Annotated in this window: 218 protein-coding genes (2 of these 218 running past the window's edge); 135 read left to right on the top strand and 83 right to left on the bottom strand. The window is 65.9% G+C overall.

Going from position 1 to position 230686, the window contains the following annotated elements; genetic code table 11:
* The 4 genes from ACOQPH_RS10925 to ACOQPH_RS10910 all read left to right on the top strand — a co-directional run.
* A protein-coding gene (locus ACOQPH_RS10925) for an ATP-binding cassette domain-containing protein (RefSeq protein ID WP_420621424.1) crosses the window boundary here: on the top strand, positions 1-19 show its 3' portion. It extends 752 nt beyond the left edge of the window; the window shows 19 of its 771 coding nt (coding positions 753-771); the start codon falls outside the window, past its left edge; its stop codon occupies positions 17-19.
* Positions 16-924 carry an ROK family protein gene (locus ACOQPH_RS10920; RefSeq protein ID WP_420621423.1) on the top strand — a complete coding sequence of 303 codons (909 nt, stop codon included), beginning with the start codon at positions 16-18 and terminating at the stop codon, positions 922-924. The genes ACOQPH_RS10925 and ACOQPH_RS10920 overlap by 4 nt, the downstream gene beginning before the upstream one ends.
* A complete protein-coding gene (locus ACOQPH_RS10915; RefSeq protein ID WP_420621422.1) occupies positions 921-1643 on the top strand; it encodes a glucosamine-6-phosphate deaminase in 723 nt (240 codons plus the stop codon). The genes ACOQPH_RS10920 and ACOQPH_RS10915 overlap by 4 nt, the downstream gene beginning before the upstream one ends.
* Before the next feature lie 230 nt (positions 1644-1873).
* Entirely contained in the window at positions 1874-2188 is a 315-nt protein-coding gene (locus ACOQPH_RS10910) for a hypothetical protein (RefSeq protein WP_420621421.1), read from the top strand.
* Positions 2189-2212: 24 nt separating this feature from the next.
* On the opposite strand, the gene ACOQPH_RS10905 is transcribed toward ACOQPH_RS10910, so the two are convergent.
* Both ACOQPH_RS10905 and ACOQPH_RS10900 read right to left on the bottom strand, forming a co-directional pair.
* Positions 2213-2647, bottom strand: a complete 435-nt coding sequence (locus tag ACOQPH_RS10905; protein ID WP_420621420.1) for a type II toxin-antitoxin system VapC family toxin — start codon at positions 2645-2647, stop codon at positions 2213-2215.
* A gap of 324 nt (positions 2648-2971) precedes the next feature.
* Complete coding sequence (locus tag ACOQPH_RS10900; protein WP_420621419.1) at positions 2972-3292, bottom strand: hypothetical protein; 321 nt, start codon at positions 3290-3292, stop codon at positions 2972-2974.
* A gap of 75 nt (positions 3293-3367) precedes the next feature.
* On the opposite strand from ACOQPH_RS10900, the gene ACOQPH_RS10895 reads away from it, so the two are divergent.
* Complete coding sequence (locus tag ACOQPH_RS10895; protein ID WP_420621418.1) at positions 3368-3745, top strand: hypothetical protein; 378 nt, start codon at positions 3368-3370, stop codon at positions 3743-3745.
* 2 nt (positions 3746-3747) lie between these two features.
* On the opposite strand, the gene ACOQPH_RS10890 is transcribed toward ACOQPH_RS10895, so the two are convergent.
* A complete protein-coding gene (locus ACOQPH_RS10890) occupies positions 3748-4113 on the bottom strand; it encodes a DUF3800 domain-containing protein (protein ID WP_420621417.1) in 366 nt (121 codons plus the stop codon).
* 346 nt (positions 4114-4459) lie between these two features.
* On the opposite strand from ACOQPH_RS10890, the gene ACOQPH_RS10885 reads away from it, so the two are divergent.
* The 8 genes from ACOQPH_RS10885 (at position 4460) to ACOQPH_RS10850 (ending at position 11458) form a co-directional block, all read left to right on the top strand.
* A complete protein-coding gene (locus ACOQPH_RS10885) occupies positions 4460-4663 on the top strand; it encodes a hypothetical protein (protein WP_420621416.1) in 204 nt (67 codons plus the stop codon).
* The gene (locus ACOQPH_RS10880; protein ID WP_420621415.1) at positions 4660-5043 is read left to right on the top strand and encodes a type II toxin-antitoxin system death-on-curing family toxin; all 384 of its coding nucleotides are present in this window, start codon (positions 4660-4662) and stop codon (positions 5041-5043) included. The genes ACOQPH_RS10885 and ACOQPH_RS10880 overlap by 4 nt, the downstream gene beginning before the upstream one ends.
* Before the next feature lie 535 nt (positions 5044-5578).
* A complete protein-coding gene (locus ACOQPH_RS10875; protein ID WP_420621414.1) occupies positions 5579-8401 on the top strand; it encodes a DEAD/DEAH box helicase family protein in 2823 nt (940 codons plus the stop codon).
* 112 nt (positions 8402-8513) lie between these two features.
* Positions 8514-8801, top strand: coding sequence for a hypothetical protein (locus tag ACOQPH_RS10870; protein WP_420621413.1), 288 nt, complete (start codon positions 8514-8516; stop codon positions 8799-8801).
* Positions 8798-9172, top strand: coding sequence for a clan AA aspartic protease (locus ACOQPH_RS10865; RefSeq protein ID WP_420621412.1), 375 nt, complete (start codon positions 8798-8800; stop codon positions 9170-9172). The genes ACOQPH_RS10870 and ACOQPH_RS10865 overlap by 4 nt, the downstream gene beginning before the upstream one ends.
* A complete protein-coding gene (locus ACOQPH_RS10860; protein ID WP_420621411.1) occupies positions 9169-9447 on the top strand; it encodes a hypothetical protein in 279 nt (92 codons plus the stop codon). The genes ACOQPH_RS10865 and ACOQPH_RS10860 overlap by 4 nt, the downstream gene beginning before the upstream one ends.
* A 22-nt stretch (positions 9448-9469) precedes the next feature.
* A complete protein-coding gene (locus tag ACOQPH_RS10855) occupies positions 9470-10744 on the top strand; it encodes a hypothetical protein (protein ID WP_420621410.1) in 1275 nt (424 codons plus the stop codon).
* A 54-nt stretch (positions 10745-10798) separates the two neighbouring features.
* Positions 10799-11458, top strand: a complete 660-nt coding sequence (locus tag ACOQPH_RS10850) for a hypothetical protein (protein ID WP_420621409.1) — start codon at positions 10799-10801, stop codon at positions 11456-11458.
* An 89-nt stretch (positions 11459-11547) separates the two neighbouring features.
* Here the strand turns inward: ACOQPH_RS10850 and ACOQPH_RS10845 are convergent, their stop codons facing one another.
* The 5 genes from ACOQPH_RS10845 to ACOQPH_RS10825 form a co-directional block, all read right to left on the bottom strand.
* On the bottom strand, positions 11548-13491 hold the full coding sequence (locus ACOQPH_RS10845; RefSeq protein ID WP_420621408.1) for an ATP-binding protein: 1944 nt from the start codon (positions 13489-13491) through the stop codon (positions 11548-11550).
* The gene (locus ACOQPH_RS10840; protein ID WP_420621407.1) at positions 13478-14578 is read right to left on the bottom strand and encodes a DNA cytosine methyltransferase; all 1101 of its coding nucleotides are present in this window, start codon (positions 14576-14578) and stop codon (positions 13478-13480) included. The genes ACOQPH_RS10845 and ACOQPH_RS10840 overlap by 14 nt, the downstream gene beginning before the upstream one ends.
* A 248-nt stretch (positions 14579-14826) precedes the next feature.
* A complete protein-coding gene (locus ACOQPH_RS10835; RefSeq protein ID WP_420621406.1) occupies positions 14827-15270 on the bottom strand; it encodes a hypothetical protein in 444 nt (147 codons plus the stop codon).
* Positions 15263-17314: a GNAT family N-acetyltransferase gene (locus ACOQPH_RS10830; RefSeq protein ID WP_420621405.1), complete on the bottom strand. Its 2052-nt coding sequence runs from the start codon at positions 17312-17314 to the stop codon at positions 15263-15265. Before ACOQPH_RS10830 ends, ACOQPH_RS10835 begins: the two co-directional genes overlap by 8 nt.
* 430 nt (positions 17315-17744) lie before the next feature.
* Positions 17745-18380, bottom strand: coding sequence for an NYN domain-containing protein (locus tag ACOQPH_RS10825; RefSeq protein WP_420621404.1), 636 nt, complete (start codon positions 18378-18380; stop codon positions 17745-17747).
* A 309-nt stretch (positions 18381-18689) separates the two neighbouring features.
* Between ACOQPH_RS10825 and ACOQPH_RS10820 the strand changes: the two genes are divergently transcribed.
* Positions 18690-20129 carry a type I restriction-modification system subunit M gene (locus ACOQPH_RS10820; protein WP_420621403.1) on the top strand — a complete coding sequence of 480 codons (1440 nt, stop codon included), beginning with the start codon at positions 18690-18692 and terminating at the stop codon, positions 20127-20129.
* A gap of 125 nt (positions 20130-20254) precedes the next feature.
* On the opposite strand, the gene ACOQPH_RS10815 is transcribed toward ACOQPH_RS10820, so the two are convergent.
* The 6 genes from ACOQPH_RS10815 to ACOQPH_RS10790 all read right to left on the bottom strand — a co-directional run bounded on the left by ACOQPH_RS10815 (position 20255) and on the right by ACOQPH_RS10790 (position 24698).
* Positions 20255-21247 (bottom strand): DNA-processing protein DprA, encoded by a 993-nt coding sequence (locus ACOQPH_RS10815; protein WP_420621402.1) that lies wholly within the window; start codon positions 21245-21247, stop codon positions 20255-20257.
* On the bottom strand, positions 21244-23313 hold the full coding sequence (locus tag ACOQPH_RS10810) for a RecQ family ATP-dependent DNA helicase (protein WP_420621401.1): 2070 nt from the start codon (positions 23311-23313) through the stop codon (positions 21244-21246). The genes ACOQPH_RS10815 and ACOQPH_RS10810 overlap by 4 nt, the downstream gene beginning before the upstream one ends.
* 69 nt (positions 23314-23382) lie before the next feature.
* Positions 23383-23829: a type II toxin-antitoxin system VapC family toxin gene (locus ACOQPH_RS10805; RefSeq protein WP_420621400.1), complete on the bottom strand. Its 447-nt coding sequence runs from the start codon at positions 23827-23829 to the stop codon at positions 23383-23385.
* A gap of 3 nt (positions 23830-23832) precedes the next feature.
* Entirely contained in the window at positions 23833-24096 is a 264-nt protein-coding gene (locus tag ACOQPH_RS10800) for a type II toxin-antitoxin system Phd/YefM family antitoxin (protein ID WP_420444583.1), read from the bottom strand.
* Positions 24097-24238: 142 nt separating this feature from the next.
* Positions 24239-24499, bottom strand: a complete 261-nt coding sequence (locus ACOQPH_RS10795; protein WP_420621399.1) for a type II toxin-antitoxin system RelE family toxin — start codon at positions 24497-24499, stop codon at positions 24239-24241.
* A complete protein-coding gene (locus ACOQPH_RS10790; RefSeq protein WP_420444581.1) occupies positions 24477-24698 on the bottom strand; it encodes a YlcI/YnfO family protein in 222 nt (73 codons plus the stop codon). Before ACOQPH_RS10790 ends, ACOQPH_RS10795 begins: the two co-directional genes overlap by 23 nt.
* A gap of 92 nt (positions 24699-24790) precedes the next feature.
* Between ACOQPH_RS10790 and ACOQPH_RS10785 the strand changes: the two genes are divergently transcribed.
* Positions 24791-26155 carry a sulfotransferase family protein gene (locus ACOQPH_RS10785; RefSeq protein ID WP_420621398.1) on the top strand — a complete coding sequence of 455 codons (1365 nt, stop codon included), beginning with the start codon at positions 24791-24793 and terminating at the stop codon, positions 26153-26155.
* 13 nt (positions 26156-26168) lie between these two features.
* Entirely contained in the window at positions 26169-27281 is a 1113-nt protein-coding gene (locus tag ACOQPH_RS10780; protein WP_420621397.1) for a DUF1214 domain-containing protein, read from the top strand.
* Positions 27282-27510: 229 nt separating this feature from the next.
* Here the strand turns inward: ACOQPH_RS10780 and ACOQPH_RS10775 are convergent, their stop codons facing one another.
* Together ACOQPH_RS10775 and ACOQPH_RS10770 are read right to left on the bottom strand one after the other, a co-directional pair.
* A complete protein-coding gene (locus ACOQPH_RS10775; RefSeq protein WP_420621396.1) occupies positions 27511-29265 on the bottom strand; it encodes a hypothetical protein in 1755 nt (584 codons plus the stop codon).
* Positions 29266-29510: 245 nt separating this feature from the next.
* Positions 29511-30803: an acyl-CoA dehydrogenase family protein gene (locus tag ACOQPH_RS10770; protein ID WP_420621395.1), complete on the bottom strand. Its 1293-nt coding sequence runs from the start codon at positions 30801-30803 to the stop codon at positions 29511-29513.
* A 74-nt stretch (positions 30804-30877) separates the two neighbouring features.
* Here ACOQPH_RS10770 and ACOQPH_RS10765 point away from each other — a divergent pair, with 74 nt between their 5' ends.
* From ACOQPH_RS10765 to ACOQPH_RS10740, 6 genes are all read left to right on the top strand, one after another.
* On the top strand, positions 30878-31168 hold the full coding sequence (locus ACOQPH_RS10765; protein WP_420621394.1) for a hypothetical protein: 291 nt from the start codon (positions 30878-30880) through the stop codon (positions 31166-31168).
* Positions 31169-31220: 52 nt separating this feature from the next.
* Positions 31221-31487 (top strand): cupin domain-containing protein, encoded by a 267-nt coding sequence (locus ACOQPH_RS10760; protein ID WP_420621393.1) that lies wholly within the window; start codon positions 31221-31223, stop codon positions 31485-31487.
* Between the two features lie 94 nt (positions 31488-31581).
* Positions 31582-32463 carry a hypothetical protein gene (locus ACOQPH_RS10755; RefSeq protein ID WP_420621392.1) on the top strand — a complete coding sequence of 294 codons (882 nt, stop codon included), beginning with the start codon at positions 31582-31584 and terminating at the stop codon, positions 32461-32463.
* A complete protein-coding gene (locus ACOQPH_RS10750) occupies positions 32429-34129 on the top strand; it encodes a DNA polymerase Y family protein (protein WP_420621391.1) in 1701 nt (566 codons plus the stop codon). The genes ACOQPH_RS10755 and ACOQPH_RS10750 overlap by 35 nt, the downstream gene beginning before the upstream one ends.
* Before the next feature lie 263 nt (positions 34130-34392).
* Entirely contained in the window at positions 34393-34638 is a 246-nt protein-coding gene (locus tag ACOQPH_RS10745) for a hypothetical protein (RefSeq protein ID WP_419553968.1), read from the top strand.
* On the top strand, positions 34619-35272 hold the full coding sequence (locus tag ACOQPH_RS10740) for a hypothetical protein (protein WP_420621390.1): 654 nt from the start codon (positions 34619-34621) through the stop codon (positions 35270-35272). Before ACOQPH_RS10745 ends, ACOQPH_RS10740 begins: the two co-directional genes overlap by 20 nt.
* Positions 35273-35366: 94 nt before the next feature.
* On the opposite strand, the gene ACOQPH_RS10735 is transcribed toward ACOQPH_RS10740, so the two are convergent.
* From ACOQPH_RS10735 to ACOQPH_RS10715, 5 genes are all read right to left on the bottom strand, one after another.
* Positions 35367-36692, bottom strand: a complete 1326-nt coding sequence (locus ACOQPH_RS10735; RefSeq protein WP_420621389.1) for a D-alanyl-D-alanine carboxypeptidase family protein — start codon at positions 36690-36692, stop codon at positions 35367-35369.
* Between the two features lie 303 nt (positions 36693-36995).
* A complete protein-coding gene (locus tag ACOQPH_RS10730) occupies positions 36996-37847 on the bottom strand; it encodes a fumarylacetoacetate hydrolase family protein (protein ID WP_420621388.1) in 852 nt (283 codons plus the stop codon).
* A 71-nt stretch (positions 37848-37918) separates the two neighbouring features.
* Positions 37919-38428 (bottom strand): hypothetical protein, encoded by a 510-nt coding sequence (locus tag ACOQPH_RS10725; RefSeq protein WP_420621387.1) that lies wholly within the window; start codon positions 38426-38428, stop codon positions 37919-37921.
* A complete protein-coding gene (locus ACOQPH_RS10720) occupies positions 38425-39936 on the bottom strand; it encodes an amidase (RefSeq protein ID WP_420621386.1) in 1512 nt (503 codons plus the stop codon). Before ACOQPH_RS10720 ends, ACOQPH_RS10725 begins: the two co-directional genes overlap by 4 nt.
* A gap of 10 nt (positions 39937-39946) precedes the next feature.
* Positions 39947-41443, bottom strand: a complete 1497-nt coding sequence (locus ACOQPH_RS10715) for an amidase (protein ID WP_420621385.1) — start codon at positions 41441-41443, stop codon at positions 39947-39949.
* A gap of 142 nt (positions 41444-41585) precedes the next feature.
* Between ACOQPH_RS10715 and ACOQPH_RS10710 the strand changes: the two genes are divergently transcribed.
* The 3 genes from ACOQPH_RS10710 to ACOQPH_RS10700 all read left to right on the top strand — a co-directional run bounded on the left by ACOQPH_RS10710 (position 41586) and on the right by ACOQPH_RS10700 (position 45774).
* Positions 41586-45101: an error-prone DNA polymerase gene (locus ACOQPH_RS10710; protein ID WP_420621384.1), complete on the top strand. Its 3516-nt coding sequence runs from the start codon at positions 41586-41588 to the stop codon at positions 45099-45101.
* Positions 45102-45177: 76 nt separating this feature from the next.
* Positions 45178-45516 (top strand): type II toxin-antitoxin system RelE/ParE family toxin, encoded by a 339-nt coding sequence (locus ACOQPH_RS10705; protein WP_420621383.1) that lies wholly within the window; start codon positions 45178-45180, stop codon positions 45514-45516.
* A 51-nt stretch (positions 45517-45567) separates the two neighbouring features.
* A complete protein-coding gene (locus tag ACOQPH_RS10700; RefSeq protein WP_420621382.1) occupies positions 45568-45774 on the top strand; it encodes a hypothetical protein in 207 nt (68 codons plus the stop codon).
* Positions 45775-45789: 15 nt separating this feature from the next.
* On the opposite strand, the gene ACOQPH_RS10695 is transcribed toward ACOQPH_RS10700, so the two are convergent.
* Positions 45790-46827: a hypothetical protein gene (locus tag ACOQPH_RS10695; protein WP_420621381.1), complete on the bottom strand. Its 1038-nt coding sequence runs from the start codon at positions 46825-46827 to the stop codon at positions 45790-45792.
* 94 nt (positions 46828-46921) lie between these two features.
* Between ACOQPH_RS10695 and ACOQPH_RS10690 the strand changes: the two genes are divergently transcribed.
* The 5 genes from ACOQPH_RS10690 to ACOQPH_RS10670 all read left to right on the top strand — a co-directional run bounded on the left by ACOQPH_RS10690 (position 46922) and on the right by ACOQPH_RS10670 (position 51912).
* Positions 46922-47593, top strand: coding sequence for a TlpA family protein disulfide reductase (locus ACOQPH_RS10690; RefSeq protein ID WP_420621380.1), 672 nt, complete (start codon positions 46922-46924; stop codon positions 47591-47593).
* A 320-nt stretch (positions 47594-47913) separates the two neighbouring features.
* Positions 47914-49155: a magnesium transporter gene (locus tag ACOQPH_RS10685; RefSeq protein WP_420621379.1), complete on the top strand. Its 1242-nt coding sequence runs from the start codon at positions 47914-47916 to the stop codon at positions 49153-49155.
* A gap of 204 nt (positions 49156-49359) precedes the next feature.
* Entirely contained in the window at positions 49360-50583 is a 1224-nt protein-coding gene (locus tag ACOQPH_RS10680) for a potassium channel family protein (protein ID WP_420621378.1), read from the top strand.
* A 121-nt stretch (positions 50584-50704) separates the two neighbouring features.
* Positions 50705-51562, top strand: coding sequence for a PIG-L family deacetylase (locus ACOQPH_RS10675; RefSeq protein ID WP_420621377.1), 858 nt, complete (start codon positions 50705-50707; stop codon positions 51560-51562).
* A complete protein-coding gene (locus ACOQPH_RS10670; RefSeq protein WP_420621376.1) occupies positions 51559-51912 on the top strand; it encodes an SCP2 sterol-binding domain-containing protein in 354 nt (117 codons plus the stop codon). Before ACOQPH_RS10675 ends, ACOQPH_RS10670 begins: the two co-directional genes overlap by 4 nt.
* Positions 51913-51928: 16 nt before the next feature.
* On the opposite strand, the gene ACOQPH_RS10665 is transcribed toward ACOQPH_RS10670, so the two are convergent.
* The 4 genes from ACOQPH_RS10665 to ACOQPH_RS10650 all read right to left on the bottom strand — a co-directional run bounded on the left by ACOQPH_RS10665 (position 51929) and on the right by ACOQPH_RS10650 (position 55003).
* Positions 51929-52774: a ChbG/HpnK family deacetylase gene (locus tag ACOQPH_RS10665; protein ID WP_420621375.1), complete on the bottom strand. Its 846-nt coding sequence runs from the start codon at positions 52772-52774 to the stop codon at positions 51929-51931.
* Positions 52775-52783: 9 nt separating this feature from the next.
* Positions 52784-53614, bottom strand: coding sequence for a thermonuclease family protein (locus ACOQPH_RS10660; protein ID WP_420621374.1), 831 nt, complete (start codon positions 53612-53614; stop codon positions 52784-52786).
* Entirely contained in the window at positions 53566-54759 is a 1194-nt protein-coding gene (locus tag ACOQPH_RS10655; protein ID WP_420621373.1) for a steroid 3-ketoacyl-CoA thiolase, read from the bottom strand. The genes ACOQPH_RS10660 and ACOQPH_RS10655 overlap by 49 nt, the downstream gene beginning before the upstream one ends.
* 73 nt (positions 54760-54832) lie before the next feature.
* The gene (locus ACOQPH_RS10650; protein WP_420621372.1) at positions 54833-55003 is read right to left on the bottom strand and encodes a hypothetical protein; all 171 of its coding nucleotides are present in this window, start codon (positions 55001-55003) and stop codon (positions 54833-54835) included.
* A gap of 144 nt (positions 55004-55147) precedes the next feature.
* On the opposite strand from ACOQPH_RS10650, the gene ACOQPH_RS10645 reads away from it, so the two are divergent.
* The 6 genes from ACOQPH_RS10645 to ACOQPH_RS10620 all read left to right on the top strand — a co-directional run bounded on the left by ACOQPH_RS10645 (position 55148) and on the right by ACOQPH_RS10620 (position 61883).
* Complete coding sequence (locus ACOQPH_RS10645) at positions 55148-56134, top strand: LLM class F420-dependent oxidoreductase (RefSeq protein WP_420621371.1); 987 nt, start codon at positions 55148-55150, stop codon at positions 56132-56134.
* Between the two features lie 66 nt (positions 56135-56200).
* Complete coding sequence (locus tag ACOQPH_RS10640; protein WP_420621370.1) at positions 56201-56989, top strand: enoyl-CoA hydratase/isomerase family protein; 789 nt, start codon at positions 56201-56203, stop codon at positions 56987-56989.
* Positions 56990-57153: 164 nt separating this feature from the next.
* Positions 57154-58278: a RidA family protein gene (locus ACOQPH_RS10635; RefSeq protein ID WP_420621369.1), complete on the top strand. Its 1125-nt coding sequence runs from the start codon at positions 57154-57156 to the stop codon at positions 58276-58278.
* Between the two features lie 20 nt (positions 58279-58298).
* The gene (locus tag ACOQPH_RS10630; RefSeq protein ID WP_420621368.1) at positions 58299-59252 is read left to right on the top strand and encodes a hypothetical protein; all 954 of its coding nucleotides are present in this window, start codon (positions 58299-58301) and stop codon (positions 59250-59252) included.
* A 283-nt stretch (positions 59253-59535) separates the two neighbouring features.
* The gene (locus ACOQPH_RS10625; RefSeq protein ID WP_420621367.1) at positions 59536-60690 is read left to right on the top strand and encodes an acyl-CoA dehydrogenase family protein; all 1155 of its coding nucleotides are present in this window, start codon (positions 59536-59538) and stop codon (positions 60688-60690) included.
* Complete coding sequence (locus tag ACOQPH_RS10620; protein ID WP_420621366.1) at positions 60687-61883, top strand: CaiB/BaiF CoA transferase family protein; 1197 nt, start codon at positions 60687-60689, stop codon at positions 61881-61883. The genes ACOQPH_RS10625 and ACOQPH_RS10620 overlap by 4 nt, the downstream gene beginning before the upstream one ends.
* Before the next feature lie 219 nt (positions 61884-62102).
* Here ACOQPH_RS10620 and ACOQPH_RS10615 read toward each other — a convergent pair whose 3' ends face one another.
* From ACOQPH_RS10615 to ACOQPH_RS10605, 3 genes are all read right to left on the bottom strand, one after another.
* Positions 62103-62438, bottom strand: coding sequence for a DUF7508 domain-containing protein (locus ACOQPH_RS10615; protein WP_420621365.1), 336 nt, complete (start codon positions 62436-62438; stop codon positions 62103-62105).
* An 85-nt stretch (positions 62439-62523) separates the two neighbouring features.
* On the bottom strand, positions 62524-63702 hold the full coding sequence (locus tag ACOQPH_RS10610; protein WP_420621364.1) for an amidohydrolase family protein: 1179 nt from the start codon (positions 63700-63702) through the stop codon (positions 62524-62526).
* A 135-nt stretch (positions 63703-63837) separates the two neighbouring features.
* The gene (locus ACOQPH_RS10605; RefSeq protein WP_420621363.1) at positions 63838-64755 is read right to left on the bottom strand and encodes a DapH/DapD/GlmU-related protein; all 918 of its coding nucleotides are present in this window, start codon (positions 64753-64755) and stop codon (positions 63838-63840) included.
* Between the two features lie 236 nt (positions 64756-64991).
* Between ACOQPH_RS10605 and ACOQPH_RS10600 the strand changes: the two genes are divergently transcribed.
* The 5 genes from ACOQPH_RS10600 to ACOQPH_RS10580 all read left to right on the top strand — a co-directional run bounded on the left by ACOQPH_RS10600 (position 64992) and on the right by ACOQPH_RS10580 (position 69721).
* Positions 64992-65153, top strand: coding sequence for an antitoxin MazE family protein (locus ACOQPH_RS10600; RefSeq protein WP_420624346.1), 162 nt, complete (start codon positions 64992-64994; stop codon positions 65151-65153).
* Positions 65150-65476, top strand: a complete 327-nt coding sequence (locus ACOQPH_RS10595) for a type II toxin-antitoxin system PemK/MazF family toxin (RefSeq protein ID WP_420621362.1) — start codon at positions 65150-65152, stop codon at positions 65474-65476. The genes ACOQPH_RS10600 and ACOQPH_RS10595 overlap by 4 nt, the downstream gene beginning before the upstream one ends.
* Before the next feature lie 204 nt (positions 65477-65680).
* Entirely contained in the window at positions 65681-67546 is a 1866-nt protein-coding gene (locus tag ACOQPH_RS10590) for a hypothetical protein (protein WP_420621361.1), read from the top strand.
* 72 nt (positions 67547-67618) lie between these two features.
* The gene (locus tag ACOQPH_RS10585; protein WP_420621360.1) at positions 67619-68755 is read left to right on the top strand and encodes a nitronate monooxygenase; all 1137 of its coding nucleotides are present in this window, start codon (positions 67619-67621) and stop codon (positions 68753-68755) included.
* Between the two features lie 81 nt (positions 68756-68836).
* Positions 68837-69721 (top strand): SDR family NAD(P)-dependent oxidoreductase, encoded by an 885-nt coding sequence (locus ACOQPH_RS10580; protein ID WP_420621359.1) that lies wholly within the window; start codon positions 68837-68839, stop codon positions 69719-69721.
* 168 nt (positions 69722-69889) lie between these two features.
* Here ACOQPH_RS10580 and ACOQPH_RS10575 read toward each other — a convergent pair whose 3' ends face one another.
* Both ACOQPH_RS10575 and ACOQPH_RS10570 read right to left on the bottom strand, forming a co-directional pair.
* The gene (locus ACOQPH_RS10575) at positions 69890-70798 is read right to left on the bottom strand and encodes a metal ABC transporter permease (protein ID WP_420621357.1); all 909 of its coding nucleotides are present in this window, start codon (positions 70796-70798) and stop codon (positions 69890-69892) included.
* Positions 70799-70808: 10 nt separating this feature from the next.
* Positions 70809-72056: a metal ABC transporter substrate-binding protein gene (locus tag ACOQPH_RS10570; protein WP_420621356.1), complete on the bottom strand. Its 1248-nt coding sequence runs from the start codon at positions 72054-72056 to the stop codon at positions 70809-70811.
* Here ACOQPH_RS10570 and ACOQPH_RS10565 point away from each other — a divergent pair.
* From ACOQPH_RS10565 to ACOQPH_RS10555, 3 genes are all read left to right on the top strand, one after another.
* Complete coding sequence (locus ACOQPH_RS10565) at positions 72037-72867, top strand: metal ABC transporter ATP-binding protein (protein ID WP_420621355.1); 831 nt, start codon at positions 72037-72039, stop codon at positions 72865-72867. The genes ACOQPH_RS10570 and ACOQPH_RS10565 overlap by 20 nt on opposite strands.
* Positions 72864-73373 carry a Fur family transcriptional regulator gene (locus ACOQPH_RS10560; protein WP_420621354.1) on the top strand — a complete coding sequence of 170 codons (510 nt, stop codon included), beginning with the start codon at positions 72864-72866 and terminating at the stop codon, positions 73371-73373. The genes ACOQPH_RS10565 and ACOQPH_RS10560 overlap by 4 nt, the downstream gene beginning before the upstream one ends.
* Positions 73374-73530: 157 nt before the next feature.
* Positions 73531-74418 carry a cation diffusion facilitator family transporter gene (locus ACOQPH_RS10555; RefSeq protein WP_420621353.1) on the top strand — a complete coding sequence of 296 codons (888 nt, stop codon included), beginning with the start codon at positions 73531-73533 and terminating at the stop codon, positions 74416-74418.
* Positions 74419-74592: 174 nt separating this feature from the next.
* On the opposite strand, the gene ACOQPH_RS10550 is transcribed toward ACOQPH_RS10555, so the two are convergent.
* Together ACOQPH_RS10550 and ACOQPH_RS10545 are read right to left on the bottom strand one after the other, a co-directional pair.
* A complete protein-coding gene (locus ACOQPH_RS10550) occupies positions 74593-75759 on the bottom strand; it encodes an MFS transporter (protein ID WP_419553931.1) in 1167 nt (388 codons plus the stop codon).
* An 83-nt stretch (positions 75760-75842) separates the two neighbouring features.
* Positions 75843-76313, bottom strand: a complete 471-nt coding sequence (locus tag ACOQPH_RS10545; protein WP_420624345.1) for a phosphoribosyltransferase — start codon at positions 76311-76313, stop codon at positions 75843-75845.
* A 200-nt stretch (positions 76314-76513) separates the two neighbouring features.
* Between ACOQPH_RS10545 and ACOQPH_RS10540 the strand changes: the two genes are divergently transcribed.
* The 9 genes from ACOQPH_RS10540 (at position 76514) to ACOQPH_RS10500 (ending at position 82877) form a co-directional block, all read left to right on the top strand.
* On the top strand, positions 76514-77854 hold the full coding sequence (locus ACOQPH_RS10540; RefSeq protein ID WP_420621352.1) for a hypothetical protein: 1341 nt from the start codon (positions 76514-76516) through the stop codon (positions 77852-77854).
* 270 nt (positions 77855-78124) lie between these two features.
* A complete protein-coding gene (locus ACOQPH_RS10535; protein ID WP_420621351.1) occupies positions 78125-78511 on the top strand; it encodes a hypothetical protein in 387 nt (128 codons plus the stop codon).
* Positions 78512-78668: 157 nt separating this feature from the next.
* Positions 78669-79733, top strand: a complete 1065-nt coding sequence (locus ACOQPH_RS10530) for an HNH endonuclease (RefSeq protein ID WP_420621350.1) — start codon at positions 78669-78671, stop codon at positions 79731-79733.
* Between the two features lie 130 nt (positions 79734-79863).
* Entirely contained in the window at positions 79864-80505 is a 642-nt protein-coding gene (locus tag ACOQPH_RS10525; RefSeq protein ID WP_420621349.1) for a nitroreductase family protein, read from the top strand.
* A 44-nt stretch (positions 80506-80549) separates the two neighbouring features.
* Positions 80550-80771: a CopG family transcriptional regulator gene (locus ACOQPH_RS10520; protein WP_420621348.1), complete on the top strand. Its 222-nt coding sequence runs from the start codon at positions 80550-80552 to the stop codon at positions 80769-80771.
* Positions 80768-81199, top strand: a complete 432-nt coding sequence (locus tag ACOQPH_RS10515) for a TA system VapC family ribonuclease toxin (protein WP_420621347.1) — start codon at positions 80768-80770, stop codon at positions 81197-81199. Before ACOQPH_RS10520 ends, ACOQPH_RS10515 begins: the two co-directional genes overlap by 4 nt.
* A gap of 93 nt (positions 81200-81292) precedes the next feature.
* The gene (locus ACOQPH_RS10510) at positions 81293-81556 is read left to right on the top strand and encodes an AbrB/MazE/SpoVT family DNA-binding domain-containing protein (protein ID WP_420621346.1); all 264 of its coding nucleotides are present in this window, start codon (positions 81293-81295) and stop codon (positions 81554-81556) included.
* Positions 81553-81945, top strand: coding sequence for a PIN domain-containing protein (locus ACOQPH_RS10505; RefSeq protein ID WP_420621345.1), 393 nt, complete (start codon positions 81553-81555; stop codon positions 81943-81945). Before ACOQPH_RS10510 ends, ACOQPH_RS10505 begins: the two co-directional genes overlap by 4 nt.
* Positions 81946-82070: 125 nt before the next feature.
* On the top strand, positions 82071-82877 hold the full coding sequence (locus tag ACOQPH_RS10500; RefSeq protein WP_420621344.1) for a 2-keto-4-pentenoate hydratase: 807 nt from the start codon (positions 82071-82073) through the stop codon (positions 82875-82877).
* Between the two features lie 123 nt (positions 82878-83000).
* Here the strand turns inward: ACOQPH_RS10500 and ACOQPH_RS10495 are convergent, their stop codons facing one another.
* The 3 genes from ACOQPH_RS10495 to ACOQPH_RS10485 all read right to left on the bottom strand — a co-directional run bounded on the left by ACOQPH_RS10495 (position 83001) and on the right by ACOQPH_RS10485 (position 84766).
* Positions 83001-83387: a RidA family protein gene (locus ACOQPH_RS10495; protein ID WP_420621343.1), complete on the bottom strand. Its 387-nt coding sequence runs from the start codon at positions 83385-83387 to the stop codon at positions 83001-83003.
* A 106-nt stretch (positions 83388-83493) separates the two neighbouring features.
* A complete protein-coding gene (locus tag ACOQPH_RS10490) occupies positions 83494-83781 on the bottom strand; it encodes a DUF1330 domain-containing protein (RefSeq protein ID WP_420621342.1) in 288 nt (95 codons plus the stop codon).
* Positions 83782-83842: 61 nt separating this feature from the next.
* Positions 83843-84766, bottom strand: a complete 924-nt coding sequence (locus ACOQPH_RS10485; protein WP_420621341.1) for a TauD/TfdA dioxygenase family protein — start codon at positions 84764-84766, stop codon at positions 83843-83845.
* A gap of 170 nt (positions 84767-84936) precedes the next feature.
* Between ACOQPH_RS10485 and ACOQPH_RS10480 the strand changes: the two genes are divergently transcribed.
* Entirely contained in the window at positions 84937-86187 is a 1251-nt protein-coding gene (locus tag ACOQPH_RS10480; RefSeq protein ID WP_420621340.1) for a mandelate racemase/muconate lactonizing enzyme family protein, read from the top strand.
* Positions 86180-87757, top strand: coding sequence for an MFS transporter (locus ACOQPH_RS10475; RefSeq protein ID WP_420621339.1), 1578 nt, complete (start codon positions 86180-86182; stop codon positions 87755-87757). The genes ACOQPH_RS10480 and ACOQPH_RS10475 overlap by 8 nt, the downstream gene beginning before the upstream one ends.
* Positions 87758-87969: 212 nt before the next feature.
* On the opposite strand, the gene ACOQPH_RS10470 is transcribed toward ACOQPH_RS10475, so the two are convergent.
* The 5 genes from ACOQPH_RS10470 to ACOQPH_RS10450 form a co-directional block, all read right to left on the bottom strand.
* On the bottom strand, positions 87970-88392 hold the full coding sequence (locus ACOQPH_RS10470; protein ID WP_420621338.1) for a DUF3237 domain-containing protein: 423 nt from the start codon (positions 88390-88392) through the stop codon (positions 87970-87972).
* A gap of 87 nt (positions 88393-88479) precedes the next feature.
* Positions 88480-89268, bottom strand: a complete 789-nt coding sequence (locus tag ACOQPH_RS10465; protein WP_420621337.1) for a maleylpyruvate isomerase family mycothiol-dependent enzyme — start codon at positions 89266-89268, stop codon at positions 88480-88482.
* 81 nt (positions 89269-89349) lie between these two features.
* A complete protein-coding gene (locus ACOQPH_RS10460; protein ID WP_420621336.1) occupies positions 89350-90261 on the bottom strand; it encodes an LLM class F420-dependent oxidoreductase in 912 nt (303 codons plus the stop codon).
* Between the two features lie 47 nt (positions 90262-90308).
* Positions 90309-90758, bottom strand: coding sequence for an acyl dehydratase (locus ACOQPH_RS10455; protein ID WP_420621335.1), 450 nt, complete (start codon positions 90756-90758; stop codon positions 90309-90311).
* Positions 90759-90780: 22 nt separating this feature from the next.
* Complete coding sequence (locus ACOQPH_RS10450) at positions 90781-91272, bottom strand: FAS1-like dehydratase domain-containing protein (RefSeq protein ID WP_420621334.1); 492 nt, start codon at positions 91270-91272, stop codon at positions 90781-90783.
* Between the two features lie 119 nt (positions 91273-91391).
* On the opposite strand from ACOQPH_RS10450, the gene msrA reads away from it, so the two are divergent.
* Positions 91392-91976 carry a peptide-methionine (S)-S-oxide reductase MsrA gene (gene msrA / locus ACOQPH_RS10445; protein ID WP_420624344.1) on the top strand — a complete coding sequence of 195 codons (585 nt, stop codon included), beginning with the start codon at positions 91392-91394 and terminating at the stop codon, positions 91974-91976.
* 55 nt (positions 91977-92031) lie between these two features.
* Here msrA and ACOQPH_RS10440 read toward each other — a convergent pair whose 3' ends face one another.
* On the bottom strand, positions 92032-93036 hold the full coding sequence (locus tag ACOQPH_RS10440; RefSeq protein WP_420621333.1) for an LLM class F420-dependent oxidoreductase: 1005 nt from the start codon (positions 93034-93036) through the stop codon (positions 92032-92034).
* Between the two features lie 175 nt (positions 93037-93211).
* Here ACOQPH_RS10440 and ACOQPH_RS10435 point away from each other — a divergent pair, with 175 nt between their 5' ends.
* A complete protein-coding gene (locus ACOQPH_RS10435) occupies positions 93212-93436 on the top strand; it encodes a hypothetical protein (RefSeq protein ID WP_420621332.1) in 225 nt (74 codons plus the stop codon).
* A gap of 71 nt (positions 93437-93507) precedes the next feature.
* Here ACOQPH_RS10435 and ACOQPH_RS10430 read toward each other — a convergent pair whose 3' ends face one another.
* From ACOQPH_RS10430 to ACOQPH_RS10385, 10 genes are all read right to left on the bottom strand, one after another.
* Positions 93508-94095 (bottom strand): phosphatase PAP2 family protein, encoded by a 588-nt coding sequence (locus tag ACOQPH_RS10430; protein WP_420621331.1) that lies wholly within the window; start codon positions 94093-94095, stop codon positions 93508-93510.
* A complete protein-coding gene (locus ACOQPH_RS10425) occupies positions 94095-94490 on the bottom strand; it encodes a LysM peptidoglycan-binding domain-containing protein (protein WP_420621330.1) in 396 nt (131 codons plus the stop codon). Before ACOQPH_RS10425 ends, ACOQPH_RS10430 begins: the two co-directional genes overlap by 1 nt.
* Positions 94491-94543: 53 nt before the next feature.
* Entirely contained in the window at positions 94544-94855 is a 312-nt protein-coding gene (locus ACOQPH_RS10420; RefSeq protein ID WP_420621329.1) for a LysM peptidoglycan-binding domain-containing protein, read from the bottom strand.
* 21 nt (positions 94856-94876) lie between these two features.
* On the bottom strand, positions 94877-95878 hold the full coding sequence (map, locus tag ACOQPH_RS10415; RefSeq protein ID WP_420621328.1) for a type I methionyl aminopeptidase: 1002 nt from the start codon (positions 95876-95878) through the stop codon (positions 94877-94879).
* A 78-nt stretch (positions 95879-95956) separates the two neighbouring features.
* On the bottom strand, positions 95957-97195 hold the full coding sequence (locus tag ACOQPH_RS10410; protein ID WP_420621327.1) for a CaiB/BaiF CoA transferase family protein: 1239 nt from the start codon (positions 97193-97195) through the stop codon (positions 95957-95959).
* A gap of 29 nt (positions 97196-97224) precedes the next feature.
* Positions 97225-98022, bottom strand: a complete 798-nt coding sequence (locus ACOQPH_RS10405; RefSeq protein ID WP_420621326.1) for an enoyl-CoA hydratase/isomerase family protein — start codon at positions 98020-98022, stop codon at positions 97225-97227.
* Positions 98023-98033: 11 nt separating this feature from the next.
* A complete protein-coding gene (locus ACOQPH_RS10400; protein WP_420621325.1) occupies positions 98034-98492 on the bottom strand; it encodes an HIT family protein in 459 nt (152 codons plus the stop codon).
* Between the two features lie 46 nt (positions 98493-98538).
* Positions 98539-99486 (bottom strand): type I pantothenate kinase, encoded by a 948-nt coding sequence (gene coaA / locus ACOQPH_RS10395; RefSeq protein WP_420621324.1) that lies wholly within the window; start codon positions 99484-99486, stop codon positions 98539-98541.
* A gap of 4 nt (positions 99487-99490) precedes the next feature.
* Positions 99491-100771, bottom strand: coding sequence for a geranylgeranyl reductase family protein (locus ACOQPH_RS10390; RefSeq protein ID WP_420621323.1), 1281 nt, complete (start codon positions 100769-100771; stop codon positions 99491-99493).
* A 4-nt stretch (positions 100772-100775) separates the two neighbouring features.
* Positions 100776-102947: a VanW family protein gene (locus ACOQPH_RS10385; RefSeq protein ID WP_420621322.1), complete on the bottom strand. Its 2172-nt coding sequence runs from the start codon at positions 102945-102947 to the stop codon at positions 100776-100778.
* Between the two features lie 209 nt (positions 102948-103156).
* Between ACOQPH_RS10385 and ACOQPH_RS10380 the strand changes: the two genes are divergently transcribed.
* Complete coding sequence (locus tag ACOQPH_RS10380; RefSeq protein ID WP_420621321.1) at positions 103157-104074, top strand: SDR family oxidoreductase; 918 nt, start codon at positions 103157-103159, stop codon at positions 104072-104074.
* A gap of 96 nt (positions 104075-104170) precedes the next feature.
* On the top strand, positions 104171-105052 hold the full coding sequence (locus tag ACOQPH_RS10375) for a MaoC/PaaZ C-terminal domain-containing protein (RefSeq protein ID WP_420621320.1): 882 nt from the start codon (positions 104171-104173) through the stop codon (positions 105050-105052).
* A 31-nt stretch (positions 105053-105083) separates the two neighbouring features.
* Here the strand turns inward: ACOQPH_RS10375 and nucS are convergent, their stop codons facing one another.
* Both nucS and ACOQPH_RS10365 read right to left on the bottom strand, forming a co-directional pair.
* A complete protein-coding gene (gene nucS, locus ACOQPH_RS10370) occupies positions 105084-105743 on the bottom strand; it encodes an endonuclease NucS (protein WP_420621319.1) in 660 nt (219 codons plus the stop codon).
* A 4-nt stretch (positions 105744-105747) separates the two neighbouring features.
* A complete protein-coding gene (locus tag ACOQPH_RS10365; RefSeq protein WP_420621318.1) occupies positions 105748-106755 on the bottom strand; it encodes an MBL fold metallo-hydrolase in 1008 nt (335 codons plus the stop codon).
* A 349-nt stretch (positions 106756-107104) separates the two neighbouring features.
* Between ACOQPH_RS10365 and ACOQPH_RS10360 the strand changes: the two genes are divergently transcribed.
* The gene (locus ACOQPH_RS10360) at positions 107105-108904 is read left to right on the top strand and encodes a PEP-utilizing enzyme (protein WP_420621317.1); all 1800 of its coding nucleotides are present in this window, start codon (positions 107105-107107) and stop codon (positions 108902-108904) included.
* 45 nt (positions 108905-108949) lie between these two features.
* Here the strand turns inward: ACOQPH_RS10360 and ACOQPH_RS10355 are convergent, their stop codons facing one another.
* Together ACOQPH_RS10355 and ACOQPH_RS10350 are read right to left on the bottom strand one after the other, a co-directional pair.
* The gene (locus ACOQPH_RS10355; RefSeq protein WP_420621316.1) at positions 108950-109771 is read right to left on the bottom strand and encodes an enoyl-CoA hydratase-related protein; all 822 of its coding nucleotides are present in this window, start codon (positions 109769-109771) and stop codon (positions 108950-108952) included.
* A gap of 34 nt (positions 109772-109805) precedes the next feature.
* Positions 109806-110573: a 3'(2'),5'-bisphosphate nucleotidase CysQ gene (locus ACOQPH_RS10350; protein WP_420621315.1), complete on the bottom strand. Its 768-nt coding sequence runs from the start codon at positions 110571-110573 to the stop codon at positions 109806-109808.
* 274 nt (positions 110574-110847) lie between these two features.
* Between ACOQPH_RS10350 and ACOQPH_RS10345 the strand changes: the two genes are divergently transcribed.
* The 4 genes from ACOQPH_RS10345 to ACOQPH_RS10330 all read left to right on the top strand — a co-directional run bounded on the left by ACOQPH_RS10345 (position 110848) and on the right by ACOQPH_RS10330 (position 116566).
* Entirely contained in the window at positions 110848-112005 is a 1158-nt protein-coding gene (locus ACOQPH_RS10345) for an amino acid ABC transporter substrate-binding protein (RefSeq protein WP_420621314.1), read from the top strand.
* Positions 112006-112170: 165 nt separating this feature from the next.
* Positions 112171-113715 (top strand): amino acid ABC transporter permease, encoded by a 1545-nt coding sequence (locus ACOQPH_RS10340; RefSeq protein ID WP_420621313.1) that lies wholly within the window; start codon positions 112171-112173, stop codon positions 113713-113715.
* 1 nt (position 113716) lies between these two features.
* Positions 113717-115723: an amino acid ABC transporter permease gene (locus ACOQPH_RS10335; RefSeq protein ID WP_420621312.1), complete on the top strand. Its 2007-nt coding sequence runs from the start codon at positions 113717-113719 to the stop codon at positions 115721-115723.
* Positions 115724-115843: 120 nt separating this feature from the next.
* Positions 115844-116566: an amino acid ABC transporter ATP-binding protein gene (locus ACOQPH_RS10330; protein WP_419554895.1), complete on the top strand. Its 723-nt coding sequence runs from the start codon at positions 115844-115846 to the stop codon at positions 116564-116566.
* A gap of 38 nt (positions 116567-116604) precedes the next feature.
* Here ACOQPH_RS10330 and ACOQPH_RS10325 read toward each other — a convergent pair whose 3' ends face one another.
* Complete coding sequence (locus tag ACOQPH_RS10325) at positions 116605-116799, bottom strand: hypothetical protein (protein WP_420621311.1); 195 nt, start codon at positions 116797-116799, stop codon at positions 116605-116607.
* Positions 116800-117052: 253 nt separating this feature from the next.
* On the opposite strand from ACOQPH_RS10325, the gene ACOQPH_RS10320 reads away from it, so the two are divergent.
* The 3 genes from ACOQPH_RS10320 to ACOQPH_RS10310 are packed head-to-tail and all read left to right on the top strand — an operon-like array spanning position 117053 to position 120299.
* Positions 117053-117775, top strand: a complete 723-nt coding sequence (locus ACOQPH_RS10320; RefSeq protein WP_420621310.1) for an HAD-IA family hydrolase — start codon at positions 117053-117055, stop codon at positions 117773-117775.
* Between the two features lie 35 nt (positions 117776-117810).
* On the top strand, positions 117811-119502 hold the full coding sequence (gene ettA / locus ACOQPH_RS10315; protein ID WP_420621309.1) for an energy-dependent translational throttle protein EttA: 1692 nt from the start codon (positions 117811-117813) through the stop codon (positions 119500-119502).
* Positions 119503-119525: 23 nt separating this feature from the next.
* Entirely contained in the window at positions 119526-120299 is a 774-nt protein-coding gene (locus tag ACOQPH_RS10310) for an exodeoxyribonuclease III (RefSeq protein ID WP_420621308.1), read from the top strand.
* Positions 120300-120485: 186 nt separating this feature from the next.
* On the opposite strand, the gene ACOQPH_RS10305 is transcribed toward ACOQPH_RS10310, so the two are convergent.
* The 3 genes from ACOQPH_RS10305 to ACOQPH_RS10295 form a co-directional block, all read right to left on the bottom strand.
* Positions 120486-120662, bottom strand: a complete 177-nt coding sequence (locus ACOQPH_RS10305) for a hypothetical protein (protein WP_420621307.1) — start codon at positions 120660-120662, stop codon at positions 120486-120488.
* Between the two features lie 153 nt (positions 120663-120815).
* Positions 120816-123518: a hypothetical protein gene (locus ACOQPH_RS10300; protein WP_420621306.1), complete on the bottom strand. Its 2703-nt coding sequence runs from the start codon at positions 123516-123518 to the stop codon at positions 120816-120818.
* A 291-nt stretch (positions 123519-123809) separates the two neighbouring features.
* Entirely contained in the window at positions 123810-125705 is a 1896-nt protein-coding gene (locus tag ACOQPH_RS10295; protein WP_420621305.1) for an ATP-dependent helicase, read from the bottom strand.
* Positions 125706-125759: 54 nt separating this feature from the next.
* Here ACOQPH_RS10295 and ACOQPH_RS10290 point away from each other — a divergent pair, with 54 nt between their 5' ends.
* Genes ACOQPH_RS10290 through ACOQPH_RS10275 form a run of 4 tightly spaced genes read left to right on the top strand, consistent with a single transcriptional unit; the run spans position 125760 to position 128302 of the window.
* Entirely contained in the window at positions 125760-126341 is a 582-nt protein-coding gene (locus tag ACOQPH_RS10290; protein WP_420621304.1) for a helical backbone metal receptor, read from the top strand.
* Positions 126342-126343: 2 nt separating this feature from the next.
* Positions 126344-127495, top strand: a complete 1152-nt coding sequence (locus ACOQPH_RS10285; RefSeq protein ID WP_420624343.1) for a CaiB/BaiF CoA transferase family protein — start codon at positions 126344-126346, stop codon at positions 127493-127495.
* Complete coding sequence (locus tag ACOQPH_RS10280) at positions 127482-127934, top strand: hypothetical protein (RefSeq protein ID WP_420621303.1); 453 nt, start codon at positions 127482-127484, stop codon at positions 127932-127934. Before ACOQPH_RS10285 ends, ACOQPH_RS10280 begins: the two co-directional genes overlap by 14 nt.
* A complete protein-coding gene (locus tag ACOQPH_RS10275; protein ID WP_420621302.1) occupies positions 127931-128302 on the top strand; it encodes a hypothetical protein in 372 nt (123 codons plus the stop codon). Before ACOQPH_RS10280 ends, ACOQPH_RS10275 begins: the two co-directional genes overlap by 4 nt.
* Positions 128303-128350: 48 nt before the next feature.
* Here the strand turns inward: ACOQPH_RS10275 and ACOQPH_RS10270 are convergent, their stop codons facing one another.
* Positions 128351-130138 carry a phosphoenolpyruvate carboxykinase (GTP) gene (locus ACOQPH_RS10270; protein WP_420621301.1) on the bottom strand — a complete coding sequence of 596 codons (1788 nt, stop codon included), beginning with the start codon at positions 130136-130138 and terminating at the stop codon, positions 128351-128353.
* Between the two features lie 188 nt (positions 130139-130326).
* Positions 130327-130572, bottom strand: coding sequence for a hypothetical protein (locus ACOQPH_RS10265; RefSeq protein WP_420621300.1), 246 nt, complete (start codon positions 130570-130572; stop codon positions 130327-130329).
* A gap of 104 nt (positions 130573-130676) precedes the next feature.
* Here ACOQPH_RS10265 and ACOQPH_RS10260 point away from each other — a divergent pair, with 104 nt between their 5' ends.
* Both ACOQPH_RS10260 and recG read left to right on the top strand, forming a co-directional pair.
* Positions 130677-132557 (top strand): DAK2 domain-containing protein, encoded by a 1881-nt coding sequence (locus ACOQPH_RS10260; RefSeq protein WP_420621299.1) that lies wholly within the window; start codon positions 130677-130679, stop codon positions 132555-132557.
* On the top strand, positions 132554-134776 hold the full coding sequence (gene recG / locus ACOQPH_RS10255; protein WP_420621298.1) for an ATP-dependent DNA helicase RecG: 2223 nt from the start codon (positions 132554-132556) through the stop codon (positions 134774-134776). Before ACOQPH_RS10260 ends, recG begins: the two co-directional genes overlap by 4 nt.
* Before the next feature lie 11 nt (positions 134777-134787).
* Here the strand turns inward: recG and rsmD are convergent, their stop codons facing one another.
* Positions 134788-135333, bottom strand: a complete 546-nt coding sequence (gene rsmD / locus ACOQPH_RS10250) for a 16S rRNA (guanine(966)-N(2))-methyltransferase RsmD (protein ID WP_420621297.1) — start codon at positions 135331-135333, stop codon at positions 134788-134790.
* A 97-nt stretch (positions 135334-135430) separates the two neighbouring features.
* Here rsmD and ACOQPH_RS10245 point away from each other — a divergent pair, with 97 nt between their 5' ends.
* The 18 genes from ACOQPH_RS10245 (at position 135431) to ACOQPH_RS10160 (ending at position 149906) form a co-directional block, all read left to right on the top strand.
* Entirely contained in the window at positions 135431-135640 is a 210-nt protein-coding gene (locus ACOQPH_RS10245) for a hypothetical protein (protein WP_420621296.1), read from the top strand.
* A 152-nt stretch (positions 135641-135792) separates the two neighbouring features.
* Positions 135793-136278 carry a pantetheine-phosphate adenylyltransferase gene (gene coaD / locus ACOQPH_RS10240; RefSeq protein ID WP_420621295.1) on the top strand — a complete coding sequence of 162 codons (486 nt, stop codon included), beginning with the start codon at positions 135793-135795 and terminating at the stop codon, positions 136276-136278.
* Positions 136275-137021 (top strand): hypothetical protein, encoded by a 747-nt coding sequence (locus ACOQPH_RS10235; RefSeq protein ID WP_420621294.1) that lies wholly within the window; start codon positions 136275-136277, stop codon positions 137019-137021. Before coaD ends, ACOQPH_RS10235 begins: the two co-directional genes overlap by 4 nt.
* Positions 137018-137593: a YceD family protein gene (locus ACOQPH_RS10230; protein WP_420621293.1), complete on the top strand. Its 576-nt coding sequence runs from the start codon at positions 137018-137020 to the stop codon at positions 137591-137593. The genes ACOQPH_RS10235 and ACOQPH_RS10230 overlap by 4 nt, the downstream gene beginning before the upstream one ends.
* A 63-nt stretch (positions 137594-137656) precedes the next feature.
* Positions 137657-137947, top strand: coding sequence for a 50S ribosomal protein L32 (gene rpmF, locus ACOQPH_RS10225; RefSeq protein WP_420621292.1), 291 nt, complete (start codon positions 137657-137659; stop codon positions 137945-137947).
* A gap of 22 nt (positions 137948-137969) precedes the next feature.
* The gene (gene plsX, locus ACOQPH_RS10220; protein WP_420621291.1) at positions 137970-138962 is read left to right on the top strand and encodes a phosphate acyltransferase PlsX; all 993 of its coding nucleotides are present in this window, start codon (positions 137970-137972) and stop codon (positions 138960-138962) included.
* Positions 138963-139069: 107 nt separating this feature from the next.
* On the top strand, positions 139070-139360 hold the full coding sequence (locus tag ACOQPH_RS10215; protein WP_420621290.1) for a phosphopantetheine-binding protein: 291 nt from the start codon (positions 139070-139072) through the stop codon (positions 139358-139360).
* 1 nt (position 139361) lies between these two features.
* The gene (rnc, locus tag ACOQPH_RS10210) at positions 139362-140129 is read left to right on the top strand and encodes a ribonuclease III (RefSeq protein ID WP_420621289.1); all 768 of its coding nucleotides are present in this window, start codon (positions 139362-139364) and stop codon (positions 140127-140129) included.
* A complete protein-coding gene (locus tag ACOQPH_RS10205) occupies positions 140122-140952 on the top strand; it encodes an Fpg/Nei family DNA glycosylase (protein ID WP_420621288.1) in 831 nt (276 codons plus the stop codon). The genes rnc and ACOQPH_RS10205 overlap by 8 nt, the downstream gene beginning before the upstream one ends.
* A 27-nt stretch (positions 140953-140979) precedes the next feature.
* On the top strand, positions 140980-144129 hold the full coding sequence (locus ACOQPH_RS10200; protein ID WP_420621287.1) for a chromosome segregation SMC family protein: 3150 nt from the start codon (positions 140980-140982) through the stop codon (positions 144127-144129).
* A 20-nt stretch (positions 144130-144149) separates the two neighbouring features.
* Complete coding sequence (ftsY, locus tag ACOQPH_RS10195) at positions 144150-145316, top strand: signal recognition particle-docking protein FtsY (protein ID WP_420624342.1); 1167 nt, start codon at positions 144150-144152, stop codon at positions 145314-145316.
* Between the two features lie 3 nt (positions 145317-145319).
* Complete coding sequence (gene ffh / locus ACOQPH_RS10190; protein ID WP_420621286.1) at positions 145320-146801, top strand: signal recognition particle protein; 1482 nt, start codon at positions 145320-145322, stop codon at positions 146799-146801.
* A gap of 184 nt (positions 146802-146985) precedes the next feature.
* Positions 146986-147438 (top strand): 30S ribosomal protein S16, encoded by a 453-nt coding sequence (gene rpsP, locus ACOQPH_RS10185; RefSeq protein WP_420621285.1) that lies wholly within the window; start codon positions 146986-146988, stop codon positions 147436-147438.
* Positions 147435-147707, top strand: a complete 273-nt coding sequence (locus ACOQPH_RS10180; RefSeq protein WP_419553840.1) for a KH domain-containing protein — start codon at positions 147435-147437, stop codon at positions 147705-147707. Before rpsP ends, ACOQPH_RS10180 begins: the two co-directional genes overlap by 4 nt.
* A 37-nt stretch (positions 147708-147744) precedes the next feature.
* Entirely contained in the window at positions 147745-148305 is a 561-nt protein-coding gene (gene rimM / locus ACOQPH_RS10175; protein WP_420621284.1) for a ribosome maturation factor RimM, read from the top strand.
* A 31-nt stretch (positions 148306-148336) separates the two neighbouring features.
* Positions 148337-149071, top strand: coding sequence for a tRNA (guanosine(37)-N1)-methyltransferase TrmD (gene trmD / locus ACOQPH_RS10170; RefSeq protein WP_420624341.1), 735 nt, complete (start codon positions 148337-148339; stop codon positions 149069-149071).
* A 99-nt stretch (positions 149072-149170) separates the two neighbouring features.
* The gene (gene rplS, locus ACOQPH_RS10165; RefSeq protein ID WP_419553838.1) at positions 149171-149515 is read left to right on the top strand and encodes a 50S ribosomal protein L19; all 345 of its coding nucleotides are present in this window, start codon (positions 149171-149173) and stop codon (positions 149513-149515) included.
* Positions 149516-149561: 46 nt separating this feature from the next.
* Entirely contained in the window at positions 149562-149906 is a 345-nt protein-coding gene (locus ACOQPH_RS10160; RefSeq protein WP_419553837.1) for a YraN family protein, read from the top strand.
* Between the two features lie 12 nt (positions 149907-149918).
* On the opposite strand, the gene ACOQPH_RS10155 is transcribed toward ACOQPH_RS10160, so the two are convergent.
* The gene (locus ACOQPH_RS10155) at positions 149919-150128 is read right to left on the bottom strand and encodes a hypothetical protein (RefSeq protein WP_420621283.1); all 210 of its coding nucleotides are present in this window, start codon (positions 150126-150128) and stop codon (positions 149919-149921) included.
* Positions 150129-150482: 354 nt separating this feature from the next.
* Between ACOQPH_RS10155 and ACOQPH_RS10150 the strand changes: the two genes are divergently transcribed.
* The 18 genes from ACOQPH_RS10150 (at position 150483) to ACOQPH_RS10065 (ending at position 170923) form a co-directional block, all read left to right on the top strand.
* Entirely contained in the window at positions 150483-152000 is a 1518-nt protein-coding gene (locus ACOQPH_RS10150) for a YifB family Mg chelatase-like AAA ATPase (protein WP_420621282.1), read from the top strand.
* Positions 151997-153157 carry a DNA-processing protein DprA gene (locus tag ACOQPH_RS10145; RefSeq protein ID WP_420621281.1) on the top strand — a complete coding sequence of 387 codons (1161 nt, stop codon included), beginning with the start codon at positions 151997-151999 and terminating at the stop codon, positions 153155-153157. Before ACOQPH_RS10150 ends, ACOQPH_RS10145 begins: the two co-directional genes overlap by 4 nt.
* Before the next feature lie 63 nt (positions 153158-153220).
* Positions 153221-154123: a tyrosine-type recombinase/integrase gene (locus ACOQPH_RS10140; RefSeq protein WP_420621280.1), complete on the top strand. Its 903-nt coding sequence runs from the start codon at positions 153221-153223 to the stop codon at positions 154121-154123.
* Between the two features lie 206 nt (positions 154124-154329).
* Positions 154330-154845, top strand: a complete 516-nt coding sequence (locus tag ACOQPH_RS10135) for a murein hydrolase activator EnvC family protein (protein ID WP_420621279.1) — start codon at positions 154330-154332, stop codon at positions 154843-154845.
* Positions 154846-155005: 160 nt separating this feature from the next.
* The gene (rpsB, locus tag ACOQPH_RS10130; protein ID WP_420621278.1) at positions 155006-156037 is read left to right on the top strand and encodes a 30S ribosomal protein S2; all 1032 of its coding nucleotides are present in this window, start codon (positions 155006-155008) and stop codon (positions 156035-156037) included.
* Between the two features lies 1 nt (position 156038).
* Complete coding sequence (tsf, locus tag ACOQPH_RS10125) at positions 156039-156845, top strand: translation elongation factor Ts (RefSeq protein WP_420621277.1); 807 nt, start codon at positions 156039-156041, stop codon at positions 156843-156845.
* Between the two features lie 65 nt (positions 156846-156910).
* Positions 156911-157621: a UMP kinase gene (gene pyrH / locus ACOQPH_RS10120; protein WP_420624340.1), complete on the top strand. Its 711-nt coding sequence runs from the start codon at positions 156911-156913 to the stop codon at positions 157619-157621.
* 70 nt (positions 157622-157691) lie between these two features.
* Entirely contained in the window at positions 157692-158258 is a 567-nt protein-coding gene (frr, locus tag ACOQPH_RS10115; RefSeq protein WP_420621276.1) for a ribosome recycling factor, read from the top strand.
* A 20-nt stretch (positions 158259-158278) separates the two neighbouring features.
* On the top strand, positions 158279-159706 hold the full coding sequence (locus tag ACOQPH_RS10110) for a phosphatidate cytidylyltransferase (RefSeq protein ID WP_420621275.1): 1428 nt from the start codon (positions 158279-158281) through the stop codon (positions 159704-159706).
* Positions 159707-159710: 4 nt separating this feature from the next.
* Positions 159711-160865, top strand: coding sequence for a 1-deoxy-D-xylulose-5-phosphate reductoisomerase (gene dxr, locus ACOQPH_RS10105; RefSeq protein WP_420621274.1), 1155 nt, complete (start codon positions 159711-159713; stop codon positions 160863-160865).
* A complete protein-coding gene (locus tag ACOQPH_RS10100; protein ID WP_420621273.1) occupies positions 160862-162103 on the top strand; it encodes a M50 family metallopeptidase in 1242 nt (413 codons plus the stop codon). The genes dxr and ACOQPH_RS10100 overlap by 4 nt, the downstream gene beginning before the upstream one ends.
* A gap of 24 nt (positions 162104-162127) precedes the next feature.
* Entirely contained in the window at positions 162128-163345 is a 1218-nt protein-coding gene (gene ispG / locus ACOQPH_RS10095) for a flavodoxin-dependent (E)-4-hydroxy-3-methylbut-2-enyl-diphosphate synthase (RefSeq protein ID WP_420621272.1), read from the top strand.
* Positions 163346-163543: 198 nt separating this feature from the next.
* Positions 163544-164233 (top strand): ribosome maturation factor RimP, encoded by a 690-nt coding sequence (rimP, locus tag ACOQPH_RS10090; RefSeq protein WP_420621271.1) that lies wholly within the window; start codon positions 163544-163546, stop codon positions 164231-164233.
* Positions 164230-165480: a transcription termination factor NusA gene (nusA, locus tag ACOQPH_RS10085; protein WP_420621270.1), complete on the top strand. Its 1251-nt coding sequence runs from the start codon at positions 164230-164232 to the stop codon at positions 165478-165480. The genes rimP and nusA overlap by 4 nt, the downstream gene beginning before the upstream one ends.
* Positions 165481-166239: 759 nt before the next feature.
* A complete protein-coding gene (gene infB, locus ACOQPH_RS10080; RefSeq protein ID WP_420624339.1) occupies positions 166240-168411 on the top strand; it encodes a translation initiation factor IF-2 in 2172 nt (723 codons plus the stop codon).
* 48 nt (positions 168412-168459) lie between these two features.
* The gene (locus ACOQPH_RS10075) at positions 168460-168858 is read left to right on the top strand and encodes a ribosome-binding factor A (protein WP_420621269.1); all 399 of its coding nucleotides are present in this window, start codon (positions 168460-168462) and stop codon (positions 168856-168858) included.
* Between the two features lie 5 nt (positions 168859-168863).
* Positions 168864-169727: a tRNA pseudouridine(55) synthase TruB gene (gene truB / locus ACOQPH_RS10070; RefSeq protein WP_420621268.1), complete on the top strand. Its 864-nt coding sequence runs from the start codon at positions 168864-168866 to the stop codon at positions 169725-169727.
* A 251-nt stretch (positions 169728-169978) separates the two neighbouring features.
* Positions 169979-170923, top strand: a complete 945-nt coding sequence (locus ACOQPH_RS10065) for a bifunctional riboflavin kinase/FAD synthetase (RefSeq protein WP_420621267.1) — start codon at positions 169979-169981, stop codon at positions 170921-170923.
* Positions 170924-171649: 726 nt separating this feature from the next.
* On the opposite strand, the gene ACOQPH_RS10060 is transcribed toward ACOQPH_RS10065, so the two are convergent.
* Positions 171650-178474 (bottom strand): integrase core domain-containing protein, encoded by a 6825-nt coding sequence (locus ACOQPH_RS10060; RefSeq protein ID WP_420621266.1) that lies wholly within the window; start codon positions 178472-178474, stop codon positions 171650-171652.
* Between the two features lie 355 nt (positions 178475-178829).
* On the opposite strand from ACOQPH_RS10060, the gene rpsO reads away from it, so the two are divergent.
* The 4 genes from rpsO to ACOQPH_RS10040 all read left to right on the top strand — a co-directional run bounded on the left by rpsO (position 178830) and on the right by ACOQPH_RS10040 (position 182896).
* Positions 178830-179102: a 30S ribosomal protein S15 gene (rpsO, locus tag ACOQPH_RS10055; protein WP_420621265.1), complete on the top strand. Its 273-nt coding sequence runs from the start codon at positions 178830-178832 to the stop codon at positions 179100-179102.
* 159 nt (positions 179103-179261) lie between these two features.
* On the top strand, positions 179262-181778 hold the full coding sequence (locus ACOQPH_RS10050; protein WP_420621264.1) for a polyribonucleotide nucleotidyltransferase: 2517 nt from the start codon (positions 179262-179264) through the stop codon (positions 181776-181778).
* A gap of 127 nt (positions 181779-181905) precedes the next feature.
* Positions 181906-182640 (top strand): 4-hydroxy-tetrahydrodipicolinate reductase, encoded by a 735-nt coding sequence (dapB, locus tag ACOQPH_RS10045; protein ID WP_420624338.1) that lies wholly within the window; start codon positions 181906-181908, stop codon positions 182638-182640.
* A 121-nt stretch (positions 182641-182761) separates the two neighbouring features.
* On the top strand, positions 182762-182896 hold the full coding sequence (locus ACOQPH_RS10040; RefSeq protein ID WP_420621263.1) for a hypothetical protein: 135 nt from the start codon (positions 182762-182764) through the stop codon (positions 182894-182896).
* Positions 182897-183220: 324 nt separating this feature from the next.
* On the opposite strand, the gene ACOQPH_RS10035 is transcribed toward ACOQPH_RS10040, so the two are convergent.
* Positions 183221-183586, bottom strand: coding sequence for a hypothetical protein (locus ACOQPH_RS10035; protein ID WP_420621262.1), 366 nt, complete (start codon positions 183584-183586; stop codon positions 183221-183223).
* Here ACOQPH_RS10035 and ACOQPH_RS10030 point away from each other — a divergent pair.
* The 11 genes from ACOQPH_RS10030 to ACOQPH_RS09980 all read left to right on the top strand — a co-directional run bounded on the left by ACOQPH_RS10030 (position 183585) and on the right by ACOQPH_RS09980 (position 201102).
* The gene (locus tag ACOQPH_RS10030) at positions 183585-184100 is read left to right on the top strand and encodes a hypothetical protein (protein WP_420621261.1); all 516 of its coding nucleotides are present in this window, start codon (positions 183585-183587) and stop codon (positions 184098-184100) included. The genes ACOQPH_RS10035 and ACOQPH_RS10030 overlap by 2 nt on opposite strands.
* Before the next feature lie 344 nt (positions 184101-184444).
* Complete coding sequence (locus tag ACOQPH_RS10025; RefSeq protein ID WP_420621260.1) at positions 184445-187681, top strand: DEAD/DEAH box helicase; 3237 nt, start codon at positions 184445-184447, stop codon at positions 187679-187681.
* Positions 187678-189708: an AAA family ATPase gene (locus ACOQPH_RS10020; RefSeq protein ID WP_420621259.1), complete on the top strand. Its 2031-nt coding sequence runs from the start codon at positions 187678-187680 to the stop codon at positions 189706-189708. The genes ACOQPH_RS10025 and ACOQPH_RS10020 overlap by 4 nt, the downstream gene beginning before the upstream one ends.
* 78 nt (positions 189709-189786) lie before the next feature.
* A complete protein-coding gene (locus ACOQPH_RS10015) occupies positions 189787-190188 on the top strand; it encodes a hypothetical protein (RefSeq protein WP_420621258.1) in 402 nt (133 codons plus the stop codon).
* On the top strand, positions 190185-191165 hold the full coding sequence (locus ACOQPH_RS10010) for a hypothetical protein (protein WP_420621257.1): 981 nt from the start codon (positions 190185-190187) through the stop codon (positions 191163-191165). Before ACOQPH_RS10015 ends, ACOQPH_RS10010 begins: the two co-directional genes overlap by 4 nt.
* Complete coding sequence (locus tag ACOQPH_RS10005) at positions 191162-192088, top strand: hypothetical protein (protein ID WP_420621256.1); 927 nt, start codon at positions 191162-191164, stop codon at positions 192086-192088. Before ACOQPH_RS10010 ends, ACOQPH_RS10005 begins: the two co-directional genes overlap by 4 nt.
* Positions 192085-193992 (top strand): AAA family ATPase, encoded by a 1908-nt coding sequence (locus tag ACOQPH_RS10000; RefSeq protein ID WP_420621255.1) that lies wholly within the window; start codon positions 192085-192087, stop codon positions 193990-193992. Before ACOQPH_RS10005 ends, ACOQPH_RS10000 begins: the two co-directional genes overlap by 4 nt.
* A gap of 100 nt (positions 193993-194092) precedes the next feature.
* Entirely contained in the window at positions 194093-195550 is a 1458-nt protein-coding gene (locus ACOQPH_RS09995) for a type I restriction-modification system subunit M (protein ID WP_420621254.1), read from the top strand.
* Positions 195547-197028 carry a type I restriction-modification system subunit M gene (locus ACOQPH_RS09990; protein ID WP_420621253.1) on the top strand — a complete coding sequence of 494 codons (1482 nt, stop codon included), beginning with the start codon at positions 195547-195549 and terminating at the stop codon, positions 197026-197028. Before ACOQPH_RS09995 ends, ACOQPH_RS09990 begins: the two co-directional genes overlap by 4 nt.
* A complete protein-coding gene (locus ACOQPH_RS09985) occupies positions 197025-198203 on the top strand; it encodes a restriction endonuclease subunit S (RefSeq protein ID WP_420621252.1) in 1179 nt (392 codons plus the stop codon). The genes ACOQPH_RS09990 and ACOQPH_RS09985 overlap by 4 nt, the downstream gene beginning before the upstream one ends.
* On the top strand, positions 198193-201102 hold the full coding sequence (locus ACOQPH_RS09980; RefSeq protein WP_420621251.1) for a type I restriction endonuclease subunit R: 2910 nt from the start codon (positions 198193-198195) through the stop codon (positions 201100-201102). The genes ACOQPH_RS09985 and ACOQPH_RS09980 overlap by 11 nt, the downstream gene beginning before the upstream one ends.
* A gap of 425 nt (positions 201103-201527) precedes the next feature.
* Here the strand turns inward: ACOQPH_RS09980 and ACOQPH_RS09975 are convergent, their stop codons facing one another.
* From ACOQPH_RS09975 to ACOQPH_RS09950, 6 genes are all read right to left on the bottom strand, one after another.
* The gene (locus ACOQPH_RS09975) at positions 201528-201866 is read right to left on the bottom strand and encodes a DUF5615 family PIN-like protein (RefSeq protein ID WP_420621250.1); all 339 of its coding nucleotides are present in this window, start codon (positions 201864-201866) and stop codon (positions 201528-201530) included.
* Positions 201863-202084 carry a DUF433 domain-containing protein gene (locus ACOQPH_RS09970; protein WP_420621249.1) on the bottom strand — a complete coding sequence of 74 codons (222 nt, stop codon included), beginning with the start codon at positions 202082-202084 and terminating at the stop codon, positions 201863-201865. The genes ACOQPH_RS09975 and ACOQPH_RS09970 overlap by 4 nt, the downstream gene beginning before the upstream one ends.
* Positions 202085-202203: 119 nt before the next feature.
* The gene (locus tag ACOQPH_RS09965; RefSeq protein ID WP_420621248.1) at positions 202204-203886 is read right to left on the bottom strand and encodes a ribonuclease J; all 1683 of its coding nucleotides are present in this window, start codon (positions 203884-203886) and stop codon (positions 202204-202206) included.
* Positions 203883-204767 (bottom strand): 4-hydroxy-tetrahydrodipicolinate synthase, encoded by an 885-nt coding sequence (dapA, locus tag ACOQPH_RS09960; protein ID WP_420621247.1) that lies wholly within the window; start codon positions 204765-204767, stop codon positions 203883-203885. Before dapA ends, ACOQPH_RS09965 begins: the two co-directional genes overlap by 4 nt.
* Positions 204768-204850: 83 nt before the next feature.
* Positions 204851-205546 carry a transcriptional regulator gene (locus ACOQPH_RS09955; protein ID WP_420621246.1) on the bottom strand — a complete coding sequence of 232 codons (696 nt, stop codon included), beginning with the start codon at positions 205544-205546 and terminating at the stop codon, positions 204851-204853.
* A gap of 7 nt (positions 205547-205553) precedes the next feature.
* Positions 205554-207182, bottom strand: a complete 1629-nt coding sequence (locus ACOQPH_RS09950) for a long-chain fatty acid--CoA ligase (protein WP_420621245.1) — start codon at positions 207180-207182, stop codon at positions 205554-205556.
* 83 nt (positions 207183-207265) lie between these two features.
* Between ACOQPH_RS09950 and ACOQPH_RS09945 the strand changes: the two genes are divergently transcribed.
* Positions 207266-208033 (top strand): hypothetical protein, encoded by a 768-nt coding sequence (locus ACOQPH_RS09945; protein WP_420621244.1) that lies wholly within the window; start codon positions 207266-207268, stop codon positions 208031-208033.
* A 56-nt stretch (positions 208034-208089) separates the two neighbouring features.
* The gene (locus ACOQPH_RS09940; RefSeq protein WP_420621243.1) at positions 208090-210483 is read left to right on the top strand and encodes a DNA translocase FtsK 4TM domain-containing protein; all 2394 of its coding nucleotides are present in this window, start codon (positions 208090-208092) and stop codon (positions 210481-210483) included.
* Between the two features lie 25 nt (positions 210484-210508).
* Here the strand turns inward: ACOQPH_RS09940 and ACOQPH_RS09935 are convergent, their stop codons facing one another.
* Positions 210509-211747, bottom strand: coding sequence for a cytochrome P450 (locus ACOQPH_RS09935; RefSeq protein ID WP_420621242.1), 1239 nt, complete (start codon positions 211745-211747; stop codon positions 210509-210511).
* Between the two features lie 114 nt (positions 211748-211861).
* Here ACOQPH_RS09935 and ACOQPH_RS09930 point away from each other — a divergent pair, with 114 nt between their 5' ends.
* The gene (locus ACOQPH_RS09930) at positions 211862-212797 is read left to right on the top strand and encodes an MBL fold metallo-hydrolase (protein WP_420621241.1); all 936 of its coding nucleotides are present in this window, start codon (positions 211862-211864) and stop codon (positions 212795-212797) included.
* An 88-nt stretch (positions 212798-212885) separates the two neighbouring features.
* Here the strand turns inward: ACOQPH_RS09930 and ACOQPH_RS09925 are convergent, their stop codons facing one another.
* From ACOQPH_RS09925 to ACOQPH_RS09905, 5 genes are all read right to left on the bottom strand, one after another.
* Entirely contained in the window at positions 212886-213809 is a 924-nt protein-coding gene (locus ACOQPH_RS09925; RefSeq protein ID WP_420621240.1) for an SMP-30/gluconolactonase/LRE family protein, read from the bottom strand.
* Positions 213810-213960: 151 nt separating this feature from the next.
* A complete protein-coding gene (locus tag ACOQPH_RS09920; RefSeq protein WP_420621239.1) occupies positions 213961-214224 on the bottom strand; it encodes a hypothetical protein in 264 nt (87 codons plus the stop codon).
* A 427-nt stretch (positions 214225-214651) separates the two neighbouring features.
* Complete coding sequence (locus ACOQPH_RS09915) at positions 214652-215449, bottom strand: type IV toxin-antitoxin system AbiEi family antitoxin domain-containing protein (protein WP_420621238.1); 798 nt, start codon at positions 215447-215449, stop codon at positions 214652-214654.
* Positions 215450-215528: 79 nt separating this feature from the next.
* Entirely contained in the window at positions 215529-216479 is a 951-nt protein-coding gene (locus ACOQPH_RS09910; RefSeq protein WP_420621237.1) for a hypothetical protein, read from the bottom strand.
* A 4-nt stretch (positions 216480-216483) separates the two neighbouring features.
* Positions 216484-217290 (bottom strand): SDR family NAD(P)-dependent oxidoreductase, encoded by an 807-nt coding sequence (locus ACOQPH_RS09905; protein ID WP_420621236.1) that lies wholly within the window; start codon positions 217288-217290, stop codon positions 216484-216486.
* Positions 217291-217412: 122 nt separating this feature from the next.
* Here ACOQPH_RS09905 and ACOQPH_RS09900 point away from each other — a divergent pair, with 122 nt between their 5' ends.
* Together ACOQPH_RS09900 and ACOQPH_RS09895 are read left to right on the top strand one after the other, a co-directional pair.
* Positions 217413-218498, top strand: a complete 1086-nt coding sequence (locus ACOQPH_RS09900; protein WP_420621235.1) for a DMT family transporter — start codon at positions 217413-217415, stop codon at positions 218496-218498.
* 152 nt (positions 218499-218650) lie between these two features.
* A complete protein-coding gene (locus ACOQPH_RS09895) occupies positions 218651-219487 on the top strand; it encodes a DUF6159 family protein (protein WP_420621234.1) in 837 nt (278 codons plus the stop codon).
* 4 nt (positions 219488-219491) lie between these two features.
* On the opposite strand, the gene ACOQPH_RS09890 is transcribed toward ACOQPH_RS09895, so the two are convergent.
* The 3 genes from ACOQPH_RS09890 to ACOQPH_RS09880 form a co-directional block, all read right to left on the bottom strand.
* The gene (locus ACOQPH_RS09890) at positions 219492-220328 is read right to left on the bottom strand and encodes an LLM class F420-dependent oxidoreductase (RefSeq protein WP_420621233.1); all 837 of its coding nucleotides are present in this window, start codon (positions 220326-220328) and stop codon (positions 219492-219494) included.
* A 61-nt stretch (positions 220329-220389) separates the two neighbouring features.
* Complete coding sequence (locus ACOQPH_RS09885; RefSeq protein WP_420621232.1) at positions 220390-221613, bottom strand: aminotransferase class III-fold pyridoxal phosphate-dependent enzyme; 1224 nt, start codon at positions 221611-221613, stop codon at positions 220390-220392.
* A 159-nt stretch (positions 221614-221772) separates the two neighbouring features.
* Entirely contained in the window at positions 221773-222456 is a 684-nt protein-coding gene (locus ACOQPH_RS09880) for a nitroreductase family protein (RefSeq protein ID WP_420621231.1), read from the bottom strand.
* 179 nt (positions 222457-222635) lie between these two features.
* On the opposite strand from ACOQPH_RS09880, the gene ACOQPH_RS09875 reads away from it, so the two are divergent.
* Positions 222636-223823: a CaiB/BaiF CoA transferase family protein gene (locus ACOQPH_RS09875; protein WP_420621230.1), complete on the top strand. Its 1188-nt coding sequence runs from the start codon at positions 222636-222638 to the stop codon at positions 223821-223823.
* A gap of 36 nt (positions 223824-223859) precedes the next feature.
* Here the strand turns inward: ACOQPH_RS09875 and ACOQPH_RS09870 are convergent, their stop codons facing one another.
* Entirely contained in the window at positions 223860-225104 is a 1245-nt protein-coding gene (locus ACOQPH_RS09870) for an acyl-CoA dehydrogenase family protein (RefSeq protein WP_420621229.1), read from the bottom strand.
* 94 nt (positions 225105-225198) lie between these two features.
* On the opposite strand from ACOQPH_RS09870, the gene ACOQPH_RS09865 reads away from it, so the two are divergent.
* From ACOQPH_RS09865 to ACOQPH_RS09850, 4 genes are all read left to right on the top strand, one after another.
* A complete protein-coding gene (locus tag ACOQPH_RS09865) occupies positions 225199-225834 on the top strand; it encodes an NUDIX hydrolase (RefSeq protein ID WP_420621228.1) in 636 nt (211 codons plus the stop codon).
* Positions 225835-226109: 275 nt separating this feature from the next.
* Entirely contained in the window at positions 226110-227624 is a 1515-nt protein-coding gene (locus ACOQPH_RS09860; RefSeq protein ID WP_420621227.1) for an HNH endonuclease, read from the top strand.
* A 199-nt stretch (positions 227625-227823) separates the two neighbouring features.
* Positions 227824-228663 (top strand): SMP-30/gluconolactonase/LRE family protein, encoded by an 840-nt coding sequence (locus ACOQPH_RS09855; RefSeq protein WP_420621226.1) that lies wholly within the window; start codon positions 227824-227826, stop codon positions 228661-228663.
* Between the two features lie 130 nt (positions 228664-228793).
* The gene (locus ACOQPH_RS09850) at positions 228794-229573 is read left to right on the top strand and encodes an alpha/beta fold hydrolase (RefSeq protein ID WP_420621225.1); all 780 of its coding nucleotides are present in this window, start codon (positions 228794-228796) and stop codon (positions 229571-229573) included.
* 100 nt (positions 229574-229673) lie between these two features.
* Here ACOQPH_RS09850 and ACOQPH_RS09845 read toward each other — a convergent pair whose 3' ends face one another.
* Positions 229674-230453 (bottom strand): SDR family NAD(P)-dependent oxidoreductase, encoded by a 780-nt coding sequence (locus ACOQPH_RS09845; protein ID WP_420621224.1) that lies wholly within the window; start codon positions 230451-230453, stop codon positions 229674-229676.
* Positions 230454-230643: 190 nt separating this feature from the next.
* On the opposite strand from ACOQPH_RS09845, the gene ACOQPH_RS09840 reads away from it, so the two are divergent.
* On the top strand, positions 230644-230686 hold the beginning of the coding sequence (locus ACOQPH_RS09840; protein ID WP_420621223.1) for an MFS transporter. It continues 1319 nt past the right edge of the window; the window shows 43 of its 1362 coding nt (coding positions 1-43); it begins with the start codon at positions 230644-230646; its stop codon lies beyond the right edge, outside the window.

Below are 230686 nucleotides of genomic sequence, written 5' to 3'. Positions count from 1 at the left end.
CGACGGTCCGGGGCCATGACCGACGACCTAAGCGTCCGACCCGAATCGGGGGTTGGAGATGCGAGCGACTTCGGGTCTTCGCGAACCTTCGCCGGCAACAGCTCGCTGCAGATCGGCATCGATGTTGGCGGAACGAGCATCAAGGGAGCTGTCGTGGATGTCGCCGTGGGCGAGCTGTCGGGGCCCGTCCTGACCGAAGCCACACCTCCCACGGCGACACCGCATGACGTGATGGCGGCAATCGGTCGAATCACGTCGGCGGTCGGATGGTCGGGGCCAGTCGGTGTTGCGCTGCCAGGTGTGATCGACGGTCTGTCGTTGCGACATGCGCCGAACCTTGGTGATTCCTGGGAGGACGCAGATGCACTGTCTTGCTTGCGTGCGGCGTCTGGGGCCAACGCGGTGCTGATCAATGACGCTGATGCAGCCGGCCTCGCAGAACTGAGATACGGCGAGGCCACACTGAGGGCGACCGGGCTCGCCATCGTGCTGACGTTCGGGACCGGTGTCGGCAGCGCGCTGCTGCACAACGGCAGTCTCATCCCGAACTCCGAGTTAGGCGGCCTGATCGTCGGCGGGGCTTGTTTCGAAGAGGTGGCCTCTGGGCGTGCGATTTCCACTGACGGGCTCACACCGAGTCAGTGGGCGGAACGGGCACAGCCGTTCTTCGAGATGATCGAAGCGATGCTGCACCCGTCGTGTTGGGTCGTCGGCGGAGGGCTCAGCAATGACTTCGACCGGTTCGCCTCGGAGCTTGACCTCTCCAAGCCGATCACGGTCGCACACCGAGGTATGCATGCCGGCATCGTCGGTGCCGCAGTCGCAGCCATGGTCGGCATGGAAGCCGAGCGTGCACCCGGGATCGTCGTGGGGCTCCGCAGCGATGGCGATGGCGCCGGCGCCAACATGCCGATCACGCAATGAAAATCATCGTCGCTGAGGATCGAGCGGCTGCCTCCAAGTGCGCGGCGGACATTGTCGATCACTTCGTGCGCGGCCAGCGACGAGCACTCCTTGGGGTTGCAACCGGGCGCACGACCGAGGTGCTGTATGCCGAGCTAGTCCGACGCCACCAACAAGACGGTCTCAGTTTCGCGGGCGTCGACGTGTACCTGCTTGATGAGTACGCGGGCATCGATCCTGACGATCCGTGCCGTTTCCGCAACGTCGTACAGCGGGAGCTAGCGCAGCGGGTCGACCTGCGCCGCGATGCAGTTCACTGCCCCGATCCTGACGCGCCCGATCTCGCAGGCGAGTGCTGTCGCTACGAGTACTTGGTCCGAAGTGCCCATATCGGCCTGCAGATCCTGGGCATCGGGTCCAACGGGCACATTGCCTTCAACGAACCAGGTTCTGCGTTTGACAGCGTCACTCGCATCGTCACCCTCAGTGAGCAGACCCGCTCCGACAATGCGCGCTTCTTCGGTGACGACCGTCCCGTTCCTGAGCGGGCCATCACGCAGGGGATCTCCACCATCCTTGCGGCGGCTGAGCTGTTGCTGCTGGCGTGCGGTGAACGCAAAGCCGCGGCTGTGGCCAGAGCAGTGCACGGCCCGCTGTGCGAGATGGTTCCCGCCTCGGCTCTGCAGCTCCATGCGAGCGCGACGGTGGTCCTTGATCCGGACGCCGCTTCACTCCTCTAGCGATCGCTCGCCGATCCGATCCTCAACAGCGGGGAACCGATTGGGTCCGAAGTGAGTCTGATTTCACAAAGAACGCCTGCTCGGGTTGAAGTTCATTGGCTGATTCATCGAATTGTTCGAACCAACTGCCGAAGACATTCCGGCAGAGCCAACAGGACCAGCGCGACGCAGGCGCAAATCGCAGCAATCACGGTGGACAACCAGACGGTGGGCCACAAGGAGGGCAGACCATGGCGACGGCCGTGCTCATCGAGCGTGAACTCACCGTGCCCAACAACGAGGCGGTTTCTCAGGCAGCCGACGCCGTCCGGGCACTCGAGGACTTCTTGAAGCGACATCCCGACTTAGCGACCGGCCCGGTGACATTCGCGCCGGGCGACGAAGCTGTCCTGGAGATACCCGGCGCTGCGCTCGAGATGCTCATCGACGTCCTGGCGCACATGGCAGTCGGCAATGCGGTCGGGATCGTGTCGGTTCACCCCGAGCTGACCGTCCCGCAGGCGGCGGACCTGGTGGACGCTCCTACAGGGCGCCCGTCTTCGTGACCCTGCGTGGCGCCCGTGAGGTGTCTATGGGTCGGTCGTTGCGGTGTGCCGCCCCGGGTGGGGCACCTCGACGAGCTGGAGCTCGGTGATGGCCGTGAAGTCGTCCGGGTTGGCGGTGTACAGCGGCAGCCCGTGAGCGATCGCTGTTGCAGCAATGAGAGCGTCATACGCGCGTGAGGTGGCCCTACTGCCGGCGGCACGCAAGTCGGCGGCGACACGGCCAAATGCTCGCGCAGCGGCCTCGTCGAAGGGAAGCGGTTCGAAATCTGATTCGGCCTGTTGGACGTGCGCCTGGCGACGGCTTCGTTCGGATTCGTCGGAAATTGCCAACGGGCCGGCGGAGAACTCGGCAAGAGTGATCGCCGTGATCGCCGGCTCAGCAGGCAGCACGCCAGGATCTGTGATTTGAGGCAGCAGGATCACAGTGCTTGTGTCAAGCACGCCGCGGTCATCGCTCACAGCGACGGGTCCGCGAGTTGATCGATGTCGTCGCGGAGCGCGTCAGGATCGACGTGCGGCAGCGTGGGTTGGGTGAGGACCGTCGCGAGGTGACCAACCTAGATCTGTCCTCGATCAATGTGAATTGATTTTGGCTGCTCGAAGGTGACCGCAGTGAACGGCGGCCCCACGCGTTCGCGCTTGGCAGACTGCGCCCCGGTGCCTGCGGACAGTGGGAAGTGCACCGTCACCGCTTCAATGAGCCTTGGTTCGAGCTACCTCTCCGGACCGCTGCGTGTTGCGAGACGTGCCGCCGTTCGCAGTGCGTGCTGCCACGAGTGACGGTCAGCGACGAGGGCCGTAGGTCTCGTCGTAGAGCTGCTTGAGCAGGCGACCGTCTTCCACAAGCCAGCGACGAGTCGGGTTGGAGACGTTGCCATGAATCGGCCCCAAGAACTTGAGGATGTTCGTGAGCGATCTCGGCTGGCCATCGCAGATGAGGCCGCTGTACCGACTGTCGGGGACACTGACGAGCTTGACGCGGCGGTCGTCCACAATCTCCACTCGCACCTCGGTGTCGCGGTAGAAGGTCAGTGGAGTTCCGTGGTCGAGGCCCATTTCTGCGAAGTTGAAGTGTGATGGATTCGGCGCTGCGGGAGGGCTCACGAGGGAGAAGGCATCGTACAGGCCGACCTACTCCTGATCTTCTTCTGACCATCGGTTGTCAACAACCATCCGCTCGTGGACGGCAACAAGCGGTTGGGCTGGCTTGCCACGGCCATCTTCCTGGAACTCAATGACACGAGCGTGCGGGCCGCAGCCAATGACGACGTCTACGACCTCGTCATGAGCGTCGCATCGAGCGACATCGGCGTGGAGGAGATCGCAGCAGCGCAGTGGCTGCGGCTCAGGGTGTCGCTGTTCGCGAGGTGCCGACGACGGCCGGGGGACCAAACCATGCTCCACGGGCAGCCCACACCGCGGCCCAAAGAAAAGGACCCCGTGAGGTCCGGGGTCCAGAAGCCTGGGGCACACGATTGCATTCGGCCGAGGCCTACTAATCGGATCCGTCAGACGCCTGCGACGCTACAGCGCCAGAGCGGTCACAGCAAGCTGTGACGTCAGAAGACGACTATGTGATTGGTCCACCTGCGGCCCCTGTGAGTGCGTCTGCGCCCGAGCGCTTGCAAGCGCGTGGCGCCAACACCGGTGTCCAAGAGTTGCATCGCGTCGTCGCCCTCGACGGCGCGCCGCCGGATGCCGGTGATGAGGTCGGCCACTTGAATTGCTGCTGAAGTCGTCGAGTCGGCGTAGTACACGGTGGGATGTAGCGGCAGACGATGCGAAGACGCATAGCTGGCGACACAGCGGCTGGCGTGTGCGTCCAAGCCGTGGTCGGAGCGGTCCATGACCAGGACACCGATTTCTCCGCGATGAGCGCACTCCACGGCAAAGTGCTCAACGAGAGCCTGAAGTTGCAGGGGCATCGTGGTCCTTTGTGTCATGGGGTGGCGCGTGGGGGTTTCATCGGTTGCTTCCCCCAATGGCAGAGCAGGCGGATCGAGTGGCATCGTTGCCGTCATTTCGACGGTAGTGCCGTTCAAAATCGGCAGGCATATGGATTCCTAGCCCGCCGGTTCGGCCTTGGTACGGCTTTGCGTTCGAACCGCGAGGCTGCAACACCAGCCGACGCGATTCGGACCACCGCACATCGTGGAAGCAGTGACTGACAGCGATACAGAGAAGAATGAGCAGTGGTTGACGCCCGATTGCTTGGCTCCACGCTCAAGATCGTCGAACGTCTCTTGGTATCGACTTGATACCATTCGTCTCATGGCGATGACACTGAGGCTCACCGAGGAAGAGCAAGACGCCTTGCGACGGCGAGCGGTTCTTGATGGCACCTCCATGCAAGAAGCAGCCCGGCGAGCGGTGCGGGAGTACGTCACCAAGGCCGAACACCGGGACCGCGTCACCTCGGCAGCCGATCTCATCATGGAGCGTCATGGCGACGCGCTCAGGCGCCTGGGCGGGTGAACCAGGGCTTTGAGTACCTCGACACCGAGGATTTCGTCGAGCTGGCGCGTCAGTTGCTCGGCGATCCGCCGCCGATTCGCGATATCGGCCTCCTTGGGGCGGCAGCGGCGCGACCGCAGGCCTCCGCGTTCGGTGAAGACGCCTACCCCGACATCTGGTCCAAGGCGGCGGCATTGCTGCACTCGGTGGTCAACAACCATCCGCTGGTCGATGGCAACAAGCGTGTCGGCTGGCTTGCCACGGCCATCTTCTTGGAACTCAACGACGCCAGCGTGAGCGCCGCCGCCAACGACGACGTCTACGACCTCGTCATGACCGTCGCATCGACCGACATCGGCGTGGAGGATGTCGCGGCAGCCCTCCGGGACATGGACGAATAGGCCGCGGTTTCGCGGGGCACTCAGTGGCGACTGCGCTCAGTGGCGCGGCCCGTACGTCTCGTCGTAGACCTCGCGCAGGAGCCGACCGTCCGGCAACCGCCAGCGCCGTGTGGGGTTCGACACGTTTCCGTACGCCGAGCGAAGATGTTCAAGGATGTCTGTTAACGACCTTGATCGACTGTCGCAGATGAGTCCCTGTGAATTGCCGTCGGGGACGCTGACGAGCCTTACGTAGTGGTCATCGATGACTTCGATCTGGAATTCGGCGTTTCGGTAGAAAGACAGACGAGTTCCTGGGCTTAGCCCCATTTCCGCAAAGTTCAGTCGAGAGCGTCTCGCGCCATGACGATTCACTGGTCTAAGTATCCCGCCATAGTGGACGCTTCGGAGAATTCCGTTTCAGTTCGAGTAAGGCACATATGGCCTCTTGCATTATGGAGTTCGGGTTCGCTGGTTCGCCGAAGGCCTCCGCGGCCCATCGCAGGATCGTACGATGGCCGCTGGTGTGGGTTGGTGATCTTGATACGGGGACTTCGTGACTGACTATCTGGCCCCCGAGCAGAAGGCCCGTCGCGACATCGACGAGCAGCTGGAGGCCTGCGGCTGGATTGTGCAGGACTACAAGGGCGCGGCAGTGGCGGCGGCTCAAGGAGTCGCCGTTCGCGAGGTGCCAACCACGGCGGGGCCTGCCGACTACGTGCTCTATGTGGACAGTCAGGCGGTCGGCGTCATAGAGGCCAAGAAAGCCGGCATGACGCTCACGGGTGTTGAGCCACAGACTCGCAAGTATCAGGCCGCGTACCCAGAGGCACTACCTGCCATCGAGGTCGACGGGGCACTGCCTTTCGGCTACGAATCCACTGGCACCGAGACGCGGTTCACGTGCGGGTTGGACCCTGTGCCAACGAGTCGGCGGGTGTTCGCATTCCACCGTCCCGAGACCTTGGCTCGCTGGCACGAGGACTACACGGAGGGCGAGGGTCGCGCGCCTGGACTACGTACTGGCGCGCAGCTTCTGCCCGAGCTCGGCACCGATGCGGCACACCTCTGGCCTGCCCAGGCCGAGGCCATCCGCAATCTTGAGCAGTCGTTCCGCTCCAACCGCCCCCGGGCGCTCATCCAGATGGCCACGGGCTCAGGCAAGACCTTCGCTGCCGCCAACGTCTGTTACCGCCTGCTGCAACACGCGGGCGCTCAGCGGATCCTCTTCCTCGTCGATCGGGCGAATCTCGGCCGTCAAGCGCTCCGGGAGTTTCAAGGCTTCTCCACACCGGACGATGGCCGCAAGTTCACTGAGCTCTACAACGTCCGGCATCTCACGTCGTCACGGCTTGCGATGGCTGATGAGGCCGCCACCAAGGTCCACATCTGCACGATTCAGAGGCTGCATTCGATCCTGCGTGGCGACGACGACTTCGACGAAGCCCTTGATGAGAAGAGTGGCTTCGAGACCGCACCGGCGGCGCCGGTCGATGTCGTCTACAGCGCGGCGGTGCCGATCGAGTCGTACGACTTGATCATCATCGACGAATGCCACCGCTCCATCTACGGCGTGTGGCGCCAGGTGCTCGAGTACTTCGATGCATTCCTCGTGGGTCTGACCGCAACACCTGGCAAGCAGACATTCGGGTTCTTCGATCAGAACCTCGTCATGGAGTACGGGCATGCCCAAGCGGTAGCCGACCGGGTGAACGTGGACTTCGACGTGTTCCGCATCCGCACCGAGATCACGGAGTCCGGCGGCACCGTCCCCGCCGAGTTCGTCACCAAGTTCCGCGACCGCGACACACGCGAGTACCGCTTGGAGAAGATCGACGAGGACATCACCTACGACGCCGCCCAGCTCGACAAGCGCGTGGTGGCGCCCGATCAGATCCGCACGGTCGTACGCACGCTGCGCAATTCGCTGCCAGAGATATTCCCCGACCGAGAGCGCAGGGATGACGGCTTGCTGCAGCACATCCCCAAGACGCTGATCTTTGCCAAGGACGACAGCCACGCCGAAGACATCGTCAAGATCGTCCGGCAGGAGTTCGGGCTCGGCAACGAGGGCGCGGTGAAGATCACTTACCGCTCGGGAGACGCTGGCAACAAGCCCGAGGATCTGCTGCAGCAGTTCCGCACCAGCTACCAGACCCGTATCGCCGTCACCGTGGACATGATCGCCACCGGCACCGACGTGAAGCCAATCGAGTGCGTCGTGTTCATGCGCATGGTGCGCAGCCGCAACTTCTTTGAGCAGATGAAGGGGCGGGGCGTGCGGGTGATCGACAGCGACCAGCTGCGCGCGGTCACGCCCGATGCTGCCGCCAAGGATCGCTTCGTGATCGTGGACGCCGTCGGCGTAACTGAAGCTGAGCTGCACGACACCGTACCGATGGAGCGCCAGCGGTCAGTGAGCTTTGACAAGCTGCTCAACAACATCGGACTTGGCTCGACCGATCCCGACGTGGTGTCGTCGGTGGCATCCCGACTCACCCGGCTGAACCGACGGATGACAGCAGCGGATCGGGCCGAGGTGGAAAAGGCGGCAGGAGTCGGGCTGACGGACTTGGTGCGCGGCATGGTGGACGCGCTCGATGTCGACCGCCAGTACGAGGCAGCAGCGGCTGAAGCCTGCGGTGATCCCACACCCGATCAGGTCGAGGCCGCTGGCACGGCGATGATCCGTGAGGCGGTGAAGCCGCTGGCAGGCAACTCCGCGCTGCGAGAGAAGCTGGTCAATGTCAGGCGCAGCTACGAGCAGGCGATCGACACGGCCTCGAAGGACCAGGTGATCTCCGGTCAGTTCTCCCGGGAGGCGGCCGACCGTGCCCGAGCCCAGGTCGAGTCGTGGCGGCAGTTCATCGACGACAACAGGGACGAGATCACCGCGCTGCAGGTGCTGTACAGCCAGCCGTACGGCGGGGGCCTCGGCTACGACGACATCAAGGAGCTGGCGAGCGCAATCAAGCGACCGCCGCATCGCTGGACCCCGGACGCGTTGTGGGAGGCCTACGAGACACTCGACGCCTCCAAGGTGCGCGGTTCGGGTCACCGAGTCAGCACCGACTTGGTGAGCCTCGTCCGCTACACGCTCGGCGAGGCCGAGGTGTTGGTGTCGTACCCAGATCTGGTCAACGAGCGTTTCGAAGCGTGGCTGCTGCAGCAGTCGAACACCGGCCGCTCGTTCTCGCAAGAGCAGGCGGCGTACTTGGAGCTAGTCAAGGACCGTATCGCCACCAATCTCGGCATCGAGCCCACCGAATTGATGGCACCACCTTTCAGCACCCAAGGTGGCCTCGGCAAAGCCCGCCAGCTCTTCGGCGATGAGCTTGACGCCCTGCTCAACGAACTCACGCTGGCTCTCGCCGCGTGATCGCCCGGCCAGGGCGTTTGGGGCGCGTCGCCGCTCGCGGGCCGAAAACCGCTTGGAGTCGCTCGACTGGCCAGAGTTAGGCTGAAGTGGTCGGAGCGAGTGACGTGAGGTGATGACCGTGGCAGTTCGCAGCGCACCAGATACCGAACCTGTCGAGACGGCCCGCCGCGGCAACGAGATCTACGAGCGTGACGTCAAGCCCACTCTCGGTGAGGATCAGCACGGTCGCTACGTTTCCATCGACGTAGACAGCGGTTGTTGGGTTATCGCCGACACTTTCCTCGGGGCCACCGACGATCTGTACGAGCGGCACCCTGATTCCTGTGATGTCTGGACGCTACGCGTCGGCTATCGAGCCGCGTTCAGCCTCGGAGGCCGCCCGCTGCGGGGTTCTGAGTGATCGAAGGCCGCGTCAACGCCCGCCTCGAAGCCACCGTTGCCTTCGACGTCAAGGGTCCGGGAGGACGGTCTGGCCTCATTGAGGCCGTCATCGACACCGGCTACAGCGAATTTCTGACGCTGCCGCCGGCCCAGGTGAGCGAGTTGGGCCTGCCGCACAAGACTCGCAGCAAAGTCGTCTTGGCGAATGGCACCGAGGAATTCTTCGACTTCTACGATGCCGAGCTGGTCTGGGACGGTCAACTCATCGCTGTTGCGGCAGGCGCCGCTGAGGTCGCGCCGCTTGTGGGCATGTCCTTGCTGGAAGGCCACGAGTTGCGGATCGAAGCACGCAACGGCGGCCGGGTCCTGATCGAGACGCTTCCCGCATGACGCTTCGTCGGCTATCAGCCGATGAGACGGCTCGCCTCGGCGACGAGACCTACGAGCGAGACATCAAGCCGACCCTCGGCAAGGACCAGCATGGCCGTTGCGTGGCAATCGATGTTGACAGCGGGTGTTGGGCGATCGCCGACAAGGTGCTCGAAGCAGCCGACGAGCTGAGGGCGCAGCGACCCGATGCGACGGATGTCTGGCTGCTGCGGGCGGGATACCGCGGGCTGCACAGCTTCGGCGGAGGAGAGCGCTGGCGGCGCTGCTCAGAATGATCGAGAACGCGGTCAATGCCGCATGACAACCGACTTGCCTTCTGGCTGGGAGATGGCAACGATCGGCGATGTCGCCGACGTCCAGCTCGGTCGGCAGCGATCTCCGCAACATCACACCGGTGACCAGATGCGACCGTATCTTCGGGCTGCCAATGTGACGTGGGGAGGCATCAGGCTCGAAGACGTCAAGGAGATGAACTTCGACGACAGTGACTTCGAGACCTACCGATTGGAGCCGGGCGACATCCTGCTGAATGAAGCATCGGGCAGCCCGAACGAGGTCGGCAAACCGGCCATTTGGCGTGGTGAGATCGAAGGCTGCTGCTTCCAGAACACCTTGCTCAAGCTGCAAGCGCGCGTCATAGACGGGACTTACCTGTACTGGTACTGCTTCTTCTCCGCTCTGACCGGACGGTTCGGTGAAGCGGGCCGCGGCGTCAACATTCGCCATCTCGGCAAGCAGGGATTGATGCGCTTCCCAATCGCAGTGGCTCCACGCGGCCAGCAGGAGCGGATCGTCGCTGCGATCGAAGAACATTTTTCCCGCCTCGACGCCGTCGACGCCGGACTGGCATCGGCCGTACTCCGAACAACACGGCTTCTACAACGTGTCGTCGATGATCAGCTCCGACTCGCGGATGCCCGGGGTCGACCGTTGAGTGAATTCTTGACGGAAGGCTTGGCGAACGGTCGCTCCGTGCCGACGGCAGCGAGCCATGGCAATCCGGTGCTGCGGTTGACTGCGATAAAGGATGGGTTCATAGATCCGGCCGAGACAAAGCAAGGCGACTTTGGAGACACGCACCCCAACCGTTTTGCAATCGCCCCAGACGACTTCCTCATCTCGAGAGGTAACGGTTCTCTAAGACTCGTTGGACGCGGAGGCCTTGTGCCTAAGGGTGCGCCTCCCGTGGCGTTTCCTGACACGATGATTCGCGCGCGCGTTGACGCGTCGCGGTTGAGCCCGAGATACCTGAGCTTGGTCTGGCACAGTCGCAAGGTGCGTCGTCAGCTTGAATCGCAGGCTCGCACGACCGCTGGCATCTACAAGGTCAATCAATCGATGATCGGCGCTGTCGAGTTTCCGGTCCCGCCTCTCAACATCCAGCATCGACTCGTGCGAGCAGCAGACGAGGCGCGACAAGCAGTCGCGTCAACTGCTGCTTCTCTGAACCGATGCCAAGCGAGGTCGTCCGCCCTTCGGCGCTCAATCGTGTTGCAGGCCTTCTCAGGTCAGCTCGTTCCGCAGCATCCGGATCGTGAGCCGGCCTCAGAATTGCTCCAGCGCGTGTCGTAGCGTCGTCTGATTCTCGAACAGCGCACCCGCAGCCGTCTTGAACGGAGGGCATCGATGGAAGCGAAGTCGCGAGCGAAACGCATTGTGTGCTGGCTGGTTCTTGCAGTCGGAGCGGCACTCGCGGCCTTGCTCGTGTGGTGGGTCGGACCCGAGTGGAGCGAGGCGACCGTCCAAGGACTAGCTGCGCTGGGGGCGCTGTGGTACTGGGCCTACCGAAGCCGTCCGCGGGTGAGTCTGCGGCTACTGCACAGTGGCGGCCTCTATTTGGAACTGATGAGCAGAGGGAACCGTGTCGCGAAACAGGTATGGATCAAGTGTGACCCGCCGATCCCGCGGAGTGAGATCGGCGTCACGGCCATCAACGGCAACACTCGGCAAGATCTGTTCGGTCCGATTGGGGACTTTGGCGACATGGCCCCAGACCAGCGTTACGTGATCACGTTCGGTAGCACGTCACCACGAACTGTGGAAGTACTGGACAAGACCAGATTTGAAGTCTCCCACGAGAGCACTTGGGGCCTTCGGAGACGAAAGGAACCCATGCAGTTCGGCGGGTCTGGAGCGCAAGTCTCGCTTCAAGACATAACTGCGACGCCCTTCGGCGAGATAGCGAAGACCCTCGAGGCTCAGCAGAAGGAACTCGACAAGATCCGCAGATCGATAGACGCGTTGCCTGGCCGGTTGTCAGCGTCGTCGGACAGCGACGAGTCCTGAACCCGCCGGAGGCACAGGGGGCCGCGGAGAGCGTGCCCAAGTCCCAATGAGGAACGATCCGCCCACGGAAGATGTTGCTGGAGTAGAAGCTATGAGTCGCTGTGATCCACGGCGCGCCGGCTCGTGACGGCGAGCCAGCCCTCGTGTAGCCGCTCGGTCTCCTTGAGGACGCGATTCCACGTGCTAAACACAAGTCGAACGTCGTGCACGGTTTGCAGGCTCTTGCGTCGGAGATCAGCCCTGTCGGTGTATCGCTGAGCGATCATGAGGCCAGTCACACGCAACGGCTCGCTGCTGAGATTCTGGCTCTCGTGCGCCGCAAGCACGTAGTCATGGAATCGAGATACTTCTTCCGGGCTCACCGATCTCGGTCGGCCATCGGGATAGGTGCCGCGCTTGATCTCCACGACCAGCAACTCGTCATGCGTGTAGGGAGCTGAGGGACCGAGCGCGAACAGGTAGTCCATGCGCCCATCACTGTCGCCCTCGTCTGGCGTGATGCCCAAATCGGACAGCCGAACTTCGTCGTCGAGCAGGTACCAACGCGGGTCAAGCAACCACGGATGCCGCTTGATGTGCTCGTGAATGGTCGGTACCTCCAGCGCTCCGCTGTCCACGAACTGCCGGAGTTCGGCGATGGCCTTGAGCCGCGCCTCGATGACCGTTTGGTTCCGGCGCGCGTCGATGAGGCCGAACTGCTGCACTACGTCCCAGATGCGAGTTTGGAAGTCGGGCTCGCTGGCGTCGATGTCCTCAAGCAATCCCCTGACAATCGTGTCCTCATGTGCATCGACGACAGACCTGACGAGCGAGCGGGCCTCGTCGAGATCAATGGCCGGGATACCAGCGACGGCTCGAGCGACCCGCGTCAGCCGATTCCGTTCTTCGGGAGTAAGTCGCTCCAGCAAGTCGTCGAATTCGCAGACGTTGAGGTGATCGCTGACGCGCTGCTGGCGGATGCTGCTCCATGCTCGCAGGGCCTCCCGCAGGAGCTTCTGGCCCCAGGTGACGAAGCTGTTCAGCCGCTCGTCTTCCAACTGCAGTTGATCGCGGTTCGCTTGGATGAGATCCGACTCGATGTCGAGACCTACATCGAGCCAGTCCGCTTGCACTTCACCGACCAAGTACTCCTGTCCCAGTTGGCCCTCGGCACCCGCGGTCCGCTGGAAGAAGAATGGACGTTGCACCAGCTTGCCTCGGGCGAGTACTGAGATGCCTTGGAGTTCCTTCTCCTGAAGCGGCTTCGCCGTGAACCCGATCCACCAGCGCACGGGCTGGCCATCGAGTTCGCATCTCCCCCAACCGTCCGGAAGGACACGCACGCCGTCCAGCAACTGAGCATCGACCGGAAAGCGCACATCCAAGTCGAGATCGAAGCGTCCGATGTCTTCGCCGTTGAGGACGATACGCATCTGGTCCGCGTCGAGCGCGAACCGTCTTGCCAGGGACCGCCGGAATTGGTGCTCGTTGAGTGCTCGACGGGGGCGCAGCGCCGACAACGTGATACGCGTGCCGTGAGCCAGCTCGTTGCCGTCAGGGTCGCGGAGCGTGGTATCGCCCTGTGCTGGTTCCACTCGGTAGTCCGCTGAGGGCTCAAGACTTCGGATTGCGTCGTAGTCGAGGCGGAAGCTCGTGGCCTCACCACTTCGATCGACGGTGAGGCATTCCAGAATCCTCGCCGTGCCGAACGCGGCCAGCTTGCCGATGCCCTTCCGGCCATGCAGCGGTCTGCCGCCGTCGGAGGTGTCCCGGTTCAAGTCGGCCCGCCGTTTGCGGCCAACGAGCAGGTAACGGTTCTCGGCATCCTCGTAGGACATGCCGATGCCGTCGTCGGTGACGGTGATCAGATCGCTCTCGGTCCATGCCGTGCCGAGTGGCAGATCGATCCACACTGTGCGGGCGTCAGCGTCCCAAGCATTCGAGATCAGTTCGGCGATGGTCGCCGTTGCACCCGGATACAGCTGTGCGCCGAGTTGCTCAACCAGCGATCCCAAGAATCGAAGACGGAGAGGCTTCCGTTCAGCGTCGTTCACGGTTCTCGGCCTCCTGTGCCGTTGCCAGCAATTGATGGACCGCGAGGCCGAGGGCGTGGGCGAGGCGGACGGGGACGGCGTTGCCAATCTGGCGTTCCATGGACTCGTGGGTGCCGCAGAACTGATAGCTGGCGGGGAAGGTCTGGAGCAGGGCGGCTTCGCGGAGGCTGATCGCACGGTGCTCGGTCGGGTGCAGGAAGCGGCCGCATGACGGTGTCGTGCAGCGCGTCGTCATGGTGGGAGCGGGGCCGGTCATCGGGATGCGGCTGTAGGGGCCGGTGGCCGCTGACCTGCCGGAGTCGCGCAGCCGCTTGTGGCAGTCGAGTTGCAGATCGTCGGGCAGGTCGAAGTGGTCGCCGCCAGCGGGGATCTGGCGGATGCGTTCGAGGACCTGGGGCGTCGGCGTGCGTGCTCGATGCAACGGGTCTGTGGTAGTCGCGATGTCGCCGGCTTGCGCGATCACGTCGCTCGCGTGCGGCGGTGCGAGCGCGAACGACATCGGCAGCAGGTCCTGCAAGGCAACAGGGAAATCGAGGCTGGGACGCCGCACCGCGATGCCGATGAGCCGCCGACGTCGCTGCGGAACCCCGAAGTCTGTGGCATTGACGGTCCATGAGCCGAAGCTGTAGCCGTGCCCAGTGGCGATGTCGCGCAGTTCGTTCCAGCGAGGGTCGCGGGCCAGGCCGGGCACGTTCTCGATCAAGATGGCTGACGGCAGCATCTCTGCCGCGAAGCGCCACACCTCGCGAATCAACCCGTTTCGCTCGTCATCGCTGTCTCGCGAACCCAGCGATGAGAAGCCTTGACAAGGCGGGCAGGCCGTGAGCAGCGTCAGCTCGGAACGGTCGAGTCCGAGCCGTTCCCGAAACTCCTTGGGACACACTTCGGCAATGTCGTCGGTCGTGACCAACACGTTCGGATGGTTGTCCGACAGCGTGCTTGCCGCGATCTCGTCGTTCTCGATCGCGCCCACGACGCGGAACCTGGCGTCGGTCAATCCCTGTGTCGAGCCGCCCGCCCCGGCGAAGAGGTCGACTGCCGTGAGTTCAGCGGCCTTGACCACAGGTTCCCTCGCCTCGCCACGCACATCGTCAAGCTAGCGCTAGCGCACTTCGGAGCTGATTCGATTGTCGAGTCTCTGGGACCGAGTCGTGGAGCATCACACATCGCACATGTCGAACAGTGTGATGTGTGCGACATGTCACCACAATCGCTCAGCCGGCGGCCCCTGACGGCATCGGCGCGTGATCAAGAGCTCTTCGTCCCAGGCCCGGGACTGGGCCAACTATCGGGTCCCCGTCACCAGGGGCGAATGTCGACGAGCCTCGTTCGGGACTACTGCAAGGCCATGACGAGGCGCTTGCGTTGCTCGTGGCGGACGTAGGCGAGGCTTTGGGGGGGCCGGAAGTTGTCGGCTCGACGAAGCGCTTGCAACGGGATGGGCGCGGGCAGTCTGTCGGGCTGCTCAAGGAACAGCGCCACGCCTTCGTCCCGGCCAGAGAGATAGGCATCGAACTCGGGTCTGGAGAGCGCGGTCTTGGCGCCGTGTCGTCGCCAGAGTTCGTCGGCAGGGAGCCGGGCGACGCTATGCACGATGCAGGTGCCGACCAGCGAGCGTTCTGGGCCTGATGCGTACAGCAGGGCGAGTGTCGGGATCGTGATGCGTGGCATGATTCTGCGCAACTCGACCGTCTTATTCCCGGCGAGGATGGCTTCGGCAAATCTTGGCTTCAGCGAGAGCACCAGCGCACGCGTTGGGTCGAGGCGGGGTTCAGCCATCGTGCGTCTGACGGTGCAGGCCCATGCCCTCGCGGTACAGCGCCTCGGCAGTGCGCTCGCTCACTGCTCTCGCCGTCACGCCGAATCCCTGTTCCCAGATGTCGTCAGGGCACAGCTCGCGAGCACGCTCGGCGCTGACGGCTTCGCTGAAGACGTCTGTCCGGCTGAACAGCAGCACGGTGGCAGCACGTGATCCGTCAGGGCCGCGCGTCGCACGCTCGAGCACCTGCCCGCGGTCGAACACGCCGCGGCGGGCGTGCCTGCTGTGCAGGCGCTCAGGAGTTCCCGTGTCCACCTCGTCGAGCCACGACATCGCCCGCACACCGGCGCTCGGTCCGTCTCCGGTCACCAACCACAGGATGCGCGCCGGTGCCTGAAGCCCCGGTCGCCGCGCCATGTAGTAGGCGTTCTCTCTCGCTGTGGCGGCCTCCGGCGCCGTCTCGATGAGCTTCATCTGGGCGTCCTGATACCCGAGCAAGGTTTCGCCGTAACTGGGCTGAATGGGCACGATGTGGCACGGTACCGTGCCGGTGAACAGCTTGAATGGCCAGCGCTCCAGCTCGATACGACTGATCAGCGGTGCCGGCAACGAGACCCTCGATACGTCGGCTGAGCCGAATTCGGCTGGAAGCGGGTCATCGCATCCGATCACCTGCAGCGATACGTCGGCCCTCCAAATGCCTTCGCTGATGGCGAATCCTTCGTCGAGCAGCGCACGGCCGACCCCTTGGGTGACATCGTCGGTGATCTCGATGTGTGCCACGCCAGCCGCTATGGCGCGTTGCCGCAGCGTATGGATGAGCTGACGCAGCAAGCTGTAGGCCCTGCGCTCCCCGAGCGAGCGCAGGGAGCTGACGTGCAGCGAGTCCTCGGCGGGAAGGTAGGCAGCCAGCACCCAAGGGATGCCGGAGGCCGTGACTTCTTCGATGCGGCCCTCCGGATGGCCGATGGTGCGAGCGAGCTGCTCACGCAGGCCCCAGGCGCGTTCGCTCTGTGTCTGGTTGGTGAAGCGAGCGAGCACGTCAACGGTCGGCAAGCTGGCGGACCGCCGCATGGCGAACTCTGAAGTCTTGATGAACTCCGGTTCGAACGCGGTTGAGGAGTCGGCTTGGAGCGCCAGCAAGAAATCCGCTGGTCGCAGCACCACTATCCCCGTGAGGCGCTGGATGGTCTCTGCCGACCTCAGCAGGGCCTCGTCTCGGCTGATGAGATGCGTCGCCCCGCCGGCTGCGGTCTCAGCGACGATTCGCAGATCGTCGTCTTGGTTAGTCGACAACTCGTCAGCGGTTCGCAGGCTCGCATACGACTCGTTGACTGCATCGTCGTTTGCCCGAAGTTCGCTGAACTCGGGGCGTCCCGTGCTTGGCCGTGCTGTCGCGGCGTTGCCCTTGCCAGAACGAAGCTCACTGCTCACTTGCGCTGTGACGACGAGCTGGGCGTGGTCGTGCATCCAATCCGCAGCCAGTCCGAGCGAGGCGTCCCGATTTCGTCCCTCCAGCAAGTCGAGAATGATGTTGGTGTCGAGTGCCGCCACCAAGCGATCGTCAACAGTCTCCGCTTCGGGGAGTTGCACGACTGAGTCGAAGAGCGACAAGTCGGCGAGAGGTCGCCACCAGGTGGCGAGTTCGTGTCCGGCGTGGCTGCGTCCCGGTCGTCGACTCCAATGTTCGAAACCGAGCCGGGGCCACATGTGATGCGCGGGATAGTCCACCCTGCAGCGAAGCCGAATCCCTCGGCGATCTGCGTGTCTTCGGGCGATGTCGTCAACCAAGCGGCGCGACGTGCCTTGGCCCCTCTCGCTGTTGCGGACGCAGAGGTGCGTGAGCGACACTTCGAAGCGGCGGGACCGCAGCGCGAACAACGCGTAGCCGACGACCTCGCCGTTTCTCGTTGCGGCCAGAAGGCAGCCTGACGTAGCCGCTTCCTCGAACACCGCGTACGGCAGGTGTCCGAGCGTCGCACTGTTGGCGTCGCCAAGCGCAACGACTTGGTCATAAAGCGGGCCGTTCGCCTGCACCGGCTCGATCCGCGATGCCTGGGTCACGCCACTCCTAAAGTGCGCTACTCACGTCGAATGCGCCACGGGGCATTGTTGCATGCATGATCGTGAGCGCTGCGGGGATTGTCTGGCTCGCTTCCGATTCCCGACTTGAGGCCGCACCGGGGAGGCTCGGAAGTGTCGCTCGTTGCCCGCCTCTCGGTCGCCTTGCCTGTGAGTTGGACGCTCACGCTGTTGACGCAGACATCGTCCGGCGAGCAACCTCCCGACGCTATTTCGAGGACCATCCACGCCTTGCATGCGCTCGCGCGCGACCATCGCGCAGCTGCATCTCGTACCGCCACGTCAAATCGAGTCGCAGCCGCTGGCGCCCCGGGCTTCCCCCCAAATTGTGGAAGGTCGGTTAGCTGGTGTCGGCTAGTTCGTAGTCGGTCGGGCTGATCATTTGCGCCCTTACGTGGCCACGCTGGGCCGTTCAGGACAGTGCCAAGTAGTCGGTGTCGTCGCGTAGGTGGGCGAACCGGCGCTCGTCAAGCTTGTGGTTCCACACGTTGTGGCCAGGCACTCGCAGCCGCCGTCGCGGCTCAGCGGGACTCCACCACATCGCTGTCTCAACTCGCTTACCGGCATCCAGCGCTGCCTCGACTGCGGGCACGAGGTCGCTGTCCTCGGACGCCACCACCGCCACGTCGTACAGGTCGTCGCGTGCGCCTATAGCGATGTCGAGTGCCATGAGAACATCGATGCCCTTCTCCTGGGGCCGCCATGCCACTGCCCGTCCGGCGTCGTCGCGCCCTGCGACGTGGTACCGCAGCGGGCGGGTCTTGACGCTCACCAACGGCTGAGCCTCCCAGGCCGCGACCCGCCGTGCGAACTCCGACTGTCGCTTGGGGCCGCTCTTGGGCCCAGGCCGGCCTCGGTACACCGTCACGCCCGTGAGTTCCCGGTCGGGATCCACTGCCTCTCCGAGCTGTGTGACCAACACCCCCAAGCGTTGCGGCAACACATGCCCAAACAACGATGGAGCCCTGCGGGGATCACCGAACACTTCCCGAGCGCCGTGACGAACGTTCTCGTAGTCCACGAACAGCTCCACCCGCGTCGCCATCATCCACCCCGAAACGAATATGCCCCGCCATTCCCGGAGAACCGGGAAGGCGGGGAGCAGTGACCAGACTGTAGCGCAGACCGCCGCAGAGTTGTCCTCGACCTGCTCAATCCGACTCTCGGGATGTGTTCGCTCCAGTCGGTGCCGTCGATGGACACCGCAGCGTAGACCTGTGCGCTCCGCGTACCGAAGCCGATTTCGCCGACCGTTGCGCATTGGTGTCGCGTGACCTGAGCTTGCTGGCTCCTGGGGGCACAAGGCGCTTCGCCGGTGAATGCTTCGCTGACTGGCCTCGCGGCATAGCGTGAGCTAATGCCCGCACACGACCCGAAGGCGTTGGTGCAGAAGCTGTGGGACTTCTGCGATGTGCTGCGTGACGACGGCCTGTCCTACGGCGACTACCTGGAGCAGCTCACGTACCTGCTGTTCCTCAAGATGGCCGATGAGCAGTACGTGATGCTCGGAGGCGACCGCATCGTTCCCGTCGAGTACGACTGGCAGTCGTTGCTGAACCGGTCGGGAGCGGAGCTCGAAGCCCACTACAGCGAGTGCTTGGCGGAGCTGGGCACCAGCGAGGACATGCTGGGCGTGGTGTTCCACAAGGCCCGCAACCGCATCCAGACGCCGGCCAAGCTGGAACAGCTCATCAAGGAGTTCATCGACCGGCACGAGTGGATGAGCTACGACGCTGATCTCAAGGGCGACGCGTACGAGGGTCTGATCGAGAAGACCGCGCAGGAGGGCGCCAGGGGAGCGGGTCAGTACTTCACGCCGCGGGCGCTCATCAACGCCATCGTCGATGTGATGGCGCCCGAGCCCGACCACCGCATCTGCGACCCTGCATGTGGCACCGGCGGGTTCTTCCTGGGCGCGTATCGGTCGATTGTCGAGCGGTTCCCGCATCTGGAACCCGACCAGGTCGCTCACCTGCGCTCGGGTGCGTTCACGGGTTGGGAGATCGCCGATCTGCCTGCGCGTCTGTGCGCTATGAACATGTTGCTGCACGGCATCGAGAGCCCCGAGTCGGACTCGCCGATCGTTGTGGACGACGCCCTGCGGGACCCGCCCGGCAAGCCCTTCGACATGGTGCTGACCAACCCGCCGTTCGGCCGGTCGTCGTCGGACAGCTATGAGCGGGAGGACTTCTGGGCGACGACCCGCAACAAGCAGCTCAACTTCGTCCAGCATGTCGTGAGCCTGCTCAAGATCGGCGGGGATGCGGCAGTGGTGGTGCCCGACAACGTGCTGTTCGAGGCGGGCGCTGGCGAAACGATTCGCCGGCGGCTGCTGCACGACTGCGAGGTCCACACCTTGCTGCGGCTGCCGACCGGGATCTTCTATGCCCAGGGTGTGAAGGCCAACGTGCTGTTCTTCCGCCGCCGCGAGGGCGCCGAGGACCCGTGGACCCGCGAGCTATGGGTGTACGACTTGCGCACCAATAGGCACTTCACCCTCAAGCAGAACCCGCTCACCAGGGTCGACCTGGACGACTTCGTTGCCTGCTACCGGGCCGACGCTCGCCACAAGCGCAAGGAGTCCGAGCGGTTCAAGCGCTACACCTACGACGAGCTAATGGCTCGCGATAAGGTCAGCCTGGATCTGTTTTGGCTCCGAGACGAGAGTCTCGAGGACGCAGACGACCTGCCACCCCCGGACGTCCTCGCCGCCGAGATCGCCGAAGACCTCGAAGCCGCCCTCGCCGAGATCCAAGCGCTTGCCGACAGCCTCGCCACGACGGCCGAAGCGAAGTGATCATGAGCGAGCGCACGAACATCGAGTGGACCGAGGCGACGTGGAATCCCACCACCAGGTCCTCGTCGGCTCCACCGAGTCCCGGGTGCCCGCCGCGCTAGCGACTTCGGCAAGAGCGACGAGTTCTATATCGATGCCGGTCTCGCACCGTCGAAGAGCGTTCCCTGCTCTGGACAGGCGACGGGTGGGGGCGCGTCGATGTTGGAGTCAACGTCACCACCGTTGAGCAAGGTGTCGAGCTGTTCGATTTCGGAGATAGGCACGGCACCGCGTCGTTCGAGGCCCTCGTTGCCCGGGCCTTCGCCGGGTCCTCGCCAGACCGCGACCCGGCCGAATCGGCGGTCGAGTGCCTCGGTTGCGCCCGTCCAGGTGCCGCCTGAGCCCTGGTCGCTCGCGACCACAAGCGTGACGTCGGCCTGGGCATAGATGAGCTTGTTGCGTCCCATTGCGTTGCCGGCGCTGAAGCCGGCGTCGGGGCTGTACGGCGCACACATGACGGCTCGTCCATCATGAATCGCTGCGCGGATGTCGGCGTCGCGGAGCCTGCGTGACAGCGAGTCCGCCAGCACACCCACAACTGCGCCTCCCGAATCCAGTGCCGCATTCATTGCGAGCTGATCGACGCCTCGAGCCCCGCCCGAAACGAGCGGAATGTTGCGGACGACTGCGCACTTCGCAGCCTCGATGGCGACCTCGGCGCCGGTGGGACTTACGTCGCGGCTGCCCACGACTCCGAGACCGGCGGTGTCGAGCAGTTCGGTCGCTCCCGCCGCATAGAGCAAGGGCGGCGCCTTGGGCCCGAGGCGCTCGGGCCAGCGTGTCGGGTAGTGCTGGTCGAACGGGGTGAGCGTTCGGATACCCGACTGCTCGAGTCGCTCCAACTCGAACGCGAGTGCCGTGGCTCGGCCCATCAGAGCACCGATGCGCTGCGCGAAGTCGCCGATGAAGTCGTGCGCCGCTGCGAGGTCGTCGACATTCATTCCCCGCAGGCAACTCGGTCCGCTGCCCAAGCGAGCTGACAGCTTCCAGAACTCCGATGCCTTCAGCGGCTGCACTCCGTCGGCACACAGGCGGCTGACGAGAGAGATCGTCGCCAGAGCATCGTCTCCTCGCCTCACCCGCCCGCCCTCTCGGACGTCTCGGACAAAGCCAAGGGGAACACGGGTCCCGCTCCGGCGGTACGTAGCTGCGCTCCCACGACCGTCAGCGTCCAACGGGAATCGACGGCATCGTCGACTAGGAGCACCGCGCCTTCGGGCACCGGGCCGCTGATACTGAACGCCCCGTCAACGTTGCGGAACTGCTGATGGCTGTTCCGCATCGACTTCTGTGGCTGCGTGTCGCGAACCTGCACGACCGCATCGTGACACGGCAGCCCAAGCGCGTCCGCGAGCCGGATGGCGAAGTCGGAAACGAGTGTGGGGTAACGGCGCGATGGCACGAACGTGACCCAGGTCGGTGCAGGTTCGGGCCGCCACCTGTCGCTGATGAGTTCCGCGACAGCGTCCACCAAGCGTTCGTCGAATCGGCCATCCGACTGCTTGCCCTTGCGTACCAGGTTGCCCCAGCCGCCGTCACCCCATCGCGAAAGCGCTCGACCCTCTGCAAGTCGAAGCTCTGCCGGGATCGACTTACCGCCCGCCCACTGCTTGCGGGGCTGGATCACCATGGCCTCGCTGCGCAAGAACTCCACTGCCCGTTGCACCTCGGACGGATCGAACGTCAGCGCCATGGTGTCGCCGGTGCAGTTGTCGCACGAGCCGCACGGCTCGCTGACCGGATCGTCGAGATGCTGCCTCAGGAGCTGCATTCGGCACTGGTCGGTGTCGATGTACTGGCGCACCTGTTCGAGTTCGGCGCGGCGCAACGCAGTGACCGCTTCGACTTTGTCGTGCTCGAAGCTCCAAGGTCGCAGCGACCGTTGCCACCGGCTGCCGACGCGTTCGATTGCGCCATCCACTTCCAGATTCTTCAGGAGATTCTCGAGACGCTTGTTGCCGACGTTCACCTCCGGAAGCAACTCGTTGAGCCGCATCGGCTCGTGGCGCTCTTCCAGCAGTCCGACGACGTGCTCAGCGAGCCGGGGGTTGGGAAACGACGTCTCGATGAAATAGTTCTGAATGTCGGCGTCTTCGGTGCCCCGCAACACGATGCCCCACGACTCCGGCACTCCCCGGCCCGCCCTTCCGACCTGCTGGTAGTAAGCGACTGGCGATCCCGGCGACTGGTAGTGGATCACGAACGACAGGTCTGGCTTGTCGAAGCCCATGCCCAACGCGGAGGTCGCGACGACCGCCTTGACCGAATTGCCAAGCAGTGCCTGTTCGATCTCGGGTCGCCGGGACGATTCGGTCCCACCGCTGTAGGCCACAGCATCGATGCCCTCGCAGACCAGCCAGCCCGCGACGCGTTCGGTGTCTCGAATGGTGGAGCAGTACACGATGCCGGTGCCCGGCAGCTTCGCCAGCGTCGCCGCCAGCCATGTCAGACGCTCCGGTGGCGACAGGATCGTCAGGGCGTGCAATCGCAGACTGTCCCTGCCGAGTGGCCCGCGCACTGTCTCGAACTCGGACCCGAGTTGCGTGATGACATCGGTAACGACCCGGTCGTTGGCCGTTGCGGTGCAGCACAGCACCGGTATCTGTGGCGGTAGCAGATCGAGCACGCGAACGAGCCGTCGGTAGTCCGGCCGGAAGTCGTGACCCCAGTCGGAGATGCAATGGGCCTCGTCGACGACGAGCAGACCGCATCGCGCAGCTATGACCGGAAGCACCTCGCTGCGAAATTCGTGGTTCGCCAGCCGTTCGGGTGAGATCAGCACGACATCCGCTTCGTCGGCTTCGATCTGTGCGATGACCATTTCCCATTCGTCGCGGTTGGAGCTGTTGATGGTGACGGCGCGTACGCCGAGGCGTTCTGCCGCCTCGATCTGATTGCGCATCAATGCGAGCAGCGGTGAAACGAGCAGAGTCGGACCTAGGCCCCCATCACGCAACATCTTGGTAGCGATGAAGTAGACGGCGCTCTTGCCCCAGCCAGTTCGTTGCACCAACAGGACTCGGCCCCTGTCGTCGACCAATCGGCGGATCACGTCAAGCTGGTCATCTCGAAAGTCGGCAGCCGGATCGCCCGTCAGCTTGCGCAGCAAGCCGAGCGCATCTATGGCAAGGGAGGAATCACTCATCTTTCCCGGTCCAATGTCGTCAGTGCATCTGGAGCTTCGGGAATCGGCACAACGCGGCTCACACGGTTCTCAGTTGTTCGCCGGCCGTTGCAAGGTGGCAGGGACGACGGCTAGATGTTCGGCTACTGCGCCGTCGTGGAGGCGGCGATCCCACACCGCGACTACTAGGTCGGCGGTATCGAGCACCAGCGCACTCGCCAGGTGGACAGCGTCGGCTCCGCGCAGCCTGTGGCGTCGCGCAAGCTGGCCAGCGGACTGTTCGACGCGCTCGCTGAGCTCGACTGGCTGGACGCTGGCCCATATCTGTTGCCAGCGCTGCTCGCAGTCCACGACTTCTGTCTCGTCGAGGTCGCCTCGCCGGCCAGCGGCGGCGAGCGCAGCGCAGACTTCGGCGAAGGCCAGCCTGCTGGACACGGCTGCGTCGCATCCGTCCCAGATCGCCTCTGCAATCTCGCTGCCCGGTTCGTCGACGATCAGCTTCACCAACGCGCTGGCGTCGAAGTAGGCGATGGCCATTGCTCAGCGGCGCTGATCGCTCACCAGATCCGACAAGGGCGAGCGAGGGCGAGGACGCCGTTGTCCAGTCGCCTTAGGTCGGTCACCTCGCACGGGTCGCGAGATCACGCCGTGCGCAGTCAGTCGCTCGATGGTCGGAGCCGAGTCGATACCCGAGAGCCTTGCGACAGGAACGCCACGTTCGGTGATGACCACCTCTTCGCCAGAGCGGGCGCAGTCCAGCCAGTGACGCAACCTGGCTCGGAATTCCGTGGCTGCAACGTTCATATTCAGACCGTACCAGTGGAACCGAAATGTACAAATAAGATTTTCGAAATTGTACATAAGAGGCCGCGCGGATGGACGACCAGGTGGACGGCGAGGTGTCCGACACGACGCTGCGCAGCCGCCGCGACGAGTGGATCGCCGCCTACCTGCGGCGGTACGCCTCTCGTCGGTGGGCGACACGCACGGCGAGCACAACGAGTTCTGTGTCGAGCAACTCATACACCACCCGGTGATCGCCGATTCGGATCCGGCGCAGACCCCGCAGACCACCCTTGAGAAGGCTGCCAGCAAGCGGCTGCGTGGCGAGCTGGTCGATTGCAGCGACGATGCGCTGGCGTTGCGGGCGAGGAATGCGGGCGAGTTCTCGCTCGGCGCTGCGCTTAATCCGAATCGAGTAGTGCACGCTTGGCTTGGTCCCAATCGATCACCGGATCGGACGGGTCGCGCAGGCGCTGCAGTGCGATGTCGAGGTCGTCGAAGTCCTCCAGGTAGCGCTCCAGCGCGTGTCGAACGACTTCGGCACGGCTGCGCTTGAGCTGGGCCGCGGCGGAATCCAACGCTGCTACCAGTTCGTCAGGTACTCGGGCGGTGATCTGGCTCATGTCCTTCTCCCACGCAGTAAGGCTGCTTCACAGACTATACAGTCATCGACTTCATCTGACATTCAACCAATGTCGAGGGCGTAGCGGAGTGCTTGATCGAGTTGTGCCCGTTTGAGGGCACCGAGTCGGCCGACTGGTTCGGGGTCAAGGCGGGCAATCGGCACGGCCACGACGTCACGGCGTGCTGGTACGTTGCCGCCCGTATGACTCATGACGCTGTGGCGCTCGCCCCTATGGCCGAACGGTTCACCCGACCTGACTGGGTGCGGCGCATCAACCTTATGGCTGACTCGGTCGGCGGCCGGCCCGGGGACCTCGTGCCCATCGACGCCGGCGAGCTGCTGAAACAGGCCACTGCTTCGGTCGGCGGCATGCCGGCGGGCGATCTCGGCGATCCCGGCTGGCAGGAACGCTTCGAATCTCTGGTCGCCGACCTGGACGCCTCGCCCATGCACCTGGTCGGCCGGCTGATGACCAAGCAGGAGCTGCTGCGCTCGCTGCGCACCCGCATGCTGCTCACCGCTGCCATCGATGCCAAGCCTGAGATCACCGCCGAGCCCGTGGCCGCGCCGGTGATCATCGCCGGTCCCGCCCGATCAGGCACATCGATCCTGTTCGAGTTGCTCGACCTGCACCCGGACCTGCGCGCCCCGATCGGTGCCGAGGCGCTTCATCCGGTGCCACTGCCAGAATCAGGCCTCGCGGACCCCACCGAACTGGGGGAGTGTGAGCAGGAGTTCTGGGCTGACATCCAGCCCGAGTTCATAGCCATGCACGAATTCCGGGCTGACCTGCCCGTCGAGTGCATCACGCTCACCCAAGGCAGCTTCGCCGGTTTCCACTGGAGCATGATCGCCCCGCTGCAAGGTTGGTTTCCCGACCTGGCGGTGAACTACAGCTACGAGCGCCAGATCCTCCAAGTGCTCCAGCACGGCACCGTCGGCACGCAATGGGTGCTCAAGACGCCCGGACACCTCTTCGTGCTGCCGCAGCTGTTCGAGGCCTTCGGCGACGCGTGGGTGGTGCAGACCCATCGCGACCCGGCTCGCACCATGGCCTCCACAGCCAGCATCACCGCGATGGTCCACTGGATGCGCTTCTCCGAGGTGGACGTCGGCGGGAACGCCCAATTCGTGCACGATGCCTTCGCCTTCGCCCTCAACGACTCGGTGAATCTGCGAACAACCGGCGCCGTGCCCGACGAGCGCTTCGTCGACATCAACTACACACAGCTCGTGAGCGACCCGGTGGCCGCGCTGGGTCCGGCGTTCGAACAAATGGGCGTGCCGTTGACCGACGCTTACGCTGCCGCCGTGCGGGACTACCTGGCCCACAAGCCCAAGGGCAAGTACGGCGCGCATCGCTACCAACCCGAGGACTGGGGCTTGACCACTGACGGCATACGTGCCGCCACCGCTCAATACATCGAGCACTTCGGCCTGGATCCAGAAGGCTGAGCCGGCCCCGATCATGGACACTGATTCCCGCCGGGCCCTGAGTGAGCTCATCGACATGCTGCGCGAAGCCGACGAGCGCTGGATCTCGCCCGAGTGGAACCTGCACACCGACGACGACGCGGTCGACGCCCACCGGGCACTGATGCACTACCTGCAGTGGGGGCTGGTCGGGCTGTTCGAGCGCGACCCCTCCGCCCCTCGCTTCCAGCGCTTCGTAACGCCGAGTCAAAAACTGCTGGGCGACAACCCCGACACCGTCTACTTCGAGGCCCCGGTGTCGGCCGGCCATGCGTACCGCGTGCGGGGCGAGACCAAGGGCGCCACTTACGTGTCGATCACCGTCGAGTCGAGTGCTGGGTGGGGGTCCATGGACAACCAGGTGCTGTGCGTGATCAATGACACGACCCTCGACGTCGACGCCGACGGCCGTTTCGAGCTCCTCCTCGGCGGCGAGCCCCGGCAGCGCAACTGGCTGGCGCTGCCTCCGCAAGAAGGGGCGATCATCTGCCGCCACTACTTCGAGGACGTCACGCACGCGGCCACAGATCCAAACCGCGTGCCTGCAATGCATATCGAGGTCATCGACGGCACGCCCCCGCCCCGATCGTCCGATGCCTCGGTCAGCGCCGGCATCCGTCGGGTCGCCGCGCTGGTGCGCGAGCTCACCGTGGACCGCCCGCCGATGATCGACGGCGAACCCCGCTCGTGGGTCTCCCTGGTGCCGAACGAGTTCCCGCCACCCGGCATGCCCGGCGACCTCGGCCTCGCCGCCACCGACGCCGCATACGCCCTGGCGCCGTTCGTGGTCGGTCCCGACGAGGCGCTGGTGATCAGGGGCCGCTGGCCCCGCTGCCGCTACGCCAACGTGAGCCTGTGGAACCGCCACCTGCAGTCGCTCGACTACGCGAACCGTTCGATCTCGCTCAACCGGGCCCAGATGGTTGCCGACGCCGACGGCGGCTTCACGGCCGTCATCTCCCACACCGACCCCGGCACCCCCAACTGGCTCGACACCGAAGGCCGCCCGTTCGGCATCGCCTTCTGGCGCTTCATGTTGCCCGAAGGCGACATCGACACCCCCCAAGCCGAGCTGGTACCGCTAGCCGATCTCCCCACCCGCCTCTGACCCTGCACCGGCGGCTGAAGCAGTACATCGAGATCGGGACGGCGTCCGGATCTCGCCCGTAGGACTCCACGGCAGCCCGGAAGCGATCGACCGACTTGCGGGCATCACCCAGGAAGTCATCGAGCGGGCACCAACCGTCGGCGTACTGCGCAGCGCTGGCCACAGCGAATCTCTCCGACTTTCCCATGCCCGAGCTCGACGTTCAGCACGGGCCAACAGCCGACTGACTTCACTGCGTCCCACGGCAATGCAGTGACACCGCCTTGCCCTCGCGTGTCCACACGGTGGCATCGCCGGTCAGCGGTCCGGCCATGGCCGCTTCGAAATCGGTCGCGAGCAAGGGCAGGCCGAAGATCGTGTTCTCGAAATTGTGCACCGCTCGCTGAGTGTCGCAGATCACCAGCACCGGCAGCGAGTGTCCATGCCAAGCGCTTCTGCGGTACGGACCCAGCTTGCGGTGCACTTCGGCCGGTGTCGTAGCGGTGCGTTCGTACTCGATGCTGTAGGGACCTGCCCCGAACGGGCCGTCGGCAACGAGGGCGACGAGATCCGGTTTGACCTGGGTGATGCCCGGCAGGTTGATCTCGCCTCTCCAGCCGGCGAACACCCCCACGCCTTCGCGGGCGAACTGCAGGACAATCTGGTTGACGCCGTCGTTGTGGCGCAGCTCTTGGCGCCGGTAGCCGGATTCGAGATAGGCGGCATGCCGGCTGCGAATCCTGCCAGGCAGCACTCGGCTCAGGCTGGCGGCGCGTCGCATTCCGCGTTCAGCCAGGTAGAAGCGCTCGTCGAAGACGACCACGAGTCCAACATCGACCAGGCGAGTGAACGTCTCGTCGGACGCTTGCGACGAACCGCCCACGAGTTCGTGCAGCCACGAGGCGTGCATCGCTGGGAATTGAGCAATCGTGGTGAAGGCCCGGTATCCGGCCGGGCCATTGATCGCAATCAGATCACGGTTGCGCACCCGCCAGCGTCGCATGATTTCCGGGTGTCCGAGCTGGGGATGCTCAGGTGGATCTGAGATGCTGTCACGGGACGGACAGAGCTCGGTGGCATCGCCCCAGTGGCCGTCGGCAGTACAGATGAGTGTGGGCGCCGTCTCGTCGAGCGTTCGGCGGGCGAGATCCGCGGCCCACGCGTCGGCGGCGATGATGACCTGTGCCGACGGTTCGACCGTCTGCTCCGGATCTTCGTAGAAGACCCGGTTCGCTATCCGGAAGTAGTGATCCTGTTCGTGGGTGTAGCTGTCGAGGCCCCAGAACCGATGTTCCTGCTTGCGCCGGAGCACCCGCTCGGTCGCATGCAGCCCCACGTAGGTGAAGGTGACCCAGATCGGCGAGCCGTAACGGGCTACCGCGTGGTAGAAACCGCCGCGCCGCAGCATGCGGAAGTCCGTCATGTGCCAGCTGGCATCGACTGGGACGCCGTCGGCCGGCCAGATCACCTGGTCGTTGCGCATGAGATCCGGCGCAATCCGGTACAGCGCCTCCATCATGGCGAGGCGCCGCACGCATAACCGGATACCCCGTGCAGTGGCCGTCCACGGCGGGTGCTCGTGGAACTCTGGCGGGACACTGCTGGAGGGAGCCGGTTGGGCGAAGGGTGAGAAGTGCACATCCTCGATGTGCGGCAGGTGATCGTGGTCCGTCGCAAATCCCGCATCAAGCCCGCTCAGGTCCTCGGCCGCCGGGCGGAGACGCTTGAGGCTGGCGGCGCGGGCCACCTCGCGCGGGCTGTGATGCATGTGGTCGGTCGTATACAACGAATCCACTGACCGGCGCGTGAGGAACCAACGATCCTGCGCCTGCTCGGACATTCCCCTGCGGATCGATGCCAGCCAGCCCGCATCCTGCAGCACGGTCAGCTGCCGGTGGAGCTGCTGCGCTCCGATGGTCAGGATCGGTGCGAGGTTTGCGGCGCTCGCAAGCGGCATTCGCCCGATGATTCTCAGCAGGCGCTGTTCGTCGTCCGTGCCGGTCACTTCTCGCCGGAACGTCCGTTGGTCTCGACAGCGCCCAATAGCGCAGGGCGTCGTCGCGATCAGCACATGGCCGCTTGCGTCCGACGGCGCGGGATTGTCTGGATCGCCGCTGTAGGACGCTATGTGTCAGTTGGAATTAAGGACCCTGCTGTTGCAGTCCAGTATTTGACGATATTTCACGAACAACGAAGATAATTCTCAGTACGCTTCATGTGAGCCCAGCTGAGATGTTCAGAGGTACTAGCTCACTCAGAGCGCTGGGTCCCCACCCTCAGATCGCGGAACGGGCTGGTGGTGTCGATACCCGGCTCCTTGGGCAGCCCCAGCACGCGCTCGCCGACGATGTTGCGCATCACTTCGTCTGAGCCGCCGGCGATGCGCATGGCCGGGAAGCCCAGCACGTAGCCGGCCCACGAGAAAGTGCCCCATTCGCCGGTGTCGACCGCCAGCTTTTCCCCCAGCGTGTTGCTCACGAAGTTGCTGGTGGCGTCCATCTGGCGCACCAGTCCCATCTTTGACAGCGACATCTCCGGCCCGGGTGTGCGACCAGCCCGCAGCCCATCCATCGTGCGCTGGTTCGACCAGCCCAGCACCTTGCCTTGGGTGTAGATCTCGGCGAGCCTTTGGCGGGTCAAGGCGTCGCCGTTCACGCCGTAGTGGGTGGCCATGGCTGCCAGCTTGGTGAAGCTGCCGCCGCCGCCGGACCCTCCGCCGATCGCTGCGCGCTCATTCATGAGCGTCGTGAGCGCCACGCCCCAGCCCTGGTTCACGTCGCCGAGACGGTGGCTGTCGGGCACCCGAACGTCGGTGAAATAGACCTCGTTGAAGTTCTCCCCGCCGGTCATCTGCCGCAGCGGCCGCACGTCGACCCCGGGCGCGTTCATGTCCACGATGAACCCGGTCAGGCCCTGGTGCTTGGGCAGATCGAAGTCGGAACGGGCGATCACCTCGCCGATCTCGGAATAGTGCGCGCCCGAGGTCCAGACCTTCTGGCCGTTGAGGATCCATTCCTCGCCGTCGCGGTCGGCCCGCATCTGCAAGCTGGCCAGGTCGGATCCCGCACCCGGCTCGGAGAACAGCTGGCAGCCCACGATGTCGGCTCGGAACATCTTGGGCAGCACGTCAGCAGACACCTCAGGATTGGCGTGCGTCAGGATCGTGGGGGCCACCATGCCCAGGCCGATGCCGAAGAATCCGCCGTCGGGCGTATCGAACTGGCCCTCGAGCTGGTTCCAGATCCGCTCGTACTTGCGGGGCAGGCCGCTGCCGCCCAGCTCGACCGGCCCGCCGATCCAGCCGTAGCCGGCGTCGTATTTGGTGGCTCGCCACGCCTTCGCCTCGTCAAGTTCCTGCCGCTCGCGCTCGCGGTCGATCTCTTCGAAGAGTGCTGCATTGTCGGGTCCCTCGCCCCAGACGAACTCGCGCCGTTCGGCCTTGCGCTTGGCATTGGCCTCGAGGAACGCCGTTGCCTCGGCCGTGAACTGTTCCTCGGTGATCTCGACGGTGTCGGCAGCGGCCATTTCAGGCTCCTGTTTCATAGGAAGGATTGTGGGGGAAGTCCGGCTTGCGAGCAGCCCCAAGCTACTGGCTTACCTCGCTACGCTCATCGGCCATGGGCCAGCCCGTTCGAGTAGCAGAGCGACCGTCCGCCGCACGTCCGGGCACGGTGCGCTTCGAGACCAACCGTCCGCTGACGGGGGCAGGCCACCGCTACTACAACAGTGCTGACGATGCGGCCAGTGCCGAGGACCCGGCCGACCTGCTGGCATGGCGCCTCTTCCAACGCGGTGGCGTCGACCACGTACACGTCTACGGCAACGTGGCCACGATCGACATCTCACGGGGCCACACCTCCGAGGGCATCACCGAACTCATCGAAGAGCTGTTTGCCCACTACCGCTAGCGGCATCGACAGGCTCGGCCGCTAGCGACGCCCGAGGGCTACCGTTGCGCCTATGACTGAAGATGAGTTTCGTGCCGAGCTCGCGGCGCGTGGCTACGGCGAGCCGCGCAGTTTTGTGTTCCCGCCTGACGCCGACGGCGAGTTTCACAGCCACGAGTTCTCGGCGATGGTGATGGTTACCGAGGGCGAGTTTCGTCTTGGGCTCGATGACGAGACCCGAGTCTTCGAACCAGGGGAGTGGTGCGAGCTCGCGGCCGGCACGGTGCACCTCGAGCAGGCTGGCCCGAGCGGCGCCACGATCTTGGCCGGCACGAAGTAGTCCGGCCGGACCGTACGGCAGGCAGCGAGCGGGCCTTCGAAGAGGCTCGCAGATAAAGCAGTCTCGGAAACGGTTGTTCGTCTAGTCTGTCGCGATGGCAGTGCAGCTGCATGACACAGCCGGCCCTCGTGGGGTCGGCGCGTTGGACATAGCGCGTGTTGCGGACATCGGGCATGACGAGCGGCTGCTGCCCGTCGCCGACGAGCTGGCACCGTTGCTGACACAGCCGGGGCTCGTTCCCGGATCGGTGCTGGCCACTCAGGGGCCGGGGGCACTGACCCTGGCGACGGCCTTCGCAGCAGAGGTCTCACGCACAGGAGGATGGGTGGCTGCTGTCGGGCTGGGACGCATGGGCGTCTCCGCAGTGGCCGAGCGAGGGGCGTCGCTGGATCGGTGGGCATTCGTGGACGAACCCGGTGACGCCGCAGCCGAGGTGCTGAACGCCCTGATCGGCAATGTCGACGTGGTCCTGCTGGCCGCCGGCGTGCGGCTGGCGGCTGCTCATAGCCGGCGCCTGCGCGCCCGCTTGCGGGAGCGGGGGACCGTGGTAATCGAGGTGGCCGAGGCAAAGACAGCCGGCTCTCGTGGGGCCGGCGCATTCAGCCCAGCCGGCTCTCGTGGGGCCGGCGCATTCAGCTCAGCCGGCTCTCGTGGGGCCGGCGCATCTGGCGCATTCAGCCCAGACGTGACCCTGACGGTGGAACGTGCCGCGTGGACAGGTCTTGGGCAAGGTCATGGACGGCTGCGGGAGCGCCGGGCCGAGGTGGTCGCGACGGGCCGCGGCGCGGCGTCGCTGCCGCGGCGAGCCGTCCTGTGGCTGCCCGATACCGACGGCCGCATCAGCGGGGTCCGCGGTGCCATTGACACTGTTTCTTGGCCTGCCTCGGCCGATTCCTCCCAGGCCGGCATCTCGGCGGCCGGCATCTCGGGAATCGACACCGATGTGGTCGTCCCCCCACAACGCCATGCGGGATAACCCCGATAGCCCTGCCGACATCCCGCCGCGGATGCTGGTGGTGGAGGTCGAGCACTGGTCGGCGATCGCCGCGGGACTCGACCCCGCCACGCCTGCAGCGGTGGTGTTCGTCGGACGGATCACCGCGCTCACGCCCGCGGCCGCCGCGGCCGGGGTGCGCACGGGAATGCGCCGCCGTCAGGCCCAGTCCGAATGCCCCGCCTTAGAGCTGATCGAACGCGATCCTGATCTCGACGCCCGACGCTTCGCCCCTGTGGTCGCGGCGCTGGAAGACCTGACGCCAAGGGTCGAGGTGCTGACACCTGGATGTTGCGTCGTCGCCACCCGAGGCCCGTCGCGCTACTACGGCGGCGACGAGGCGCTGGCCGAGCTGGTGCGCCAGACCGCCGCCGGGGTGCTGGCCGATGCACAGACTGGTGCAACCATCAGCGTCGGCATCGCCGACGGCTTGTTCGTTGCCGGTCTTGCCGCCCGGTTGGCATCGACCCGAGCCCCATCGACGCAGGTGCTGGTGGTGCCTGCGGGCGCCAGTGCAGCCTTCCTCAGCCGGCTGTCGCAGCGAACACTGGCCGGAGCGTTCTCGCCGCTGGGAGACGACCCTGACGCAGCCAGCGACTTCACCGATGTGCTCGGGCGGCTGGGCTTGCGCACCTTGGGCGACGTGGCGGCCCTGCCTGTCACCGACCTGATCGGCAGGTTCGGCACACAGGGCGAATGGGCGCACCGCCTGGCCAGCGGGCGTGATTTCCGGCTGAGCCAACCTGCCGCTGCGGGACCCGAGCTCAGCGTCGAAACCGAGATCGATCCGCCAGCGGACCGGCTCGACACGGTGGCGTTCGCAGCGAAATCCCTGGCAGATCAGCTCGACGCCCAGCTGACCCGGCTCGGTCAGGCGCTGGTGTGCGTGGAGATCAGCGCCGAGACCGAGCACGGCGAGACTGCCAGCAGGCGGTGGCGTCACGGGTTCCGTTTCAGCCCGCCCGATGTGGTCGACCGTGTGCGCTGGCAGCTCGATGGCTGGCGCAGCGACAATCGCAGCCGACCCAGCGGCCGTATCTCGCTCATCGGGCTGGCAGTGGCCGAAACAGCTCCCGATGAAGGGCGCCAGCTCGGCTTCTGGGGCGGTCAGTCAGAGGCTGACGAGCGGGCCGAGCGAGCCATGGGCCGGGTACAGGCGCTGGTGGGCTTCGACGGGGTCACCGTGGGCCGCCTGGGTTCTGGCCGCCGCTTTGCCGATCTCGAACAGCGCCTCCCGTTCGGCACCACTGGCCAAGCCGACTCAAGCACAGCCGGCGCATCGAACACAGCCGGCCCTCGTGGGACCGGCGCATCAAACACAGCGCCCCCGTGGCCGGGACGGCTGGGTGCGCCGGCCCCTGCTGAGGTGCTGGCTGAGCCCGAGCCGCTCGTGGTGCTCGATGCGAACGGCGAGCCTGTGGGCGTGAGCGGCAGGGCACAGGTCAGCGCACCTCCCGCCGTGCTGCGCCGGGCAGATGGGCGCGCCAGCGCCATCACGGCATGGGCAGGACCCTGGCCGCTGGACGAACGCTGGTGGAGTTCCCGATCACGGCGCCAGGCGCGGTTCCAACTCGTGCTCGACGACGGCACCGCCCATCTCTGCGCTGTCGAGGGCGGCCGCTGGCAGCGCGAAGCCACCTACGACTGAGCGGGCTGGGCGACCTGCGGTTTGCGTGCTGTACGCGCGTAAATGCGTCCACCATTACAAACAGAATCGAGCGGCAATGATAACTTGGGGTGGAACCTAAACATGCAGGTCAGACGTGGTGCAACATATTATCCCCCCGAATAATCGGTCAGATATACGTCGTGTCATGTCACCCCCTGTGAATATCCTGTGGCGCGTGGCTCCCGCAGAGCCGGGCGATGCGGCGTGACAATCGCCGCCACTCTCGACACAGGAACCGTGCAATGTCCACACTGACGATCGCTGGCCGCACCTTGGATGAACTGCCCACCTACGCGGCAGACCCCAACGAGATCGAGGTCGTTCATCTCACCGACGACGATGTGGGCAAGCTCGTGAGCGATGCTCTTGACGCCGCTGGCTGCACACGGGAGGAACTTGATCAGCAGGCCGCGTGTGGCGAGTTCATGAGTGAGCTTGCCCGACGCATGTGGTTCCTCGTCTCATCCTTTGACCCGCCCGCAGGGTGACCTTGAGCGGCAGGCCCGCGAATTCGCTGCGGAGATCACGGGGCTGCTGAACAAGACGGTCACACATGGAATCCGCTTGTCGTCCAAGATGGATCGGCATGGAAGCGCAATCGTCCGCTACTGGGGCAATAGTCCGAACGGTCTGGACGATCTCATCCCGCTTACGATTTCCCAGAAACCGGCCCGCCTCGGTCTGCGCATCCTCCACACTCTCACACTCGATGATGAGTCCAAGTACTTGCGGAACACTCAGAGCGCCTATGCGCTCGCCACCGCAGACGGAGAGGCAATTCTCACGTACGACTTCGTGCGGCCAGCCCCGAACGTGTACCCAGAGGCCCACCTGCACATCGACGGCGAATCGGCATCTCTCCAACGTCTGCTCGACCTGTCCGGCCAGACAGAAAGGACTGCCCGGCGACTCCACCTTCCAGTCGGCGGACGGCGTTTTCGGCCGTGCCTTGAAGACATCATCGAATTCTGCGTGTCCGAAGAGCTCGTTGATTACCACGCGGGATGGGAAGACGTGCTCAGCGAGGCACGGAGCCGTTTCCACCTTCGCCAACTGAAAGCTGCGGTACGACGTTGCCCCGAAGCAGCCGCTGAAGCACTCCAAGAGGCGGGCTGGGGCTAGCTGTCCGTACGCTGCGATGAGGACGCTGCGGGTCCTACTCTCTGTCGTGACGCCGTCGGGGGAGCCTGACGTACTTTGGTGACCCGGGTTTGGGTCAGTTGCCGTTGGTGGACCAGTGCCAGGGCTCGCTGGGCAGGTTGTGGAGGCCATACGTCTCTGCGTTGGCCTTCAGCCACCGGAATGCTGTCGATTTGCGGCTGCCGATCGAGCGGCCGTTGTGCCGGAAGTCGATGGCGAGGCCGCGCTCGTGCATGGATCGACCGGGCCGGGCGGTGGGCGGGCGGCACTGGTAGGCCGGTTTCTGGTAGATCGCCCACTGGCTTGTGCCGCAGTGCGCCCGGCGCAGCCGGATCTGATCCGAGGCGCTGCGATAGCCGCCGCCAGTCAGCCGGATCCCGTCGCGGGCAGCGTGCTCGACCAGGTCCTGCACCTTGTTTGCGATCGACTTGTGGACCTGAATGCCGCCGACCCATGTCAGGTCGCTGGCTGGAATGTTGTTGCTGGTGGGCTGCCCGACGGTGCCTTCGAGCTCCCGGCGCCTCCGCTCCTCCGCTTCGCGCCGACGTCGTTCGACTTCTGCTTTGCGACGTTTCAGCTCCGACTCGATGCGCCTTTGCCCGGAGATGGCACTGGCGACACGGTCCGCCGTCTCGGCGACGTCTGCAGCAGCGGCATCGTTCCACTCCTGCAGCGCCTGCTGCTCGTACAGCAAGTTCTCGAACTCGTGCTCGAGTTGCGCGAGCACGATCGCCTCTAGTTCCACGACGTCGAGCAGATCCTCCAGCGCCCGTTCGGACTCCACACGGCGGATGTCTCGAAGTTCCTCGGCGCGCTGGAATTCGCGCACTGCCAGCTCTGCATCGATCGTGAGCGCCCGCAACTGGTCAGCGGTCTCGTTCAGGTCGCCAAGCGCCGCGCCGATCAGCACGCGGATGCGGGCGGCGTCGTAAATGTCACCGGTGCGCACCAAGCCGTAGGAACCCTCGACCGAAGCGTCGTGCCCGATATAGGTCTGCACGATGAGATCGATGACCCGCTGGCCCAGCTCGTCGTGCTGGGCATCGAGCGAGATGACCCGCCCGACCGCAGCCTCCACCGACGCCTCGGCAGCAGCGAGGGCCAACTCGGCCCGGTCGAGATCGGCCCGCTGCTCGTTCACCAGCAACTTCAGCTGGTCGAAGGCCTCCAGGATCTCGTTGACATCAGCCTGCGCCAGGTCGACCTCGCCGATCTTCGCAAGCAGCTCCGCCTGGGCCTCGTCACGGATGCGTCGCTCTTCCGCCAGTTGGGCCTCCAGCTCCTTCTGCTGCTGTTCCAGCTGCTCCTGGCGCTTCTTCAGCTCAGCGTCAGAGGGCTGGGACTGCGCTCCCGTACCGGCGATCGGCACGACGCTGGCCACGAGGGCGAATGCGATTGCCACGACGAAGCGGCGTGACGCACCTCGGTGTGCAACCTTTCGGCGTGCCGATTGCGGGGGCGATTGCCGCCGTGAACCTCGCACCGGGGCGCGTCCTCGCTGAAGCCAGCCTGGGGCTGGCGACGTCGTCTGCCTGCGGTCGCCCGTGGTCATCGCACGCGACGACCGCGACCTTCGGCCCAAGGTACCGATGACCTGTCGGCTGTGGGTGTCGCCCTTCGAGATTCTCAGCCGCTTCTCACCACCGTCTTGGCAATGCTGTGGCTCATGGGCTGAGCAAACGAGTCCAGACCGGGCTGAGCGGGACTACTCGTCGATCACTCGATTGCGCAGAACGCCGATTCCGGGGACCTCGAAGGTGATCTCATCTCCCGCAACCAGCCAGCGCGGCGGCTCGTGCGACCCGCCGGTGCCTTCGGGTGAGCCTGTGGCAATGACGTCGCCAGGTTCGAGCGGCATCACCCTTGATATGTAAGCGATGATCTCGGCGACCGAGAAGATCATTTCGCTGACGCCGGCCCGCTGTCGTTCCTTGCCGTTCACACGGCAGATGACTTCCAGCGCCGCAGGGTCGGCGATCTCGTCAGCGGTGGTGATCCACGGACCCATGGAACCGGAGCGGAAGAAGTTCTTGCCTGCCGCCACGCTGTGGCGCTGCCAGTCGCGCACCGAGCCGTCATTCAGCACCGAGTAGCCACCGACGTGGTCGAGCGCGTCAGCGATGTCGATGTGACGGCCCGCCCGACCGATGATCACCGCCAGCTCCACCTCGTAGTCGAACTGGATCGACACCGACGGCCTGACGAGATTGTCGCCGTGGGCGACGAGGGTGCCGGGAGGCTTGTTGAAGTAGACCGGCTGCGCCGGGGCCTGCACGTTGCCGCCCAGCGGGTACTTCTTGTGATAGTTCGCCCCGGCACACAACATGCGGGCGCCGGGATCGATCGGGACGGCGAACGTGATGTCGTCCCAGGCGTGACCGACTGGTGCCTGTGCGAGAGCTGCCGGATCAGTCAGGGCGGCGGCGACCGCCTCTCCGATGGTGGTGATCGGCTCACCGCCCGCTTCGAGGCCGTCGAGTCGCGCTACGCCATCGGCGGTCGCCAGGCCAATGCGGGTGGAGCTTTCCTCGCCAATCCTGTAGCGCAGCAATCTCACGGCGCGTCACCGTAGTTGTTGGCTGCGCCGAAATCGGGGTCGTCGAACGTGGCGACGGCCCCCAGCAAGACTCAGTCGGTCGCCGTCCGGCGCAGCGGTTCGCCGCCGGCCGCCCGGATCGTGGTTTCGAAGCCGTCGAGGTCGGATCCGCTCACCTGTCCGATCCAAGGCTCGCCGACGCCCGTGTTGTCCACCGGCGGCTCGACGGTGACTTCCACCTGCGGGCTGTCCGTGCGCAGCACCAAGGTGGCGTCGGTACCGGTCTGCCAGCGGGCGACGATGACGGCCCGGCGGAAGCTGATGTCGGCCAGAACGAGCCCCTCGTCGGTGGCCGCCAGCAGGCGTAGCACGTTGAACAGCAGTTGGTGAGCGACCACCGCGGCCACAATCAGCAGCCAGCCGATGCCCCATGAAATCGCCAGGGCAGCGCCCACAGCGAAACCGGCAACTCGGACGGTCATGACGCGCCGGTGTGCCCGGGCGGTCTCGGCATCGGTGACCACCACCGCGCTGCGCACCCTCACGCCGGCCTCGCCGAGCAGCTCCACTGCTCGGGCGAGCGCCCGCTCTGGGGGACTCACGGCAGTTCCAGCGGCAGGTCGCCGAGGGGGATCAGGCCGCCGGCATCAGCGATCTGCTGGGCGACCGCCAGCAAGAGTTGCTCATTGCCGTGCCCGGCATGCAGCTGCACTCCCAGCGGCAGGCCGTCGGGGTCATGTGCAGTCGGCAGCGAGATGGCCGGCTGCCCGTTCACGTTCGCCTGGTTCACGAATGGCGCCAGGTCAGCGATGCGCCGGGCGCCGTCGAGCGGATCGGACAGGTAGCCGAGCGGCGGTGTGACATCAGCCAGCACGGGCGTGAGCAGCAGGTCCCAGCGATCGTCGCCCGGCGTCCCCGGTCGGCCGAACGGGCTGGGGTCCCAGAACGACATGACGCGCCTGCGCCAGCGGGCGAGCTCTTCGAGTGCCTGCACATAGGCGGAGGCGGGCAGCGACCTGCCCAGTTCGGCCGACCACCAATTGGCTGGCTCGATGTCGTCGGCGGTCATCGGGCGGCCGAGCCGTTCTGCCCACCCAGCAACCTCAGCGGCCATGCCGACGGTGCGCACCACGATCATCTGGTCCGCGATGTCAGGGCTGAACCAGCCGTCCGGCGCCGTGTCGGTCTCGATGCGATGGCCCAATCCGTCCAGCAGGCTTGCGACCTGCTCGGTGGCCCGCCGCACCGGTTCGCTCGCACGGTTCGGGATTCCTGTCGACACTGCGATGTGCAGCCGCGGCAACGGGGTCACCAGTGCGTTGGCGAAGGACGCACCCGGCTCCAGCGGGGGAGCGACATATGGATCCCCGGGTGCCGGGCGGCTGATGATATCGAGGCACCGCGCAGCGTCGCGCACCGTACGGGTGAGCATCCCGTCGACGGCGAAGCCGCCGCGGTGCTCGCCGAGACGTGGTGCGGTCGACACCCGTCCTCTGGTGGGCTTCAATCCCACGAGGCCGCATGCCGCGGCGGGAACACGGATCGAGCCGCCGCCGTCGTTGCCGTGCGCGACCGGCACGATGCCCGCTGCCACGGCGGCCGCCGAGCCGCCGCTGGAACCGCCCGGCGAGCGGGTCAGATCCCACGGGTTCGCCGTCGGGCCATAGGCGGCCGGCTCGGTGGTGATCGTGGTGCCGAACTCCGGCGTGTTCGTGCGCCCCACTGAGATCATGCCTGCGTCGCGCAGCAGTCGGTACAGGTGGCTGTCGAGCGTGCCGCGCCACTCCAGGTCGACGAGGAATCGTGCCCCGGCGTGATGGAATTCGCCCGCTTGCTCGCAGCCGAGGTCCTTGACTGCCATGGGCACGCCGTCGAGCGGCATGTCACCGTGATCGCTGGAAGCATCGCGCCGTTTCGCCCAGCGATGCGACGCCTCGGCAGCTTCGGCCAGCGACCGCTCGGGCCTCGGATGGATCACTGCGTTCAAGGCGGGATTCAGCCGCTCCAGCCGGTCGAGCGCAGCCTGCGTCGCCTCGACCGGATCTGTGTTGCCAGCTGCGAATGCCGCTGCCAGCGCCGTGGCGTCGTGGTCGCGGCGATCAGCAGGCATGTTGGCTGCGTCAGCCAGTCCCCGCCCACACGGGCGGGGTGCGGCCCGCCCATGGGGCCGCCAGCTCGAGCTGGCCGGCCAGCGACAGCAGCATCTCCTCGCTGGCATGTGGGCCCACGAATTGCACGCCCACCGGCAGGCCGCCCGCAGTCCAGTGCAGCGGCACCGACATCGCCGGCTGCCCGGCCACGTTCCACTGCGCCGTGAACTGCAGCAGGTCGTTCAGCCGGCCGCGGCCGGTCTCGGGGTTGCGCAGCTCGCCTAGCCGTGGGGGCGGCTCGGCCATGATCGGCGAGACCAGGACGTCATGGTCGCCCCACCATTCGGCCAGCCGCCGAGTCCACGCATGGCACCACTCGACGGCCGATACGTACTGCGCACCGGTCACCTTCCGGCCGATCTCCATCAGCGCCCAGGTGTCGCCTTCGGTGTCGACACGCGCCATGGGTCGGCCCACGGCGGCTTCGAAGCCGGCCAGCATTGCCACGTTGCATGCCGACACGATCGTGCGGAAGTGCTCGAAGAAGTCTTCATGGAACAGCTCGTCGGGTGCCGAGTAGTCGACCTGATGGCCGAGGCTCTCGAGCAACCACCCGGCGTCTTCGACTGCCTGACTGCACTCGGGATCCACCGGGCCCCACTCTGAGTGTGCGCACAGGCCTACCCGCAGCGTCCGCGGTTCGCGCCCCGCTGCGGACTCAAACGTGCCTGACGGCGGCGGTGCCCAGTAGGGATCGCCCGGCCACGGGCTGCTGATGCCGTCGAGCACGCGGGCGCTGTCGCGCACACTGCGGCTGACCACGCCGTCGACGGTGAACCCGGACCAGCCGTCGCCCGAATCGGGTCCCAGCGAGACCCGCCCCCGATTCGGCTTCAGCCCGAACAGCCCGCAGTTTGCAGCAGGCACGCGAATGGAGCCGCCCCCGTCGTTGGCGTGGGCGATGGGCACGATGCCCCCAGCAACCGCCCCGGCGGACCCGCCGCTGGACCCGCCCGTCGAATGACCGGTGTTCCAGGGGTTGGCGGTGGGGCCGTACGCGAGCGGTTCGGTGGTGATGGTCAGGCCGAACTCGGGCGTGTTCGTCCGTCCGAAGTTCACCAGGCCCAGTTCGGCGAACATGACGGCGAGGTGAGCGGTGCTCGATGCGGTGTGGCCGGCCTCTTTGAGTGCTGCGTTGCCGGCGTGGTAGGGCTGTCCCTCGGTTGTGCACGTCAGGTCTTTGGTGAGGAACGGGACACCTGCCAGAGAACTGCCCGCCTCGCCTGCGTCGCGTGCGGCATCGAGCCGTTCAGCCGCTCGGCGTGCGCTGTCGTCGAGTCTCCCGATGATGGCGTTGATCTCGGGGTTCACCCGGTCGGCCCGGGCGATGGCCTCGTCGAGCAATTCGACGGCTGAGGCCTTTCCCGAGGCGAACAGCTCGGCGGTGGCCACGCCGTCGGGCAGGTCTTCGGCTGGTGCGCCAGTAGATGTGCCAGTTGATGCGCCAGTGGGTGATGTCTCAGCCATGGGCGCAACGTAGTTCGGTTCGGTCTCGGGGTCACGAGACGCGGTGGCCGCGCCGAGGTGGCCGCGCCGAGGCAAGCGAGGCGATAGAACTTCTGTTCTCAGAACTCTTGTTCTGGGAACTTTTGTTCGTTAGTGTGGCGCCGTGGGTTTCACGAATCCGGGAATTTCCTGGCGGGAACTGGAGCGGCGGCTGTCCGACCGGCCACCACCCCACGGCCGGCCCAGTAAGGGCCGGCGCATTGAGCACAGTTATGGCAAGAGCGTCGCTGTCGACGGCGAGCGGTTCGAACTTGCCGCTCGGCCGCAAGCCCCGCCTTCGGTGGTGCCGTATGCGGAACTGCACGCTCACTCGAACTTCAGCTTCCTGGACGGGTCGTCGAGCCCGGCTGAGCTGGTGGACGAAGCAGTGCGGCTGGGGCTCGACGCGCTGGCGCTGACCGATCACAACGGGTTCTACGGCGTGGTGCGCTTCGCGGAAGCTGCCGCCGAGGCCGGACTGCCGACGGTGTTCGGTGCTGAGCTGACGCTCGACGCATACGGCGTCACTGAGTTGATGCCCGGCGCTCATGGCGCCGGCGAGCTGATGCCCGGCACTCAGCGCCGAGTACAGCCGCAGCGCACCGGGTGCGCCGACCCTGCGGGATCCCACGTGGTGGTGCTGGCGCGTTCGCCGTCCGGCTACGCCTCGCTGGGCGAGTTGATCTCGACAGCGCAGATGGCGGGCCGCAAGCACGCCCCGCGCCTCGACACGAGCGAGTTCCTGGCGGTCGCCGCGGCGCACCGCGACGAATGGGCGATCCTCACCGGGCACCGCAAGGGCACCGTCCCCGCAGCACTCATCGCTGAAGGGCCGCGCGCAGCAGCAGCCCAGCTTGACCGGCTCACGCAAGCAGCCGGCCGCCACAACGTCTTCGTCGAGCTGTGGGATCACGGCGACCCGCTCGACAGCGAGCGCAACGACGTATTGGCTTCGGTGGCCATCAGGGCCGGGGTCGAGCCGATCTGCACCAACGGTGTCCACTACGCCACTCCCACAGGGCGGCGGCTGGCCACCGCCGTGGCCGCCGTGCGTGCCCGGCGCAGCCTCGACGAGCTGGATGGATGGCTGCCGCCGTCGGCCACGGCGCACCTGCGATCCGGCGCCGAGCAGGCCCGCCGGTTCGCCCGCTGGCCGGGCGTGGTGGCCGCGGCCTCGCAGCTCGGCCGCGACTGCGCGTTCAGCCTGTCGCTGATAGCGCCGAACCTGCCGCCGTATCGGTGTCCCGACGGTCACGACGAGATGTCGTACCTGCGGCATCTCACCTCCCAAGGCGCACTGGAGCGCTACGGCCCCCCAGAGGCCGAACGGGTACCGGGCGCTTGGGCACAGATACGCCACGAGCTCGACCTCATCGACCATCTCGGCTTCGCCGGCTACTTCCTGGTCGTGTCCGACATCGTGTCGTTCTGCGGAAGCCGCGACATCTACTGCCAGGGCCGCGGCTCAGCCTCGAACTCAGCGGTCTGCTACGCGCTCGGCATCACCAATGTCGACTCGGTTGCGCTGGGGCTGCTGTTCGAGCGCTTCCTGTCGCCCGAGCGCGACGGGCCGCCCGACATCGACGTCGACATCGAGAGCGACCGCCGCGAGGAGGCCATCCAGTACGTGTACGAGCGATACGGCCGCGCTCACACAGCGCAGGTGGCGAACGTCATCACCTACCGGGCGCGCTCGTCGGTGCGTGACATGGCCCGAGCGCTGGGGTGGGAATCCGGCCAGGCCGATGCCTGGTCGAAATCGCTGGACCGGTACAGCCCGTTGCCTTCGGTGACCGGGCCCGACTCCCCTCAGCGCTCGGGCAATCGTCCGCGTGAGCGCGACTGGCGTGACGCGGGGCCCGAGCCAACAGTCGAACAGCCCAGTCGCAACGAGCCCAGTCGCAACGAGCCCAGTCGCAACGAGCCCAGTCGCAACGAGCCCAGCATTCCCGCCGACGTAGCAGAGCTGGCTGCCGCGCTCGAAGGAGCGCCGCGCCACTTGGGCATCCACTCAGGCGGCATGGTCATCTGCGACCGGCCGGTGACGCAGGTCTGTCCCACCGAATGGGCGACCATGGTCAACCGCTCGGTGCTGCAGTGGGACAAGGACGACTGCGCAGCGATCGGGCTGGTGAAGTTCGACCTGCTGGGGCTGGGGATGCTGTCGGCCCTGCACTACGCCGTCGACCTGATCGCCGACGCGCACGGCGTCGAGGTGGACCTCGGCAGGCTCCCGCAGGAAGACGAGGTGTACGACATGCTCTGCCGGGCCGACAGCATCGGCGTTTTCCAGGTGGAGTCACGTGCCCAGATGGCCACCTTGCCGCGGCTGCGCCCTCGCTGCTTCTACGACTTGGTGGTGGAGGTTGCGCTCATCCGCCCCGGCCCCATCCAGGGCGGCTCGGTGCACCCCTACATCCGGCGGCGCAACGGCACCGAGCCGGTCACTTACCTGCATCCCCTGCTCGAGAACTCGCTGGCCAAGACATTGGGCATCCCGCTGTTCCAGGAGCAGCTCATGCAGATGGCCATCGACGCTGCCGGGTTCACCGCGGCCGAAGCCGACAAGCTGCGCCAGGCCATGGGTGCCAAGCGGTCCCGCGAGCGGATGGGCCGCCTGCGTGAGCGCCTGTTCGAGGGCATGGCCGAACGGGGGCTGGTCGGCGACGTGGCCGAGCGGGTCTGGGAGAAGATGGTCGCCTTCGCCGACTACGGCTTCCCCGAGAGCCACTCGGTGTCGTTCGCCCATTTGGTGTACGCCTCGGCGTGGATCAAGCTGCACTATCCCGCAGCATTCTGCGCAGCGCTGCTGAATGCGCAGCCGATGGGGTTCTACTCACCACACTCGCTGTGCCAGGATGCTCGCCGCCACGGCGTGGTGGTGCACACGCCTTGCATCAACCTGTCTTCCGAGATGGCCACGCTGGAGCTGTGTGGTGTCTCTGCTGGGGGAGTGGCAGTCCGGCTAGGGCTGTCGTCGGTGCGGGGGGTGGGCGACGAGCTTGCCGAGCGGATTGCTGTCGGCGGTCCTTACCGCGATATGGAGGACCTGTGCCGCAGGACCGATGTGGGACTGCGGGCGCTGGAGGCGCTGGCCACCGCTGGAGCGTTCGACTGCTTTGGGCTGTCGCGGCGCGAAGCACTGTGGACGGCAGGGGCCGTGCATCAAGCACGTGCGGATCGGCTGCCTGGAGTTGTGACCGGGGCATCGCCGCCGCCGCTTGTGTCGATGTCGGGGATCGAGACCGCTGCTGCAGATCTGTGGGCGACAGGTGTTTCTCCCAACGGTCACCCCACGCGATTCCTGCGGGACGGGCTGTCAGCGGCAGGGATCCGCACGGCAGCGGAACTGCTCACGTGCCCACCGGGCAAGATCCGCGTCGCCGGTTTGGTCACGCACCGCCAGCGCCCCATGACGGCTGGGGGCACAACGTTTCTGAATCTTGAGGACGAGACAGGTCTGGTGAATGTAGTGGTATCGAAAGGATGCTGGATGCGGTACCGCTCGGTGGTGAGGGACCTACCCGCGCTGGTGGCGTCAGGCCGTCTCGAGCGTCATGAGGGTGTGGCGAACGTGATCGCCGAGAGGTTCGAAGCGCTCGATGTGGCTGCTTCGGTAGCAAGCCGCGACTTCCGCTAGTTCGCAGACCGAGCAATCACAGTACGCGGAAATTGGACGCTTGCTCTGTCTCACCCCTTCCTACAGTGGCGAGCTTGTGTGGGAAGTGCTCGACACCCAGGAATACCGGGAATGGCGCGCTTCCCTCTCTGATCGGGACAAGGCGCGTCTCGTGCGCTTGCAGCAGCGCCTCGCCACGGACGGACCGCGGCTCGGCCGACCCCATGTTGACTCAGTATCTGGTTCGAAGCATTCCAACATGAAGGAGTTGCGTCCTTCCCCGACTCTCCGAGGGTTCTTCGCCTTCGATTCCGAGCGGAGGGCGATTCTGCTCTGCGGGGGCGACAAGGCAGGTATCGGCGGGCGCTCTTGGTACAACAAGATGGTCCGCCAGGCCGACGCTTTGTTCGACAGGCACTTGACCACAAGCTCATGAAGCGGATACGCGCAACGCCCTACGACGGCCCTCGGCGCTAGCGTGAACGTGATGGCATTGTTCCGCCGACGTCAACCGCTCGATCTCCGTCCCACGACGGAATGGAACGAGAAGTTCATTCGAGAGCATCCCAATGCCGACCAGCTGTTGGTGGAGGCCGACGACTATTTGGCCCAAGGCGAAGCGGAATATGAGCGAGAATCGGAGAGCCGAGCCGAAGCCGAGGCGGCACCGATAGCTGCAGCTCGCAACGACTGACAGCCGTCGGGCAGGTCAGCCGAGCGGTCGGCCGAAGGGCAGCTCTTCCTGCCAGGTCGTCAGGAACGCCTCAGCCCTGTAACACGCGGCCATGAACGGGCCGTCGTCATGGCTGGCGGTCTCCGACATGATCGCATTGACGGTGTCAGCCGTAGCGGCACGCAGGTCCTCATGTGTGAGCGCGGGGTCAGCCCACCACCCCAGCGCCGGCCCGACGGCGGCAACGAAGTCAGCAGCGACCGGGGTGCCAGCGGCGCGCAGCACTGCCAGCGCCTTCGACGACACCGCTGCGGCCGAGAACGCGACCACCGGTGTGGCGCCCGCCGTCGATGCGCCGTCGCCAGACATGGCCGCAGGCTTCGAGCCGCAGAACAGCACGTCGACGTCGTCCTTCCAGACTGTCCACGGCTTTGCCGGCTCGCCATTGCCCGACAGCGTGGCCACGCACATCTCGCCGTCGGCCAGCCAGGCCTCGGCGAGCGTTACCGGGTCGAGTTGGCCGTTCGCACACCCCTTCGCCGTGGCGACACGGACGATGATGGCACCGGCGGCCGCGGCTTCGCGTGCGATGCCGACTCCTGTGGGGCCGAATCCCTCGATGGCGATGCGCTTGCCGTCGAGGCCGTCTACGAGGCTGGCTGCCGCCGAAGTGGTGCCGACTCCGATGAGCTCGCTGTTGAACGAGATGCCGTCGCGGTCGTCGTTGCCGATGAGATTGCGCTGGTCGTGCGCGAGCACCGGTGCCAGCAGCTCGGCATCAAGCCGCAGACCCGGCCCGGTCGAGAGTTTGCCGCTGGTGAAATCGTCGGCCAGCTCGGTCGCCAGAGCCTCGACGGCGCTGGCGGCGTCGGACGGGTCGGATTTCAAGCCGACGCTGGCGCCGCTGCGCTGTTGCTCGAGGGTGGCGAATACGTAGGTGATGTGCCGCACCAGCATCGTCGCGTTGCCGGGGATGAGGCGGCTGCCGAGGCGGGTCTCCCCGACGTAGTGCTGAGCGCCGGGCAGGTCATAGAGGACGAAGCCGGGTGTCGATTCGAGCTGGCGGGTCTCCACGGGCCAAGTCTGCCATCGGTCGTCCATCAACCCCCGGGCTCCCGTCTCTCGTCCGAGTCGGGCGCCGTCGATGTGGTGCCTAGCCTTGTCGGCTATGCGGCGAGCCTTGATCGGTCTGTGTGCGGTGGCGTTGGCAGCGGCCTGCGGTGGTGGAGAGCCGGCGTTACCCGCTGACACGGCTGCTGGAGCCACGAGCGCACCAGCCACGTCCGCGGCCACGACGTCTGTGGAAGACACGGCATCTGTGGAAGAAACGACACCAGGTCCGACGCAAGTGTCCGGCACCGCGCTGCCGAAGTTCGACCAACTGGAGGACGACCCCGCCGTCGGCCGCACACCGCCGGTCGTGGTTGGCACCGACCTGCTCACCGGCGAAGCAGTGCGTATCGAGAGCCAGGGGCGTCCGATCGTCATCGCCTTCTACGCCCACTGGTGCCCGCACTGCCAGGCCGAGGTGGCCGATCTCACGGAGTGGCTGGAGACAAACGAGTTGCCCGCCGGTGTGGATTTCTTCGCAGTCTCTGTGCTCGAAGACTCCACACGCGGCAATCATCCGCCGGAGAAATGGCTGCGCGACAAAGGCTGGCAGCACCCTGTCATGGCCGACACGTCGGCGCTGTCGGTCGTTGATGCATTCGGCCTGGCGTCGGTGCCGTACCTCGTGGCCGTCAATGCGGATAACGCTGTGGTGTTGCGGTTCGCCGGCAATGTCGGGCCGACCGAACTCGCCGCCTTCTTTGCGACCCTGCTCGAACCTTCCGGCTGATTCTCGCTCGACCGCTCATCCCGAACCGACCGCGAGTTCCCGGGGCCGGGATCACATCTCGCGCGTCGGGTCCTGCGGCTGCCACCCTTTGGCGTATGGCCGAGGGCGATTCCGCGTCGCGCCGCGCCCCGAGGCGCACGAGCAGGCAGACCCGGCGCGCCGCTGCGGGGGCCGGCCGTGGTCTGCTGCGCCCGAGCCGTAAGAGGGCGCGTCGAGCGCCGCGGATTGCACAGACTCATCGGCTGCGCCGGGAGAGTGCCCGGTTCGGCCGCGAGAGCGCTCGGTTCATCGGTCGTGCCGGAGCGCTCGGACAATCCAGGGTGCTCCAGCCGGTGGGCAAGCTGCACCCGTTGGGCTTCCTGCGCGGTCTGCTCGGCCCTGACGTCACCGGCGCCCGCCAGAGCCTCACCGCGTTGGCCGTCAGCAGCCTGACTGCCACCGCAGCCGGCGTGTTGTTGGCGGCGGTCACCGGCACGCTCGAGCGCCTGCCGGGTTTGCTCGTGCTGGTACCTGCTGCCATCGGCATGCGCGGTGACATTTTCGGCGCGCTCGGCAGCCGGCTCGCCACGACAATTCACGCCGGCACCTTCCGCTCCACGGCTCGCAGCGACACCATCGTCGGCCAGAACGTCATTGCCGCGGCCGTGCTGACGCTGGTGACGGCCGTGACGCTCGGCGTGATGACCAAGGTGCTGGCGCCGGTCTTCGGGCTGTCGAACATCATCGGCATCACCGATCTCATCGTGGTGTCGGTCGTCGGGGCCGAGCTGGCATCGGTTGTCGTGCTCGTTGTCACGCTGGGGCTCGCAGCGAGCTCCACGCGGCGCGGGTGGGATCTCGACAACGTCAGCGCCCCGCTCATCTCCGCCGTGGGCGACGTCGTCACGCTGCCGGCACTGTTCTTGGCCAGCTACCTGGTGGGAACCACCGCCCTGACACCACTCATTGCGGTAGCCAGCGTCATCGGGGCCGTCGCCGCAATGGTGTGGGCGTGGCGGTCAGGACTGGAACAGCTCTGGGCGATCCTGCGCGAGTCGGTACCCGTTCTGAGCGTCGGCGGCCTAGTGCTCATCGTGGCGGGCGTCGTGATTGAGCACCGCCTCGAGGATTTCGTGGAAAAGCGGGCGGTGCTCATCCTGGTGCCCGCTTGCCTCGCAGCTGCGGGCGCCATCGGCGGCATCCTGTCGAGCCGCCTGTCGAGCAAGCTGCATCTCGGCGTCATCGAGCCCCGAGCGCTGCCGCAGCGAGGTGCCCGCCTCGACATCCTGTTCGCCTTCACCCTCACCGTTCCGGTATTTGTGCTGAACGGCGTACTCGCCAACGTCTTTGCCTTTGTGTTCTCGATGTCGTCGCCAGGCCTGTTTCGGCTCGTGGCCATCTCGCTGATCGGCGGAATGATCGCCACGGCGCTGGCGGGTGCAATCGCCTACTACGGCACAGTCCTCGCCACGCGCATCGGCGTGGACCCAGACACCTACGGCATCCCGCTCGTGAACAGCACGGTCGACCTGGCCGGTGCCGCAGCACTTGTGCTGGCCGTCAGTTGGGTCGGCCTGTCATGACAGGCGAGATGCGAGCGGCTGTCATGACAGGCCAAGTGCGACTGCCTGTCGTGAATAAACGCCTTCCCCGCCCCCGTGCCGCTGTGCCTACGCTGTGGGCAGCGGCGCAATCGTGTCCCCAAGTTGAACGGAGCTCGTCGCGCTGCCTGCTGACGATCTGAAATGCGATCAGACCCTGAAGACAAACCTCGAAATCTGAAGTCCATGCTCTCGGAGGCCAAGGACGCCTCCGAGCTCATGGTCGATCTGGCCTACGCCGCGCTCTACTTCGACGACGAGGGCATGGCCGATGCCGTGCTGGGCCTCGAAGAAAACATGTCCAACCTCGTGCACGAGATGCGATCGCTGGCGATGCTGGCCGTGCGGCATCCGCGCGAGGTTGACGGCATGAGCTCGGTGCTGCAGGTGGTGTCGTCCATCGAGCAGATCGCGAACGCTGCCGTCGACATCGCCAAGATCGTGTTGCACCACCTGGGCATTCCCCGGGGGCTCATCGTGGATCTGGCACAGGCCGTCGAAGTCTCGCACCGGCTCGTGGTGGCCGAGGGCAGCCATCTAGCGAACCGGCCGCTGCGCGACATGGAGCTGCCCGTGGCAGTCGGCATGCGCGTGGTTGCCATCCAGCGCGGGCGCCACTGGCTGACCGATGTGGGCGGCGACAGCATCATCGAACCGGGGGATGTGCTGTTCATGCGCGGCGATCCGGCGGGCATCGTGCGTTTACGCGAGCTGGCGGCCATGGAGCGCTGGAACCCGCCTGAGCCCGACGCGGCGCCGGTGCTTAGCGATCTCGACCGGGCCGTGGACACGCTCGTCGAGATGAAGAACCTGTCCGAAGCGGCCATCGGGCTGGCCTATTCAGCGCTGGTGCTGGATGACCTGTCTCTCGCCCGCGAGGTGCGATCTATGCAAGAGCGACTCGATGGCATGAAGGTCTCCATGCAGACCTGGGTGCTGCGCGCAGCTGCGGACATAGCCCACCCGGCAGAGGCCGACCCTGCGGGACTGCGCGGCCTGCTGCACGTCGCTGAGGCTGCCGAGGACATCGGCGATCAGGCCCGCAACATCGTGTCCCTCGTGCTCGAAGACGAGGACATACACCCGGTGCTGGCGCTTGCGCTCGGCGACACCGACGATGTCGTTGTCCAGGTGCCGGTGGCACCCGCGTCCGAGGCCGACGATTCGACGCTTGGGTCGCTCGGGCTGGCGGTGGACCCCGGTTATCACGTGCTGGCCATCCGCCGCGCCGCCAGCTACATCTACAACCCGCCCCGCACGGTGCGGCTGTGGGTGGGCGACGAGCTGATCGCGTCGGGTCCCGAGGAGGGGCGCGATCGTCTTGCTGCAATCTGCGGCTACTCCATGGACATCGATGAGGAAACCGGCCACGTGGAGCTGACCCCGGTAGGTCTTCCGCTGAGATCTTGACCGGCGGCATCCGACGGAGGGTCGGAACTGAGCTGACCCCGGTAGGTCTTCCGCTGAGATCTTGACCGGCGGCATCCGACGGGGGGTCGGAACTGAGCTGACACCGATAAATTGACCGCCGATGTCTGCGGACTCTGGACTGTCAATTCTCGCGGTGCATGCCCACCCTGACGACGAAGCGTCAAAGGGGGCGGGCACCGTCCGCCGGTACGCCGATGAGGGCATCCGCACGACGCTCGTGTGCTGCACCGGCGGCGAAGAGGGCGAAATCCTGAACCCGGCCATGGACCGGCCCGAAGTCACCGAGAACCTGGCCGAGATCCGGCGAGGGGAGCTCGACGCCTCAGCGACCGAGATCGGTTACGACCAGGCGGTCATGCTCGGCTACCGCGATTCGGGTATGCCCGACACCGAAGCCAACGCTCACCCTGACGCCTTTGCCAACGCCGACCTCGACGAGGCAGTCGCCAGGCTGGTGACGGTGATCCGGCGAGTTCGCCCGCAGGTCATCTTGACCTACCCGCTGGTGCAGTCCCGCTACCCGCACCCCGACCACCTGCAGGTCACGGCCATTTGTATTCCGGCGTTCGCCCACGCCGGCGAGCCCGCCTGGCGCCCCGAGTGCGGACCGCCCTTCACGCCAATGAAGATGTATGCGCCGGTGTGGTCCCACAAGCGCATGCGCCTCATCCATCAAGCCTTCTTGGACTTGAACCTTGAATCGCCCTTCGACGAGAAGTGGCTGGGGCGGCCCAGCCGCGACGACCGCATCACCGCAGTCGTCGAGGTCAACAACGCCGTGCGGCGCAAGGCGCTGCTGGCCCATGCCACCCAGGTCGATCCCAACTCACCGTTCTGGTTCGGCTTGCCCGACGACGTGGCCGACTCCGTCCATCCCTATGAGGAGTACATGCTGCTCGAGTCGCGCATCTCGACCGAGCCCATGGAGAACGACCTGTTCGCCGGGCTGCGCCGGTGAGCTTCCTCGACGAGGAGTTCTTGACGAGCTGGGCCGCAGCCGGCCACGAGCCGCTCGGCGGCGTGTCGGGCACCGTGGTGATGAAGACCGCCGGCGGTCCCGACGGCAAGGTGAGCGCCAGCTTGACCTTCGAATCCGGTGTCCTGACCGCTGCTGCTCCTGGCACCACCCGGGGCGCCGATCTGACCCTCGAAGCCCCCTGGCAGCTCGCCGCCGACATGGTCTGCGGCGACGCCGACCCCGCCCAGCACTACATGGCGGGCGATCTCAAGGTTTCCGGCGACATGGCCCTCTGGCTGGAGCTGCTGCCGGCCTGGCGTAACGCTGGCTCGCTTGCAGCGCCCCACTGATTCAGGCAGGGCTGACTCAGGCAGGGCCGGATCGCTGTAGCCGTCGCAGCGCCCGGTAGCCCACCAACCGGATCCCGCTGCGCTGGATGTGGGTGCGCAGTTCGGCGTTGTCTCGCAGGTGCAGCAGGTCTTCCACCCGTGATCCCCATTCGGCTGTCAGCGACCGCAGTTCCGGCAGGTCCGCGGCGGGCTGGAGCTGCAGTTCGGTCAATCCCGGTTCAAGCGAGTCCAGCAGGGCCTCGATGCGCCGGTACCGCCCCATTGTCCCGGGCGCGATGCGCATGACCCGATCCGGGGTCACTACTCCCTCAGACGCGATCAGCTCCTCCACGGGAAAGCCCAGTTGCCGCCGAGCCTCCGAAGAGATCAGCCGCACAGGCAGCCCGAACTCGACCGCCAGCTCCAGGTACACGTCGAAGAACTCGGGGCGCACGCTCAGCACATCGAGGTGGCTGTCGAGGTGCGTGACGTCGAAGCCCCACAGGATTGCCCGTTCGATCTGCGCTCGGCATTCCCGCCGGACCTCGTCCAGGTCGGCGTGATCCCACACGTCGCCCACCGTGCTCGGCATCCCGCCGTTGCCGTCGAGCAGCGACGGGGCGTAGGTGATCGGTCCCCACCGGTACAACTCGAACTCGGCGTTCAGCGTGAGCGCGACGCCGATGTCCTCGCCCCGGAACCTCGCCGCCGCCTCGCGTGACCACGGGCACGGCACCAGCAGTGTCCCGGTGGTTGCCAGGCCGTCCCGCAGGGCCGCGTACACGCCTTCGTTCATCGCATGGCAGCCGCCGAGGCCGGCCGCGCTGATGATCAGCAGTCTGTCGTCGGGGCCGTATCCGAGCCGCTGGGACAGCGGTGCCACGCCGACACGCTAACTGGCGCCCTCGAGTTGTCGGTTCGGACCGCCGCAGTCGGCCCAGATTCCTCGACCGGCTGCACGAGCTTCGGCCTCGGCGGTGTCGAGCACGGCCCGGTGCTGCGTGTTGGGCTCGAAGTGCATGGTGCCGGCGTATCCGTCGAGCAGGAGGTAACGATTCATGAACAGCCCGTCAGCGGCCCGGTAGACGTAGGCCAGCAGCCGGTCGTACCGGTCGTAGAGCTCCTGGTCGCGCTGCAGGTGCACTTCGGTGCCGGGAGGAAGCAGCTCGGCCGTTCGCAAGGTGGCGGCATCGCCGCCGCACTCGGCCGGCAGGTAGCCGCCGGTTTTCTCGGGCGTGTCGATGCCGATGAACCGCACCGCCGTGCGGCGCCCGCCGAGATCGACGTCCATCGTGTCGCCGTCGATCACTGCCAACACCACCGCGTTCGGTTCCAGCGCAGGGCTCCCAGCGTCCGGCGCAGCGTCGAAGGCAGCCGACCCTGCGGCAGTGGACGCCGCAGCATCCGGCGCAGCGTCCGCGGCGGCCGACAGTGCAGCAGTGGGCGCCGCAGCATCCGGCGCAGGTTCAGCTTGATCGAAGTACTGCCAGCCGCCCCACGCAGCGGCGCCGGCGGCCGCTAGCGCCGCGACGCGAACCGAGGTCCGGTCGCGAAATCTGTGACCGGGGCCTCCGAGGCGGACCCGGCGGCCGACCCGGCGATCGACCCGCTGGCCGACCCGGTGATCGACTCGGCGATCGGCGTCGCCGGGCGGAGGGCTTGCTGGCGCATCGCTCAGAGTCGCTCGATGATGGTGCCGGTGCCCAGCCCGCCGCCACAGCACATCGTCACGAGTGCCGTGCTGCGGTCGGCCCGGTGCAGCTCGTGCACCGCCTTGGTCAGCAGGATCGCACCAGTACCGCCAAGCGGATGTCCCAGCGCGATCGCGCCGCCGTTGGGATTGACGCCGTCCATGTCGGGATTCACTTCGCGCTGCCAGGCCAGAACCACCGATGCGAATGCCTCGTTGATCTCGACGATGTCGATGTCGGACATCGCCATGCCGTTGCGCTCGAGCAGGTAGTTCGTGGCCTCGATCGGCCCGGTCAGCATCAGCACCGGGTCGCTGCCGACCAGGCAGGTGTCGACGATCCGGGCCAGCGGACGCAGACCCAGATCGGCGGCCCGACCGGCACGCATCAGCATCACCGCCCCGGAGCCATCGCTGATCTGTGAGGAGCTGCCGGCAGTATGCACGCCGCCGTCCATCACCGGCTTGATGCCGGCGAGCCCTTCGGCAGTCGTGGGCCGGATGCCGCCGTCGCGCCCGACGTGTCGGATCTCGTCGGTGGGCTTGCCCTCGTCGTCGAGCACGGGTGCATCGATCTCGACGATCTGGGTCCCGAACCGGTCTTCCTCCCAGGCGCGGGCGGCGTTGTTCTGGCTGCGCAGGCCGAAGGCGTCGCACTCTTCGCGGCTGATGCCCCACTGCTTGGCCATCAGCTCGGCGCCTTGGAACTGTGTCGTGTACTCGTAGTGCTCCTTGTAGCGGGAGGTCGCGGTGCGCTGGCCCTTCTTGTAGCTGGAGCCCATCGGGTTGCGCGTCATCGACTCGACCCCGCACCCGATGGCCGAATCGACCACGCCGCTGCGCACCAGGCCGTAGGCCAGCGTGTTGGCCTGCTGGCTCGAACCGCACTGCGCGTCGACGGTGGTGGCGGCCACTGAAAGCGGATAACCGGCACCGAGCCACGCGGTGCGCGCAATGTTGGCCGTCTGCTCGCCGGCCTGGCTGACGCAGCCGCCCACGATCTGGCCGATGCTGGCAGGGTCGACCTGCGTGCGCTCCATCAGCGCCCTCAGCACGTCGCTGAGCAAGTCGGACGGGTGGATGCCGCTCAGGTCGCCGCCTCGTCGGCCGACGGGAGAACGAACGGCGTCGACAATGACGATGTCGTCGGGATGCTGTGTCGCAGATGCGGTGCTCATGGTCGGCACTGTAGTTGTGCCTACGCCAGCCCCGCCCAGCGAATTGCCCATCGGTTGCTGGCCGGAACCCGCATCAGGCGGCGTCAAGATCGATTTCGGGCGGGCGCGGCGTGGCGGCCAGAGCGGCACGTGCCCGAGCCACGCCCTGCAGGCCGACTTGGCGGGTAGCCCGGCTCAACCGGTGCGGCATCCGGCTGGTTGACACCAACCGGAGCTGAGGCCCGAGATCAAGCTGTTCTGCCATGTACCCAGTGTGGACAGGGGGTGTTACAGCAAAGCCATCCGGGCCGTCGAACACCGCGCCGCACGGCCCGCGAACCGTCTCGCAGACTCGCCCCACCGATTCACTCGCAGACTCGCCTCAGCCCACCTCACTAGCCTGCGCGCCGTGACCGATCATCAACACGACTGGCGCTACGGCATCACCGTCCCCTTCGGCGAACCGCTTCACACTCAAGCCGACCTCTATCGCGAGTTTGCCGACCTCGGCTACACCGAGTTCTGGAGCTCTGAAGCCGACGGCACCGACGGCTTCACGCCACTGCTGCTGGCCTCGCAATGGGTGCCCGATGTGCGCCTCGGCATCGCCATCATTCCCGCCTTCACCCGTGGTCCGGCACTGCTGGCCCAGCAGACAGCAGCCATGTGCGAGGCCGCACCAGGCCGCTTCGCCATGGGCATCGGCGCCTCCTCCAACGTCATTGTCGAGCGCTGGAACGGCATCCCCTTCGACGAGCCCTTCAAGCGCACCCGGGACACCGCCCGGTTCCTGCGCCAGGCCCTCACCGGCGAGAGGATCAGCGAGTCCTACGACACCTTCGAGATCCAGGGCTTCCGCCTCGGCCGTCCACCCGAGATCCAGCCCCCGATCCTGCTGGCAGCCCTGCGGCCCGGCATGCTCCGGCTGGCAGGCGCCGAGGGCGACGGCGCCATCCTCAACTGGCTCTCAGCCGACGATGTCACAACCGTCCGTCCATACGTCGACGAGGGCGGCGAAGGCAAGGAAGTCATCGCACGCATCTTCGTGTGCCCGAATCCTGATGCTGACGTCGTACGAGGGGGCTTCCGGCGAGCGATCGCTGCATATCTGAACGTTCCGGTCTATGCCGAGTTCCACCGCTGGCTCGGCCGCGGAGAGCTTCTCGCTGCCATGTGGGAACGCTGGTCCGAGGGCGACCGTAAGGGCGCCCTCGAAGTCATCGACGACGACCTCGTCGACGAACTGCTGGTTCACGGCCCCCCAGAAGCGTGCCGGGAGCACATCGACCGCTATCACGCCAACGGCGTTGATGTCTCGGCTATCTCGATCATGCCTTTTGGCGGCATCGACCCCGTCCAGGCCGCCCGCGAGCTCGCGCCAGCAGCCCGGCGCTAGGCCGGTCGACCCACCGCCAAGCCGCGTAGTCTCCCGAGCACCCGCGCAAAAGCAAGAGGAGCAACTATGGACCTGTCAACGATTACCTACGAGGTGCGTGACGGCGTCGCACACGTGCGGTTCAACCGTCCCGAGGGCGCCAACGCCGTCAACCCGCAGTTCTCGCGCGAGCTGCGGTCCGTGATGCTCGACATCGAGTGGGACGACGCCGTGAAGGCCGTGTCAGTCACCGCCGAAGGCCGGGTGTTCTGCGCCGGCGGCGACCTCAAGGAGTTTTATGCTGCTGGCGACGGTTTGCCCAAGCTTGCCTCCGACATGCTCGTCGACTTTCACGGCGCCATCTACAAGATGAACCGAGTGCCTAAGCCATTCGTCGCCGGCGTGGGCGGTGCGGCAGGCGGCGCCGGCATGTCCATCGTGAGTGCATTCGACCTCGTGGTGGCGGGCGAGTCGTCCCGTTTCACCATGGCCTACACACGGGCCGGGGTCACTCCCGACGGCACATCCACCTATTTCCTCGCCCGCCACATCGGCGTTCGCCGCATGCTCGATCTGACGCTCACGAACCGCACGCTCAGCGCGATCGAGGCCGAGCAGTGGGGCATCGTGAACCGTGTGGTGCCCGACGACGAAGTCGATTCGGCCACCGCCGAGCTGGCCCAGTCGCTCGCAGACGGCCCGGCATGGGCGCTCGGGCACGCCAAGCGCATCGTGTACGAAGGCTTCGACACTCCGCTGGAGCAGGCCGGCGAGGTCGAGGGCACCACGATCACCGCCGCAATGCGCACCCACGACGGGCGCGAGGGCATCGCAGCGTTCGTGGAGCGGCGCGCACCCAACTTCACCGGCAACTGATTCGCACGGCGGCGAGCGGGGCTGCCAGCCAGTCCCGGCACGGCCGAGCCCAATATCGTGCGACAACCGCACCAACCGTCCTAGCGCGGAACGCTTGCGCGCACTAGACAGAGTGTGAACGGCAGCGGCAGCGCCGTCGCATGTGCACGAGGAGTTCACACACTATGTCCCGGAAGGAGATCGCCCCGGAGCCCTTCCCGTGGTTGGACACCAGCCGCTATTCGTTCTCACAGGGCATCGAGGCCGCAGGTGCTGCGTGGCTGGCGGGCCATACCGCCGGTGCGTACGACGCCGAGACGGGCCGGGTCTCAGTGCGAGGCGACGGGGCCGAACAGGCCAGCGTGTGCTGGGCCAAGGTAGAAGCCGTGCTTGACGCGGCCGGTCGAGACATCAGTGCGTGCACCGAGGTCACCGAGTACATCACTGTGGCCGGCGCACCTGAGCGTGATGTGATCGCAGGCGAACGACCCCACAGCCTGGGTTCGACGGTCGGCGGCGTGCGTCCCTCCACGTTCATCGTGGAAGCGCTGGTGCGGCCAGAGGCACTCGTCGAGGTAGAGGTGGTGGCCGGCCAAGTTGATGGCCTGGTCCACATTCCGCAGGTCTTGCCGGTCGACGACGATGGCAGCGTGGTGCTGCCCGGCGACTTCGTCGGCCAGTGCGAATGGGCGCTCGAAGAGGCCGGACGACGGCTCGAGCGTCACGGCATGGATCTGTCGCACGTGGTGCGTGTGGTCCAGCAGACCACACCGGCCACCCGCCGCCAGTACAACGACACGGGCGAGGCGCGTCGGCGGCTTCTCGGACCGCAATTCCCGTCTTCGACCGGGTTGCTGATGCCCGAACTGCCCCATTCCGATGCGCTTGTCGCGCTCGACGTGTGGGCATCTGCCCACCCAAAGACGGTCGTGCCCTACCAGGCCGAGGTGTACTCGTCACTGACGTTCAGCCCCGCCGTAGAGGCCGGCGGACTGCTGTTCATCTCCGGTACGACAGCCTTCAACATGTCGGCGGGCGAGACCGTGGCCGAGGGCGACATCGGCGGCCAGGCCGAGTTCGTGTACGGCGAGATCGCCACGATCTGCGAGATGGCCGGCACTTCTATCGACAACCTCGTCAAGACCGTCGAGTACGTGACGCCGGACGGCGTCGACGGGTATCGCGCTGTCGGGGAGGTGCGCCAGAGTGTGCTCGGGCGGCCGTTCCCCGCTTCGACCGGCGTGGTGGTGTCGGGGCTGCTGAGTCGCAGATGGCTGATCGAGGTAGAAGCCATCGCGTCGATGCCCTGAGCCGGGGCATGACCGGCCGCATGACTCAACTGCTGACCGAGGAGGTGCGAGCGATGCTCGGCACCTCCGTGACCTATGTCGCACCGGAGCCGCTCAGCCGGGCTTCGATCCGCTACTTCGCCCTGGCCATCGGAGCTGACCCCGAGCGGTGGCGCGACGAGGCGCCGCCGACGCTCATCTGCGAGACGGCGCAGCTGACGGGCCGCTCGGCGCCAGATGGGAACTCGTACCTCGGCCACACCTGGGAGCTGCCGCTGCCGCTGCCGTGCGCGATGTTCCGGGGCGGCAACGACTACCAGTTCCTCCGGCCTGCCCGCTTCGACGACGTGATCAGCACCACGTGGACGCTCGTCGATGCGACTGAGCGGCGCGATCGGGAAGGCGATCCGCTGTTGTTCGTGACCGCCGAGGCCGCGTACACGGCCAATGACGATCTCCTGGCGACAAACGCCGAGACGATGATCTTCCGTCCGCTCGGGTCCGCACAACCTGAGGCGGCAGCCCCAGATGCGCAGGCCACCGCAGCCCCGGGCGAACCCGAGGCCAGCGTTCCCCACGCCGAGCAGCTGACGCCGGGGGAGTGGCCGAACGTCGGCACCGAGATTCCGCCGCTGAACCGCCACATCGAACTGCCCGACATGGTCGCTTACGGCGCAGCGACCTGGGATTGGCACCGGCTTCACTACGACCCCGCACACGCCCACCGATTGGGCGCACCGGCTCCGCTGATGGACGGCCAGATGCTCGGGGCCCTGCTGGCCGAGTGCGTCCTGCGCTACTGCGGACCGGGCGCCCGCCTCACCCGCCTGGCCTACCGAAATCGAGCCCCCGTCCTAGCCGGCAACACGGTGATTTGCGCTGGCACGATCGGCACCGTCGACGATGCCGGCTTCAGCGTTGATTTGTCGGTGACCGTGGGAGACCGACTCGTCGTCGCACCCGCATTCGCTCAGTTGGCCTGGTCGCCGGCCTGAGCACATAGGCGGCTCGGCACAGATGCCATAGCTGCGGAGGCGGCAGGGGACTCTGCGAGGTTGGAACCAATGCCAGTCCGCGTTGAATCGAAGCGCAGACAGACTGCTAAGAGGAATGTGGCCTCGTGCGGACCTGAGTTCTGCTGGATTCCCGGAGCAGAGGGCCCTGCCGCCTCCGCAGCGGAATGCGATCGGCGCCAACAGGTCCCGTGGCGGCCAGAGACCTAGCATCGAGCGCCGACACGAAACGATCGAGACGCGGGGGCGGGGCGTGGATTTCTCCATGAGTGACGAACAGGCGATGATCGTCGAGACCGTTCGGCGCTTTGTAGAGAGCGAAATCATTCCCCTTGAAGCCGACCTCGACCCCGACGCCGGCGAACTGGCGCCCGACGACGACGCCCGGCTGACGCAGATGACCCGCGACATGGGCTTCTACGGGCTCGATATTCCGGCCGAATACGGCGGCCCGGGCCTTGACACCACCACCCGGGCGCTCATGGCCATCGAGATGTCCAAGCACCGGGCAGGGCTCTACAACCCGTGCTACGGCGTGTTCGGCGGCGCAGGACTGGCGCAGCTCTACGAGGCCACTGACGAGCAGAAGGAACGGTGGCTGTACCCGACCCTGCGCGGCGAGAAGACGGCCTGTTTCGCCCTCACCGAGCCGTCGGGCGGCTCCGATCCGGGTCGAGCCATCCGCACCCGGGGCTTCAAGGACGGCGACGAATGGGTGCTGAACGGCTCGAAGCTGTTCATTTCCGGCGCCGACAAGGCTGACTACGCGCTGCTATTCGCCCGGACGTCCGACGATCCGGGACGCAACGGCGTGACAGCGTTCATCGTCGACACCGACACCCCAGGATTCAACGTTCGCCGGGTGGTTCACACGCTGCGGGCCACCCGCTATGCCACTGAGCTCGAGTTCGTCGACATGCGGGTGCCCGAAGACCGGGTGCTCGGCGAGGTGAACGGCGGTTTCGGCATCGCCAACGACCGGCTGAGCCGCCAGCGCATCCCGTACGCGGCCGGCTGCTTGGGCCCGGCGATCATGGCGCAGGAAATGGCGATCGAATGGGCCCGCAGCCGCGAGGCGTTCGGTTCGGTGCTGGCCGAAAAGCAGGCGATCCAGTGGATGATCGTGGACAACGAGATCGACATTCGCCACGGGCGCTGGTGCGTGCTCGAAGCCGCGCAGAAGGCCGATCGGGGCGAGCGGTTCCGCACTGAAGCGGCTATGGCCAAGCTCGTTGCCTCCGAGGCTGCCGGGCGAGTGGTGGACCGTTGCATCCAGATTCACGGCGGCATCGGGGTGACCAAGGACCTGCCGCTTGAGCGCTGGTACCGGGAGCTGCGCATACGCCGGATTGGCGAAGGCCCCAGCGAGGTGCAACGGCTGATCATGGCCCGCGACATCCTCGGCGGCAGCTTCAAGTGACCGAAGCAGACGGGCCATCCCGCCCGCTGCCCCTCGAGGGCATCACGGTGCTGGACCTCGGGCAGATTTACCAGGGGCCCTACGCCGGTTTCCTGCTGGCGATGTCCGGAGCTCGGGTCATCAAGGTGGAGCCCGTGCGCGGGGAGGCGCTGCGGTCGCGCCTCCATTCGCTGCCATACGCCATGCTCAATTCCGCCAAGGAGGCCGTTTCGCTCAATCTCAAGCCGCCTCGTGGCCGCGAGTTGTTTCTGCGGCTCGCAACGGCCGCCGACGCGGTCCTGTGCAACTTCGCTCCGGGCGTGCCGGAACGGCTGGGCATCGACGCATCCACCCTGTGGGAGACCAACCCGCGGCTCGTGTTCGCGCAGGCCAGCGGCTACGGCCTCGACGGACCGGATTCGCAGCGAACAGCCATGGACCTGACAGTGCAGGCACACATGGGCTCGATGAGCATCACCGGCTTTCCCGATCAGCCTCCGACCAAGGCCGGCGCTGCGTTCGTGGACTTCCTGGGCGGATCGCATCTGTACGGGGCGGTGGTGACGGCGCTGTTCGAGGCGCAACGCACCGGAGAGGGCCGCATGGTGTCGACCTCGATGGCCGAGGCCGCCTACTTCACGCTTACGACCTCGCTGCAGTCCTGGCACTTGCGCGGCACGTCTGAGCGAACCGGCAATCGCAATGCCGCGATGAGCGTGGCGCCCTCGAACGTGTACTCATGCAGCGATGGGCACATCGCTCTCATCGCCGCAGCCGACCGCCACTGGCGCTCGGTGCTCGAAGTGATCGGACGAGCGGATCTGGTTGACGATGAGCGCTACCGCCGCAATGGGGACCGAGCAGCTCGGATGGACGAAGTGGACGAGCTGGTGTCGAGTTGGACGTCGAAGCGGCCCCGGGCCGAAGTGGCTGCGGCATTGTCCAGCGCCGGGGTGCCCATCGCCGAGGTCCGAGATCTGCCCGAGATCGTGTATGACGACCACCTGAACGAGCGCGGCTTCCTGCAGTGGACCGAGCACGACGGGCTCGGTGAGATCCCGCTGCCGCACAGCCCGATGCGTTGGCACGATTCCGAGATGCGGTCCCTCACCGAGAGCCGATCAGTCGGCGCCGACAACGAGGCGGTGTACAGCGAGTTCTGCGGCCTTGACGCTGACGATCTGGCGGCGCTGGCCGCTGACGGCGTTATCTGACCAGCACCTGCCTGGCCAGCACCTGCCTGGCCACCGCCTAGAGCCTTAGCGGATGGGCGGCGACGCCCAGCAGCCCCGACGGTCTGGACTTTGCGCAGAAATGCCGCCACAGACGGCAAATTTGCACACAGAAGGCGTGACAGCAACTTTCCGAGACGTCACCTATCCGTGCGGCCCCATGTCTGACCAGCACCTATCTGACCAGCCCAGCGGCGCAATTCAGGCAGGGCTGAGGCGACCGACGCGCTGCGCCTGATCCCGCTGGGGCTCGGGCAATTCGCCGTGGTCGGCGAGGTGCAGCATCAGCAGCTCGTCCCAGCGGCTGCGGTAGTTCGACGTGAACTCGCACCGGAATTGGGTGGCAGCGGGGCCGAACTGCTCCATTTCATGCCGGAGCGCGGACTGCATGCCGAACAGCTCACGGGCACCGGCGTAGCCGACCGACAGCACCGTTCCGCCCGCATCGGCCACGTGGTACACGCCGAGTTGCGAAGGCAGCGCTTCGATCGCCTCGTCGTCGAGCCGTTGCCACGGTTTGTCGAGTCGGATTCCCATAGTTGCTCCCTGCCTGGCCGGCTCGATGCCTGCCAGTTGCCCGTCCGCTGCCCGATCGCTGCGTGGCTTGCCAGATGTCCGACCGCTAGGCGGCGGCCGCCGGTACGTGGGCAGCCGTGCCCATGAGGACCTCGAAGTTGAGCCGAAAGAAGCGTTCCTGAACGTCGGCGGGCAGGTGTGCCACTTCGCGGTCGAAGCGTCGGAGCGGGTTGCGGCCGCCCTCCACGTGGGGGAAATCGGAGCTGAACATGCAGATCTCGGGATCTGAGTTCTCGATGATCCAGCCGGTGGGTTCGGTGGGGTACGGCGTGACCCGCACTTGGCGCCGGACGTACTCCGACGGGCGCAGGCTGAGCTTGCCCAAGCGCTGCTCGTGCCGTTCGAAGGCGTCGAACGCGGCCTCGAGCTGACGCAAGAAGCCGGGCAGCCACACCGCTCCCAGCTCGATCACGCCGATCTTCAACGCAGGAAAACGCTCGAGCACCCCGTCGAAGATCAGCATTGACAGCGCTTGGAGCGGGGCGGCGCAGATCGCCATGTACGACACGGAGCGGAAGTTCTCGCCGCCTCCGTGGAAGTCGGGCTCAGGCGCCAGTCCGTTGTTGCGGTGCTGCGGCGGCATCACCAGATCGGGGATGCCGACATGCATGACGACCGGGATGCCGGCTTCTTGGGCCGCAGCCCACACCGGGTCGAAGCCGATGTGGCTGTGGGCGTGATGCTTGGGCATCCGGTTGGGGATGAGCAGCGCCGCAGCACCGTCTTCGATGGCCTGGCGGGCGTGCGGGCCCGCATGCTCGATCGATTGCAGCGGCACGAAGCACACCGGCAGCAGGCGCGGATCGCCCGAGCAGAACGCGATCTGGGCACGGTTTGCCGCCGTTGCCGTGGCGTAGGTGAGATCGGGCGCGGCTTGGTGCTCCATCTCTTCGATGAGCGTGTTCGGCATGGAGGGGAAGACGAGTTGGCTGGAGAACCCCAGATCGTCGAGCGCTTGGGAACGATCGGCCGGATCCCAGGCGCCGGGTGCGATGTAGTTCTTGCGCAGCATCACTTCGGCCGCGGCGCCGGCGCGGAACTCAGGGTCGGCCTGGCGAGCCCGGGCCTTCTCGATATCGGCGAGGGCCTTCTCGTTGTCGCCGATGGAGAAGTGGTCGAGGGCGTAGCGGACAACCTCGGCGGATGCGAATGGCTCCAGCCACTCGGGCGGCTCCATGGTGTGAGCGTCCGCGTCGTGGATGATCCTGTCCTCGACGTAGGCCATGGCAGTTCTCCCTGATTCCCCTGCGACGCACTCGACATTATCTGGCCGCCCGCCGTCGCTTCCGGGTTCGGACCGGCTGCGATCGGACGGTCGTTGGCGGCGTGCGAGGTCAGTCCGCGCCTGGCTGGCGCGCGCTCAGTTCTTGTGGAGTTCGGGGTTGATGCCTTCCCAGCGGCCGGGGTCGGCGACCCGCATCTCAATGGCACCGGTGGTGCTGTTGCGGATGAGCAGCATGCCCGAGCGGCCCGAGATGTCCCGGCCCTTCACCACCGAACCGTCGGGCAGCGTGACGCGGCTGCCCGCGGTGACGTACAGGCCGGCCTCGACGGTGCAGTAGTCGCCGAGCGCGATGCCGATGCCCGAGTTGGCGCCCAGCAGGCAGTGCTCGCCGATGGACACGATCTCTTTGCCGCCGCCTGACAGCGTTCCCATGGTGGAAGCGCTGCCACCGAGGTCAGAGTGCGCCCCCACGACCACTCCTGCGGAGATGCGCCCCTCGACCATCGCAGGACCGAGCGTGCCGGCGTTGAAGTTGACGAAGCCCTCGTGCATGACCGTGGTGCCGTCGGCGAGGTGGGCGCCGAGCCGCACCCGATCGGCGTCGGCTATGCGGACGCCCGACGGGATCACGTAGTCGACCATGCGCGGGATCTTGTCGACCGCCGTGACGGTGACAGGCTGGCCGACACCTGCAGCGGCCGTGCGAAGGGCGTCCACCCGATCCGGCAGCACGGGCCCAGCGCTGGTCCACGCGCAGTTGGCGAGCAAGCCGAATACGCCGTCCAGGTTGGCGTCGTGCGGCCGGATCTCCCGGCGGCTCAGCAGGTGCAGTCGCAGGTAAGCGTCAGCGAGGTCTGCAGGCGGAGCGTCAAGGTCATCGATCGTGACTGTCACGGTCTCGCCGACATTGACGCCGAGTTCAACCGCCAGGCATGACCGGGCCGGAGGCGCATCGGCGCTGGCTCCTGCAGGGAACCAGGCGTCAAGCCGCGTACCCGATGCGACGTCCAAATAGCTGTGCCCAACGGCGCTGATGCTGCCCGAGATGCTCATGGGCGCATCCTGCCACCACGAGCCGTCAACCCGTCGCCGGATTCCGCGTCGACACCGCCGATACAGCGACACTCGCGCTCGCAGAGCACAACTGGTTAGTCGCCGCTATGCCGTGAGACAAGGACCGCGGCAGTAATCCAGTGTTACATGTAACGACATGTGTCTAGGATGGAGACGTGGCGAAGCAGCAGGACACTTCAGGCGTGGCAGCCCGGGTCGGCAGGTATCGCGAGCGAATGCGCGAGCAAGGTCTGCGGCCGATCCAGATGTGGGTCCCCGACACGAGGCACCCCGACTTCGCCGAGGAAGCTCGGCGGCAATCCGCTGCAGTAGCCGCAAGCAAGCATGCTGCTGAGGATCAAGCATTCATCGACTCGCTGTCGGCCGAAAATGCATGAGACGCGGTGATATCTGGACCGTCGCAGGCGGTGGCGGATATGCCGGCAAGCCCAGACCAGTAGTGATCATGCAAGACGACAGATTCGAGGCCACCGACTCGGTGACGGTGTGCTCCTTCACGACCGACCCGACCGTCGCGCCATTCATTCGTCTGAGCGTTGAACCCGATGATCGCAATGGTCTTGAACGCGCATCGCACTTGATGGTCGACAAGATCGTCACGTTTCCCAGATCTCGCCTCCGTGATCGCATCGGCAGGCTCGCTGGCTCAGACATGATCAGGCTTGAACGCGCTCTCGTTGTCTTCCTAGGACTGGCCTGAGCCGCACCGCCCTCGTTTGTCGCACCGGCTCAAGAGCCTCGGGAGCTCGCTGGTTCATTGCCTCGTTGCCGACTCCTCGTTGATGAACGCGGCCATCGGCGCGACATTTCGGGTGAGATGCCCACACATAGGCTCGGCTTGGTGAATTGTGGTCGCCGATTGGGCGCAGCGGCGCTTCTGCTGACGCTGGTTTGTGCTGTCGTAATGTGGGCGACGACGGGCTGTGGCCGTAGCGACGTCGATCGTGTCGCGGCGGGCGGCGACGCCGCGCAATCCGACGACATCGATCCGGCTCCAGGCACCCTTGAGCAAGAGGTCGTGACAGTCGGAACGGAAGCGTCGACCTCCGAATCGAGCCAGCAGCTCGACGCAACGGAATCCTCGGCGACATCTGCGGACTCAGAGAGTGCTGCGGCCGATGGCGCCTCTCCTGATGATTCGTCCACCGGGCCGATCCTGCAATGGACTGAATTCGACCCAGGCATCAGCGGAGCTGGCGCATTGTTCTCCACAGGGGACGGCCGGGTGGTCATCGGAGGCCAGACACCCTCGGGGGAGCCGTACTTCATTGCCACCTCGAACGGCTCCGATTGGTCGGAGCTGCACCTCCCGACTGAAATCTGGCCGCACAGCCTCGATCTGACAGGCGAGCGCTGGGCGGCATCTGGGTGGTCATATGACGATGCGGGCGATGCCGACGACTCGGCCCGCGTCTACATCTCCGACGACGAGGGTTTGTCCTGGCTCGAAGCTGCACTTCAGGTTGAGCCACGCGACTTACCCGAGTACGGATTCGCCACGTCGAACGTGACGGCAGTCGCCACTGCCGGGACGCAGGTCGTCGCGCTCGTCAGGACGCATCAAGATCTCGACATCGGGGGGCTCATGTCGGACCGGGGTCTGATTCCAGCCGATGTCCCCGCAGACGGATGGTCGCTCCTCGGCGACGAGATCCACGTCTGGCTGCGTCCCGAATCTGCCGGGGACGGCTCGCAATCGGGTTTCGTCAGGCAGACGCCTGACGACGCGGTGAGGTTTGCTGTGGATGAACTCGAACTGTCGGCGGAGCAGCTGGCGATCCTGGAACGCGCCGGCCACAGCGAGATCATCCGCGTGTTCTCGGGCGCTGGAGCCGGGCTCGCCGAAGTGCTGGCGCTGGATGGCGGGCGCGTGAGCGGCGTTGGCAACGACGACGGCTTCGTTGTGATCGTCGAGACCGGCAGTGACGAAGTCACCATGCTCACGTCTCCAGACGGCCAGCACTGGCGCACCCAAACGCTCGATCCGTCGTTGGCTCAAGGTTGGTTAACCGGCGCAGCATTCGAGCCCGACGGCACCGCGTGGATAGCGAGATCGGACGGGACAGACAGCCACCTCATCCGTTGGAGTGACGGCGGTGCAGACGTCCAGAGCGCATGGCTGGGGAACTTCAGCCACTTGGACGAGTTCAGTGTTGGACCTGCTGGCCTCGCGGTATCGGCGGTGCCGTCGCGACGCGAGCTCCCGACAGGCGGCGGGAACGATTGGGGCCTGCCGATCGGTCGTGTTGCCAAGGATGGCTACGAGTTGCGCTACGGAGAGCCCGAGGGGGGCGTCTCACTGTGGGACCTCGCTGCGGACGAAGCCGTGTACGAGTTCGGTCCGGAGACCCTCGAGAGCACTGAGCCTCCCGCGGGTGTCCGAGAGGTGGACGACGGCGACACCTTCAGGCTCACATTCTCCGATCCCGGTACTGGCGAGGATCTAGTGACCTTCACGCTCCAGGATCTCGAAGCCGTCTTTGGTGACCAGCTCGACTCATCGGGATCGCCCTTCGACGACATGTGGGTGGGGTGGTCGGCCGACGGCATGGACTGGGGATGGCAGGCCGTCCCGGATGCGTTCGAACTCGGCGACGCAGACGCACAGGCCATCGTTGCCGTCGGCGAGGACTTCGTGATTGCCTCCGTGTCGGTCTTTGCCCCGATGGAGTCGAGAGCATCGGAAGCCGGCAGTGCAGATGGAGTGGACACGTTGGTCGAGCGTGAGGTGTCCGGGGAACAGCGCTGGTTCATCGCACGAATCCCCTAAGCGGGCGGGCGACTGCGTCCGCGCCCGGCAGCAGCGCTGCGGCGGGCGTGCCTGCGCCGGTAGTTTCGGGGCATGAAGACACCTTTGTGCGAGATGCTCGGCTGCGACGTTCCGATCGTCGCATTCACCCATTGCCGGGACGTGGTGGCGGCAGTGACCAAGGCGGGCGGCTTCGGCGTGCTCGGTGCCGCGGGTCACACGCCTGAAGAACTCGACATCGACATGGGATGGATCGTTGACGAGGTGGGCGGTCGGCCCTTCGGCGTGGACATCATCGTGCCGGCCAAGTACGAGGGCAAGACCGAGGGCGAGCTGTCGGTGAAAGACCTCAAGGCGATGATCCCGCCCCAGCATCGCCAGTTCCTCGACGACATGATGGATCGCTACGACGTGCCGCCGCTGCCCGCGGATGACGGCGAGAAGGCGTCGGCGTACGACTCCGAACCGCCGATGACCTATGCGCAGGCCGTTCCGCTCATGGATGTGGCCTTCTCGTACCCGATCCGGCTGGCCGTGAATGCGCTCGGTCCGCCGCCTCCCGACATGATCCAGCGGGCGCACGACAACGACGTGCTGGTGGGAGCGCTGGCCGGCAAGAAGGTTCACGCTGAGCGGCACGTGGCTGTGGGCGTCGACATCGTCATCGCGCAAGGCCATGAGGCCGGCGGCCACACGGGCGACATCGCCACGATGGTGCTGGTGCCCGAGGTGGTCGACGCCATTGCCCCGGTGCCCGTTCTCGCCGCTGGCGGCATCGGCAACGGCCGCCAGGTCGCTGCGGCGCTCGCACTTGGCGCGCAGGGCGTGTGGTGCGGCTCGGTGTGGCTCACCACCCAAGAGGCTGAGACGCACCCGGTCGTGAAGGAGAAGTTCCTGGCTGCAGGATCGTCTGACACGCTGCGGTCGCGCTCTCGCACCGGCAAGCCGGCCCGCCAGCTTCGCTCGGCGTGGACCGACGAATGGGAAGGCGACACTTCGCCGGGGACGCTGCCAATGCCGCTGCAGCCGATGCTTATCGGCGCCGCAAGCCGCCGCATCGACCGGGCGGCCATGAATCCCTCCAACAAGGGCGCCGTCGAGCTCGCCAACTACTTCGTTGGCCAGGTGGTCGGTCAGCTGAACGAGTCCATTTCCGCCACGAGGGTCGTGGAAGAGATGATCAGCGAGTACCTCGACGTGATGGACCGCTTCGACCAGTTCAACTCTTAGCTCGTACTTCGTCTCGGCGCTGCGGACATCGCAGCCCGTACTGTTCGGGCTGGCCATACACGGCTCGCGGGGGGCACAGCCATGGAGACCATGCAGGGACGCGTCGCGGTGGTGACGGGCGCGGCGTCGGGAATCGGCAAGGCGCTGGCGCTGGGCTTTGCGGCCGAGGGTGCCAACGTGGTGCTGGCCGACATCGAGGAGGCCCCGCTGCGGGCTGCCGAGGCGGAGGTCGCCGACCGGGGGGTCGAAGCCCTGGGCGTCATCACCGACGTGACCGATGCCGACTCGGTCGGAGCGTTGGCGCGTGCGACCATCGACCGCTTCGGCGCCGTGCACATGGTGTGCAACAACGCTGGTGTTGGCGGGGGAGGGCTGATCCGCAATCAGCAACTCGTCGACTGGAAGTGGGTGGTCGACGTGTGCCTGTGGGGCGTGATCCACGGCGTCCATCACTTCCTGCCCCATCTCATCGAGGCCCCCGAGTCGCACATCGTGAGCACCGCTTCAGTAGCGGGACTCATGTCGGTGCCAGGGCTCGGCCCCTACAACGCCGCCAAGTACGGCGTGGTGGCGATCATGGAGACGCTGCACCTGGAAATGCAACGTGATCGCAACGCCGATGTCGGTGTCTCGGTGCTGTGCCCGGGCGTGGTGCGCACCAACATCGCCACTTCTCAGCGGAACCGGCCAGAAGAACTGCGCCGGCAACGGCGAGAGCGGCCGGCCGGTGAAGCTCGCACCGAGACGGCCGACGCCCGCCGGCGCAACGCGAACATCGCGGCGGCGCTCGAGCGCGGTATGGACCCGTCCCAGGTGGCTGCCAAAGTGATCGAGGCAATGTACGAGCGGCGCTTCTGGGTGCTGTCCCATCCCGAGCTGCTCGCCGACGTCAACCACCGCAACCAGCAGCTCGCCAACCTCGAGAACCCGACCCTGCGCGCCAGCTTCACCGACGGCGAGCAATAGCGCCGATCCAGCGCTGATCCAGCGCTGCTTAGGGGCCGCGCGGATAGGTGACGTCTCGGAAAGTTGCTCAGGCCTTCTTTGTGCAAATTTGCCGTCTGTGGCGGCATTTCTGCGCAAAGTCCAGGCCGTCGGGGCTGCCGGGCATCGCCGCCTATCCGCTAGCGCTGCTTAAGCAGCGTGGTCGTGTGCAGGCTCGTCCTGCGCGGCCTCGGTTGCCTGGTCGCTCGGACGCCGCAGCGCCCTTATGACGCCCGTCACCAGCAGAGTCATCAGCAGCATCACAACAGTGGCGAGCGCCATCGTGGCGCCAGCGGCCGTGTCGTGGTGGTAGCTGACCAGCAGGCCGACCAAGGCCGCTACCGCGCCGAGTCCGACGGCGGTCATCATGATGCGTGGCACGCGCCGCACCAGCAGGCTTGCCGTCGCCGCAGGGGCCACGAGGAAAGCGAAGACGAGCAGGCTGCCGACGGCCTCGAATGACGACACGATTGCGATTGCCAGCAGCGTCAGCAGTGCAGCATGTGCCAGCTTCGGGCGCATCCCTGCGAGTTGCGCCTGCGCTTCGTCAAAGGTCGCCACAAACAACGCCCGATGCAGGAGCACAGTGGTGCCGACGGAGATTGCCGCAGCAATGGCCTGACGGCGAAGGTCGTCGTTGTCGATTCCGGTGATCGCGCCGAAGAGAAATCGTGTGAGATCGCCTGAGTAGGCGCCGGCGCCGGAGGACATGATCACCACCGCGAGTGCCAGGAAGCCCACGAACAGCACCCCGATCGAGGTTTCCTCCGACAGTGGCGAGAAACTGCGGATCAGGTGAATGCCGCCCACGATCAGCAGCGCGGCACCCAGCGCCCCGATAGTGGTGCTGAAACCGATGATGTACGCGAGCGCGATGCCGGGCAGCACCCCATGTGCGAAGGCATCGCCCAGGAATGTCATGCCGCGCAGCACGACCCAGGTGCCGACGACCGAGGTCGTGAGCACTGCGAGCAACGCCGCCCACAGAGCATTGCGCATGAAGGTGTTGTCGACGAAGGGGTCGACCCACCAGGCGATCGGCTCGGTCAGGAATTCCACATCGCTGCTCTCAGCGGCCCGACTGCAGTGCGGAGACGATGACTTCGGCGTTGGTCGTCAGCAATCCGATGTAGGTGCTGTGCGCGCTGCCGTCGGGTCCGAGGCTGTCGGTGTTCAAGCTCACCACCGCGACGCCGGCCTGTGAAGCCAGTTCCTCGAGCGTGGCCGACGCATGAGTCGTATCGCCGAAGATGACCACGACGCCTTCGTGATCGATGACGTGCGCCAGCTCTTCAAGACGAGCGATGCTGGCTTCCGCTGCTGTGGTCGCGGCCGGAATCACGGTGCCCACTACCCGGAAGCCGTACCTGTCGGCGAAGTAGCGGAGCGAGTCGTGGTTGGTGACCAGCACGCGCTGTTCGGGCGCCAGACTCTCGACGAGATCGACGATGTCGGTGTGGGCGTCGTGCAATGCGTCCTTGTAATCCTGCGTGCAGGCCGCAAGTTCGGCTTCAGGCAGCCCAGTTGCCTCAGCGATGGTGTCGGCGAGCTCATCGAGGGTGCCCGAGATCCGCACGGGATCGAACCAGATGTGCGGGTCGGCACCGCCTTCGTGGTCGTGCTCATGATCGTCCGCCTCGGCGTGATCGTCTGCTTCGTCGTCGTGATCGGAGTCGTCGGACTGGTCGTCTTCGCTGTCGTCGGTGCCGAGGGGCTCGATGTGGTCGCCGATGACGAACACGGGCGTTCCGCCGGCGGCGACGGCATCGAGCGTGTCGTCGAGCGTGTCTTCGAGCCCGAGACCGTTGATCACGATCATGCTCGCGTCGTCCATCTTGGCGCGATCTCGCAGGGACGGTTCGTAGGTGTGCGTATCGACGCCGGGCGGCGCGAGCGACTCGACCTGAACGAGGCCGTTGCAAGTGACGTTCTCGACGACATCGGCCCAGATGCTCATGGACGTCACCACCGTGGGGACGCCGGAATCAGCGCCGGAATCAGCGCCGGAGCCAGTGCCCGAATCAGTGCCAGCATCAGCGCTGGAACCAGTCGCATCGTCGCCCGCGCACGCAGCGACAAGCAGGACTCCAGAACAGATCATCGCCGCGAGACGGGTGGCCTGGCGCCGTCGGCGGCGTCCAGGTTCTCTGGAGTGAAGCGGAGGCGACACCCGCTCGCGGGGACGCATGGAAGCACTCATGGCCGGCTGCACGGCCGTGACTATAGTGAGACTCATTCTCATCTTCAATCCTGTGACCGGATGAGCGAACAGATGAAGGGCGAGGTACGACGCTGCGATGTTCACGCTCAATGACATCAAGGTGTCCTTCGGCAACCGACAGGTCCTCGACATCGACTCCATGAGGTTGGACTCGGGCGCTGCGGTGGCCTTGATGGGTTCGAACGGCTCGGGCAAGACGACGCTGCTGCGGCTGCTCGGCGGCCTGCTTGCACCGACCTCAGGCAACGTTCGCAAGGACTACGAGATCACGGTCGGCTACGTCAGCCAGCACCACAGCCCACACGCATTCATGCCGATGACGGTGAATGAGGTGCTGATGATCGGGCGATTCCGCGAACGGGGTCTGCTCGGCCGTATGCGCAAGGTCGATCGTGATGCGATGGACGTGGCAGCCGAGCGATTGAAGGTGGCAGATCTGCGGAGACGGTCGTTCGGTCAGCTCTCGGGCGGGCAGCGCCAGCGCGTGCTGATCGCGTCTGCACTGGCCTCTCAATCGGATTGCTTGCTGCTTGACGAACCCATCACGGGCCTCGACATCCCGAGCCAGGACATTGTCCTTGAGGTCGTCGATGCCGAGCGGATGCGCAACAAGCTGGTGGTGCTCTCGACGCATCACCTCAGCGAGGCCCGCCTGTGCGAACGGATCGTGCTGCTCAACGGTGCTGTGCTCGCAGACGGCACGCCCGAACAGGTGCTCAACGAGGAGAACATGGCCGCTGCGTTCGGCGCCAATGCAGTGACCCGGCTGGAGTTTGGCGAGGGCGACGACATGTCGTCGCTGCTCGTTCTGGAGGAGCCCGGGCCTGCCCGCGACGCCGACTTCGGCCGCGCGAGCCAGATCGCTGGAGAAGCGGTGTGGTCCCTCGGGCCGCGCAAGCGGCCGTGACAGGACAGGCCGCGGAAGCGGCCGTGGCCAAGCAGCCCAATGAAGCCGACACGTGGTCGAGGGATCTCGGCGAGTTGCACGACAGTGTTGCGGCGCGACTGCGAGACGCCGATCAGCGCTACACCGACGGCCGACGTCGATTGGTGGAAGCGCTGGCGCGTGCGGCCAGGCCGGTTCGGCTCCCCGACATCGAGTCGATGGTGCCCGATCTGGCCCGCAGCACGGCGTATCGAAACCTGGAGGCGCTCGAGCGATGCGGGATCGTGCAGCGCCTTGAAACCGGAGGCGAGCGCGCCTACTTCGAGCTGGCCGAATCGCTGCTGGGTCATCACCATCACCTGATCTGCGTGAGCTGCGGAGCGATCTCTGACATCGAGCTGGACAGCGAGACCGAGGTCCGCATCGACCATGCGCTCGCTGCTGCCGCGCGCGAATCAGGCTTTATGCCATTGCGCCACAACCTGGACCTCTACGGACGGTGTGGCGACTGCGAGGCTGTGCGCTGAGGCTGGCCGCTGAAGCTGTGCGCTGCGGCTGAATGCCAAGAAAACTGCGTCACAACCAGGCCCGTGCCCGGCAATTCAGCACGCCCGTCATAGGCTGAATTGCATCTCACACCAGCATCATCACGACTTGCGCGAGGTGTCTCGTCGGCGATTGGCCGTGGCGTTTGGGCTGACACTCGCCATCGCCGGGTTCGAGGTCTTCGGTGCTGCGCTGTCGGGCAGCCTGGCGCTGCTCGCCGACGCCGGTCACGCCTTCACCGACAGTGCCGCCATCGGATTGGCTCTGCTGGCCTCCTGGGCCGCACGCAAGCCGGCCTCGGTCAAGCGCACGTTCGGCTTCGAGCGGGCCGAAGTGCTGGCGGCAGCGGTCAACGCAGTTGCGCTGTGGGCGGTGGCGGTGTGGATCGGCTGGTCGGCGGCACTGCGGTTCCTGGACGGCTTTCGGGGCAACCCGGTCGAGGTCGAAGCGGGCTGGGTGCTGGTGATTGGCGGCATTGCGCTCGCCAGCAATGCCGCAGCGGCCCTGCTGTTGCGCTCAGGATCGACCCGCAATCTCAACGTGGAGGCAGCGTTCCGCCACGTGCTCGCCGACCTCTTGGTTTCGGTCGCTGTGATCGTCTCGGCGGCGATCATCTTGCTGACCGGCTGGTGGTGGGTCGACCCCGCACTGAGCATCGTGATCGTGGTGCTCGTGGTGATCAGCTCGTGGAAGCTCGCCACGTCGGTGTTCGGGGTGCTGATCGACGGCGTGCCCTCGGATCTCGACATGGATGCGCTCTGCTCGGACATGGAGGGAGTGGCGGGCGTCACGGTGATGCACGACATCCACGTGCGCATGGTGACGTCGGGCTACGTGCAGATGAGCGCCCATGTGGTCACCGATCCCGAACTCGGCGCCGATGCCGACCGGTTGCTCAGCGATCTGCGGGCGATTGCGAAGGATCGGCACGGCATCTCGCATCTCACATTGCAGCTCGAGCGCTCCGAGGCCGACTGCACCGAAGACCACCACCTGGATCGGGACAGCTCCCGCCCACGCACTTAAGAGCCTTAGCGGATAGGCGGCGATGCCCGGCAGCCCCGGCGGCCTGGACTTTGCGCAGAAATGCCGCCACAGACGGCAAATTTGCACAAAGAAGGCGTGACAGCAACTTTCCGAGACGTCACCTATCCGCGCTGCCCCGCAGTGTCGGCGGGCTCCAGCAGGCTGCAACCGAGGTCAGAAGCGGGCACGCCCAGATGCGCGCCGTGCCCACAGCTGGCAGGCGAGGGCCAGGACGCCATAGACGAAGTAGCTCACGCCAATCGGCATCACGTCGCCGGCGATCGCTCGATCGGTGATCGCAGCGAGCAATGCGCCCAGCCCGGTCGAGCAGAAACCCACGACTGCAGCAGCCGTGCCCGCCAGTGCGCCCATCGGTTCGAGCGCGAGGCTGATGGCGACGGGAAAGAACCCGATCATCGCAGCGTTCGCCAGGCTGAACAGCAAGATCCACACTCCGATCCTGGGCAGACCGCCAGATGCGGCAGTGACAGCCAGCAGCGCACCCGAGGTCGCCGTGAAAGCGACGCCGGCAACGAGTGCAAGCGGGCGCGCTTCAACCCGGCGCAGCATCTGGTTGTTGGCGATCGACACGCCTGCGGCGATTGCGCTCATCGTGGAGAAGTACGGAACGAACCAGCTCGGCCGCCCATAGACGTCGACGAAGATGAGTTCTGAGCTGGCAAGGAACGAGAAGAGCGCGCCGAATCCGAACGTGACTGCCAGCGTGTACCCGAGGGTCGTGCGGTTTGCGATCACGCTGCGGAAGCCGGCGAGCGTGGTGGCGAAGCTCAGCGGCCTGCGGTTCTCATCCGCGAGCGTCTCGGGCAGCCGCAGCGACCACAGCGCCAGCACGCCTGCGCTCGCTGCGCCGAAGAGCAAGGTGTAGCGCCACGACCCCAGCGCCACGAGGCCCTTGCCGAGGATCGGGGCCAGGATGGGCCCCAGGAAGAACACGGTCTGGATGAGCGTCATCGCCCGGGCCATGGCGGTGCCGCTGAAGCGGTCTCGCACGATGGCCTGGGTGAGTGTGCGCGGGCCTGCTGCGGCAACGCCCCATACGAATCGGCTGGCCAGCAGCACCTCCAGCGATGGGGCCAAGGCGCCCACCACGGCTGCCACGGCATAGAGCCCCAAGCTGAAGAACAGCAGCGGCTTGCGACCGATGGCGTCGGCGAGCGGGCCATAGAAGAGGGTGCCCACCGCCATGCCGGCGAAGAACAGCGTGAGCGTCAGCGACAGTTGCGTGGAGTCGGCGCTGAGACCGAACGCAGGACGCATCTGCTCGAATGCCGGGAGCAGCGTGTCGATGGCGATGGCCGCCATGGCGCTTGCCAGCGCCATGAGCAGGATGAATTCGCGTTCGCCGATACGTCTTGGCGGGCGGCTGGCGCCAGTGGAGGCGCCCGGTGACGGTCGCGTCGAGCTCAGGCCCGAGCCTGCTCGTCAGTGACAATCGGCGACTCGGTCGACCAGGGGAAGTTGATCCACTGGTCGGTGTGGCGCCACACCCAGTCGCAGCTGACCGTGGACCAGGGCTTTTCGTACAGCACTGCGGTGCGGACGCTGCGCACTCGCGGCAGGCAGAAGTCGTACACCATCTTGAGCGTGTGGCCGGTGTCGGCGACATCGTCGGCGATGAGGATGTCCGAGTCGCGATGGTCGACGAGATCGGGCGTGGGCGGCAGCATGATCGGCACTTCGAGGCGTTCGTCCACGCCGGTGTAGTACTCGCAGTTCATGACGTAGATGTTCTTGACCGACAGGGCATAGCCCAGCGAGCCAGCGCAGAACAGCCCGCCCCGCGCAATGGCCAGGATCATCTCGGGCCGGTAGCCGTCGTCAGCGATCATCTGCGCCAGCTCCCGCACGGCGGTGCCGTAGCGCCGCCAGTCCATCACTTCGCGTTCTTCAGCGTCCGTCGCCTCGCTCACGCGCCCTCCCAGGCCGTCGCCACTGTCGTGTCAGCACGCTAGGCGCGTGCACCCGGTTCGCACACGACCGAGTGCACGCTCGCCTGCCCACAACCCGGCATACGCTGACAAGCGTGTCTGGAAGCGGACGGAAGCGTGAAGTCTTCCGGAATCCGCCCCGTTAGATGCCTGACTCAGATGGACTAGAGGCCATCAACAGCCGCCAACTGGAACTCCGGCTTGGGGACGAGATTGGAGCGCTGCGCGAGGCAGGCCTGGCGGAGGATGAGACGTTCCTGATCGCGGTGAGGCGTCTGGCGGCGAACGATCCGGCGGTGCAGGCGTTCGCACGGGAGCATTTTGCGGGGCTTTGGGACATGCCCAGCGACGATCTCGCTGAACCGGTGCCTGAAGCGCCGGGCGCTGCGGTCGCGCTGGTCGAGGGTCGTCGCGGCTTCGTCGTGATGGCGGTGTTCGCGTGCGTTGCAGCCATTGCGATCCGGCTGCCGGAGGCATTCGGTTTCGGACTGACCGACCCTTCCGACACAGGCAGCTTCTACGGCCGAAACATCGGCTTCCTGGTGCTGCCGGCGTTAGCGGGTTGGTTCGTATGGCTGCGCCGACCGCCGATTCGGGCGGTTGTCGCACTCGCCGCGGTCTTTGGGGCGCTGGCGGCAGTCGTCAATGCATACCCGTTCGACGAGGGTGGCTCCACCGACATCCTCGCGATGATGCACCTGCTTGCGCTGTTGTGGCTTGTTGTCGGTGTTGCGTACACCGGCGGCGAATGGCGGTCGTCACAGCGGCGGATGGGCTACGTGCGATTCACCGGCGAGTGGTTTGTCTGGTACGTGCTGATCGCCCTCGGCGGAGGCGTGTTTGTCACTGCCACGGTCTGGGCGTTTTGGGCCATCGGAGTCGACGTCACGGACTTCGCGAGCTTGTGGCTCTTGCCGTGCGGTGCGGCTGGCGCAGTCGTCGTCGCGGCCTGGCTCGCCGAGGAACGCGGTGGCGTGGTGTCGGGCGTGGCACCGGTGCTGTCCCGTCTCTTCACGCCATTGTTCGCAGCCATGCTGCTGGTGTTCCTCGTGGTCACCCAGTTTCGTCGACAGATCATCCATGGAGATCGCGAGGTGCTCTTCTTCTTCAACGTGCTGGTGGCTCTGGTCCTGGCGCTCATCCTGTATTCGGCCTCGGCTCGGCGCCCCGATGCCCCGCTCGAGGGATTCGACATCTTGCAGACGGTGCTGGCCGGCTCTGCACTCATCACCGACCTGCTGGTCCTGGTAGTGATCATCGGTCGAATCGCCCAATACGGCTGGAGCCCCAACCGGGCTGCGGTACTGGGCATGAACCTCATTCTCCTGGTCAACCTGGCTGGCACGACGTGGCTCTATGCCCGGTTGTTGCGCCGACGCCGACCGTTCGCCGACATCGTGCGCTGGCAGACCGTCCACTTCGGCGTCTACGCCGCGTGGGCTGCGGTGATAGTCGTGGCCTTCCCGCCGATCTTCGGCTTCGCGTAGGGCGCGTCTGCCAGCTCATGCACACGGCCCACTCGGCCTTCCCCGTCTCCGCCGTCTGCAGCTCGCTTCTTCTATTGTTTGGGATCTAGTGCGGCTCCAGTCGAGGTGTGGCCGCACTTCGTTCTCTTCCGTTCGCGGTCGGTGGCTTCGAGGTGGATGTCGCACCCCGTGGCGACACTCAGGCGGATCCGAGGAGGTGATGACAATGCCTGATCCCGAGGCAGGCTTCGTCGATCAACAGGTGCGTCAAGTCTCGAATGGAGCTCAAGCATGGCTCACACCTTCGGCGCGGGCACGAGACGTCGCGTGATGGTTGGCTCCGACACTGAGGCAACGGCGGCGACGTCCGACACAGGCATCTCGATTCCGCCGCGAGACACGATCGGCGTCGTGGGATTCCAGCTGTGGTGGGGAGACGTCGAATTTGTCGACGAGGAATCGGGTGAGTTGGAGTACCACTTCGGGCCGGTCGCGTATGTGGAGCTCACCGACGGCAGGAGTCATCGATACCAAGCGTTGACGGTCGGCGAACTCAATGGGCAAATGGCCCATCTCGGCATCGAGATGGAGTGCCCGCCTGCTCGTCTCAGCCAGGTCGAATGCATCTGCGATCTCTGCACACGCGCTGTCGGCCGACGCGCGCCAACGGTGGAATGATCTCAGGGCGCCATTCCCTGCCCTTTCGCAGCGCCCGTACTTCCTTGGTTGGGAGAGCACTTGCGTTACGGTCGCTTGAGTGAGTTCCCCCAGCGTCGGATCGTCGGCGCGGCTGGACCCAATTCAGGGTGTGCTTGAAATACTCGATCGCGCTGCGATGACGGGCACCAACAAGCTGGGTCTGATTCTCACGTTGCTCGATCTGGCACCGAGGCTCGACACCGACGCTCCCGGGATTACTCGAACTCAACTGGCCGAGCGCTACCTCGAAATCCACTGGGAGCACGCAACCCCGTACGCAGGCCCTGACGGCGACGTCACACTGCGTCAGAGTTCGGCACGCAAGCGGCGCGGGGACGGCACGACTGCCGATGACACGAAGGTCATGCAGGAGGTCCACAGGCTCCGGAAGTTGCTGAAATTCCACCACCGCGGAGATCTCCGAGAAAAGCCGTTGGACATTGTCAAACACGGCATCAAGGACTCCGAATGGCACCTGGAGTGGGAGGAAGAGTACGAGACCGCGCTCGCGCGCGTCCGGGCATCCCTGTTGAAGAACCCGGTGCGTTATCTCCAGCAGCTGCCGGGCAATCCCGATCCGTTCCTGTACGACCCGACTTTGGACAAGTCAGGCATCACGCTTCTCCCGGGCGTTGTTGAGAGCCTCACAAAGTTCGCGGGCATTCTTCGACCCTTGGTTGAGTTCCGGTTTGCTCAGGCGGTCGTGCGGTTCAACCATGAGACGCTCAAGCTGCCGGTCGACGACGTCTATTCCCACTTGTTCGGCCGCGAGAGGCTCATGCCCCCGCCAGCGATGCGGGAGCGTCTCGTCCAGATTCAAGACGGACGCTGCATCTTCACAGGCGATCCGCTGCCCGCAACCGGTGGTTCGTTAGATCATGTAATGCCCTGGTCAAGGGTGCGCCTGTCGCAAATCGAGAACTTCCTCATGACGACGCGGAGCGTCAATAGCAAGAAAGCTGACTCGCTGCTGGCGCCTGATGCGGTAAAGCGATGGCTTCGTCACTTCAATTCCAACTCTGTGGAGATCCAAGAGTGTGCGAACGACCACAACTGGCCGGCTGGCATTGACGGCGTCCGGCGAGTGGCAGCCAACATTTATGAGGCACTCGACGCAACGACTGGCGTGTGGGACGTCGATCGCGGAATTCAGCCGATCGGAGACGAAGGCAAACGCAAGGTGCTCGCACTATTGCAATAGGCCCCGTGCTGCCGACCCGTCTCTTGCCGGTGGAGCCGACGACGAGTCGTGTCGTGGCTACTGTCGCGCCATCGACGTTCGGTTCGGGCGTCGGCAGGCTCCGATCGGACCCAGCCAAGCGAGGAAACCCATGGAACTAGGCGAAGCAGCACTCACGTCGATGACGACACGGTACTACACCGACGACCCGGTGTCCGATGAGACGTTGGAGCGTGCGTTTGACTACGCACGCCATGCACCCCAGGGCGGCAACCGCCAGCCAGTGCGATTCATCGTCGTGCGAGATGACGAGAAGAAGCGGCAACTGCAGGAGTGGTATCTGGAACCGTGGAAGGCGTACCTGGGGCTGGCTCGTTCCGGCGAGATCGAGATTGTCGGGGACAAGGCGAAGCGCCTGCTGGACAGCGCCGACTACTTCGCCGAGCACTTCGCAGAGGTGCCTGCCATTGTCGTGGCCTGTGGCTACATCGACGGGGTCCATCCGACCGACACCGAGCTCGGCCGCCTCAGCGTCGTGGGCGGCGGCTCGATCTACCCGGCCGTGCAGAACTTCCTGCTCGGCTGCCGCGAAGCTGGCCTCGGCACGGCACTCACGACGCTGCTGTGCATGTACGAGCCGCAGGTCGCCGAGATGCTGGACATCCCCGAGGGCGTGGCCACCGCAGCGCACATCGCCGTCGGCTACCGATCCACACCGTTCCCACGCAAGCTCGACCGCCTGCCGCTCTCAGAGATCGTCTTCAACGAGACCTGGGGCGACTCGGCCTACTAGCCCGCGTGCCGTCGGCTGTGATGTTGTGATGTTATGATGACGCGATGCGGACGACGCTGGAACTGGACGATGACGTGCTTGCCGTCGCGCGCTCACTGGCACAGGAACGGGGTATCTCGATCGGGGCAGCCATGTCGGAATTGGCACGTCGCGGCTGTCGGCAACGCCCGGGAGCTGCCTCTCGGGGAGTGCCCGGGTTCGAGGTCGGGACTGACAGCGGCCCGATCACGCCGGAGATGGTTCGTGCGGCGAGCGAAGATTGGTGACGCCTCTTCTTGACGTCAACGTGCTTGTCGCCCTGGCCTGGCCGACACACGTCCATCATGGGGCGGCTGTCGACTGGTTCACCTCTCGTCAGGGAGCGCCATGGGCTACGACACCGGTGGTGCAACTCGGTTTCATTCGTGTCTCGTCGAACCGGCGGATCTTGCCCGATGCGCGGTCGCCGCATGAGGCAGCCTCGGTCATGAGAGCGCTCGCTTTAGTGGAAGGCCACGTGTTTTGGATCGACGACATCGATCCTTCCCAGGCTCTATCAAGCGGCCCAGAGCGGCTGACGGGCTATCGACAGGTAACCGACGCACACCTCATTGCCCTAGCCGATCGCCACGACGGCTGCGTCGCGACCTTCGACAAGGCCATGGCCTTGCTGGCGGACGACCCGCAGCGGGTTCTCGTCCTCGACCCAGACTGATCGACACCGGCCCACATCGCCGTCGGCTACCCGTCCAATGCACTCGCCGCAAGTAGTATTTCCTTACTTCCTGAAAGCGGTAAGGAATCCGACATGCAAATGATGGCGCGAGTCACCTCCAAGGGGCAGGTGACCATTCCCAAGAGCGTGCGCGAAGCGCTGGGCATCAGCCCAGGCGATGCCGTGCTGTTCAGGATCGAGTCTGAGCAGGCGGTCATGCAGCGCATCCCCGATCTCATTGAACTCGCGGGAAGCGTGGAGGTGCCCCCGGAGAAACGCGACACACCGTGGGAAGAAGTACTCGCGCAGACCCATGAAGCTTGGGCCCGCGAGGCAATGGACATCGACGAGTCGTGACGGCGTTCGTCGACACCAACGTCCTCGTCCGTCAGCTCACAGGGAGCCCGCCTGAGTCCGCAGCCGCATCCGCACGGCTGCTGGCATCTGGAGAGACGCTGCTGCTGGCGGATTTGATTCTGGCTGAAACGATCTTTGTGCTCCAGTCGTTCTATGCCATGCCGCGGGCACGCGTGGCCGAGTTGACTCGAGGTGTGTTGGCCACAGGAGCTGTTCGTGTAGAAGATCCCGCGCTGTTGTTTCGCGCGATCGAGATCTACGAGACATATCGTCTGGCCTTCGCAGATGCCTACCTCGTGGCTTCGGCGGAGCAAACCGGCATCGGCAGAATCGCCTCTTTCGATCGCGGCATTGACAGCGTGCGCAGCGTCGAGCGGGTCGAGCCGTAGGGCTTGAACTTCATCAGGCCAAGGCGGGGGCGGCCGTCGGCGGATGGGCGGGGCAGCGGAGGCTCTAGCGTTCTCTGCTGGCTGGCGACTCGACGCGCTGAGAAACCAGAGATGGGGAGGGCGACATGGCGATGACTGACGAGCAGCGGCATGAGGCCGCCGCGGCACTGCTGCATGCCGAGAACACCCGCGAGTGGATCGACCCGATCACCGACACCTACCCGGGCGCCGACATCGAAGACGCCTACGCCATCGGGCAGATGGTGACCGACGCCAAGGTTGCCGCCGGCAGAGTCGTCAAGGGCCACAAGGTGGGGCTGACCTCCAAGGCCATGCGCTCGACCTCGGGCGCCACCGAGCCCGACTACGGAACGCTGTTTGACAACTGGTTCCTCGACGAGGGCTGCATGGTGCCCGCGTCGATCCTCAACGTGCCGCTGGTGGAGATCGAGATCGTCTTCGTGCTGAAGTCGGACCTTGGCGGACCGGACACCAACGCCATCGACGTGATGCGGGCGACCGATTTCATCTTGCCCGGCATCGAGGTGGTGGATCGGCGCTACAACCGGCGCAGCACCCAAGCCGGCGTGGCCGACAGCATCGCCGACGCAGCATCGTGCGGTTTCATCATCGTGGGCGGCCGCCCCACCAAGCTGACCGACATCGACATCCGGCACATCGGCGGAGCCCTGTACCTGAACGGCGACCTGGAAGAATCCGGCACCGCAGCGGCCGTGATGGGCAATCCGCTCAACTCGGTGGCCTGGCTGGCCCGCAAGCTCGACGAGTTCGGCGTCACGATGTCAGCCGGCCACGCGATCCTGTCCGGCTCGTTCATCCGTGCCCGCACAATCCGCCCCGGCGACGCCGTCGTCGCCGACTTCGGCCCCCTCGGCCAGATCAGCTTCGGCGTCGGACTGCCCGAGGATTGAGCCCCAGCGACTCGGGTCAGCTCTATAGAAGTGTGCTCACATCTACAGGTGTGCATATACACAGGTGTGTATGCACACCACTACGAGAGTCCGTCCGTGCGCCGCGAACGCAGATGCCGCGGCTCAGTCTTCGACGTAGGCCACGAAGTCGCAGGAGATCTTCGCGGGCCCGCCGCCTTCCACTTTCATGTTGTGGCGAGACGGCCGCGACTCCGGGTCGGGGAAGCGCTCAAGCCACGGTCCGTTCAGCGCCGGGCGGGACGCAGCCGGGTCGGTGACGTAGAACGTCATCTTCGCCATGTCGTCCCAGGTGGCACCGGCGCCCTCGAGCATCTGGCCGACATGGGTGAACAGGTTGTCGATCTGCTCTTCGAGGGAGTCGGGAACGTCACGCGAGCCCGGGTTGGTCGGCGGCGTGATGCTGCTCACCACGAGCGGTCCGATACGCGTCGCAGCGGGAATCGGATTGGCGTGCTGGAAGCTCTCGATCTCAATCGACGTGCGTGCCATGGCGAGTTCTCCTCTGCGGCTGATGCTCAGCCCCTGCTCGGGTCGTGCCCGCAAACCTACGCGAGGATGCGCGAGGCACGGGAAGATTCGGCTGTCGGCGCGCGGGTTACGCGCCCTCGACGACGACCATCTGGAATTCGGCGGCACCAGCCCGGACGTGGCGGGCGTGGCGGTACTTCTCGGAGTCGTAGAACTCCTTCGCCGAGTCCATATCGGGGAATTCCAACACGACCAGACGCCGGTTCTCCTCGGGGCCCTCGAGGGTCACCGACTCGCCGCCTCGCACGATGAATTTCCCGCCGCACTCGGCGACAGCGGCCGGCGACAGCGCCTTGTATTTCTCGTACTGGTCCGGATCGGTGACGTTGACCCGCGTGATCACGTATGCAGCCACGGTGTTCCTTTCGGTGCAGGTGCCGGATCCGCCAGCAGACGACTGCGTGTTGCGCCGGCTGCTAGCCGACCGAGTTCAGGATGGCGTCGCGCCCGTGCTTGAAGCCCGCTGACTCCGGTGTGTGGTTGAGCGCCAGCTCGGTCTCGACTTCGCCGGCGATGCGGGAATGCCACATCTTTCGCGGCTGGGACATGTCGAACGGCACGCCCTGATGCATGAGGCGGCGGTTGTCCCAGATCACGGCCTCGCCCTCGGTCCACGCGTGCTGGTAGATGCGTGGCAGCTGGCACGCCTCGCGGTTGAGCCGGTCCAGCAATGCCACAGACTCTTCTGGGTCCATGCCGACAATGTCGTGGGCGTGGCGGCCGATCAGCAGATTGGGCCGACCGGTGTCGGGGTGGTACTTCACCATCGGCCGGACCGATATGTCCATGTCGTGGTAGCCGTACATGCCGTAGGTGCCATCGTCCTTCTTGTTCGGCAGCAAGCCCGCCCGACCCTGGCTGTAGTACAGCGAATGGTGCGTTTCCAGCGTGTGCACCAGCTCGCGGTCTTCGTCGGACAGCACCTCATACGCGGCCCGCATGTCGGCCCAGCCCGTGTCGGCGCCGTCTTTGGGCACCAGCTCGGCCGTGAACACGGCGCCTTTGGCCTGCAGCGGCATGTAGGTGCTGTCGTGATGCCAACCCCAATTGCCCTTCAGCGACTTCACGAGTTCGTCGGCGGGCTCGTAGTGGACTTGGCCGTCCTTGCCGACGTTCGAGATTGGCGCCGCGTTGAATTCCAGGTTGCCGAAACGCATCGCGAATGCGTCCTGCTCGTCGTTGGTCAGGAACTGACCAGAGAAGATCAGCAGTGCGTATTCCAACCAGACTTCGTGCAGCGCCTCGAAGGTGACGTCGTTGATGGTCCGCAGCTCAATGTCGTGAATCCACGCTCCGAACGTGGCATCGACAGGTTCGATGTTCAGCGTGACAGCCGTCATGGACGGATCGTACCACCGGCCCAAAGTGGCTTCAGGGTGGCGATTCGGCCTTGCGAAGCCGGGTCACATGAGCTGCTGATGCGTCGGCAATCTGGTGAGCGCGCCGCGGGCAGGCAAGACTCACCCGGGGCCAGAAGGCCCTCAACTCCGAGCACCCCAAGGAGCAGTCCATGGTTGATGCCGCATCGAGCATTGGTTCCGCCGACAGCGGAACAGTGGTCGAACGCATCGAGACCCTGTCGTGCGATGCGGCGTGGCGGAACTACTACTTCTTGAAGGTCACCACCGCCGACGGCGTGGTCGGCTGGGCCGAGTACGACGAAGGCTTCTCCTCACCCGGCCTCACCACCGCCATCGAAGCGCTGGCACCGCTGGTCATCGGCCGGTCAGTCTTCGATCACGAGCCCACCTACCAGTACCTCTTCGCTCGTACCCGCCAAGCGGCCAGCGGCGTCATCGGCGAAGCGCTCGGCGCGATCGAGAACGCGCTGCTCGATGCCAAGGCCCGCACGCTGGGAGTGCCCTGCTACGACCTGCTTGGCGGCAAGGTGCGCGACCGCATCCGCGTGTACTGGTCGCACTGCAGGACGTGGCGCATCAACCTCGCGCACATCTACGGCAACCGCATCACCGATCTCGACGGCGTGCGTGCGCTCGGCGCCGAGGTTGCCGAGCGAGGCTTCACGGCGCTCAAGACGAACATCTTCCGCCAGACGCCGGACGGGCTGCGCGGCTGGCTGCCGGGCTTCGGCACGCCGTTCGCGCCCGAGCTGAACGTGTCGCGCCAGCTCATCAACGAGATCCGGGCGACTTTGCAGGCGTTCCGGGACGGCGCCGGCGACGACATGGACCTGCTGTTGGACCTGAACTTCAACGCTCGCACCGAGGGCTACGCCCGCATCGTGCGAGAGCTGGCCGACTTCGGGCTCTTCTGGATCGAAATCGACACCGATCATCCCGACGCCATGGCGCACATCCGCTCGAAGGCCGGATGCACGATCAGCGGGGGAGAGTCGCTGTTCGGCGTGCGCGAACTGTACCCGTACCTGGTTGCCGGGTCGCTCGACGTGCCGATCATCGACGGCATCTGGAACGGCTTCTGGCAGTCCGCCAAGATGGCCGCAATGGCCGACGGCATGGGCCACAGCGTCGCGCCGCACAACTTCTACGGGCACCTCGCAACGATGATGAACGCCCACTGGGCGGCGGCTACCCCCAACATCATCATCATGGAAACCGACATCGACCGCATTCCGTGGGACGACGAGATCGTGACCGTCGCGCCGAACTACGTCGACAGCCACCTCATGCTCGGCGATGCGCCCGGCTGGGGAACCGAGCCCATCGAAGAGGCTCTCGCAGCGCACCCTCCCCGGCTGAGTGGCCTCCGCGAACGCCGCCCCCCGGCGGGCGATGACTGAGGAAACCGCTTCAGCGTCGAACCCCGCACCGCAGGCCTTCCGACTTCGATTTGCTGACGGCGCGCCGCGCCTGACGCCGATCGTCGGAGCACGCAGCGCGGGCGACGCCTTCCCGCCACGCATCGAGCGCATTGCGCCAGTGCGCCCGACGCCGACGCCGACACCGTCACCACGCCCACACCCACAAGACAATGCTGACCAACGCGTCTCGAGTCGAGCACGTCTGGCGCTCGCCACCGGCTCGTTGGCGTTCGTGCTCGGAACTGTCAACGTCACCGTGACGAACGTCGCATTTCCCGAAATCGTTCGGGCCTTCCCCGGCGTGTCAGGGGCGGTTACGGGCTGGATCGTGAGCGGCTACGCGCTCGCGTTCTCCTCCACGATCATCGTCGGCGGTCGGCTCGCGGATCGCTACGGCCGACTGGTGGTGTTCCGACTCGGAGTGCTCGGCCTCTTCGTGTCATCGATCGCCGCCGGCCTGGCACCTGGCATCGAGTTGCTCCTCGTAGCACGGGTGGTGCAGGGGCTGTGCGGAGCCCTGACCGTGCCTTCTTCGCTTGCGCTTGTCCTGCCGCAATTTCCCGCAGCACGCCAAGCGAGCGTCATCGGCGTCTGGGCGTCCGCGGGCATGGCGGCGTCGGGTATCGCTCCCGGCATGGCTGCGGGCATCCTCGAGATCGCCGACTGGCGTTGGGTGTACCTGGCCATCGCTCCCATAGCGGCGCTCGCATTCCTGGGTTCGATCTGGTTCTTGAGCGAGACAGCCAAGCCCGATCGCAGCCGACCGCTGGACTTGCTCGGAGTCGCCATGGGGACTGCTGCGGTGTTTCTCGTCGTGCTGGCAACCCTGCAGGGCCGCTTCTGGGGATGGGGAACGGTCGGGACCCTCGCGTGCTTCATCGGTGCCGCGGTGCTGCTGCCGCTGTTCCTGTGGCGCTCCGCCGGTCATGACGAGCCGCTCTTCGACCCGCGGCTCTTCCGGGTTCGCAGCTTCGCCGTGGCCAACATGGCGGTGTCATTGGCGATGATCGGAGCCTTCACGAGCTGGTTTCTGTGGCCCCAATACCTGGTGGGCGTCTGGGACTACAGCCTGTGGGCCGTCGGTCTGGCGTTCACCCCGGCTCCGATCATCTCGGCGGTCATGGCGGTGCTCGGCGGTCGCTGGGCCGACAAGCACGGGTTTCGGGGGATGATGGCCCTGGCGTCGCTCATCGCCACATTCGGCCATCTGTGGCTGCTGTTCTTCCTGGACGAGAACGTGCGCTTTTGGTTTGCGTTCTTTCCCGCGACCGTGTTCTTCGGCCTGGGCATGGGCCTGCTAGCCAGCCACCTGAACTCAGCGGCACTCGTGGACATCAAGCCTGCCGCCCTCGCGACTGCGAACGGCGTGCATCAATCGCTGCGGTACAGCGTCGGCGGCATCGGCGTGGCTGTGTCCATCGCAGTTCTGGGCGGCACCCACGAGGTGCACCTCTACAACTGGCTGTGGCTGCTGCTCGGCGGCCTGCAAGCGCTCTGCATCCCGCTCATGGGATTCGCCTACCCCCGCAAGCGCCCCGCAGCGGCCTGATACGCAGAGGCCCCGGAGCTGCCATGCGGCAGCCGGTCCGGGGCGTACTTTCGGCGGGGGCCCTAGGGCTAGCCGCCGACCGCCAACATTATGCACACAGAGTCAGGTCAGGGGCAACCAGGGTTGACCGGCAACGCATCGACTATTGAGCGCCCTCACTCGCGGCCAACCCAATCAGGACAGACGGGTGCTAGTGGCGTGCCGCACGGTGGCTACAGCAGCTCGTACACCTCGTAGACGAGCCCGCCCTCGGGAAACGAGCCGATGCCGATCGCCTGGATCTTGTTCAACCAGGCGTAGTCGCCGTCCATCGACGTCTGGAACGTCGGCGCGGAGCGGGGTGTGCCGTCCTCGACGATCTTGCCCTGGTACTCCATCAAGATGTCGGTGCCGTCGTCGGTGCGGATCGAAATGCGCACGTCGAGATGCATGGTTCCGTCGGCCCAGCGGTACAGCCAGTCTCCCGACGGGCCGAGGATCGTGCCATTGATGCGTTCGCCGGTGACGGTGCCGCTGTCGACCGAGGCGATCATGCGGCTGCCGAAGGGACCGCCCTTGATGCGGGTTGCGCTGGACAGGTCGGCATCGATCGCCATGCTGAATAGGTGCCGTACTGGCAGGGAAGTTTCGGACATCGGGTGCTCCTTGCTTGTTGCGATTGGGCTTGTCGAGATTGGCGTTGTCGGAAGAGAAGGGGTCAGTGCCGCGGCAACCGCCGCGTATTACATGGTGAAGCGCAGATTCCGGGCGGCATGCGCCCCGATCTGCTCATCGCCAGACCAGCTCACCAGACCCGCGGCGATGGGGACCTCAGGGTCGATGCGACCGCAGGTGAGATCCATGAAGGCCATCGAGTCGCAGTGCAGCGTGACGGTCGGATCCTCGACGTGGTCGACCTCGCCTGCGCGGCCATCGACCGCGACGTAGATATCGCGCTCGACGGCGCCGGTGATGTCGAACCGCATCGAGGAGCCGTCGGGGAGGCCGACCCGCTTGCCGGCGATGTAGCCGATCGACAGGTGTACCTCGTTCAGGGCCATCTCGGCGGCGGGGCCGCCGTTGTCGGTCGGCATCCCCAGCGGGGTGCGGCAGTCGCGCTCGTGCATCCAGTGGTCGAATTCCCGGATCGACATGAAGCGGCCATAGGTTCCCGGCCCCACCGGGGTGATCGATCCCCGGTCGAAGACCTCGTCGTCGAGCGCCTCGAGTTGTGCAACGCGCCCGTCCCACACCTCGGCTGCGAGCTCAGCCAGCGCCGGTCCGCTCATGGCCGTGGCTGCTGATACGTAGGCAGCGATGTCGCCGAAGGGAGGCGGCGTCTCGACCGACTCAGGCAGCCAGCCCGACAACGCCTGTTCCACGGAGACTTGGTGGGCCAGCACACCGTGGACCGTCCAGTCCGGGCAGTTCGACTGCACCTGCCACTGGTCGCCTTCGAGCGAGCCGTAGAACTCTTTGCAGCTCGCCCAGCAGGCCTTGAGGTTGTCGATGATGAGTTGCGGCTGGCTCATGAGGTCCGTCCCGTTGTGTGCTGTCAGCGTTGTGATCGGTTGTCGTCGGAAGAGTTGCTGTCGAGGGCGTCGCAGGGCCGCTCAGCCAGCCTCGGCTCGGATGCGTCCCAGGATCTCGCCCAGCCGCTCGATCATGGCATCCACCGAGCGCGCACCGGCTTGGAAGATCGCCGTGACGTTGACCGAGGCCCAGTCGAATCCCATCGCGGCAACGATTGCGGCTCGCTCGCCGATTGCATCGAGGTCCTTGTAGAAGCCCTTGTCGGCGTCGGTACGCGGTGGCGGGGCCAGCATCAGCTGCATGCCGATGGACGCGGGATCTCGGCCGAAGTCCTCTTCGGCTCGACGGCGAATCGCTGCCATGCACTCGAGCGCTCGCTCGTCGCTGACGCCAGATGCCATCCAGCCGTCGCCTTTCTGGGCGGTCCGGCGCAGCGCAGCCGGGCTGTCGCCGCCGATCCACAGCGGGATCCCAGCGCCTTGTGGCGACACGGGCTCCATGCCCATGTCATGGCTGTTGTAGTGCTCGCCGGAGAACTCGATGCAACCGCCAGTCCAGTAGGTCCGCATGAGGTCAATCGCCTCGTCCATCCGCTTGCCACGCGTGCGGAAATCCTCCTCCAGCGCGTCGTACTCGGAGTCCTGCCAGCCCACGCCGATGCCGAGCCGCACGCGACCGCCCGACAGCGTGTCCAGCGTCGAGATCTGCTTCGCCACCAGCACGGGCTGACGTTGAGGCAGCACCAGCACTTCGGTGGACAACGACACCCGCTCGGTCACGGCTGCCACGTTGGCCAGCAGCATCAGCGCTTCGAGGATCGGCATGTTGGCGGGATAGATGGTGTAGCGGCCCTCGCCCGGATGGCCCATCACGACGTGGTCGAATGCAGCGATCTCGTCGTAGCCCAGGTCCTCGACGGACTTCGCCAAGTCGAGCACCCGCTGGGGTCCTTCCCGAAAGACGATCGACGGGAAGTCGACGGCGATCTTCATGCGTGGTTGTTCTCCGGCTCGGGCCCTGTGCTCAATCGGGCCTGTGTTCAATCGGATGCAGTGGGCAGGCGGACCCTAGCTGTCGCCGGCATGAGCAGCCTTGCGTCGGAGGTGTGCTCGGCGATCTCCAGCTCCACGACACCTGACTTCAAATCCACCGCGGTCACCGTGCCCGAATACACCAGTTCTTCGCCCGCGAGCGCGCTGGCGCGGTTCTGCCAGGTGACGTTCTCGAGGCGTGCCTGCGGTCCGGCCCAGTCGGTCACATACTGCGTGAGCCATGCGCCCTGCAGGGGACCGTGCACGAGGATGTCTTCGTACCCTTCGAAGCGGGCGTAGTCGCGGTCGTAGTGGATGCGATGCGGATTGTGGCTCGCCGCGCTGTACAGGAAGAGCTGCGCCTCGTCGGGGAACTTGTAGATCGTCGGCAGTTTGTCTCCGACGCTGAGGTCGGCAAGACGGGCCGTTGCGTTGAGATCGTTGTCGAGTGTGCTCATGGTGCAATCCGTGTTGTCTGTGTCATCGGGCGATGCCGATCAGGCGGGAACGGGCGACTTCGTCGCCGAACTGGTTGACGAAGGTTGTCTCGCGAACTTGCCGGACGAAGGGCCCCTTGCGTCCCTCCTTCTGGTCAAGCGCAGCGAGCCGGGTGACGGCGGTGATCTCATCGCCGATGCAGACCGGCTCGATGAAGTCCCATTCCTCGCCGCCGAACATCATCCGATTGACCAGCAGCCGCACGCCGGTGCCATCGCGGTACAGGCCGTCCGTGCGCAGGTCTGATGCGGTTTGCGGCTGCATCACCGCATGGGTGACGTAGGTGGGCGGTGCCACCAATGTCCGGTACCCGGCAGCTTGGGCTGCAGCTTCATCGAAGTAGATGGGATTCTCGTCGCCGACGGCGTAGGCATAGCGCTGCGCTTCCCGGCGGTCGATGACCACGGTCACCGGCCCCGACATCACCTCGCCGACGCGCGCCAGCGACTCGGCTGGAATCAGCGACTCGCTCATGTTCCTGACACTAGGTCGCTAGCGTTTGAGGCGCAGCAGGAGGAAGCAGCGTGGCGTTGTGGTCGAGGAAGCTGGAGATACCGGACGCCGAGGGGGCGCTGCCCGGGCGCAGCCAAACGATGCCGGTGGCCCCAGCGCACGTCGTGCTCGGAACGCCGATGACGCCGCCATTCCCCGAGGGGTTCGGACACCTCGTGGTCGGCATGGGCTGCTTCTGGGGTGCCGAGCGCATCTTCTGGCAGCTGCCCGGCGTGTACACCACAGCCGTGGGCTACGCCGGCGGCACAACGCCGAATCCCAGCTACGAAGAGGTGTGCTCGGGTCTGACCGGCCACACCGAAGCCGTGCTGGCTGTCTTCGATCCAGCCATCACCAGCAATGAGGCCATGCTGAAGGCGTTCTGGGAGGGTCATGACCCCACGCAGGGCATGCGGCAGGGCAACGACATCGGCACGCAGTACCGATCGGGCATCTACACAGCGGACGAAGACGAGTTGGCGCGCGCCACCTCGTCGCGGGACATGTTCCAAGCGGTGCTCGACCGTGCCGGACTGGGCCCCATTACCACCGAGATCTGCCTGGCCGGGCCCTTCTATTACGCCGAGGACTATCACCAGCAGTACCTGCACAAGATCCCGTGGGGTTACTGCGGCTTGGGCAGCACCGGTCAGACCTGCCCAGTCGGGGTCGCAACCGCCGACTGAGCGACTGAGAGGCCGGGCGGCTCCGCGGCCGAGAGGCCGGGCGCCCGGTCGACCGTCAATCGAACGCGTTGGCGAACGCTTCCATTGTCTCGTCGGCCACAGTGCGCCTGTTCTCACCCCACGGCAGCGGCATCAGGACCGGGTGCTCCACGCCGGCGTCGACATAGGTCCGGGCGAACTCGCCGATCTCCGCTGGCGAACCGATGAAGTCGATCGCCTGGATCATCTCGTTCGAGATCGCTGCCAGCGCGCCTTCGCGATCCCCCTCGGACTGGCGAGCGCGGGCTTCGTCCACTTCGTCACCGAAGCCGGCCGCACGAAAAGCGTTGGCGTAGCCGTCGGCCATCACGTAGTTGAGCAAGTCGCGCTGGGCCGAGCGCGCCGAGCGCTCCAGGTCGCCGGCGGCAGCGTGCACGTAGCAGATGATCTGCGCATCGCCGCCAGCGCGGACCTCCGCGACGGCCGCGGGTACGTGCGAGGCCGGCAGGTAGTTGAGCAGCACGCCGTCTGCCACCTCTCCCGCCAGGCGCAGCATCTGCGGGTTCAGCGCCGCCAGCACGATCTTGGGGCGGCGCTCGCCCAGCCGCATACCGAGACGGAAACGGCGTACTTGCCAGAAGTCGCCCTCGAAGGTCACTGCTTCGCCGCTCAGGCACTCGCGCAGCAACGCCACGTACTCGCGCATCATCGCGATGGGCCGCTCCGTCGGCGACTCGCCGTGCTGGCGCAGGATCCCGGGCGCCGACACACCCAAGCCGACGAGCACGTCGCGGTCGTCGCTGAGCGACTGCAGCGTGGAGGCGGTCATGGCCACGAGCGTCGGGGCGCGCAGTTGCACCGGAATGATGCCGGTGGCCAGATCGAGACCCGGAGCCGCATGCGCCACGGCCCCGAGCAGCGAGAACGCGTCGGACCCGGTGGCTTCGACCGTCCAGATCGACGTGTAGCCCTGAGCTTGCGCGGATTGGGCGATGTCGACAACCGCAGCAGGACCCAGCACTCCCAGGCTGCCGAACGTCACGCCCAGGGGCGGCCACCCAGATGGTTCAGTCGTGCTCATGGCGGCGCACCGTACCCGCCTCCCGAGTGGGTCGCCGAGTGCCTGCCAGCCCCTTGGAGGCAGTTGTGTGACGTCTTGGTGAACTGACGGTGGCCGGCGTCAGGTGCGAGATAGGGTGAGGAACACAACCAGCAGTGACGCCTCGAGGGGCGCCGAGCGCGGGGAGGAAGCCGAGATGACCGAGACCACCGAACCGACTCGGACAGCTGAGCCCCGGATCATCTCCGACGCGCTCGAAGTCATCGACAGCGCACTGGGCGACTTCTTCCAACGCGAGTTGGTGTCATCGGGCGAGATCACCGATGTGCTCCTCGACGTGCGCACGCTGCTGCGTCGTAGTGATGAGGCCGAGGCCGTGCCCGCCATCTCCAAGAGCGACCAAGGTGTCGCCCGGGCCTAAGCGCAGGGCACCAGCAGTCTTCGAATTGAAGCGCGGCTTCGCACCTGGGTCTGCGACACCGCTCTCCCGGCTCAGCGTCGCATCAACCGGGCGGCAACGCGCCCGATGACCTCGCCGACGACTGCGCCGGCAATGACATCGCTCGCATAATGCAGGCGCACGTGGATACGCGATGTGGCCACAATGGCGGCCGCCAGCCGGTAGAGCGGCCCCAGACGAGACCTGCGCGACAGCACGGCCGCAGCGCAGAACGCCGCCGAGGCGTGCCCCGAAGGGAAGCTGGACGTGATGGGCTGCCGCAACCGGTGGTTTGTCGGGTTCTCAGCGGCACTGCCAGGTCTGCGGCGGGCGAACACCCGCTTGATGCCCTGATTCACAACCAACGACTCGAGCGCCATCAGCGCGCTGAACCGCAATGCATCGGAGGCTTCCCGGCGTGGTCCCAGGGCTCGAATTGCACCCAGTACATGCCACAGCTGGCTGAACTCGCCGACGTCTGAGGCGCCGTACATGACGCGGTCGACCCACTTGCGACCTCGCAAGACTTCCCACCAGCGGTCGACGGCATCGTCGAAGCGGGCGATCTGCCGGGCTGCCGCGCTGAGAGCATCATGCGGCTCCGCGGCGTCGCCGGCATCTTGGGGCTCCGCCGCCGTCATCAGCCGGATCCCGGGGCAGTGACGGGCGGTGCCGTCGTCGTCGGCAGCAGCGGCGGCAGGATCGGGTCGGTGGCGGGAGCGATCGTGAGCGCCGGCCCGGCGTTTGGATCGGCCGGCGGCGGGATCAGCAGGATCTGACCGACGAAGATCTTGGTCGGATCGGCAATGTTGTTCACGCTCACGAGATCGTTGAGGTGAATGCCGTGCCGGTCCGCGATCTGAATCAACGTGTCGCCGCGCACGACGGTGTAGGGCGTCAGCAGTTCTGGCTCAGTGGTCGCCGTGGCGGGTGTGGCTGGTCCGGGACTCGTCGTGGCGGAGACCTGCGTACGCGGCTCTCCCGGCAGGAGCGTGCAACCGCTGGTCAGACCAGTAGCAGCGAGCGCGATTGCCATCGCCGTCACGCTTCGTCGCCCTGCTGTGAGAACACCACTCGCCCCCCTCACGGTCAGTTGCCGGCACCGACCACTGTCGGCGGGATGACGAGCTGCTCGCCGATCCGCAGCAATGTGTCTTCCTTGCCGTTCTCTTCCATCAGCGCCTGCACCGACACACCGAAGCCGTTGGCGATCTTGCTGAGCGTGTCTCCCGGTTGGACCACGTAGATCCGGCGTTGCGGAGGCGGCGGTGCGATTGTCGTCGTCGTGAGCTGCGGACGCAGTGTCGTGAGCACGGGGAGCGTCGTCGGGATCGGCTCAGCATCGGGCTCGGAGGTGCAACCGGCAGCGAGCACCGCCGCCGCGCACGCAGCTGCCGTCACGGCACGCAACCCCCCCATCGCTCAGCCGGCCCGTACGGCCGAAGTACCCAGCTGCCGGGGCCAGTTGTCCGGTTCAAGCCGGGCGGCGAGGTCTCCGGCCACGAATGGCTGTGGCTCGTCGTCGGCCACGGTCAGCAACTCTGCGCCGCCGGCAGTCACCACCACCGTGTGCTCGAACTGGGCCGTTCGACTGCGGTCCGCGGTCATGGCGGTCCAGCCGTCTGGCCACAGCTGGGCGCGTGGCGTGCCCATCGTGATCATCGGCTCCACGGTGAAAGTCAAGCCTTCAACCAGCTCGGTGCGTGCGCCCGGGTCGTAGTAGTGGGGGATGTTGGGCAGCCGGTGGAAGATCTGCCCGATTCCGTGCCCGACGAACTCGCGCACCACGCCGTACCCCGCAGCTTCGGCATGGGTCGCAATGGCACGGCCGATGTCGCACACCTGGGCTCCGGGCCCTACGGCGGCGATGCCGTGATACATGGCTTCGCGAGTCACCTCCACAAGCCGTCGAGACTCAGTGCCGACATCGCCCACCAAGAACGTCTCGGAGTGATCTCCGTGGACGCCCCCGATGAAGATCGTGACGTCGCAGTTCACGATGTCGCCGTCGCGCAGAGGTCGATCGTCGGGGATTCCGTGGCAGATGATCTCGTTGACCGAGGTGCACAGCGACTTCGGGAAACCGTTGTAGTTGAGCGGGCTCGGGTAACCGCCCTCGGCGATGCAGGTCTCGTGGCACACCTCGTCGAGATGTTCACCGGTGACGCCTGGTGCAACCTCGGCTGCCACGGCCGCCAGCACACGTCGCGCAGCCGAGCCCGCCGATCGCATTGCCTCGATCGTGGCGCTGTCCGAGGACTCGATGGCGTTCGTGGCCGTTGGGGACCTGCCACTTCGCGCATAGGGCGGCGCTTCGATATGTGCAGGCACCGCTCTGCGCGGCGAGACACGGCCGGCGAACACCGGCTCGAATCCTGAGGGTCTCATGCGCGCCGCTGGCACCCGACGCTTGCGCCTGCCCATTGTGGTCACGCTACCCCTGAGCCGGTGGTACTTCGCGAGCGCGCCAGCGACGCTGCGCTCGCCGAACTTGTCGCCTTGCTATTCGACGATCTCGCCGAGCACCTCGTCGTTGTGTTCGCCGAGCTTTGGTGCGCGGCGGTAGATGCCAGGCGGCGTGGCACTCATGCGAATCGGCGGGGCGATCTGCACGATCGGCCGCCCGACCGGCTGGTCGACCGCCACCAGCATGTCGCGAGCGGCCACATGGGGGTCCTCGAACAGGTCGCCGGGGTGATTCACCGGCCCGCAGGGCACTTTGCCGCCGATCGCAGCGAGCACTTCAGCCTTGGTGTGCGACGCGGCCCACTCCGTCAGCGCGCTGATGATTTCCTCTCGATGGTGGAACCTCGCGCGCAGCGTGCGGGTCTCTTCTGCCCAGGCCCACTCGGGCCGCCCGATGGCGACCGCCAGTTCGCGCCAGTGGTTGTCGGTGGGCGCGCCGATGGCAACTGCGCCATCAGTCGTCTCGAAGACATCGAACGGCACGATGTACTGATTGCGGTTCCCGCTGGGCGGCGTGTCGGGCTGGCCCATCACGCTGTAGCGGGTGACGCCGACTTCGCAGAGGGCCATCACCGCATCGACCATCGACACATCCACGAACTGGCCCTCACCGGTCCGCTGTGCATGGAAGAGCGCCGCCAGCACTCCCATGGCGCCGATTGTGCCCGGGTATGTGTCGCCGATGTAGGCACCGACCACGTGGCGGTCATCGGGGCCGCTGCCAGTGGCTGAGACCATGCCCGACATGGCTTGGGCCACAACGTCGTACGCCGGCCAGTCCACGTAGGGGCTCTCACCCGATCGCGGGTCGCCGAAGCCGCGAATCGCGCCGTACACGAGTCGCGGGTTGCGCTCATGGAGCACTTCCCAACCCACGCCGAGTGCATCCATCACCCCGGCCCGCATGTTCTCCACGAGCGCGTCGGCAGTGTCGACGAGTTGCAGGAACTTCTCATGGTCGCTGTCGTCGGTGAGATCGAGCACGACGCCGCGCTTGTTGCGGTTGTAGTTGGCGAACCCGGCGCCGAAGTTCCGCTCGGTGTCCTCACGGGTGAAGGGCGCCATCTTGCGGGCAAGTTCACCCCGCGGCGGCTCCACCTTGATGACATCGGCGCCCAAGTCAGCCAGCATCATCGTCGACCAGGGCCCGGCGAGGGCGTGAGTGCAGTCGATGATGCGCACGCCTTGGAGCGGTCCGGAGTTGCGAGCAGCCATCGGGGCAGCCCGCTCGTGCGCGGTCAGGTGCTCGTTGTCGGGTGGGTCCAGCAGTGCCATGTCGTCGTCCCTGCGGTGCCGCGCTGCGATCAGGCGAAGTTCGGGCGGCGCTTCTCGACGATTGCGGCGTGTCCCTCCCGAACGTCGGACCCCGTGAAGCCCAGCATCTCCAGGGCTGCAGACGTGTCGAAGATCGGCCCCGCCATCCGCATCCAGTTGTTGAGGCTGTACTTGGTCCAACGAATGGCGCTCTGGCTGCCCTTGGCCAGCTTGCGAGCGACCGCGAAGGCCTCGTCGAGCACCGCATCGTCATCTACAACCTTGCTGACGAGGCCCATGGCATCGGCCTCTTCGCCGGTGATGGTGTCGCAGGTCAGCAGGTAGTACTTCGACTTGGCCATTCCGCACAGAATCGGCCACACGATCGCCGCGTGGTCGCCCGCGGCCACGCCGAGCCTGGTGTGCCCGTCCACGATCCGCGCGCTGCGACCGGCAATGGAGATGTCGGCCATGAGTGCCGCCGCGAGGCCGGCTCCGACCGCCACGCCCTCGATCGCCGACACGATGATCTTGGAGCAGTTGATCATGTTGTAGACGATGTCTCGCGCCTCGCGAAGTGCCCGCTGCCGCGTCTCGAAGTCGTCCATGATCTCCTGGATCATGTCCAGGTCGCCGCCGGCGGAGAATGTGCCGCCCGCTCCCCGGATCACCGCCACCCTGGTGTCGGGATCGGTGTCGATCTCCCGCCACACATCGGCTAGCGCCAAGTGCTTCGGCGCGTCGACCGAGTTCAGACGACCCGGCGTGTCGATCACGATCTCGAGCACGCCGTCGTCGTCAGGGCCCGTGATCTGGAGCGCGGAGAAGGGGGTGTAGCGGTCGTTCATGGAGGCTGACGCTAGTTGCCTTCGCCAGCAGTCGCCCGGGCCTGCGGGTCCGGGGCGCTGAGCACTCGGTAGGCCGATTCGATTTCGCCCGCCGGTGCGAAGATCCGCTCCCACGGGTGCAGCAGCCGGTCCCGCCCGTATCGGGGAATCACGTGCACGTGGAAGTGAAACTGCGTCTGGTCTGCTGCGGCACCGTTGTTGTTGAGCAGGTTCACGCCCGCGGGCGCCAGCCGCTCGCGTACCAGGTCCGCCACCCGCCGCACCGCGCGCATTACCTGCGCGGCATCGTCATCAGTGAGATCCCAGACGTCGGTGACGTGCCGGCGGGGAATGACGAGGCAGTGACCGACGGTCATCGGCAGGCGGTCCATGAACGCCACGGCGTGCTCGTCCTCGTAGAAGCGCAACGCCGGGATATCGCCAGCCGCAATCGAACAGAAGGCGCAGCCCGGCATCCGGTCCGCAGCCATTTGATCAGGGGTAGTAGAGCTCACCGAGGGACCGGATCGCAGCCGTCTAGTGGTACCGGAGTTCGACGTGGTCGACGACGTGGTCGTGGCCCTTCGCCAGCACCAGGTCGGCCCGAGCGCGCGTCGGAAGAATGTTCTCGCGCAGGTTCACGAGGTTGATCGAACGCCAGATCGTGCGAGCGACGGCGTCAGCAGCTGACGGCGGCAGCTCGGCAAACTGCGCGAAGTACGCAGACTGCTCACGGAAAACCGTCTTGCGCAGCTGCTGAAAGCGCTCGACGTACCACTCCTCAAGGTCTTCGGCCTCGGCGTCGACGTAGATGGTGAAGTCGAAGAAGTCCGAGACGAACGGCGTGTTCGACGGCGGACCGGTCTGGAGAACGTTCAGACCCTCGACGATGAGGATGTCTGGCTGGTTGATGAGCTGGACCTCATTGGTGACGTCGTACAGGCTGTGCGAGTACACGGGCGCGGCAACATCGGGTTCTCCGCTGGAGATCCGCTGGAGGAAGTCCCGTATCTCGCCACGGCGGTATGACTCCGGGAAGCCCTTGCGCCCAAGAATGCCGCGCGCGGTCAGTTCGGCATTGGGCAACAGGAACCCGTCCGTCGTGACCAGATCCACTTCGGGATGGTCCGGCCACGAGGCCAGGACGGCTTGCAGGATGCGTGCAGTGGTGCTCTTGCCCGCAGACACGCTGCCGCCGATGCCGATGAGGTAGGGCCTCGGCGGCAACACCCTTCCGAAGAAGCCCTCAGTGGTGGCGCGCAGATGGCGCTTGGCAGCGACCCGCAGATTCAGCAGGCGTGACAGCGGCAGGTAGATGTCCCGCACCATGTCGAGCGTCACCGGCTCGACCAGTCCGGCCAGTGCCTCGAGTTCAGCCTCCGTCAGCGACAACGGCGTGGCATCTCGCAGCTTCGCCCACTGCTCGCGGGTGAACCTGCAATGCCGATCATCGAAGCCCGGCTCGAGCGTTGCGCCGTCCGTCACCCGCCTAGCTTGGCGAACTTATGGCATCGGCCGCAACCGGTTGGGATCTGGGACCGTATGCGCCTTGCGGTTTGGCGATGCCCCGGTGCCAGCGCCGAGGCGTCGCGACGGCCGCGCGCGGGTAGTCCTCGAACATCCAGCGTGCAAACTGCCGGCGAGTCCAGCCCGACAGATCGACCGCACCCAATGCCAGCTCGGCCAGCCGTTCGTGGGCCAGCACGCGGCTGAGGGTGCGCGCCAACCCGTGGTCCAGCGTGAACTCGGCCTGCGCGTCGCGCACATAGCGAGCGGTCACGCTGTGTGGGGGTCCGCCGCGAGCGATCGCCGCCGCCGCCATCCGTCCCATCTGAATGGCTTGGCCAATGCCTTCACCTGTCAGCGGGTCGGCGGCCGCGCCAGCATCGCCGCACAGCAACGTGCGCCCTCGCGCCAGCTCCAGATCTCCCAGTCGCGCAGGAATCGGCCACGCTCTTGTCGGCCCGTCGGCCTCGTGGTTCCCGAGCACGCCCGCAATGTGACGACGCTCGGTGAGGCTCGCCCAGATAGCTGCGATCTCACTGCCGGCGAGTGTGCCCGTGCCGTTGGAAGAGTTCGGGCTGCCGGAGCTGCGCGGCACACCGAAGCCGACATTGACACGCCCGTCGCCGAGTGGGAACGACCAGGCGTAACCCGGCAGCAGGTCGGGCTCGAACCACACCCACATGTCGCGAGCCGCATCGCCGCTTGCGGTCAGGTAGCCCCGGAACGCATGCCAGTCGCCCCGGTAGCGGAGCGGGCCGATGCCGAGCGCTTTGCGAACACTCGAATAGACGCCATCCGCGGCTACGACGAACCGGGCCTGTGTGCGACTGCCGTCGCTGAGCCGGATCGAGGCCGTGTTCGCTCGCTCGCCGGAGTCCTCGAAGCCATCGAATGCGATGCCGAGGCGGACATCGGCTCCTGCTGCTGCAGCGAGGTCGACGAGCGCGGCATCGAGTTCGGTGCGGCGGCACACGGCGGCGAACTGTCCGCGCCCGGCAGGCAACGGCAGGCGAATGACACGCCCGCGAGGCGTACGCACGCAAGCGGCATCTACACCCATCCACGAGTCCAGCCGTTCAGGCCGCAGGCCGAGACATTCGAGTTCACGCAGTGCGAGCGCGGTGAGGCCGTCCCCGCAGCACTTGTCACGTCCTGGCGCTGCGCGGTCGACGAGCACCACCTCGAGGCCTGCGCGCCGGGCCCACACGGCAGCGGATGCGCCAGCCGGGCCGGCGCCCACGACCAAGACATCTACGACCGACATCGATTCAGGACTCCTCGAGCTCGCCGGTTTCTGTGTTCCCGCCGTTGTTGCTGGCCTGCTCGTTGACAGAGCCATCGGGGTTGTCTGGGTTGTCTGGTTCGCTCGTATCCACCGGGTCCTCGCCGGGCTCGTCCTCGCCGTCGGTGCCGTCGCCGGGCCGGGTCTGGTCGTCCTCGCCGTCGGTGCCCTCGCCGACGTCGCCCGACTCGTCGGGTGGGACCAGTGTGCTCAGATCGACGCCGAGGCAGGGATCGTCGGGATAGCGCGGCAGTTCTGAGTCGCGTTCTCCGGGCCGTTCTTCGCACTCGACCGACGGGCACTCCACGATGGATCCATCAGCACGCTCGCTGCCGTCATCGACCATTTCGAGCTCGCTATCGCCGGGCGCCGCCTCAGCGCCGTCCGGCGTCTCTGCGCCTTCGGGGGACTCGGGGGGCACCAGCAACGGGTCCACGCACTGGCGCGGAACCGAACGTGTGCCGTCGCAGTCGCGGCCTTCCTCGGGCCGGTAGCGAGCATTGAAGGTGTCCTTGTCTACGGTGCCGTCTGAGAACACTCGCGTTCGATCCGTGCGGACCCGGCGGCAGAAGTCCTGCATGTCCTCTTCGGGCTCGCCGATCTTCACCTGGACGTTGCGGGTGGAATAGAGCTCGACGGTGATGGAAGTGTCGGTGTAGGTCGGCCACACCAGCACGCCGTACGGGGTGGGATTGGTGAACTTCAGATCGGGCTTCGGGTACGAGATCGTGGGGTCCAACCCGAACGGGTAGCGGCTGAGGTACAGCGAGTGCGTCTGGTACTCGTCGATGCCCATGCCCGCCAGGATCAGGGAGTTGAAGATCGTGGTGGCGAACTGCGACACCCCGCCGCCGATGTCGTCGACGAGAACGCCCTTGTCGATGAAGCCGCCCTCCACGAAGCCCTTTTCGGTGGTTCGTCTGCCGACGTGACCGTTGAGCGACAGGCTCTGGCCGGGTTCGACCACCACGGCGCGCATCAACTCGGCGAAGCGGTGGATGTTGTCGACACGTGACTGGCAGCAGGCATGCCTCGTGGTGAACGTGGCGACCAACTCGACGATGCCGAGGGATTCTAGGTATGCCTGCTCCTCGCGGCTCACCGCAGGGCGCGTCGGCAGTGCAAGCGGACCCTCGATGCGTCCGATGATCGCCTGTTCGATCAGGGGTCCCACTTCGTCGGCACAGCAGGCGACGCTGCCATCACTCGCCACCACCCTCGGCACGCCGTCGACGACGGTCATGGCGGCAGCAGTGAAGGGTGCCGACGCTGCGGCGAACGCCTCTTCGAGGTACGCCCCGACCGCAGTGTCGTCGAAGGTGATCACCGGTGGCGCCGCGTTCGGGTCCAGATTGAGCCAGCCGGCGACCGTCTCTCTGGTGAGTTCGTGGGTCACCTCGCCGTAAGCCACGACGAGACTGCGTCCGTAGTTCTCATGGGCGGCGTTGACGGCCTGCTGCAGCTCAGGTGTAGAGGCGAGCGGTTCGCTCTGTGTCAGCTCGGCAGCGATCTCGATCCGGCTGAACGAGCGGGCTATGCCCTCGAGGACCTGGTCGACGATTGCATCCGCATCCACGACCTGACCGGGCTGGCCGAGGTCGACGGCCAGCGTGTTGTTGACGACGGTGACAGCTGGGGGAGTGGCGGTCACGCCAAGATCGGTGGCGTTGGCCAGCGTGGATCGTGACTTTGACCGGTCGACGCGGAAGCGGCGCTCGCTGAACTGCGGGTCAGTGGACATCGCGGTCCACGGCTCTTCTGCCGATCCAGCGACGTCAACCGAACCGGTTCGCAGTTCCCGGACTGCGTCGTAGGTGGCGTCGATCTCCAGCGTGATGCCGAGGTCGGCCACCGTCAGGGCCACCTCGCCGGTGTCGGTGCGCACCACGACCGGTGTGGCGGCCAACTCGGTTGCGAGCATGGCAATGCGAAGTCGCAGCGCATCGGAGCTCACGTCCGATGGCGTGCCTTCGGCCGTCGTCGGAGCCACCACCACGGCGGCGGTTGCGGTAGATGCATCAGTTGCGACGGGGGCAGTCGGATCGGGCGCATCCGCCGAGTTACTGACGGCAAGCGCGGCCGTTCCAAGGATCGACGCAACCAGGATTGCGGACGCAGTGATAATCGACCAGCGGGGGGCCCACGTCGGCCAGTGCACGACCGATGAGCGTACGTGTCAACTGCCGCTGCCAAGCGTCAAGCTCGAACACTGCCCGCGGCGAGTCGACAGTCGCCGCCTGCAGCGTTCCAACTCTGCGGAATGCACGGCGGGCGTGCGATACTCCGAGCCCTCGGCACTGCAGGGACGGCTGCGCAACGGTGCCGTTTGCGTCTGCAGCCACACTCAGGGAAGGAACTCACAACGTCATGAGCAAGCTGTGCGAAGGTCGGGTCGTCATCGTGACCGGGGGTGCCCGGGGCATCGGGCGGGAGCACTGCCTCATGCTTGCCGAGCATGGGGCAAGGGTGGTTTGCAACGACCTCGGCGGTGCCCGAGACGGCACCGGTGCCGACATGAGCCCCGCCGATGAAGTGGTCGCCGAGATCGAGGCGATGGGCGGAGAGGCCGTTGCCAACGGCGACGATGTATCGGACTGGGAAGGCTCTCAGCGGCTCGTGAACCAGGCCATCGAGACATTCGGCGACCTGCACGGCGTGGTGAACAACGCCGGCATCTTGCGTGACCGCATGCTGGTGAACATGACCGAGGCCGAGTGGGATGCGGTGATCAAGGTTCACCTCAAAGGCACATTCGCACCTGCACGCTGGGCCAGTTCCTACTGGCGAGAGAAGTCGAAGGCAGGCGAGCAGGTCAACGCGTCGATCGTGAATACGACATCGGTCTCGGGCCTCTACGGCAATCCGGGCCAGACCAACTACGGCGCCGCCAAGATGGGCATCGCGGCGTTCACGATCATCGCTGCGCGTGAATTGGCGCGTTACGGCGTTCGGGTCAACGCTGTGGCACCGGGTGCGCTCACGCGCATGACCGAAGACTTGGACATGGGCGAAGCCTCCGAGGAGGACCAGGCGATGATGCACCCGCGCTACATCGCACCGATCGTGACGTGGCTGTGTTCAGCCGAAGCGGCCGGTGTCACCGGTCGAGTCTTCGAGGCTTCCGGCCGGCTGCTGGCAGTCGCCGAGGGCTGGGAGCGGGGTCCGACCATCGATGCCATCGACGACCCAACCAAGATCGGTGACGCAGCCCGGCAGCTCGTGCGCGATGCTCGCCTCAACAGCGGGATGAGCGGGCAGCCTGCCGACGGCGGCGTGGCCGACTGAGCCACCGGCTTTCGCGGCTGCCGCTGGCCACAAGACTCATCCCAAACTCTTCGAATCAGACTCTTCAGATCGAACTTCTCGGAAAGGACATCGAACATGGGACTCAATCCGGATGCAGTCGGCGCCACCGGTACGCCGACCAAGCGGTCGTGGACCTTCCGCGACTCGCTGATCTACGCCGTCGGCATCGGTGCAGGCGCGCAGGATCCCTTCGGATCCGAGCTGGAATTCACCACCCACAACTCCAAGGACATCACTCACAAGGCGTTCCCGACTCAGGGCGTCGTCATCGGCTTCGGCGCCGGCGGCGCCATGGCCAACGCTGGTGACCTCGATTGGGGCAAGTTGCTGCACGGCAGTCAGGGGATCAGCGTGCACCAGCCAATCCCGACCGAGGGATCGGTCGAGATCACCGATCGCATCGCCGGGATGTGGGACAAGGGCGAGGGCCGCAACGCGATCATCGACACCGAGGCCAGTGCGGTCAACCCTGACACCGGCGACGTCATCTTCGAGTTGCGCTCTTCTGTCGTGATCCGCGGCTCGGGCGGCTTCGGCGGCGAGCCGGGCAGCACGGCGCCGCTGGTCAGCGCACCCGATCGCGACGCCGACTTTGCGATCGACTACCAGACGCGCTCCGATCAGGCGCTCACCTATCGACTCAGCGGCGACTACAACCCGCTGCACAGCGACCCCTGGTTCGCCACCGAGCTCGCGGGCTTTCCCAAGCCGATCCTGCACGGACTGTGTACCTACGGCTTCACCGGTCGAGCGCTGTTGCACACCTTGTGCGACGGTGACCCGGCCCGCTTCCGTTCAATGGATTCCCGGTTCTCTGCGCCGGTGTTCCCGGGTGACGAGTTGACCATTCAGGTGTGGGACGACGGCGAGGGCCGCGCGATCTATCGCACGATCTCGGGGCGCGGCACGGACTCCGAGCGGGTCGTCATCGACAACGGTCTGTGCACCTACGTCTGAGAGACGCGTCACCGCCCCTGGGGCGGCACAACTAGAACAGCTTGAGAGCGTCGCTGGTGATGCCGCGAAGCTCGTCATAGTCGAGCACGACACAGCGGATGCCCCGGTCGGCCGCGAGCACCCGGGCCTGAGGCTTGATCTCCTGTGCGGCGAAGACGCCGTTCACGGGCGCCAAGCGAGCATCCCGGTTCAGGTACTCGAGATACCGGCACAGTTGCTCCACGCCGTCAATCTCGCCCCGGCGCTTGATCTCGACAGCCACGGTGCCGCCGTCCGCACCGCGACACAGCAGGTCCACCGGACCGATGTCGGTCGGGTATTCGCGGCGCACCAGCATCGTGCCTTCGGCCAGGGTCTCGGGATGCGCGGCCACCAGCTCCTGCAGGTGGGCTTCGACGCCGTCCCGCTCGAGGCCAGGATCGATGCCCAATTCATGTGTGGTGTCGCTGAACACCTCGGCGAGGTGGATTTCGAGGCGCTCGCCCCGGTCGTTCGTGACACGCCACAGATCGGGCTCGCAGACGAGCCGGTTGGGCGCGTTCATCCAGTTGAGCGGCTTGTAGGCACCCCCGTCGGCATGAATTGCCACGCAGCCGTCGGCCTTCACCATGATCAGTCGCACGGCGGAGGGCAGGTGCGCGTCGAGCCGGCCCGTGTAGTCGACCGTGCAGCGTGCGATGACCAGCCGCAATGAACTAGGCGGCTGCGGTCAGCTCGTAGACCGACGTGAGCTTCGGCTCACCGCCGTCATCGAGCACACGGGCTCGGCCGCTCTCGGTGAGATGGAGCAAGTGCGCATACACCGAGCTTGCGGCGGGATACCACAGCCGCTTGTCGTAGGCCTCGTACATCTTCGGCACGAAGTCCGCGATGCGGCACGGGCCCTGACGCAGGTATTCGATGATCTGGCGTTCCCTGTCGCTGCGGTGAGCAATGAACGACCGCACGTACGCCGTCGGCTCAGGAATGGGCGGCCCGTGGGTAGGCCAGTACCGCTCATGGTCGAACTCGAGCAGCTTCGCCAGCGAGTCCAGGTAATCCTGCATCGATCCGTCGGGTGGCCCCACCACGCTCGTCGCCCAACCCATCACGTGGTCGCCTGAGAACAGTGAGTTTTCCTCCAGCAGCTCGTAGCACAGGTGGTTCGAGCAATGTCCAGGCGTGTGCACGGCGCGCAGCGTCCAGCCGTCGCCGGCAACGATGTCGCCATCGACCAGGGCCACATCGGGCACGAAGTCGGTGTCGGCACCTTCCCGCTTGAGTTCGTCGGGCAGCTCGTCGAACTCGGCCTGGTACTTCTCCTGTTCCTCGGCGCTGATGTAGTCGGAGAAGTCGACGCGGTCGTCGGGATCGAGCTTCCACACGCTCGCGTGCGGTCCGTAGCCATAGCTCAGCGCTCCCGTGTTGGCGACCAGATCGCGAGTGAGGGGCGAGTGATCGCTGTGGGTGTGCGTCACCAGCGAAGCGCCCACCGTCTCGCCAGACTCAAGTGCCCCCAGGATGTCGTCGAGGTGGCTTGCCAGCGGCGGACCGGCGTCGATGACCGCCACCTCGCCGCGGCCGACGATGTACGTGCCGGTGCCGCGATAGGTGAACGGCGTTGGGTTCTTGCAGATGACGCGGCGGATCAGCGGGGTTACCTGATCACAGGCGCCGTAGTCGAATTCGCCGAGATCCCGGTAGTGCTCGATGGTCACCGGCATCGGCCACTTCTCCTGTGGTGATTGGCCCACGTGCCGCGCGGGTTTCGGGCGAGCGGGGTAAGTCCCGGTCCCCAATGGCAAGGGTAGGCGCGCCAGCCGGTCGACTTGCTGGCGTCGCGCCCCTGGCTGCGAGCGTGCCGCGGCGAACATGGTTCGAAGTCGTCCCTTTCGGCCTAGCATCACATCACGGCCTGGCCGGGCAGCCGCCATGAGGGGGAAGCGGCTGCCCGGCCCGCTTCGTTTCCGGCCACGCTGCGTCGCTGAGATCGACGTGGTACGTACCGCGGTGTTGCCGCGCGAGGCTGTGCGGTGCGTTGCGCGCCCACCGGGGGCGCGCGTGGGAGGCAAAATGTCAGGGCAGACAGATGCGAGCGGCGCTTACTTCGTCGGCACCAAGCCGTCAGACCGGTTCCCGATCTGGACGCGCGCAAACGTCGGTGAGGTCTTTCCCGACCCGGTGAAGATGAGCACATTCGACTTCGCCTTCCAGAACGACGAGGGCATCCGCATGTCCGAGCTGGCGTTCCGGGATGCCTACGTGCAAATGGGTGCGTTCACCTACGACGAGTTCGATCCCGACGAGTGCGTGTTTCTCGGCGTGTTCGGCGGCTACACGTACCTGAACGCTGCAGTCGGGCGCATCTTCGGTGCCCGAGCACCCGGCATCGATGTCGAGACGGTTGACCGGAACTTCTTCGGCGAACAGCCTGGGATTCCGCCGTACGAGTCGCACCCCGACGATGCCAGCCCTGAAGCCGAACAGCGCATCGGCGAGACGTTCCTGTTCCTGTTCACAGCACCAGCGCTGCCGGAGGTTCACGAGGACGAACGAAACATTGCCGAGATCCGCGCGCAAAGGCCTGACTTCGCGCAGATGGGCAACCACCAGATCGCTGACTGGATGATGCACTTCCTCGAGTCGGGCTACGTGGACGGCGCCGGGTTCCGTGAGCTGTTCGCGCGCCACCTGAAGGTGTCGTTCCTCGCAGCTGTGCCGCTGGGCGCGCTCGAGCAGGTGTGCATTGCACTGGGTCGCCCCGAAGACACGCTCAAGCTGGTGGCCGGGTACGGCGACGTGGCCTCAGCAGCGCCGTCGGATGCGATGTGGCAGCTCGGCCGGCAGGTCGCAGCGTCGACCACGCTCGGCGAGTTGTTCGACAGCGGCCCAGCCGGATTAGCCGAGCGCCTCAGCGCGGCCGCGGCCGAAGATGCCGGCGGAGACGCAGCAGCATTCAGCGAGGCCTTCGCACAGTTCCTGTACGACTTCGGCTCGCGAGGTCCCAACGAGTGGGAGATCAGCTGCCCGTCGTGGGAGACCGATCCCGACATCGCACTCGCCGCGATCGATCGCATGCGTCTCGCTCCAGCGGACGTAGACCCGGGACGGCGTCGCGCCGAGCTTGCGGCACAGCGCGAGGCCTTGGGCGCAGAGATCTCAGCGGTACTCGCCGGTGACCCGGACACGCAGATGCAGTTCGACCTGGCTCGGGGAGCTGCAGCGGTGTACCTGCCCGGGCGTGAGCGCACCAAGACCAACTGCGTGCGCTACGTCAACGAGACCCGCATTGGTTCGCGTGTGCTGGGACGGAGGTTGGTCGAGAGCGGGCTCTTTGCGTCCGAAACCGACTTCGCCATGCTCCGCTTCAGCGAGATGCACGAGATGATGGACGACCCGGCCGATTGGTCCGACGTCATCGCCCAGCGCCAAGCGGTCTGGGATGACGCAAATGCACGACAGGAGCCCTTCGTCATCGTCGGTGACCCGCCGCCGATGTCGCAGTGGCCGCTCCGGGGTGCGAACGAATTGCCCCAGCTCACAGCGGGGGAGGTGCTGGCAGGGCTGCCCGGCTGCCCAGGCATCGCCCGGGGCCGGGCTCGCGTGGTGCTCGACAGCAGCGACCCGACGGCGCTGGGATCCGGCGATGTGCTCGTGGCGCCGCTCACCGACCCGTCGTGGACTCCGCTATTCGTGAGCGCGAGCGCTGTCGTCGTGGACGTCGGCGCGGCGCTCAGCCATTCGGTCATCGTGAGCCGCGAGCTGGGTCTGCCGTGCGTCATCTCCGCGACCGGAGCGACGGGACGCATCCCCGATGGCGCGCTCGTCGAAGTGAACGGCGACACTGGCGTGATCACTGTGCTGGAGGCGTGACGCCAAACGTCACTGTGCTCGAGGCGTGACGCAGGGCGAGAGCCTTCAGCGTGACGGCCAGTCGGGCAGGCGTCGCTCGGTGAGTGCTTGGACACCCTCGAGGTAGTCGGGGCTGGGGATCATTTCGTCGAGCAGTCGATCCGACTCCGAGACGGCGGTGCCCACGTCCCGGTGTTGGTCCAGATAGATCTGCCGCTTCGTCGTGGCGAGTGAGCTGGGCGCTACCCGAGCCGCCATGTCGTGCGCGTACGCGTAGACGTGGTCCATGAGCTGGGGGCCCTCGAGAATCTCGTTGAACAGACCCCAGCCTTCAGTCTCCGATGCCAGGAACTTGCGGCTCGACAGCAGCAGGTCGTTGGATCGCGTGATGCCGACCAGGCGGGGGAGCACCCATGACAGGCCGTACTCGGCGGGCAGTCCGAGCGGGCCGTGCGCGGTGGTCAGTTTGGCGTCCGCGGCAGCGAAGCGCAGGTCGCAATAGCAGGCCAGCACGAGCCCGGCGCCCGCCGCAGCGCCGTTCACGGCTGCGATGGTCACGGTCTCCAGCGCCATCATGAACGCAAAGTTCTGGTCGAACTGCGGCGCCACGCCATAGCCCGGCATTGCCAGGTCAGGGGCCGTGCCCGGGTCGTAGCCGCCCTTTTCGCCATGACCTTCCAACGCTTGGGTGTCGGCGCCCACGCAGAAGTCGCGACCCTCGCCGGTGATCACGATGACCCGGACCTGCGTGTCTTGTTCCGCTTGTTCCAGCACCCAGCGCAACTCGGTGTGCATCCGCCCGGTCCACGCGTTTCGGCGGTTCGGTCGTGACAGCGTCAACGTCGCGACGGGACCGTCGATGGCGTACTTCGTTGCCTTCAGTTCCACGGATCCCTCCTTGGCTGCGGGCCAGCCGGCGATCTCAGGCTTCGCCTTCGATCACCTTTCTCAACGCCTCGAGGGCGTCTGTTGCGTACTCGGGGCGGCAGATGAGCAGATCCGGCAGCCAAGGGTCGGCGAAGTTGTACGCCAGCTCCGAACCGTCGCACCGGCTGGCGTGCAGGCCGGCTGCTCGCGCCACCCCAACCGGGGCGCAGTTGTCCCACTCGAACTGTCCACCCGAATGGGCATAGATATCGGCCATGCCAAGCACGACTGCCATGGCTTTAGCGCCCGCCGAGCCGAGCGTCATCAATTCGGCGTCGAGGGCTTGGGCCACGATGATTGCTGCCGCCGGCGGGCGCGATCTGCTGACGACCATGCGCGGGCGGCCGTTGTGGGGCTCCGGCAACGCCGGCTCCGGTTCAGTGCACAGCGTCTGGCCGACCGCGGGCAGTGCCACCGCGGCTGCGGTCGGCACGCCGTTCTCGACCAAGGCAATATGAACAGCCCAGTCAGTACGCCCCGGTTCGGAGAATTCGCGGGTGCCATCCAGCGGGTCCACGATCCAGACTCGATCTGCGGTAAGTCGCGCCAGGTCGTCGCGTCCTTCTTCGGACAGGATCGCATCACCCGGCCGCGCTTGGGACAAGAGCTTCACGATGAGCCGGTGGGCCTCGTTATCGCCGGTGTCGCGGACCTCCCAGGTTCCGGCTCCCGATGAGAAGAGCCGCTCACGGATCTCCACCAGCAGGGTCCCGGTCTCGGTGGCCACGCTCGCGGCAAGGGTGTGGTCGGCTGACTGGGCCATCGGCCAAGTGTGCCCCCTCGATGCCCCGCCACCACGTGAGACGCCCGCTCGGGAGCTGTCCAAGCCCTCTGCGAACCTTCCAAGACCGAATGCTCCAAGGACGAATTTCATGTTTCTGTCTCATGTTTCTTCGTAATTTGTCTAATGTTCCTTTGTAGACGGTGTCGAGCCGCAAATGGAGGTGGGTAGTCTCGCGGACGGTCGGGTGTGATCAAACGAGCAATAGCGCGTATTGCGCCCGCGTTCTGTACTACCCACGGAGGGAACGTTCCCTATGAATAGACGTATCGCGCCGATTTCCCGGCGGTCTGCACTGCGACTCGGCGGCGTGCTTGTTGCGCTCGCCTTGATGGCCGCTGCGTGCGGCTCCGGCGATGGCGACGACCAGGATGTCGATGGCGACGCGCCAGCTGCCACGACCGAGGCGGCAGAGCCTGAAACTGAAGTCACCCTGATACAGGCCACAGGCGACTTGCTGGCAACTGTCCAGGATCGCGGCTCGCTCAACTGCGGCGTCAGCGGTTCGGCAGTTGCCTTCTCCGAAACGCAGCCCGACGGCAGCACGACCGGCTTCGACGCCGACTACTGCCGTGCAGTAGCAGCAGCGATCCTGGGCGATGCCGACGCTGTGAACTTCGTGCCGCTGACCGCGGCCGAGCGGTTCACCGCGCTGGAGACCGGCGACATCGACCTGCTGGTGCGCAACACCACCTGGACCCAGAGCCGGGACACCGACCTCGTGCTCGATTTCGGACCGACCACCTACTACGACGGCCAGCAGGTCATGGCTCGCGTGAGCAGCAATTTCTCGGCCTCCTCGACGGTGGCCGATCTGGACGGTGCCACGGTCTGCACCAACGCCGGCACGACCACCGAGAAGAACATCGCTGACGCGGCTGATGCAGCCGGCATCGAGATCACGCTGTCGACGTTCGAGGACTTCGACATCGTCACCGACAACTTCATCCAAGGTGCATGCGATGCGGTTACCACTGACGGCTCTGCGCTCGTCGGCCGCAAGGTCAAGCAGGAAGGCGATCAGGAGTGGGTGATCTTCCCGGCGACGCCGATCTCGAAGGAGCCGCTGGGTCCGGTCTACCCGCAGAACCAGTCGACCTTCGGCGACGTCGTCAACTGGACCGTGTACGCCACGATCATCGCTGATGAGAAGGGCATCACGTCGGAAAACATCGACTCGATGCTCGCCGGCGGCAGCCTCGACGCCGAGGCGATCCGCATGCTCGGTGGCGAGGGTGAGTTGCAGACCAAGATGGGCCTGACGGCCGACGCGTTCTACAACGTGATCATTCAGGTCGGGAACTACGACGAGATCTACACCCGCAACCTCGGCCTGGTTGGCCTGAGTCGTGACGGCTCGGCCAACGCACGCTGGACTGCGGGCGGTCTCATCTACGCACCGCCTGCTCGCTGATCGTTGAACCTGCCGGCTGGGGAACTCCCCAGTCGTGTGGGTGAGCACATCTCAAGCGAACGGCCCCCGATCCGACCGGATCGGGGGCCGTCGCGTTTGTTGGTGGGGTAGCGCCAAGTCCCAATAGCCCGACGTGAGCGACCTCGTCGCATAGGGTGACCTGCGGTGAGCGACCCTCGAGCACCAGCCCGTGACGACTCCCTTGCCACGTTGGGAAGCCGTCCGCCGTTCTACCGGGACGCCACCGTCGTGCGCTGGATCGCCCAGGTCGGCACGCTCATTCTGGTCGTGGCAGCGATGTGGTTCCTTGCCACCGAGGCGGGAGACAGCCTGCGCGCCCGTGGCGCGAACATCGACTTCGATTTCATCTCCGACCACATCGGCATCAAAGTCGGCTGGGGGATCGACACCAATCCCGATTCGGGTGGCCGCGCTCTCTGGGTCGGCATGGTGAACACCATCCGCATGGCGGCTGCAGGCATCGCTCTCGCCTCGGTGGTCGGTGTCCTCGTTGGTTTGGCACGGCTGTCGTCCAACTGGCCGCTTCGCCGTCTGGCGGGCGTGTACGTGGAAACCCTGCGGAACATTCCGTTGCTTGTTCAGATCCTGGTGTACGCGGCGGTCCTGGCGACGCTCCCAAATGTCACCTTCGGGATGGGGCCGATTCCCGGTTGGGTGCACCTGTCGAACAAGGGCCTGTCGATCCCGCGCGTCTTCGTCGCGGATGGCTTCTACCAGTGGGCCGTCATCTTGATGATCGGCGCGGTGATCGCCCACTTCGTATTCCGGCGGCTTGCAACCAAGCGGGAGATGACCGGCGCGCAGACAAACGCTGGCGCGTGGGCCACCGGAATCGTTGCTGTCTTCGCCATCGTGGGCTGGTGGGTGCATCCCATCTTCGGCTGGTTGGGGAACATCGTGGGCGGTCTGGCCGATGCGGTCGGAGCCATCCCGCAAGGAGTTGTGCAACTCGTCGCTGCAGTCGCTGCCATTGCTGTGGCGGTGTGGTGGATACGCCGCTTTCTGGCTCGGCGCCGAACTCCGGCAGGCCTCACGCGTCTGACCGACGACGACTGGTTCCGCATGATCTTCGCCGTTGTGGCCGCGGCGATTGTCGTGTTCGTCGTCGCAGTTCTGTGGCCTGGACTGTCAAGTTGGGTCGTCAACTCATCGTCCGATGGCCTCGGCGTGCTCGCCGACAAGTTCGGAAACGGCCGAACCGGTCCGCCCATCGATGCACTCCGGCCCGACATCGTGCAGCCAGGCAATTTTGCCAACTACGGACCCGCCGGTCTGAACCTGCCCATCGGTTTCGCGGCCGTCTACTTCGGTGTGGTCTTCTACACGGCAGCGTTTATTGCAGAGATCGTGCGCGGCGGCATCCTGGCAGTGCCCAAGGGCCAGAGCGAAGCCGCACAAGCACTGGGTCTGCGACGCTCGACGGCGTTGCGGCAGGTGATCTTGCCCCAGGCGCTGCGGGTGATCCTGCCCCCGGTGGGCAATCAGTACCTGAACCTCACCAAGAACACATCGCTGGCAATCGCCGTGGGCTACAGCGACCTCGTCCAGATCGGCCAGACCGTCTACAACCAGACCGGCAAGACGCTGCAGGTCATGGCGGTGTGGATGCTGTTCTACCTGGCGTGCTCGCTGACGATCTCCGCGGTCGTCAACTTCTTCAACATCCGGCTGCGGATCGTGGAGCGCTGAGGTGACCGATCCGATGCAGCCCGCTGCCTTGACGGTCATGGCGGCCGAGCCGGTGGGCCCGGCGACGAGCCCGCCTGACCGGCCGAGCCTGCCGCCAGGTCGCTGGATCCGCGAGAACCTCTTCCCCAACACCCGCAATTCGATTCTCACCGTCTTGGCGGTCCTCATAGCGCTGTTGGCGTACCGCGGCCTGTTGAATTTCGTGTTCAGCGAGGAGCGCTCCTGGATTGCCGTGCGCACCAACCTGCGTCTCCTGTTCACCCAGGCCTACCCCGAGCACCAGTACGTGCGCATCTGGGTGGTGGTCGGAACGATCATGGTGCTCGCGGGAGTGAGTGCGGGCATCTGGGCTCGCTGGGGCGGGGTGACCGTAAAGCGATTGATGGGCTGGCTGATGTCAGGGGCCGCCCTCATCGCGACTGGCGTGGTGCTGCGCGAGCCGAGCGTGCTCACCGATGCAGCGGGCGAGGCGCTGCGCGACGGTGCCGGCGAGCGGGTGCGCGAGTCCTTCGCCTCCGCAATGGCGGATCGATGGGTGTGGTGGGTCCTTGCGCTTGTGCTGTTCGGGATCAGTCTGGCCCTGTGGCTGTCACTCGATGATCTGCGCCGTCGCACGACCGAGGTCCCGGTCTCCTGGCTCATCTTCGGCGCGCCGGGGCTGCTGGTGGCGTCCACCTGGGTGGTTCGCTACGGTCACTACGGATTCACCGAAGGCGAGTTCATCGCTGAGCCGGGCCGCATCGTGGCGATGAGCACAAGGCTGCCGTGGACAGTCATGTGGCTGCTGTTGGTGGGCTGTTTTGCCCTTGGGCGACTCGCACGCGACCGCGCCATCGCCTTGTCACAGGCGGCCGCGGACGCCGATGATGCCGACGGCGCCGATGAGGACGCCGCATCGGTGCTGCCACGCAGATCCTTGGCGAAGACACGTGCAACGGTCAACCTGTTGTGGCTGCTGAGCCCGTTCTTCCTCTATTGGGTCGTCATGCGCGACCCCGAGATCGACTACGCCCATGTGTTTTCGACCATGCTGCCGATGGGGTTGGCCTTCGGGGTAGCGGGCTCGGCGGCGCTGTGGTGGATGACGCGGACCGACGCCGGCGAGTTCGGGCGGTTGGCAGCGATGGGCCTGCTGTTGCTGGCCGCGTTCCAGTGGGTTGCGGCGTTCTTCGGCTGGTACTCGATGCTGCAGGTTGCACGCATCGGTTTCGTTCTGCTGGCGGTCGCAGGGCTGTTGGCGCCCAACTTCACAGGCGTTGCCGCCCAGCGTCGCAGGCTGGTGGGAGCGTGGTTGTTCGTTGTGCTGCTCGTCTTCTACGGCGCGACAGTCATCAACTCGCCGTCGACTGTGGAGACGCCGACGAACATGTTCATCGGGGGATTCAGCGTCACATTGCTTGTCTCGGTGCTGACGATCATGCTGTCGTTCCCGATCGGGGTGCTGCTGGCGCTGGCACGAACCTCCCGCCTGCCGATCTTCCGGGTGCTGTCGACGATCTATATCGAGGTGATCCGCGGCGTCCCGCTCATCACGCTGCTGCTGTTCTTCTCCGGTGTGGTACCGCTGTTCCTGCCCGACGGCATGGAGCTAGCGGAGCTGGCCGCAGCCATCATCGGCTACACCTTGTTCTCGGCCGCGTACCTTGCCGAGAACGTGCGCGGAGGGCTGCAGTCGATCCGCCGCGGGCAGTACGAGGCGGCCGATGCCGTCGGGCTGACCACCGTGCAGCGCACCGGCTTCATCGTGCTGCCCCAGTCGCTGCGGGTGTCGATCCCGCCGCTGGTAGGACAGGTCATTGCCACGTTCAAGGAGACGTCGCTGCTCGCCATCATCGGGCTGTTCGACTTCCTGCGAATGGCCAACTCGGTGGTCCCGAACCAGTCGCAGTTCCTGGGTGTTAGACGTGAGGGACTGCTGTTCGTCTCGGCTGTCTATTGGGTTGTGGCGTTCGCTATGTCGAAGTACAGCCAACGACTCGAGCAGCGAGTGGGGCTGGGCCAGCGATGAGAATGAGGCACCGGTTGACAGGCCGGCGATAAGGGGGAGTTGACCATGAGTTCGAGCGCACAACCGGCCCACGGCGACGCCACCATTGCTGTGTCCGACGAGCTCGCGGCGCGCGACGACATGATCGTGTGCCGCGACGTCGACAAGTGGTTCGGTGACTTTCAGGCCCTCAGCGGCATTACCGCCACGATCAAGGAGCAGGAAATCGTGGTCGTGCTCGGGCCGTCAGGCTCGGGAAAGAGCACCTGGATCAGGTGCATCAACCGGCTGGAGGCCCATCAGAGCGGCCAGATCATCGTGGACGGCATCGAGCTGACCAATGACCTGCGCAACATCGAGAAGATCCGTTCCGAAGTCGGCATGGTCTTCCAGCAGTTCAACCTGTTTCCGCACCTGACCGTGATGGACAACATCTCACTGGCGCCGATCTGGGTGCGCAAGAAGTCGCGGCCCGAGGCCGAGGAACTGGCGGAGTCGCTGCTCGAACGAGTCGGCATCCCCGAGCAGGCGCAGAAGTTCCCCGGCCAGCTCTCAGGTGGTCAGCAGCAGCGCGTGGCGATCGCCCGGGCGCTGGCGATGGAGCCCCGCGTGATGCTGTTCGACGAGCCCACCTCGGCGCTGGACCCCGAGATGATCAAAGAGGTGCTCGACGTGATGGAAGGGCTGGCACGCTCGGGCATGACCATGATGGTCGTGACTCACGAGATGGGCTTCGCCCGAGAAGTCGCCGACCGCATCATCTTTATGGAGGGCGGCGAGATCGTCGAGGTGGGTACGCCCCACCATTTCTTCACCGATCCGGCCGAAGATCGCACCAGGCTGTTCTTGAGCCAGGTCCTCTAGCCGCGAAGAGCGGGTTCTTCTCTGCTGATGGTGCAGGCTCAGCCGTTGGGCTCGCCGTAGGGGCTGTCTGCCTCCTCGTAGCACGACGGGTGGTAGTGCTCGACACGATCCCAACGGTTCTTCGCGTAAACGTTGCAGATGATCTGCTCAGCCCGGATGCGCGCCCGGAACTTAATGAGTTCATCGCACACGGCGCAATAGGCCGAATTGCCCGCATCGACGGTCCGCGACACCGCCCTGCTCTTCCACCGCTTGCGTCTTGGAGCTGGGGCCTGCGTTGGAGTCGATGACGACGTCGTTGTGTCCGTAGCCATGGCGGGACCCTAGCGAACACTCGCGCGCTCATGGTGGATATTCGCGCGTTTCGCGCGAATATTGGTACGCTACGCGCGATCTTGGTCAAGGCTCGCGCGTTAGGCGCGAAACTTCGACCGCCGGCTGGCAGAGGTGCCCGGTGGCGAACAGGCCCAGATAGCGTGCCGGGCCGTGTCCGACCGCCGATCCAGCACCGTCGACACTGCCGAATTGGCTGCGAAAGCCGCTGCAGGCGGCCAGTTCGTGCCAGCAGTTGTCGATGCGGTGCTCTTCGACTTCGGCGGTGTCATCACTGAGAGCCCCTTCGGGTCGTTCAACCGCTACGAGGACCGCATTGGCGTACCTCGCGACACCATCCGGCAGATCAACGCCACCAATCCCGACACCAACGCGTGGGCACGGCTGGAGCGCAGCGAGGTGAACGTCGACGAGTTCGCTGGCCTGTTCGAGGCGGAGGCTGCCGACCGGGGATACGAGGTGTCGGGCTCACAGGTGCTGGCGTGCCTCAGCGGCGGGCTGCGACCGCAGATGGTGCGCGCACTGGAGATCTTGGTGGAGCGTCTGCCGGTCGGCTGCATCACCAACAACGTGCGGACCGGCCATGGTGCCGGGATGGCCCGGGATGCCGCCGCGGCAGCCGCAGTAGCGGACGTGATGAAGCTCTTCGGGGTGGTGATCGAATCGTCGGTTGTCGGACTTCGCAAGCCCGATCCGCGCATCTACGAGCTGGCGTGCTCCGAGCTGGGCATCGACCCGGTCCGCACGGCCTACCTGGACGACCTCGGCATCAATTGCAAGCCGGCCGCCGCGATGGGCATGAAGGCGATCAAGGTGACCGATCCTGACGCTGCTCTGCGCGAACTCGAGGCGCTCGTGGGTTTCGACCTGCGGTGATGCCTCCGGTATCGACGCGCTGATTGGCTGCTGGCGTGGCTGCCGAGTTCATCTACACGCTGCGCGCCCTCGGGCGCTACTACCCGCCCGACCGCGAAGTGCTGCGCGACGTGACGCTGGCGTTTCTGCCCGGGGCGAAAATCGGCGTGATCGGGCACAACGGCTCGGGTAAGTCGTCGCTGCTGCGGATCATGGCCGGACTCGACGACGGCTACAGCGGTGAGGCCCGCCTGGCCTCGGGAGCCACGGTGGGACTACTGCCGCAGGAGCCGGAGCTGGATCCCACGCTGGACGTCGAGGGCAATGTGATGACCGGCGTTGCCCAAACAGCCGAGCTGTTGACCGCCTACGAGGAAGTGATGGCCGGCTGGGCCGTGCCCGACGCCGACTTCGATGCGCTCGGAACCCGTCAGGCGGAGCTGGAGGATCGGATCGCGGCTGCCAATGCCTGGGATTTGGACCGGCAGGTCGCCATCGCCATGGAAGCGCTGCGCCTGCCGCCGTCCGATGCCGACGTGTCGACGCTGTCGGGAGGGGAGCGGCGCCGCGTGGCGTTGTGCCGGCTGCTGCTGTCGCATCCGGATCTACTGCTGCTCGACGAGCCGACCAACCATCTCGATGCCGAGTCGGTGGCATGGCTGGAGCGCTTCCTCGCCGATTACTCCGGCACCGTCGTGGCCATCACCCACGATCGCTACTTCCTCGACAACGTCGCGGGCTGGATCCTCGAGATCGATCACGGTCGCACGATGCCGTTCGAGGGCAACTACAGCGCCTGGCTTGAGCAGAAGTCGGCTCGGCTGGCTGCCGAGCAACGCGAGGCCGATGCCCGGGCCCGCACGCTGGCGAGCGAGCTGGAGTGGGTGCGCATGTCGCCCCGGGCACGCCAGGCCAAGAGCAAGGCGCGCATCAGCGCGTACGAGGATCTGCTGGCTGCGCACCAGACCGCTGCCGATCGGCAGCGTCGGTCCGATCTGCAGATCACCATTCCCATGTCGAAGCGCCTCGGCTCGTTGGTCATCGAAGCAGACGGTCTGGCCAAGGCGTTCGGCGACAAGCTGCTGTTCGACGACCTCACCTTCAGCCTGCCGCCCGGCGGCATCGTGGGCGTCATCGGAGCGAACGGTGCCGGCAAGACGACGCTGTTCCGGATGCTGGTCGGCGATGAGTCGCCCGACGCCGGCGCCATCACGGTCGGCGAGACGGTGGACATCGCCTATGTGGACCAGTCGCGGGCACGGCTCGACGACAGTCGCACCGTGTACGAAGAAATCACAGACGGGCACGACACGCTGCGCATCGACGGCGTAGGGGGCGCTCGGGAGGTCAACGGCCGGGCGTTCGTGGCATCGTTCAACTTCACCGGCGCCGATCAGCAGAAGCGCGTCGGCGAGCTGGCGGGCGGCGAGCGCAACCGGGTGCACCTGGCTCGGACGCTGACGTCGGGCTGCAACGTGCTACTGCTCGACGAGCCCACCAACGACCTCGACGTGGACACGCTGCGGTCGCTGGAAGCCGCCCTCGAGTCGTTCGGAGGCTGCGCGGTGGTCATCAGCCACGACCGTTGGTTCCTCGACCGGATTGCCACCCATGTGCTGGCCTTTGAGGGCAACAGCGTCGTGCGCTGGTTCGAAGGCAACTTTTCTGAGTACGAGACGTTCCGCAAGCGTGAACTCGGCGCAGATGCGGGACCGCACCGGATCACCTACAGACCGCTCGCCCGTTGAGGCGGGCCGTTAGCGTCGGACCGGTGCGAATTGCGACCTGGAACGTCAACAGCCTGAATGCCCGGCTGGAACGGGTCGACGAATGGCTGGACTACGCCGAGCCCGACGTGCTGCTGCTGCAGGAAACCAAGATGTCCGACGAGCAGTTCCCGCACCTGCATTTCGAAGCGCAGGGCTACGCCTCGGTCCACCATGGCGAGGGGCGCTGGAACGGCGTGGCGATCCTGTCAACCGTCGGGATCGAAGACCCGATTGCCGGCTTTGCCGACGGCCGAGAGCCCGACCCCGACGCCCGGATCATCTCGGCCCGCTGCGGCGGTGTGACGGTCAGCTCAGTGTATGTACCCAACGGCCGGGCCGTCGACCACGATCACTACCACTACAAGCTCGATTGGCTCGGGCGCTTGCGGGCACACCTCGAGGCAACCTGCGATCCGGCGGCACCGGTGCTGGTGGGGGGCGATGTCAATGTGTGCCCCGACGACCGCGACGTGTGGGACCCGGACAACCCCGAGCCGCGCACCCACGTCACCGAGCGCGAGCGGGCAGCGATCCGCGACGTGTGCGACTGGGGGCTGCGTGACATCTTCCGCGAGCACTACGACGATGCGGGCCTGTTCAGCTGGTGGGACTACCGCGACGGTGCCTTCTACAAGCGCCATGGCCTGCGCATCGACCTGCTGCTCGGCACCGAGCCGGTGGTGGCGGCCGCCGAGTTCTGCTTGATCGACCGCAATGCGCGCAAGGGCACCAAGCCCTCAGATCACACCCCGGTGTTCGTCGATCTCGCCCCGTAGCGGTCGCATCGGACGGGCCTCGCCCGGCCGCATGGGGCTTGCTGTGCGCTGTCCCGTGTTGTCGTCTTCTGCCTGAGAAGCGAGCGGCCGTCCACGAGAGCTTGCAGAAGCTGCGCAGCAGAGTCGACACCACTGCGGTCGGCGAGCCGAGGAGGTGTGCGGGTGACCAGATGCCGCCGGATTCGGCTACTTGTCGGCGGAGGTAGCGAGGATTTGCTCGTCCTCGAAGGGAGGCGGGACCAGGTCTTCGTACATGGCTGGGTCGGGTTTGTAGATGCCGAACTGCCCGTCGCGGCTGTACGCAACACCCGTGCCCGTCTGGTGGGCAACCAGGTGGGCTTGCAGAATCTCCTTGCGGCTCACGACGGCTCACCGTAGCAACGGCACTGCGCTGGTCCGGTGCGAGTTCTTCTGCGGTGCCCGGTGAGGCAGTCGGCTTCTCTCACGAAATGCTGAGGCATGTCATGGATCCCGGGTTCCCACGAGCATCCCCGACCCACGGTGTCAGTTGTGGGGTTATGGGTCGGTGGTGAAGTTGACGGTGCCGAGGAGGTGTGCGGGTGACCAGATGCCGCCGGGGTAGAAGCCGCCGTCCCAGGTGGGGATGAAGTTCTCAGCCTTGACGCCGGCACCTTGGCCGCCGATGTATTCCTCTTCGGAGATGAGCCGGAAGAGTGCTTCGGCGGTGTAGGTGGTGCCAGGTTGCAGGCCCCCAACGGTGACGTATGCGTCGTCGGTGTGGGTGCAGCCTTCGTTGAGGGCGTCCTCGGGCGCGTCAGGCAGGCAGGTGTGGTGTCCCCAGCCTTTGGCGCCGATGCCCACATGCAGCAGCCGGTTCTCTCTTTGCCGCTTCGGCGGGGACAAAGCCAGGTGATGCTTGGCGTGATTCGAGGTGAGTCCGGTTCCGGTCATGTCGACCCGGATCGTCGCGCCGGTTCGCCACACATTGGTGACGGTGACGAGGCCGTCGGCGGGGAGCTGGCGTTCCGAATCGGTGGACGCGACTGCGGAGGGGTTGCTGCGGCCGTTGTTGCGCACCGCGATGACCCGGTAGGAGAACTGTGTGAGCGGCGCGATCTCCTTGTACTGGGTGCCCGATCTGACCTGGAACGTGGTCACGTCGCTGCTGGTGTCAGACCACGAGGTGGTGCCGGTGCCGGTGATGGTGGCGATGTCGGCGAAGGGCAGCGCGCGGTCGCTCTGGGTGACGAGGCGCCGCTGGATCACATAGCCGGTGACCTGGCTCGCGTCGGTTGTGGGCGGGTCCCAGTCGAGGTTGATGGCCAGGGCAGTGCCGTCTGCGACGGCTTGCTTGGTGGGGATCGAGATGGTGAGGTTCTGCGGGGACCGTGCGTCGGGTCGCGCGGCGTCGTGTTCGCGAAAGACGCGTGCGCCCTCGGACAGACGACTGCCGTAGTCGTGGTCGGGGTTGTCGTCGGTGTCGAGGCCGTACAGGGCGCGTATTTGGTAGTTGTGCTGGCGCAGGCCGACTTTCGCGTCGCCGCTGATGTCGAGGAAGGCGTAGGTTTTGTCGCCTTTGTGGTAGTTCTCGGTGTCGATCAGAAGGGGCTCGGTGTATGACAGCAGCTCGACGGTGCCGTCGCGGTAGACGTGCCCGAACGAGGTGCGGTAGATCTCATAGCCGCTGATGGAACGCCTGTCGATGCAGGCGTACTCGTCGGTTTCTACCACCTTCCACATCGTGTAGCCGCTCTTGGGGTGGATGCCCCTTTCCAAGGTGCGGGTGCCGGGCACCCGTTCGTAGTCGGCGCAGGCGCTGAGCTGCGACGGCCGCTTCCACGTGAGGTACATGCCGTTGGAGACCACCGTCGCGTTGACATCGTTGGGCACGAAGTCCGAGGCGGAATTGCCTGTGATCTTGTCGGCTTCGGCAGACGCTGGGGGAGCACCGGGGTCGTAGCCCAGCGAGTTGGGATAGCCCTCGGGCAGGCGGTCCGACGGATCGGAGAGGACATCGAACACCGGGGTGCTGTCGGCGCCGCCGACCGTGAACACCTCCGAGAGGGCGTAGTAGGGGGTGGCGCCAGCGTAGCTATTGGAGACATTCCCGTTGTCATTGAGAGGATTGCCCGACGACTGGTTGAGCCTTCCGACTTCGACGCGGCCCGCGCCCAAATACGTCCCGCCCTTAGCCGTCCCGTTGTTCTTGCTGCCGGTCCAGACACGGTTGTTTGGGAAGAATTGGTTGCCGGTGCGGCGGCGGTTGCCGGTGCGATCCCGGAAGTCATCCTCATTGTCCCAGGTGCCGTCGTAGAAGTCCTCGTAGCCGTCGGCGACCTTGGAACCGTTCATCCAGTAGATGGGGACGCCCTTGTCGGTAGCGGTGTAAGTGGTCGAGGTGTTGTCGCGGGCATCGACGTCGGCTGTGCTGCCGACCACGCGGAAACCGGTGTAGTAGGGCTTGATAGCGGAATGGGTGCTGCCCTTGTTGGCCTGGCCTTGGACGTAGGTGTTGTAGTAGCCGATGTCGGTCTCTGTCGGGGTGATGTAACCAAGGGTGAGGAACAGCAGCCGGAATTCGTCGCCGACGTTGAGGCCGCTGGGTGTGAGGGCCCAGTCCACAGGAACGGCTGTCGAGCTCGGATGCGAAGACCGCAGCACGACCCCTTCCTCGCCGTCGGGCGGGGGCATGAACTGCTTGTCTTTCAGGTCGCTGGTGTCCACCGTGACCGCTGAGCGGGCAACACCGTCGTTGCCGTCGTCGCCGTTGTCGGGATCGCCGTCGTCGCCGTCGTCGCCATCATCGTTGCCGCTGTCACCGTCGGTGGTGGTTGGGGGTGCGCCGGTGTCGGGGTCGCAGCCGGTCTGCGGGTCAGCAGCGACGTAGTCGGCGGCGAGGTCGACGCGTGAGTAGTTGCCCCAGCGGCTGAGCTGGTCGCCGCGGCGCGCTTTGACCCGGTAGGTGTACGCGGTGCCGGGCTGATCCGCGCAGCGATCCACGAACGAGACGTCGCTGGTGGCGGTGTCGTCGGCCACGACATGGAACGTGCCGACGGCGTCGACGCCGGGGCGGCGGCGCAGCACCTGATAGCCGGTGACACCCTCGGCGTCGTCGACGGGCGCGTTCCAGCTCAAGGTGACTACGCCGTCTTGGAGCTGAGCGGATAGCCCCTTGGGATGCAGCGAGCTAGACGACGCCCCCACAGCAGGAGACAGCACTGCTGCTGCGAGCGCCATCGCCGCCAGCGCTGCGGGCACAGCCCGTCTGCGTCTGCGGGGCATTATTCGAGGGGGGGGGGGGGGGTCTGAGACAGGTGGGCGTCGAACATCACGGACAAACTCCAAGACGGCCTTGGGACCCTGAACAGGCTCGAAGCGGCTCATGACCGCACAGCGCCGGGGACCCGAACTGATTGCTGACTGCGGAACCCTACAGGACCTATCCCGAATAATTCAATTACATATGAGTACAACACATATATCGGCCATTTCGCCTGCACACCTGCGCACGCAGATCCGCAGGTCCGCTGGGCGCACCGACGCGTTGACTCAGCGAGGTCGAGTTGTGTCGAGCGCGGCTCGAGCCGCGGCCACCCGCGACGCGGCGTCGTCAGGCGACAGCGCCGGGGGCTCTGCGGTAGCCGCGGAGATGAGTTCCAGCCAGGGTGAGGGGCTGCGCAGCCCGCCCGTCGCACCGCGTCCAGTGCGGTGGCGTGCCCATGTGAGGTGCAGCGTGTGCGTGGCCCGCGAAACGGCGACGTAGAACAGCCGCCGTTCCTCGGGGTCGTTGTGGCGCAAGGGCACGAGACCGTCCTCGACGCCGGCGATGACGACGTTGCGCCACTGCAGACCCTTGGCGGCGTGAAAGGTTGCGAGGGCCACGGCACCGTCGCGTGGGTGGAAGGGGGTGCCTGATCGGTCGCTGTCGAACAGGTCGGCAGTGAGTTCGCGATCGCTGCCCGACAGCAGCCCCACCCAGGTCGCAAAGCCCTCGCCGGTGGGGCCGCTGCGCCCCGATTGGCGACCGGAGGTTCGTGACATCTCGGTCAGGTAGGCATCGGCGAGTTCGAGCACTCGCATCAGCACTGGTTCGGGGGCCGTGCCCGGCTCGGCATCGAGCGCATCGGCGCGGAGGTCCTCGACGACGGTGGAGAAGTGCGCATCTGCCGTGCTGAGGTGCTTGAGCAGTTGCTGGACGGCAGGAAGCTGCAGGAACGGGCTTCGCTGCCCACTGAGACGAGCGGGGATGCCACGAGCCTCAAGGGCTGCAGCGATGTCTCCGAGCTGGGAGTTCGTGCGGGCGAGCACGCCGAATGAGTCCCAGCGCACGCGGCCGACGTGTCGATCCGCAATCCAGCGGGCAATGCCGGAGGCCTCGGCCGCAGGGTCCTCGAACGCCGTCACGGTCGGTACAGGGCCGGTCTCGTGCGGGCGCGCCGGCGTTTGTGCATGGCCGCCGACGCTTGTGACGCCCGAGTCGGACTCGGTTGCCATGACTGCCTGTGCCGCTGCGACCAGCGATGGGTGGCTGCGGTAGTTGAGTTCGAGCCGGACGACCTGCGCGCCTTCGAAGTGCCGGTCGAACTCGACGATGTAGCGGCTGTCGGCGCCGTTCCAGCCGTAGATCGCCTGGTCGATGTCGCCGACGGCGCAGATATCGGCAGTCTGGTGGTGCACTGCCTCGGCGCCGCCGATCCACTCCCACAGCAGGTTCCACTGCAGCCGGTTCAGATCCTGAAACTCATCGACGAAGAAATGTCGGTGCAGCCAACGCTGAGCCGCAGCGAAGTGTTCGTCGGAACGCATCAGGCGGGTGCACTCGGCGAGCAGGTCGTCGAAGTCCAGCAGCCGGCGACGGGACTTGGTGCGCTCAAAGTGCTTGAAGAGCTCCGCCGCTGCTTCGCCGCCCTCGCGTCCCAGCCGCGCCAGCGCGGGCCCCTCGCGATAGTCGGCAACCGACAGGTCGCTTGCCTTCGCCCAGTCGATCTCTCGCAGAGCAGTGTTGATGGTGATCGGCGGTCTGGGCCCGAACGCCCGCTGGAGGTGCTCTGACAGTTCGCCGCTGAGCGACGCCCGGTTCGGCAAGATCTTCCGCTCGGAGCGGCCGCGGTCGGTGTCGTACTGGCGTAGCTGGGCGAGTGCGATCGAGTGAAACGTGCCGACCGGCCCCATGTCGTCGACGGCGAGCCGCCGCAGCCGTGACCGAAGCTCCCGCGCAGCGCGGCGAGTGAACGTCACCGCCATGGCGCGTCGTGCTTGCACCGACTCGGTGGCGGCTCGCCAGGCGATTCGCTGTGTGAGCACACGGGTCTTGCCGCTTCCCGGACCGGCCACGATCAGCAGCGCGGCCGCGGGCGAGCGCACCGCTGCACGCTGCGCGGCGTCGAGGCCGTCGTCGGACGGCAGTGGCTCACCCGGAGGCGCCGCGAGAGCCGCGTCGTTCACGAGGGCGAACCTAGAGGAAGTGCACGGAGGAACTGCACCGAGGCGACGGCCTGCGTGACGCTGCCGGCAATACGCGCCCGCAGTGCCAATGCGCTGCCGGCGACGCGCATAGTCAGCGCCAATACGCTGCCGGCAATGCGCATAGTCAGCGCCAATACGCTGCCGAAGGTGCGCATCGGCGCCGAGTGGTCAACCGAGCCGCTGCCAGAGAACGGCAAGCCGCTGGAGCACCCGTCGGGCCGCAACGTGCGCGTCTTCGTTCCGATCTGGCGCCGGCCCTACATGACTATCGGTGCACGCACGTACGGAGCTTCATTGCTCACCTGGTGCGGGGTCGACGTGGCGTTCGCCGATCGGGGCACGTATCCAACGATCGACGCCGGCGACCTGTCCGCGGACCATTTGGACATCGTGCTCGCGCCGACGGAGCCCTACCCGTGGCACCTGCGCCATCTCGACGAACTGGCGAAGATAGCGCCGACGCATGTGATCGACGGTCAGGACCTGTTCTGGTGGGGCACTCGTACACCCGGCGCGGTCGTGCGGGTGGCCGAAACTGTGAAACGGGCGCTGCGCCAGCAAGGACCCCCGCAGACAGCGCGAAGTAGCGTGACCGTCCAATGGCGAAGGGAATGAATATGGGCACAGGACCCTTGGAAGGTGTGCGAGTCATCGAGCTGCAGGGCATCGGCCCGGGACCCTTCTGCGGGATGATGCTCTCCGACATGGGCGCGGAGGTCATCCGCATCGATCGCTCAGCCAACGTGACCGATCACGACCTCGACGCCCCGCCGATCGATGTGCTGGCCCGAGGCCGTGCCTCGATCGGGCTCGATCTCAAGAACCCTGACGGAGTCGAGGCGCTGCTGCGGCTGGTGGAGCATTCCGATGCGCTCATCGAGGGATTCCGTCCCGGTGTCATGGAGCGGCTCGGCATCGGGCCCGATGAGTGTCTGGCACGCAACCCGCGGCTGGTCTACGGCCGGATGACGGGCTGGGGACAGGAGGGTCCGTACCACATGGGTGCCGGACACGACATCAACTACATCGCATTGGCGGGAGCGCTCGACCCGATCGGCCGCAAGGGCGAGCCGCCGATCGCCCCGCTGAACCTCGTGGGCGATTTCGGTGGCGGCGGGATGCTGCTGGCGTTCGGGGTGGCCTGCGGCCTGTTCGAGGCGCAGCGCTCCGGCCAGGGCCAGGTAGTGGACGCTGCCATGGTCGACGGCGCCGCAACGCTCATGGCCATGTTCCACTCGATGCGGGCGCTGGGCGTGTGGAACGACGAACGCGGCACCAACTTGCTCGACACCGGCAGTCACTTCTACGACGTGTACGAGTGCGCCGATGGCAACTACATCTCGGTCGGGTCGATCGAGCCGCAGTTCTACGCCGAATTGCTCCGTCTCACCGGTCTTGAGGGGGACCGGGAGTTCGCCAAGCAGAACTCACGCGGCCGGTGGCCCGAGCTCAAAGAGCGGATCGCCGAAGTCTTCAGATCGAAGACCCGCGACGAGTGGTGCGAGATCATGGATGCCACCGACGTGTGCTTCGCCCCAGTGCTGACACTGGCCGAGGCCCCGCAGCATCCCCACAACGTCCATCGCAAGGTCTTCTGCGAGGTGGCCGGAGTGATCCAGCCGAGTCCGTCGCCGCGATTCAGCCGCACCGTCGGGACCGTGCAGGGGCCACCGGCGCACTCAGGCCAGCACACCGACGAGGTGCTGGCGATTGCCGGCTACGACCCTGACGACATCGCAAAGCTGCGCGACACCGGTGCCGTTGCCTGAGACAGGGGCCGATGCACCCAGCGCGGCGAGTTCCGGAGAGACGGAACGCAGAGAGCCGCATGACGCGCCTGCGGGGCTCGATCGCAAGCTGGTCCCGCTCTACGAAGAAGCTGCCGCAGTCGCCGACGTGTCTCCGGCGAGTGCCTGCGCGCTGGCGCGCCTGCTGCTGCGCAGCCTCATCCAGTCCCAAGGGCTTCGGGGCCGCCACCTCGTGCGCGACATCGGCGAGCTGGTATCTGCCGGAGCCCCCGTCGGGCTGCTGCGTGCGCTCGACGTCATGAAGCTGAGCGACACCGAGGCGCGCCGTCCCGGTGAGCTCAATCTCGCAAACGGCCACGGAGACGCCCAGAACCTGCTGATGTTCATTCACCTGTTCACGCAGCACGTCTCGCCGCCGGAGCGGCGAGACCATCGGCTGCAGTCGCCGCCGCCGCAGTGAGCGCTGGGGTCACCTCGACGGTTCACACCGCGCTCGGCTGGGCACTGGTGCTGTCGAACGGCGCTGCGGGGCTCTGGGCGCTCGGTGCGATCCGTTGGGAGACGCTGCGCCACCGCAGTCTCTGGTGGTTCTTGGGGGCCGCATGGGTCCTGGTGTTCGTCCAGCTCACTGCCGGCGTCATCCTCATGCGGGTCGCAGCGGTGGAAGCCCCGGCATTCCATGTGTTCTACGGGGCTTGCTGCGCAGTGGCGGTCGTCTTCGTCTACGCCTACCGCCAGCAGCTCGAGCACCGCCGCTACGAGCTGTTCGGCCTCGGTGCGCTGTTCATCATGGGGCTCGCCATCCGGGCCATGTTCCTCGGAAGCTGACGGACCCGAGCACAGCGACCGCTCCTGCTGTCGCGTCGAGGTGGATCCTCAGACGCCGAGACGTTCCTCGAGCCGATCGAGCTGGCGCCGCATTTCTTTGGGAAGCCGTTCGCCCAGCGACCGGTAGTGCGTCTCGATCATGTCCATCTCTGCGCGCCAGTCGTCCTCATCGACCGTGAGCAGCGACTTGATCTGCTCGTCAGTCAGGTCGAGTCCGTCGGTGTCGATGGCCTCCGGCGGCGGCACCAGACCGATGGGGGTGGCAGTTGCTTCGCCGTGGCCTGCCACCCGCTCGAGCACCCACTTGAGCACTCGGGAGTTGTCGCCGAATCCTGGCCAGATGAACTTCCCGTCGGCATCCTTGCGGAACCAGTTGACATAAAACAGCTTGGGCAGCTGCGCGCCTGGGGTGTTGCCGATGTCGAGCCAGTGCTGGAAGTAGTCGCCGAAGTTGTAGCCGCAGAACGGCAGCATCGCGAACGGATCCCGCCGCACCTCGCCGATGGTCCCCGCCGCGGCAGCCGTCTTCTCCGACGACATCTGGGAACCCAAGAACACCCCGTGCTCCCAGTCCAGCGCCTCGGCCACCAGCGGCACCGTGGTTGCTCGCCGGCCGCCGAACAGGATTGCCGAGATCGGCACGCCAGCCGGATCCTCCCACTCGGGAGCAATGGTGGGGCACTGCGTAGCGGGAGCCGTGAAGCGGGCGTTGGGGTGAGCGGCGGGCGTGCCCACCGCAGGCGACCACTGGTTTCCGCGCCAGTCGATGAGATCGTCGGGCGGTTCAGGCGTCAGGCCCTCCCACCAGACGTCGCCATCGGGGGTCTGAGCCACGTTGGTGAACACGCAGTTGCCCCACATGGTCGCCAACGCGCTCGGGTTGGTGTCATCACCGGTGCCAGGAGCTACGCCGAAGATGCCTGCCTCGGGATTGATCGCGTGCAGCCGCCCGTCGCCGCCGAACTTCATCCAGGCGATGTCGTCGCCGACGGTCTCGATCTTCCAACCCGGCAGGGTGGGAATCATCATGGCCATGTTCGTTTTGCCGCAGGCTGACGGGAAAGCGGCCGCCACGTACACCGTCTCGCCTTCGGGAGGCGTCACGCCCACGATGAGCATGTGCTCGGCCAGCCAGCCCTGATCGCGCGCCATGGTCGACGCGATCCGCAGGGCGAAGCACTTCTTGCCCAGCAGGGCATTGCCGCCGTAGCCGGAGCCGTAGGACCAGATCTCGCGTGTCTCGGGGAAATGGACGATGTACTTGCGCTCCGCGTCGCAGGGCCACGGCACGTCAGGCTGGCCCGGTTCCAGCGGGGCGCCGAGCGAGTGAATGCACGGCACGAACTCGCCGTCTGCGAGCACGTCGAGCGCACCCTGGCCCATGCGCGTCATGATCCGCATGGAGGCCGCCACATAGGGCGAGTCGGTGAGCTGGACACCGATGTGGGCGATGTGCGAGCCGAGCGGGCCCATCGAGAACGGCACCACATACATCGTCCGGCCGCGCATCGAGCCACCGAACAGCTTCAGCACCTCATCCCGCATCTCGTCGGGCGCACGCCAGTTGTTGTTGGGGCCTGCGTCCAACTCGCGCTCGGTGCAGATGAACGTGCGATCTTCCACCCGGGCGACATCGCCGGGGTCGGAGCGAGCGAGATAGCTGTTGGGACGAGCTTCGGGATCGAGCGCGATGAGTGTCCCAGACTCCACCATCTGGCTGCACAGCTGCTGGAATTCGGCTTCGGAGCCGTCGCACCAATGGACCGCGTCGGGCCGAAGCACGCGGGCCCAATGATCGACCCAATCGATCAGCTGGCGGTTGGCAGTGGCAGACAAGTTGTCCTCCGGGTCCGAGTCTCGCACTTGCTTTGCGCTGAGTCTTGATCCTCGCTTCGCGCTGAGTTGTCCTACTCGCTTCGCGCTGAGCTGTCCCAGTCGCTTCGCGCTGAGCTGTCCCAGTCGCTTCGCGCTGAGCTGTCCCACTCGCTTCGCTCATTGGCCAGTGCGGTTGCACCGGCCTCAGATCACGTTGTCTTCCCCCCGGTGGTGATCCAGTCAGGTGTTCCCAGGTCCACCTCCGAGCCCAGACGAAGCCGTGTGGCAAGCCTCCGTTCGTCAAGGTCGAAGATCACTCGCTGGCCCTGCCGCACCATCCGAAAGATGGAGCCCTCCAAGGCGTCAAGGGCCAGCTCGTGCTCTAAGCGCGTGACGTCGTCGGTAACGACGCCGACTCCCGATGCCGGGTCGTACGACTTGATGACGCCTTGCACTCGCGCCTCCAGTGGCAGGGAATCTGCATGACTGGCGTGCCAGCCCGCGCAGCACCCGAAAGCTACCAACCGACTGCTGCGAGCGCGTTGTAGCTTCGGCAGCTATGAGCGACAGTGGGGGCGGTGCGTCTGCTGCACAGTCTGCAACTCATCTCGCCGCGCGCGCCCTGGACACGAACGCGTTCGTCGAAGCGATACGCACCTATGGCGAAGCACTCGATCAGCACCGCATCACGATCGATCGTCTCAACGTGTACCCGGTGCCCGACGGCGACACGGGCACCAACATGGCGCTGACGCTTGCAGCGGTCAGCGAGGAGCTGGATCGGGCGGGCTCTGAGCGTGCCGAGGTCTGCCAGGCCATCTCCCACGGAGCTCTCATGGGGGCGCGCGGCAACAGCGGAGTCATTGTCAGTCAGCTCTTGCGAGGACTCGCCGCCACGCTGGCTCCCTCCGACGGCGACGACCAAGCCGAACCGATGATCGATGCCGACCTGCTCGCCCAAGGCCTGGTCGCCGCGAGCGTGGCAGCCGATGGGGCAGTCATGCGTCCGGTCGAGGGCACCATCTTGAGCGTGGCGCGTGCCTCGGCCCACGCCGCTCAGCAGGCCATCGCCACCGACGAAGGCGATGATGGTTTCGAGCGCCTGGTCGGGGTGTTGGAGCAGGCGCGCCGGGCTGGTCAATCCGCACTCGAGGCGACACCGCAGCAACTGCCGGTGTTGGCCGACGCTGGGGTGGTTGATGCCGGAGCCGCTGGCTATCTGCTGCTGCTCGACGCTCTCCTCAAAGTCGTCGACGGGCGCCCGCTGCCTGCCGAGGTGGACTTGCCAGCGGACGTGGCAGCCGTCATCGCGCACGGCAACGCCGGCGCGAGCGTGCAGCGCGATGCCGACGACCCGGTAGCCGAACGCCGCGCCGAGATGCACAGCCATCTCGATGCCGGTGACGCTGCCGGCCACGACGCGCACGACCCTTCTGGCACCCGCTACGAGGTGATGTACCTGCTGGCGGCCCCGGACTCCAAAATCGACGCATTCAAGGCCTCCTGGGACTCCCTTGGCGACTCGATAGTGATGGTCGGCGGCGACGGCCTGTGGAACTGTCATATCCATACCGACGACATCGGTCCCGTCGTCGAGGCAGGGATCGATGCCGGACGGCCGCATCGCATCCAGATCACCGACTTGCACGAGCAGGTCGCCGAACTCGGCGGGCACGGTGCGCACGCGGGGCACGGTGCGCACGCGGGGCACGGAGCGCACGCTGGGCACGGCGACCCGGGCGCGAGTGCCGTCGCCGGCACCAGAACCGACGACCGCCCGATGGTGGAATGTGCCGTGGTAGCGGTGTCGCCATCGGCCGGGCTCGACGAGCTCTTCGCCTCGCTGGGCTGCCACGAACTTGTCACCGGGGGACAGACGATGAATCCCTCGACCGCCGAGCTGCTCGCGGCCGTCGAGGCGGCACCGTCGCAGCACGTCGTCGTGCTGCCCAACAACTCCAACATTGTTCCGGTAGCCCGGCAGGTCGGCGAGCACACCTCCAAGACCGTGGCGGTCGTGGCCACGACATCAGTGCCCGCCGGCCTGGCTTCCCTGATCGGCTACGACCCCGGTGTCAGCGCAGACGCCAATGCCGCATTGATGGGCGACGCTGCGGCCCTGGTCGCGGCGGGCGAGGTGACCCAAGCCGTGCGCGACACCGCGGCGCCGACCGGTCCTGTCACCGCTGGACAATGGATTGGCCTGGACTCGGACGGTATTGCGGCTGCAGGGGAGACTGCAGCCGATGCTGCCCTTGGCTTGCTCGCTCACCTACTGCAACCCGAGCACGAGATCTTGACGCTGATCGAAGGCGCCGGCGCTCAGGCGGGAGAAACCGACGAAGTGGTCTCGTGGCTCGCGCAGAACTGGCCCGATGTCGAAGTCGAACGGCACGTCGGCGGCCAGGACCACTACCCGTATCTGTTCGGCATCGAATGAACGCTCGCCGTCGCGGCCAGCCCATCGGTGGCCGGGCTGAGGGCGCGGTCGAAGCCGATGAGACTGTTCCGCGGCCCGCGGCGGCAAAGGGTCCGCTGACGCTGCGCGAACTCGATGCGATCGGCGTCGAACGACTCAACGGCGTCGGCCGGCACCGCCGCAAGGCCCTGCGCGAAGTCGGCGTCGAGTCGGTGTTCGACTTGCTGACCTACTATCCCCGGCGTTACGTCGACCGCACGGCCCAAGCCCCGATCAGCGAGGCAACGGTCGGAGCCGAGATCACCGTCGTGGCCGATGTGATGTCGACGTCGAGCCGTCGCCTGCGTGGCGGCCGCCAGCTGGTGAACGTCGAAGTCGGCGACGCCAGCGGCTCCATGAGCGTGGTGTTCTTCAACCAGGCGTGGAGGGAGCGTCAGCTCGCCGAGGGTCTCACCGTCGCACTGTTCGGCAAGGTGGAGAACTACCGGGGGCGCAAGCAGATGACCAATCCTGTGGTCGACCTGCTCGGGGATCGCACCGGAAAGATCGTTCCCATCTACCCGCAGTCCGAAACGGCCGGCATCGCCACGTGGGACGTCGCGAACTGGGTCGCAGAAGCGCAGCGGCGCTGTTCTCCCCGAGGAATCGCCGATCCGCTGCCGGACCGGCTGCGAACCAGGCTGCGCCTTGCTAGACGGGCTCAGGCGCTCGCCGACATTCACGAACCATCTTCAATGGCCGATCGCACCACAGCGCGAAATCGTCTCGTGTTCGACGAGCTGCTGCGAGTCCAGCTCGTGCTGCGGAGCCAGCGCTTGGCGCGCGAGGCAGACGAGCTCGGCATTGCGCACGACCCATCCGGCAATCTCGTCGATGCGTTCCATCGACGCATGCCGTACGCCCTGACAGGTGCACAACAGCGAACCATGGCCGAGATTGACGCCGACGTGAGCACCGTGCGTCCGATGCACCGGCTGCTGCAAGGCGACGTTGGTTCCGGCAAGACGCTGGTAGCGCTGCACGCATTGCTCGTCGCCGTACAGAACAACCATCAAGGTGCGCTCATGGCGCCCACCGAAGTGCTCGCCGAACAGCACTTCATCGCTGTGCGGGCATTGCTCGACGGTTTCGAAGTGCCCGATGGTGCACGACTCAGCGGAACACGGCCGCTGAACCTGCGCCTGCTCAGCGGTTCGGGCTCGGCAACGCATCGCCGCGAGGTACTGGTGGAGATAGCGACGGGGACCGCAGACATCGTTGTCGGCACGCACGCCCTTCTTCAAGAATCAGTGAAGTTCGGCTCGCTCAGCGTCGTCGTTGTGGATGAGCAGCACCGGTTCGGCGTGTCGCAGCGTGCCCGGCTCCGCGAGAGCGGGCGCGACGACCGCCGTCTCCCTCACCTGCTGGTCATGACGGCTACACCCATCCCGCGCACCGCCGCGATGACGGTGTACGGCGACCTCGATGTCTCGGTGCTCGACGAACTCCCGCCGGGTCGGACGCCCGTGGTGACTCATTGGGTGCGTGGGCCGCTCGCCGCCCAAGCCATGTGGTCCAGCGTGCGCACCGAGATCGAAGCCGGTCGTCAGGCCTACGTGGTGTGTCCGCTGATCACCGAGAGCGAGAGCCTCGACGCGCGCTCGGCCGAGCAAATGCATGCAGAGCTGGTGGCGGGCTCTCTTGCCGGCCTGCGGGTCGGCCTGCTGCACGGGCGCATGCCGTCGGCCGACAAGGAATCGGTGATGGCCCGGTTCCGAGCAGCAGATCTCGACGCACTGGTCGCGACGACGGTCATCGAGGTTGGGATCGACGTGCCGAACGCGACCGTGATGGTCGTGCTGTCCGCAGATCGATTCGGCATCGCACAGCTGCACCAATTGAGGGGTCGGGTGGGCCGCGGCAGTCATGCCTCGGCGTGCTATCTGGTGAGCGACGACGATCCGACCCCCACCGCCGTCGAGCGGCTGACTGCGCTCTCGGAGTCATCCGACGGGTTCGAGTTGGCCGAGCGTGATCTCGAATTGCGCGGCGAAGGCACACTGTTCGACGAACGGCAATCGGGACGCAGCGACTTGAAGCTGGCGTCGCTGGCCCGCGACCTGACCTGGGTGCAGGCTGCCCGCGACGCGGCCACTGAACTCATTTCGGCCGACGGGGATCTTGATGCCCACCATGCGCTGGTTGATGAGATCGACTGGTTCTCCAGTCGCCGCGATTCCGAGTACTTGCAGCGCAGCTAGAAGCTGACCGCTCACCCCTCAGCAACGGCCTCGTCGTGACGCAGCAAGACCGTGATGACGGGCGTGCCGTAGCGGCGTACCCGAGAGGTGCGCCAGCGGTGATCGGGAGCCGGCTTGATCTCGTGGTCCGACTCGCACACGAGCACCTGGGCGCTCACCGCACCGAGAAGATCGTTCCAGCCATCGAATCGGTAGGGCGGATCGGCAAATGCCAAGTCCACCGGGTCCCGGGGCCCGGCCAAGAATCTCTGAGCGTCGGATCGAACCACCGTGGCCCGTTCGGCGAGTCCGAGCGCGGCCAGGTTCGCATCAATAGTCCGGCAAGCGGTCGCGTCCGAGTCCACGAAGGTGACATGCGTGGCGTTTCGCGACAGTGCCTCGATGCCGAGTGCGCCTGAGCCAGCGAACAGGTCCAGCACGGTGGCGCCATCCGGCGGCTGCAGGCTCACGAGCATGTTGAAGACGGCCTCGCGGGCCCGATCGGAAGTCGGCCGGATTGTATCGCTGCCGGGAGTCTCCAGGCGGCGACCGCCCAACGCCCCGCCGACGACACGCATGGCGTCACCGTAGGCGGCACGCCTACGTTCTGGCAGCGGGCGGCACACCTACGTTCTGGCAGCAGGCGGCAAAACCGGCGCGTGAGACACTGCGGCAATGGCGATCCCCCCGAATGCGCACGGCGATATCGGCGGCGTCGAGGTGCCCGCAGAGATCATCTGTGTCGACTGCGGCGGGCGCTGCGGCCTCCTGAACCTGCCCGAGCCGGACTGGGGCTTCCAGCCCGGAGACGTCGCCACCTACCGCTGTGCTGACTGCGGCGACCGCTGGGACCTCATCGTCTCCGACGCTGATACATCCGGTTGAGCACATCCGGCTGAGTACATCCAGCGGAGCACATCCGGCTGGGTACATCCAGCTGAGCACTTGCCGCCGGGGGTCCCTCGATTCCCGACCGCCGCGCGGTACGGTCGCCCCACTGGACGCGGATCGATCCGGAGGAGCCGTTTTCGGTGGTCATGGCGATGTATCCAGGCTCGTTCGATCCTGTGCACAACGGGCATCTTGACGTGATTGCGGCGGCGTCGCGGCTGTTCGACTCAGTCGTTGTGGCGGCCATGCGGAATCCGTCCAAGGCCACACCACTGTTCTCTGACGACGAGCGTGTCGAAATGATCACCGAGTCAACCGGCTACCTCGGCAACGTCGCGGTGGTGCAGTTCGGAGAACTGGTTGTGGACCTCGCTCAACGCCTCGGTGCCGATGTCATCGTGAAGGGGCTTCGCAGCCAGAGTGACTTCGAGTCTGAACTTCGCATGGCGCACATGAATCACTCAGTCACCGGCGTCGAGACCGTCTTCGTCCCGCCCCGCACTGAGCATCTCTTCATCGCTTCCAACTACATCCGGGAGATCACCAAGTTCGGCGGCGACTGCTCGCATCTGGTCCCGCCCCCGGTGGCCGATCGACTCCGGCAGCGCATAGCGCAGGAGGCAGCCACATGAGCATGTCCGAAGGTGGCGTCGAGGCGCCGCCACAACCGTATGCGCACCCGGGAGTGCCACAACCGCGAACCCCGTTCGGGGCGGAAGCTGCGCCTACCGAGGAAACTCCGACGCCGTCGCAGTCTCGCAATCCGGGAAGGCTGGCGCCCCGCCGCCCCTCGGTCACGGCTGAGCAGTTCATCCGTGAGGCCATGGAGATCATCGACGCCGCACGGCCGATGCCGCTGTCCACCTCGGTCATGATCAACCGCGACGAGGTAATGACGTTGCTCGAGTCTGCGCTGGCAGCCGTGCCCGACGAGACCCGGCAGGCCCGCTGGCTGCTTCGCGAGCGCGACGAGGTGCTTGCCCAGGCGCGTGTCGACGCCAACCTGGTCATCGATGAAGCACGCAGCCGCGTGGCTCAGATGGTCCAGCGCACCGAGGTCGTGCGCACCGCGGAGCGCCGTGCACGCCAGTTGCTGGACGACGCGCAGATCCAGACCCGTCGCCGCCGCCATGAAGTCGACGAGTACTGCGAGCGGCAGCTCGCGCAATTTGCGGGCGCAGTCGACCAGATCCAGATCGCTGTGCAGGCGGCGCGGCGCAAGCTGGGCAAGCGTGTCGCGACGCCGTTGGCGCCCGCATCGCCGATTGCTCCACCTGTACCGAACGGAGGAGCTGCCGCCGGCACCAGAGCCCCGCGGACGTCCGGCAGCGGTCCCGACACACACCCGGTGGTGTTCGACCAGGATCAGAAGTGAGCCGCAGGGACCCCGAGCGGTCCCTGTCGGTGCCCCTGCGACTGGTCGGCGACGGGCAGCTCGAGTGGTCTGCGACGGTGACAGCCTCGGATCTGGTCGAGCGTGACTCACCAGACGCCCTGCGCATCGCCGATGTGGAAGTGCCGCTCGACAGCGACGTAGCGGTGAGATTGTCGCTGGAGCTCATCAGCGGTGAACTCAGCGTCGCAGGCCAGCTCACCGCGACCTGGAAGGGTCCGTGCGCCCGTTGCTGGCTACCGCTCGACGGCGAGGTACGCACGACAGTCCGCGAAGTGTTCACCGCTGAACCCCGCGAAGGGGAGCAATACCGACTCGATCCCGAACACGCCGATCTCGTCCCAATGGTGCGGGAGGCGGTCCTGCTGGAGCTGCCCATCGAGGCGATCCCGTGCCCGCACGCCGATCCATGCCCGAATCTCCCGTCGGAATTCGCACAATTTCACGACGATTCGGTTCACGACGATACGGCGCTCGACGACTCGGCCGAACTCGCAGATCCGCGCTGGGCGGCACTGGAAGCGCTGCGGGGCCACCCAGACGAGTCCTCCTGAGGATGCTCACCGGGTCGGCTCGGAGAGCCCTGATGGCTAGGCTGCTTCGATCGCGACCCGCCGATGGCACCGCAGGGCGGTGCATCACCGTGGGCCGCAATTCCTTCGTCGGCACCAGTGCCGCCCCAGGCTGCGGCAAAGCCCCACAGCCGCCAGTGCTCGAGGAGTCCAGCTGTGGCAGTCCCCAAGAAGAAGACATCCAAGAGCAAGACGAGATCGCGTCGCGCAGCAGCGTGGCGGCTCTCGGAACCACCACGGAGCCTGTGTCCTCGGTGCAGCGCCGCGAAGCTGCCCCACCGGGTCTGCGGTCAATGCGGCTGGTACGGCGGCCGTCAAGCCCTCGACATCGCCTGAACATAGATCGGCGCCGGGGCTGATGACACTGCCGGTCGCTGTCGACGCCATGGGCGGCGATCATGCGCCCGGCGCGGTCGTCGAGGGAGCGCTGGACGCAGTACGGGAGGGCCTCGACGTCGTCCTCGTGGGGCGTCGCGACGCCATCGTTGCGGCCGGCGGCGACTCGCTCGACATCATCGAGGCCTCCGAGGTCATCGAGATGTCCGAGGAGCCGAGCCGCGCCGTGCGGACAAAGAAGGACTCTTCGATCGCCCGCGCTGTCAATGCCGTACGCGACGGCGAAGCCTCGGCGGTGGTGAGCGCCGGAAACACTGGCGCAGTCGCAGCGGCGGCTCTCTTGCGGCTGAGGCGTCTGCCTGGAGTTGCCCGGCCCGCCATCGCGACCGCGTTTCCCGTGCCCGGCGGCGGCACGGAGCGCGTCTTGCTCGATTCAGGCGCCATGGCCGACTGCAATGCCCGATGGCTGCACCAGTTCGCCCGCCTCGGCTCGGCCTATAGCCGCATCCGTTTCGGTGTGGCAGTACCGAGTGTCGGGCTGCTCTCGATCGGCGAGGAGCCCGAGAAGGGCAACCTGCTCGTGAAGGAGACCCACAAGCTGCTCGCGGCCGACAGCGAGATCGATTTCTTCGGCAACATCGAGGGGCGCGACGTACTCGATGGCCCCGTCGATGTTGTGGTCACTGATGGCTTTACCGGAAATGTGGTGCTGAAGTCCCTCGAGGGCACGGCATCGTTCTTTGTCCGGCTGATTCTTGAACGACTCTCCCAAAGCGGGCCGGCGGGTGCCGAAGCGCTCCGCCTGCTTGCGCCGCTCGCCGACGAAATGAGCCCCGACAGCGTCGGGGGCGCGATGCTGCTCGGCGTGCGGGGAGTCTGCGTGATCGCGCACGGCTCGTCGAGCCCCAGAGCGGTGACGAACGCCATCAGGGTCGCTCACCGCATGGTCGAGGCGGACTTGTTGGGCGAGCTCGCAGCCGTCAGCCTCCCATCTCCTTCGGTTGACCACCGGTAGGCTGGCCCGCGCATCCGCAGAACGGATAGCCCGGATAGCCAGGACCTGTCCGTTGTCCCAGAACGACGCCGCAGTGGCGTCGGAACGCCCCCGGGGCAGGAGTCGCCATGCCCGCTGAAACTCATGTGCGCCAGAATCCGCCCGAGCGTGAAGAGGTCTTCGATCTCATTCGCAATCAGCTCGCCGACATTCTGGAGTTGGAACCTTCTCAGGTGGCCGAGTCCGCTTCCTTCGTGGACGACCTCGGTGCAGACTCGCTGGCGCTGATCGAGCTGGTCGAAGCGTTGGAAGAAGAGCTCTCGGATCGCACGGTTGGATTCCGCATCGAAGACGAGGACCTCGAAGACCTCAAGACTGTGCGCGATGCGATCGACTATGTGATGGAGCGCGTCGACTGACGTGGAGATTGCTGTCGCCGAACGTGCCTCCCACGACAGCTTCGCGGAGCGTGTCGGGCATGACTTCACTGACGCCAGCCTTCTGACCGAGGCTCTCTCGCACCGAAGCTGGTGCCACGAGCACAACGGCGCGGCGGACCCTGACCATCAAGCTACGTCCAATGAGCGCTTGGAATTCCTGGGCGACGCCGTGCTAGGGCTCTGCGTCTGCGACGTTGCCATGACCAACTCGCCCGAACTCGGCCCGGGCGAGCTGAGCGCTGTGAGGTCGGCTGTTGTGAGCGCCGAGGCTTTGGCGGACGCAGCTCGTGACTGCGGCCTGGGGTCTGCGCTGCTGCTCGGCCGCGGTGAGGTGGCGACCGGGGGAGCCGACAAGGCGTCGATCCTGGCTGACGCACTCGAAGCGGTGCTGGGTGCGGTGTATCTCGACGGTGGACTCGACGCAGCTCGCGGCGCCGTGCAACGTCTTCTGGGCCCACGTATTGCGGAGGCAGCTGCCGAACCCGGCGCTGGCGAGGCCAAGACCCGATTCCAGGAACTCGTGGCTCGGTGCTATGGAACCGAACCCACCTACGAAGTGTCGCGTTCCGGTCCCTCGCACAGTCCGCGCTTCGTAGCCGAAGCGCGGATCGACACAGACGTTTGGGGCCGGGGAGAGGGTCTGACGAAACGAGCCGCGGAGCGTCGCGCAGCGCAAGCTGCGTGCCTGCGGTTGATCGCAGACCGCAGTGACCGACCGACAATTGCGGAGGAGCCCGCCCATGGCTGAATTGCCAGAGATCGAGATCGCTCGGCGCGATCTTGACAAGGAGATCGCGGGCCGCCGGATCAAGATGGTCGATGTCCCCGGCACCAAGAAATCGCTGCCTGCGATGCGTTCGAAGCAGCAGTTTGCCGATCTCCTCGTCGGCAAGAAGATCCTGTCTGTGTCACGAGACGGCACGCTGCTGCTGTTCGACCTCGGCCCAGACGAGGTCATGGTGGTGCACCTCGGTGCCACTGGCTCATTGCGTCGGGCCACTTCGAGAACGCCGCAGATCCCCGGTACCAAGGTGGTGCTCGGCTTCACCACCGGCGGTCAGTTGCGCGTAGTTGACTCGGGTGCCGTTGTGACGTTGCGCGTGATCGCGAAAGCCCGTTACCACAAGGTGTACCCGTCCCAGGCCGATTTGGGATTCGACCCGGTGGAGATGCCGATGCCGTGGACCGACTTCGCTCTCATGCTGCGGGGTCGTTCTGACACCATTCGGGACCTGCTGCTGGACCCGACGTTCGTCGTGGGGCTCGGGCCGATGTACTCCGATGAGGTACTGCACGCGGCTCGCCTGGGGCATGCGCGCGCTTCGAGGGAGCTGAACACCCAGGAGGTCCGGCGGCTCTACCGCGCCATCGTCGAGACGGTTCACAACTCGATCAAGTACCGGGGCTCCTCGGTCGGCGGCCATCTCGACATCTTCGGCAAGGCAGGGGGCTTCGATTCCTACTTCGAGGTGTATGGACGGGCAGGCGAGCGATGCCGCAACGGCCGGGGCGATGTCCTCACGGCTGTTATCCGGGGCATGACGCACCACTACTGCGACTATCAGGTGTAGACGTCAACTTCCGCACATCGAGTTCCTGTGTTCCTCCGCTCCCTGACACTGTCCGGTTTCAAATCGTTCGCCGAGACCTCCACGCTCACGTTCGAACCGGGCGTCACCGTGGTGGTGGGTCCGAACGGCAGCGGCAAGTCGAACGTTGTTGATGCCATCGCCTGGGTGCTCGGCGCTCAAGGGCCGCGCACGTTGCGAGGCCAGCGGATGGACGACGTCGTCTTCGCCGGCACCGATCGCCGTGTGGCGCTTGGTCGAGCGCAGGTCACTTTGGTCATCGACAACGAATCGCAGACATTGCCGACCTCCACAGCAGAGGTGGCCATCACCCGAACGCTCTTCCGCTCCGGCGACTCGGAGTACGCACTCAACGGGACGCCTTGCCGGCTTCTCGACCTGCAGGAACTGCTGAACGATGCTGGCGTCGGGCGCCAGCAGCACATCATCGTGGCCCAAGATCAGATCACCCAGGTGCTCGCAGCTCGGCCTGAAGAGCGGCGCGCGCTCATCGAGGAGGCCGCGGGTGTTCTCAAGTTCCGTCGCCGCAAGGAGCGGGCAGAGCGGCGGCTGGACGGCACCGAGGCGAACGTGACGCGCCTCGTCGACCTGCAGCGCGAACTCCGCCGCCAGCTGCGGCCGCTCGAACGGCAGGCAGAGGCCGCTCGCCAGCACCGAGAGCTCAGCGCGGCACTGTCTGACCTTCAGCTGTACAACGCTGGACGCGAGCTGGCGGCGCATCAGCAGGCGCAGAGTGCCTCTGATGCTCGACGGGCCGAATTCGCGGCGCAGCAGGAAGCCGCCGCTGCGTCGATCAGCGACATCGACGGTGCGATCGGCAACGCGCAGTCGCAGCTCGCACAACTGACTTCAGAACCAGCGGACCGGCTCTCGCGTGTGGCATCGCTGTCTGAACGGGCACGGGGCCTCATCGGTCAGACCTACGAGCGGATGCGCTCGGTCGAGCGAGAACGAAATGTGTTGCTCGATTCCGACGTGGTCGCAACGCTGACTGACGAGCACGCTCGCCTCTCCGCGGAGTTGGCAGACCTTGACGCGGCCGCCGAGGCGCCGTCGCAGGGCGGCAATGCGAGTGTCTCGACAGGCGAGCTAGCCGGCCAGACATCCGACACCCCCGAAGCGGCCGCTGAAGAAGCCGATCTGGCAGTCGCCGAGGCCGAGACAGGCGTGGCAGCAGCCGCCGAGGCGCTGGGGACCGCAGACGAACGACAGCGCGAGGTGGCGGAGGAGCTGCAGCGCTGGATCGGGCGATCCGAGGCCTTGACCTCCGCAGTGGAAACGGCGCAGGCCCAGTCCGGCATCGCAGCGCTGAATGACGTTGCGGGCCTATTGGGCGTGCTCGCCGACCTCGTGACCATCGACGAAGGCTGGGAAGCTGCCGCCGAAGCTGCAGCGGACGGCGCATTGGGCGCTGTGATTGTGAGAGATGACACCGCAGCGGCTGATGCACTCTCCGCGCTTGCCGAGGCCGGTGTGAGCGGGTCGGTGGTCTCGCTCATCGGCGTGCCTGCCCACGGCCTCTCGTCGCATCGTGACGGCGAACTGCGGTTGGGGGCGGGAATGGAGCTCGTTCGGCCGCACGTTCATGTGAGACCTGACGCTCCCGAGTGGAGCCGTCCCGGCTTGGAAACGCTGCTCGATGAGGTGATGGGTTCAGCAGTGCGTGTTCGGGGCGGCTGGGCCAGCGCATTCGAACGCGCAACGCTCGATCGTGACGCCGTGTTCGTCACGGCCGGCGGCGACCGATTCGGGCCAGGTCGTTGGCGGATCGGCAGTGCGGGACCGGCAGCGGCCGCCGCGGCGCTCGACGAGACGCGCGAGCACATCAACGAACTGAAGCGCCAGCACCAGCTGGCCGCCGAGGCGTGGACCTCAGCACACCAGGCGCACCGAGCGGCACTCGATGAGCTCCGAGGCGCCCAGCGCTCGGCCGACGTGCTGCAACGGCAGGTCGCAGCTGCTACAGCCCGGCGGGCCGCGCAGTCCCAGGCGCGTGAGGCTCGGGCCGAGTCCCAGCTGCAGCGCCGATCGGGCCTTGAGCAACGACTCCGGGCGATCACGGAGCGGCTGGCTGGCCATGAGAACTCTCACGCGGCTGCTGGGGCCCGGCTGGCGCGCGCTGAGGCCATCGTGACGGCGTTGGATCAGCTTGCGCTGCTGCTGTCGGAGCGGCGCCAGCGACTCGACGCTGAGTTCAAGCGCTTGCGAGCACGCCACGACGCGCGCACGGAGTTGGTGCGTCAGCTGTCGGACCGCCTCGACGCGCTCCGGCACGAGCGCGACGCCGCGTCTGCACGCCAGGAGCAACTTCGCACGGAGTTGGCAGCCCTTGACGTGTCCGATGCCGAGCGGCGAACCAAGCGAGACGCCCTGGTTTCGGTGCTGCGCGCGAATTTTGCTGCGGAGCCGGCAGCGGCGCTCGCAGCACCACCCCCGCCGCTGCCGCAAGGCGTCAGTGCTCGGGCCCACGAGCGGGCATTGCGCGCAGACCTCAATCGCCTCGGGCCGGTGAACCCCCTGGCGTTGTCCGAGTATGAGGCCGCCTCCGAGCGTTTCGAGTTCGTGGCCGCTCAGCTCGCTGACGTGCGCAGCAGCCGGCGCGAGCTGCACAAGGTGATTCGTGCCATCGACGCCGAGATCGTGGCGACGTTTGCGACCGCATTCGAAGATGTCGCTCGGAACTTCGCCGAGTTGTTCGGCACCCTGTTCCCCGGTGGAGTCGGCAAGCTCTCGCTGACCGAGCCCGAAGAACTCCTCACGTGCGGTGTGGAGCTTGACGTTCGGCCTGCCGGCAAGCGCATTGGTCGCTTGTCGCTGCTGTCGGGCGGCGAACGCTCGCTGGTCGCCCTGGCGTACCTCTTTGCGGTGTTCCGCAGCCGTCCGTCGCCTTTCTACGTCCTCGACGAGGTCGAAGCAGCCCTCGATGACGTCAACCTTCAGCGTTTCCTGGATCTCGTGGCGGACTTCCGGCGTGAGTCGCAGCTCATCATCGTGAGTCATCAACGTCGCACGATGGAGTCGGCGGACGTCCTGTACGGCGTGTCGATGCCGCCGGGAGGCTCCAGCGTGGTCGTGTCGGAGCGGCCCGAGCGCGCAGCGGCGCTCATCGCCGCGGACGCGACGTCTGAGCTCGCAGAGCCCGCAACGACGCCTCGGTAGCCTGCCCGCCAGTGAGCACCATGGCAGTTCTCATCGTCGTCCTTGTCGTTGCGATGGTGCTTCTCGCCTCCTTGCCGTTCGTGCTTCGTGCGATCCAGCGCCGCTCGAGTCCTGCGTCGATCCAGACCCCTGAACAGGCACCTCGGCCATCGGCCCGAGCCGCAGACTCACCGATCACCGGGGCGACATCGTCTGATGAGTCGGTTGCGACAGCAGACGCTGAGCCTGAGGGCCCCAAGGCCACCTTTGCCTCGGGACTGGCCTCCTCCCGCCGCTCACTGCGTGATCGGCTCACCTCGATCCAGGGACGTCAACCTGACGGCGCGACGTGGGAGGTCCTGGAAGAGGCGCTTCTCGGTGCCGATGTGGGAGTGGCAACGACGATGGCGACGCTGGAGCGCCTGCGCAGCACCGCTGCCGATCTGGGCATCGTCGACTCGGAGCAGCTGGTCAGCGCGCTCGGGGATCAGATGCGCGCATGCCTGGATGCGGATCGTGCGCTGGCCGTGTCGGCCCCAGGGCGCGAAGGCGCGACGCCGGTCTGGCTGTTCGTGGGAGTCAACGGCGTGGGCAAGACCACCACGATCGGCAAAGTAGGCGCCAGGTTCTCCGAGGAAGGCCGGAGCGTCGTGATGGCCGCCGGCGACACGTTCCGCGCCGCAGCGACCTCCCAGCTGCAGACATGGGCTGATCGGTGCGGGGCTGAGCTGATCTCCGGCAGCTCAGGCGCAGACCCCAGCTCCGTCGTGCACGATGCCATCACCGCCGCGGCAGCCCGCGATGCGGACGTGGTCCTCGCCGACACCGCCGGCCGGCTGCAGAACCGCAAGAACCTCATGGACGAGCTGGCCAAGGTGCGCCGAGTCGCAGATCGGGAGCCCGGCGCAGTCGCCGAGACATTGCTGGTGATCGATGCCACCACCGGACAGAACGGCTTGAGCCAAGCACGAGCCTTTGCCGAGGCCACCGACGTCACCGGCGTCGTGCTCACCAAGCTGGACGGTTCGGCGAAGGGCGGGATCGTCTTCGCCATCGAAGCCGAGCTGGGACTGCCGGTAAAGCTGGTGGGCCTCGGTGAGGGCGCGCACGATCTCATCGACTTCGACCCCGACAGCTACGTCGATGCACTGCTCCCCGCCAGCCCGCAATCAGCCTCCCCGCAATCAGCCTTCTGGGAGGAGGACTGAGCGATGTTTGACACGCTGACTGACCGACTGTCCGGCACCCTTCGGGCGCTGCACAGTCGCGGGCGGATGCGCCCCGCCGACGTCGACGAGGCGTTGGCCGAGATCCGGTTGGCGCTGCTCGAAGCCGACGTGAACGTTCGGGTGGTGCGCCGCTTCGTCGAACGGGTCCGCGAGCGCAGCGTCGGCGGCGAGGTGACGGCCAGCCTCACGCCCGGCCAGCAGGTCACCAAGATCGTCAACGACGAGCTCATCGATATCTTGGGCGGCAGCCCGCTCAACGTCCAGTTCGCTTCGAAGCCCCCGACAGTCGTGCTGCTGGCTGGGCTCCAGGGCTCTGGCAAGACGACCGCGGCTGCCAAGTTGGCTCAGTGGTGCAAGTCCCAGGGCCGAAACCCGCTGCTGGTCGGAGCCGACCTGCAGCGTCCGGCAGCTGTCGAGCAACTGCGGACGCTCGCCCGCAGCATCGATGTGGAGGTGTGGAGCGAACCGGGTGACCCTGTCGCCTGCGCGGCCGGGGGCCTGGCGCATGCCCGGCAGTCCGGCCGCGATGTGCTCATCGTGGACACGGCGGGTCGGCTGGCAATCGACGTCGAGCTGATGACCGAGGTGGCCCGCATCTCCGACGCTGTCGAACCCCACTACACGTTCCTCGTGGTCGACTCGATGGTGGGTCAGGACGCTGTTGCGACCGCCGAGGCTTTCCACGCCACGCTCGAAGTCGACGGGGTCATCCTGACCAAGCTCGACGGCGATGCTCGCGGCGGAGCGGCGCTGTCGGTCGCCGAGGTCGTCGGCCGTCCGGTGGCATTCGCCTCGGTCGGCGAGAAGATCGACGACTTCGAGCAGTTCCATCCCGATCGGATGGCGAGCCGGATTCTCGGCATGGGCGACGTGCTCACGCTCATCGAGAAGGCCGAGCAGGTCTACGAAGAAGAAGAGGCGACTGCGGCAGCGCAACGTCTCGCCGAAGGCACATTCACCCTCGACGATTTCGTGGATCAGCTCAGGCAGCTCCGCAAGATGGGCAACTTGCAGAGCATCGTGCAGATGATGCCAGGCATCTCCGACCAGGTCCGCAATGCCGAGATCGACGACGATCGGATCGACACCGCCGAGGCCATTGTGCTGTCGATGACGCCAGCCGAGCGAGTGTCGCCGGAGATCATCGACGCTTCTCGCCGGGCTCGCATCGCTGCAGGCAGCGGCACGTCGTCGGCACAGGTCTCCAACCTGCTCAAGCAGTTCACCCAGATGCGCAAGATGATGGGCGGCATGATGGGGATGGGCTCGAAGCGACGTCCAGCGAGCCGCAAGGCCGCCCGCAAGCGAGGGCGTGGTCCGACCCGATCTGGCGGCAGCTCCCGCACCGGGGGCGGAGGACGGGTGTCGCCGAAGGGTTCGCCGTCGCCCGGCAAGCGCGACACGAAGCCCGCACTCGAGGACATCGACTGGGATGCGCTGGACCTGAAGCTGCCCGGCCGCTGAGCGCCGACGGTCGCTGCGTCCTTTGCGGGTTCGACGATCAAGGGGTTGCGAGGCGATGCCCCGTTAGGCTCAGCCGTCGGCGCGGCAGCCCATCGGTGCACCAAACCCCATGTGCCAAGCCCCATGTGCCGGTTCACCCGCCCCCCAACGAGCCCCCTTTCGAAATCACCTAACCGGGAGCAACATGGCCGTACGTCTGCGCCTCAAGCGCACCGGCAAGAAGAAGCAGCCCAGCTATCGCGTCGTCGCTGTCGACAGTCGCAAGCCTCGTGACGGACGTGTGCTGGAGGTCATCGGCACGTACGACCCGCGACAGGAGCCCTCTGCGATCTCGATCGTCAATGAGCGCGCTGTCCACTGGCTCAACCACGGGGCCCAGCCGAGCGAGACGGTCTCCAAGCTGCTGACGATTTCCGGCGCGTGGGACGAATTCCGCTCTCCGGGCTCACCCCAGCCCGCCGACGTGGCCACAGAATCGGCCCCTGAAGCTCCCGCGCCGCCGCCGCCGGAGCCCGACCTGGTGCTCGACAGTCCAGAGCCCAGTGCAGAAGTCCCCCCACAAGATGGGGCGACAGAAGACTCGGGCGAACCTGCGGAGTCTGAGCCGAAGACACCCGAACCTGGGGAGGCCCAGTGACCGAGGCCCACACCACCGCAGACACCGAGACCACCACCGCCGAAGAGGTCTTGCTGTACCTCATTGCCCAGCTCGTCGAGCACCCCGACCAGGTCGAGGTCGAGATTGCCGAGTCGGGATCGAAATTGAGTCTGACGGCAACCGTGAGCTCAGAGGACATCGGTCGGGTCATCGGCAAGCGAGGACGCGTCGCGAACGCCATCCGCACGCTGGTGCGCGCCGCAGCCCACCGCGATGGCGTCCAGGTCGAAGTCGACTTCCGGGACTGATTCCCGCCGTCCGGAGGCTGAGCCGCAGGGCGAAGCCGTGGCCCGAGCGGCCCGTGAGCGCAGCGAACAAGAGCGGGAGACGACAGGTACGGAAGCAGGCAGGCTCGTCAGTCCGCGCATCCGCCCGGCAGACCTGCTGGAGATCGCAACTATCGGACGCGCACACGGATTACGCGGAGAGGTTGCCGTGCACCCGGTCACCAACCGATTCGAGCGTTTCGACGTCGGTTCGACGCTCGTGACCGCCGCTGGCGAGCGAGTGGTATCGGGCGCCCGCCGTGACGGCAACCGTTGGCTGGTGAGCTTCGACGGCATCGATGACCGTGATGGCGCGGCGGCGCTGACAGGCACGACGTTGTTCGCCGAGCCACTGGATGATCCTGACGAGCTGTGGGTGCATGAGCTGTGCGGCAGCTCAGTCATCGATCAGCACGGATACGACGCCGGCGTGGTCACGAGCGTGGTGGCGAATCCGGCAGCAGACCTGCTCGAGCTCGACACGGGCCACCTCGTGCCGCTGACGTTCATCGTGCGTTGCGAACCCGGCACGGTCCACGTGGAGGTGCCCGATGGGCTCTTCGAGCTCGACCGGCACTGAGTCCGCTTCGGCACCCAGTCCCGAGATTGGGCTGCGCATCGACATCTTCTCGATCTTCGCTGCCGAGCTCGATGCAATGTGCCAGCTGAGCGTGCTGGGTCGGGCCCGCAGCCAAGGACTGCTGGATATCCGCTGCAGGGACCTGCGAATGGCGACCACTGACGCCCACCGCACGGTTGACGATGCGCCATTCGGAGGGGGCCCGGGCATGATCCTGATGCCCGAACCGGTCTTCGCTGCCGTCGAGACGGTCTCGCCCCCGCGGCCGTTGCTGCTGCTTGATGCCGGTGGCCGGCGATTCGATCAATCCTTGGCCTCCGAATTGGCGGCATCGGGCGGATTCAGCTTGCTGTGCGGCCGCTACGAGGGAGTTGACGAGCGCATCCGCACCGACCTCGTGGACGGCTCGATCTCCGTCGGCGATGTCGTGCTGGCCGGCGGCGAATTCGCAGCCATGGTCGTCGTCGAGGCCGTTGGGAGGTTGGTGCCCGGCGTGCTCGGCAATGCGGCTTCCAGCGCGGACGAGAGTTTTGCCGCGGGTCTGCTGGAGTATCCCCATTGGACCCGTCCTGCGTCATTCCGCGGGCTCGAGGCTCCCGAAGTGCTGCGCAGCGGCGACCACGCCCGGGTTCGTCGCTGGCGCCAAGCCATGGCGCTCGTCCGAACCGCACGCGAGCGCCCCGACCTGCTGGCGGTGCGGGGCGTGAGCGACCTCGACCGGGAGCTCCTCGCTGAGTTCGACCTGGAGCTTGGAGAATCCGGCTGAGCTCATTGCGGCTGTCACGGCACATCGCTGCGGCAATTCGCCGACGGACCACTACCCTCCAGTGGTCGTCGTCACGCCTTTCACGGGAGTCGGATCGCTATGGGAAGCACCGATCTGGTCGACCAGGCTCGTCTCCGCGACGATCATCCTGACTTTGGCCCCGGTGACACGGTGCGCGTCCACGTGCGCGTCGTCGAGGGCAACCGGCAGCGAACCCAGGTGTTCGAGGGCTATGTGATCGCCCGCCATTCGTCGGGCATCAGCGAGACGTTCACGGTACGCAAGCTCAGCTTCGGCGTGGGGGTCGAGCGGACATTTCCGCTGCACGCTCCCACCATTGCCAAGATCGAGCGCGTGGCCGTGGGCGATGTGCGCAGGGCGAAGCTCTACTACTTGCGCGATCGCGTTGGCAAGGCAGCCCGGATTCCCGAGAAGCGCTTCTAGCGGGCCAGCTTCGGTCGCGCTGGCGGGGGCTGGGCGCGATGCGCGTATGACCGCCCGGCGTCAAGCGCTTGGCCGCTACGGCGAGGATCTTGTCGAGCGTTGGTACATCGAGCGTGGGTACCGCGTGCTGGACCGAAATTGGCGTTGCCCCGCAGGCGAGTTGGATCTTGTCGTCACCGACGGGACACAGCTGGTGGTCTGCGAGGTGAAGACTCGCTCAAGCGATCGCTTCGGGACGGGCTTTGAGGCGATCACCGCTCGCAAGCAGCAGCAAGTCCGGCGCCTCGCCGCGCACTACGTGCGCCAGCGCGGCGGCTGGAAAGGGCCGGTGCGTTTCGACGCAGCCGCGGTCATGGGTCGCAACGTTGAGGTGCTCAGCGGGGCGTTCTGACAGCCAGGGCGTTCAGCCCACCGGCCGTCGCCGATCCCGGGCCTGCCAGCATCCCCAATGCCAGTGGCGTCGCAGGTCAGGGTTGTCGATCGGCACTGCGACCACGTGACCCACAGCGGCCTCAATGCTGTGGGCGCAGCCGCCGCAGACATACCGCTTGGTTGCCTCAGACGGCTGCACCCGGCGCACTTCGAATCCCGGTACTGGCTCAAGCTTGCGCATCTGAGACCTCAGCCCAACAACGCCCACACCACCAGGCCGGCCGCCACGACCGCAGCGGCGGCTAGGAGCACGTAGTCGAGCCGTGTCGTGCGGTGCTCGCGGTACGGGTTGTAGCCCATGAGAGCAGTATCGCCCCCCAAGCGCGGCATCGGCGTGGCGCAGACCGGCAGAAAACCCTTCCTTGGGATGCGCGAGCGTGATCTACGGTCCCGGAGAGGTCCACGCGGCAGCGAGCAACACGACCACGCTGGCGCACCACAGACCGACTCGATCGTGGCCCCGAGCGGGCTTCCCCGTCAACGCCGGACAGCGCCCTGTGTGGTTGCGTCCGGTCCGAACTGCCCGAGGAGGCCCATGCTGGCTGCTGCAACCGCCGCGACGCTCGTCGGCGTCGACGGTCATGTTGTCACCGTCGAGGTGCACGTTTCCAACGGTCTGCCGTCCTTCACCATCGTCGGACTCCCTGACGCCGCGTGCCGAGAGGCCCGGGACCGGGTGCGGGCCGCCGTGCTCTCGTCGGGACTCGATTGGCCCGACAGGCGCGTCACGCTGAACCTGGCACCGTCGGGTGTGCGCAAGGGCGGCGCCGTCTTGGACCTGGCGATGGCCGTCGCAGTATTGGCCGTCACCGAGCAGCTGCCGGCCGAGTCGCTACGCGGCAAAGCGTTCTTGGGCGAACTGGGTCTCGACGGTGTCGTCCGGGGCGGGGTGGGCGTGCTGCCGCTTGTCGACGCGCTTCGTGACCGGGCCGTCGTCGTCGCGTCCGAGTCGTATCACCTTGCTCTCGCTGCGGGTCCCCGCGATGTCCACGTTGTTCAAACGCTGGGCCAGCTGGCGTCAGTGCTCGCGGGCCGCGCGCCGTGGCCTGATCCGCCGCCCGATCCGCCCCAACCGCCCGCAGCGCCAGTACCTGATCTCGGTGACGTGATCGGGCAGCCACTCGCCCGCCGAGCCGTCGAGGTTGCCGCTGCGGGCGGTCACCACCTGCTCATGCTGGGACCACCGGGTGCAGGCAAGACCATGCTGGCTCGACGGCTCGTGGGTCTGCTGCCTGAGCTCAGCCGCCAGTTCGCGATGGAGGCGACGCGGGTCCAATCGGCCGCTGGCTTGCCGTTGCCGACGGGCCTCGCGACCCGCCCCGTACTTCGCAGTCCGCATCACACCGCCACCGTGACTGCACTCATCGGCGGCGGCTCGACGGCCATTCGCCCGGGAGAAATCTCGCTGGCCCATCGCGGCGTGCTGTTCCTCGATGAGCTGGGAGAGTTCGCACCGAGTGTGCTCGACGCCATGCGCCAACCGCTCGAAGAGGGCGTTGTGCGGATCAGTCGTGCGTTGGGGGCCTGCACCTTTCCCGCCCGGTTCCTGCTGGTGGCTGCCATGAACCCATGCCCTTGCGGGCAGGCCGGCCGCCCCGATTCCTGTCGTTGCTCCGACCATGCCCGGCTCCGGTACCTGCGCCGGCTGTCAGGGCCGCTGCTCGATCGCTTTGACCTTCGTGTTCAAGTTCAGCGTCCCGAACCCGATCAGCTGCTCGACGGCGCTCGTGGTGAATCCACCGAGACGGTCGGCGCACGGGTGACGGCGGCACGTGCCCGGGCCGCTGGCCGCGGCGTGGCGACGAACGCCGAGCTCACCCACGAGCAGCTGGAGCGTCACGCTCCGATCACCGCGGCCGCCCGGCGCGAACTGCGAACGCGCCTGGCCAAGGGACTGCTCAGTGGCCGGGGATTGCACCGTGTCCGTTGCGTCGTCATGACGTTGTGCGACCTCGACGGCGACGATCCGGTCGTCGACGCTGAACGCCTGAACGAGGCACTCGCGCTGCGTGCGAGCGTCGGAAGCCTGCACGTTCCCGCGGCGGCCAGATGATTGTCGAAACAGCCGATGCCGGCGAGCTGTCAGAGATCGGAGCGCTGCTCGAATTGTGCTCCTTGCCTCGAATTGGACCGGCGCGCCTACGGGCCCTGCTCGGTGACCGCACTGCACTCGATGCCGTCGAGGACCTGCGCTCTGGTCGGGCTGCAACGGTTGCCGGGCTGAGCGCTTGCCGGGGCGTGGACGCAACATTGATCGCGACGTGGCAGCGGCACGCAGCCGCAGCGCTTGACCGAGCTGCACGTGGCGAGCGGCCGATCGGGACGGATCTGCTCGAAGCCCACACGAGAGCGGGCGTCTGGCTGCACGTTCCGGACAGTCAAGGCACTGCCGAGCTGTGGGAATCGGAGCCCGAGCCTCCAGCGGTGCTGTTCGGGCAGGGAGCGCCGTTAGAGCCGGGGCCCAGGCGGGTCGGCATCATCGGTACGCGTCGCTGCAGCGCATACGGCCGCACCGTGGCACAGCTGCTCGGAACGGGCCTGGCTGCCCATGGGGTAGCGGTGGTGTCAGGCCTTGCCACTGGCATCGATGGCATCGCGCAGCGTGCCGCGCTGGATGAGGGCGGTCCTGTCATCGGTGTCGTTGGCAGCGGGCTGGATTGCGTGTACCCGGCCGCCAACCGGACGCTGTGGGCGGACGTCGCACAGTACGGAACGCTGCTCAGCGAGTATCCGCTCGGCACTCCGGCCGTGCAGTGGCATTTTCCCGCTCGCAATCGCATCGTGGCTGCGCTGAGCGAGGTACTGGTGGTGGTCGAATCGGGTGCCTCGGGCGGCTCGATGTACACCGTCGACGCTGCTGTTGAGCGAGACCGGCCCGTGATGGCGGTGCCCGGGCCGATCACCAGCGCGACGTCAGTCGGCACGAACCGTCTCCTCGCGGACGGATGTGCGCCCGCGTGCGACGTGTCCGATGTCCTGCTGGCTCTGGGAGAGCATGCTGGCTCTGCGGCCGGGGCTGCAGTGCCCGAAGCACCCCAAGACAATCTCGGCCGTCAGGTTCTGGACGAGCTGATCGGCGGACCCCGCTCGGTCGATGAGCTGGCGTTGCGAGTCGAAGCGACGCTGGCGGAACTGGCATCTTCGCTCGGCCGGCTGCAGTTGTCAGGCTGGGTCACCGAAACGGGCGGATGGTGGGAGAAGTCCAGATGAGACTTCCGCATCGCCGCGATCGTGCTTGCGAAGGGGCGGGGACTCCTCGGTACTGTGGATCTGGTGGACCTAGCGCCCCCGGAGTGGCGAGTCGGAGAATTCTTGCTGTCGCTCACTGCGGCATCGGAGTCCACCAAGCGCGCGTATCGGACCGATCTTTGCCAATTCGCCGATTGGGCCTCCCGAGCCGGCCACGGCAATCCAGGCGACATCAACCGGCGTTGGCTTCGGCGTTACGTCGCGTTTCTGACAGTTCGCGGGCTGTCGCGACGGTCCGTGGCCCGCAAGGCATCGGCGTTGAGGCGCTACTACGGCTGGCTGGTGCGCGACGGCGCGATCAACCTCGATCCGACGCTCGGGCTCGCCGCGCCCGCCGGCGCAGGACGCTTGCCGCGCGTGCTCGGCGCAGCCGAAGTGTCCGAGATGCTCGGCGACGGCACGGTGCCCGCAGACCCGACGGAGCTACGCGATCGGCTCGTGCTCGAGATGCTGTACGGCAGCGGCCTGCGGGTTGCCGAGCTGTGCCAACTCGACCGCGGCGCCTTCCGGCCAGGCAACAGTCACATCGAGGTCATCGGCAAGGGTGCCAAGCATCGGCGTGTGCCGCTCAGCGAGCCGTCCGTGTCGCTGCTCGCAGCATGGCGGGACGGCGGCAGCGACGAATTCGATGCGCAGCGTCTGCGCAATCGGGCCGATCGCGACCCTGCTGCGCTGTTCGTGAACCTGCGCGGCAACCGGCTCGGTGCACGCGACGTTCAGCGGATCCTGGATCGGCACTCCGTTGTGCCGACCCATCCGCACGCCTTGCGACACACCTACGCCACACACTTGCTCGACGGGGGAGCCGACTTGCGCGTCGTGCAGGAATTGCTCGGCCACCAGCGACTCGCGACGACGCAGATCTATACCCACCTCAGCAGGGAACGACTGCGAGAGGTGTACGAGTCGGCGCACCCGCGCGCGTAAGCGCCGCCTTCGAGTGCCTGCTGCACAGCTGGCCCTCGTGGGGTCGGCGCATCAAGCACAGCCGGTCCTCGTGGGGTCGGCGCATCAAGCACAGCCGGCCCTCGTGGGGTCGGCGCATCAAACGAGGCCTCGGCGGTCGAGGGGTGCGCCGCAGCGGCCGTGGTCTCAGCACATCAGCTGCGTGCGCTGCCGCGTGCGCTGCTGTCTTGGCCGCCGGAACCGCTCCGGCATCAGCGCAGGCTGAGCCGGCGCTGACCTACATCTGGCCCGTGCACGGGACCATCGTCGATCACTTCAGGCCCCCGGCGCACGAATACGGGCCGGGCAATCGCGGCCTCGAGTTTGCGACCCGGCCCGGCTCATCGTTCTGGGCAGCCGCACGCGGCATTGTCAGCTTCGCTGGACCCGTGGGAGGCCGGTTGCACGTCACAGTGAGCCACCCCGATGGTTTGCGGATCTCGTACTCCGGGGTTGCCGGCATCGGCGTCAAACGAGGTGAACGGGTGCATCAGGGACAGCTGCTCGGTACCACGGCCGACCGGCTCCATGTCGGCGTGCGCCGGGGCGAGGTCTACCTCGACCCAGTCCTGATCTTCGACGGTGACGCCAGCACAGGCGTGCGACCACCCTTCAGCCGTCCGAGGCTCGTGCCCGCGTCAACCTCGGTGTACCGGCTGCAACTGCGCTGGTTACACTCCGGCGCTGGCATTGCGGTGCTCTAAGGCCCAGTCTCCCGGAGGCCCAATCTTCCGGAGGCGCAGTCTCTTCGGGACCGCAGCACCACCACCTATTGACTGACCAGCCGGGGCGACCCCGCGGTCGCCGCTTCCCAAAGCGGCGTCGTTCCCGGCGCAGAGTTTCGAACCGTGGGGAGGAGAACCCATGTCCGCTGTCGTGACCATGTCCGACCTGCTCGCAGCCGGCGTCCATTTCGGCCACCAAACCCGTCGTTGGAATCCAAAGATGGAACGCTTCTTGTGGGGCGAGCGCAACGGCATCTACATCATCGATCTACGGCAGACGCTGGATCTCCTCGAGAACGCCTACGCGTACGTACGCGACACCGTGGCGCGAGGTGGAACGATTCTGTTCGTCGGTACGAAGCGCCAAGCGCAGTATCCGATTCAGCGTCACGCCGACGCGTGTGGCATGCCGTACGTGAACCAGCGCTGGCTGGGCGGGATGCTGACCAACTTCCGCACCATCCGCGGCCGTGTCACCAAGATGCTCGAGTACGAGCGGATGCAGTCAGCCGGTGACTTCAACAACATGCCGAAGAAGGAAGCCCTCCTCCACACCCGCGAACTCACCAAGCTCCAACGCAACTTGAACGGCATACGGGACATGGACAAACTGCCTGATGCCGTCTTCGTGCTCGATACGCCGAAGGAACACATCGCAGTTGCCGAGGCCGTCCGGCTGAAGCTGCCAGTGGTGGCCGTTGCCGACTCGAACTCCGATCCCGACCCGATCACCTACGTCATCCCGGGCAACGACGACGCCATCCGTTCGACCGAACTGTTGTGCCGGGTCATGGCCGATGCCGCCCGGGAAGGTCGGTACATGGCCGAGCGCAGCGGTGTGGCGGTGGCCCCAGCAGGGGAGCGTTCGCCAGAAGAAGAAGCGCGCATCGCCGCGCAGCAGGCCGAGGCACAGCGTGCGGCAATGGCCGAGGCTGCTGAGCGCGAGGCCCGCATCGCTGCCGACCAAGCCGCCAAGGCGGCTGCCGCCGCGGCGGTTCCTGACATGCGCTCCGCGGAGGCTCCTGCTGCATCCCCCGATGCCGGCAGCGACGCCGAGTCCTCCGATGACGCTGCGGCGACCCTCGAGGCCGAGCCTGCCGAACAGCCTGCCGCTGAGACTGGCGAATCCGAAACCGTCACCGTGTCAACCGGAACAGAAGAAGCCAGCTGACATGGCAGCGTTCACCGCGAAGGATGTCCAGGCCTTGCGCCAGGCCACCGGCGCCGGGATGATGGATGCAAAGAACGCGCTGACCCGATGCGACGGGGACGCCGAGGCCGCAGCCCAATGGCTGCGTGAGAACGGCATCGCCAAGTCCGCGGCGCGAGCCGATCGCGACAACAGCGAGGGCGTCGTAGTGGCGTGCGTGGTCCCCAATGGCAACGGCCCAGTTGGTGCCATCGTCGAATTGCGCTGCGAGACAGACTTCGTGGCCAAGTCCGATGGGTTCTTATCGATGGCAGATCAGCTGCTGAGCGATGTGATCGCGGGCGGCCCTTCGGCTGTTGCCGATGCGGCCGGAGCCATCGACGACCTCAAGATCACGCTCAAGGAGAACATCGCTGTCGGCTCGGTCGAGCGCTTCGAGGCACCGGCCAGTTCGTGTATCGACGCCTACGTCCACCAACAGAACGGCCGTGGCGTCAATGCTGTGCTCGTGGAACTCGACGGAGCGACCCCCGAGGTTGCCCACGACGTTGCGCTGCACATCGCCAGCAGCCGCCCCACCTATATCCGGCGCTCGGATGTGCCTGCGGACGTGCTTGACCGCGAGCGGGCCACGTTCGAGGCCATCAGCCGGAATGAGGGCAAGCCCGAGGCGGCACTGGGAAAGATCGTCGAAGGCCGCCTGACGGGCTATCTGCGCGAGCACACGCTCATGGAGCAGAAGTTCGTGAAGGACGAGAAACGATCGGTAGCCGATGTCGTCGGGTCGGCAACCGTGACGCGTTTCGTCCAGGTCGAGATCGGCCGCTGAGCGCTCCGGTGGCTGCGGCTGTGTCTGACGAGCCGCAGAGGCCCCGTCGTTGGGAAGGCCCGCCGATGTGGAGGCGGGTGGTGCTGAAGCTGTCTGGCGAAGCCTTGGCTGAACCTGGGGGTCACAACGTGAGCGCCTTGGTGGTCGACGCGCTGGCATCGGAGATTGCCGATGTGTGGGCCTCCTTGGAAGTCGATATCGCCGTCGTGGTCGGGGGCGGCAACATCTGGCGTGGCATGGCAGGCTCGATTGGCGGCATGGACCGCGCCCAGTCTGACTACATGGGCATGCTCGCCACCGTCATCAATGCGCTCGCGCTGCAAGATGCGCTCGAGCGGCGGGACGTGCCCACACGGGTGATGACCGCCATCGGGATGGCTCAGATCGCAGAGCCGTACATCCGACGTCGCGCTGTGCGCCACCTGGAAAAGGGTCGCGTGGTGATCTTCGCGGCAGGTACCGGCAACCCGTTCTTCACGACGGATACCGCTGCGGCGCTGCGTGCCGCGGAAGTCGACGCCGATGTCGTGCTGAAGGGCACCCATTCGGGCGTCGACGGTGTTTATACGGCCGATCCGCAGACGGACCCCGACGCTCAGCTCCTCAGCGAGGTCACGTTTCTCGAAGTGCTCTCCCGGGAGCTGGCGGTGATGGACTCTGCAGCCATCGCCGTATGCAAGGACAACGCCACTCCCATCGTGGTTTTCGATCTGATGACGCGAGGGAACTTCCGCAGCGTCGTCGAGGGCGAAGCGTTGGGCACGCTGGTGCGTTGATCGGTTCAGCGGCTAACACTTGGCTTGCGAGTGACGGCGACACTCGAACGGGCCCCGGTACGCTGGTCAGGTGAGCGAATTCGCCGCCGAGATTTGCGGAGACGCTCGCCAGCGCATGCGCAGCGCCGTCGAACACGCCCGCGGCAACTTCGGCACGGTCCGGACTGGCCGAGCAACGCCGGCGCTGGTCGAGAAGCTTCAGGTCGACTACTACGGCGCGGCCGTTCCGCTGCAACAGTTGGCGGGATTCTCGGTACCCGAGGCTCGCATGCTGGTCATCCAGCCCTTTGACCGCGTTGCGCTCGACGCCATCTCCAAAGCGGTCATGGAGTCTGACCTGGGCATCAACCCATCGAGTGATGGCCATGTCCTGCGCCTCCTCTTCCCTCCGCTGACAGAGGATCGGCGCAAAGATCTGGTACGAGTGGTGAAACAGATGGCCGAAGACGGGCGCGTCGCGGTGCGCAACCTGCGTCGCAGCGCTCGCCACGATCTCGATACGCTCGAAAAGGAGAAGGAGATCTCCAACGACCAGAAGCGCAGCTTCGAACAGGAGCTCGACGCTGACACCGCCAAGTTCGTCGGAGACATTGATCGGGCGTTGGACGCCAAGGAGCAAGAACTCCTCGAGGTGTGAGCGAACAGGTGTGGAAGTAGATGTCCGAGAGCAGCGAGCATCCGCCGGCGCACCCTGGTGGGGATCCGAGCGATCCAGCGGCTACTGATGATCCGCTGGGCTCGACCCGGCCGCTGCTGAACTTCGAGTCGACTGACCCTCCCGCGCCCCCAGCTCCGGCTGAGCCTGTGGATCCGCCGGCGCCAGACGCAGCGGCTGCAGAGTCAGCGCGTCGCGGGGGCTCGCGACTGTTTCCGCAGCTGCCCGACGACCCGCGTATCGCCGGCGAGACGCAAACGCCAACCGACGAACCCGATGCTGCCGGTTATGAACCGTTGTTCGATTCCCCCGACGATGAGACAACGCCGCAGATCCCGCAGGCCGACATCGAGCCGACTCCGGCCGAGATGCCGGAAGACACCGGGACTGAGGCCGCTGCCGCATCGGCGCCGGTCGCAACAGCGCCAGCCGCAGCCGAAGTACCGTCGGAGGCTGGCGCGGCGACATCTGAACCTGATCGCTTCGCTCAATGGGCCCGGCTCGATGCGTCGGCCTCGCACTGGCGCGAGGGGAGCCAGGACTACGAGGAGCGTGGAGTCGTGAGCGACGAAACCCGAACCGTCTTGCACAACGGCCCCTCTGATGCAGGCCGCAGCGGTCGCAACCTGCCCGCCGCCATCGTCGTCGGGTTGGCGCTGGCTGCGCTGTTCTTCGGCGCGCTTCGGCTCGGCGAGGCAGCCACCGTCGCGCTCGTCGTGATTGTCTTGGTCTTGGCTGCAGCGGAGTTCTACCGGGCCGCCCGGCCGCTTGGATACCGCCCGGCGACGCTGGCAGGACTCGCGGGCGTCGCCGGCCTGACCGTCGGGGTGCACCTGCGTGGTGTGGAGGCCTACCCGATCGTGCTGGCCGTGTCCGCAGTGACGATCTTCTGCTGGTTCTTGCTCGGCATCGAGCGGGATCATCCCACTGCGAACTTGGCCATTACCGCGCTCGGTCTGTTGTGGGTGGGCGGATTGGGCTCATTCGCTGCGCTGATCTTGCGCGAACCCAACGGCGACTCGATGCTGATCGGCGCCGTGATCGGGACCGCCGTGTACGACGTCGGCGGCTTTGTCATCGGCCGCACGACCGGCCAGAGCCGGCTTTCACCACGAATCAGCCCCAACAAGACACACGAAGGGCTCATCGGGGGAATCGTGCTGTCGGTGGTGGTCACCACTCTCGTGCTGAACCGCTTCCCCGGGGTGTTCCCGTGGACCGGAAGCCTGCTTGATGCGTTGTGGCTGAGCCTCGCCGTCGCGCTCGCAGCGCCGCTCGGGGATCTGGCGCAGTCGCTGGTCAAGCGCGATGTGGCCGTGAAGGACATGGGCAATCTGCTGCCCGGTCACGGCGGCGTGTTCGACCGCTTCGATGCGCTGCTGTTTGCATTGCCAGCGGCGTACTTCGTCGGCACATACGTGTTGGGATAGGCCCATGGGCGCGACGACGGTCGCGGTGCTCGGATCGACAGGTTCGATCGGCACCCAGACGCTAGAGGTGATGCGCGCCGAGCCAGATCGGTTTCGGGCCATCGCGCTTGGCGCGAACAGCTCGGTGAGCGAGCTCGCGGCGCAGGCTGCCGAGTTCAAACCGGCTGCCGTCGGCATCGGCGATCCGGGATTGGTTCGGGAGCTGCGGGCTGCGCTGCCTGCGGGCGTCGAGGTGCTGGCGGGCCCCGACGCATTCGCCGATCTCGCAGGCCGAGCCGACGTCGTCGTGAACGGCGTCGTGGGTTTCGCGGGCTTGGGCGTCACGCTGGCAGCCCTGCGGGCCGGGCGACGCCTCGCGCTCGCCAACAAAGAGAGCCTCATCGCAGCGGGTCCGCTGGTACAGCCGTTGCGAGCCGTGCCGGGCGCCGAGCTCATTCCGGTCGACAGCGAGCACAGCGCCCTGCACCAGTGCCTCGCCGGCCAAGCGTCTGCGCCGGAGCGGCTGATTCTCACCGGCAGCGGCGGGCCCTTCAGGGGTCGCGGCGCTGCGGCGCTGCGTGCGGTGACAGTCGCAGACGCTTTGGCGCACCCCACCTGGTCGATGGGACCCAAGATCACGGTCGATTCGTCGACCCTCATGAACAAGGGCCTCGAGGTCATTGAGGCGCACGAACTGTTCGGGGTGGACTACGACCAGATCGATGTGGTCATCCAACCCCAGTCGGTGATCCACTCGATGGTGACCTTCGCTGATGGCAGCACCGTCGCGCAACTCTCGCTGCCCGACATGCGTCTCCCGATTGGCTACGCCCTGGCCTATCCCGAGCGCATCGGGACGCCATTTGGGGCAATTGACTGGTCCGCATTGGGGAGCCTCACCTTTGAGCTGCCCGATACCGACACTTTCGGCTGCTTGAACCTTGCCTACGAGGCGGGCCGCACCGGAGGCACCGCCCCGGCGTGGCTCAATGCGGCCAACGAAGAGGCCGTGGCCGCATTCCTGGATAGCCGGCTGCGGTGGCACGAGATCGCCACCGTCATCGACAGCGCGATGCAGCACCATGACGGCGCCGCGGCTGACAGTGTGGACGCCGTGATCGCAGCTGATCGAGCTGGCCGCTGCCGAGCCGCCGACGCAGTGTTGGGAATCCGATCATGAAGGGCCACACAGACGAGCCGGAACCCCCGGCGCCAGGCTCGGCGGCGCGCACTGCTCGCTGGATCGTGGGGCTCGTGGCGCTGGTGGTGCTGGCTTGGAGCTACCCGTTCGCCGTAGGTGCCGCAGCGGTGCTTGCCGGTGTGCTGTTCATGCACGAGTTCGGCCATTTCGCGGCCGCTCGTGCCGTCGGGATGAAGGTCACCGACTTCTTTCTGGGCTTCGGCCCCCGTCTGTGGAGCTTCCGACGCGGAGAGACGTCGTTCGGACTGCGCGCGCTGCCGCTCGGGGCATACGTGCGCATCATCGGCATGTCGCGCTCCGAACCCGTGGAACCGGGCGACGAGAGCCGGGCCTACCGCACCCAGACCTATCCGCGCCGGTTGCTGGTCGTGTGCGCCGGCTCGCTCATGCATCTGTGCCTCGCGCTCGTCGCGTTCGGAGTGGTGCATGCAGCGCTCGGCGCGCCGACTCGCGATGGGAACAACTGGCAGGTCGCCGAAGTGGTCAAGCAGCGAGACGGAGTCACATTCCCGGCGGATGGGGCGGGCATCGAGGCCGGCGATCGCATCGTGCAGTTGAACGGTGCAGCCACCGAGGAATGGGACGTCTTCGTGTCCCAGGTGCAGTCCCGACCCGGCGAGCGGGTGTCGCTGGAGATCGAGCGAGATGGCGTCCTGCGCACCGTAGAGGCAGAGCTGGCAACAGACCCCGGTACTGGGTCAGGGCTCTTGGGTGTTCAGCCCGAGTGGGTCATCGTCTACGAGACCGTCGGTCTGCCGACTGCGGTGGTCCAGGCATTGGTCGACCTTGGGCGCTCAATAGTCGACTCTGTACGAGGCATTTGGGGCTTGTTCGCGAATTTCGGCGACGTTGTCGACCGCATCGTGTCGCCGCCCGGTGATCCTTCGGCGAACAGCAACCTGGGCATGCGCCCATTGGGGGTCTACGGCATCGTGGACCTGGCGTCGGACACATCTTGGGGCTGGTCCGAGCGCGCGCTGATGTTCGCGCTGGTGAACGTCTTCCTCGGTGTGTTCAATATGTTGCCGCTGCCGCCGTTCGACGGAGGTCATGTGGCTGTCGCTACCTATGAGCGCTGGCGAGAACGCGGGGGTCGCGGCCGATACTTGATCGATCCGAGCAAACTTGCGCCGCTCGCCACCGTCGTGGTCGCCGCACTTGCACTGCTGGCAGTGGGGCTGCTGTACCTCGATATCGCCAACCCGGTGGACCTGTGACCGGTAGATCTGTGAGAGGTGGCCATGACGCTTGAGTCATCTGGGCGCTACGTCCGACGCCACACACGCCAAGTGAACGTCGGCTCGGTCGCCGTCGGGGGTGGGGCACCCATTTCTGTGCAGTCGATGACGACGACGAAGACATCGGACGTCGACGGCACGCTCGCCCAGATCTATGCGCTGGCCGGGGCTGGGGCCGACATCGTCCGCTGCACCGCGAACAACGTTGCGGCTGTGGAGGCGCTTGCGCACATCGTTCCCCGCTCGCCCGTGCCCTTGGTGGCCGACATCCACTTCCAGTACCGGCTCGCGCTGGCAGCGCTCGACGCCGGAGTGGCCTGCCTGCGGCTGAATCCAGGCAATATCCGCAAGCCTGACCAGATACGCGCCGTGGCGTCTGAGGCCCGGGACCGCGGCGTCCCGATCCGCATCGGCGTCAACGGCGGGTCCCTCGATCCCGACATCGAGGCGCGCTATGGCTTGACTCCCGCCGCGCTGGTGGAATCGGCCAAGCGAGAGCTCGGGTACTTCGAAGAGGTGGGATTCGACGACGTCAAGATCTCGGTGAAGGCCAGCGACGTGACGCTGATGGTGGAGTCCTACCGGATGCTCGCCGACGCAGTTGACTTTCCCTTGCATCTCGGCGTCACCGAGGCTGGGCCCCCGCCGGCCGGCCTGGTGAAGGCCACCGCTGGCATCGCGACCCTGCTGAACGAGGGCATCGGCGACACCATTCGCTACAGCCTGACAGCCGACCCCGTCCAAGAGGCCACTGCCGGCCAGCAGCTGCTCGGGGCACTCGGACTGCGGGAGCGTTCCGGTACCGATCTTGTTGCCTGCCCTTCGTGCGGCAGGGCGGAGGTGGACGTGATCTCGGTGGCCCAGGAGGCACAAGCAACCTTTGAAGGCCTGGACCTGCCCGTGCAGGTGGCCGTCATGGGTTGCGTGGTGAACGGGCCCGGCGAGGCCCGCAGCGCCGATCTGGGCATAGCAGCAGGCCGCTCGCGCGGTCACCTGTTCGTCAAGGGCCAAGTCGTGGCCGTAGTGCCCGAGGACGAGATGGTCGCGGCTTTGGTGAAGTGGGCCAAGATCGTGGCGGCCGACGGCGTCGAGGCCGCACTTGGGAGAGCCGAGGCTGGCGCCGCAGCAGCAGCTGAAGCTGATCGAGCTGCGCAGGCGAGCGAGCAGGGTGACGATGTCAACCACGCCGCCGAGCGCGTTGCCCTCATTCGGAGCCGCTAGCCGCGCAGCATGCGGCTGCCACTGACGAGATTGTTGTCTCCCGCTCTTGTTCGCTTCGCTCACGGGCCGCTCGGGCCCTAGGGCCGCTAGCCGCGCAGCAAACCCGGCTCCGCGGTCGGGAACCCCGAGGTTGCACTGGTAGCGTGGGATCCGCAGGACAGTTTCGGCTGGTCGTGGGCTCTGCGCAAGCGTCCTTGCATGATCCGGTGCAAGCGCCGGTTCCGCAGGCACAGCCCCGAGGGCGGCTGGGGCTACGCGGACAGGGAGGTTGCGATGACTCACACCGTTGCGGCCTCGCGCGCCCCCGCAAGTGCTCACCCCTCCGAAATAGCGGACCTCGCTGGCCCCGTGGCGACCGAGGTCGGCTGTGCCCTCTACGACGTGCAATGGCGAGGCGGGACTCTGGTCGTGCTGGCTTCTGCCATGGCCGGGGGCGCCATCGGTGTTGAGGCACTCGGCCGACTGAGCCGCAGGCTGTCCGCGGCTCTGGATGCCGCCGACGTGATCGAGGGCCGGTACGTGCTCGAAGTGTCCAGCCCTGGGCTCGAGCGCAGCTTGCACCGCCCAGAACATTTTGCAGGTGCTGTCGGCGAGCAGGTGGTGATCCGAACCAGCGAATCGCCGCGGCGGCGTATCGTCGGCGAGATTCTGGAATCCGACCCCTCCGGCGTCTCGGTACGTGTCGAGGAGATTTCCAGTGGTGAGCAGGGCCACGCCCAAGCCGGACCGGATGAGATTGGCCAGATCTTGACGGTGCCATTCGACGACATCGCCAAGGCCCGCACAACATTCGAATGGGGTCCGCGCCCGCGGCGCAAGCCTGGATCCCGCAGCACCCCTCACAGCAAGTCAGACCCTCGCAGTAAGCCAGGAAGGCAGGGACGATGAACAGCCCCGAGATCATGGAGGCGCTCCAAGCACTCGCCGCCGAGAAGGGCATGAGCACCGAGGTGTTGCTCGAGGCAGTCGCGAACGGCCTCGAATCGGCCTACAAGCGCCGCGAGGGTGCCGCTGAGCAGGCGTACGTCATCATCGACGAGTCGTTCAACATCACGGTTTACGCGCAGGAAGTCGACGAATTGGGAACTGTCTTGCGGGAGTGGGACGACACACCGCACGATCTCGGGCGCATCGTGGCCCAAACCGTCCGGCAGGTCCTGAACCAGCGCATCCGCGAGGTCGAGCGCGACATGAAGTACGACGAGTACGCCGGGCGGGAGGGCGACATCGTCACCGGCATCATCCAGCAGAACGATGCTCGTTACACCCTGCTCGACCTGGGTCGCGTCGAGGCATTGCTGCCCCAATCCGAGCAGGTGCCCTACGAGCGGCCAGAGCCGAACAGCCGCCTCAAGGCATACATCGTGGAGGTGCGCAAGACCGCCAAGGGCCCGCAGATCGTCGTGTCGCGCACGCACCCGGGACTTATTCGTGAGCTGTTCAAGCTGGAGGTCCCCGAAATCTCCGACGGTGTTGTCGAGCTGAAGGCGTGCGCGCGCGAACCCGGCCATCGCACGAAGATCGCTGTGTGGTCGAACGACTCCAACATCGATCCGGTCGGCGCATGCGTCGGGGCCCGCGGCAGCCGCGTCCGTCAGGTCGTCAACGAGCTGCGAGGCGAGAAGATCGACATTGTCCCGTTCTCCGACGACCTCCACGATTTTGTGGCCAAGGCGCTGTCCCCGGCTCGCGTCCGGGAGGTCCGCTTCCACTCCGAACAAGGTGTGGCGGAGGTCATCGTGCCCGACCACCAGCTGTCGCTGGCGATCGGCCGCGAGGGCCAGAACGCTCGTCTGGCGGCCCGGTTGACCGGCTGGCGGATCGACATCAAGAGCGAGACGCAGATTGCCGAGGAGGAGGCCGGCTACTCAGGAGAGGAGTGGGCCGAGGGAGAGTGGGTGACGAACCCGGATACGGGCGAGCAGACCTGGGTTCCCGCCGATGGCGGCGAAGCGATCACAGCGGGCCAGTGGTCCGAGGCAGTCAACGAACAGCAGGAGGTCGGCGAGACCTCCGATGGCGCTCCGGTCGGCAAGACAGCCGATGACGCGCCGGTCGGCGAGACCGTCGATGAGACCCCTGCAGAGGCCCACACCGACCCCAGTACGCTTCCATCGGACTCGGCGACGCCCTAGGGCCCATGGCCGGTCTCGTCGCGTCCCCGTTACATTTCCTGAGCCCTGCTGGGCATCGCTTCAACTCCCGAAAGAAAGACCGACCGCTTGCCGAAGAAAGTCCGCGTTCACGAGCTCTCCAAAGAGCTGGGCATCACGCTCACCGAGGTGCTCGACGTATGCGAGTCCCTGGGCATCGGTGTGAAGACGCACTCGTCCAGCATGGAGGACGCTCAGGCTGACCGCGTCCGGCGCAAGGCCGCACGCGAGGGACTGATTCGTGAAGAGTCGCAGCCAGGGGCTCGCAAGGCTCGCAAGGCACCCGCGAAGTCCGCCGCTGCGGCCGAGCGCGCGCCACAACGCCCAGAGTCCGCAGCGGCGCCCCGATCCACACCAGCCGCTCGCCCGGCTCGCCCGGCCCGGCCCGCCCCGGCCAAACCGAAGCCACCTCCGCAATATGCGCCCGCCCCGGAGCCCGTTCCGCAGACGCCTGAACCCATTCCTACCGCAGAAGCGCCTGCGCCAACAGGGCCTCGGCCGGCGGCACCAGCCGAGTCCGCACCACCGCTCCCGCCGGAAATGCCTCCGCCAGGCACCCTTCCGCCCGACTTGCCGCCACCGCGACGTCTGGTCACTTCAAGCGGCCAAGAATCGGCGCGGCCGGTTCTTCCGCCACTTCAGCGACCGGCGGCCAGAACCGACGAACCGGTGGCGCCATCGAGACCAGTTCCCTCCGACGCGGCCAACCCAGAACTGCCGCCGCCCCCGTCTCGATTGCCGGTGCCTCCGAAGGCTGCCGACGGCCGCGCGGTTCCGCCCCCGCCATTGGCGCCTCGCTCGGGTTCGGGCAAGCCGATTCCCCCGCCGCCCGGTCCGCCACGCACCACTCCGCGCAGCGGCGGCCCCTACCGCTCGGGTCCCCCCGGCGGGTTCCGCCGTCCAGCGGGCGGTGGCGAGCGTCCCCATGGCGGGCAGCCTGGTGGCGGGCGCCCTCACGCGGGAGCCCCGTCAGCGCCTGGCGGACGCCCAGCGGGTCCGCATGGTGCACGCCCGGGAGGGCCGCGTGGTGCACCACGCGGTCGTGGGCGCCCTCGCCGTCGCCGTCGTCGCCAGCGCGAGGAACTGCAGCCCCAGCAGCTCACCGCCTACACGCCGATCGACGCACCCGTCCCCGAAGGCGAGATTGTCATCGAGCGGGGTTCAACGGCCCAGGAGGTCGCCGCCCGTCTGAATCGCTCCGCCGCCGACATCGTCCGGTTCCTGCTGCAACAGGGCGAGATGGTGACTGCTACGCAGTCGCTGAGCGACGACATGATCGAGCTGTTTGCTGTCGAACTCGACGCCGAAGTGCGCATCACCGAGCCGGGCGCGGAGCAGGAAGAGGAGCTGCTGCGTGCCCTCGAGGTCGACCTTTCTGACGCCGAAGGGCAGATTCGCCCGCCGGTGGTCACCGTCATGGGCCACGTCGACCACGGCAAGACACTGCTGCTCGACCGCATTCGTTCCTCGAACGTTGTCGAAGGCGAGGCGGGTGGCATTACCCAGCACATCGGCGCCTATCAGACCTCTCGCGGCGATTACCGAATCACGTTCATCGACACGCCGGGCCACGAGGCGTTCACGGCGATGCGTGCCCGGGGAGCGCAGGCCACCGACGTTGTCGTGCTGGTCGTGGCGGCTGATGACGGTGTCATGCCGCAGACTGCCGAAGCCATCGACCACGCACATGCGGCCGATGTGCCGATCATCGTCGCCATCAACAAGATGGACCGTCCCGGCGCCGACGCCGACCGGGTGCGCGCCCAGCTGGCGGAACGGGGCCTCGTGCCCGAGTCCTACGGCGGCGAAGTGATCACTGTTCCCATGTCGGCCATGTCCGGCGAGGGCATAGACGAACTGCTCGACCAGATCCTGCTTGTCGCAGAACTCGAGGAACTCACTGCCGAATCATCGGGCCGGGCTGTCGGAATCGTGCTGGAGGCCCATCTCGACCGCGGCCGGGGTCCGGTCGCAACGGTGCTGGTGCAGCGGGGCACCCTGCGTGTCGGCGAACCGATGGTTGCCGGCGCGGCCTGGGGCCGCGTGCGTGCCATGACCGACGATCGCGGTGCTCCGCTCAGCGAGGCGGGTCCGTCCACACCAGTGGAGGTGCTCGGTCTCGGCGAGGTTGCACGTGCAGGTGACCTGTTCGTCGTCGCCCCCGACGAGAAGACCGCAGGCAAGGTGGCCGAGACCCGCGAGCATTGGCAGCGCCAGGCCAGCTTGGCCGGCACTGCTGGCGGGAGCGGCGGCGGAGCGAGGCTGGAGGACATCTTCAGGCAGGTGCAGTCTGGCGAGACAGCCACGCTCAACCTCGTGCTCAAGGCCGATGTGCACGGTTCGCTCGAGGCAGTGACCGACAGCCTGCGCAAGCTCGAGCGCGGTGACGTGAAGCTCTCCTTCGTCAGCCGTGGCGTCGGCGGGATCAACGAGAACGATGTGCAGCTCGCCGCGGCCTCCGAGGCCACGATCATCGGCTTCAACGTGCGCCCGGACCGCAACGCGCGCCAGACAGCCGAGACCGAGGACGTCGAAATCCGGCTGTACGAGATCATTTACGACCTTATCGAAGACGTGCAAAACGCCATGGTCGGCCTGCTCGAGCCCGAGTTCGAGGAAATTGTGGTGGGCGAGGCGCAGGTGCGCCAGGTCTTCCGCATCTCTGGCGTCGGTCCCGTGGCTGGCTGCGTCGTCGAGCACGGGAACGTGCGCAGCGGCGCCAAGGTCAGGTTCCTGCGCGACGGCACGATCATCTGGAAGGGATCGGTCAAGTCGTTGCGGCACTTCCAAGACGACGTCGCCGAGGTGTCCGCGGGCATGGAGTGCGGTATCGGTCTGAGCGACTTCACCGACTTGAAGGAAGGCGACGTGATCGAGACGTATACCGAACGCGAGATCGCCCGCGTCGCCTGAGGGAGCACTCACCCGATGGCTCGTCGCCCCCGTCGCCGGCGACACTCGATGCCGACTGCGCACCAGTACGAGCGAACCGACCGCGTCGCCCAGGTGGTGCGCAGCGTCGTGGCCTCGGAGATGGAACGGCTCGACGAGGTGTTCGACGGCATTGTGATCACCGGTGTGGACGTTGATCGCGAGCTGAGTGTCGCAGTGGTGCACTACGACGTGCGCGATCAGGAATCCGAGGAGGAGGCGGCTGCGGCGTTCGATGAGCACCATCACCGCCTTCAGCGAGCCTTGGGCGACCAGACCAGCTTGAGGCGCACACCAACGCTCCGCTTTCGCCGGGACCAGGGGCCTATCAACGCCGAGAGGATCGAAGACCTGCTGGCTGGCTTGTCCGGCGAGCCCGATGAGGCGCAGGTCTCCGATATCGCCGCTGAACGGGACGAGGAAGCCTGACAGCCATGGCACGGCGCCGTCCAGCGACCACCCATGGCGCCGTCATCGTCGACAAGCCGTCGGGACCCACTTCGCATGACGTGGTGGGCATGCTGCGGCGCCGCTTCGGCGAGAGACGCATCGGCCACGCCGGCACGCTCGACCCGTCCGCGACGGGGGTTCTTGTGATTGGCATCGGCAATGCGACCCGGTTGCTGCGATTCGCTACCGCCTCCCACAAGAGCTACGAGTGCGAGATCGTGTTCGGCGTCGAGACCAGCACCCTCGATGCTGCCGGCGAGCCGGTCACGACCTGGTGCATGGATCTGGATCCGGCCGATGTTGCCGCTGAAGCTGCGGGCTTCATCGGCACGATCTCGCAGCTGCCGCCGATGGTGTCTGCAGTGCGCGTCGGAGGCCGCCGCTTGCACGAGATCGCCCGCTCGGGGCAGAGCGCAGAACGCGCTCCACGCGATGTCGAGGTGTACCGCTTCAAAGTGGACCGCACCGACGACCCGCTCGTCTACCGGGCCGTGGTCGACTGTTCCGCCGGCACCTATGTGAGAACTCTCGGTGCCGACTTGGGTACTGCGCTGGGAGGCGGGGCGCATATTCGAGCGCTGCGGCGCACGCGCAGCGGCTCGTTCACGCTGTCCGAGGCGGGTCCTCCGACCGAGGCCGAACTGCGAACCCCCCTCGAGCTGGTGCGGGATCTGGCGCAGATTCTCGTGTCCGATTCAGAGGCAATTCAGGCCAGAAGCGGTGTCCATCTCGTGGACGCTCGCTACGACGGCCCCGGTCCGTGGGCGCTGGTCGACCCCACCGGAGCGCTCGTGGCCGTGCATGAGCGCGTCGACGGGCGACTGCGTGCCACGGTCTTGCCGTCGTGATCCCGCAGTGATCTCTGGGCGATCCCGTAGCGATCCCGCAGTGATCCCGCAGTGATCCCGCAGTGATCCCGCAGTGATCCCGCAGTGATCTCCGGGCGGGCGGACTCGCACGGGCCCGGCGTGAGAGGGCGCCCCAATAGGCACACCGCCCGCGGTCGAACCCATTGCTTCCCGCTCTTGTTCGCTGCGCTCACGGGCCGCTCGGGCCACGGCTTCGCCCATCGGCTCAGCCTCTGAGTAGCGTTGCGCGCATGGAGGTCATCCGCGACTTGGATTGGTGTCCGGTGCTCGACCACGGAAGCGTCGCGACGGTGGGGGAGTACGACGGCGTCCACCGCGGGCACCGCACGGTGATCTCAGAGATGCATCGTCTGGCCGCCGAGCGGGGCTGCGCCACAGCGGTCGTGACCTTCGACCGTCACCCCGCCACCGTGGTACGACCGGAATCGGCACCGCCGCTGCTGTGCAATCTCGGCCACAAGCTGGAGCTGCTGGCCGAGACCGGCGTCGACTTCACGCTCGTTGTGACCTTCGATGAGAAGCAGGCAGCGGTTCCCGCTGAGCAGTTCGCCCACGAGATCCTCGTCAACTGCCTGTCTGCTCGTGCCGTGGTCGTCGGTGCGGACTTCCATTTCGGCAAGGGACGCCGAGGCAACATCGAGACCCTGCGACAAGTCGGCGCTGAGTACGGCTACGAGGTGGTCGGGCTGCCGCTGGTGAAGCAGATGACCGGCGACGGCGACATCATCTCGTCCACGTCGATCCGCGAGGCACTTGCTGCCGGCGATGTGGAGCGAGCGCACCGGCTGCTCGGTCGGCCGTTCGAGGTGCGCGGAGTCGTCACCCTCGGCGACCGTCGCGGCCGCCAGATCGGGGTGCCCACGGCGAACCTGCCCACGACCCCGGACCTGCAGATTCCTGCCGATGGTGTCTACGCCGCCTGGTACGTGCGACCTGATGGAGCGCAATACCCGGCTGCAGTCAACATCGGCCGCCGGCCGACGTTCTATGAGTTCGCAGAGCGTTCGCTGATCGAAGCGCACCTGATCGGCTTCCGCGGCGATCTCTACGACGAGACGGCCAAGCTGCGATTCGTCCGCAGGCTGCGGCCCGAGCGGCGCTTCGACGGCATCGATGAATTGAAGACCCAGCTTCGCCGCGACATCGAAGACGCGGCCAAGTGTCTGCACACCTGAGGTGTGAATCAGAGCTCGCAGCCTGACTGACCGCGGCGTTGCGCCAGCGCAGATAGTCGTGCAGGCGGCGGGCGCGGATATAGCGCAGCGCTGCGAGGGTGTTGGCGGTGGGCTTGCGGATGCTCCACGGACATCAACCCACCACACGTATCCGGATACAGAACTAGTGCCGTGTCAGGCAACGTTTGCGTGGGTGGCCTTGTCTTGAGCCAAGGAGTTCAGCCAAGGAGTTCAGCCAAGGAGTTCAGCCAAGGAGTTCAGCCAAGGAGTTCAGCGAAGGAGTTGAGCTAGCCGCTCGCTGACCGCCGAAACGAACTGGGTGGCAGTCTCGCGCCGTGGGTGTGGGCCGCGGTTGGTTGCTGTCATGGCGGCTCGGTTCCCTGGGTTCGGCTGTCGGTACCACTGCGGGTGGTATCGGTGCGGGGTTTGGTGGTGCGTCGGCGGGGGGTGTCGTCCCTGTCGCCCGCAGCGCTGGCAGCGTTCGCGCGGTCGGTGCCACTGCGGGTGGTGCCGCTGCGGCTGGTGGCGGTGTTGTTGTCGGTCCGGGGTTTGGCGGCCCATTGCCGGGTGGCGTGGTGTTGGTGGAGGCGTTGGTTGTTGTTGTGGAGCTTGTCGTGGCAGTCGCCGCATGAGGCGTATCTGACTCTTCGCGACGGATCGGGTTGGGATTCAGGCCGTATCCGATGGTCGCTGGCGGGTTGTGGTTGGTGAGGGTAGTCGGCGGGTTCATCGCTGGCTCCGGTGCCAGGCTCGGCGTTGTTCGTCGGCGTTTCGCATGCCGTGGGTGCGGGCTGCGCGGATGGTGTCGCCGCGGCCGTGGTGTTCGTCGTTGGGGGTGACGTAGCCGATCGCTTCGTGCAGCCGGACGCTGTTGTGGTGGACCCGGACGCGTTCGAGTTCGGCGGCGAGCACGGCCGGGTCGGTGATCGTGGTCAGGTGTGGGTGCTCGCGTTTGACGTGGCCCCACAGCGACTCGATCCACGCCTGGTCGGTCGGGGTCGACGGGCGACCGAAGTGTTGGGCGATCGAGCACAGCGCCATGAACCGGCGGGTCTCGTTGGCGTGCATCTCGGTCCCGTTGTCCGAGACCGCCAGCAGCAACGGCGCCTGGTCGCCGTCGGGGAGCGCGGTGTCGGGGTCGGTGAGGCGGGCTCGGAGCTCGTCGGTGAGCAGTCCCTCGTTGTCGAGCCCGCGGCTGAACAGGACCCGGGCGGCGACCGAGTCCGGGTTGGCGGTGAGGCGGGTCGAGATCCGCTTGCGGGACACGAGGTCGACAATCGCGTACGCGTGCTTGGCGGCGACGCAGCGTTCGAACTGGGAGCCGTCCCAGCACCACAGCTGGTTCGGGTGCCACTCACACCAGTGCGGCCACGGCGTCTTCACGGTCCGTGCCGGTCGTGGAGCTCCTTGCAGGGCAAGGCCGTGACGGGCCAGCACCCGATCGACGGTCGACGGCGACGCCCACACCCGTTGCTCGTAGGAGCCGCGGTGAGCGAGCTTGCGATGCGACCGGTCCACGTCGCCCCACTCGTCGAACAACGCCAAGATCTCAGCCTCCTCCCACTCCAAGAGCCCGTGGATCGGGTTCCCGCCCGGGCGGGCGTCATCGAGCCCGCCCCCGGCTCGGCGCTGCTGCCACCGCCACGCCCGACCCCGGTCCAGCTCGACCACCGCGCACGCCCGGTTCAGCGTCCAGCCGGCATTGACCGCATCGTCGATCAAGGACAGCAACGCCGCCTTGGCGGTCCCATCGACACGGGCGGGAACCGGACCGCTCATCCCGGGCGCGATTTTCCCCGCAGCACCGCCAACTCGACGGCCTGCTCGACCACCGTCGCCTGGAGCCGGTCGACCTCGGCCCGCAACGCCGCGGCCTCCGACGCCTCCTGGCGAGACTGACGCGGCCGGCCCGGCCTCGACGCCCCCAGCGCCGCGATCGCTCCATCGCGGGCAACCGCTCGCAGCCGGGTGATCACCGACCGATCCACCCCAGCCTCGGCTGCGGCGTCGGCCTGGGAGATCTGCCCCGTCAGCATCCCCAGCCACAAGTCGTACTTCTGCTCTGCTGTCAGCATCCGCTTCGGCTTCCGCGGTGTCGATGTCATCGTTGACGGCCTCCATAATCAAGGCCAGCAACCATCTCAGATGCAGTCTGAAAGAACCGGGATCCCGTCGCGCGAAGTCAGACGCACCACACGAACTGGACGAGCTGCTACCGCCGCTCGAACTCTGTGTCACGGTCAGATCGAGGCCCTCGTTGGGGATGGTGGCGTAGTTGCCGGGGCCTTCGATCACATGGACGATCGTGAACCTGGAGCCGGTCACAGCACTATTGCCGCTCACCAGGACCTGCTGGGGCGTGTCCCAGTCGTCTGCCGGGAACGTGAGGCTGTCCGGTTCCACCGACAGACCGCCTCCTGCATAGATTCTCACGACTACGTCCGTCGACGATCCGGGGGGGTCACCGGGAGCTCTCACCTCAGGCACCTGGAACTGCGGCGACAAGCTGTTCTGTGTCACGCCAGGGTCGGGTGCACTGTTGAGACTGACCGTGTAGGTCGTTGTCCCGCGGTTGGTGACTGCCAGAGCCTCCGAGTGGATCTTGAGTCCGGGACCATCGTTGTCGGAGATCGCCACCTTGACGTCGCCGATACTGATGTTGTCGTACTCGGCGGCGCTGCCTGGAGCGATGTCGTGGGTGATCGTGGCCGTGTCGTTCACCTCGTCGTCATCCTCGGCCGCCGCAACTGTCACCTGGCGGGGCTGCTGCCAGTTCGAGGGTGTGAACGTCACGCTGGCGGTGGCATCGTCGTTGACGGTGACGCCGCCAGTTGCCGCGATGCCGATGGTCACGTCGGCTGTGGGCGCTCGTGCGAGCGACAGGGTGTAGGTACCGGTCTCGCCCTCGGTCACGGTCAGCAACGGCACTGACAGCACCACGGCATCGGTGTCGTTGTCGGTCACGGCGACGGTGACCTGGGCGGTGTCGCCCTGGTAGTCGGCGTCGGTCGAGGACGCGTTGGCGGTCACGATGACAGTGCCGTTGTCGGTGTCGGCGTCGTCGGTGCCTGACACGGTGACGGTCTGGGCGGTATTCCAGTTCGTGGCGGTGAACGTCAGCGACGCGCCTTCGGTGACGGTCGCGATGGCGGGGTCGGCGGAGGTCACCGCGACGGTCACGTCGTCCGAAGGCTCGCTGGTCAGCACGACCGTGAATGTGCCGGTGCCTTCCTCCACGATCCCGATCACAGCAGGCACAGCAGGCACAGCAGGCGAGACGCTCAGACCCGCTGTGTCGTTGTCGGTGACGTTGACGATGACGTCGGCCACGACGACCAGGGCGTATTCGTCGGCGCTGCCCGGAGCGATGGCATGAGTGATCGTGGCGCCGTCGGAGATGGCGTCATCGTCGTTGCCGGCGATCACCGTGACGGTCTGGGGCGCTGTGCCGTTATCGGGGGTGAAGACTAGCTGGGTGGGATTGGTGGTCACCTCGCAGCTCTCGGTGTCGCAGCTGACGGTGATGTCGATGGTCACGTCGCTGGTCGGCGGGTGCGACAGCGTGACGGTGTAGGTACCGGTGCCGATCTCCGGCACGTCCAACTCCGTGTCCATCTCGGTGGTCGCGGCAGTGTCTTTCACTGTGATTGCGGCGGCGTCCTTCTCGGTGATGGCAGCCGTGACCGAGTCGACGCTGATGCCGTCATAGTCAGGATCGCCGCTGACGGCCGTGTGGGTGAGCTCGACCGGGAGATCTGTGCCGGCATCGTCGTCCTCGGCGGCGGTCACCGTCACGATCTGCGCAGTGGACCAGTTCGCGGCCGTGAACGTCAGCCCGTAGTCGCTGTTCAGCGCGCCTCCGCCGAGGGTCAGGTCGCTGCCGTCGTGCCCGGCGATGGTGACGGTGACGTCTTCTCTTGGCTGCGAGCTCAGCGACACCTCATAGGTGTTCGAACTGCCCTCGGTCACCGACAGCTCGGTGGCCGACACGGTGACTCCGGCGGTGTCGTCGTCGTCGACGGCGACGGTGATCGAGTCGACGCTGATGCCGTTGTAGGCCGAGTCCGCGCTCTCGGCCACATGAATGAGCGTCACGTCGATCTCGTCGATCGCATCGTCGTCCTGGTTGGCGGTCACGGTCACGGTCTGCTCGGTGGACCAGTTCGCGGCCGTGAAGGTCAGCGTGACGTCGTTGCTCAGCGTGTTGCCGGTCACGGACACGTCGCTGCCGGTGTTGCCGATGATGGAGATGGTCACGTCTTCGGTCGGCAGCCGGCCCAGCGTGATCGTGTAGTCGCCCGAACCGCCCTCGACGAGTTCGAAGGAGTCGGTGGACACGAGCACTACGGCGGTGTCGCTCCCGACGATGCCGACGTCGTCGTTGTCGGTGATGGTGACCCTGACGGGATCGCCGGCGAGGTTGTTGTATTGGTTGTCGGAGCTGAAAGCGGTGTGGGTGAGGTTGACGGGTGCTTCGTCGTCGTTGTCGCCGTCGTCTGCAGCCGCGACGGTGACGGTTTGGGGCGTGTCCCAGTTGCCGGTGGTGAAGGTGAGTGCGTCATTGGACACGTCGCTGCCCGACAGCGACGCATCGGTGCCGCCGTGGCCGTCGATGTCGACGGTGACGCCCGCAGACGGCGCAGTGGCCAGCCTCACGGTGTAGCTCGCAGAACCTTCCTCCTCCACATCAATCGCGGTGGGGTCGATGACCAGCTCGGCTTCGTCGTCGTCGAGGATGGTGACCCCGACGTCGCTGATGATGAGGTTGACGTAGTCGGCGCCGGATGAGGAGTGGCTGATGTCGACTGCGCCGTTGCGGGCGTCATCGTCTTCATGAGCCGTGACAGTGACGGTCTGAGGCACATTCCAATTGCCGGAGTTGAAGGTGAGGTCGCGCGTCAGCGCGCCGCCAGACAGTGACGCGCCGGAGTTGGCTGGGACGGTGACGGTGACGGTGACGTCCGTGGCCGGTTGGGTGCCGAGCTCCACGGTGTAGCTAGCGGAGGCGCCCTCGTCGACGTTGATCGCGGGCGGATTGATGGCGAGGCCAGGGCTGTCGTTGTCGGTGATGGTGACCTTCACGAGGTCGTCAGTGAGATTGTGGTATTCGGTGTCATCGGTGCTGGTGGCGGTGTAGCGGAGGAAGACCTCGTCTTCGGTGGTGTCGACGTCTTCGTCGGCGTCGACGGTGACGGTCTGGGGCGTGTCCCAGTTGTTGGCGTCGAAGGAGAGTGCGTCACTGGATACGTCACTGCCTGACAATGACGCGTCGGTGCCGGAGTGGCCCGAGATGGTGACGGTGACCGCATCGGACGGCTCAGTGGCGAGTCTCACGGTGAAGTTCTGGAAACTCCCCTCGACAGCCGTGATTTCGGTGTGATCCACAATCACATCGGGGTTGTCGTCGTCGTCGACGGTGACCGTGATCTCCGGGTCTCCGACGCCGTTGTAGTCGCTGTCGCCGTTGCTGGTGATGGAGTGGACAAGGTCAAAGCTGCCGTCGCGGCCGTCATCGTCGTGGTCGACCTCGAAGGTGACGGTCTGGGGCGTGTCCCATTCATCGGGCTCGAAGGTGAGTGTGAACCCCACCACGTCGCCTAACATCGTCAACGAGGTGACTGGGTCTGACCCCAGGAGGACGAAGACGGTCGCTTGCGGCTCGGTGGCCAGCTGCACGGTGTAGCTCGCGGGCATTTCCTCGGTAACGGCAAGCACGAGGGCGTTGAGGCTGAAGATCAGCCCGGCAGGGTCGTTGTCGGTGACAGTGATCTCGACCTGGACAACTTCGACGAGGTCGTAGCCGGGGTCCAAACCGGCTGTTGAGTGATTGAGGTCGAAGATGTCGTTGCGGCCGTCGTCGTCGTGATCGGCCACGACGGTGATGGTCTTGGGTGTGTTCCAGTCATCGGGGGTGAAATTGAGAGTGTTCGTCTGCACATCGCCCATCAGCGATACGTCACTGCCCGATTGACCAGTTAGGACGACGACGACGGCCGTTTGTGGCTTGGAGGCCAGCCTCACGGTGTAACTGGCGGAATCCTCCTCGTCAACGGTGAGTTCGAGGGGGTCGATGTCGAAGATCAGCCCGGCCTCGTCGTTGTCGGTGATCGTGACGGTGACATCGCTGCCGGTCAGCCCTTCGTAGTCGTTGTCGCCGGTGCTGCTGGCCTCATGGGAGAGGGTGACTGTCTCGTCGTCGTCGTCGTCATCCTCGTCGGCGGTGACGACGACGGTCTGGGCCATGTCCCAGTTGCTGGGGGTGAAGGTGAGCGTGTCATTCGTGACACCTGTCAGCACCGCGCTGGTGCCTGCATGGCCCGTGACCTCGACGTCGACGTCCGCCTCCGGCTCGGTCGCCAGCTTGACGGTGTAGGTGTATCCCGTCGGGACGAGATAGATGTTGCCGTCCGGGACCGCGACCTCCCCCTCGGTGATGGCGAGATCGGTGGGTTCGATGATCAGCCCGGCCTCGTCGTCGTCTTCGATGGAGACGGTGACGGTGCTGCCGGTGAGGTTGTCGTAGTTGGTGTCACCAGTGCTGGTGGCGGTGTGGGTGAGGTCGATGGCTGCTTCGTCGTCGTTGTCGCCGTCTTCTTCGGCCGTCACGGTGACCGTCTGGAGGTTGTTCCAGTTCGATGTCGTGAACGTGAGGTCGCTGCCAGTGAGGCCAGAGCCCGACAGCGTCGCATCAGTGTTGTCGTGGCCCCCGATGGTGACCGTGACGTCCCCTGCCGGCGCTGCCGCCAGCTTCACGGTGTAGCTCGCGGAGTCCCCCTCCTCAATGTCGAGCTCGGTGGGGTCGATGATCAGCCCAGCAACCGTGACATCGTTGACATCGTTGACATCGATCAGCAGCGCTTGATCCGCGATCGGTGTCAGATTTCCGTTATTTGCCACTTGCTTGTGGACGAGTGGAATCTTCCAGTCCGCTGCAGACTGATCATCGAGTTGGGCATAATCGACGGGGCTGTCCGCATGGCTCGTGTCAAACTCAAAGTCCCCGCTGTCTGGAACTTCCGCGGCGGTCATGTACTTCAGCTCCACCGGCCTGGTCGACGGCTGCTGGTTTGTCGTCATGTACTTGAGTTCGACGAAGTACGTGGAATCGGGGTTCAAGGAGCACGTCTGGTTGGTCGTCCATGTATTGACTGCGTCCGCCTCAAACGTGGGAGGGGTGAGCTTGCCGCAGATGGGCGAATCGGGCTCGACCTTGCCGTTGGTTGTCTGCGAGTCGAGGATCCGCATTCGAAGGTGGAGTTCTGGAGTCTGTCCCGGAAGCGGATCGCCGATGCTGCCCAGCGCCATTGCGACGGAGGAGATCTGGTAGCCCCCCGTGTTCGATCCAGTGATGAAGGGCTGTTTCAGGATTTCCGGAGTCGTTGTGGACCCCGACATTTCGACCGCGCCTGCCGATGCCTGTTCGATGTTGGAGACACCCGCATCGGTGTCCACCACGGTCTGGGCCCCCGCAGAGTCGATCGGCATGAGGGTCGCAGCGGACACGACGGCGAGCGCGACTCTGGACAGCACCTGGCGAGACGGCCGCTTCATGGGCGATCTACGAATACGAGGTGCGGGGGGGGGGGGTCAGCGCGTGCCGCAAGTGCGCCCGCCGAGGGCTGGCGACGGACGCCTCGAATTCGTGATGCACGATATGGCCCACTCTCATGAGTAAAGGAGGATGTACAAAACGACAGCAGTGTATGAGTTCAGTTCACGTTCCTGCGCGATCCCCCCAACGGGATCGAACAGGCTCGCCTCGACGGCGCAGATGGCATGTGTTGTCCGCGCTGGTAGCCTCAGTTATGAGAGAGAAACATCAACAGGGCTGGGTCGACCAGCCGCGTTGCACCAGCGGGCACTCCACCCCAATGCGGCGCCACAACAGAGGGAATACAGCAACGGCATGAGTGCCAAGAGATCAAGCCCAGCGGCCTCGACAATTGACGAACATCGTCATTCGGAGGCCGACACCGGATCGCCCGAGGTGCAAGTAGCTCAGTTGAGCGCTCGCATTGAGCACCTCACCGAGCATCTCAATACCCACAACAAAGACCACCACACCCGCCGAGGGCTGCTGAAGCTCGTCGGACGTCGGCGCAGGTTGCTCGATTACCTGAACACCAACGACGTCGAGCGGTACCGAGCTTTGATCGCAAAGCTCGGCCTCCGGCGCTGACGCGGGTCTCCGGCCGCATCCGATCTCACATGCAGCGAAGGCCGCTTGCCGGTCGCTGCGACGGATGCAGGTCGGGGTCGCACAACCCCATGCATGGGCAACACCTGATGAACATCAACCAACAGGCGGGAAGGTCCCGTCACCACAACAGGAGCAGACATGGCTGAAGCCATTTCGGTCACCGGTCCCATCGCGGGCACCGACAAGACCATCACCTTCGAGACCGGCGTGCTCGCCGGCCTCGCCAACGGGGCGGTCACGTCCCGAATCGGCGACACGCAAGTGCTCGTCACCGCAACAGCGTCAAACCGTCCACGCGACGGCGCGTCGTTCTTCCCGCTCACCGTCGACATCGAGGAGCGCATGTACGCGGTAGGCCGGATTCCCGGTTCGTTCTTCCGGCGAGAGGGGCGTGCGTCCGACGATGCGATCCTGACTTGCCGGCTGATCGACCGCCCGCTTCGTCCGAACTTCCCGAGCGACTACCGCCACGACACCCACGTGGTGGGCACGATTCTCGGCGCCGACCACGTCAACCCGTACGACCTCGTGGCGCTGAACGGTGCGTCGGCGGCCCTGTGGCTGAGCGGCATCCCGTTCGAGTGCCCGCTCGCCGGCGTGCGGATCGCTTACTCCACCGACGGCGAATGGATCCCGTTCGCCACCCACGAAGAGTCCGACGCCGCCACGTTCGAGATGATCGTGGCCGGTCGCCAGCTCTCCAACGGCGACATCGCCGTGATGATGGTCGAGGCCGGCGGCACCGAGAAGTCCTTCTCGTACTACGCGCAGGGCGCACCGAAGGTCACCGAGGAGGTGCTCGCGAGCGGACTCGAGGCCTCCAAGCAGTGGATCGACGACATCATCGAGATGCAGAAGTCGCTGCGCCGGTTGGTCGAAGAAGCCTCCGGCCCGATCCAGCCAATGGAGTACACCTCCACCAAGGACTGCTCCGACGAGGTGCTCGATCGCGTGCGCGAAGTCGCCGGCGATCGCATGCGTGAAGTGATGGCGATCGCCGACAAGGCCGAACGCGAGGCCGCACAATCCGAGACCAGCAAAGCAGTGATTGCCGAAGTTGCCGAAGAATTCGCGGACCTCGACAGCGCCAAGGATCAGATTTCCTCCGCCGTCAGGTCGCTGTCGAAGGAGATCGTGCGAGAGCGCATCGTGGCGGACGGCTTCCGCATCGACGGGCGGGCAACCGATGAGGTTCGGCCGCTCTCGTCGGTTGCGGGCTACCTCGGGCGCACCGCTCACGGCTCGGGGCTGTTCCAGCGCGGCGAGACCCAGGTGCTGAATGTCACCACCTTGGCGATGTCCCGGATGGAGCAGATCGTCGACACCCTGAATCCTGCCGACCGGCGCCGCTTCATGCACCACTACAACTTCCCGCCGTACTCCACCGGCGAAGCCGGATTCATGCGCGGCCCCAAGCGGCGCGAGATCGGGCACGGCGCACTCGCTGAGCGCGCCATCTTCCCGGTCGTCCCGTCCAAGGAAGACTTCCCGTACACCATCCGGCTGGTGTCCGACGTGCTCAGCTCCAACGGCTCCACCTCGATGGGCTCGGTGTGCGCAGCGTCGCTGTCGCTCATGGACGCCGGCGTGCCGATCATCGATCACGTCGCCGGTGTGGCCATGGGCCTCGTGTACGCCGACGGTCAGTACGTGACGCTCACTGACATCCTGGGCGCCGAAGACGCATTCGGCGACATGGACTTCAAGATTGCGGGCACCCAAGACGCCATCACCGCGCTCCAGCTCGACACCAAGATCGAAGGCATTCCCGCCGAGGTGCTGACCCAGGCGCTGGGCCAGGCCCGACAGGCTCGCCTGCAGATCCTCGAGGTCATGCGCGCAGCGATTGCCGAGCCGAGGCCCGACGTCGGTGAGATGGCGCCGAAGATCACCAGCTTCGAGATCCCGATCGACAAGATCGCAGAGGTCATCGGTCCGCGCGGCAAGGTCATCAATTCCATCCAGGAAGAGACCGGCGCCGACATCAATGTGGACGATGACGGCACGGTCGGCACCGTGAGCATCGGCGCTACCGACCGTGAGGTGGTGGCAGAGGCCGAGCGGCAGATCCGGCTCATTGTCAACCCGCCGACACCTGATGTTGGGGCGACCTATGAGGGCCGTGTGGTGAACATCACCAAGTTCGGCGCCTTTGTGAACGTGCTGCCCGGCACCGACGGTCTGCTGCACATCTCCAAGCTCGGCGGCAGACGCCGGCTGAGCTCGGTCGAAGAGGTGCTCGAACTGGGAGCCGTCATCAGCGTCATCGTCGAGGAGATCGATCCCAACGGCAAGATCAGCCTCTCGCCGGCCGATCCGACTCAGGTCGGGGGCAGCGAAGGCGACGCCGAGGGATCGAACGACGATGCCTCCGCGCCACGTCGGGACCGCGGTCGTGGGGGAGACAACGGCACACGCCGATCCCGTACGCCTGTGACAGCGGCAGTGACGGCGGGCGGTGCTGATGCATCGGCTGGTGCCGGAGATGGCGACGACGTGGCCCCGGCGAGCGGATCAGCGCCCAGCGGTACAGCCCGCGAGGACGTGTCGTTCGGCGAGCACTTCGAACAGATTGCGAAGGGCGTCTACGGCGACCTGGGACCGGAAGTCGAGCAAACCGGACGGGGTTCAGGCCGTCGCCGCGGCCGCCGCTAACGATTGAGGCCCAGCCCGCCGGCTGGGCCAACACATTTCGCAGGCACAGCAACTCGTTCCGCCCGCAACGGAGCGCGCCACTAGCGTGACGTCGGTGAGAGTGCTGGTATTCGGCGCCGGCGGGCGCATGGGCGCCACCGTCTGCGAGGCGGTCGCCGCCGACGCTGACCTAGAACTCGCAGCCGCGGTGGACCCCGGTGCGCCGGGTCAGCGCGACGTCACTGACAGCATCGACATCGTGGCGTCTGCCGCCGAGGTCGATCCGGCCAGCGTCGACGTTGCCATCGACTTCACGGTTGCTGCAGCAGCCCGGGAGAACCTGGCGTGGTGCGCGGCGAACGGCGTCCACGCCGTGGTCGGCACCAGCGGCCTCGATCCCGACGACTACGAGCGGTGCCGCGCTGCGTTCGTCAGCAGCAATTGTCTCATCGCACCGAACTTCGCCATCGGGGCGGTGCTCATGATGCGGTTTGCTGAGCTCGCCGCACCCTTCTTCCCGACAGCAGAGGTCATCGAACTCCACCACGACAACAAGGTCGATGCGCCCTCGGGCACTGCCATGCAAACCGTGCGCGCCATGGCCGAGGCCTCGGACGACTGGGGCCCTGATCCCACTCGCGACGAGGTGCTGCCCGGCGCCCGAGGCGGCAAAGGACCCGGTGGCATCCCCGTGCATTCGATCCGGTTACGAGGGCTGGTGGCACACCAACAGGTGCTGCTGGGCACGGCGGGGGAGACGCTGACGATCCGCCACGACAGCCTCGACCGGGTGTCGTTCATGCCAGGCGTCTTGCTTGCTTGCAAGGCAATCGCCGATCATCCCGGCGTCACGATCGGCCTCGACCAGTACCTCGGGCTCTAGCAGCCCGCTCGAAAGATCACCGCAGAATGTGCCGCGAGCCGGCTCCTCGCTGTTCGGCACGACAGCATCGGCCACGAAAATTGGTTCGCACGAGGAGTGCTCACCTCCGTGCTCTCGCTCGGTGCCACGTGAAGCGGAACGCCATCCCGACAAGGATGTCAACGCCGCCATCGAGGCGATGAGTGAGGCAGGTTGCACCGATGCCAGCATCGGGCACCGCACCGTGGAGTTCGACCGCGAGGCCTCGACTCGTTGAGACGCTATCCAGCAGGCGATTCGGAACGTCAGCACGGTTCCGGGACTTCGGGTCGTCGACGTCCGCGACAGCATGGATGCCGTGCCCTCAGAACTCACCGTGCCCGCCTTCACGTAGCCCTCATGTTGTCGCCACAGCGTCGGTCAATCCAGCTCGATGACGGTGGCGGAGATGGCGGGGCGGCGTTGGGTGTGGGTGCCGCTTGGCGGGCAAACACCAGCCGCCTACGCTGCGAACCACCAACCGACAACCACAACCAACCAACACCCATAACAGCTGGACCAACTAACGGGTCCCCGTCAACTACGGCGCGGAAAAGCAGATTCAAGAGTTCGACAAGAATGGCTTTTGTGATTGGATCTGCACGGAATGCAGTGATGCAGAGTCTGCGTGCTTGGCAGTGTCGAGCCAACCGCGCGAGGCCACCGCGGGCGGCGCAGCCAGCCGGCCCGCGCGGTCGACCGCAACGGTGACGTGCACGCAGCCAGCGGTGAGTGCCGGCCGCTCGGCGACCACCTCGGCGTCGAAGTCGTCGAGGGTGCCGTCCACGAAGTGATTCGGCGCCGCCACCCCAGCGGCCACACGGAACTCCGTGCCGTCGAGCGTCAGATGGGCACCGTCGGTCAGCGTCAGCACTCGATCGGCGGGCGTCCCCATCTCACGAGCCAGACCGGCGTGGCGCGCCAGCATGTGGAATTCGCCCTCGATGGGGACGAATCAGCGCGGGCGACAGGCCGTGTGCAGCTTCATGATGGGCGATCTTGCCGTTGCTGTCGTCGTCGGCGCCGTGATCGGTTGGCTGGCTCTTACCGACGCCCGCACGATGCGCGTCCCGGTTCGGACCATTCAGATGCTCACGATCGCAAGCATTGCCGGTCTCACGCCCCTCAGCGATGTTGCTGGCTCACCGTCTCCATCTACTGGAGCGGCGGCAGGGGCCATGGTTGTGACTGCGATCCAAACACTCCCGCGCATCGTCAGTCGGCTCAGGGGAAGCGACCTGCTGGGGTTCGCCGAGGTCCGGCTTGCAGTCCCGTTCGGCTGGACGCTCGGCTGGTTCAGTGTGGGCATCGCCGTTGTCCGGCTGAGCGTCGCCTTGGTCGTGGGCCTCAGCGCCGCTCAGTTGAGCCGCGTCGCATTCGTCCTCGTACTGTGTGCCGGCTACTGGTTGACGCTGACGTGGGCAATTGCAGTTTCGCCCTGACTGACAACACGATCATCGATCGGACACCGGTCCCGACTTCGGTTGAAGTGAGACGCGGAGTCGGGGCGGCGACTCGGATGACCTGGGTCCGCACACGCTGAGGGTCTATCGCGACCACCAGGATCTAGACCCGTTCATCGCCGGCCGACCCTGTCAACGGAGGCCGGCAATTTCGCGATCGGTCGCCATAGCGTTGACACTTCCTTGTCCTGCGCGCCTTCATCTACGCGTGGGCGCTCGAGCGAGGACGACGTGAAGCAGTGACGGGCTACTTGCGATACCACCCGGTAGTGGGGGACGCGGACCGCGAAGTCGCTTCCGTGCGGCCGCGTCGGATGTTGGTCGTGGGTGAGCGCGTCCCGGACTCGGTTTCCATCTCCACCACCGCGCGCAGGCGTGACGCCGATGAGGTTCAGCTACCGATGGGTATCTACGTGTTCGACGACGGAGCACAGGTCGAGGTGATGGTCGTAGCCGAAGGCGGTGCCCCGGCCACACCCGCCCAGATCGATTGGATGGCGGAGTCGCATCCGCTCCTCGCTGCCTACGACTGGATGGGCGCCTGGTGGGACGACGCAGACAACATCGCCCCGCCGCTCTTTGAGGTCAACTCACCTGCCGTGACGCGGGGGCCTGGACAAGAGGCGGTTGTGCGTCGCCGCGACTACGACCGTGGCCAGTGGTGGTACCGCATTCGTGTCGAAGGACGCACCGTCAACGTCGCTGAACGCAATCTCCAGCATCCGCAGATCGACGACGATCCCTACGAGTGGATTGCGCGCTCACCGGCTCATGCTGACCGCTTTGCGGCCACGCTCACTCGAGCGAAGCTCCGAGAGCAACTCACGGACACGGTCTACTCCTTTCGTGCCACCAAGACGATCTTCCGCGCGTATCAGTTCCGCCCGGTCATCCGACTTCTCGAGACAGGCCAGCTCCGCCTTCTGATCGCTGACGAGGTCGGGCTCGGGAAGACCATCGAAGCCGGACTCGTTTGGACCGAACTCGATGCCCGGCGGCAGGCCGACCGCGTTCTCGTCGTCTGTCCCTCGATGCTCGTTCCGAAGTGGCGCGCGGAGATGCGTGAGCGCTTCGACTACGAGCTTCAGGACCTCGACCGCCCCCGGCTCGATGAGCTGCTGGAACGAATCGACGAGGACCGGATGCCATCGCGGTTTGCTGGCGTCTGCAGTCTCGAACGGCTGCGGGTGTGGTCCGGTCTCGAGGATCTCGCCGAGCTTGCCCCGCGATTCGATCTTGTCATCGTCGACGAGGCGCACGCGTTCCGCAATTCAGAAACCAGGAGCCACGCGTTCGGAGCGCTGCTGTCAGACTGGGCTGACGCGCTGATCTTCCTGTCGGCAACGCCGCTGAACCTGGGGAACGACGACCTCTTCAGCCTGCTCCAGCTCCTTGCTCCCGGCGAGTTCGACAACCGATTCGTTCTGGAGCAGCGGCTGGAGCCCAACGCTGTGCTCCACGCTCTGAGCGCCAGCTTCTTCGAAGCCGACGTGACGAATGCCGAGCGCCTTCGGCGGCTGAGGGCCGTCGAGTCACTGGACTTCGGTCCCGCCGTATCTGTCCGACCGGAGTACCGCGAACTGGTGACACTTCTCCAAAGCGAGACCTTGCTGGCACCCCAGATCGCCCAAGCCAAGCGGCTCATCGGCCAGCTCCACGCGCTCTCCGCCGTCGTAACGCGCACGCGCAAAGTCGAAGTGCAGGAGCGGAAGGCGGTGAGAGAAGCAGTCCCGATTTCCGTCGAGTGGACCGACCCGGAGGCCGAGTTCTACGCCGCATTCGAGCGGTGGCAGATCGATCGGGCCAGAGCCTTGCGGCTGCCGGTCGGCTTCGTGACCCAGATGCCTCTTCGCCTTGCGAGCACCTGCCTTCCAGCAGCCCGGGACCGGGTCTTGAACTGGCGAGACGAGCTGGGGGACGAAGACCTCGACGAAACAGACGACGACGTTTCGTGGGACATCACGAGTCCCCCGGCCGAGGTGCTTGAGCTAGCGCGCAGCTTGGGCGAGGTCGACACCAAGTTCGATGCCTTCCTAGCGCATCTCCGGCCAGTCGTCGAGAGCGGTCGTCGAGTGCTTGTGTTCACTTTCTCTCGGCGCGCGTTGGCGTACCTCAGCGAACGACTGAGCGTGGACTTCCGCATCGCGGTCATGCACGGCGGGGTCGGCCGCGAGGCCCGGCACGACATCATGCGAAGATTCCGCGACCACGACTTCGACGTTCTCCTTGCGAGCCGAGTCGCGAGCGAGGGCCTCGACTTCGAGTTCTGCTCGGCCGTCGTCAACTACGACCTCCCTTGGAATCCAATGGAGGTCGAGCAACGGATCGGCCGAGTCGACCGATTCGGTCAGATGGAGGAGAAGATCCTCGTCCTCAACTTCCACACACCCGGAACCATCGAGTCCGACATCATCGAACGAGTGCATCAGCGGATCGGCGTCTTCACAGACTCCATCGGTGAGCTCGAACCGATCCTCCAGTCGCGGATGGGAGATCTGCGCCGTGCAATGTTCGACTTCTCTCTGACAGAGCCCGAACGCGAACGCCGGCTAAACGAGATGCTGGCGGCGATCGAGGAACAGCGGCTCGCGATCGACGACATCGAAGTCGCAGCCTCTTTCCTGTCTTCGACCGACACGGCAGAGATTGACGGTCTGGAGGAAGACCTCCTCGAGTCCGGCCGGTATATCGGCCAACCCGAGTTGGTCCACCTGCTACGCGATTGGGCCGCGGGCGCACCCGGAGCACACTGCGAGGTGGACAGCGGCGGCACCCACCTCACGCTCCGAGGTAACGCAGCGATGGAGCAGCACCTACGAGGTGTGCAGTCTGCAGGTGAGCGATCACGAACCGAGGTTGACGAGCTGGCCAAGGCGATGCTCGACGAAAGTGACGTGGTGCTCTGTCTCGATCCGGAGCACGCTCGCAAGACGGGCCAGCACCTCCTCTCTGCCACCAATCCGCTGGTGCGAGCGGCGCTTCGCGTCCCCGGTTCATCTCAGGCGCGCTTCGGTCATATTGGAGTCAAAAGCAGCGCTGTCACGCCGGGCTCGTACCTCGTCCTCGTGGCTGTGGCCAGATGGGACGGGCTCCGGCCGTCGGTCGAGTTCTGGACGGCGGCGGTCGACCTAGGTACGGGAGTCCTGACGAGTGAGGACGTCGGGTCGGCGGTTTTGGCTGCGCTCGCAGAGTCTCAGCTTGAAGAGCAGGAGGCGCGGATTGGCGTGGATCTCGCCGCCAGTCTCAGGGAAGCCGAGCGTTCGCTTCGGCGACGACAAGAGGAAGAGTCCCATCGTCGCCAGGCGATGAACACCGCGCTCGTTGAATCTCGGCGTATCAGCCTGCGGGAAACCCACGCTCGGAAGGTTGCCCAGATCGAGCGCCGCATTGAGACCCTGAAGGAGAGAGGGAGCACCGGGGTGATCCACCTCCAGAATGCCCAGCGGTCGAATCAGGATCGACTGCTGCGGGAAGCCGAGGAACGACTCGAGCAGAGCCTTGATGGTCACATGGACGTCGAGACCATCGCAGTTTGCGTCGCAGAGGTAACAACCCAGTGACTGATACGACACACGAACAAGACCACCAAACCGTCTTGGACGCCGAGCGCGCCGTCAACGAGCAGTATCTGAGCGAAATCGAGCGCCTGCTCGACGAGCAGCCCCACCTCGTCAAGCAGATCGCCGTCGTCCAGAGTCAGCAGTGGACCACCACTTCGCTCCCGCGACCCGGCATCGACCGCGGGGCGACAGCTGCCGTCATCGGCCGAGTAGCGCTTGAGGACGGCCACTCCTACTCCGACATGATGGGCCCGACCTTTTACATTGCCGGCTGGCACGTGGAAAAGGACGGGTTCGAGACGGTCAACTGGGCTGCCCCGATCGCAAGCCTGTATTTCGAGGGCCGCTGTTCGGGGCACGAGATTGCGTCATCCGTGACCGGGCGACGGACGTTCGTACTTCACCTCACCGACCTCGTCGATTACTCCGATGAGATCGAGACCGGCGCCGCAGACCCCTTCAAGAGCCAGGTATGTGCCCTCGAGATCCCGACGGCGCCGACGCGACGCCGGAAAACGGTTCAACCGACTGATGAGGAGCAACCCCCGCCGGCGCCAGAGGCCGCTGCGCTCGACGATTCGCCGACGCCAGAGGCCGCTGCGCTCGACGATTCGCCGACGATCGAACCGTCTGAGCCAGTCGCCGCCGAGACCGCGAGGGAGGTCGAGACTCGCCTGGAAGACCTTCGTGCGGCCGATGCGGTTGTCAAGGTCATGCAGATGCCGAAGCGGGGCCGCATGGGTGCGGTTCTGCCGACGATGCAGCCCGACCAGTACCAGCTTGTTGCCGCCGCCGGCAACCGAGGGCTGGTGGTGCAGGGACAGCCGGGCACAGGCAAGACCGTTGTCGCTGCCCACAGAGCCGTCTACCTCACGAGCAGTGAGCGAGAGTCTGAACAGATCGCTCGCATCGCGATCGTCGGACCGTCCGATCACTACGTCGAGCACGTGACGCCGATCATCTCTGAATTGAAGGAGCCGGGGGCCGAGATCCGGGTCCTCAGTCTTCCGGCCCTGCTGCGCAAAGTCGCCGAGCTCCGGTCCAATCTGAAGCCGGGAACCATCGGACGGATCGAATCGTCCTGGGCCCTCGGCAGGACAATCGACCACTTTGTGAGGTCGATGGCTGACCGTCCCACGTCGGGTCGCATGGAACAACGCATTCGTCGCGTCGTCGAGGCCATGAAGCACGCCAACGAATCCGAGATCGCTGACGCCGAGATCCTGGCTGCGCTTCGAGGTCTCCCCAGCTGGCACGAGATCTCAGGGCAGGTCCGCTATCTGCCGATGCTTGCCACGGTTGCCTTGTCGCTCGACCCCCGCGCGATTGGTGAGCGGATCGGGCACCTGATCGTCGACGAGGCGCAGGATGTTCGCCCCCTGGAGTGGCGCATTCTCACTAGTTCGTTGCTCGAGCATGGCGGCTCACTCTCGCTGTTCGGAGACATGAATCAGCGGCGATCCGACTGGACTGCGGCGACTTGGCAGGAACTCGTAGTGGATCTTGAGATGACCGACGACACAGGGCACTGCGACGTCCGCGTGCTCCAGATGGGCTACCGGTCGACGCGGCAGATCCTCCGGTTCGCAAACCAACTGCTGCCACGCGGTGAACGGGGGGAGCAGGCGCTTCGAGACGGACCGCAGCCCACCGTTAGGAGGGTGTCCGCCGGCGAACTTGCCTCTGCGGCCGTCGACGCGGCAATCGACCTCACCAACCGCCACACGGGGATGGTGGCGGTCATCTCCACCGAGCCGAGGCCGCCGTCGGTCGAGTTCCGAAAGCGCGGTTGGGTTCGCGGCCGATATCAACACAGCTGGACGTGGGACGGTGCGACGGTCGTCATCCTCCACCCCGACGAGGCGCGCGGGCTTGAATTCGACGGTGCGGTAGTCGTAGAGCCCGGGGACTTCCCTGAGAATGTCGGAAGGCAGGGCGTCCTCTACACGAGCCTGACCCGCGCCAACAAGGAGCTCGCCGTCGTCCACGCCCGGCCGCTTCCTCGCGGTCTCCGCCCGCCCCGTTGAGCGCCTCCGAGCGGCGATCCGTCGTGAGCAAGTGACGTAGGGTCACGTCGGCCACGACGGAGGCTGTTGGCGGCGAGGATGGACAACGACTGGACAAACATCAGACGCCAGCTCGGACCCGAGTTCAACTATGGACCAGGACACTGGTTCTGCGTGCGACACGAAGACGTCCTGCGGGAGGACGGCTACCCCTACTCCGAGAAGCATTGGGGGACCGGTCGGCGTGTCGTCTTGGCAACTGAATATGGCCCGAATGCCACGCTCTTCGCGCGTTCCGCATCGGTCCCGTCGAGCTACGCGCACCCGGCCCACGATCACGCATCCGACTTCAGCCGCTGCCAGCTGGACGAAGATGGATGGATCAACTTTCGGATTCCCGTCGTCGTTCCCGTTTCGTCGCTCTGTGACGACAATTACTCCTGTGATGAGCCGGCGGAGTCGGCGCTCCACTCCGAGATGGAACGGGCCCTCCGACTGTGAGCTTCGACGAACTCCGGCGAGAGTGCCGCCGCGACGGCATCGGGCCGCTGTTTTGGGAGCTTCTTCTCGCAGTCTGTGGCCGGGTGGCGCGCAAGTACCCACCAGTGACTTTCAACAACAGCGAGGAGTGGTCGGAGGAGTCGCTTCGCGACCTTGCCCAGGAGGTGACCCTGCAGCGCCTCCTCGGCGAGAACCAGCTCGAGTACGTCCTCGACCTCGCCACGGACGAGGACTCTCTGGCGCGACTGCTTGCATTTCAGGTCCGGAGAGTACTGACACACCGACGGTCGATAACAGTGGTCGACCGGCTCTTGAACCGAATCGACAAAGAGCTCGAGGGCGACGCTTACGAGACCGTTCAGCTCGGCTCGGACCGGTTTGTCCAAGTCCGCGGCACCGCCCGCGATCCTCACGCCCTCACGGATGCAGAGGTCCGGCGCGCTGTCGCGCGCACCGGGCACGTGCCCCGGATCCCGTCCAACCCGAGTGGCGTACGCGAGTCGAAGGTCTTCAACGGCGAGAACCTGCGTCTCCTCCTCAGGGAGTTGCTCGACGAGTTCGAAGGCGTCCTCATCTCCGACCTTCGCAGGATTCTCGAGATCGCGTTGACAGCCTGGCTGCCAACGGTCCTTCGCGAAGGCGAGGAGAACTATCGCTCCCAGTCGACGCCAGATATCGAGCTCCAACGTGCCGCCATGCCAACCCTGATCGACGACGTCATCGCCCAACTCGACGACGCCCACCGGATCGTCCTGCTCGGCAAGAGCCAGGACATCTCGGACGGAGAGCTGGCTCGTCGCACGGGCTGTTCGCGGCCGTGGATCGCCGACCGTAAGTCCGAGGTTCTCGCGATCGTCGAACGTCAACTCATTGCAGAACTGCCGGAAGAGCTCCACGGCGAAGCTACGCGGGCGCTACTCGAGGAGCTGGCACGGCTCAACGATGAGCTAGATGGTCTGGAGGAAGGCACGGCATGACCGAAATCCCCGCCACCGTCCGATCTGCGGTCGAGGCCCAGCGCCGCAGCCAATATCTGGAGCCGGCGCGCTCGCTGAGCGATAGTGCGACGCGTCGAATCTCGAGAGGCGACGTGCGCATTGTGCAGCCTCCAATCCGGGAGGGCGCCGCCGGAACGCGGCGGCTGTGCCTTGTCGTCGGTGTCGATCCGACAAGCGAGTTCGCTGAGGTGGTGCTGGTCCACAGCGCTCCGGAACTCGCCACAAGCGTCGACGGCGTTGTTCCGAGTTCCACGAGCGGAGCGCCCTACGACGCCGTCGTCCAAACCGACCTTCGCGGTGTCGCTTGGACCTTCCAGGTCGATCGTTTGGTCGGCCGCCTGGACGAAAGATCTCTTGAGGCACTGAGCTCAATCGCACTCGGCAATCCGGCGACCGAGCGCGCCCAGGGCAACGAGATTTGGAGCGGATCTGCTCTCACTGGAGAGAGCGACCGTCGATGGGCATTCAAGGCCGATGAGGGGTCGGTGTTCCGCACTCTGACCCGCGAGTCCACAGCGGTACTCATCGACGGCGGCACCGTCTGGGAGCTCGACCCTGAGCTGCTGCGTAGAGGCCAGCTCGACTGTGCAACTGACGGCCCCGAAGTCGTTGAGGAGTTCTGGGAGTGGCGATCAACACGCCGGTCACGTCAGCTAACGATCTCCGACAACCTCTTGACTGAGATGCTGGCGCAAGATCCCCCGATTCTGGGCCCAGAGTCTGATCTTGCCTTGGAGCTTGCCACGCTCGCGTGGGAGCTGGCTGCCGAGGTCTCAACTGAGGCACCTGCTGGACGCTCCGACGTCACACGTAGCGGCCTGCTATCCGCAGGGGCTGTCCGCAGACCCGGTCATGACGCCTTCGACGAGGTACATCTCCTCGGGGAACGAATTGCAGGATGATCAGTCACCCGTACCAACTGCGAAGGATCGAGCTCCAGGACTTTAAGTCGGTTGCGCAGGCGTCGGTTGACCTGCGCCCGCTCACCGTTGTGGTCGGCGCCAACAGCTCGGGTAAGAGCACCCTGCTCCAGGCAATCTTGGCAGTCACGCAGGCCGTGCGAGCTGGTACGAGCACCGCAGAGTTCCCGCTGAACGGCGAGTTCGTCCGCCTCGGGACCTTCGATGAGACTCGCAACTTCCTGACTACGAGACCCGACGAACCGATGCAGGTTGCGTTCGAACTCGTCGACGCAGGTTCCCCAATTGGAAGGCTCCCGACCGAGGCAGATGAGGATGAGCAGCCACTCACACAGCTCCTCTGGCGGGCCTATCTCACCGATGCTGAATCTGCTGACGGAGAGGACGGGTCGACGAGCGGGTTCGCGCACCTGAGCGCTCTGCAGATCGAGATCGGTTCACTCTGGCCAGACAGCGACGGTGAGATCACCCGGCTGCTTTCGTGCGACGTCAGTGAGTTCACGACGGCATTGGATTCCTCGACTGACCTCCGCTTTATTGGCAGACGGGGCCGTCTGCCGTCCCTGAGTGGACGGGCCATCGGTGCGACAGGGCGCGTGCAGGACTGGGAGTCCGGTGCATCAAGCGCCATCGACGCCGTTGTCCTGGGAGGAGGAGTGCCTCGCTCCCTGCTGCGACGCGTTGGCCTGTTCGATTGGCTGGCAGCGGTCTGGTGGAACACAGCGCAAGAATTGCTGAGCGAGGAGCTGCGGGAACAGAAGGCTGAAGTTGCCGAGAAAGGGCAGCCGAGGAAACCTTCACCGGCAGCGATCGCTCAAGCCCGGACCGACCTCAAGTCACTCGATTCGAGCAGAGGGCTTCCAATCACCAGCGGATTCGAAACGTGGGGTGACGAGTTCGACCGGGTTCTGTATCGGCGGATCCGGCAGTTTTCGGCCGATCAGCGTCAAACGGTTGGCCGCAGCATGGTTCACTTGGGCGAGGCGACGTTCCGGCAGCTGCTGCGTGAGGCGCTGAGTGAGGAACACTGGATCGACGACGAGGTCCTTGTCGAACAATCGGGTCCAGCGGGCGAGGCGCTTGCTCGGTGCGGCCTCGCGTCGCTGCTCTTCTTCCGCTCGGCGGTGCGTTATCTCGGTCCTCTCCGCGAAGCGCCTCACGTTCTCTACGACCCCGGCCCGTCCAAGCTGGATCTGGGCGTGCGAGGTGAGTACTCCGCAGCGGTGCTCCACGCACAAGCGAATCGCACAGTGCTCATGCCGACGCCCACGGGTCATGGTGAACAACGCCGACTCGACGCAGCGCTGAACTACTGGCTACGCGAATTCGACTTGGCAGAGAACGCTCGATCGGAGGATCGGGGTCGCATCGGCATCGGATTGAGTGTTACGCCGAAGGGGCTCGAGCGTGAAGTCGACCTGACCTCTGTGGGGGTTGGCGTTAGCCAAGTCTTGCCGGTCATCCTCCTCTGCCTCCTCGCCGAGCCCGGCACGCTGGTCGTTCTCGAACAACCAGAACTGCATCTGCACCCACGGCTCCAGCAGGACCTCGCAGACTTCCTACTCGCCTGCTGCAGGTCTGGCCGCCAGATCGTGCTCGAAACGCACAGCGAGCATCTGGTCAATCGACTGCGGTACCGGATTGCTCAGGACGAGTCCAATGAAGCGCACGCCCTGGTCGGTCTCGTGTTCGCGGAGAACGAGGATGGCATCACCCGGTATCGCGAGCCGGAGATCAACGTGTACGGCGGTCTCGGCGAGGATTGGCCGGCGGGCTTCCTGGATCTGACCGCCAGGGAGGCACAGGAGCTCGTGCGCGAGAGTCTCGCCAAGCGGCAGAGAGACAATCCCCGCGACGAAATCGAACCCGGGCCAGCGCACCCTTGACGCCGATACCCACAGCGCTCCTTCACTCAGATGCAAACCCGCATCAGACCCCGGAAGGCTGACCTTGGCAACTAACGGCAACGGACGAACTCTCGAATCGATGCTCTGGGATGCGGCAAACATCCTTCGGGGTCCCGTTGACGCATCGGACTTCAAGGCCTACGTGTTTCCACTGCTGTTCCTGAAGCGGATCAGTGACGTCTACGACGAGGAGCGCGTCGAGGCGCTCACAGAATCAGATGGCGACGAGGAATACGCCGACCTGCCGGAGCAGCATCGCTTCCAGATCCCGAACGGAAGCCACTGGGCGGATCTCCGGACGCGCACCACCAATGTCGGACAGGCCATCCAGCGGGCGATGCGTGAGATCGAGAAGGCGAACCCGAACACCCTCTACGGAATCTTCGGTGACGTGCAGTGGACCAACAAGGACCGCTTGTCCGATGAGCTGCTGGTCGACCTGATCGACCACTTCAGCCAGCTCGACCTCCGCAACTCCGTGGTGTCCAATGACGTGCTCGGCGATTCCTACGAGTACCTCATCAAGAAGTTCGCTGATCTCACCAACCGAAAGGCCGGTGAGTTCTACACCCCACGCACCATCGTCGAGCTCATGGTGCGCGTGCTCGCCCCACAGGCCGGCGACACTGTCTACGACCCGGCCTGCGGAACCGGCGGCATGCTCCTCGAGACTCTCCAGCAAGTCAGGGAATCAGGCGGTGACGAGCGACTCATGCTCGGCCACCTCTTCGGCCAGGAACGCAACCTCACCACCGCCGCCATCGCCCGCATGAACCTGTTCCTCCACGGAGCCGAGGATTTTCAGATCGTCCGCGGCGACACGCTGCGACAACCGGCATTCCTCACTGGCGACAAGCTGGCCTCCTTTGACTGCGTCATCGCTAATCCCCCTTTCTCACTCAGCTCGTGGGGTGAAGACACGTGGCCGAACGACCCGTGGGGTCGCAATCTGGCTGGCACCCCACCGAAGAAGTACGGCGACTGGGCCTGGGTGCAGCACATGATCACATCGATGGCGCCAGCGACGGGCAGGATGGCGGTCGTGCTGCCTCACGGAGCGTTGTTCCGAATGGGCGCCGAGGGCAATATCCGTTCGAAGGTCCTCGGCCTCGACCTCATCGAAGCCGTCATCGGCCTAGGCCGGAACCTGTTCTACGGAACCGGCCTCGCCGCCTGCATCCTGGTCGCCCGTCGACGAAAGCCCGACGCACGCCAGTCCAAGGTGTTGCTCGTCGATGCCTCCGACCTCTTCCGCAAGGGCCGCAACCAGAACACACTCGAACCAGAGCACGTCAAGACGATCTTCGAGGCCTACGAGAAGTTCGCAGACGAGGAAGGCCGCTGCCACGTCGCAACGCTTGACGAGATCCGCGAGCAGGGCGACAACCTCAACCTCGCCGGCTACATATCGAAGCCCGACGACGTGGACATCCCGTCAGTCGAAGACGCAACGAAGGCGCTTGAGGAAGCCTTGGACGCGGCCTGGGCCGCCGAGGGCCGGCTGAACCAGCTCCTTGCCGAACGAAGCATCGCGTGAGCACCCGTATCAGCCAGTCGCAGCTCGAGTCGTACCTCTGGGGTGCTGCAACGCTGCTCCGCGGGACCATCGATGCCGGCGAATACAAGTCGTTCATCTTCCCCCTGCTGTTTCTGAAGCGCCTCAGCGACGTGTTCGATGAGGAATACCAAACTGCGCTCACTGAGTCCGATGGCGATGAGGGATACGCCACGCTCCCGGAACAGCACCGCTTTCAAGTCCCTAGCGGAGCCCATTGGTCCGATCTCCGACAGTCGACCAATGACGTCGGCCGAACGATCTCCAAGGCGATGCGCGAGATCGAGCGGGCGAACCCTCGACTCGACGGCGTCTTCGGCGACGCCCCTTGGACCAACAAGGAACGGCTGCCCGACGCAACGCTCAAGGAGTTGATCGAGCACTACTCACAGGTGACGCTGAGTTTGCGCAACGTCCCCGAGGACGAGCTCGGTGTCGCGTATGAATTCCTGATCAAGAAGTTCGCCGACGACTCTGGCCACACCGCCGCGGAGTTCTACACAAACCGCACGCTGGTCCACCTCATGACACAGCTCCTCGAGATCGAGCCGGGCGACAGCGTCTACGACCCGACGTGCGGCTCGGGCGGCATGTTGCTCTCAGCAGCAGAGGAGCTCCGACTTCAGGGCAAGGAGCACCGGACGCTCCGATTGTTCGGCCAAGAACGCAACCTCACGACGTCAGCGATCGCCCGCATGAACCTGTTCCTCCACGGCATCGAAGACTTCAACGTCGTGCGTGGCGACACGCTCGCCAATCCAGCGTTCACCGACGGCGACCAGCTCAGGCGCTTCGATGTGGTCCTGGCCAACCCCCCGTACTCGATCAAGGCCTGGGACCGAGATGCGTGGTCGTCCGATCCCTGGGGCCGGAACAAGTACGGCACGCCGCCGCAGGGGCGAGCCGACTACGCGTTCTGGCAGCACATCCTCGCCTCGATGGACTCGAGAACCGGTCGATGTGCCATCCTCTTTCCCCACGGCGTGCTCTTCCGTAACGAGGAACTCGACATGCGGCGGCGCATCTTGGCCGACGACCTGGTCGAGGCGGTGATTGGTCTCGGCCCGAACCTGTTCTACAACTCGCCGATGGAATCGTGCATCGTGGTCTGCCGCTCGAAGAGGCTTACCGAACGAACGGGCAAGGTGGTCTTCATCGATGCGGTCAATGAGGTCACGCGTGAGCGGGCGCAGAGCTTCCTGACCGACGATCACATCGATCGGATCGTGAAGACGTTTCGAGCGTTCGAACCGGAGGAGGGCTTCGCTGCGGTCGAGACCCTCGATGCGATCGCCGAGCAGAACAGCAACCTCTCGATCCCGTTGTACGTCACCCGCGAGACCGATCGAAACGACTATGACCTCGAGCTCTCGATCAGCAATTGGAGGCAGTCGGCGGCCGAACTGCAGTCCGCCGCCGAGCACCTGTTCGAACGTCTCGATGTCGGAGCTTCGTCATGACGGAGAAGGGAGTGCTTCCAGACGGCTGGATGTGGGTCCGATTCGGCGACGTCGTCCGTCAAGTCAAGGAGACGACGAAGGATCCCGAGATTGACGGCTTGTCGCGCATCGTGGGTCTCGAGCACCTCGACTCAGAGTCGCTGCCGCTCCGACGCTGGCACGAACTTGACGATCTTCCCGATGGAACGAGCTTTACCAGGACCTTTCGGGCCGGTCAGGTGTTGTTCGGCAAGCGGCGCGCCTATCAGCGGAAGGTCGCGGTGCCCGCCTTTGATGGTGTGTGCTCAGGCGACATCCTCGTGTTCGAGCCGGCGACTGACGAACTGGTTTCGGAGTTCTTGCCGTTCATGGTTCAGTCCGACGGTTTCTCCGATCACGCTCTAGGCACATCGGCGGGATCGCTCTCGCCGCGGACGAAGTGGCAAGAGCTTGCCAAGTACAAGTTCGGTCTACCGCCATTGGACTTGCAGCGGGAGATCTGCGAGGTGCTGTCAGCCGGACAGCGCCAAGTAGACGCTCTGGAACACGCTCTCGGTGCTGCACGAGGCCTCAGAGACGCCATCGTCCTCAGAGAGTCTGATGCAGTCGACCACGTGCCCCTCGGGACCATTCTCTCCTCATGCGACTATGGACTCTCGGTGGCACCTCAGGACGCCGGAGAACTGCCGATACTTAGGATGAACAATCTCGATAGCGAGGAGCTGAGACTGGACGACATGAAGTGGGTGCAGCATGACCAGGTCAGCGAATCTGACCTGCTGCAGACCGGCGACATCTTGTTCAACCGTACGAACAGCCTCGAACACGTTGGCAAGGTGGCCTTGGTCGACGGGCTGGACAATCCAGCAACCTTCGCTTCATATCTGCTCCGCTTGCGCGTCGACAGGGAGTCGATGCTCCCCGAGTTCGTCGCTGCGTATCTCCAGTCTGCCGGTGGTCAACGACGGATTCGCGCGTTCATTACTCAGGGCGTCAGTCAAGCCAACGTAAACGCAACGAATCTAAAGAAAGTCCGTATTCCAAAGCCGGATCTCGATGCCCAGCGCTTGATTGTCGACTGTTGGCAAGGAGTGCGAGACCTCCAGCGCGCGATCGAGGATCATTGCCGCGAATCCCGTTCAGTTCTTGCTGCCGTGCGAGAGGGCCTGCTAGCGGGAGACAACCGTGTTCGATGAAGCCAACACCGTCGAGGCGATGGTCCTCGATCGCATGACCAGGCTGGGTTGGACGTACTTCGATGGCCCGTCGCTTGAGCGGTCCACACCCCACGTCCTGCTCGAGCCCGTGCTCGCTGGTGCACTCGTCCGGTTGAACCCCGACATCGCTGCCAAGCCCGAACGCGCCGATGAGGTCATCTACAAGCTCCGCGCGGTGATCAGTGGCGTCCTCGGCGGAGGTCTCGTCGGAGCAAACGAGGAGTTCATGTCCTGGGTTCGGGGTGAGCGCACCATGCCGTTCGGTCCGAACAATGAACACGTCACAATAAAGCTGATCGATTTCGACCCAGCCGAGCTTGAGACGAACACATTCATCGTGTCCAACCAGGTCACGTTTAAGGCAGGGCCCGAGAAGCGGTTCGATGTCATCGGCTTCGTCAACGGACTTCCGCTGGTCGTAGGGGAGGCGAAATCACCGGTGCGCAAGGCAGTGACGTGGGTCGATGGCGCCGCCCAGGTTCACGACGACTACGAGGTCAACGCTCCGGGGTTCTTTGTGCCCAACGCGTTCTCGTTCGCGACCGAGGGCAAGGAGTTCCGGTTCGGCTCGATCCGACTCCCCGTTCACCACTGGGCGCCATGGCGGCTTGAAGAGGAAGGCGGACAGAGCCTACAGGAGGTCGACCGCGCCGTGTCGTCGATGCTGCGACCCGAAGTCGTGCTTGACATCGCCCAGAACTTCTCGGTGTTCGCCACCGATCGAAACCATCGCAAGATCAAGATCATCTGCCGCTTCCAGCAATACCAAGCGGCCAACAAGATCGTGCAGCGCGTCGTCGAAGGCAAGATCCGCAAGGGCCTGATTTGGCACTTCCAGGGCTCCGGCAAGAGCCTCCTCATGATCTTCGCCGCCAACAAGCTCCGGCGGCATGAAGAGCTCGGTAATCCAGCGGTCGTGATCGTCGTTGACAGGATCGACCTCGACACGCAAATCACCGCCACATTCAACGCCGCTGACGTTTCCAACTTGGTCACGGCCGACAGCAGGCAGGAGCTGCACAACCTGCTCGCCCGTGACGCTCGCAAGGTCATCATCACCACGATCCACAAGTTCGCCGAGGCCGACGGCGTGCTGAACGAGCGAGACAACATCATCGTTCTCGTCGACGAGGCGCACCGAACGCAGGAAGGTGACCTCGGTCGGCAGATGAGGAACGCGTTGCCGAACGCGTTCCTCTTTGGCCTGACCGGTACCCCGATCAATACTCGAGACCGAAACACCTTCTACGCATTCGGGGCCGCCGAGGATTCGGGCGGGTATCTCGATCGCTACAGCTTCGAGGAATCGATTCGTGACGACGCCACCCTTCCGCTTCGCTTCGAGACGCGTGCTGTCGATCTCCGGATCGATCGTGCCGCACTCGATCAGGAGTTCGAGGAACTGACTCGCAACCTGAGCGACGAGGACCGAGCCGAGGTGTCGAAGCGAGCAGGTCGGTTCGCACTCCTGGTCAAGGCGCCGACCCGGGTCGAGGCGGTGGTTGCCGACATCCGTGCGCATTTCCTCGAGCGAGTTGCCCCTGAAGGGTTCGGAGCGATGATCGTCACCGTCGATCAGGAGGCGTGCGTCCTCTACAAGGAAGCGCTCGATGCACTCGCCGACGATGAGCTGCCTGCTGAGGCCATCGACGTGGTCATGAACATGGGACAAGGCGCGCCGCAGGCCTGGCGGAACCGCTTCGGGCGGTCAAAGGACCAGGAGGCCGCGCTGTTGGACCGTTTCCGCGATCCGGCCGATCCCCTGAAGATCCTGATCGTCACCGCCAAGCTCCTTACCGGCTTCGACGCTCCCAACTTGCAGTGCATCTACCTCGACCGCTCACTGCGGGATCACAACCTTCTGCAGGCGATCTGCCGAACAAATCGAGTGGCTCCAGGCAAGTCCCACGGGTTGATCGTCGACTACCTCGGACTGTTCGATGATGTTGCGCAGGCGCTCGCCTTCGACGAGGCTTCGATCGACAAGGTCATCTCAAACATCGATGAGCTCAAGGAGGAACTCGAACGAGCGATGCCGAAGTGCTTGCAGTGGTTCGAAGGCGTTGACCGCAGTGACTTCAGCTGGGAGGGCTTGCTGGCTGCACAGGAGTGCTTGCCTGACACGAACCGACGAGACCAGTTCGCCGAGGACTTCAGCGCGTTGTCCCAACTCTGGGAAGCACTGTCGCCCGATCCGATGCTGGTTCCGATCGAGAGCGACTACCGCTGGTTGGCCCAGGTCTACGACTCCCTCAAGCCCCCGTCGGGGAACGGCAAACTGCTCTGGCACGCACTTGGAGCGAAGACAATCGAGCTGATCCACAGGAACATCTCCGTGCAGACCGTGCGGGACGATCTCGACACACTGGTGATGGACGCCGAAGTTCTCGAAGAGCTGCTCGAGGACCCAGAACGCAACACCGTCGAGGTGGAGATCAGGATCGCCGCCCGCCTACGACGACATGGCGACGGTCCCAAGTTTGTGGCGCTGTCGGAGCGGTTGGAAAGCCTCCGGCTGAAGCACGAGCAAGGACTGCTCGCCTCCGTCGAGTTCTTGAAGCAGCTGATCGACCTCGCCAAGGACGTTGTCCAAGCAGAGCGCGATGAACCAGAGGAGCTTCAGGAGGACCAGGGGAAGGCCGCTCTCACGGAGCTGTTCGAAGAGGTGAGAAACACCGACACCCCGGTGATCGTCGACCGGGTTGTTGCCGACATCGACAGCATCGTGCGTCAGGTTCGATTCCCAGGATGGCAGCGGACCGAAGCCGGCGAGCGCGAAGTGAAGAAGGCGCTCCGTCGGAGCTTGCTCAAGTACAAGCTCCACACCGATCAAGACCTCTTTGACAGGGCGTACGCCTACATCGGCAAGTACTACTGATTTCCGCCGAGATCAGCAGAATCCGTTGATAGGTAAACCAGCAGCGGTCCTTCAACCGGGTGATGACCGAGCAAGCACTATCCGAGGAGTCGCCGCTCATTGCTGATCGAGCTCGCTCGATCGCCGGACCAGTGGGCCACGGAGCAGCCGTCCACCCTGAGGTGTTGGCCTAGCTCAACGAGGCGAAGCGGCTGTTCGAGGAGGCGGAGGAGTGGTTCGAATCCGGCGCGGTCCTCCCTGCGCTCGCTTCGCTCGCTGCGGTTCCGCGGCACCCTCACCACCGATTGCGGCAGGGGCCCAGCTATCGGCCGAGGGGGCGGTGCGCCTCGACCGGGGCCGGTTCCACCTGAATTCCTCGGATCCAGCCGGCGGCGCCGCTGCAATGCAGCGCAGGTACACCGAAGCCGGCGGCAAGAATCTGCACCTCAGTCGAGTGACAACACGAGCAGAGCTCCTTCGGCATCGACTTCGAATTCCTGGATGAGTCCGCGGTACCGCAGCAACAGCTCAAGGATGGCGCGAGTTGACGCGTTGCCGGCCTGGAGCCAGATCGCTTTCGGCGGCGGGCCGTGCAGGAATGCAAGCTGCCGAAAGTCCGAGTCTTTCGAGACGATGACGTAGCCATGGGTCGCCGCGTGGTCCCAGATCTCTCGGTCCGTGGCGGCTTCCAAGCCGTAGTCGATGACGTGGCGGCTTCCTGGGAATACCGAGTCGACCAGGGCAACCAACCGGCGCGACAGGTTCTGGTCGAAGAGGAGCTTCACGCAGGCGCGACGAGCCGGCGTTCACGGATGGCTGCAAATGCAAGCGCCGCCCGGATGTGCTGTTCGGTGAGTTCAGGGAAGTCGTCGACGATTTCCTGGCTCGACATGCCAGATGCCAAGTACTCGAGAACGTCGTACACGGTGATGCGAGTCCCGACAAAGCACGGCTTGCCGCTGCGCACGCCCGCACGAGTGTCGATCAGCGAGGAGGTATCCATCGACCTCCATCGTAGTGACAGCAATCTGGGCTCCTGAAGTCGATTTCTCGACTGATACGCAACCACATCGGATTGGGCCGACATTCGGAATGAGCGCGGCGGTAGCGATTTGCTCAGGCTCAGCCGAGCGCAATCACTGCCGCCGAGATGGCTGGACGGCGTCTTGTTCGGTTGCCGACAAAGCGTCCGGTGGCCCGGCGAACGGCACGCTCGATGTCGCCCCCGTCGCGTCTGGCGCCCTTGTTCTTGTTGGCACCGTTCACAACAGTCGTCAGCTCTTGGACCAGCGCTTCGATGACGTCTGCGTGGGCTTCGGTGTCCAGCCAGCCGCTCGAAGTGACGTCGGGAGGTGCCGCCAGGCGTGCCTTGGCGTCGAGCACCACGGTGATGTGGACGAATCCGGAGGACAGCGCACGGCGTTCGCTGATCACCTCAGGGTCCGGGTCTTCGAGCGTGCCGTCCACGTAGTGGTACGGCGCAGGGACGCCTCGGCCCACCGACAGGTTGCCGCCCCGAAGCACCACTTGCCCACCGTCGGTCAGCGTCAGCACTCGATGGTCCCGCATGCCGAGCTCGCGGGCGAGCTGGGCGTGGCGAGCCAGCATGTGAAACTCGCCCTCGATCGGAACGAACCAGCGTGGCCGGCAGGCCTTGTGCAGCTCGCGTAACTCGTCCCGCTGGGCATGCCCGGATGTGTGCACCTGTTCGTGGCCGTCGTGGATCACCTCGGCACCCCGGCGCGCGAGTCGGGACACCATGCGAAACACGGCGCGCTCGTTGCCCGGGATCGGGTGGCTCGACAGCACCACGGTGTCGTCAGGTCCGACGTGAATGTCCGGATGACTTCCGTTCGCGATCAACGACAGCGCGGCGTTGGGCTCTCCCTGGCTGCCGGTGCACACGATGCAGACGTTCGACGGATCCAAGCTGCCGAGTTGCTCAACGCCGAACAGCGCACGCTCGGGAACGTCCAGTACCCCAAGTTGGCGTGCGATGCGCACGTTGTTCACCATCGAACGCCCGACCGGAACCACAACGCGGCCTTCGTCAATCACGGCGTCGCAAATCTGCTGGACGCGGTGCAGGTGGCTGGCGAAGCAGCTCACGATGAGCCGCCGCCCCGGGCGTTCGCTGAACAGCCGCCGCAGCGTGGCGCCGATCTCGGTCTCCGAGGCGCTGCGTCCCGGACGGTCTGCGTTGGTGGAGTCGGCCATCAGCAGGGCGATGCCTTGGTCGCCGAGCGCCCGCAGCCGCGCCAAGTCGGTCAGACGACCGTCCACTGGCGACTCGTCGATCTTGAAGTCCCCTGTGTGGACGAGAGCGCCGGCGGATGTGTGCACCACGATGCACAAGCTCTGGGGCACCGAGTGGGTGATCGGCAGTGCCTCGACGTCGAAGGGGCCGATGCGCCGACGCTCGCCGTCGCCCAGGACATGAAATGACGTGCGGTCACCGAGGCGCGCCTCCGTCACTTTGTGCTCGGCAAGCGCCATGGACAGGGCTGAGCCGTAGAGCGGCACCTCGATGCTGCGCAGGAAGTGCGGCACACCGCCGAGGTGGTCTTCGTGCCCGTGCGTCACGACCAGGCCGACGATGTCACCCGCGCGCGAGTTCAGCCAACCCATGTCGGGAAGCACCTGCTGCACCCCCGGCATGATCGCCGGGTCGGGGAACATGACCCCGAAGTCGATGATCAGCAGCTTGCCGTCAACCTCGACGACTGTGCAGTTGCGCCCGACGTCGCCGAGCCCGCCCAGGAACGTGACAGTGACGGGCCCGTCGGCGACCCGGGCGGCGCTCAAGTCTGCTTCAGTCGGGCGTAGACCTCGCGGGCGCGGTCTTCCAAGCCGTCAGGCGTTGGGCCCATCGGCAGCCGTGGCTCACCCACGGGCAAACCCAGCGTGCGCAGCATCGCCTTGGTCGGCACCGGATTGGGCGCCGCGTCGCCTGTCTCGTAGTCGAAGCTCTCGAGCAGCGTGGCGTTGATCTCCCGTGCTTTGGTGACGTCGCCCGCCTCCCAGGCGTCGAACATCGCGACGTGCTCGGTGGCCGACCAGTGCGCAGCAACGCTGATCACGCCAACGGCCCCGACAGCCAGCAGCGGCAGCGTGAGCCCGTCGTCACCGCTGTACACCTCGAAGCCCTCCGGCGCAGCAGCAATCACCTTCGCCGTCTCGGCCGGGTTGCCCGCAGCGTCCTTGACGCCCACGATGTTGGGGATCTGCGCCAGCTCCAGCATGGTCGGAGTGTTGATCTTGCGGCCGGTGCGCACCGGGATGTCGTACATGATGATGGGTAGATCTGTGGCCTCGGCGACGGCCTCGAAATGCGCCTTCAGGCCCGCCTGCGACGGCCGGTTGTAATAGGGCGTCACGGCCAGGATGCCGTCTACGCCGAGCTCGCTGGCCTTCGCGGTCTGCTCGACGGAATGTGCGGTGTCGTTGGTGGTGGTGCCTGCCACAACCGGGACCGTGACCGCCTCGGCCACGGCCCTCCACAGCTCCCAGTCTTCTTCGTCGGTGATAGTGGGACCCTCGCCGGTCGTGCCGGTAATGACGAGACCCTCGGCGCCCTCGGATACAAGCCAGCGCGCCAACGTCACGCCAGCGCCCACATCCAGCGAACCGTCTGCCGCGAACGGCGTCACCATCGCCGGAACCACTCGTCCGAATCGCGCGCTCATGTCATCGAGACTACTGCCGAGGCGCTGCCGCAGCGGTACTGAGATCGGCGGCTGGCGGGCCGTGGGGGTGGCTCGGGTGGGAGCTAGACGCTGCCCTCGTCGGCCCGGTTGATGCCGAGCGTCGCCAGCAGATCCTCGTGCAGCTCGAACCACACTGTGTGGTAGCTGGGGATCATCGGCTTAGTGAGGTAGTCCAGGTCGCCGGCCTGCAGCTTGCCCAGCGCTTCAGCGAATCGCGGCGCATAGTTCTCATAACGAGCCATCACGCTGTTGAGCGCTTCCAGCACTCCCGCCAACTCGCCGTGCAGCGTTTCCAGCCGCTCGATGATCGCTGCGTCGTAGTCGGCGTCGCTGTGATCGTTGAGCCGCCCGCCGTCGCCAGGTCCCGCATCGGCCGCTGCCCGATGATCGGCTGGCCACAGCTGCCAGTCGGTGCACAGCTGCAGCATCTTGGGATTCAGCGCCCCGAATTCCTGGTAGGCCGCAGTGACGGGCTCCCGAGCGTCGGCGGCATCCAGCTCGTCGGCCAACGCGGCTTCCCCCTCGTCACGACCGCTCGGCGTCAGGATGAACTTCGGAACGCCGCCGACCTTGCGCAACATGCAATGCCCGGACGCATCCAGTTCGGCAAGCAGCCACTCGGTCTCGTCGGGTTCAAGTCCGTGGATCGCGGCAACGTCATCGATCTCGCCGAGTCCTTTGAGGCGCAACGCCAGCCAGACCATCAGGCGCGGCTCGGAGCGGTATGGCTGAGCTAGTTCAACGTCGACGTTGCTCACGCTGGCGTCACTCCACGACGAGATCGCCGAAGCGGTCCCGCAGCGTCTTCTTGGAGAACTTGCCCGTCGAGGTCTTCGGAACCTCTTCAATGATCTGGGTGGCGCTGGGCAGCCACCACTTCGCCATCCGCGGCGTCAGGTACTCGATGAGCTCGTCGTGGGTGATCGTCTCGCCCTCAACGGGCACGACGCACGCCATCGGTCGCTCCATCCAGCGATCTGATGCCACCGCGACCACCGCAGCCTCGGCCACCTTGGGGTGGCTCATGATCTCGTTCTCCACCTCGGCCGAGCTGATCCACTCGCCGCCCGACTTAATGAGGTCCTTGGTGCGGTCCACGAGCCGGATATAGCCGTTCGGATCACAGGTGGCCACGTCGCCGGTGCGCAGCCAGCCATCGTCGGTGAACGAGTCGGCGGCGTCGGGCCGGTTGTAGTACGAGCCGGTCACGTATGGGCCGCGCACGTGCAGCTCACCGGACGCCTCGCCGTTGTGGGGCAGCTCGTTGGTGGTGTCGGGCTCGCAGATGCGGAACTCCACAGTCGGCAGGACCGTTCCCACCGTGGTGCGCAGATCGGCCTTTGCATCGTCGTCGAGGCCTTGCTGGCCTGAGCGGATATGGGCGAGCGAGCACAGCGGACTGGTCTCGGTCATGCCCCATGCCTGCAGGATCGGCAGCCCGACCGTAGCCCGGTACCCCTCCGACAGCGCTTTGGGCACCGCCGAACCGCCGCACGGGATTGCTCGCAGGCTCGACACGTCTCGCCCTTCGAGCTCGCCGAGCACGCCCATCCAGATCGTCGGCACGCCGGCCGCGAGGGTGACCCGTTCGGCCTCGATGAGCTCTGCCAGCGGCTTGGGTGCCAGATTCGGACCGGGATTGACCAGCTTGGCCCCCGCTGCGACCGCCGCATGGCTCAGACCCCAGGCGTTGGCGTGGAACATCGGCACGACCGGCATAATCACATCGCTCTCGCAGACGCCAGCCGAATCGACCAGCATCGCGGCCAGCGTGTGGATATAGGTGGAGCGGTGGCTGTAGACCACGCCCTTGGGCTCGCCCGTGGTGCCGCTCGTGTAACACATCGACGCCGCCTGGCGTTCGTCGGCGACCCGGAAGCCCGATGGGGTCGCGGCGGCCAGCAGTTCCTCGTAGTCGACGATGCGGGGATCGTCGGGAACCTCAGGGGCTGCGTCGCCACCGCCTGAGTCGTCCATGACGACCACATGGCGCACTGTCGTCATCTCGTCCACCAGTGGCCACAGGATCGGCAGCAGCGAACGGTCTGCGAAGACCACTTCGTCTTCGGCGTGGTTGGCGATGTAGGTGATCTGTTCAGCGAACAGCCGGATGTTCAGCGTGTGCAGCACCCGACCCGAGCACGGCGCAGCGAAGTACAGCTCGAGGTGACGGTCGGTATTCCATGCGAACGTGGCCACTCGGCCGTTTGAGGAGATGCCGAGGTCGTCAAGTGCACCGCCGAGGCGCCGGGTCCGTTCGGCCCAGCGCCCGTAGTTGGTGCGCTCGATGCCGGTGGCGGTTGCGGTCACGACCTCCTTGTCCGCGAACAGCGTCTCAGCGCGTTCAACGAAGGGGTCCAAGGTGAGCGGCAGGTCCATCATCGTCGAGTCCATGACGCCGCAGGCTAGAGGGCGCAACCAAGGGCCTCCCGGGCATGCCGGTGTGGTGTCGGCGCCGGCGCGTAGCCTCGGCCGAGGTGGTTGACGACGGCCGGGACGAACCGACGACGACCGAGGCCGTCGACTCCGAGCGAGCATCGCCGGGCGATGCGATCTCTGACGCGGATCGGCGGCGTATGCAGCTGCTGGCAGCAGTGCCCGTGGGCTTTGCCCTGGCGGCCTACGCCGGGCAGATCCTCTTTGCTGCCCTCATTGCGCGGGCGCCGCTGCTGCTGCTGTCGCTCAACGCGACCGATCCGATCCTGCTCGGCGTGGCCCACCAAGCCCCGCTGTGGGCCTTCATGACCATCGGGGTGACCCGCCTGTTCATCACCGACCCGTTCCTGTACCGGCTGGGCTATGACTACGGCCCGAATGCCAAGGCTTACCTGGCGGCCGAGCTGGGTCCCCGCAATCGCATCATCAGGGCCATGGGCTGGCTGGAGCGCTGGTTCCCCCGTGTGGGCTGGCTGCTGCTGTTCGCCATTCCTGGCTACCCGATGTGTTTGCTGTCGGGAATTGCGCGGATGCGCCAGCTGCCGTTCGTGATGGTGAATCTGGCCGGCACCATCACTCGCTTGGCGCTGGTGTGGTGGGTGGCCGATCTGTTCTCGGGGCCGCTCGGCACGGTCATCGACTTCGTCAATCGTTATTCGATCCCGTTCACCGTCGCGATGTTCGTGCTGATTGTGGTGCAGACCGCCCGTAACCAGCACCGAGCTGCGAACGCCGAGCGCGCTCGCATCAGGCGTGAGCACGAAGCGGCCGAGCAACGCCGCATCGACGCTGGTCCGCAAGACTGCTGAGCGGCGGCCTCGGTGGGTCTCCGTAGGTTCAGCTCCGTCTCGGTACTCTCGCAGAGGTGAGTGCGAAGGGCACTGTCGGGGCCGAAGGCTCGAAGGATGCGTCGAAGTCTTCGACGCGGGGAGATTCCCAGCGCGGCCTGTCCCGGGTAGTCCGCAATGCCCTGAGCGGCCGATCTCGCGAGATCGTGGCGCTGTCGCTGTTCGCACTTGCCGTGATCTGCGGGCTTGGCCTGCTGGGCGACCGGGCGGGCGTCGTGGGCCGACTCCTCGAGAACGGGCTTGCCGTCTTGCTCGGTGTGTTCCGCTTCGCGGTGCCGATCCTGCTCATCTGGATCGGGGTGGCTCTCGCCCGCATGACGGCCTCAGAGCGCAGCGGTCGCGCCGCGTTCGGGCTGAGCTTGCTGACGGTCGCGTTCGCCGGAGCGGCGCACCTGTCGGGGTCCGCGGACGGCTTCGGACCCGAGCTCGAAGACCTGCGCCGCAGCGGGGGAGTGCTGGGCGCCGCTGTGGCCGAGCCGTTGCGACGTCTCATCGACGACCCCGCGACGTGGGCCGTGCTGCTGCTCGTGATGCTGTTCGCCGTCATGATCGTCGGCAACGTCGGCCTCGGTCAGGTCCTGCGTTGGATGTGGACCGGCGTTGCTGCGCTCGGACGGACGCTGAGCGGCTCTGTGTCGAAAGGCGCCCGGAGCCTGCAGCGTGTGGGCACCGATCCCGAACCGCCCTCATTCGATGCCGAGCAGTACGACTTGGACGCGACCGGTGGCGAACAGATGCCCGCAGGCGAGCTGCCGGCCGCGGAGGGGGCCCCGATTCCAGGTCTCGATCCGAGCGCCTCCGAGCCTCGCGAAGCATCCTTCGAGCCGTCGCCACCCACCTTCGTCGAGCCTCTCGGTGGAGACGTCGTACCCCCACCCGTACCGGCCGCGCGCGCGGCACCGCGGGGCACCGGGGCCGGAGGCCAGCGTCCGCGCTGGAAGCTGCCCAAGCAGTCGGTGCTCAAGCGCAGCGGCACCCAGCAGTTCGACCGGGCGCAGCTGTCGGCAGGAGCCGCAGCGCTGGTGGCCGCGCTCGCGAGCCATGGCGTGGAAACGCAGGTGACCGGCTGGGAGCCTGGCCCCACAGTCACGCGTTACGAGCTGAAGCTGGGCCCGGGCGTGAAGGTGTCCCGCGTCACGGCCCTGCACAAGGACATCGCGTATGCCATGGCGGCCGCCGATGTCCGCATCCTGGCGCCGATCCCCGGCCGTTCGGCGATCGGCATCGAGGTGCCCAACTCCGACCGCCACCTCGTCGCGTTGGGCGACATCCTGTCTTCCAAGGCGGCGGCCGATGCGATGCACCCGCTCGAAGTGGCGATGGGCAAGGACATCTCGGGGCGCGAGGTGATGCTCAACCTGGCCACGATGCCCCACGTGCTGATTGCAGGCGCTACCGGCTCGGGCAAGTCGTCGTGCATCAACTCGATCATCTCGTCGTTGTTGATGCGGTCCACCCCCGACCAGGTGCGAATGATCCTCGTCGACCCCAAGCGGGTCGAGCTGGGTCAGTACGACGGCCTGCCCCACCTGCTGACCGCAGTGGTGACCGAGCCGCGCAAGGCCGCGAACGCCCTGGCATGGGCCGTGAGGGAAATGGAGCGCCGCTACGACGTGCTGTCCGAAGCGGGCTTCCGTGACATCACCGGCTACAACGCAGCCGTGCTCGACGGAGCGCTGCACAGCAACGAGAGCGAGCTGCTCGGCCAAGACCAGCAACACGAATCGATGCCGTTCATCGTGGTGGTCGTCGACGAGCTGAACGACCTGATGATGGTGGCGGCCCGCGACGTCGAAGACTCCATCACCCGTCTGGCTCAGATGGCTCGAGCCGTCGGCGTCCACCTGGTCGTTGCAACACAGCGCCCGAGCGTGAACGTCATCACCGGCGTGATCAAAGCAAACATTCCCAGCCGGCTGGCCTTCGCCGTGTCGAGCCTGGCCGACAGCCGAGTCATCCTGGACCAGCCGGGCGCCGAGCGTCTGGTGGGCCAAGGCGACATGCTGCTGCTGTCCGCCAACTCCAGCACTCCGCGCCGCATCCAGGGCAGCTGGGTGAGCGAGTCGGAGATTGCCCACGTAGTGGCCCATTGGCGCCGGCAGGCACCCGAGGTCAGCTATGTCGAAGGCGTCGAGGGGGCCGAAGCGTCAGCAGGTGCGACAGGACTTCCGGGCGGCACCACAGGCGACGCCGACGACGATGAATTGTTGCGGCAGGCGATGGTCATCGTGGTGGAGACCCAACTCGGTTCTACCTCGATGCTGCAGCGCAAGCTGAAGATCGGCTTCGCCCGCGCCGGCCGGATCATGGACCTGCTCGAGCAGCGGGGCGTTGTGGGTCCCTCGCATGGCTCCAAGGCCCGCGACGTGATGATGACGCCCGAGGAACTGTCTGACGCTCTCGGCGAGTGAGGCGCCAGCGGAGGCGCCGTGAAGATCAGATGCCGACGCGAATTTGCAGGTTGCGGGGGCCGCGTACCTGAACGCCGCCCCATTCCACTCCGCCGCGGCCGACGTCGGTGGCGAGTTCGAATTTCGGGAACCGCTCCAGCCACTCCTCGATGGCGACCTTGAGCTCCATGCGGGCCAGATTTGAGCCCAGGCATCGGTGGATGCCCAGCCCGAAGGCGAAGTGCCGATTCTCGGCCCGGTCGATGATGACCTCATCGGGACGGTCGAACTTCGACGGATCGCGATTGCCGGCCCCGAATGGCAGCAGCACCTTGTCGCCATGAGCGACCGGGCAGCCGCCGACCTGTGCATCGTCGGTGGCAGTGACCCGGGCCATCGTCACCGGCGCGTAGGCCCGCAGGAACTCCTCGATGGCGGTGGGAATGAGCTCGGGTTCCGTCACCAGCCGTTCACGGTCGGAAGGGTGCATAGCCAAGTGCATCAAGCTGGCCGAGATCGAGCTCCACGTGGTGTCGATACCGGCCAAGAGCAGCAGGAAGCTGGCACCGGTGATGTGGTGGTTCGCCAGCGGGTCGCCGTTTGGCAGCCGCATGTCGAGCAGCTTTGACGGCAGATCGTCTGCCCGTTCCTGCCTCCGCTCGTCGGTGAGCTCGCCGAAGTACTGGAGCACTTCGCGTGTGGCGTTTGCTCGCCGGTCGAACTCGTCGCCCTTGGACTGCAGCACGTCGACGGCCCAGCGGGTGAAGTCCGGCTCGTCGGACTCGGGCAGCCCCAGGATGCGGGCGATGACCCGGACCGGAATGTGCTTGGAGTAGGTGTCGGCCGCGTCAGTGACACCGGAACGTCCTTGATCCACCCCGGTTTCGGCGACGATGGCATCGATGCGCTCGCGAGCAATGCTGCGGGTGACCTCCACCATCTCGTCGACGGCCGTGGGCCCGAAGAACGGCAGCAGCAGCCGCCGGGCGTCGGTATGGAACGGCGGGTCCGAGGTGATCGGCGGGGCGGTGAGCAGCCCGACGCCTTCGGGTGTGGGCGCCACGGCGATGTCACGGGAGCTGAAGTTCTCGGTGTCGTAGGCGATTGCGGCGATGTCGTCCCAGGTGGTGGGCATCCAGTGCCCGCCGTTGTGGCTGCTGTGAGCGACTGGGCACTCTGGGCGCAGATCGTCCCAGACGTCAGCAGCGCCCTGGATGTACTCGTCGCTGTAGACGTCGAAGTCCCGTTCTACCGAAGAGCTGTCGATGTCGGCAGTCGTGCTCATGGCGGCTCCCTTGAGTCCCTGCGGGCGCGATCCGAGGCGCTCCCCAGCGTAGGCGACGGGTCCTACGCTTCGCCGTAGAAGCGGAGCCTGTTCGCCGGGATCCGGGGAGGTCACATGTCGGGACATGCAGCAGTCGAGGCAGCGCAGCTCAGCGAGGTGGCACCGGGCGTGTACAGCTACGTGCAGCCTGACGGCACCTGGTTCATCAACAACATGGGGTTCGTGGTGGGGTCCCGCAGTGTCGTGTCCATCGACGCCACCTCCACCGAGCGCCGCACGCGCGCCTACCTCGATGCCATCGCGTCGGTGACCCCCAACCCGGTGACGATCCTGGTCAACACACACCATCACGCCGATCACACCCACGGCAACTACCTGTTCGCTGATGCCACGGTGGTATCGCACACGGCGTGCCGCGAGGTGATGGTGGCGGCAGGGATACCCGACTACAGCGCAGTGTTTCCTGGCGTGGACTGGGGGGACCTGAGCTTCCGGGCGCCCGACGTGACCTTCGAGGGCTCGACGGTGCTGCACCTCGACGACCGGCGTATCGAGCTGTCGGACCTGGGCTTCGTGGCGCACACCAACGGCGACATCCTGGCGTGGCTGCCCGATTGCCGAACGTTGTTCTGCGGCGACCTGATCTTCCACGGGGGTACGCCGTTCGCCCTGTTCGGGTCGGTGTCGGGGACGCTGGACGCCCTCGATGTCATTGAGGGCTACGGCGCCGAGGTGATCGTGCCGGGTCACGGTCCGCACTTCGGCGGCGACGACATTGAGCGGGTCCTCGGTGAACAGCGCTCGTACCTGCGCTTCGTGCAGGACTGCGCGGCTGAGGGAATCGCAGCCGGCCGCTCTCCGCTGGAGCAGGCACAAGCAAGCGACCTCGGGTCACATGCCCGCTACACCGATCCCGAACGGCTGGCCGGCAATCTCCATGTCGCATATCGCGAGGCCACGCCCGGCAGCTACGAATTCCCCGGCGTCGAACGGGCGATCATGGACATGGTCGCCTACAACGGCGGCGCCATGCCCCGCTGCCTGGCATAAGAGTCGCCGTCGGCCGGAGGCGACCCATCAGACACGTCGCCTACAACGGTGGCGCCATGCCCCGCTGCCTGGCCTGAGGATTGCTTTTCTAGAAGGGGAGCTTCAAGCCGGGGCGGGGCCAGTCGCCGACGGCGAGGCGGCCTGTGCTTGACAGGGTGACGTACGCAGTGCGCATGTCATCGCCGCCGAAGCAGATGTTGGTGGTGGCGGAGTCGTCGGTGGGAGCGAATTCGAGTTCTTCGCCTTCGCGGGTGAAGGTGCTGATGCCACCCGTGAGAATCGTCGCAACGCTCACGTTGCCGTCTGCATCCATCGCCAGCGAGTCGAAGTACTTGCGACCTTCGGGCCGCGCCAGGAACCAACCTCGTGAGGGCACGCCAGCGGCCACCTTGCCCGGCCCCTCGAGGTCGAAGGCGAACATGGCGCCCTGGAAGGTCTCGGCAACATAGACGCGGTCTTCCTCGGGTGAGATGCCGACGCCGTTGGGTCCGTCCATCGGGAAGACGATCTCCTCGATATGGCTGCCGTCGGCCTTGGCGTAGTACAGCCCGCCGCGGTCACGGTCACGCTCGCGGGTCTTGCCGTGGTCGGTGAACCAGAAGCCGCCGGTGGAGTCGAACATGATGTCGTTCGGCCCCTTGAGCGAAACGCCGTTCACATCGGCGTAGAGGATGTCCACCTCGCCGGTGGAGAGATCGATCCGCTCGATCCGTCCGGTGGTGTAGTCCTTCGCTACCTCGCCGGGAACTGTCCGCCCGCGCACCGTGATCCACTCGAAGCCGCCGTTGTTGCATACGTACAGCGCACCGTCAGGACCGAGTGCTGCACCGTTCGGACCTCCGCCCGGCGTGGCCAGGAAGTCCTTGCGTCCATCGGACACATCGACACGGGTGATGGTGCCACGCCCGATCTCGACGACGGCCACTGAACCGTCGGGGAGTACCACCGGTCCTTCAGGGAAGATCAGGCCGTCGGTGATGGTCTCGAAATGATCAGGTCCGAAGAAGCTCATGGCCGCCGACGCTACTGCGCGGCGCTGGGTCGCCGAAGGGCTCAGCTCGCTGAGATCGGCACCCAGACAAGCCCGTCGTTTCGCACCAGCTCTGCCACCTGCTCGTGTCCTCGCATGAGCAGCGAGTACGCGTTGGAGTCCAGGAGGAGCCTCACGCCCGGGAGGCCTCGTCGACGGTCTCGAAGTCCGCGAGAGCGCGGTCGATCTCGTCAGCTTCAGTCGGCGTCCAGCTGCCGATCAGATGGTCGAGCGATGTGCCGACCATGTCGGTTCGTTCAGCGTCGTCGGACAGACCCGCGCCTTTGCGCAGCAATCTCAGTGCAGCCTTGTTCAACGACACACCCTCGCGTTGTGCGAGACGACGCATTGCAGCTTCGAAGTCGTCTTCGGATTCCCGGGCGGCCAGTTGATCCATAGCGCACTTCCGTCACAGCTCAGATGCGACTCAATCATGACTGAGAAGGCAGCATAAGACGAGTCACAAAGGTTGCGCGGTAGAGACTGCGTCTCCGGCGGTCAGGCCAGGTCGTCTCGCTAGACGATGGTCGCCTACAGCGATGCTGCCGCGCCGGGCCGCTCGGCGTCGATGCCCGGCAGCCTCGACGGCCTGTACTTTGCGCAGAAATGCCGCCACAGGCGGCAAATTTACGCAGAAAATTGCCTGGCGTCGGACTTTGCGCAGAAATGCCGCCACAGGCGGCAAATCTGCACGAGGAACGCACGACGGCAGCTCTCCGAGACGTCACCTATCCGCTAACGCCCTGGGCGATACGACCGATCGTCCAAGACGAGCCGCATGCCGCACTTGTTGATCGTCCACTTAGCAATCTCGCGCTGTGTAATCACGCGGATACGTCCGCATTCACTCGCAAACCCCATCGGGGCGATCTCGAACCGTCGGCCGGCAGCGCTGGGTCTAAGAGCGAGATACCAGTGGTCATGGGTTCGTCGATTGCGTCGGCGCTGTGTCCAAGTTGCTCCAAGAGATAACCGAGTCTCTTGAGACCGGCGCCGTTGCCGAGGCGCCTCACGGCCTCAAGGAGGCTGTCGATGCTCGTGTCAGCCAGCAGTGAATCAAGGATCTCCATTGAGTGGCGAATTCCGCCACCCAGCGCTGGGTTCGAGAGCAAGTCGGCGACCGTCCGTTGAGGACTGGACACAAGGACTTGGTGGTTATGGCGCCATTCCCCTTCAAGGCCCCACGTCAGGAGCTCCGGGTTGACGTGGCGCACCACAAAAGCGGCCCCTGCGAGTTCCTGCTCGACCCGCCTTATCCGTTGGGCTGTCATGACGATGGTCGATCGAAAGACCTGGTCGGTTAGCGCCCAGTGATTCGCGGCTGACCACCCTCCGATGTAACAGGGCTTCCACACCAGATCAGCGAGGTACCACGGGTCCTCTGTCCAGGCACCAGGGTTCTTCGCATCTACTGGCACCGCGAGGTACAACCCTCGACGAATCCGCCTCAGCCACCCTCGAGACGCCAAGGCCGACAGTCGCCTCGCAGCAGTCTCTGGACTCACGTCCAGCGCACCGGCGGCAGCCTCAACGCTCACTGTTCGCGCTCCGTCTCCGAACAGGATCGCAAGCTCTCGCCGACGGGCGCCCGACAGCCCTCCAGGCTCACCAATTTGGTCCATATGGATATTGTAAATCCATTAATTCCGATTTCAGAGGAATTATTGGATTTACAATGTCACACGCGCCATCTGCGGACGGTCAGGCCAGGGCGGCCCGGTAGGGGCTGGCGTCGATGCCGGGGTAGCGACGTTCGAGGGCGTTCACCAGCTCGGGAGTCCAGTACGGATGGCCGGGCAGTGGGGCGCCGAACAGCGCTAACTCCTCAGGCGAACAAGTGGCAGCAAACGTGATCCACGGCCGCCCGACGGTCACCGGTTGCACGTTGTCGTAGCCCATCCAGTCGGCACCTGCCGGCTTGAATGAGGCGCTCATGAGGAAGCGGCTGCCGCCGGGCCGCGTCAGGTCGACACCTCGGTGCCACACGTCGGGCCGGTATGCCAGATACGAGCCCCGGCCGCCGGCGGCGGAGAACCGCTCGCCCTCGGGTGGCCCGTCGTAGGGCCGTGACGTGTCGGCTGGGCCTCCCGCGATCTCGGTCGGCGCCACATCAGGTTCGACGTCGCTGAGGTACAGGAACCCCTCCAGGTTCCACCAGCCGGGCTCGAGGCGGTCGGGCACGACGTTGTGGTTCCGATCCTGGTGGAAGGGCTGCTCGTAGTTGGTGACGCCGGTGTACTTGCCCCAGATGCGGGCCTGGTAGATGCGGATGTCATCGATGCCCATCGCCAGTCTGGCGAACGCTGTGACGTTGGGATGCACCTGCAGCCGGTTCAGCCGCGGCGACGTGTAGGGGAACAGGTTGTGCCCCAGGAATTGCTTGGGCCGGAAGGCGGCGCCCTCAGCGTCGGCCTTGGGGAACTTGTGGCCTTGGTTGAAGCTGCTGCCGACGAAGCGATCTCGCACAGCGGGGTCGTCGGCGTGGAACTCATCAGGGTGCGGGTACAGGTTCCACAGTTCCTCCACCGCATGATCGATGTCCGCGGTCGGCACGAGCCCGTCCACGAGCACCCAGCCGTGCTCTTGCCAGTGCTGCGCCGCCACCTCGAGGTCGGTGAGCCCGACGCCAGCGGTGGTGTCAGCCGCGCTCACGACCTCAGCCGGCTCCTTGCGCGTCGTCGACGGTGATGCAGGTTCCCGAAACGAAATCCGACAGCGGCGACACCAGGTACAGCAGCGTCGAGTCGAGCTGCGAGGCCTTGCCGAGGCGTCGGCGGGGGAACATCTTGGTGATGTCACCCATGCGTTCGAGCATGCCGTCCATCATCTCGCTCTCGAACGCGCCCGGGGCAATGGCGTTGACGTTCACGTTGTAACGGGCGAATTCCTGCGCCAGCACTTCGGTCATGCGCACGACAGCACCCTTGGTGACGGCGTACATCGAGGTCCCGATCGGTGCCCTGAAGGCGGCCCCCGAGGAGATGTTGACGATCCGGCCCGGCAGCTCAGCCGTGATCAGTCGCCGGGTGACCTCACAGGACAGGTGGAACAGCGAGGTGAGATTTGTGGCGATCATCTCGTCCACAAACGCCGGGTCCATCTTGAGCGCCAGGCGGGCGTCGGGCTTGCCGGCGTTGTTCACGAGGATCTGCACCGGCCCGAGCTGTTCTTCGGCGGTTGCGACGGCACCGAACAGCGCCTCGGTGTCGGTGACATCGAGCGGCATCGGCAGCACTGTTGCGCCGTCGGCCTCCAACTCGGCCGCCAGGGCGTTCAGCCGCTCGACACGCCGGCCGCAGATGACCACGCTGGCACCGCACGCAGCAAGCACGGTGGCGAAGCGCCTGCCCAATCCTGAGGTAGTGCCGGTGACGAACGCCGTCTGGCCACTGAGATCAATCGACCACTGCGGTGCCAGGCTGCTTTCGGACCCGATGTCGTCGGCGCTGGCCTCGTCGGTCATGGTTTCTCCCTGTGCCGCAGGCTGAACTGCCTGCGGATCGCAGCGTATTGGCGGAGGCTGCCCCTTACCGGACGAACGGCGATCCGGGGCTCAGCCGGCGAAACAGCCCTAGCCTCGCTCGGGTGAGGGGATCGGATCGGGCTGCGCCGTGGGGCGGCAGCATCCCCGAACCGTCGAGCCGAGGCGGTGCCATCTTCGTTGTGGCGCCTGCCATCGGTCGAGCAGGTGACATCGGGGATCCCCTCAACGGCGCCCGAACTTCCCTACTACCGAGGCCCGCCGACGGGGTAATGCCTGTGCGTCCCACCAGCGCCGCGTTACCGCTCGTCATCATGGGGCTCGTCGTCATCTCCTGGGGCATGGGCCCGCCGATAGCGAAGCTGCTCAGTGCGCCCCCGATGGTCAGCGCTGTCATCCGTTTCGGGATGTCGACACCGTTCTTGCTGGCAGTGCTGGCGCTGCGCGGCCGCTGGCTGTCTCGGCGGGTGTTCTGGCAGACAATGCTGCCGGGTCTGTCCTTCGGCATCAACATGGTCTTCGTCTTCGCCGCAGTGCAGGAGGTCACGATCTCGGTGATGTCGGTCATGATGGCCCTGCAGCCGGCCATGCTCCTGGCGGTCGTGGGACCCCTGTTCGGCGACAGGGTCGGCTTCCGCCAGATCGCCTTCACGATGCTCGGGGTGGGCGGTGCCGTTGGCGTGATCGCTGGTGCCGGCGGAGACTTCCGCGCAAGTCCATTCGGACTGTTCCTGACCGCAATGTCGGTGCTGACGTTCACCGTCTATTTCGTGTTGACGCGTATGGCGCGCTCCGCGAGCGCCGTGGATCCAATGGAGTGGATGGCCGGCATCAACTTCTGGTCGCTGATTGCGGCAATCCCGCCCACCTTGCTGTGGGTCTCGCCGGAGGGTTGGCGGGAGTTCGGCGGCTACGACTGGCTCTGGATCGTCATCGTGGCGTTCGTCACCGGCGTGTTCGGTCACGTCCTCATGACCTGGTGCCATGCCCACATTGAGGTCGCCCGGTCGTCGCTGTACGTGCTGGCCATGCACATCGTGGCGGTGGGGCTGGCGTGGATGATCCACGCGGAGCCGGTCACGCTGACCCAATTCGCCGGCGGCGCCGTTGTGCTGTTCTCGGTGGCGATGGTGATTCGCACGCCAACCAACTCGCGTCGCGAACCCGAACCGGCAGGCACCGCTCGCTGAGCCGGCGCGGCCCGTCGCAGCGCGTTCACCGACGTGATGATCCGGTGTCACGTGAGCTGGGTACGCTCGGGTTCGGCGCGGCGCTCCAGCGTGACCTGCGGGTGCTGCTTTCGTTCCGTCGGCGGGGAGCCGACCCACCTAGGAGCATGGCAATGGGCCGAATGGCAAATACGTGGCGACTGACGAAGACCTCGTGGTCATTGCTGAAGCAGGACCGGGAACTGCTGTGGCTGCCAGTCCTCAGCATGCTCGCGATTCTCGCCCTCGTTGCTGCTGCATGCGTAGTGGGCTTCGTCGTCGGCGATGTCGAGGAGGGCAGCGTCAGCGGCAGCATGGCGGTACTCGGCTTCTTGTTTGTCGTGGCTGCAACAGCCATCGGCGTCTTCTTCGAAGGGGCGCTTGTGGCGGGCGCCTATGACCGGATGTCGGGTGGAGACCCCACCGTGCGCAGCGCCATGGGTCGGGCTGCGATGCACCTGCCGAGCCTGTTTGGCTGGGCGGTCATCACTGCCACCGTCGGCATCCTGATTCGAATGCTCCGAGAGCGCCTAGGAGCGCTCGGAAGCATCCTCACGTGGTTCGCCGAGGCAGCCTGGGCCATTGCCACCTATCTCGTCGTTCCCGCCATCATCGTCGATGATGAAGGGCCGATCTCCAGCATCAAACGGTCGGGCGGTCTGGTTCGACAGACCTGGGGCGAGAACCTGATCTCTCAAGCGGGATTCGGCCTGCTCGGCTTCGTGCTGATGCTCCCCGCGGTCATCGTCGGCGTGCTGATTGGTCTGATCGTTCCGGGCGCTGTCGGCATCGTCGTCGGTACAGCCGTCGGCCTTGCGGGTGTCGTGACGGTGATGGTCGTAGTAGGTGCCTTGGGCATCTACTTCAAGACGGCGCTCTACGTATATGCCACCGACGGCCAGGTGCTCGGCGGCTACGACGCCGACCAGATGCGCAACTCGTTCCGGGCGAAGGGCAGGGGCCGGCGCTAGGCGCTCAGCTGCGAAGGCCGTGCTCGCTGGCGAAGGCAGCGAGGCCCTCGCTGATCACTCCCACATCGCCGGTATTCCACGAGATCACCAGCTCGGTTACGCCGACGGCTGCGTATTCGGCTCCCAGTTCTTGGGTCAGCTCATCGGCGCCGAGGCGGACCGATATCTCTGCGGGAATTCCTGGTCGTCCGGCGGCGTCCGCAGCTTCTCGAATGGTCGGGAGCCGCTTGGCGACGCTCTCGGGCGACAGCATCATCGGATGCCAGCCATCTCCCAGCCGGCCAACGCGCCGCAGGGCCGGCGGGCGGTTGCCGCCGATGAGGATCGGCGGTCGGGGCTGCTGCAATGGCTTCGGCGAGCTGACGGCGCCTTCAAACGAGTAGTGCTGCCCTTCGAAGTCGGCGCTGGGCTGGGTCCACAGTAGATCCAGCACTTCGATGAACTCGTTGCTGAGCGCGCCGCGGTCCTCGTAGCCGACGCCGAGCAGCTCGTTCTCCTCCGGCAGGCTGCCTACGCCCAGCCCTACGACCAGACGGCCGCCGCTGAGTCGGTCCAGCGTTGCGAGCTCTTTGGCCAGCACCATCGGGTGCAGGTACGGCATCACCAGCACGCTGGTGCCCAGACGGACCTGCTGTGTGTGTGACGCAATCCACGTCAGCGTCACCAGCGCATCGTGGTAGGGCCGCTCACCGAGGCGGTCCCACACGTAGCCCACATTGAGTACGTGGTGGTTCACCCACACCGAGTCGAAGCCGAGTTCCTCTGCCTGCACCGCCAGAGCGACGACGTCGGCGGGGTCCTCGACCCCGAAGTTGTTCGGAACGGTGAACCCGAATTTCATGCGCCGCCTCCTGTGACGTGGGTATTTCGGATCCGATCGGCGCCGCGCCGATCAGGATGCGTCAAGCCAATGCCGTGAATGCCTGATCGGCGATGTCGCAGGTGCGATCGATGTCCTCGTCGCTGTGCGCGAGCGACACGAATTTGTTGTGGTAGCTGAGCACGTAGGCGCCTCGCTGCATGCACTCGGAGATCCACCGGGCGTGAAAGCGCGAGCCGCCGTCTCCGATGATGCGCAGATATGGCATCGACGGCACGCCGGTGACCCGCAGGTCGTGGCCGTGCGCCGCTGCCACGTCCGCCAGGCCTTTGCCGAGCCGTTCGCCGATCTCAGTGATGGCGGTAGCGGCGTCTGCGGCCTCGAGTTCTTCGAGCGTCGCCAGCGCGGCGGCCATCGGCGCTGCGTTGAAGAATTGTGTGCCCGTGTAGAACGTGTCGCCGGCAGCCTGCTTTAGTGCATCGCTGCCTGCCAGCGCAGCGATCGGGTGGCCGTTGCCGAGCGCTTTGCCGAAGCACATCAGATCGGGCGTGAATCCGTACGCCGTGTGCGAGCCGGCGAGGTCGATCCGGAAACCGGAACGGACGTCGTCGACGATGATCGCAACACCGGCCGCTCGGCAGGCCTGTTCGACCTCGGCCCAGTAGCCGTCGTCGGGCAGCGCGTTGTCGGCGAAGACCGGATGGTGGTACGGCGACGAGATGAAGCAGGCGATGTCGTCGGGGTGCTCTGCGATCGCGGCTCGGATCGCGGCAGCGTCGTTCCACGGCACTTCGATGACGAATGCCTGGTCCTCGGCGATAGTGCCGGTGTTGCCAGGGGTTTGCATCCATGGCGCAGATCCGTGGTAGCCGCCCTGGATCTTCAGGATTCGCTTGCGACCCGTGGCGGCACGAGCGACCATCACCGCCAATCCCGTCGAGTCAGCGCCGTTCTTGCCGAACAGTGCCCAATCTGCACCATCGACCATGTCGACGAGCCGTTCGGCAAGGTCGACGAGCACGGGTGCGGCGATGCTGACGGTGTTGCCCTGTGCCATCTGCCGGGCGGCTGCCTGGTCAACCTTCGGGTGGTTGTAACCCAGGATCATGGGCCCATAGGCGCACATCCAATCGATGTAGGTATTGCCATCGACATCGGTGAAGTGGGCTCCGTTGCTCGAGGAGAAGAACACCGGTCCGGCACTCTGCGCCGCAGGCCCGTAATGCCCGTACACGCCCTTCGGTATCACCGCCTGCGCACGTTCGTACAGCGCCCGCGACTGCGGCGTCTGCATCGGTTCGTTCATGACCTACCCCCTGTGAACACGGTGAGAGCCTGACATACCGGATTCCGGAACGCAGCCGTCGCAACAGGTTGTTGATCCGGTTTCAGCCGCTCGTATAGGTGGCGTCGAGGCGTCGGCGTCCACATCACACCTTGACCATTACGTTGCCAGAGGACCAGATCAGCTCGTCCAGGCCTGACCGAACATGTCGCGGTAGGCCATGTTGGCCGGCGGCAGTCGAGTTATCGGGCCGTTGCCCTTGCCGACCGGGTACCCGATCGGCACCATCGCGACCGTGGCCCATCCGTCGGGTATTTGCAGTAACGACTTCACTTCGTCCTCGCGGAAACAGTGCAGTGTCGTGAGGGTGCAACCCAGCCCCTCGGCCGCGCACGCCAGCATCAGATTCTGCACTGCCGGGTACACCGAGCCGCCGCCGACCATGCTGACCCGATCCAACTTGGCATCGGTGATCGCCATCATCGCTGGGTTGGCGCAGAACAGCAGGATCGCCGGGGCCTCGTGCAGATGATCGGCCAGGTAGTCGCCCGCAGCTATGACCCGCTCCCACTTGGCGAATTCGTCGGAGGGGAGGCCTTCGAGCCGCTTCATGAATCCACCGGTGTACTTCGCCCACTCCGGCCCGTAGATGTCGGACAATCCTTGTTTGACGGCCGGGTCGGTAGCGACGACCACTCGCCATGGTTGCTGGTTGCCGCCAGTCGGGGCCCAGCACGCCGCCTGCAGAACCCGTTCAAGGACATCGGGGGGAATCGGGTCGGTGCGAAGACGGCGCACGGCCCGCAGCGTGCTCATCGTCCGATAGAGATCCGCGGAAGCTGTCTGCGCTGATGCGGCTGACATGGTCACCGTCCTTTGAGGTGTGGTCTACGTAGTTTGGCAACCCAGGACCAATGGCGAGACGTCGAGGGTCGTCTTACGTTGGTGCGAAGTCGAGATTCATGACGACCGCTCGCAAGAGTGCGGTGTTGGTTTCGAGTGACCGGGAGGCTGCCGCGAATGGTGGGCGTTACCATCCGGCGATGGGAGCGCTTGACGACTACACAGTGCTGGACCTAGCCGTGTTGGTGCAGGGTCCGCAGGCTGCGGCCACCCTGCACGACCTGGGAGCGTCGGTCATCAAGATCGAGCTGCCGGGCATGGGTGACCTGGGACGGGTCATCCCCGTTTCGGCGGACGATCCCCGAAGTCCGTACTACGAAGCGTGCAACCGAGGGAAGCGGTCGGTCACGCTCGACCTTCGCACTCCAGGCGGGAAGAGCACCATTGAGCGGCTCGTCGAGGCGACCGACGTCCTGATCCACAACTTCGTGCCCGGGACCATGGAGGCCTGGGGCCTGTCATACGAGCACCTGTCAGCCATCAATCCCCGGCTCGTGTACGCCGCCGGTTCGAGCTTCGGGCCTATCGGCCCCAAGTCCGTCCGCGAAGGAGCCGACATGACCGGTCAGGCCGAAGGCGGGCTCATGTTCGGGACCCGGATCGACGGCAGTCCACCGATCATCAACGGGGCAGTCATCTCCGACCACGTCGGCTGCCAGAACATGGTCGCCGGCATTCTGGCCGCGTTGCTCCATCGGTCCAAGACCGGCACAGGGCAGCGGATCGACGTGTCGCTCGTGGGCGGCATGATCTACGCCCAGGCGTCCGAGATCACCTACACCCTGATGACCGGCCGCAACCCGGAACGGAACCATTCGGGCCACGCCATTGTTCCGACCCTGCTCCACACCGTCGAAGCGGCCGACGGCTGGATCCACCTGCTCAGCGGCACCGGACCGCAATGGCCCGATTTCGCCCAATTGCTCGACCGACCCGATCTTGCCGAAGACGAGCGGTTCATGGCCCTCATGCTGAGCGCCGATGCCAGAGCCGAGTTGGTGGCCATCATCGACGAGGTGTTCCCGACCAGGACCCTCGGTGAGTGGGAGGCGACGCTCGACGAGGCCGGGGTTCGCTACGGGCTGGTCCGCGACTACGAGACGATCGTCGCCGATCAGTCGATGTACGACAACGGCTACCTGAAATGGGTGGAACACGCCGACGGCAGCCGTGTGGTGATCGGCACCCCGATCCGCATGTCAGCCACCCCGCTCGAACCAGGCGCCGTCGCGCCAGAGCTCGGTCAGCACACCGAAGAGGTCTTGCTCGAGCACGGCTACACGTGGGATGACATCGCTGCGCTCCGCGAGCAGGGCGCCTTCGGCTAAGCGAGATGCGTCGATGGTTACGCACACAGCGCGACTTCAAGCGTCGAATGGATAAATGGTTGGCAGCGAACGGGCAATGCGGTCGGTCTGGATCTCGGTGCTGCCGTCCACGTAGTTCGCGATACGTGCGCCGACGAGGTGATGGCCCCACGGGTAGGCGCTGCGCAGGCCCTCCGCACCCATCGCCTGGATGCATGCCGCAATGTCGGCCTCGGCGGTCTCGGTGGCGAATTTCTTGGCGTGCGCAGCGGGCAGGATCGCCCCCGAAGCGTCGCCGGTACGGATCGATTCGGAGACCGCATCGATGGCACGATCGGTCAGCAGCCGGGCTGCTTCGAGGCGGTTCTGCACACCGGCGAGTTTCCAGGCGAGCCCCTGGTGCTCGATGATCGGCCGCCCGAAGGCCTGGCGCTGGGCGCCGTAGCGAACTGCGCCCGCGAGCGTCGCCTCGACCATGGCACAGCACATCGCTGCCACGTAGGTCCGGGCGCCGTTGATGCCCGACAGGGCGGTCACGAAGGCTTGCCCCGGCGGCACAATGAGGTCCTCGACCGCGGCAAAGTAGCCGTCGAGCTGGAAACCCCCCGTGCCGATCAGGTGGCCGCCGGCGAGTTCGTAGGGCGGCAGGCGTTCGAATCCGGGCTGCGTGCCGTCCACCAGGAACGACGCCATGCCGCGGCCGCGCGAACCAGGTTCAGTCTGCGCGTAACAGAAGATGACATCGGAGTGAGCGGCGTTGGTGATCCAGGCCTTGGCACCGTCGAGCCGCCAGCCGCCCTCGACGGGCGTTGCCGTGGTGGCGATGTTGGCGAAGTCGCTGCCTGCGCCGGGCTCCGTCAGCGCCGACGAGCCAAAACGGCGGCCCGCCATGAGTTCGGCCAGGTAGCGCTCCCGGTGGGCGTCGCTGCCGAACTGTGCCACTCGTGCGGCCACGTTTGCGGTGTTGACGAGGCTGAATGCGAACGGCATCGAAACGGCACTCAGCACTTCGACGATACGGCACTTCTGGGCGAAGCTCATCCCGAGGCCGCCGAGCGCTGTGGGAACTTCCATCGCCAGCATTCCGAGCCTCGACGCTTCCCGCAGAGCTTCGGGCGCCATCCGCTTCTCGCCCTCCCAGCGAGACACGTTCGGTGCCACAACCGTGTCGCGGAACTGCGTGACCTCGTCCACGAAGCCTTCGAATGACGCAGCGTCCATGCCGCTGGCTGGATCGTCGAAGTTGCCAGGCTCAGGAGGCGCGGTGTCAGGGCCCGAGGTGTCAGCGTCGGCGGCGGTCATCGCGGGGACGGTAGCAGCGGCCATCGCGGCCGAGCCCGCTGTCGTTGGGGGCGAACCCGGAGCCGTCACGCACCGCCGATCTACGCTTCGCCCTGTGCTTGGGGTTCCGAGTCTCACCGACGCCTTCGCGGCGCAGCCCCTGGGCGAGGTGCTCAACCACACTCTCGACACCCCGCACCACGGTCCGACCGCCGCAGTCGCCGCGGTGGTGCGATCCAACGGCAGCAGCCCTGAGGTGCTCTTCATCGAGCGAGCAACCCGTGACGGCGACCCGTGGTCCGGCCACATGGCATTCCCGGGTGGCCGCACCGAGCCCGACGACGATGACACGTTCGACACAGCGGTCCGCGAGAGCCGCGAAGAGATCGGATTCGACATCACTGCGCACAGCGGCGTTCGCTGGCTCGGCCGGCTTGACGACCTCGAGGGCAGCCCGCGCTGGTCGAACTCGGGGCTGCGCGTCACGCCGCACGTGTGCTGGCTCGAGGGCGCTCGACCCGATCTGACCCTGAACTACGAGGTCGCCGATGCCCTGTGGGTGCCGGTGGCCGAGTTGGCCGATCCCCGCCACCACATCGACTACCACTATCCGCCTCGCCCCGACATGCACTTCCCCGGCATCGAGGTTGCGCACGGCCGGGTCATATGGGGTCTGACGCTGCGGATGCTGCAGGACCTGTTCACCCGGGTCGGCCATCGGCTGCCGATCGATCTCAGCCCGGCGCGTTGACCAGCCCCACCCGCTGAGCTACCGGGCGATGTTGGCCCTGTCTGCTGGTCTGCCGGGCGGTGTCAGCCCGGCCCGCTAATCCTCCGAGCGATGCGTTCAGTGCGGCTGCCGCCGGTCGCGGCGGCGGTGCTCAAGGCCGCGGCGTGGGCGCGTATGGCGATATTGAAATTGATTGAAAAATAACTGTCCTGAGTATAACATACTGTAATATATTTGTAATAATTATTATGAGATGAAAACGCTCGTATGTGGCACGGCGTCGCTAGAGTGAACGTATGTTCTCTCAGGTGCGGCAGGCGCTCGACTCGCTCGCAGCAGCGCTCGATGGCGTCGACGCGGCGCCTACCGGGGAGCTGCGCGACGCGCTGGGGCTGGCCAAGCCACTGCGCACCAAGCTCGAGACGCTCGAGACCGCCGTGGCGTCGCAGATAGCGCAGCGCGAGCGCCACGGCGACGGCGGCGCCGGAGTGCTGCACCAGATTGCCGCCGTACCGCGCTCAGACGCGGCGCGCAATGTGCGCACCGCCGCCGAGCTCGAGCAGGTGCCCGCTGCCCAATCTGCGCTGACCCAAGGTGAGATGTCCATGGCGAACGCCGCCCGTCTGGCCCGAGCAGCGCGCGACACCAGCCCCGAAGCGGTGCAAGGCGATGCTGATCTCGTGAACCTGGCCAAGACGCTGCCGCCCGACGAGTTCGCCCACGCTTCCAAGCGCTGGACCGCGCAGCACCAGAGCGCCGCGGACCTCGCCGAGCGGCATCGCCGCAACCGGCGCAACCGCAATGTGCGCTTCTGGAACGGCGACGACGGGACCGTGCAGATGCGCGGCTCATTCGATGCAGAGATGGGTGCCCGCATCCAGGCCCGCATCCGGGCCGAAGCCGAGCGCCTCCGCCAAGCCGACCGCCGCTTGATGCGCACCCGCCCAGCCGCGAATCCCGACGACTCAGCTCTCCGCGATGCAGCACGCAGCAGTTGGGCAGGCCACGGCGCGGTGCGCACCCGCGATCAGCGCATGGCCGACGCGCTCGACCGCACCATCACGCACGCCGTCCCCATGCCCACTGACATTCACAGCACAGTCTCCGGCGACACCGCTGCTGGCGACAAGATGCCCGGTCGCACCGAATCCGGCGGCACAGACTCGGACAGCCTGCTGGCAGGCGACACGGTGACAGGTGACCAAGTGACGGGACACGCAGCCTCCGTCGACTCCGCTGCTGGAGACAAGACTCTCGGCAGCTCAGCCTTCGGTGGCAACCACGCAGCCCCCGACGATGCAGCGTCCGGCGACGCGGTCTCGGTGGGGCGCAGGGGCCCATTCACGGAGATCATCGTGCGAGCCGACCTCGGCGACCTGCTCGACGAGTGCGGCGGGATGGGCGAGATCGTCGGCGCGGGCCCCGTCCCCGCCAGCGTGATCGATCGGCTCTGCTGCAACGCCGACATCTCGGTCGTGCTGTTCGGCAAACAGCTCACACCCCTCTATGAGGCCGTCGCCGGGCGGGCACCCACCGCGGCGCAGCGCCGCGCCCTGATCGCCCGCGACGGCGCGTGCATTGGCTGCGGTGCAGTGCCCAGCGACTGCGAAGCACATCACATCGTCCCCTGGAGGTGTGGCGGCGCGACGCGGGTTGACAATCTGGTGCTGGTGTGCTGGTCCTGCCACGACCGCATCCACGACCACAACTGGCAGGTCGTCGTCCGCGACGGCCGCTACCGGCTGGTGCCCCCCGACGCCGCGTCGCTGCCCAACCCCGCACCGTCCCGCAAACCCGCCCTATTTCCCTAATACACGCCACAGCAGCGCGGCTGGTGTTTCCCGACGCCGCGTCACTTCCCAACCCTGCGCTATCCCGCAAACCCGCCCCTTCTTGCTCGGGCAGCAGCGATGCGCCAGCACACGTCATGTTCGTTAGGGTCCGCACACCGCTGGCCTGCGGGCCGGGGTCGATGGCCGAGCGTCAGGACTTGGCGTGGGGGAGACGTTGATGAGTGCTGATTTCGAGTTGGAGTTGCTGAGTTCGGGATGGGGGCTGATCGAAGGGCCCCGGGTTGACGAGCACGACAACTTCTATTTCTCTGACGTTCCTAACGGCGGCGTGCGCCGGCGGAGGCCCGACGGCGAGATTGAGGTGGTCGTGCCCAAGCGTCGGGGCGTGGGCGGCATGGTGCTGCACGCCGACGGCGGCGTGGTGGTGAGCGGCCGGAACATCCAGCACGTCACCGATGCCGGCTCGGAGGTGCTGTTCGCCCCTGACGTTGCCGGTTTCAACGACATGCACACCGATGCGCTGGGCCGTGTCTATGTCGGATCGCTGCGCCGCAACCCGTTCGATGAGTCATCTGCCGACGTGCCCGGCGAGCTGTATCGCATCAACCTGGACGGGTCAGCCGAGGTGGTCTACGACGAGGTACGGCTCACCAACGGCATCGGCTTCTCTCCTGATGGCACGAGGCTGTATCACTCCGACAGCATCCCGGGCCGGGTGTGGGTGTCCGATGTGGAAGGTGACGCTGTGTCGAACCGGCGCGAGTTCGTGCGCGAGCGCCAAGTGCCCGACGGCTTGGCGGTGGATGTCGAGGGTGGCGTGTGGGTTGCACTGGCCGAAGGCGGCCGGGTGCAGCGCTACACGCCCGACGGCGAGCCGGACGTTGCCGTGCCGGTTCCCGACCAGTTCGTCACCAGCGTCTGCTTCGGCGGCGCCGACATGCGCGATCTGTACGTCGTGACCGGCGGCGGCACATCCGACGGCGGCTGCATCTTCCGGACCCGCGCCCCTGTGGCTGGCGTGCCGACCCCGCTGGCGCGGGTTCGACCGAAGCCATGAACTCTCAGCACACCCGCTCGATTTCCTGCTCATCCCCCGTCAAGCACGGCGTGCGCGTGCCGACTGGTCCCGCGCTGCTGAGCAGGCCCATGAGCGTGGTCGGCGACTGTTCTCTGGTGAGGGAGGCGGCATGAGCAACGTCTTTCGCTGGTCATACGGTGCGCACGACGCACCTGCGCTGCTGTGCCTGCACGGCATCGGCTCGTGCGCCGATGCCTTCTTGGGTCAGCGGCCGCTGGCGGAGCGGTTGGGCATGCGGTTGGTGGCTTGGGACGCTCCCGGTTACCGCTTCTCGGCCGATCCCGATGACGCCCCCGGCATCGACGGCTGGGCCGATGCGGCTGCGTCGCTGATAGCCGCTGAGTCCGACGGGCCGGTTGCTGTGCTGGGCGTCTCGTGGGGCGGCGTCACCGCGACGCGCCTCGTTCTGCGGCATCCCGATCTGGTCTCCTCGCTCATCCTGGCCGATTCGAGTGCCGGTGCCGGCACCAAGCCCGAACAGGCGGAGGCGATGCGGGCGCGAGCGGCAGACTTCGTCGACCTGGGACCCGAAGGCTTCGCTGCGGCACGTGCGCAGCGGCTCGTCAGCCCGGGAGCATCCTCGGAGCTTCGGTCTCATGTCGCCGACATGATGATCCCGTCGATCCGCATGCCCTGCTACCAGTGGGCATGCGACTCGATGGCGGAATCCAACCACTACCCGGATCTGGAGCGCATTGCCGCGCCCACGCTCGTGGTGGTGGGCGAGCACGACGAGGTCACCCCGCCGCGAGCCTCCCAGCGGCTCGCCGAGGGAATCGCGGATGCTCGCTATGTGGAGATTGGCGACGCCGGCCACCTGGCGAACCAAGAACGGCCGGGCGCCTTCAACGACGCTGTCGCGGAGTTCATCGAGGGCGTGACCGGCTGAACACTCGGCTTGGAGCGGTCGATCGAAGCGGTTGATCGCCGCGGTTGATCGCCGCGGTTGATCGTCGCGGTTGATCGAAGCGATTGATCGCAGGGGTGAATCAGCGAGGTGGCAGGCGGATGCCGCCGTCGACGCGGATCACCTCGCCGTTCATGTAGGGGTTGGTGATGCACTCCATGACCATGAACGCCAGCTCTTCGCCATAGCCGAGTCGCTTGGGAAACAGCACGCTGCGTCCGAGGTGCGCCTTGAACTGGTCGGATTGCTCACCTTCGCCATAAATCGGCGTGTCGATCAGGCCGGGAGCGATGGTGTTGACGCGAATGCCGGTGGCGGACAGGTCGCGGGCGATGGGCAGGGTCATGCCCACCACACCGCCCTTCGAGGCGGAGTACGCGGCCTGGCCAATCTGACCGTCGAACGCGGCAACCGAGGCCATGTTCACGACGGCGCCGCGGGATCCGTCGCCGTCGACGGGCTCGGTCTTGGCCATTGCTGAGGCAGCTTGGGCCAGCATGTTGAACGAGCCGATCAGGTTCACGTTGATGACGAAGCGGAATTGCTCGAGATCCATCGGCACGTTGTTGCGGTCGATGGTACGCCCGGCGCGGCCGAGCCCAGCCGAGTTGACGAGCGCTCGCAGCGGTCCCATCTCCGACGCGGCATCTACCGCTGCGCTTGCCTCGTCGACGCTGGTGACGTCACATCGCACGAACAGGCCGCCGACCGACGCCGCCACCTCGGCGCCGAGGTCTTCCTGCAGGTCGGCGACCACGACGTGCGCGCCGGCATCGGCCAGCTGGCGTGCACTGGCCTCGCCGATGCCCGACGCTCCGCCGGTGACGATGGCTGAAGCTCCGCTGAGGTCAAGACGGGGCATTTGGGCACTCTCCTGGAATGGTGGTATCGGTTGTGGCACGAATCGGTACGTCAGATCCGAGCCGAATTGAAGCTAGCGCCGGTTGCGAGACGCTGGCTCGCAACGCTGGTCACACCACGTCCGCGCCCCATTCACCGGCGCAGGCGAACCGGTAGCGTCGTCATCCGGCTTGTCCGAAGGGGCCACAGGTATGAGGGAATCACGGGCGACGACGGCGCCCGGCGGGCATGCCC

It is taken from the genome of Candidatus Poriferisodalis sp. (assembly GCF_965221945.1).
In the GTDB taxonomy this organism is placed as follows: domain Bacteria; phylum Actinomycetota; class Acidimicrobiia; order Acidimicrobiales; family Poriferisodalaceae; genus Poriferisodalis.
Note: the sequence above shows the minus strand (reverse complement) of the source record. Positions and strands in the feature narration are given on the sequence as shown.

Bases quoted from the DNA above. Each gene is read 5' to 3' on its own strand.
- ACOQPH_RS10920 (WP_420621423.1), top strand. From the start codon at position 16: ATGACCGACGACCTAAGCGTCCGACCCGAATCGGGGGTTGGAGATGCG.
- ACOQPH_RS10915 (WP_420621422.1), top strand. From the start codon at position 921: ATGAAAATCATCGTCGCTGAGGATCGAGCGGCTGCCTCCAAGTGCGCG.
- ACOQPH_RS10910 (WP_420621421.1), top strand. From the start codon at position 1,874: ATGGCGACGGCCGTGCTCATCGAGCGTGAACTCACCGTGCCCAACAAC.
- ACOQPH_RS10890 (WP_420621417.1), bottom strand. From the start codon at position 4,113: ATGCCCCTGCAACTTCAGGCTCTCGTTGAGCACTTTGCCGTGGAGTGC.
- ACOQPH_RS10885 (WP_420621416.1), top strand. From the start codon at position 4,460: ATGGCGATGACACTGAGGCTCACCGAGGAAGAGCAAGACGCCTTGCGA.
- ACOQPH_RS10870 (WP_420621413.1), top strand. From the start codon at position 8,514: ATGACCGTGGCAGTTCGCAGCGCACCAGATACCGAACCTGTCGAGACG.
- ACOQPH_RS10860 (WP_420621411.1), top strand. From the start codon at position 9,169: ATGACGCTTCGTCGGCTATCAGCCGATGAGACGGCTCGCCTCGGCGAC.
- ACOQPH_RS10855 (WP_420621410.1), top strand. From the start codon at position 9,470: ATGACAACCGACTTGCCTTCTGGCTGGGAGATGGCAACGATCGGCGAT.
- ACOQPH_RS10850 (WP_420621409.1), top strand. From the start codon at position 10,799: ATGGAAGCGAAGTCGCGAGCGAAACGCATTGTGTGCTGGCTGGTTCTT.
- ACOQPH_RS10835 (WP_420621406.1), bottom strand. From the start codon at position 15,270: ATGGCTGAACCCCGCCTCGACCCAACGCGTGCGCTGGTGCTCTCGCTG.
- ACOQPH_RS10825 (WP_420621404.1), bottom strand. From the start codon at position 18,380: ATGATGGCGACGCGGGTGGAGCTGTTCGTGGACTACGAGAACGTTCGT.
- ACOQPH_RS10820 (WP_420621403.1), top strand. From the start codon at position 18,690: ATGCCCGCACACGACCCGAAGGCGTTGGTGCAGAAGCTGTGGGACTTC.
- ACOQPH_RS10810 (WP_420621401.1), bottom strand. From the start codon at position 23,313: ATGAGTGATTCCTCCCTTGCCATAGATGCGCTCGGCTTGCTGCGCAAG.
- ACOQPH_RS10805 (WP_420621400.1), bottom strand. From the start codon at position 23,829: ATGGCCATCGCCTACTTCGACGCCAGCGCGTTGGTGAAGCTGATCGTC.
- ACOQPH_RS10800 (WP_420444583.1), bottom strand. From the start codon at position 24,096: ATGAACGTTGCAGCCACGGAATTCCGAGCCAGGTTGCGTCACTGGCTG.
- ACOQPH_RS10790 (WP_420444581.1), bottom strand. From the start codon at position 24,698: ATGAGCCAGATCACCGCCCGAGTACCTGACGAACTGGTAGCAGCGTTG.
- ACOQPH_RS10780 (WP_420621397.1), top strand. From the start codon at position 26,169: ATGGACACTGATTCCCGCCGGGCCCTGAGTGAGCTCATCGACATGCTG.
- ACOQPH_RS10770 (WP_420621395.1), bottom strand. From the start codon at position 30,803: ATGAAACAGGAGCCTGAAATGGCCGCTGCCGACACCGTCGAGATCACC.
- ACOQPH_RS10765 (WP_420621394.1), top strand. From the start codon at position 30,878: ATGGGCCAGCCCGTTCGAGTAGCAGAGCGACCGTCCGCCGCACGTCCG.
- ACOQPH_RS10760 (WP_420621393.1), top strand. From the start codon at position 31,221: ATGACTGAAGATGAGTTTCGTGCCGAGCTCGCGGCGCGTGGCTACGGC.
- ACOQPH_RS10755 (WP_420621392.1), top strand. From the start codon at position 31,582: ATGGCAGTGCAGCTGCATGACACAGCCGGCCCTCGTGGGGTCGGCGCG.
- ACOQPH_RS10750 (WP_420621391.1), top strand. From the start codon at position 32,429: ATGTGGTCGTCCCCCCACAACGCCATGCGGGATAACCCCGATAGCCCT.
- ACOQPH_RS10745 (WP_419553968.1), top strand. From the start codon at position 34,393: ATGTCCACACTGACGATCGCTGGCCGCACCTTGGATGAACTGCCCACC.
- ACOQPH_RS10720 (WP_420621386.1), bottom strand. From the start codon at position 39,936: ATGCCTGCTGATCGCCGCGACCACGACGCCACGGCGCTGGCAGCGGCA.
- ACOQPH_RS10715 (WP_420621385.1), bottom strand. From the start codon at position 41,443: ATGGCTGAGACATCACCCACTGGCGCATCAACTGGCACATCTACTGGC.
- ACOQPH_RS10700 (WP_420621382.1), top strand. From the start codon at position 45,568: ATGGCATTGTTCCGCCGACGTCAACCGCTCGATCTCCGTCCCACGACG.
- ACOQPH_RS10690 (WP_420621380.1), top strand. From the start codon at position 46,922: ATGCGGCGAGCCTTGATCGGTCTGTGTGCGGTGGCGTTGGCAGCGGCC.
- ACOQPH_RS10680 (WP_420621378.1), top strand. From the start codon at position 49,360: ATGCTCTCGGAGGCCAAGGACGCCTCCGAGCTCATGGTCGATCTGGCC.
- ACOQPH_RS10675 (WP_420621377.1), top strand. From the start codon at position 50,705: ATGTCTGCGGACTCTGGACTGTCAATTCTCGCGGTGCATGCCCACCCT.
- ACOQPH_RS10655 (WP_420621373.1), bottom strand. From the start codon at position 54,759: ATGAGCACCGCATCTGCGACACAGCATCCCGACGACATCGTCATTGTC.
- ACOQPH_RS10650 (WP_420621372.1), bottom strand. From the start codon at position 55,003: ATGGCAGAACAGCTTGATCTCGGGCCTCAGCTCCGGTTGGTGTCAACC.
- ACOQPH_RS10640 (WP_420621370.1), top strand. From the start codon at position 56,201: ATGGACCTGTCAACGATTACCTACGAGGTGCGTGACGGCGTCGCACAC.
- ACOQPH_RS10635 (WP_420621369.1), top strand. From the start codon at position 57,154: ATGTCCCGGAAGGAGATCGCCCCGGAGCCCTTCCCGTGGTTGGACACC.
- ACOQPH_RS10630 (WP_420621368.1), top strand. From the start codon at position 58,299: ATGACTCAACTGCTGACCGAGGAGGTGCGAGCGATGCTCGGCACCTCC.
- ACOQPH_RS10625 (WP_420621367.1), top strand. From the start codon at position 59,536: ATGAGTGACGAACAGGCGATGATCGTCGAGACCGTTCGGCGCTTTGTA.
- ACOQPH_RS10615 (WP_420621365.1), bottom strand. From the start codon at position 62,438: ATGGGAATCCGACTCGACAAACCGTGGCAACGGCTCGACGACGAGGCG.
- ACOQPH_RS10610 (WP_420621364.1), bottom strand. From the start codon at position 63,702: ATGGCCTACGTCGAGGACAGGATCATCCACGACGCGGACGCTCACACC.
- ACOQPH_RS10605 (WP_420621363.1), bottom strand. From the start codon at position 64,755: ATGAGCATCTCGGGCAGCATCAGCGCCGTTGGGCACAGCTATTTGGAC.
- ACOQPH_RS10600 (WP_420624346.1), top strand. From the start codon at position 64,992: ATGCGCGAGCAAGGTCTGCGGCCGATCCAGATGTGGGTCCCCGACACG.
- ACOQPH_RS10595 (WP_420621362.1), top strand. From the start codon at position 65,150: ATGAGACGCGGTGATATCTGGACCGTCGCAGGCGGTGGCGGATATGCC.
- ACOQPH_RS10590 (WP_420621361.1), top strand. From the start codon at position 65,681: ATGTGGGCGACGACGGGCTGTGGCCGTAGCGACGTCGATCGTGTCGCG.
- ACOQPH_RS10585 (WP_420621360.1), top strand. From the start codon at position 67,619: ATGAAGACACCTTTGTGCGAGATGCTCGGCTGCGACGTTCCGATCGTC.
- ACOQPH_RS10580 (WP_420621359.1), top strand. From the start codon at position 68,837: ATGGAGACCATGCAGGGACGCGTCGCGGTGGTGACGGGCGCGGCGTCG.
- ACOQPH_RS10565 (WP_420621355.1), top strand. From the start codon at position 72,037: ATGTTCACGCTCAATGACATCAAGGTGTCCTTCGGCAACCGACAGGTC.
- ACOQPH_RS10570 (WP_420621356.1), bottom strand. From the start codon at position 72,056: ATGTCATTGAGCGTGAACATCGCAGCGTCGTACCTCGCCCTTCATCTG.
- ACOQPH_RS10550 (WP_419553931.1), bottom strand. From the start codon at position 75,759: ATGGCGCTGGCAAGCGCCATGGCGGCCATCGCCATCGACACGCTGCTC.
- ACOQPH_RS10545 (WP_420624345.1), bottom strand. From the start codon at position 76,313: ATGGACTGGCGGCGCTACGGCACCGCCGTGCGGGAGCTGGCGCAGATG.
- ACOQPH_RS10540 (WP_420621352.1), top strand. From the start codon at position 76,514: ATGCCTGACTCAGATGGACTAGAGGCCATCAACAGCCGCCAACTGGAA.
- ACOQPH_RS10535 (WP_420621351.1), top strand. From the start codon at position 78,125: ATGGCTCACACCTTCGGCGCGGGCACGAGACGTCGCGTGATGGTTGGC.
- ACOQPH_RS10530 (WP_420621350.1), top strand. From the start codon at position 78,669: ATGACGGGCACCAACAAGCTGGGTCTGATTCTCACGTTGCTCGATCTG.
- ACOQPH_RS10525 (WP_420621349.1), top strand. From the start codon at position 79,864: ATGGAACTAGGCGAAGCAGCACTCACGTCGATGACGACACGGTACTAC.
- ACOQPH_RS10520 (WP_420621348.1), top strand. From the start codon at position 80,550: ATGCGGACGACGCTGGAACTGGACGATGACGTGCTTGCCGTCGCGCGC.
- ACOQPH_RS10510 (WP_420621346.1), top strand. From the start codon at position 81,293: ATGCAAATGATGGCGCGAGTCACCTCCAAGGGGCAGGTGACCATTCCC.
- ACOQPH_RS10500 (WP_420621344.1), top strand. From the start codon at position 82,071: ATGGCGATGACTGACGAGCAGCGGCATGAGGCCGCCGCGGCACTGCTG.
- ACOQPH_RS10495 (WP_420621343.1), bottom strand. From the start codon at position 83,387: ATGGCACGCACGTCGATTGAGATCGAGAGCTTCCAGCACGCCAATCCG.
- ACOQPH_RS10485 (WP_420621341.1), bottom strand. From the start codon at position 84,766: ATGACGGCTGTCACGCTGAACATCGAACCTGTCGATGCCACGTTCGGA.
- ACOQPH_RS10480 (WP_420621340.1), top strand. From the start codon at position 84,937: ATGGTTGATGCCGCATCGAGCATTGGTTCCGCCGACAGCGGAACAGTG.
- ACOQPH_RS10475 (WP_420621339.1), top strand. From the start codon at position 86,180: ATGACTGAGGAAACCGCTTCAGCGTCGAACCCCGCACCGCAGGCCTTC.
- ACOQPH_RS10470 (WP_420621338.1), bottom strand. From the start codon at position 88,392: ATGTCCGAAACTTCCCTGCCAGTACGGCACCTATTCAGCATGGCGATC.
- ACOQPH_RS10465 (WP_420621337.1), bottom strand. From the start codon at position 89,268: ATGAGCCAGCCGCAACTCATCATCGACAACCTCAAGGCCTGCTGGGCG.
- ACOQPH_RS10460 (WP_420621336.1), bottom strand. From the start codon at position 90,261: ATGAAGATCGCCGTCGACTTCCCGTCGATCGTCTTTCGGGAAGGACCC.
- ACOQPH_RS10455 (WP_420621335.1), bottom strand. From the start codon at position 90,758: ATGAGCACACTCGACAACGATCTCAACGCAACGGCCCGTCTTGCCGAC.
- ACOQPH_RS10450 (WP_420621334.1), bottom strand. From the start codon at position 91,272: ATGAGCGAGTCGCTGATTCCAGCCGAGTCGCTGGCGCGCGTCGGCGAG.
- msrA (WP_420624344.1), top strand. From the start codon at position 91,392: ATGCCGGTGGCCCCAGCGCACGTCGTGCTCGGAACGCCGATGACGCCG.
- ACOQPH_RS10440 (WP_420621333.1), bottom strand. From the start codon at position 93,036: ATGAGCACGACTGAACCATCTGGGTGGCCGCCCCTGGGCGTGACGTTC.
- ACOQPH_RS10435 (WP_420621332.1), top strand. From the start codon at position 93,212: ATGACCGAGACCACCGAACCGACTCGGACAGCTGAGCCCCGGATCATC.
- ACOQPH_RS10430 (WP_420621331.1), bottom strand. From the start codon at position 94,095: ATGACGGCGGCGGAGCCCCAAGATGCCGGCGACGCCGCGGAGCCGCAT.
- ACOQPH_RS10425 (WP_420621330.1), bottom strand. From the start codon at position 94,490: ATGGCAATCGCGCTCGCTGCTACTGGTCTGACCAGCGGTTGCACGCTC.
- map (WP_420621328.1), bottom strand. From the start codon at position 95,878: ATGGGCAGGCGCAAGCGTCGGGTGCCAGCGGCGCGCATGAGACCCTCA.
- ACOQPH_RS10410 (WP_420621327.1), bottom strand. From the start codon at position 97,195: ATGGCACTGCTGGACCCACCCGACAACGAGCACCTGACCGCGCACGAG.
- ACOQPH_RS10405 (WP_420621326.1), bottom strand. From the start codon at position 98,022: ATGAACGACCGCTACACCCCCTTCTCCGCGCTCCAGATCACGGGCCCT.
- ACOQPH_RS10400 (WP_420621325.1), bottom strand. From the start codon at position 98,492: ATGGCTGCGGACCGGATGCCGGGCTGCGCCTTCTGTTCGATTGCGGCT.
- ACOQPH_RS10390 (WP_420621323.1), bottom strand. From the start codon at position 100,771: ATGTCGGTCGTAGATGTCTTGGTCGTGGGCGCCGGCCCGGCTGGCGCA.
- ACOQPH_RS10380 (WP_420621321.1), top strand. From the start codon at position 103,157: ATGAGCAAGCTGTGCGAAGGTCGGGTCGTCATCGTGACCGGGGGTGCC.
- ACOQPH_RS10375 (WP_420621320.1), top strand. From the start codon at position 104,171: ATGGGACTCAATCCGGATGCAGTCGGCGCCACCGGTACGCCGACCAAG.
- ACOQPH_RS10365 (WP_420621318.1), bottom strand. From the start codon at position 106,755: ATGCCGGTGACCATCGAGCACTACCGGGATCTCGGCGAATTCGACTAC.
- ACOQPH_RS10360 (WP_420621317.1), top strand. From the start codon at position 107,105: ATGTCAGGGCAGACAGATGCGAGCGGCGCTTACTTCGTCGGCACCAAG.
- ACOQPH_RS10350 (WP_420621315.1), bottom strand. From the start codon at position 110,573: ATGGCCCAGTCAGCCGACCACACCCTTGCCGCGAGCGTGGCCACCGAG.
- ACOQPH_RS10345 (WP_420621314.1), top strand. From the start codon at position 110,848: ATGAATAGACGTATCGCGCCGATTTCCCGGCGGTCTGCACTGCGACTC.
- ACOQPH_RS10330 (WP_419554895.1), top strand. From the start codon at position 115,844: ATGATCGTGTGCCGCGACGTCGACAAGTGGTTCGGTGACTTTCAGGCC.
- ACOQPH_RS10285 (WP_420624343.1), top strand. From the start codon at position 126,344: ATGGGCACAGGACCCTTGGAAGGTGTGCGAGTCATCGAGCTGCAGGGC.
- ACOQPH_RS10260 (WP_420621299.1), top strand. From the start codon at position 130,677: ATGAGCGACAGTGGGGGCGGTGCGTCTGCTGCACAGTCTGCAACTCAT.
- recG (WP_420621298.1), top strand. From the start codon at position 132,554: ATGAACGCTCGCCGTCGCGGCCAGCCCATCGGTGGCCGGGCTGAGGGC.
- rsmD (WP_420621297.1), bottom strand. From the start codon at position 135,333: ATGCGTGTCGTCGGCGGGGCGTTGGGCGGTCGCCGCCTGGAGACTCCC.
- ACOQPH_RS10245 (WP_420621296.1), top strand. From the start codon at position 135,431: ATGGCGATCCCCCCGAATGCGCACGGCGATATCGGCGGCGTCGAGGTG.
- coaD (WP_420621295.1), top strand. From the start codon at position 135,793: ATGGCGATGTATCCAGGCTCGTTCGATCCTGTGCACAACGGGCATCTT.
- ACOQPH_RS10235 (WP_420621294.1), top strand. From the start codon at position 136,275: ATGAGCATGTCCGAAGGTGGCGTCGAGGCGCCGCCACAACCGTATGCG.
- rpmF (WP_420621292.1), top strand. From the start codon at position 137,657: ATGGCACCGCAGGGCGGTGCATCACCGTGGGCCGCAATTCCTTCGTCG.
- plsX (WP_420621291.1), top strand. From the start codon at position 137,970: ATGACACTGCCGGTCGCTGTCGACGCCATGGGCGGCGATCATGCGCCC.
- ACOQPH_RS10215 (WP_420621290.1), top strand. From the start codon at position 139,070: ATGCCCGCTGAAACTCATGTGCGCCAGAATCCGCCCGAGCGTGAAGAG.
- ACOQPH_RS10205 (WP_420621288.1), top strand. From the start codon at position 140,122: ATGGCTGAATTGCCAGAGATCGAGATCGCTCGGCGCGATCTTGACAAG.
- ftsY (WP_420624342.1), top strand. From the start codon at position 144,150: ATGGCAGTTCTCATCGTCGTCCTTGTCGTTGCGATGGTGCTTCTCGCC.
- ffh (WP_420621286.1), top strand. From the start codon at position 145,320: ATGTTTGACACGCTGACTGACCGACTGTCCGGCACCCTTCGGGCGCTG.
- rpsP (WP_420621285.1), top strand. From the start codon at position 146,986: ATGGCCGTACGTCTGCGCCTCAAGCGCACCGGCAAGAAGAAGCAGCCC.
- rplS (WP_419553838.1), top strand. From the start codon at position 149,171: ATGGGAAGCACCGATCTGGTCGACCAGGCTCGTCTCCGCGACGATCAT.
- ACOQPH_RS10160 (WP_419553837.1), top strand. From the start codon at position 149,562: ATGACCGCCCGGCGTCAAGCGCTTGGCCGCTACGGCGAGGATCTTGTC.
- ACOQPH_RS10155 (WP_420621283.1), bottom strand. From the start codon at position 150,128: ATGCGCAAGCTTGAGCCAGTACCGGGATTCGAAGTGCGCCGGGTGCAG.
- ACOQPH_RS10150 (WP_420621282.1), top strand. From the start codon at position 150,483: ATGCTGGCTGCTGCAACCGCCGCGACGCTCGTCGGCGTCGACGGTCAT.
- ACOQPH_RS10145 (WP_420621281.1), top strand. From the start codon at position 151,997: ATGATTGTCGAAACAGCCGATGCCGGCGAGCTGTCAGAGATCGGAGCG.
- rpsB (WP_420621278.1), top strand. From the start codon at position 155,006: ATGTCCGCTGTCGTGACCATGTCCGACCTGCTCGCAGCCGGCGTCCAT.
- tsf (WP_420621277.1), top strand. From the start codon at position 156,039: ATGGCAGCGTTCACCGCGAAGGATGTCCAGGCCTTGCGCCAGGCCACC.
- pyrH (WP_420624340.1), top strand. From the start codon at position 156,911: ATGTGGAGGCGGGTGGTGCTGAAGCTGTCTGGCGAAGCCTTGGCTGAA.
- ACOQPH_RS10110 (WP_420621275.1), top strand. From the start codon at position 158,279: ATGTCCGAGAGCAGCGAGCATCCGCCGGCGCACCCTGGTGGGGATCCG.
- dxr (WP_420621274.1), top strand. From the start codon at position 159,711: ATGGGCGCGACGACGGTCGCGGTGCTCGGATCGACAGGTTCGATCGGC.
- ACOQPH_RS10100 (WP_420621273.1), top strand. From the start codon at position 160,862: ATGAAGGGCCACACAGACGAGCCGGAACCCCCGGCGCCAGGCTCGGCG.
- ispG (WP_420621272.1), top strand. From the start codon at position 162,128: ATGACGCTTGAGTCATCTGGGCGCTACGTCCGACGCCACACACGCCAA.
- rimP (WP_420621271.1), top strand. From the start codon at position 163,544: ATGATCCGGTGCAAGCGCCGGTTCCGCAGGCACAGCCCCGAGGGCGGC.
- nusA (WP_420621270.1), top strand. From the start codon at position 164,230: ATGAACAGCCCCGAGATCATGGAGGCGCTCCAAGCACTCGCCGCCGAG.
- ACOQPH_RS10075 (WP_420621269.1), top strand. From the start codon at position 168,460: ATGCCGACTGCGCACCAGTACGAGCGAACCGACCGCGTCGCCCAGGTG.
- truB (WP_420621268.1), top strand. From the start codon at position 168,864: ATGGCACGGCGCCGTCCAGCGACCACCCATGGCGCCGTCATCGTCGAC.
- ACOQPH_RS10065 (WP_420621267.1), top strand. From the start codon at position 169,979: ATGGAGGTCATCCGCGACTTGGATTGGTGTCCGGTGCTCGACCACGGA.
- ACOQPH_RS10060 (WP_420621266.1), bottom strand. From the start codon at position 178,474: ATGAAGCGGCCGTCTCGCCAGGTGCTGTCCAGAGTCGCGCTCGCCGTC.
- rpsO (WP_420621265.1), top strand. From the start codon at position 178,830: ATGAGTGCCAAGAGATCAAGCCCAGCGGCCTCGACAATTGACGAACAT.
- ACOQPH_RS10050 (WP_420621264.1), top strand. From the start codon at position 179,262: ATGGCTGAAGCCATTTCGGTCACCGGTCCCATCGCGGGCACCGACAAG.
- dapB (WP_420624338.1), top strand. From the start codon at position 181,906: ATGGGCGCCACCGTCTGCGAGGCGGTCGCCGCCGACGCTGACCTAGAA.
- ACOQPH_RS10030 (WP_420621261.1), top strand. From the start codon at position 183,585: ATGTGGAATTCGCCCTCGATGGGGACGAATCAGCGCGGGCGACAGGCC.
- ACOQPH_RS10035 (WP_420621262.1), bottom strand. From the start codon at position 183,586: ATGCTGGCGCGCCACGCCGGTCTGGCTCGTGAGATGGGGACGCCCGCC.
- ACOQPH_RS10015 (WP_420621258.1), top strand. From the start codon at position 189,787: ATGGACAACGACTGGACAAACATCAGACGCCAGCTCGGACCCGAGTTC.
- ACOQPH_RS10005 (WP_420621256.1), top strand. From the start codon at position 191,162: ATGACCGAAATCCCCGCCACCGTCCGATCTGCGGTCGAGGCCCAGCGC.
- ACOQPH_RS10000 (WP_420621255.1), top strand. From the start codon at position 192,085: ATGATCAGTCACCCGTACCAACTGCGAAGGATCGAGCTCCAGGACTTT.
- ACOQPH_RS09995 (WP_420621254.1), top strand. From the start codon at position 194,093: ATGCTCTGGGATGCGGCAAACATCCTTCGGGGTCCCGTTGACGCATCG.
- ACOQPH_RS09985 (WP_420621252.1), top strand. From the start codon at position 197,025: ATGACGGAGAAGGGAGTGCTTCCAGACGGCTGGATGTGGGTCCGATTC.
- ACOQPH_RS09970 (WP_420621249.1), bottom strand. From the start codon at position 202,084: ATGGATACCTCCTCGCTGATCGACACTCGTGCGGGCGTGCGCAGCGGC.
- dapA (WP_420621247.1), bottom strand. From the start codon at position 204,767: ATGAGCGCGCGATTCGGACGAGTGGTTCCGGCGATGGTGACGCCGTTC.
- ACOQPH_RS09950 (WP_420621245.1), bottom strand. From the start codon at position 207,182: ATGGACTCGACGATGATGGACCTGCCGCTCACCTTGGACCCCTTCGTT.
- ACOQPH_RS09935 (WP_420621242.1), bottom strand. From the start codon at position 211,747: ATGAGCACGACTGCCGACATCGACAGCTCTTCGGTAGAACGGGACTTC.
- ACOQPH_RS09930 (WP_420621241.1), top strand. From the start codon at position 211,862: ATGTCGGGACATGCAGCAGTCGAGGCAGCGCAGCTCAGCGAGGTGGCA.
- ACOQPH_RS09925 (WP_420621240.1), bottom strand. From the start codon at position 213,809: ATGAGCTTCTTCGGACCTGATCATTTCGAGACCATCACCGACGGCCTG.
- ACOQPH_RS09920 (WP_420621239.1), bottom strand. From the start codon at position 214,224: ATGGATCAACTGGCCGCCCGGGAATCCGAAGACGACTTCGAAGCTGCA.
- ACOQPH_RS09915 (WP_420621238.1), bottom strand. From the start codon at position 215,449: ATGGACCAAATTGGTGAGCCTGGAGGGCTGTCGGGCGCCCGTCGGCGA.
- ACOQPH_RS09905 (WP_420621236.1), bottom strand. From the start codon at position 217,290: ATGACCGACGAGGCCAGCGCCGACGACATCGGGTCCGAAAGCAGCCTG.
- ACOQPH_RS09895 (WP_420621234.1), top strand. From the start codon at position 218,651: ATGGGCCGAATGGCAAATACGTGGCGACTGACGAAGACCTCGTGGTCA.
- ACOQPH_RS09890 (WP_420621233.1), bottom strand. From the start codon at position 220,328: ATGAAATTCGGGTTCACCGTTCCGAACAACTTCGGGGTCGAGGACCCC.
- ACOQPH_RS09885 (WP_420621232.1), bottom strand. From the start codon at position 221,613: ATGAACGAACCGATGCAGACGCCGCAGTCGCGGGCGCTGTACGAACGT.
- ACOQPH_RS09880 (WP_420621231.1), bottom strand. From the start codon at position 222,456: ATGTCAGCCGCATCAGCGCAGACAGCTTCCGCGGATCTCTATCGGACG.
- ACOQPH_RS09875 (WP_420621230.1), top strand. From the start codon at position 222,636: ATGGGAGCGCTTGACGACTACACAGTGCTGGACCTAGCCGTGTTGGTG.
- ACOQPH_RS09870 (WP_420621229.1), bottom strand. From the start codon at position 225,104: ATGACCGCCGCCGACGCTGACACCTCGGGCCCTGACACCGCGCCTCCT.
- ACOQPH_RS09860 (WP_420621227.1), top strand. From the start codon at position 226,110: ATGTTCTCTCAGGTGCGGCAGGCGCTCGACTCGCTCGCAGCAGCGCTC.
- ACOQPH_RS09855 (WP_420621226.1), top strand. From the start codon at position 227,824: ATGAGTGCTGATTTCGAGTTGGAGTTGCTGAGTTCGGGATGGGGGCTG.
- ACOQPH_RS09850 (WP_420621225.1), top strand. From the start codon at position 228,794: ATGAGCAACGTCTTTCGCTGGTCATACGGTGCGCACGACGCACCTGCG.
- ACOQPH_RS09845 (WP_420621224.1), bottom strand. From the start codon at position 230,453: ATGCCCCGTCTTGACCTCAGCGGAGCTTCAGCCATCGTCACCGGCGGA.